202 protein-coding genes, 5 tRNA genes, 1 other RNA gene and 3 pseudogenes are annotated in these 188656 nt (G+C 64.8%); 112 read left to right on the top strand and 99 right to left on the bottom strand.

What is annotated here, in order from left to right; genetic code table 11:
• The 10 genes from EPL01_RS18560 to EPL01_RS18515 all read left to right on the top strand — a co-directional run.
• Window positions 1–119 (top strand): integrase core domain-containing protein (locus EPL01_RS18560; protein ID WP_135824065.1); only part of this gene is annotated, 119 nt, incomplete at its 5' end.
• 101 nt (window positions 120–220) lie between these two features.
• Complete coding sequence (locus EPL01_RS18555) at window positions 221–721, top strand: DUF7549 family protein (RefSeq protein WP_135826766.1); 501 nt, start codon at window positions 221–223, stop codon at window positions 719–721.
• A gap of 1 nt (window position 722) precedes the next feature.
• Window positions 723–917, top strand: coding sequence for a hypothetical protein (locus tag EPL01_RS18550; protein ID WP_135826765.1), 195 nt, complete (start codon window positions 723–725; stop codon window positions 915–917).
• A gap of 394 nt (window positions 918–1311) precedes the next feature.
• Window positions 1312–1785 carry a DUF5793 family protein gene (locus EPL01_RS18545; RefSeq protein ID WP_135826764.1) on the top strand — a complete coding sequence of 158 codons (474 nt, stop codon included), beginning with the start codon at window positions 1312–1314 and terminating at the stop codon, window positions 1783–1785.
• Window positions 1786–2134: 349 nt separating this feature from the next.
• Complete coding sequence (locus tag EPL01_RS18540; protein WP_135826763.1) at window positions 2135–3496, top strand: phosphohexomutase domain-containing protein; 1362 nt, start codon at window positions 2135–2137, stop codon at window positions 3494–3496.
• 129 nt (window positions 3497–3625) lie between these two features.
• Entirely contained in the window at window positions 3626–4777 is a 1152-nt protein-coding gene (locus tag EPL01_RS18535; RefSeq protein ID WP_210424190.1) for a BMP family lipoprotein, read from the top strand.
• Between the two features lie 94 nt (window positions 4778–4871).
• Window positions 4872–5945, top strand: coding sequence for a BMP family lipoprotein (locus tag EPL01_RS18530; RefSeq protein ID WP_135826762.1), 1074 nt, complete (start codon window positions 4872–4874; stop codon window positions 5943–5945).
• 188 nt (window positions 5946–6133) lie between these two features.
• Entirely contained in the window at window positions 6134–7690 is a 1557-nt protein-coding gene (locus EPL01_RS18525; protein ID WP_135826761.1) for an ABC transporter ATP-binding protein, read from the top strand.
• Entirely contained in the window at window positions 7687–8985 is a 1299-nt protein-coding gene (locus tag EPL01_RS18520; RefSeq protein ID WP_135826760.1) for an ABC transporter permease, read from the top strand. The genes EPL01_RS18525 and EPL01_RS18520 overlap by 4 nt, the downstream gene beginning before the upstream one ends.
• The gene (locus EPL01_RS18515) at window positions 8982–10016 is read left to right on the top strand and encodes an ABC transporter permease (RefSeq protein ID WP_135826759.1); all 1035 of its coding nucleotides are present in this window, start codon (window positions 8982–8984) and stop codon (window positions 10014–10016) included. Before EPL01_RS18520 ends, EPL01_RS18515 begins: the two co-directional genes overlap by 4 nt.
• A 575-nt stretch (window positions 10017–10591) precedes the next feature.
• On the opposite strand, the gene EPL01_RS18510 is transcribed toward EPL01_RS18515, so the two are convergent.
• Window positions 10592–11380, bottom strand: a complete 789-nt coding sequence (locus tag EPL01_RS18510; protein ID WP_135826758.1) for a hypothetical protein — start codon at window positions 11378–11380, stop codon at window positions 10592–10594.
• A gap of 85 nt (window positions 11381–11465) precedes the next feature.
• Between EPL01_RS18510 and cdd the strand changes: the two genes are divergently transcribed.
• The 3 genes from cdd (at window position 11466) to EPL01_RS21850 (ending at window position 13513) form a co-directional block, all read left to right on the top strand.
• Entirely contained in the window at window positions 11466–11870 is a 405-nt protein-coding gene (gene cdd / locus EPL01_RS18505) for a cytidine deaminase (RefSeq protein WP_135826757.1), read from the top strand.
• Window positions 11871–12358: 488 nt separating this feature from the next.
• On the top strand, window positions 12359–13180 hold the full coding sequence (locus EPL01_RS18500) for a nucleoside phosphorylase (RefSeq protein ID WP_135826756.1): 822 nt from the start codon (window positions 12359–12361) through the stop codon (window positions 13178–13180).
• A gap of 192 nt (window positions 13181–13372) precedes the next feature.
• Window positions 13373–13513, top strand: a complete 141-nt coding sequence (locus tag EPL01_RS21850) for a hypothetical protein (RefSeq protein ID WP_168215953.1) — start codon at window positions 13373–13375, stop codon at window positions 13511–13513.
• Window positions 13514–13555: 42 nt separating this feature from the next.
• Here EPL01_RS21850 and EPL01_RS18495 read toward each other — a convergent pair whose 3' ends face one another.
• The 3 genes from EPL01_RS18495 to ribH form a co-directional block, all read right to left on the bottom strand.
• Entirely contained in the window at window positions 13556–14452 is an 897-nt protein-coding gene (locus tag EPL01_RS18495; protein WP_135826755.1) for a universal stress protein, read from the bottom strand.
• 97 nt (window positions 14453–14549) lie between these two features.
• The gene (locus tag EPL01_RS18490; protein ID WP_135826754.1) at window positions 14550–15692 is read right to left on the bottom strand and encodes a pyridoxal phosphate-dependent aminotransferase; all 1143 of its coding nucleotides are present in this window, start codon (window positions 15690–15692) and stop codon (window positions 14550–14552) included.
• A gap of 1 nt (window position 15693) precedes the next feature.
• Complete coding sequence (ribH, locus tag EPL01_RS18485; protein ID WP_135826753.1) at window positions 15694–16095, bottom strand: 6,7-dimethyl-8-ribityllumazine synthase; 402 nt, start codon at window positions 16093–16095, stop codon at window positions 15694–15696.
• An 80-nt stretch (window positions 16096–16175) separates the two neighbouring features.
• On the opposite strand from ribH, the gene EPL01_RS18480 reads away from it, so the two are divergent.
• The 17 genes from EPL01_RS18480 (at window position 16176) to meaB (ending at window position 32904) form a co-directional block, all read left to right on the top strand.
• Window positions 16176–17933 carry a flippase activity-associated protein Agl23 gene (locus EPL01_RS18480; protein ID WP_135826752.1) on the top strand — a complete coding sequence of 586 codons (1758 nt, stop codon included), beginning with the start codon at window positions 16176–16178 and terminating at the stop codon, window positions 17931–17933.
• Between the two features lie 69 nt (window positions 17934–18002).
• On the top strand, window positions 18003–19223 hold the full coding sequence (locus EPL01_RS18475) for a 5-(carboxyamino)imidazole ribonucleotide synthase (protein ID WP_135826751.1): 1221 nt from the start codon (window positions 18003–18005) through the stop codon (window positions 19221–19223).
• The gene (gene purE / locus EPL01_RS18470; protein WP_135826750.1) at window positions 19220–19861 is read left to right on the top strand and encodes a 5-(carboxyamino)imidazole ribonucleotide mutase; all 642 of its coding nucleotides are present in this window, start codon (window positions 19220–19222) and stop codon (window positions 19859–19861) included. Before EPL01_RS18475 ends, purE begins: the two co-directional genes overlap by 4 nt.
• Before the next feature lie 672 nt (window positions 19862–20533).
• Window positions 20534–20944 (top strand): NADH-quinone oxidoreductase subunit A, encoded by a 411-nt coding sequence (locus EPL01_RS18465; RefSeq protein ID WP_135826749.1) that lies wholly within the window; start codon window positions 20534–20536, stop codon window positions 20942–20944.
• Between the two features lie 91 nt (window positions 20945–21035).
• Window positions 21036–22130 (top strand): complex I subunit 1/NuoH family protein, encoded by a 1095-nt coding sequence (locus tag EPL01_RS18460; RefSeq protein ID WP_135826748.1) that lies wholly within the window; start codon window positions 21036–21038, stop codon window positions 22128–22130.
• Entirely contained in the window at window positions 22130–22591 is a 462-nt protein-coding gene (locus EPL01_RS18455; protein ID WP_135826747.1) for a NuoI/complex I 23 kDa subunit family protein, read from the top strand. The genes EPL01_RS18460 and EPL01_RS18455 overlap by 1 nt, the downstream gene beginning before the upstream one ends.
• A 52-nt stretch (window positions 22592–22643) precedes the next feature.
• A complete protein-coding gene (locus EPL01_RS18450; RefSeq protein ID WP_135826780.1) occupies window positions 22644–22913 on the top strand; it encodes an NADH-quinone oxidoreductase subunit J in 270 nt (89 codons plus the stop codon).
• The gene (locus EPL01_RS18445; protein ID WP_246045751.1) at window positions 22910–23293 is read left to right on the top strand and encodes an NADH-quinone oxidoreductase subunit J family protein; all 384 of its coding nucleotides are present in this window, start codon (window positions 22910–22912) and stop codon (window positions 23291–23293) included. Before EPL01_RS18450 ends, EPL01_RS18445 begins: the two co-directional genes overlap by 4 nt.
• Window positions 23294–23596: an NADH-quinone oxidoreductase subunit NuoK gene (gene nuoK, locus EPL01_RS18440; protein WP_135826746.1), complete on the top strand. Its 303-nt coding sequence runs from the start codon at window positions 23294–23296 to the stop codon at window positions 23594–23596.
• Between the two features lie 4 nt (window positions 23597–23600).
• Window positions 23601–25670 carry an NADH-quinone oxidoreductase subunit L gene (gene nuoL / locus EPL01_RS18435; protein WP_135826745.1) on the top strand — a complete coding sequence of 690 codons (2070 nt, stop codon included), beginning with the start codon at window positions 23601–23603 and terminating at the stop codon, window positions 25668–25670.
• Entirely contained in the window at window positions 25671–27200 is a 1530-nt protein-coding gene (locus EPL01_RS18430; RefSeq protein WP_135826744.1) for a complex I subunit 4 family protein, read from the top strand.
• Window positions 27201–28694 (top strand): NADH-quinone oxidoreductase subunit N, encoded by a 1494-nt coding sequence (locus EPL01_RS18425; RefSeq protein ID WP_135826743.1) that lies wholly within the window; start codon window positions 27201–27203, stop codon window positions 28692–28694.
• 353 nt (window positions 28695–29047) lie between these two features.
• Complete coding sequence (locus EPL01_RS18420; RefSeq protein ID WP_135826742.1) at window positions 29048–29656, top strand: DUF420 domain-containing protein; 609 nt, start codon at window positions 29048–29050, stop codon at window positions 29654–29656.
• Window positions 29656–30525 carry a fructosamine kinase family protein gene (locus EPL01_RS18415; protein WP_135826741.1) on the top strand — a complete coding sequence of 290 codons (870 nt, stop codon included), beginning with the start codon at window positions 29656–29658 and terminating at the stop codon, window positions 30523–30525. Before EPL01_RS18420 ends, EPL01_RS18415 begins: the two co-directional genes overlap by 1 nt.
• Window positions 30526–30591: 66 nt before the next feature.
• Entirely contained in the window at window positions 30592–31137 is a 546-nt protein-coding gene (locus EPL01_RS18410) for a hypothetical protein (RefSeq protein ID WP_135826740.1), read from the top strand.
• 265 nt (window positions 31138–31402) lie between these two features.
• On the top strand, window positions 31403–31819 hold the full coding sequence (locus tag EPL01_RS18405) for a cobalamin B12-binding domain-containing protein (protein ID WP_135826739.1): 417 nt from the start codon (window positions 31403–31405) through the stop codon (window positions 31817–31819).
• Complete coding sequence (gene meaB, locus EPL01_RS18400; protein ID WP_135826738.1) at window positions 31816–32904, top strand: methylmalonyl Co-A mutase-associated GTPase MeaB; 1089 nt, start codon at window positions 31816–31818, stop codon at window positions 32902–32904. The genes EPL01_RS18405 and meaB overlap by 4 nt, the downstream gene beginning before the upstream one ends.
• An 80-nt stretch (window positions 32905–32984) precedes the next feature.
• Here meaB and EPL01_RS18395 read toward each other — a convergent pair whose 3' ends face one another.
• The 17 genes from EPL01_RS18395 to EPL01_RS18310 all read right to left on the bottom strand — a co-directional run bounded on the left by EPL01_RS18395 (window position 32985) and on the right by EPL01_RS18310 (window position 41754).
• Window positions 32985–33179 carry a hypothetical protein gene (locus EPL01_RS18395; RefSeq protein WP_135826737.1) on the bottom strand — a complete coding sequence of 65 codons (195 nt, stop codon included), beginning with the start codon at window positions 33177–33179 and terminating at the stop codon, window positions 32985–32987.
• 106 nt (window positions 33180–33285) lie between these two features.
• On the bottom strand, window positions 33286–34077 hold the full coding sequence (gene rpsB, locus EPL01_RS18390; protein ID WP_135826736.1) for a 30S ribosomal protein S2: 792 nt from the start codon (window positions 34075–34077) through the stop codon (window positions 33286–33288).
• The gene (gene eno, locus EPL01_RS18385) at window positions 34074–35285 is read right to left on the bottom strand and encodes a phosphopyruvate hydratase (protein ID WP_135826735.1); all 1212 of its coding nucleotides are present in this window, start codon (window positions 35283–35285) and stop codon (window positions 34074–34076) included. The genes rpsB and eno overlap by 4 nt, the downstream gene beginning before the upstream one ends.
• Entirely contained in the window at window positions 35282–35461 is a 180-nt protein-coding gene (locus EPL01_RS18380) for a DNA-directed RNA polymerase subunit K (RefSeq protein WP_135826734.1), read from the bottom strand. Before EPL01_RS18380 ends, eno begins: the two co-directional genes overlap by 4 nt.
• Window positions 35461–35661, bottom strand: a complete 201-nt coding sequence (locus tag EPL01_RS18375) for a DNA-directed RNA polymerase subunit N (RefSeq protein WP_135826733.1) — start codon at window positions 35659–35661, stop codon at window positions 35461–35463. The genes EPL01_RS18380 and EPL01_RS18375 overlap by 1 nt, the downstream gene beginning before the upstream one ends.
• A 47-nt stretch (window positions 35662–35708) precedes the next feature.
• Window positions 35709–36107, bottom strand: a complete 399-nt coding sequence (locus EPL01_RS18370) for a 30S ribosomal protein S9 (RefSeq protein ID WP_135826732.1) — start codon at window positions 36105–36107, stop codon at window positions 35709–35711.
• On the bottom strand, window positions 36101–36538 hold the full coding sequence (locus EPL01_RS18365; RefSeq protein ID WP_135826731.1) for a 50S ribosomal protein L13: 438 nt from the start codon (window positions 36536–36538) through the stop codon (window positions 36101–36103). The genes EPL01_RS18370 and EPL01_RS18365 overlap by 7 nt, the downstream gene beginning before the upstream one ends.
• Window positions 36535–36888, bottom strand: a complete 354-nt coding sequence (locus EPL01_RS18360; RefSeq protein ID WP_135826730.1) for a 50S ribosomal protein L18e — start codon at window positions 36886–36888, stop codon at window positions 36535–36537. The genes EPL01_RS18365 and EPL01_RS18360 overlap by 4 nt, the downstream gene beginning before the upstream one ends.
• 33 nt (window positions 36889–36921) lie before the next feature.
• Window positions 36922–37006: transfer RNA gene (locus EPL01_RS18355), tRNA-Leu, on the bottom strand.
• 171 nt (window positions 37007–37177) lie between these two features.
• Window positions 37178–37924: a DNA-directed RNA polymerase subunit D gene (locus EPL01_RS18350; protein ID WP_135826729.1), complete on the bottom strand. Its 747-nt coding sequence runs from the start codon at window positions 37922–37924 to the stop codon at window positions 37178–37180.
• 3 nt (window positions 37925–37927) lie between these two features.
• A complete protein-coding gene (locus tag EPL01_RS18345) occupies window positions 37928–38320 on the bottom strand; it encodes a 30S ribosomal protein S11 (protein WP_135826728.1) in 393 nt (130 codons plus the stop codon).
• A complete protein-coding gene (locus EPL01_RS18340) occupies window positions 38317–38841 on the bottom strand; it encodes a 30S ribosomal protein S4 (protein ID WP_135826727.1) in 525 nt (174 codons plus the stop codon). Before EPL01_RS18340 ends, EPL01_RS18345 begins: the two co-directional genes overlap by 4 nt.
• Window positions 38841–39353 (bottom strand): 30S ribosomal protein S13, encoded by a 513-nt coding sequence (locus EPL01_RS18335; protein WP_135826726.1) that lies wholly within the window; start codon window positions 39351–39353, stop codon window positions 38841–38843. The genes EPL01_RS18340 and EPL01_RS18335 overlap by 1 nt, the downstream gene beginning before the upstream one ends.
• 17 nt (window positions 39354–39370) lie before the next feature.
• Window positions 39371–39455, bottom strand: a tRNA-Ser gene (locus EPL01_RS18330).
• Between the two features lie 198 nt (window positions 39456–39653).
• Window positions 39654–39977, bottom strand: a complete 324-nt coding sequence (locus EPL01_RS18325) for a hypothetical protein (RefSeq protein ID WP_135826725.1) — start codon at window positions 39975–39977, stop codon at window positions 39654–39656.
• Window positions 39978–40432: 455 nt separating this feature from the next.
• Window positions 40433–41422, bottom strand: coding sequence for a GTP 3',8-cyclase MoaA (gene moaA, locus EPL01_RS18315; protein WP_135826723.1), 990 nt, complete (start codon window positions 41420–41422; stop codon window positions 40433–40435).
• Between the two features lie 71 nt (window positions 41423–41493).
• The gene (locus EPL01_RS18310) at window positions 41494–41754 is read right to left on the bottom strand and encodes a TRAM domain-containing RNA chaperone (RefSeq protein ID WP_135826722.1); all 261 of its coding nucleotides are present in this window, start codon (window positions 41752–41754) and stop codon (window positions 41494–41496) included.
• 128 nt (window positions 41755–41882) lie between these two features.
• Between EPL01_RS18310 and EPL01_RS18305 the strand changes: the two genes are divergently transcribed.
• The gene (locus EPL01_RS18305) at window positions 41883–42917 is read left to right on the top strand and encodes an Mrp/NBP35 family ATP-binding protein (RefSeq protein ID WP_135826721.1); all 1035 of its coding nucleotides are present in this window, start codon (window positions 41883–41885) and stop codon (window positions 42915–42917) included.
• Window positions 42918–42920: 3 nt separating this feature from the next.
• Window positions 42921–43133, top strand: coding sequence for a DUF7976 family protein (locus tag EPL01_RS18300; RefSeq protein WP_135826720.1), 213 nt, complete (start codon window positions 42921–42923; stop codon window positions 43131–43133).
• Window positions 43134–43139: 6 nt separating this feature from the next.
• Here the strand turns inward: EPL01_RS18300 and EPL01_RS18295 are convergent, their stop codons facing one another.
• The 3 genes and pseudogenes from EPL01_RS18295 to EPL01_RS22655 all read right to left on the bottom strand — a co-directional run.
• A complete protein-coding gene (locus tag EPL01_RS18295; protein ID WP_246045749.1) occupies window positions 43140–43724 on the bottom strand; it encodes a hypothetical protein in 585 nt (194 codons plus the stop codon).
• A 357-nt stretch (window positions 43725–44081) separates the two neighbouring features.
• Window positions 44082–46937, bottom strand: a complete 2856-nt coding sequence (locus EPL01_RS18290; RefSeq protein WP_135826719.1) for a hypothetical protein — start codon at window positions 46935–46937, stop codon at window positions 44082–44084.
• A gap of 123 nt (window positions 46938–47060) precedes the next feature.
• Window positions 47061–47432: pseudogene (locus EPL01_RS22655) on the bottom strand (PKD domain-containing protein); the annotation flags it as partial.
• A 238-nt stretch (window positions 47433–47670) separates the two neighbouring features.
• Between EPL01_RS22655 and EPL01_RS18285 the strand changes: the two are divergent.
• Window positions 47671–49572 (top strand): 2-oxoacid:acceptor oxidoreductase subunit alpha, encoded by a 1902-nt coding sequence (locus tag EPL01_RS18285; RefSeq protein WP_135826718.1) that lies wholly within the window; start codon window positions 47671–47673, stop codon window positions 49570–49572.
• Window positions 49573–49574: 2 nt separating this feature from the next.
• On the top strand, window positions 49575–50510 hold the full coding sequence (locus tag EPL01_RS18280) for a thiamine pyrophosphate-dependent enzyme (RefSeq protein WP_135826717.1): 936 nt from the start codon (window positions 49575–49577) through the stop codon (window positions 50508–50510).
• 79 nt (window positions 50511–50589) lie between these two features.
• Here the strand turns inward: EPL01_RS18280 and EPL01_RS21845 are convergent, their stop codons facing one another.
• Window positions 50590–50733, bottom strand: coding sequence for a hypothetical protein (locus tag EPL01_RS21845; RefSeq protein WP_168215952.1), 144 nt, complete (start codon window positions 50731–50733; stop codon window positions 50590–50592).
• A 232-nt stretch (window positions 50734–50965) separates the two neighbouring features.
• Here EPL01_RS21845 and lrpA1 point away from each other — a divergent pair, with 232 nt between their 5' ends.
• Window positions 50966–51394, top strand: coding sequence for an HTH-type transcriptional regulator LrpA1 (lrpA1, locus tag EPL01_RS18275; RefSeq protein WP_135826716.1), 429 nt, complete (start codon window positions 50966–50968; stop codon window positions 51392–51394).
• 427 nt (window positions 51395–51821) lie between these two features.
• Here the strand turns inward: lrpA1 and EPL01_RS18270 are convergent, their stop codons facing one another.
• On the bottom strand, window positions 51822–53027 hold the full coding sequence (locus EPL01_RS18270; protein WP_135826715.1) for a pyridoxal phosphate-dependent aminotransferase: 1206 nt from the start codon (window positions 53025–53027) through the stop codon (window positions 51822–51824).
• A gap of 138 nt (window positions 53028–53165) precedes the next feature.
• Here EPL01_RS18270 and EPL01_RS18265 point away from each other — a divergent pair, with 138 nt between their 5' ends.
• Entirely contained in the window at window positions 53166–53651 is a 486-nt protein-coding gene (locus tag EPL01_RS18265; RefSeq protein WP_135826777.1) for an SRPBCC family protein, read from the top strand.
• 13 nt (window positions 53652–53664) lie between these two features.
• Here EPL01_RS18265 and EPL01_RS18260 read toward each other — a convergent pair whose 3' ends face one another.
• The 4 genes from EPL01_RS18260 to EPL01_RS18245 form a co-directional block, all read right to left on the bottom strand.
• Window positions 53665–54906 (bottom strand): tripartite tricarboxylate transporter permease, encoded by a 1242-nt coding sequence (locus tag EPL01_RS18260; RefSeq protein ID WP_135826714.1) that lies wholly within the window; start codon window positions 54904–54906, stop codon window positions 53665–53667.
• Window positions 54907–55614: 708 nt separating this feature from the next.
• The gene (rpl12p, locus tag EPL01_RS18255; protein WP_135826713.1) at window positions 55615–55959 is read right to left on the bottom strand and encodes a 50S ribosomal protein P1; all 345 of its coding nucleotides are present in this window, start codon (window positions 55957–55959) and stop codon (window positions 55615–55617) included.
• A gap of 24 nt (window positions 55960–55983) precedes the next feature.
• Complete coding sequence (locus EPL01_RS18250) at window positions 55984–57027, bottom strand: 50S ribosomal protein L10 (RefSeq protein ID WP_135826712.1); 1044 nt, start codon at window positions 57025–57027, stop codon at window positions 55984–55986.
• Window positions 57028–57666: a 50S ribosomal protein L1 gene (locus tag EPL01_RS18245; RefSeq protein ID WP_135826711.1), complete on the bottom strand. Its 639-nt coding sequence runs from the start codon at window positions 57664–57666 to the stop codon at window positions 57028–57030.
• 375 nt (window positions 57667–58041) lie between these two features.
• Here EPL01_RS18245 and EPL01_RS18240 point away from each other — a divergent pair, with 375 nt between their 5' ends.
• A complete protein-coding gene (locus EPL01_RS18240; protein ID WP_246045748.1) occupies window positions 58042–58611 on the top strand; it encodes a plastocyanin/azurin family copper-binding protein in 570 nt (189 codons plus the stop codon).
• A 67-nt stretch (window positions 58612–58678) separates the two neighbouring features.
• Here the strand turns inward: EPL01_RS18240 and EPL01_RS18235 are convergent, their stop codons facing one another.
• Together EPL01_RS18235 and EPL01_RS18230 are read right to left on the bottom strand one after the other, a co-directional pair.
• Window positions 58679–59209, bottom strand: a complete 531-nt coding sequence (locus EPL01_RS18235) for an SRPBCC family protein (protein ID WP_135826710.1) — start codon at window positions 59207–59209, stop codon at window positions 58679–58681.
• Window positions 59210–59284: 75 nt separating this feature from the next.
• Complete coding sequence (locus EPL01_RS18230) at window positions 59285–60325, bottom strand: M42 family metallopeptidase (RefSeq protein ID WP_135826709.1); 1041 nt, start codon at window positions 60323–60325, stop codon at window positions 59285–59287.
• 422 nt (window positions 60326–60747) lie between these two features.
• Between EPL01_RS18230 and EPL01_RS18225 the strand changes: the two genes are divergently transcribed.
• Entirely contained in the window at window positions 60748–61794 is a 1047-nt protein-coding gene (locus EPL01_RS18225) for a glycosyltransferase family 2 protein (protein ID WP_135826708.1), read from the top strand.
• Between the two features lie 430 nt (window positions 61795–62224).
• Here the strand turns inward: EPL01_RS18225 and EPL01_RS18220 are convergent, their stop codons facing one another.
• Entirely contained in the window at window positions 62225–63319 is a 1095-nt protein-coding gene (locus EPL01_RS18220) for a DUF354 domain-containing protein (RefSeq protein WP_135826707.1), read from the bottom strand.
• Window positions 63320–63552: 233 nt separating this feature from the next.
• Entirely contained in the window at window positions 63553–65037 is a 1485-nt protein-coding gene (locus EPL01_RS18215) for a hypothetical protein (protein WP_135826706.1), read from the bottom strand.
• 319 nt (window positions 65038–65356) lie between these two features.
• Here EPL01_RS18215 and EPL01_RS18210 point away from each other — a divergent pair, with 319 nt between their 5' ends.
• Window positions 65357–65620: an MTH865 family protein gene (locus tag EPL01_RS18210; RefSeq protein WP_135826705.1), complete on the top strand. Its 264-nt coding sequence runs from the start codon at window positions 65357–65359 to the stop codon at window positions 65618–65620.
• Here EPL01_RS18210 and EPL01_RS18205 read toward each other — a convergent pair whose 3' ends face one another.
• Window positions 65621–65842 (bottom strand): hypothetical protein, encoded by a 222-nt coding sequence (locus EPL01_RS18205; protein WP_135826704.1) that lies wholly within the window; start codon window positions 65840–65842, stop codon window positions 65621–65623. It abuts the gene before it with no gap.
• A 158-nt stretch (window positions 65843–66000) separates the two neighbouring features.
• Between EPL01_RS18205 and EPL01_RS18200 the strand changes: the two genes are divergently transcribed.
• The 8 genes from EPL01_RS18200 (at window position 66001) to EPL01_RS18165 (ending at window position 71804) form a co-directional block, all read left to right on the top strand.
• A complete protein-coding gene (locus tag EPL01_RS18200) occupies window positions 66001–67389 on the top strand; it encodes a hypothetical protein (RefSeq protein WP_246045747.1) in 1389 nt (462 codons plus the stop codon).
• Between the two features lies 1 nt (window position 67390).
• Window positions 67391–67720: a C2H2-type zinc finger protein gene (locus EPL01_RS18195; RefSeq protein ID WP_135826703.1), complete on the top strand. Its 330-nt coding sequence runs from the start codon at window positions 67391–67393 to the stop codon at window positions 67718–67720.
• A 309-nt stretch (window positions 67721–68029) separates the two neighbouring features.
• Window positions 68030–68389 (top strand): DUF7541 family protein, encoded by a 360-nt coding sequence (locus EPL01_RS18190; protein ID WP_135826702.1) that lies wholly within the window; start codon window positions 68030–68032, stop codon window positions 68387–68389.
• Between the two features lie 138 nt (window positions 68390–68527).
• On the top strand, window positions 68528–68755 hold the full coding sequence (locus tag EPL01_RS18185) for a DUF6684 family protein (RefSeq protein ID WP_135826701.1): 228 nt from the start codon (window positions 68528–68530) through the stop codon (window positions 68753–68755).
• A gap of 170 nt (window positions 68756–68925) precedes the next feature.
• Window positions 68926–70686, top strand: a complete 1761-nt coding sequence (ctaD, locus tag EPL01_RS18180) for a cytochrome c oxidase subunit I (protein WP_246045746.1) — start codon at window positions 68926–68928, stop codon at window positions 70684–70686.
• 47 nt (window positions 70687–70733) lie between these two features.
• Window positions 70734–70952 (top strand): hypothetical protein, encoded by a 219-nt coding sequence (locus EPL01_RS18175; RefSeq protein ID WP_135826700.1) that lies wholly within the window; start codon window positions 70734–70736, stop codon window positions 70950–70952.
• Between the two features lie 35 nt (window positions 70953–70987).
• Window positions 70988–71260: a DUF7520 family protein gene (locus EPL01_RS18170; protein ID WP_135826699.1), complete on the top strand. Its 273-nt coding sequence runs from the start codon at window positions 70988–70990 to the stop codon at window positions 71258–71260.
• A 142-nt stretch (window positions 71261–71402) separates the two neighbouring features.
• On the top strand, window positions 71403–71804 hold the full coding sequence (locus tag EPL01_RS18165) for a universal stress protein (protein ID WP_135826698.1): 402 nt from the start codon (window positions 71403–71405) through the stop codon (window positions 71802–71804).
• Between the two features lie 472 nt (window positions 71805–72276).
• On the opposite strand, the gene EPL01_RS18160 is transcribed toward EPL01_RS18165, so the two are convergent.
• From EPL01_RS18160 to EPL01_RS18125, 8 genes are all read right to left on the bottom strand, one after another.
• Window positions 72277–73020 carry a thioredoxin domain-containing protein gene (locus tag EPL01_RS18160; protein ID WP_135826697.1) on the bottom strand — a complete coding sequence of 248 codons (744 nt, stop codon included), beginning with the start codon at window positions 73018–73020 and terminating at the stop codon, window positions 72277–72279.
• Window positions 72986–73738: an ABC transporter ATP-binding protein gene (locus EPL01_RS18155; RefSeq protein ID WP_135826696.1), complete on the bottom strand. Its 753-nt coding sequence runs from the start codon at window positions 73736–73738 to the stop codon at window positions 72986–72988. The genes EPL01_RS18160 and EPL01_RS18155 overlap by 35 nt, the downstream gene beginning before the upstream one ends.
• A gap of 13 nt (window positions 73739–73751) precedes the next feature.
• Window positions 73752–74510: an ABC transporter ATP-binding protein gene (locus EPL01_RS18150; protein WP_135826695.1), complete on the bottom strand. Its 759-nt coding sequence runs from the start codon at window positions 74508–74510 to the stop codon at window positions 73752–73754.
• A 34-nt stretch (window positions 74511–74544) separates the two neighbouring features.
• Entirely contained in the window at window positions 74545–75729 is a 1185-nt protein-coding gene (locus EPL01_RS18145) for a branched-chain amino acid ABC transporter permease (RefSeq protein ID WP_135826694.1), read from the bottom strand.
• Window positions 75726–76661 carry a branched-chain amino acid ABC transporter permease gene (locus EPL01_RS18140; protein ID WP_135826693.1) on the bottom strand — a complete coding sequence of 312 codons (936 nt, stop codon included), beginning with the start codon at window positions 76659–76661 and terminating at the stop codon, window positions 75726–75728. The genes EPL01_RS18145 and EPL01_RS18140 overlap by 4 nt, the downstream gene beginning before the upstream one ends.
• Before the next feature lie 136 nt (window positions 76662–76797).
• Window positions 76798–78072, bottom strand: coding sequence for a substrate-binding protein (locus EPL01_RS18135; protein WP_394346258.1), 1275 nt, complete (start codon window positions 78070–78072; stop codon window positions 76798–76800).
• A 304-nt stretch (window positions 78073–78376) separates the two neighbouring features.
• Complete coding sequence (locus EPL01_RS18130; protein WP_135826691.1) at window positions 78377–79084, bottom strand: haloacid dehalogenase type II; 708 nt, start codon at window positions 79082–79084, stop codon at window positions 78377–78379.
• A gap of 492 nt (window positions 79085–79576) precedes the next feature.
• Window positions 79577–81196: a long-chain-fatty-acid--CoA ligase gene (locus EPL01_RS18125; protein WP_135826690.1), complete on the bottom strand. Its 1620-nt coding sequence runs from the start codon at window positions 81194–81196 to the stop codon at window positions 79577–79579.
• A gap of 145 nt (window positions 81197–81341) precedes the next feature.
• Here EPL01_RS18125 and EPL01_RS18120 point away from each other — a divergent pair, with 145 nt between their 5' ends.
• Window positions 81342–81641 (top strand): hypothetical protein, encoded by a 300-nt coding sequence (locus EPL01_RS18120; protein ID WP_135826689.1) that lies wholly within the window; start codon window positions 81342–81344, stop codon window positions 81639–81641.
• A gap of 326 nt (window positions 81642–81967) precedes the next feature.
• On the opposite strand, the gene acs is transcribed toward EPL01_RS18120, so the two are convergent.
• The 8 genes from acs to EPL01_RS18080 all read right to left on the bottom strand — a co-directional run bounded on the left by acs (window position 81968) and on the right by EPL01_RS18080 (window position 92312).
• The gene (acs, locus tag EPL01_RS18115; RefSeq protein ID WP_135826688.1) at window positions 81968–83959 is read right to left on the bottom strand and encodes an acetate--CoA ligase; all 1992 of its coding nucleotides are present in this window, start codon (window positions 83957–83959) and stop codon (window positions 81968–81970) included.
• Window positions 83960–84109: 150 nt separating this feature from the next.
• Complete coding sequence (locus EPL01_RS18110) at window positions 84110–84328, bottom strand: DUF8015 family protein (protein WP_135826687.1); 219 nt, start codon at window positions 84326–84328, stop codon at window positions 84110–84112.
• A 73-nt stretch (window positions 84329–84401) separates the two neighbouring features.
• Complete coding sequence (locus EPL01_RS18105) at window positions 84402–85004, bottom strand: N-acetylmuramoyl-L-alanine amidase (RefSeq protein WP_135826686.1); 603 nt, start codon at window positions 85002–85004, stop codon at window positions 84402–84404.
• Between the two features lie 111 nt (window positions 85005–85115).
• Entirely contained in the window at window positions 85116–86816 is a 1701-nt protein-coding gene (locus EPL01_RS18100) for an acyl-CoA mutase large subunit family protein (protein WP_135826685.1), read from the bottom strand.
• A 320-nt stretch (window positions 86817–87136) separates the two neighbouring features.
• Entirely contained in the window at window positions 87137–88018 is an 882-nt protein-coding gene (locus EPL01_RS18095) for a CBS domain-containing protein (protein ID WP_135826684.1), read from the bottom strand.
• 505 nt (window positions 88019–88523) lie between these two features.
• The gene (locus EPL01_RS18090; RefSeq protein ID WP_135826683.1) at window positions 88524–90014 is read right to left on the bottom strand and encodes a DHH family phosphoesterase; all 1491 of its coding nucleotides are present in this window, start codon (window positions 90012–90014) and stop codon (window positions 88524–88526) included.
• A gap of 481 nt (window positions 90015–90495) precedes the next feature.
• Window positions 90496–91296, bottom strand: a complete 801-nt coding sequence (locus EPL01_RS18085) for an ABC transporter permease (protein WP_135826682.1) — start codon at window positions 91294–91296, stop codon at window positions 90496–90498.
• Window positions 91293–92312, bottom strand: coding sequence for an ABC transporter ATP-binding protein (locus EPL01_RS18080; protein WP_135826681.1), 1020 nt, complete (start codon window positions 92310–92312; stop codon window positions 91293–91295). Before EPL01_RS18080 ends, EPL01_RS18085 begins: the two co-directional genes overlap by 4 nt.
• Before the next feature lie 84 nt (window positions 92313–92396).
• Between EPL01_RS18080 and EPL01_RS18075 the strand changes: the two genes are divergently transcribed.
• Window positions 92397–92651, top strand: coding sequence for a WNWW family protein (locus EPL01_RS18075; RefSeq protein ID WP_135826680.1), 255 nt, complete (start codon window positions 92397–92399; stop codon window positions 92649–92651).
• A 3-nt stretch (window positions 92652–92654) separates the two neighbouring features.
• On the opposite strand, the gene EPL01_RS18070 is transcribed toward EPL01_RS18075, so the two are convergent.
• The 3 genes from EPL01_RS18070 to EPL01_RS18060 all read right to left on the bottom strand — a co-directional run bounded on the left by EPL01_RS18070 (window position 92655) and on the right by EPL01_RS18060 (window position 95562).
• The gene (locus EPL01_RS18070) at window positions 92655–93332 is read right to left on the bottom strand and encodes an SHOCT domain-containing protein (protein ID WP_135826679.1); all 678 of its coding nucleotides are present in this window, start codon (window positions 93330–93332) and stop codon (window positions 92655–92657) included.
• Between the two features lie 79 nt (window positions 93333–93411).
• Window positions 93412–94083, bottom strand: coding sequence for a DUF7546 family protein (locus tag EPL01_RS18065; RefSeq protein ID WP_135826678.1), 672 nt, complete (start codon window positions 94081–94083; stop codon window positions 93412–93414).
• Window positions 94084–94119: 36 nt separating this feature from the next.
• Window positions 94120–95562 carry a heme o synthase gene (locus EPL01_RS18060; protein WP_135826677.1) on the bottom strand — a complete coding sequence of 481 codons (1443 nt, stop codon included), beginning with the start codon at window positions 95560–95562 and terminating at the stop codon, window positions 94120–94122.
• A gap of 76 nt (window positions 95563–95638) precedes the next feature.
• Between EPL01_RS18060 and coxB the strand changes: the two genes are divergently transcribed.
• Together coxB and EPL01_RS22520 are read left to right on the top strand one after the other, a co-directional pair.
• Complete coding sequence (gene coxB / locus EPL01_RS18055) at window positions 95639–96343, top strand: cytochrome c oxidase subunit II (RefSeq protein WP_135826676.1); 705 nt, start codon at window positions 95639–95641, stop codon at window positions 96341–96343.
• A gap of 495 nt (window positions 96344–96838) precedes the next feature.
• Complete coding sequence (locus EPL01_RS22520; RefSeq protein ID WP_281275387.1) at window positions 96839–96964, top strand: hypothetical protein; 126 nt, start codon at window positions 96839–96841, stop codon at window positions 96962–96964.
• Window positions 96965–97181: 217 nt separating this feature from the next.
• On the opposite strand, the gene EPL01_RS18050 is transcribed toward EPL01_RS22520, so the two are convergent.
• Window positions 97182–98033, bottom strand: a complete 852-nt coding sequence (locus EPL01_RS18050; RefSeq protein WP_135826675.1) for a cytochrome c oxidase subunit 3 — start codon at window positions 98031–98033, stop codon at window positions 97182–97184.
• Between the two features lie 171 nt (window positions 98034–98204).
• Window positions 98205–99275 (bottom strand): pyruvate dehydrogenase (acetyl-transferring) E1 component subunit alpha, encoded by a 1071-nt coding sequence (gene pdhA, locus EPL01_RS18045; RefSeq protein WP_168215951.1) that lies wholly within the window; start codon window positions 99273–99275, stop codon window positions 98205–98207.
• 208 nt (window positions 99276–99483) lie between these two features.
• Between pdhA and EPL01_RS18040 the strand changes: the two genes are divergently transcribed.
• The 3 genes from EPL01_RS18040 (at window position 99484) to EPL01_RS18030 (ending at window position 102639) form a co-directional block, all read left to right on the top strand.
• The gene (locus tag EPL01_RS18040; RefSeq protein WP_135826674.1) at window positions 99484–100839 is read left to right on the top strand and encodes a M28 family peptidase; all 1356 of its coding nucleotides are present in this window, start codon (window positions 99484–99486) and stop codon (window positions 100837–100839) included.
• Window positions 100840–101371: 532 nt separating this feature from the next.
• Window positions 101372–102109 carry an NAD(+)/NADH kinase gene (locus EPL01_RS18035; protein WP_135826673.1) on the top strand — a complete coding sequence of 246 codons (738 nt, stop codon included), beginning with the start codon at window positions 101372–101374 and terminating at the stop codon, window positions 102107–102109.
• An 89-nt stretch (window positions 102110–102198) separates the two neighbouring features.
• Entirely contained in the window at window positions 102199–102639 is a 441-nt protein-coding gene (locus tag EPL01_RS18030) for a DUF7313 family protein (protein WP_135826672.1), read from the top strand.
• Between the two features lie 599 nt (window positions 102640–103238).
• On the opposite strand, the gene EPL01_RS18025 is transcribed toward EPL01_RS18030, so the two are convergent.
• The 8 genes from EPL01_RS18025 to EPL01_RS17990 all read right to left on the bottom strand — a co-directional run bounded on the left by EPL01_RS18025 (window position 103239) and on the right by EPL01_RS17990 (window position 108276).
• Window positions 103239–103493 carry a DUF7314 family protein gene (locus EPL01_RS18025; RefSeq protein ID WP_135826671.1) on the bottom strand — a complete coding sequence of 85 codons (255 nt, stop codon included), beginning with the start codon at window positions 103491–103493 and terminating at the stop codon, window positions 103239–103241.
• Window positions 103486–103806, bottom strand: a complete 321-nt coding sequence (locus tag EPL01_RS18020; protein ID WP_135826670.1) for a DUF7315 family membrane protein — start codon at window positions 103804–103806, stop codon at window positions 103486–103488. Before EPL01_RS18020 ends, EPL01_RS18025 begins: the two co-directional genes overlap by 8 nt.
• Window positions 103807–103827: 21 nt before the next feature.
• Window positions 103828–104583 (bottom strand): cytochrome b family protein, encoded by a 756-nt coding sequence (locus EPL01_RS18015; protein ID WP_135826669.1) that lies wholly within the window; start codon window positions 104581–104583, stop codon window positions 103828–103830.
• A 3-nt stretch (window positions 104584–104586) separates the two neighbouring features.
• Window positions 104587–105381, bottom strand: coding sequence for a cytochrome b (locus EPL01_RS18010; protein ID WP_135826668.1), 795 nt, complete (start codon window positions 105379–105381; stop codon window positions 104587–104589).
• A 1-nt stretch (window position 105382) separates the two neighbouring features.
• A complete protein-coding gene (locus EPL01_RS18005; RefSeq protein ID WP_135826667.1) occupies window positions 105383–106234 on the bottom strand; it encodes a ubiquinol-cytochrome c reductase iron-sulfur subunit in 852 nt (283 codons plus the stop codon).
• A gap of 3 nt (window positions 106235–106237) precedes the next feature.
• On the bottom strand, window positions 106238–106624 hold the full coding sequence (locus EPL01_RS18000) for a DUF7318 family protein (RefSeq protein ID WP_135826666.1): 387 nt from the start codon (window positions 106622–106624) through the stop codon (window positions 106238–106240).
• A 2-nt stretch (window positions 106625–106626) separates the two neighbouring features.
• Entirely contained in the window at window positions 106627–107289 is a 663-nt protein-coding gene (locus tag EPL01_RS17995) for a plastocyanin/azurin family copper-binding protein (protein WP_135826665.1), read from the bottom strand.
• Window positions 107290–107373: 84 nt separating this feature from the next.
• On the bottom strand, window positions 107374–108276 hold the full coding sequence (locus tag EPL01_RS17990) for a DUF7319 domain-containing protein (RefSeq protein ID WP_246045744.1): 903 nt from the start codon (window positions 108274–108276) through the stop codon (window positions 107374–107376).
• A 146-nt stretch (window positions 108277–108422) separates the two neighbouring features.
• Between EPL01_RS17990 and EPL01_RS17985 the strand changes: the two genes are divergently transcribed.
• Complete coding sequence (locus EPL01_RS17985; RefSeq protein WP_135826664.1) at window positions 108423–108911, top strand: DUF7321 family protein; 489 nt, start codon at window positions 108423–108425, stop codon at window positions 108909–108911.
• A 27-nt stretch (window positions 108912–108938) separates the two neighbouring features.
• On the opposite strand, the gene nth is transcribed toward EPL01_RS17985, so the two are convergent.
• Window positions 108939–109625: an endonuclease III gene (nth, locus tag EPL01_RS17980; protein WP_135826663.1), complete on the bottom strand. Its 687-nt coding sequence runs from the start codon at window positions 109623–109625 to the stop codon at window positions 108939–108941.
• A gap of 184 nt (window positions 109626–109809) precedes the next feature.
• On the opposite strand from nth, the gene EPL01_RS17975 reads away from it, so the two are divergent.
• From EPL01_RS17975 to EPL01_RS17965, 3 genes are all read left to right on the top strand, one after another.
• Window positions 109810–110091 (top strand): hypothetical protein, encoded by a 282-nt coding sequence (locus tag EPL01_RS17975; RefSeq protein WP_135826662.1) that lies wholly within the window; start codon window positions 109810–109812, stop codon window positions 110089–110091.
• A 240-nt stretch (window positions 110092–110331) separates the two neighbouring features.
• Window positions 110332–111315 (top strand): phosphomevalonate decarboxylase MvaD, encoded by a 984-nt coding sequence (gene mvaD, locus EPL01_RS17970; RefSeq protein ID WP_135826661.1) that lies wholly within the window; start codon window positions 110332–110334, stop codon window positions 111313–111315.
• 62 nt (window positions 111316–111377) lie between these two features.
• Window positions 111378–112553 carry an NAD(P)/FAD-dependent oxidoreductase gene (locus tag EPL01_RS17965; RefSeq protein WP_135826660.1) on the top strand — a complete coding sequence of 392 codons (1176 nt, stop codon included), beginning with the start codon at window positions 111378–111380 and terminating at the stop codon, window positions 112551–112553.
• Window positions 112554–112581: 28 nt separating this feature from the next.
• On the opposite strand, the gene EPL01_RS17960 is transcribed toward EPL01_RS17965, so the two are convergent.
• The gene (locus tag EPL01_RS17960) at window positions 112582–112956 is read right to left on the bottom strand and encodes a hypothetical protein (RefSeq protein ID WP_135826659.1); all 375 of its coding nucleotides are present in this window, start codon (window positions 112954–112956) and stop codon (window positions 112582–112584) included.
• Between the two features lie 424 nt (window positions 112957–113380).
• Window positions 113381–113815 (bottom strand): SHOCT domain-containing protein, encoded by a 435-nt coding sequence (locus EPL01_RS17955; protein ID WP_135826658.1) that lies wholly within the window; start codon window positions 113813–113815, stop codon window positions 113381–113383.
• A 114-nt stretch (window positions 113816–113929) separates the two neighbouring features.
• On the opposite strand from EPL01_RS17955, the gene EPL01_RS17950 reads away from it, so the two are divergent.
• The 3 genes from EPL01_RS17950 to EPL01_RS22250 are packed head-to-tail and all read left to right on the top strand — an operon-like array spanning window position 113930 to window position 114541.
• The gene (locus EPL01_RS17950) at window positions 113930–114151 is read left to right on the top strand and encodes a hypothetical protein (RefSeq protein WP_135826657.1); all 222 of its coding nucleotides are present in this window, start codon (window positions 113930–113932) and stop codon (window positions 114149–114151) included.
• A 37-nt stretch (window positions 114152–114188) separates the two neighbouring features.
• Window positions 114189–114347, top strand: a complete 159-nt coding sequence (locus EPL01_RS22255) for a DUF8159 domain-containing protein (protein ID WP_246045743.1) — start codon at window positions 114189–114191, stop codon at window positions 114345–114347.
• Window positions 114341–114541 carry a DUF8159 domain-containing protein gene (locus tag EPL01_RS22250; RefSeq protein ID WP_246045742.1) on the top strand — a complete coding sequence of 67 codons (201 nt, stop codon included), beginning with the start codon at window positions 114341–114343 and terminating at the stop codon, window positions 114539–114541. Before EPL01_RS22255 ends, EPL01_RS22250 begins: the two co-directional genes overlap by 7 nt.
• Window positions 114542–114605: 64 nt before the next feature.
• Here EPL01_RS22250 and EPL01_RS17940 read toward each other — a convergent pair whose 3' ends face one another.
• The gene (locus EPL01_RS17940; RefSeq protein WP_210424189.1) at window positions 114606–115700 is read right to left on the bottom strand and encodes a pyridoxal-phosphate-dependent aminotransferase family protein; all 1095 of its coding nucleotides are present in this window, start codon (window positions 115698–115700) and stop codon (window positions 114606–114608) included.
• 637 nt (window positions 115701–116337) lie between these two features.
• On the opposite strand from EPL01_RS17940, the gene EPL01_RS17935 reads away from it, so the two are divergent.
• Complete coding sequence (locus tag EPL01_RS17935) at window positions 116338–118857, top strand: methyl-accepting chemotaxis protein (protein WP_210424188.1); 2520 nt, start codon at window positions 116338–116340, stop codon at window positions 118855–118857.
• A 249-nt stretch (window positions 118858–119106) separates the two neighbouring features.
• Here EPL01_RS17935 and EPL01_RS17930 read toward each other — a convergent pair.
• The 3 genes from EPL01_RS17930 to EPL01_RS17920 form a co-directional block, all read right to left on the bottom strand.
• Window positions 119107–119181 (bottom strand) — tRNA-Arg (locus EPL01_RS17930).
• A gap of 72 nt (window positions 119182–119253) precedes the next feature.
• Window positions 119254–119451 carry a hypothetical protein gene (locus tag EPL01_RS17925; protein WP_135826655.1) on the bottom strand — a complete coding sequence of 66 codons (198 nt, stop codon included), beginning with the start codon at window positions 119449–119451 and terminating at the stop codon, window positions 119254–119256.
• 79 nt (window positions 119452–119530) lie between these two features.
• Window positions 119531–120829 (bottom strand): geranylgeranylglyceryl/heptaprenylglyceryl phosphate synthase, encoded by a 1299-nt coding sequence (locus EPL01_RS17920; RefSeq protein WP_135826654.1) that lies wholly within the window; start codon window positions 120827–120829, stop codon window positions 119531–119533.
• 126 nt (window positions 120830–120955) lie between these two features.
• Between EPL01_RS17920 and EPL01_RS17915 the strand changes: the two genes are divergently transcribed.
• The 7 genes from EPL01_RS17915 (at window position 120956) to EPL01_RS17885 (ending at window position 126526) form a co-directional block, all read left to right on the top strand.
• Window positions 120956–122074, top strand: coding sequence for a hypothetical protein (locus tag EPL01_RS17915; RefSeq protein WP_135826653.1), 1119 nt, complete (start codon window positions 120956–120958; stop codon window positions 122072–122074).
• Window positions 122075–122218: 144 nt separating this feature from the next.
• On the top strand, window positions 122219–122872 hold the full coding sequence (locus EPL01_RS17910; RefSeq protein WP_135826652.1) for an RAD55 family ATPase: 654 nt from the start codon (window positions 122219–122221) through the stop codon (window positions 122870–122872).
• A 59-nt stretch (window positions 122873–122931) separates the two neighbouring features.
• Window positions 122932–123342 carry a CoA-binding protein gene (locus EPL01_RS17905; protein WP_135826651.1) on the top strand — a complete coding sequence of 137 codons (411 nt, stop codon included), beginning with the start codon at window positions 122932–122934 and terminating at the stop codon, window positions 123340–123342.
• 122 nt (window positions 123343–123464) lie between these two features.
• Entirely contained in the window at window positions 123465–124358 is an 894-nt protein-coding gene (locus EPL01_RS17900; protein ID WP_135826771.1) for a twin-arginine translocation signal domain-containing protein, read from the top strand.
• 44 nt (window positions 124359–124402) lie between these two features.
• Window positions 124403–125074: an HAD family hydrolase gene (locus tag EPL01_RS17895; protein ID WP_135826650.1), complete on the top strand. Its 672-nt coding sequence runs from the start codon at window positions 124403–124405 to the stop codon at window positions 125072–125074.
• Between the two features lie 58 nt (window positions 125075–125132).
• Window positions 125133–126098, top strand: a complete 966-nt coding sequence (locus EPL01_RS17890) for a hypothetical protein (RefSeq protein WP_135826649.1) — start codon at window positions 125133–125135, stop codon at window positions 126096–126098.
• 188 nt (window positions 126099–126286) lie between these two features.
• The gene (locus EPL01_RS17885; RefSeq protein ID WP_135826648.1) at window positions 126287–126526 is read left to right on the top strand and encodes a hypothetical protein; all 240 of its coding nucleotides are present in this window, start codon (window positions 126287–126289) and stop codon (window positions 126524–126526) included.
• 6 nt (window positions 126527–126532) lie between these two features.
• Here EPL01_RS17885 and EPL01_RS17880 read toward each other — a convergent pair whose 3' ends face one another.
• Window positions 126533–127513: a PLP-dependent cysteine synthase family protein gene (locus EPL01_RS17880; RefSeq protein ID WP_135826647.1), complete on the bottom strand. Its 981-nt coding sequence runs from the start codon at window positions 127511–127513 to the stop codon at window positions 126533–126535.
• A gap of 79 nt (window positions 127514–127592) precedes the next feature.
• Window positions 127593–127859, bottom strand: a complete 267-nt coding sequence (locus tag EPL01_RS17875; protein ID WP_135826646.1) for a DUF5798 family protein — start codon at window positions 127857–127859, stop codon at window positions 127593–127595.
• Between the two features lie 81 nt (window positions 127860–127940).
• Here EPL01_RS17875 and EPL01_RS17870 point away from each other — a divergent pair, with 81 nt between their 5' ends.
• From EPL01_RS17870 to ffs, 3 genes are all read left to right on the top strand, one after another.
• Window positions 127941–128360 (top strand): DUF7548 family protein, encoded by a 420-nt coding sequence (locus EPL01_RS17870; RefSeq protein WP_135826645.1) that lies wholly within the window; start codon window positions 127941–127943, stop codon window positions 128358–128360.
• A gap of 107 nt (window positions 128361–128467) precedes the next feature.
• Window positions 128468–128938 carry a DUF5658 family protein gene (locus EPL01_RS22245; protein WP_246045741.1) on the top strand — a complete coding sequence of 157 codons (471 nt, stop codon included), beginning with the start codon at window positions 128468–128470 and terminating at the stop codon, window positions 128936–128938.
• A 38-nt stretch (window positions 128939–128976) separates the two neighbouring features.
• Window positions 128977–129289, top strand: an RNA gene (gene ffs / locus EPL01_RS17860) — signal recognition particle sRNA.
• Between the two features lie 207 nt (window positions 129290–129496).
• On the opposite strand, the gene EPL01_RS21840 is transcribed toward ffs, so the two are convergent.
• From EPL01_RS21840 to EPL01_RS17840, 5 genes are all read right to left on the bottom strand, one after another.
• Window positions 129497–129643, bottom strand: coding sequence for a hypothetical protein (locus EPL01_RS21840; protein ID WP_168215950.1), 147 nt, complete (start codon window positions 129641–129643; stop codon window positions 129497–129499).
• A gap of 31 nt (window positions 129644–129674) precedes the next feature.
• On the bottom strand, window positions 129675–130331 hold the full coding sequence (locus tag EPL01_RS17855) for a hypothetical protein (protein WP_135826644.1): 657 nt from the start codon (window positions 130329–130331) through the stop codon (window positions 129675–129677).
• Window positions 130332–130394: 63 nt separating this feature from the next.
• Entirely contained in the window at window positions 130395–131282 is an 888-nt protein-coding gene (locus tag EPL01_RS17850) for a mechanosensitive ion channel family protein (protein WP_394346257.1), read from the bottom strand.
• Window positions 131279–131524 carry a YhbY family RNA-binding protein gene (locus EPL01_RS17845; protein WP_135826642.1) on the bottom strand — a complete coding sequence of 82 codons (246 nt, stop codon included), beginning with the start codon at window positions 131522–131524 and terminating at the stop codon, window positions 131279–131281. Before EPL01_RS17845 ends, EPL01_RS17850 begins: the two co-directional genes overlap by 4 nt.
• 78 nt (window positions 131525–131602) lie before the next feature.
• Window positions 131603–131881 (bottom strand): ribonuclease P protein component 4, encoded by a 279-nt coding sequence (locus tag EPL01_RS17840; protein ID WP_135826641.1) that lies wholly within the window; start codon window positions 131879–131881, stop codon window positions 131603–131605.
• Window positions 131882–132150: 269 nt separating this feature from the next.
• Between EPL01_RS17840 and EPL01_RS17835 the strand changes: the two genes are divergently transcribed.
• Entirely contained in the window at window positions 132151–133158 is a 1008-nt protein-coding gene (locus EPL01_RS17835; protein ID WP_135826640.1) for a glycosyltransferase family 4 protein, read from the top strand.
• A 326-nt stretch (window positions 133159–133484) separates the two neighbouring features.
• Window positions 133485–134588, top strand: a complete 1104-nt coding sequence (locus EPL01_RS17830; RefSeq protein ID WP_135826639.1) for a glycosyltransferase family 4 protein — start codon at window positions 133485–133487, stop codon at window positions 134586–134588.
• Window positions 134589–134658: 70 nt separating this feature from the next.
• Here the strand turns inward: EPL01_RS17830 and EPL01_RS17825 are convergent, their stop codons facing one another.
• A complete protein-coding gene (locus EPL01_RS17825; RefSeq protein ID WP_135826638.1) occupies window positions 134659–135489 on the bottom strand; it encodes an HD domain-containing protein in 831 nt (276 codons plus the stop codon).
• Window positions 135490–135613: 124 nt separating this feature from the next.
• Window positions 135614–136093: a redoxin domain-containing protein gene (locus EPL01_RS17820; RefSeq protein ID WP_135826637.1), complete on the bottom strand. Its 480-nt coding sequence runs from the start codon at window positions 136091–136093 to the stop codon at window positions 135614–135616.
• 178 nt (window positions 136094–136271) lie between these two features.
• Between EPL01_RS17820 and EPL01_RS17815 the strand changes: the two genes are divergently transcribed.
• The 3 genes from EPL01_RS17815 (at window position 136272) to EPL01_RS17805 (ending at window position 137462) form a co-directional block, all read left to right on the top strand.
• Window positions 136272–136541, top strand: coding sequence for a Sec-independent protein translocase subunit TatA/TatB (locus EPL01_RS17815; protein WP_135826636.1), 270 nt, complete (start codon window positions 136272–136274; stop codon window positions 136539–136541).
• Window positions 136542–136556: 15 nt separating this feature from the next.
• A tRNA-Arg gene (locus EPL01_RS17810) sits at window positions 136557–136630 on the top strand.
• Window positions 136631–137171: 541 nt separating this feature from the next.
• Window positions 137172–137462 carry a hypothetical protein gene (locus EPL01_RS17805; RefSeq protein WP_246045740.1) on the top strand — a complete coding sequence of 97 codons (291 nt, stop codon included), beginning with the start codon at window positions 137172–137174 and terminating at the stop codon, window positions 137460–137462.
• A gap of 164 nt (window positions 137463–137626) precedes the next feature.
• Here EPL01_RS17805 and hpt read toward each other — a convergent pair whose 3' ends face one another.
• The gene (hpt, locus tag EPL01_RS17800) at window positions 137627–138193 is read right to left on the bottom strand and encodes a hypoxanthine/guanine phosphoribosyltransferase (RefSeq protein ID WP_135826635.1); all 567 of its coding nucleotides are present in this window, start codon (window positions 138191–138193) and stop codon (window positions 137627–137629) included.
• A 341-nt stretch (window positions 138194–138534) separates the two neighbouring features.
• Here hpt and mbhE point away from each other — a divergent pair, with 341 nt between their 5' ends.
• Genes mbhE through mnhG form a run of 7 tightly spaced genes read left to right on the top strand, consistent with a single transcriptional unit; the run spans window position 138535 to window position 144614 of the window.
• The gene (gene mbhE / locus EPL01_RS17795) at window positions 138535–140937 is read left to right on the top strand and encodes a hydrogen gas-evolving membrane-bound hydrogenase subunit E (RefSeq protein ID WP_135826634.1); all 2403 of its coding nucleotides are present in this window, start codon (window positions 138535–138537) and stop codon (window positions 140935–140937) included.
• On the top strand, window positions 140934–141398 hold the full coding sequence (locus tag EPL01_RS17790; RefSeq protein WP_135826633.1) for an MnhB domain-containing protein: 465 nt from the start codon (window positions 140934–140936) through the stop codon (window positions 141396–141398). The genes mbhE and EPL01_RS17790 overlap by 4 nt, the downstream gene beginning before the upstream one ends.
• A complete protein-coding gene (locus tag EPL01_RS17785) occupies window positions 141395–141739 on the top strand; it encodes a sodium:proton antiporter (protein WP_135826632.1) in 345 nt (114 codons plus the stop codon). Before EPL01_RS17790 ends, EPL01_RS17785 begins: the two co-directional genes overlap by 4 nt.
• Complete coding sequence (locus tag EPL01_RS17780) at window positions 141736–143370, top strand: complex I subunit 5 family protein (RefSeq protein WP_135826631.1); 1635 nt, start codon at window positions 141736–141738, stop codon at window positions 143368–143370. Before EPL01_RS17785 ends, EPL01_RS17780 begins: the two co-directional genes overlap by 4 nt.
• Window positions 143367–144002 carry a Na+/H+ antiporter subunit E gene (locus tag EPL01_RS17775; RefSeq protein WP_135826630.1) on the top strand — a complete coding sequence of 212 codons (636 nt, stop codon included), beginning with the start codon at window positions 143367–143369 and terminating at the stop codon, window positions 144000–144002. Before EPL01_RS17780 ends, EPL01_RS17775 begins: the two co-directional genes overlap by 4 nt.
• The gene (locus tag EPL01_RS17770; protein ID WP_135826629.1) at window positions 143992–144279 is read left to right on the top strand and encodes an MrpF/PhaF family protein; all 288 of its coding nucleotides are present in this window, start codon (window positions 143992–143994) and stop codon (window positions 144277–144279) included. The genes EPL01_RS17775 and EPL01_RS17770 overlap by 11 nt, the downstream gene beginning before the upstream one ends.
• A 2-nt stretch (window positions 144280–144281) precedes the next feature.
• A complete protein-coding gene (mnhG, locus tag EPL01_RS17765) occupies window positions 144282–144614 on the top strand; it encodes a monovalent cation/H(+) antiporter subunit G (protein ID WP_135826628.1) in 333 nt (110 codons plus the stop codon).
• 86 nt (window positions 144615–144700) lie between these two features.
• Here the strand turns inward: mnhG and coaBC are convergent, their stop codons facing one another.
• On the bottom strand, window positions 144701–145855 hold the full coding sequence (gene coaBC, locus EPL01_RS17760; RefSeq protein ID WP_135826627.1) for a bifunctional phosphopantothenoylcysteine decarboxylase/phosphopantothenate--cysteine ligase CoaBC: 1155 nt from the start codon (window positions 145853–145855) through the stop codon (window positions 144701–144703).
• A gap of 202 nt (window positions 145856–146057) precedes the next feature.
• Between coaBC and EPL01_RS17755 the strand changes: the two genes are divergently transcribed.
• On the top strand, window positions 146058–146435 hold the full coding sequence (locus EPL01_RS17755; RefSeq protein WP_135826626.1) for a DUF7344 domain-containing protein: 378 nt from the start codon (window positions 146058–146060) through the stop codon (window positions 146433–146435).
• A 134-nt stretch (window positions 146436–146569) separates the two neighbouring features.
• On the opposite strand, the gene EPL01_RS17750 is transcribed toward EPL01_RS17755, so the two are convergent.
• Both EPL01_RS17750 and EPL01_RS17745 read right to left on the bottom strand, forming a co-directional pair.
• Window positions 146570–147052: a 50S ribosomal protein L11 gene (locus tag EPL01_RS17750; RefSeq protein ID WP_135826625.1), complete on the bottom strand. Its 483-nt coding sequence runs from the start codon at window positions 147050–147052 to the stop codon at window positions 146570–146572.
• 48 nt (window positions 147053–147100) lie between these two features.
• Window positions 147101–147316, bottom strand: a complete 216-nt coding sequence (locus EPL01_RS17745) for a VNG_1110C family protein (RefSeq protein WP_135826624.1) — start codon at window positions 147314–147316, stop codon at window positions 147101–147103.
• 116 nt (window positions 147317–147432) lie between these two features.
• On the opposite strand from EPL01_RS17745, the gene EPL01_RS17740 reads away from it, so the two are divergent.
• The 8 genes and pseudogenes from EPL01_RS17740 to artA all read left to right on the top strand — a co-directional run bounded on the left by EPL01_RS17740 (window position 147433) and on the right by artA (window position 156140).
• On the top strand, window positions 147433–148542 hold the full coding sequence (locus EPL01_RS17740; protein ID WP_135826623.1) for an OBG GTPase family GTP-binding protein: 1110 nt from the start codon (window positions 147433–147435) through the stop codon (window positions 148540–148542).
• Window positions 148539–148994 (top strand): TIGR04206 family protein, encoded by a 456-nt coding sequence (locus EPL01_RS17735; RefSeq protein WP_246045739.1) that lies wholly within the window; start codon window positions 148539–148541, stop codon window positions 148992–148994. Before EPL01_RS17740 ends, EPL01_RS17735 begins: the two co-directional genes overlap by 4 nt.
• Window positions 148995–149297: 303 nt before the next feature.
• Window positions 149298–150059, top strand: coding sequence for a VOC family protein (locus EPL01_RS17730; RefSeq protein ID WP_135826622.1), 762 nt, complete (start codon window positions 149298–149300; stop codon window positions 150057–150059).
• A gap of 331 nt (window positions 150060–150390) precedes the next feature.
• Window positions 150391–150489: pseudogene (locus tag EPL01_RS22650) on the top strand (surface glycoprotein); the annotation flags it as partial.
• 84 nt (window positions 150490–150573) lie between these two features.
• Window positions 150574–152451 (top strand): DUF7827 domain-containing protein, encoded by a 1878-nt coding sequence (locus tag EPL01_RS17725; RefSeq protein ID WP_210424193.1) that lies wholly within the window; start codon window positions 150574–150576, stop codon window positions 152449–152451.
• Between the two features lie 444 nt (window positions 152452–152895).
• Window positions 152896–152961, top strand: a pseudogene (locus tag EPL01_RS22645) (hypothetical protein); the annotation flags it as partial.
• A gap of 249 nt (window positions 152962–153210) precedes the next feature.
• The gene (locus EPL01_RS17720) at window positions 153211–155031 is read left to right on the top strand and encodes a DUF7827 domain-containing protein (protein WP_246045738.1); all 1821 of its coding nucleotides are present in this window, start codon (window positions 153211–153213) and stop codon (window positions 155029–155031) included.
• A 185-nt stretch (window positions 155032–155216) separates the two neighbouring features.
• Window positions 155217–156140: an archaeosortase A gene (artA, locus tag EPL01_RS17715; protein WP_135826619.1), complete on the top strand. Its 924-nt coding sequence runs from the start codon at window positions 155217–155219 to the stop codon at window positions 156138–156140.
• 24 nt (window positions 156141–156164) lie between these two features.
• On the opposite strand, the gene dph5 is transcribed toward artA, so the two are convergent.
• Window positions 156165–156938, bottom strand: a complete 774-nt coding sequence (gene dph5, locus EPL01_RS17710; protein WP_135826618.1) for a diphthine synthase — start codon at window positions 156936–156938, stop codon at window positions 156165–156167.
• A gap of 178 nt (window positions 156939–157116) precedes the next feature.
• On the opposite strand from dph5, the gene EPL01_RS17705 reads away from it, so the two are divergent.
• Together EPL01_RS17705 and EPL01_RS17700 are read left to right on the top strand one after the other, a co-directional pair.
• Window positions 157117–158145 (top strand): class I SAM-dependent methyltransferase, encoded by a 1029-nt coding sequence (locus EPL01_RS17705; protein ID WP_135826617.1) that lies wholly within the window; start codon window positions 157117–157119, stop codon window positions 158143–158145.
• 125 nt (window positions 158146–158270) lie between these two features.
• Window positions 158271–158345, top strand: a tRNA-Thr gene (locus EPL01_RS17700).
• A 189-nt stretch (window positions 158346–158534) separates the two neighbouring features.
• On the opposite strand, the gene EPL01_RS17695 is transcribed toward EPL01_RS17700, so the two are convergent.
• Window positions 158535–159626: a saccharopine dehydrogenase family protein gene (locus EPL01_RS17695; protein ID WP_135826616.1), complete on the bottom strand. Its 1092-nt coding sequence runs from the start codon at window positions 159624–159626 to the stop codon at window positions 158535–158537.
• Window positions 159627–160164: 538 nt separating this feature from the next.
• Window positions 160165–160821 (bottom strand): hypothetical protein, encoded by a 657-nt coding sequence (locus EPL01_RS17690; protein WP_135826615.1) that lies wholly within the window; start codon window positions 160819–160821, stop codon window positions 160165–160167.
• Between the two features lie 231 nt (window positions 160822–161052).
• Between EPL01_RS17690 and EPL01_RS17685 the strand changes: the two genes are divergently transcribed.
• The gene (locus tag EPL01_RS17685; RefSeq protein ID WP_135826614.1) at window positions 161053–162006 is read left to right on the top strand and encodes a phytoene/squalene synthase family protein; all 954 of its coding nucleotides are present in this window, start codon (window positions 161053–161055) and stop codon (window positions 162004–162006) included.
• A gap of 43 nt (window positions 162007–162049) precedes the next feature.
• Here EPL01_RS17685 and cruF read toward each other — a convergent pair whose 3' ends face one another.
• The 3 genes from cruF to EPL01_RS17670 are packed head-to-tail and all read right to left on the bottom strand — an operon-like array spanning window position 162050 to window position 165291.
• A complete protein-coding gene (gene cruF / locus EPL01_RS17680; RefSeq protein ID WP_135826767.1) occupies window positions 162050–162871 on the bottom strand; it encodes a bisanhydrobacterioruberin hydratase in 822 nt (273 codons plus the stop codon).
• Between the two features lies 1 nt (window position 162872).
• Complete coding sequence (locus EPL01_RS17675; RefSeq protein WP_135826613.1) at window positions 162873–163754, bottom strand: prenyltransferase; 882 nt, start codon at window positions 163752–163754, stop codon at window positions 162873–162875.
• A 4-nt stretch (window positions 163755–163758) separates the two neighbouring features.
• Window positions 163759–165291 (bottom strand): phytoene desaturase family protein, encoded by a 1533-nt coding sequence (locus EPL01_RS17670; RefSeq protein WP_135826612.1) that lies wholly within the window; start codon window positions 165289–165291, stop codon window positions 163759–163761.
• Window positions 165292–165435: 144 nt separating this feature from the next.
• Here EPL01_RS17670 and EPL01_RS17665 point away from each other — a divergent pair, with 144 nt between their 5' ends.
• Window positions 165436–165744: a hypothetical protein gene (locus EPL01_RS17665; protein WP_135826611.1), complete on the top strand. Its 309-nt coding sequence runs from the start codon at window positions 165436–165438 to the stop codon at window positions 165742–165744.
• Window positions 165745–165751: 7 nt separating this feature from the next.
• Here EPL01_RS17665 and EPL01_RS17660 read toward each other — a convergent pair whose 3' ends face one another.
• Both EPL01_RS17660 and btuC read right to left on the bottom strand, forming a co-directional pair.
• Entirely contained in the window at window positions 165752–167023 is a 1272-nt protein-coding gene (locus EPL01_RS17660) for a heme ABC transporter ATP-binding protein (RefSeq protein ID WP_135826610.1), read from the bottom strand.
• 547 nt (window positions 167024–167570) lie between these two features.
• Window positions 167571–168671, bottom strand: coding sequence for a vitamin B12 ABC transporter permease BtuC (gene btuC, locus EPL01_RS17655; RefSeq protein WP_135826609.1), 1101 nt, complete (start codon window positions 168669–168671; stop codon window positions 167571–167573).
• A 61-nt stretch (window positions 168672–168732) separates the two neighbouring features.
• On the opposite strand from btuC, the gene EPL01_RS17650 reads away from it, so the two are divergent.
• From EPL01_RS17650 to EPL01_RS17640, 3 genes are all read left to right on the top strand, one after another.
• A complete protein-coding gene (locus EPL01_RS17650; protein WP_135826608.1) occupies window positions 168733–169869 on the top strand; it encodes a PGF-CTERM-anchored ABC transporter substrate-binding protein in 1137 nt (378 codons plus the stop codon).
• A gap of 78 nt (window positions 169870–169947) precedes the next feature.
• A complete protein-coding gene (srp19, locus tag EPL01_RS17645; RefSeq protein ID WP_135826607.1) occupies window positions 169948–170229 on the top strand; it encodes a signal recognition particle subunit SRP19 in 282 nt (93 codons plus the stop codon).
• A gap of 12 nt (window positions 170230–170241) precedes the next feature.
• Window positions 170242–170469 (top strand): H/ACA ribonucleoprotein complex subunit GAR1, encoded by a 228-nt coding sequence (locus tag EPL01_RS17640; RefSeq protein WP_135826606.1) that lies wholly within the window; start codon window positions 170242–170244, stop codon window positions 170467–170469.
• A 14-nt stretch (window positions 170470–170483) separates the two neighbouring features.
• On the opposite strand, the gene EPL01_RS17635 is transcribed toward EPL01_RS17640, so the two are convergent.
• Entirely contained in the window at window positions 170484–170801 is a 318-nt protein-coding gene (locus EPL01_RS17635) for a hypothetical protein (RefSeq protein WP_135826605.1), read from the bottom strand.
• 107 nt (window positions 170802–170908) lie between these two features.
• Here EPL01_RS17635 and EPL01_RS17630 point away from each other — a divergent pair, with 107 nt between their 5' ends.
• Complete coding sequence (locus EPL01_RS17630; protein WP_135826604.1) at window positions 170909–171928, top strand: presenilin family intramembrane aspartyl protease PSH; 1020 nt, start codon at window positions 170909–170911, stop codon at window positions 171926–171928.
• A gap of 558 nt (window positions 171929–172486) precedes the next feature.
• Here the strand turns inward: EPL01_RS17630 and EPL01_RS17625 are convergent.
• Window positions 172487–173485, bottom strand: coding sequence for an ornithine cyclodeaminase family protein (locus EPL01_RS17625; RefSeq protein WP_135826603.1), 999 nt, complete (start codon window positions 173483–173485; stop codon window positions 172487–172489).
• A 520-nt stretch (window positions 173486–174005) separates the two neighbouring features.
• Here EPL01_RS17625 and EPL01_RS17620 point away from each other — a divergent pair.
• Together EPL01_RS17620 and EPL01_RS17615 are read left to right on the top strand one after the other, a co-directional pair.
• Complete coding sequence (locus EPL01_RS17620; RefSeq protein WP_135826602.1) at window positions 174006–174212, top strand: hypothetical protein; 207 nt, start codon at window positions 174006–174008, stop codon at window positions 174210–174212.
• Window positions 174212–174802 carry a class I SAM-dependent methyltransferase gene (locus EPL01_RS17615; RefSeq protein ID WP_135826601.1) on the top strand — a complete coding sequence of 197 codons (591 nt, stop codon included), beginning with the start codon at window positions 174212–174214 and terminating at the stop codon, window positions 174800–174802. The genes EPL01_RS17620 and EPL01_RS17615 overlap by 1 nt, the downstream gene beginning before the upstream one ends.
• A gap of 9 nt (window positions 174803–174811) precedes the next feature.
• Here the strand turns inward: EPL01_RS17615 and EPL01_RS17610 are convergent, their stop codons facing one another.
• The gene (locus tag EPL01_RS17610) at window positions 174812–176239 is read right to left on the bottom strand and encodes a heme-copper oxidase family protein (RefSeq protein WP_210424186.1); all 1428 of its coding nucleotides are present in this window, start codon (window positions 176237–176239) and stop codon (window positions 174812–174814) included.
• A 118-nt stretch (window positions 176240–176357) separates the two neighbouring features.
• Between EPL01_RS17610 and EPL01_RS17605 the strand changes: the two genes are divergently transcribed.
• A complete protein-coding gene (locus tag EPL01_RS17605) occupies window positions 176358–177002 on the top strand; it encodes a helix-turn-helix domain-containing protein (protein ID WP_135826600.1) in 645 nt (214 codons plus the stop codon).
• A gap of 26 nt (window positions 177003–177028) precedes the next feature.
• The gene (locus tag EPL01_RS17600; protein WP_135826599.1) at window positions 177029–177445 is read left to right on the top strand and encodes a DUF3054 domain-containing protein; all 417 of its coding nucleotides are present in this window, start codon (window positions 177029–177031) and stop codon (window positions 177443–177445) included.
• Between the two features lie 20 nt (window positions 177446–177465).
• Here the strand turns inward: EPL01_RS17600 and EPL01_RS17595 are convergent, their stop codons facing one another.
• Window positions 177466–178107 carry an SdpI family protein gene (locus EPL01_RS17595; protein ID WP_135826598.1) on the bottom strand — a complete coding sequence of 214 codons (642 nt, stop codon included), beginning with the start codon at window positions 178105–178107 and terminating at the stop codon, window positions 177466–177468.
• Between the two features lie 101 nt (window positions 178108–178208).
• On the opposite strand from EPL01_RS17595, the gene EPL01_RS17590 reads away from it, so the two are divergent.
• The 3 genes from EPL01_RS17590 (at window position 178209) to EPL01_RS17580 (ending at window position 181028) form a co-directional block, all read left to right on the top strand.
• Window positions 178209–179510 carry an OFA family MFS transporter gene (locus EPL01_RS17590; RefSeq protein ID WP_135826597.1) on the top strand — a complete coding sequence of 434 codons (1302 nt, stop codon included), beginning with the start codon at window positions 178209–178211 and terminating at the stop codon, window positions 179508–179510.
• 418 nt (window positions 179511–179928) lie between these two features.
• A complete protein-coding gene (locus EPL01_RS17585; RefSeq protein WP_135826596.1) occupies window positions 179929–180156 on the top strand; it encodes a DUF8015 family protein in 228 nt (75 codons plus the stop codon).
• A 209-nt stretch (window positions 180157–180365) separates the two neighbouring features.
• Window positions 180366–181028, top strand: a complete 663-nt coding sequence (locus tag EPL01_RS17580; RefSeq protein ID WP_135826595.1) for a GNAT family N-acetyltransferase — start codon at window positions 180366–180368, stop codon at window positions 181026–181028.
• A gap of 101 nt (window positions 181029–181129) precedes the next feature.
• On the opposite strand, the gene EPL01_RS17575 is transcribed toward EPL01_RS17580, so the two are convergent.
• Window positions 181130–181330: a cold-shock protein gene (locus tag EPL01_RS17575; RefSeq protein ID WP_135826594.1), complete on the bottom strand. Its 201-nt coding sequence runs from the start codon at window positions 181328–181330 to the stop codon at window positions 181130–181132.
• A 522-nt stretch (window positions 181331–181852) separates the two neighbouring features.
• Here EPL01_RS17575 and EPL01_RS17570 point away from each other — a divergent pair.
• The 4 genes from EPL01_RS17570 (at window position 181853) to EPL01_RS17555 (ending at window position 187420) form a co-directional block, all read left to right on the top strand.
• A complete protein-coding gene (locus EPL01_RS17570; RefSeq protein ID WP_135826593.1) occupies window positions 181853–183388 on the top strand; it encodes an FAD-dependent oxidoreductase in 1536 nt (511 codons plus the stop codon).
• Between the two features lie 484 nt (window positions 183389–183872).
• Window positions 183873–184856 carry a flap endonuclease-1 gene (gene fen, locus EPL01_RS17565; protein ID WP_135826592.1) on the top strand — a complete coding sequence of 328 codons (984 nt, stop codon included), beginning with the start codon at window positions 183873–183875 and terminating at the stop codon, window positions 184854–184856.
• 134 nt (window positions 184857–184990) lie between these two features.
• Window positions 184991–186379: a hemolysin family protein gene (locus tag EPL01_RS17560; protein ID WP_135826591.1), complete on the top strand. Its 1389-nt coding sequence runs from the start codon at window positions 184991–184993 to the stop codon at window positions 186377–186379.
• A 171-nt stretch (window positions 186380–186550) separates the two neighbouring features.
• On the top strand, window positions 186551–187420 hold the full coding sequence (locus EPL01_RS17555) for a universal stress protein (RefSeq protein ID WP_135826590.1): 870 nt from the start codon (window positions 186551–186553) through the stop codon (window positions 187418–187420).
• Window positions 187421–187472: 52 nt separating this feature from the next.
• Here the strand turns inward: EPL01_RS17555 and EPL01_RS17550 are convergent, their stop codons facing one another.
• Window positions 187473–188450: a DUF6199 family natural product biosynthesis protein gene (locus EPL01_RS17550; protein ID WP_135826589.1), complete on the bottom strand. Its 978-nt coding sequence runs from the start codon at window positions 188448–188450 to the stop codon at window positions 187473–187475.
• An 87-nt stretch (window positions 188451–188537) separates the two neighbouring features.
• Window positions 188538–188656: integrase core domain-containing protein (locus EPL01_RS17545; protein ID WP_135824065.1), on the bottom strand; the 119-nt coding region annotated here is incomplete at its 5' end.

The following is a 188656-nucleotide window of genomic DNA, read 5'->3' as shown; positions in this document are numbered from 1 at the left end:
GGGTGGGCAGTCAGCAAAGCGCCCGCGAGTGGCTTGTACAGTTTACACACTATTATAACGCACAACGACCGCATCAAGCACTCGATGGACGCACCCCGATTCAGGAGGTGCGTAACTAGACAGTGCCTGTTAAGAAAATATATTTCTGCTCCAAACAAATACAAAACAGTCTCTAAGCCGTCCCGGTAGCTTTTACTCCCCGGCTTTCGCTCACTCGCGCATGGTCTGGGTTCGCTCGGAGTACGCCGGAGAGTTGGCCGTCGTCCTCGCGTGGCTCTCGGCGTTGCTCCCGTGGAACATCACCTACTCGACGCTCTCGGGCGTCGGTAGCGTCCTGTTCGTTCGCTTCCCGTTCTTTCAGGTCCGGTACGTCTTCGGCATCTCCATCTCGGAGGCCGCGGCGGTGATGACGCCGCTCGGTGCGCTCTCCTATCAGGAGGGCCAGTCGATTGCGGTCGCCTACCAAGCGTGGGCGGTCGGCGCGGCGGTCGTCGGCGCGGCGGTGGCGCTGAGTCTCGCGCTCTACCTCGCCGAGGAGCGCGTCGAGGCCGCCTTCGACGCGGTGCGGGCGATGGGCGCGCTCCTCTCGCTGGCGGGGGTCGTGCTCACGGTGGCGACGTGGCTCCTCTGGACGCGCGGGTTCCCCGGTCTGCCGATTCCGGTCGGCGTGGTGCTGCTGTACCTGTTCGGCGGGGCGCTTCTGGTTGCGCGACGGGAGTGACGTGATTCGTCTTCGGCGACTGTTCTTCGAGAAAGAGGAGTTGGACGATGCTTCCTTCGAGAAAGAGGAGTTGGACGATGCTTCCTTCGAGAAAGAGGAGTTGGACGATGCTTCCTTCGAGAAAGAGGAGTTGGACGATGCTTCCTTCGAGAAGGAAGATTTGGACGATACTGATTCGAAGGGACAGAGAAGCTAGCTTCAGGCTTGAGTCGAGGCGTTTACCGCACCGCACAGCACCGCAACAGCTACCGCGAGCCTCACACCTCCCCAGCCTCTTCCCTCACTCCCTCACCGCGTTCGGTCGTTCAGTCATCCACCGGCAGAGACAAGCTCTGCCGAGCCTGCGGTCGCTACGCTCTCGCAGACCTCGCACGCCGGTGGCGCGACACGGGGTCGCGCCAGCGCGCGCCGGAGAAACTACTATAACTCACCGCTCGCCCGCTTCGTTTCGGCGAGACTACTGTTCATGCCCCTATTTATCGGCTGTGCGACCGGTTCCCGGACGAGTAAGTTCGACTTTCTTCGACGGTGTCGCTTCGTGGGAGTGGCGTTACGTTCATGACGCGCCGGGTCGTAGTGGTGCGTACGGAATGAGGCGCGACTACTTCACGCTGGAGGTTCGAAACGTCGATTGGGTCGAGGACGGCGACGAGGCCAAGAAGCCGACGGTAATTATCGACTTCGAGGGCCCCTCCTCGACGCTCCGCGAGCGCCTCACGGGGACAGACGACGACTTGCTCGACGCCGAGGAGACCGACGTGGCGTTCAGACTCCAAGGTCCCGTGGACGACGACGACACCACGGGCGTCGTCAGCGTCACTAACCGCATCACGGGTGACTTCGTGCTGGAACTGAACCAGGACGCCGACGACGTGCTGAAGTTCATCACCGCCGCCCGCGAGTACGGCAAGGCCTCGGGCGACATGGACGGCCGGTACCACGTCGAAATCAGCATCAACGGCGACGACCTCGTCGAGTACGACAAGAGCACGTTCTTGGTCTACAACGACGAGGGCAACCTGCTCCGCCAGCACAGTCTCATCCCGAGCGGCGTCGAGCTCTGACCCCCGCCGCTCGTCGGCGACAACTCCCTCCACCCGACAACTCCGAACTGGTCGGCCGGTCCGGACACCGCGAAACTACTCAGAAGCTACCGAACAGCAGCAGGTACGCGAGAACGATTGCCGCCATCAGCACGATGCTCCAGAGAACGATGTCGAAGAGTCCTTGCGGGTCAGTGTAGTCCATACTTACCGAGTACCACGCCCGAGGGTTTATTTTTCACGGGGGATGGACTCCCACGCCTACCGACCGGGGCGTCGCTCACCGGAGTTACTCACACCGAGTCGCCTGCGCCGAACTACCTGCGCCGAATCGCGGAAAGCTAAGTGTCCGCGGGCGTCACGTCACGGTATGGACCTCTTTGGGACCGCGGGTATCCGCGGAAGCGCGGTCGAGAAGGTGACGCCGGAACTCGCGCTGGCGGTGGGTCGCGCCGCCGGACGCGATGGGCAGGAGTTCGTCGTCGCGCGCGACGGCCGGGAGACCGGACCGGCGCTGGCGGCCGCGATGGAGGCCGGACTGGAGAGCGCCGGGGCCGACGTGCGCCGGGCGGGCCAACTCCCGACCCCTGCCCTCGCGTTCGCCTCGCAGGGGCGACGCGGCGCGATGCTGACCGCGAGTCACAACCCGCCGACCGACAACGGTATCAAACTGTTCGTGGACGGCGAGGAGTACGACCGCGAGGCCGAGCAGACCGTCAACCGCCGAGTCGAGGCCGACGAACCCGCAGTCGCGTGGGACCAGTGGGGCGACAGCGAAGCCGTGAGCGTCCTCGACGCCTACCGCGAGGCGGTCATCGACTACGCCCGGGGACAGGGCGCGCCCCTCGACGGACTCCGCGTCGTGGTCGATTGCGGCAACGGGATGGCCGCGGTCGCCACTCCGCAAGTCCTCCGGGCGCTCGGCGGGGAGGTCGTCACGCTCAACGCCAACGTTGACGGGCACTTCCCCGGACGCGAGAGCAAGCCGACCCCCGAAACCCTCTCGGACCTGCGGAACTTTCTGGAAGCCGACGACGAGGCGGACCTCGGAATCGGCCACGACGGCGACGCCGACCGAATCGTCGTCGTAGACGGCGACGGCGAGGTCGTCCACGAGGACACCGTGGTCGCCATCCTCTCGGCCCATTACACCCGACAGAGCGAGGCCGACGACCCCGTGGTCGTGACGACGCCCAACGCCTCCGGGCGAATCGACGAACAGGTCGAGGAGGCCGGGGGTCGAGTCGAGCGCGTCCGACTCGGCGCGCTCCACGAGGGCATCGCCGCGGCCCGCGAGAACGGAGGCGACGACACCGAGGTCGCCTTCGCGGCCGAACCGTGGAAGCACGTCCACACCCAGTTCGGCGGGTGGATAGACGGCGTGACCAGCGCGGCCGTAATCGCTCGTCTCGTCGCCGACGCCGGTGGTCTCGCGCACCTCCGCGAACCCGTGACCGAGCGCCCCTACCGGAAGGTCAGCGTCTCGTGTCCCGACGACGCCAAGGTCCCGGTGATGGAGCGACTGGAATCGGCGATTCCCGACCGGTTCCCCGAGGCCGAAGTCGCCACCGAGTACGGCGTCCGAGCGACCTTCCCCGACTCGTCGTGGGTGCTGGTCCGACCGAGCGGGACCGAACCCTACGTCCGAATCTACGCCGAGAGCGACGACGTGGACGCGCTGGTCGCCGACGCCTCGGAAGTCGTGGAGGCCGAGGTCACCGAGCAGGCCTGAGTCCGACAGGCTCGCCTGCGCTACCGACACTCAAATTTCAGACTACGGCAAACTTTTACCGTATTTTCCATGGTTTTTGGTTTTGAAGCGACGGTTTTATCAATACTTGCCGAAACTCCATAGAGTAAGATGGCAAAAATAGACGAAGGAAAACGGCGGATGCTCAAAATCGGCGGGGCCGGACTCGTCGGAACTGGACTCGCGGGCTGTCTCGGCGGCGGTGGCGGCGGTGGCGGCGAGACGACCACCGAATCCGGCGGCGACTCGACGGAGTCCGGCGACGGGACGACCGAGGAGACTACCACGGAGTCCGAACCGACGAACGTCGGGATGGTGTACGCCACGGGCGGCCTCGGCGACAACTCGTTCAACGACATGGCCCACAAGGGCATCAAGCAGGCCGCCTCGGAGTTCGACGTGGAGTTCAAGAACGCCGAACCCAGCAGTCCCGGCGACGTGGCGACCCTCCAGCGCAAGTTCGCCCGGTCGAACAACCCCGACTACGACCTCATCAGTTGCATCGGCTTCGTCCAGACCAGCGCGCTCAAGGAGAACGCCAAGCGCTTCTCCGACCAGAAGTTCATGGTCGTGGACTCGGTGGTCGAGCGGGAGAACGTGGCGAGTTACACGTTCAAGGAGCATCAGGGCTCGTTCCAAGTCGGCCACCTCGCCGGTCTGTTGACCTCGAAGAAGGACTTCAGCGCCGGGGCGGGCCAGACCAACGGCGACCTGAAGGTCGGCTTCGTCGGTGGTAAGGAGGTCCCGCTCATCAAGAAGTTCGAGGCCGGATTCAAGGCGGGCGTCAAGCACGCTAACTCCGACGTGACGGTCTCGTCGGCGTACGCTGGCGCGTGGAGCGACCCCGGCAAGGGACAGTCCATCGCCAACTCGATGTACAACAAGGGCGCGGACATCGTCTACCACGCCGCGGGCGGCACCGGCAACGGCGTCTTCAAGGCGGCCCAGAAGCAGGGTCGGTTCGCCATCGGCGTCGACTCCGACCAGTCCAAGAGCCTGACCAAGTACAGCGACGTAATTCTGGCCAGCATGGTCAAGTCCGTGGACGAGGCGGTCTACCGCTCGGTCGAGCGTACTCGCAACGGAAACTTCAAGGGCGGGTCGGTCCAGAGCCTCGGTCTGGAGAAGGACGGCGTCGCGGCGGTCTACGGCAAGGACCTCGGGTCGGAAATTCCCGACTCCGTCAAGTCGAGCCTCGACTCCTCGCGCGAGAAGATTATCGCGGGCGACATCGAAGTGCCGACCAAACCCGAGAACGTCTGAGGCGCGGTTTCCGACCAGTTTTCCTCGTTTTCGAGGCCCCGTTCCGGCAAGAAAGCGTCGCTTTCATCACGTTTGCTATGCAATCTCGTGGGGTATGTGGGGGAGAACCAATCGACGACAGTTCTTGGGAGCATTGGGCGGGACGGCCGCGTTCGGGACGACCGGGTTCTTGCAGGACGACACCACTAACGTCGGGATGGTGTACGCCACGGGCGGACTGGGCGACAACTCGTTCAACGACATGGCTCACGCCGGGGTCCAGCGCGCTCAGAAGGAGTTCAACGTGCAGTTTCAGAACGCCGAACCGAGCAGTCCGAGCGACGTGGCCTCGCTCCAGCGCCGGTTCGCCCGGTCGCAGAACCCGGACTACGACCTCATCTGTTGCATCGGATTCGTGCAGGCCGACGGCCTCAAGCGCAACGCCCAGCGGTTCGGCGACCAGAAGTTCATGGTCGTGGACACGGTGGTCGAGCAGGACAACGTCGCCAGTTACGTCTTCAAGGAGCATCAGGGCTCTTTCCAAGTCGGCCACCTCGCGGGCCTGCTGACGACGATGGACTTCAGCGCCGGGACGGGCCAGACCAACGACGCGACGACGGTCGGGTTCGTCGGCGGGCAGGAGGTCCCGCTCATCAAGAAGTTCGAGGCCGGATACAAGGCGGGCGTCAAGCACGCCAACGCGGACGTCAACGTCCTCTCGGCCTACGCCGGGTCGTTCAGCGACCCCGCGCAGGGTCAGTCCATCGCCAACTCGATGTACAACGACGGCGCGGACGTCATCTACCACGCCGCGGGCGGCACCGGCAACGGGGTGTTCAGGGCGGCCCAGAACAGCGGTCGGTACGCCATCGGTGTCGACGCCGACCAGAGCCAGAGCCTGCCGGAGTACGGCAACGTGATTCTGGCCAGCATGGTCAAACACGTAGACGAGGCGGTGTTCCGGTCCATCCGGCGCGTGACGAACGACAACTTCGAGGGCGGAGCGGTCAACAGCCTCGGACTGGAGCAGAACGGCGTCGAAGCGGTCTACGGGCAGGGGCTGAAATCCGACATTCCCCAGCAGGTCAAATCGGCGCTCGAACAGTCCGAGCAGCAAATCGTGAGCGGGGAAATCGAAGTGCCGACCAAACCGGCAAACGTCGGCCAATCGCCCACGACGACGCAGTAGGCAACTGAGCAATCCATACAATTATTTACTGATTGAAGACGCGTCCAAAGCAATCAGAGACGATTCTCCGAGAGCACGAGGCGAAACCAAAAACAGCGAGTTACGACACCGACGACACGTCTTCCGGCTGAAACGTGTCTCAGGATTCCGCGTTACTTAAGCAGGCAGGTCATGAACACCGACAAAAGATGAGCACAGCCGTCCACCTAGAGGGAATCACGAAGCGATTCCCCGGCGTCGTCGCCAACGACGAGGTCGACCTCGAAGTCGAGGAGGGGAGCGTCCACGCCCTCCTCGGCGAGAACGGTGCTGGCAAGACCACGCTGATGAACGTGCTCTACGGTCTCTACCAGCCGGAGGGCGGAACGGTCCACCTCCACGGGGAGCCTCGGGAGTTCGACACGCCGCGGGACGCCATCGACGCGGGCATCGGGATGATTCACCAGCACTTCATGCTGGTCGACACGCTGACCACGGCCGAGAACATCGTCCTCGGCCACGAACCCCGCAAGTGGTTCGGGCTGGCGATGGACCGCGAGCAGGCCGAGCGCGACGTCCGAGACCTGAGCGAACGCTACGGCTTCGACGTCGACCCCACCGCCCGCGTCGAGGACGTGAGCGTCGGGGTCCAACAGCGCGTCGAGATTCTGAAAGCGCTCTACGGGGGAGCCGACGTGCTGATTCTGGACGAACCGACCGCCGTCCTCACACCGCAGGAGGTCGAGGACCTCTTCGAGGTGTTCGAGGAACTCGCCGCCGAGGACAAGACGATTATCTTCATCACCCACAAGTTGGGCGAGGCGATGGAGGCCGCCGACGACATCACGGTCCTGCGCGACGGCAAGAACGTCGGCACCGTGGACGCCGACGGCACGAGTCGGGAGGAGCTAGCCGAACTGATGGTCGGCCGCGAGGTCCTGCTAGAGGCCGACAAAGACCCGGTCGAAATGGGCGACGTGGGCCTCGAAGTCTCGAATCTCAGAGTCACCGACAACCGGGGCGTCGAGCAGGTCAGCGGCGTGAACATCTCGGCCCGCGAGGGCGAGGTGTTCGGCATCGCGGGCGTGGACGGCAACGGACAGTCGGAACTCGTGGAGGCCATCACCGGACTCACCACGCCCGACGAGGGAAGCGTCGCGTTCGAGGGCCGAGACGTGACCGACCTCTCGCGGCGCGAGCGCATCGACGCCGGACTGGCCTACGTGCCCGAGGACCGCCAAGAGCGCGGCCTCGTGATGGAGTTCGACCTCGTGGAGAACGGCCTCCTCGGGAGCCAGCACACCTCCGAGTTCGCCGACGGCGGCCGCATCGACTGGGGCCACACCCGGAATCACGCCGAGGACATCATCGAGGAGTACGACGTGCGCCCGCCGAACGCCGACGCCGAGGCCGAGTCGCTGTCGGGCGGCAACCAGCAGAAGTTCGTCGTCGGTCGGGAGTTCGCCCGCGACCCCGAAGTCGTGGTCGCTTCCCACCCGACCCGCGGGGTGGACGTGGGGAGCATCGAGTTCATCCACGAGCGCATCCTCGACCTGCGGCGTGCGGGCAAGACTATTTTGCTGGTCTCCTCGAAACTCGACGAGGTCCAACAGCTCTCGGACCGGCTCGGCGTCATGCACGAGGGCGAAATCGTGGACGTGGTGGACCCCGAGCGCGTGACCGAGGAGGAACTCGGCCTGCTGATGGCCGGGGAGATTCCGGAGGACGCGCCCAGCATCGCCGACGCTCCGGGAGGTGAACGATGAGCGACGGTGGTCCCGGCCCGGACCGCGACGGCGAACAGGCCGACCCGAACCCCGACGACTCGTGGCAGGTTCGGGCAGACCGGGCGCTCTCCCGCCTCGTGGACGCCTCGGCGGCCGAGCGCGTCCTCATCAGCCTCGCGGCGCTGGCGCTCTCGGTGGTCGTCGGCGCGCTCGTCATCCTCGTCTCGGGGTGGGTGGCGACCTGCGACTCGCCGTTCTTCTCGGCGTCGGGCGTCGGGTCGTTCTGCTACGACCCGGTTTCGGTGTACTACGTCCTGTTCAAGGGCGCGGTCTGGCCCGCCTACAACGTCGCCATCACGCTCAAGGAGACCACGCTGTTGCTGTTCACCGGCCTGTCGGTCGCGGTGGCCTTCCGCGCCGGGATGTTCAACATCGGGACGCAGGGCCAACTCGTGCTGGGTGCGCTCGGGACCGCACTCGCGGTCCTCTGGGTCGCGCCGGTCGTCCCCGCGGGCATCGTCGGCGGTCTGATTCTCATCGCGGTCGGCCTGCTGGTCGGCGCGCTGGTCGGCGGCCTCTGGGGCGCGATTCCGGGCGCGCTCAAGGCCTACGCCGACGCCAACGAGGTCATCACGACCATCATGCTCAACTTCGTGGCGTCGGGCATCGCGTTCACGCTCGTCTCGGAGGTGTTCAAAGACCCCGAGAGCCAGACCGTCCAGACTCGTGCTATCCCCGAGTTTGCGAAGCTTCAGCCCGTGTTCTTCGACACGACGGTCTTCTCGATGCTCGCGCTTGCCGGGGCACTCGCGCTCGGCGGGGCCATTTACTGGATGCTCAACGGGACCTCCTTCGGCTACGACCTGCGGACCAGCGGCGTCCAACCGGAGGCCGCCGAGTACGGCGGCGTCGATTCCGAGAGGATGGTGGTCTCCAGCATGGCGCTGTCCGGCGCGCTCGGCGGCCTCGGCGGCGCGGTCTACGTGCTGATGGTCGCCTCGCGCTGGCGGACCGGCATCCCGGCGCTGGGCTTCGACGGCATCACCGTCTCGATTCTGGCGGGCAACAATCCGCTCGGCGTGGTTCCGGCGGCGTTGCTGTTCGGCGCGCTCAAGACCGGGAGCCTCGCCATCGAGTTCCAACTCGCGGTCCCCAAGCAGTTGGTCGGGGTCCTGCGCGGCCTCATCATCCTGTTCATCGCCATGCCGGAGTTCTTCCGGATGGTCGGCGCGCGCTTCCGGTTCGGCGACGACGAACCGGCGGTCGCCACCGACGGCGCGGGCGAGACGACAACTGGAAGTGACGCCGACGACCGAGGAGGTGACGACGAATGAGCTACGCCGAACCCTCGCGCAAGCGCCGCTGGCTCGCCGGACTCGCCGCGCTGGTGGTCGCGGCGCTGGCGGCGGTCGAGTTGTTCTTCCCCGCCAGTCCGGTCGGCGAAATCGTCGCCATCATCGACGCCAACTACGTCCGGTCGGTCCTGCGGCTCACGGTCCCCATCGCGTTCGCCGCGCTCGGGGGCATCTTCGCCGAGAAGAGCGGCGTCATCAACATCGGCCTCGAAGGCCTGCTCATCATCTCGGCGTTCACCTCCATCGCGGTAGCTGGAGTGATAAGTGGGGGTACGCCGAGCCAGTTCCAGCTCTGGATCGGCTTCTGGGTCGCGGTGCTGGCGAGCGTGCTGTTCGCCCTGCTGTTCGCGGTCATCTGCATCGAGTTCAAGGCCGACCAGATTATCGCGGGACTGGCGGTGTGGCTCATCGCGCTCGGCCTCGCGCCGTTCGCCAGCAAGGTCATCTGGGGCCAGGTCAACAGCCCGCCGGTCGCCACGCTGAACAACTTCGACCTCCTCGTGGTCGAGGCGAACCCGCCGGTCGTGATGATGCTGATTTCGGTCCCCGCGGCGTGGTACGCGCTCAACCGGACCTCGTTCGGCCGGTGGATAGAGGCCAGCGGCGAGAACCCGAAGGCGCTCGATACGGTGGGCGTGGACGTTCGGAAGGTCCGGTACGCGGGCGTCCTGCTGTCCGGATTCTTCTCGGGCCTCGGCGGTGCCGGGCTTGCCTTGGGCCGCGTCGGCCAGTTCATCGGCGGCGGCGCGACGATGGTCAACGGCCGTGGCTGGATCGGCATCACGGCCTACCTCTTCGGCAACTACAACCCGCTCGGGGCCTTCGGCGCGTCCTTCCTGTTCGCCAGCCTCGACGCGCTCCAGATTCGCCTCCAGCAGTTGGGCTACAACATCCCGAGCGAACTCATCGGCATCATCCCCTACGTGACGGTGGTCGTCGTGCTGGCGTTCGTCGGCCACACCCGGATTCCCGCCGCGGCGGGCGACCACTACGAGTCCGGCGAGGAGTAGGGACTCGCTCCGTCTTTCGGTCTTTTGCGTGGCGTTCGGTTTTCCTCGGCAGAGTTGCGACTCTTTCTGCCGGCGTAGGCTAGTTCGGCTGTCCCACTCGGTCCGTGCTGACTCGACCAACCGACTCGGCGCGCGCTGGTGCGACTCTCGTGTCGCACCAACACCGCGCGAGGGACGCGGCCACCTTGCGTGGCCGCGAGGCTGGGGAGGCGTGAGGTCACGGTAGCGGTGCTGTGCGGGGCGGTCGCGGTGGCGGTCCTCCTCGGAGTCAGCAGTCGCTAGCCCCGTGTCCCGGTCCAGTCTGTCCCGCGTCGGTGCCCGGAACCGACAGCCCGGAACGAGCCGACAGCGGTGCAACTCGACGCGTATGGCTCAGCCCTCTCGGGGTAGTCGGACTGGCGGTTCCGCAGTACGCGCGTACTGTCCTCGCCGGGAACCGCTCGAAACGTCCGGCCGGGATTCGTCCCGGCCTCGTATTTGAACCCTTGCGGTAGCGGCCGACGACGATAGAGAAACAAATACAATCGGGAAATGATTATTTCTATTTCCTAAGGACTACTACACGTATATCTCGGTCACTCGCGCGGGAGGTACCGCTTCAACGTGGTCTCCACCTCGTCCAGTCGTTCCACGTCCTCGCGGTCGAACTTGAACGACGAACGGAACCGGCCCGGTCGCTCCAGTACCAGCGCGTCGTCGGTCACGTCGTAGTCCGCGAACGTGTCCCAGTCGTGAACCTGCATCTGAACCTTGACTCCGGCGTCGGTGACGGCGACCTCGCGCTCGTCACCGTTGCCGGCGAAAATCGGAGCTAAACTGCCCATCACGCCTGCGACGTAGGTCACGAAAGTACCCGAATTCAGGTCCCCACCCGCGAACAGCATCACGAGCGCGCCGAAGACGCCGCCGAAGACGACGAACCCTACTGCGAGGAGTTTCATCCGCCGGGCGCGAGGGCCGGGTCGGGCCTCGAACTTGACGTGGACTGTCGCCTCCTCGAACGCGCGTCGATTGCGGTAAACGTCTCCCGCGACGACGGCGACGAGGCCGGGCAGAAGTCCGAGGAGGCCGACGGCCGCGGGCGTGGCGACGAACTCGATTGGCGAGAGGCCGGGTGGTCGAAAGACGAGCGCGGGGAGGTAGACGAGCGGGAGACCGACCAGCGCGAGGTTGCGCCAGACGCCCGTGAGACTCGTAGCAAGGTCGGCTTTTCGGGCCGCCAGATACGCCGCAACAGTAGTCACGGCGAATCCGGCGGCGAGGACTGTCCACAGTGGGCCGACGAAGACCCACGTCGCGGCCGGTACAACCAGACACCCGGTGTACGCTCCGAACGCGGCGGCGAAGGCGCGCTCGTGGTCCATACGACAAGCTACCAGAAAAACGACAATAAATGCTAGTGGTCGCAGACGGGGGATATATGCCCCGCCCGCTCCAAACCCCGCCACCATGGACGAACTCGTCGAAGCCGCACGCGAAGTGCAGGACGAGGCGCACGTGCCCTACTCGGACTACCCGGTCGGCGCGGCGCTCCAGACCGCCGACGGAAGCGTCTACGTCGGGTGTAACATCGAGAACGCCAACTACAGCAACAGCCTCCACGCCGAGGAGGTCGCCATCGCCGAGGCAATCAAGGAGGGCCACCGCGAGTTCGCGGCGCTGGCGGTCAGTTCCGGCGCTCGGGACGGCGTGACCCCCTGCGGGATGTGCCGCCAGACGCTCTCGGAGTTCTGCGACGACGACCTGCCGATTCTCTGCGACGAGGGCGAGTCGGCAGACGGGAGCGCCGACGTGGCCGAGTACACCCTCGGCGAACTCCTGCCGAACACGATTACCGAGGAGATGCTGGAGTAAGGGCGTCGAGGGTGTCGAGACCTGCGAACGTGGACGGTAGGGGCGTCACGGGGTTGGCTTCCGAAGCCCACGCTCGGTCGCTTTGCACCGTTACCGACGCAACGGCAATGAGGGTCGTGAACACCTCTTGAAGCCCCCGCCCGCTCGCGGTCGCTCCTCGACATATCCGCTCCTCTCGGCACCGCCCGTCGCGGATAAGAGTCGAGGAGCGACTACAATGAACGCGACCGGGCGGTCCCTTCATCCCTCCCTGTCGGTTTCCCGGTCGGGCGTTCGCCGATGGAAAGCCTCGCCGAGCGAGTGCCTCACGCCTCCCCAACCTCCTCACTCCCGCGCAGAGCGCGGTCGTTCGTCCCTCGCGCGAATGAGGGCGCGACACGGGGTCGCGCCAGCGCGCGCCGGGAAAGAAAACAGCACGGGTTCGCAACGCGACCACCGCCTCCGAGTATCCTCGGAATTTATACGCACACGCAGAGTCAGCAAACGCGATGACCGGCGATAGCGAAGACCCCAACGACGAGGTGCAGTATCACATCGAGGTCGGCGAGGACGACGTGGCCGACGCCGTGCTCTTGCCGGGCAACCCCGAGCGAGTCGAGAAGATTACTCAGTTCTGGGACGACGCCGAGGAGAAGGCCCACCACCGCGAGTACCGGACCGTCACGGGCGACTACGAGGGCACGCCCATCAGCGTCACCTCGACCGGTATCGGTAGCCCCTCCGCGGCAATCGCGGTCGAGGAGTTGGCCCGCGTCGGCGTGGACACGTTCATCCGAGTCGGCTCCTGTGGTGCGATTCAGGAGGGCATGGAGGTCGGCGACTTGGTCATCACGACCGGCGGGGTCCGCCAAGAGGGCACCAGCGACGAGTACGTCCGCGAGGACTACCCCGCGGTCGCAGACTACGAGGTCGTCTCCGCGCTCGTCGCCGCCGCCGAGCGCCTCGACTACGACTACCACACCGGCATCACGATGAGCGCCGACAGCTTCTACGCCGGGCAGGGCCGACCGGGCTTCGACGGCTTCGAGGCCGCCGGGAGCGACGAACTCGTGGACGCCCTGAAGGACGCGAACGTCAAGAACATCGAGATGGAGGCCAGCGCCATCATGACTCTCGCCAACGTCTACGACCTCCGGGCGGGCGCGGTCTGCTCGGTGTTCGCCAACCGCGAGACCGGCGAGTTCATGACCGAGGGCGAGAACCGCGCCGCCGAGACCGCCAGCCTCGCGGTGAAGCTACTGGCGCAGATGGACCAGAAAAAGCAGGAAGCGGGCGTCGAGCGGTGGCATCCGGGCCTGAGTCTGGACTGAATACTCGACTTCCTTCTCAGCGGCGAGATTTTAAATACCAATACGGGACCAACTCGGGTTGGACGTTTCGCGCAGTTGCGGGCAGGGAGTTGGCAAGTCAGTCAACAGCGTCGATGACTCCGTAACTGCCAGTCCGACTACCCCGAGAGGGCTGAGCCAGATTCAAGCGTTCCGACGCCGAGCCGCCGACGAATGACCGATTCCCACACCATCGGCACCTACCAGTCGGTCGCCGAGGAGTACCGCGAGCGCCACGGCGACCGCTCGGGAGTCGAGGAGCTAGTCGAACAGTTCCTCGACCGGCTCAGAGCAGTCACCGGTCCACGAGCCTGATAAAAAGAGGACGCCGACCACCGCACGACGCCAACAGCGGCGCTACTCCTCGGCGTTCTCCGACGAGCGCACCGACAAAACCGGCACGTCGGCAGTCCGGACGACCTTCGCGGTGGTGCTCCCGAGGAAGTATCGCTGGAACCCGGTCCGACCGTGAGTCCCCATCGCAATCAGGTCCACGTCGTTCTCGTCGGCGTAGTCGAGGAGGCTCCGGGCCGGAATCCCGTCTCGAACCTCGGTCGTCGCGTCGAGACCGGCCTCGCGGGCGCGCTCGGCGACCGATTCGGTCGCCTTCTCTCCCTGCTCTTCGAACTGCTCCAGCAGTCGGGTCTGGGGCGGCATGTCGTTGGAACTCGTCAAGGCCCGGACGTCGACCACGCTGACCGCGTGGACGGTCGCGTCGTACTGCTCGGCGATGGCGAGACCGTGGTCGATTGCGGCGGCAGCGCACTCGCTCCCGTCGGTCGGAATCAGGACGTCGTCGTAGCCGTCGCCGAGGACGCTCCGGTCGGTCGCCCGCACCGTGAACACCGGCGCGTCGGCGAGTCGGACGACGCGCTCGGTGACGCTCCCGGTGACGTAGCGGTTCAGGCCGGTCCGACCGTGGGTCCCCATGAAGACGAGGTCCGCGTCGTTCTCGTCGGCGTAGTCGAGGATGCCCTCGGAGGGCTTGCCCCGGACGACCGCCGTGCGAACGTCGTCGTCGGGTTCGGCGAGGTCCTCGACCTCCGCAATCGTCTCGCGGGCCTCGTCTTCGAGTCGCTCGATGAACTCTTTGTCGACGCCGCCCGCGCTGAAGAGGCCGCCAGCGTCCTGTACGTCCACGACGTTGACGAGGTGGACTGTCGCGTCGAACAGGCGGGCCACGCTCAGGGCGTGTTCGGCGGCGCGCTCGGCGTGTTCGCTTCCGTCGGTGGGGACGAGGAGCGTATCGTACATGGTAATCGTACCAGTAGATACGTCGGGACGTTCCTTAAAATAGCTGGCAGTTCTCAAAAGGCGGGAACAGTCGCTTGCGGAGCGATAGCTGTCTCGATTACAGCAGGTCTGCGTCCACGAGGCGGTCCACGGCCTCGCCGATGCGCTCCTTGCTGTTGGCGTAGGAGATGCGGGCGTAGCCCGGCGCGCCGAACGCGCTCCCCGGAACGGTGGCGACGTGGGCCTCTTCCAGCGCCTCCTCGCACCACGTCTGGTCGTCGTCAGCGACGGGCATCATCAGGTAGAACGCGCCGTCGGGTTCCGGAGCCTCGACGCCCTCCTCGCCCAAGCGGTCAAGCAAGAACTCCCGGCGCTCGGCGAAGGCCTCGACCATCTCTTCGACCGCCTCGTCGGTGTTCCGGAGGGCCTCGACGCCCGCGTGCTGGACGAAGTTGGTCGCGCAGGAGACCGAGTGAGAGTGGAGTTTCCCGGCCTGCGAAATCAGCTCCTCCGGCCCCGCGAAGTAGCCGAGCCGCCATCCGGTCATCGAGTAGGCCTTCGAGAAGCCGTTTATCGTGACGGTCCGGTCGGCCATCCCCTCGAAGGTTCCCAGACTGGTCGGCTCCTCGCCGTAGGTGATTTGCTGGTAAATCTCGTCGCTGATGACGGTCACGTCGTGTTCGACCGCGAGGTCGCGCACGCCCTCCAGCGCGGCGTCGGAGTAGACCGCTCCCGTGGGGTTGCTCGGCGAGTTGACCACGAGGAGTTCCGTCTCGTCGGAAATCGCTTCGCCGAGTTCCTCAAGCGCGGGTTCGAGTTGGAAGTCGTGGGGCGCGAGGTCCACGCGGTTCAAATCTCCTCCTGCGAGCTTGACCATCGCCTCGTAGGAAACCCACGCCGGGTCGAGCAGGACGACTTCGTCGCCGTCGTCAACGAGGGTCTGGATGGCCTCGTAGAGCGCCTGCTTCGCGCCGGGGGTGACGATGACGTTCTCGGCCTCGTGGTCCAGACCGTCGCCCTGCAGTTTCTCGGCGATGGCCGCCTTGAGTTCGGCAATTCCGTTCGAGGAGGTGTAGCCGGTGTGTCCGGCGTCCATCGCTTCCTGTCCGGCCTCGACGATGTTTTCGGGCGTCGGGAAGTCGGGTTCGCCGACGCTCAGGTCCACGACGTCAGCGCCCTCGGCTTCGAGTTCGCTGGCGAGGTTGCTGATTGCGAGGGTCGCGCTCGGTTCGACACGCTGAATTCTGTCTGAGAAGTCCATGTTAGAGTTCCTCCGCGAGTTCGACTGCGGCGTCTACTGCTTCCTTGCCTTTGTCCACGCGCTCACGAGCTTCCGCGCCGGACATCCCCGGCCCGGAGACCCCGAAGGTGACGGGTTTGTCCCGGTCGAGACTCACGTCGATGAGGCCTTGTGCGGCCGCGTCGGCGATGACTTGGTCGTGGTCGGTGTCGCCGGTCACGACAGTTCCGACGACTGCCACCGCGTCGATGTCGTCGCGGCGGGCCAGTCGGTCGGCCGCCAGCGGCGAGTCGTACGCGCCGGGGACGCGGAGGGTTTCGACCACCTCGGCACCGCGGTCCGCGGCGGCCTCGTGGGCGTGTTCTTCCATCTGCTCGGTGATCTCGCGGTTGAACCGCGAGACGACGAGACCGAGGGAAACCATGTGCGCACCGAAGTCTGGGCGCGTAAAAGAACTACCGTTCTCCGGAAAACTTGTATCCCTCCGGATGGATTCCGGAAACGATGACTGCAGACGAGCAGTCCGCGACGACTCGGCGGTGGACCCCCGAGTCCGCGAGCGCGTTCGGTCGAGCGGTCGGCACGAGGACGGCGGCCGCGGTCCTCGCGGTGACGCTGCTGTCGCTGTCGCTCCGACTGTTCGCGCTCGGGTCGCGGACCTTCCACTGGGACGAAGCACGGGTCGGCTACTGGATTCTGCGCTACGCCGAGAACGGCATCTGGGAGTACCACGCCGTCATCCACGGCCCGTTCCTCTACCACGTCAACAAGTACCTCTTCCAGTGGTTCGGCGCGAGCGACTTCCTCGCGCGCCTGCCGGTCGCAATCGTCTCGGGCCTCCTCCCGCTGACCGCGTGGCTGCTGCGCGAGCGACTCCGCCGGGTCGAGATGATAGCGGTCGGCCTCTTCTTCGCGGCCAACCCCGTCATCCTCTACTACTCGCGGTTCATGCGCAACGACGTCCTGCTGGCGGCGTTCATGGTGTACGCGCTGGCGTTCTACGTTCGACTGTTCGACACGAAGAAGCCCCGCTACCTCTACCTCGGGACATTAATGGTCGCGCTGGCGTTCACGACCAAGGAGAACGTGCTGGTCTACGTCGTGACGTGGGTCGGCGCGGCGGTCCTTCTGTTCGACCACCGCCTCCAGTTGGTCGCCGGAGCCGACGACCGGAAGGCCTTCCTGCGCGAGGAGGCCGGGAAGACGTGGCGCGCGCTTCGAGCAGGGCGGTGGGGCCTCCACCTCGTCCTCGGACTCGTGTTCTTCTTCGCGGTCGTCATCTTCTTCTACGCGCCGCGGTCGCAGGGCATCTCCGAACCCGGCCTCTGGAAGGCCTTCTCGAACCCCGGCATGTTCCCCGCGGTCGTCGAGGAGGCGACCGTGGGGTCGTGGGAGTCGTTCGTCAGCAAGTGGGGCGAGGGCAACCAGAAGTCGTACCTCTCGACGTTCAAGTCGCTCGGCGCGGTGCTATGGGCTGGCGCGGCCGCGTTGCTGGCGCTCTCGGTCGTCGGGTTCGTCACCGACCGGTACGTCGGCGAGCGTCCCCGCGACGTGGTCTCGTTCACCTTCTACTGGGGCTTCGTCAGCGTTCTGGGCTACCCCGTCATCGTGGAGAACGCCTTCCCGTGGGAGGTCGTCCACGCGGTCGTGCCGCTGGCGATTCCCGCCGGGGTCGGCCTCGCAATTCTGGTCCGGTGGGGTGCCGAGGCCATAACCGACGGCGACGCCGTGAGCGCGACGTTGGCGGCCTTGCTCGTGTTGCTCGTCGCCGGGCAGGTCGCCGCGACGGGGGTCAGCACGACCTACCAGCACCCGGCCGACCAGCATCTCGACGCGGACGAGACCGAGCGCAACAAACTGGTCCAGTACGGCCAGCCCGCGTCCGGAATGGGGGACACTCTCGAACGGATTCGCTACGCCTCGAACAACAACGAGGGCATCGACGTGCTGTACTACGGAACCGATTTCTACGTCGGCGACGAGTCGAAAAACGACAGGTGGGCCGCCGGAGGAGGATGGTACGACCGCCTGCCGCTCCCGTGGTACACCGAGAAGTACGGCGCGGAAGTCGATAGCACCTCGAAACTCGACGTGGTCGGGTCGAACCCGCCGCCGGTCGTCATCGCCCGCGCCGACGACCGAGACGCGGTGGCGGGGCGACTCGACGGCTACCGGGCCTTCGAGGAGGAGATGACCCTCTGGGGGAGCGAGACCGTCTTCTTCGTAGACGAGGAGTACCTCCGAGGCCAGTCCAGTAAGTAACCACGTTCTTGTATATCGTTCGCCCGAGTTGGCAAATCTTATGCAGACCTATCCACAACCTCCGGGTAGATGAGCGACACAGAGACGCTTGGCGTCGTCGGCGGCGGACAGCTCGGCCGGATGCTGGCGGAGGCGGCCGCTCCGCTCGGCGTCGAGGTGGTGGTCCTCGACCCGACGCCCGAGTGCCCGGCCTCGCCGGTCGCCCGCGACCAAATCGTCGGCGACTTCGACGACGAGGAGGGCGTTCGGGAGTTGGCCTCGCGCGCGGACTACTTGACGTACGAAATCGAGTTGGCCGACCCGGACCTGCTGGAAGCGGTCGAGTCGGAGTTCGACGTGCCGGTCCACCCCGACCCCGAGACGCTCCGGACGATTCAGGACAAGTTGGTCCAGAAGGAGGCCCTGCGAGAGGCCGGGATTCCGGTGCCCGAGTTCCGGCAGGTGGACGACCGCGAGGACTTGGACGCCGCGCTCGAAGAGTTCGGCTACCCCGTCATGCTGAAGGCCCGCGAAGGCGGGTACGACGGGCGGGGCAACGTCCCGATTGCCGACGAGGGCGACGCGGGCGAGGCGCTGGCCGAAATCGAGGAGACCACGGAGGGCGACGGCGCGCGGGCGATGGTCGAGGAGTTCGTGGACTTCGAGCGCGAGGTCTCGGTCATCGGCGTCAAGGGCACCGCCGAGGGAACCTCGGCGAGCAATCGGACCTCGTCCGACGACGACGGCGAGACCGCCACCTTCCCGCTCGGGGAGAACGTCCACCGCGAGGAGATTCTGCGCGAGACGGTCGTCCCGGCCCGGACCGACGAGGCGGTCGCCGAGCGCGCCCGCGAGGTTGCCGAGGGCGTGCTGGACCTGCTGTCGGGCCGGGGCGTCTACGGCATCGAGATGTTCGAGACTCCCGACGGGGAGATTCTCGTCAACGAAATCGCTCCTCGGCCCCACAACTCGGGTCACTACACCATCGAGGGCGCGCTGAGTTCCCAGTTCGAACAGCACGTCCGGGGCGTCACCGGGCGACCGCTCGGCGCGACCGACCTCCGGAGTCCGATTGCGATGGCGAACATTCTGGGCGACGTAGACGAGCGCCAACCCGCCGACCTCTCGGGCGACGAGGCGATTTTGGCCCACCCCGGCGCGAGCTATCACTGGTACGGCAAACACGAGGTCTACTCGCTGCGGAAGATGGGCCATCTGACCGTCGTCGGAGACTGCGAGAGCGACGCGGAATCAGTTGAACAGCTACTTTCGGACGCCCGCGACCTGCGAGACGAGGTGACTTTCCAATGAGCGAGAGCGAACTCCAGCGACTCATCGACGACCTGCGAGCGGAGGCAGAGCGCGACAGAAATCCCGAGGAGACCCCCGAAATCGGCATCGTCATGGGGAGCGACTCGGACCTCGACGTGATGGCGGGGTCCGAGGAGGGCCGACCCGGAGCCTACGACGCGCTGACCGAACTCGGCTTCGAGGAAATCACCGATTACGACGACCCGCCGGAGGCCAGATTCACCTTCGAGACCTACGTCGTGTCGGCCCACCGGACGCCCGAACTGATGTACGCCTACGCCGAGACCGCGGAGGAGCGCGGTCTGGACGTGATTATCGCGGGCGCTGGCGGCAAATCCGCCGACCTGCCGAACATGACGGCCTCGCTGGCCTACCCCCTGCCGGTCGTCGGCGTGCCGGTCCAAGAGAAGTCCCTGCCCTCGGTCGTCGGGATGCCCCAGGGCGCGCCCCTCGTCGCGGTGGACGCGGGCAAGTCGTTCAACGCCGCGCTCTCGGCGGTCCAGATGCTCTCGCGCCAGCACGACGAACTGCGCGACCGACTGGTCGAGTACCACGACGACTTGCAGGAAGACGTTGCCCACGTGTCCCGTCGCCTCCACGAACTGGGGACGCCGGGCTTCCGCGGCGACGAGGAGTGAGCGGCGAGGAGCGAGTCGCTCCTCGTTCTATTTGCAGAAACAAATAGTTGCCTGAGGAAATTGTTTAGAATATTCTTAGCAATATTTTGTCGTCCTTAAGACTTCTATAGTTGTTTAAACGGTTCTGGAGCGCGTGCGAGCGCGGCGTCTCGTTCGCGGTACGGTTCTGCCCCGGTGCGAGCGAAAGCGAGCGGTCCCGCGTTCGCCCGGAACTCCTCGACGCTGTGTCGTTCCTCCTCGAAACCGCCCGTTGAGGGCCGACACGTCGAATATAGAGATTCATCAGCCAGTAGAGAAACTAGACTCCGTGCCCGGTCACGGGAGCTACCATCTTAAATCAACGGTCTTTCGGCTGAAATCCGGGCAATTTTTGACGGCGGCGAAACCCCGGTCTGGGACTCCGCTCGGCGGCTCCGAAACCGATAGCGCCGACCGATTCGGGGGGCTGTTCGGCCGGTTTGCTTTGCTTAACGTCAGTTTCACCGACTGATGACCGCTCGGTAGCGTCTGTGAACCCCCCGACGTTTCGGATTGGAGTCGAAATATTTCGTTTCCCGACAGAAACTCTCAAGTGTGTCAAAGGCGCTTGAGGCGGCCAGATTCGTTGGAATCGCAAGAATCAACGCTTATGAGGGTGCGCTCATAATCTCCGCGTGGTAGGAGAATATCCGCATGAATCCATGGATAGCTATTGGCGCGCTGGCGCTGGTGGGGCTGTTGATACCGCTCGGGATGATGGCGGTGTCCACCCTGCTCCGGCCCACCGTGCCCGAAAAAGGAAAAACCACAACCTACGAGAGTGGTGAAGTGCCGACGGGCAGCACGCGAATCCGTTTCAACATCCAGTACTACATGGTCGCGCTGCTGTTCGTCGTCTTCGACATCGAGACCGTTCTCATCTTCCCCTGGACGGTCATCTACCGTCGAGCGGTCTCGATGGAAGGCGTCGGCCTGACGGGAGCCCTGCTCCCGATGCTGATCTTCATCGGCGTTCTCGTGGTTGGTCTCGGATGGGCGTGGCGCAACGGTGCGGTTCGCTGGATTCGTCACCCCGACCGTTCCCAACGGAGCGTGGAACAATGAGCGGCGTACTCCGAGACACGGTTGCCTGTAGCACAGAGCCGCAAAAAGAGACTCTCGACACGCTAACGACCGTCGAGGAGGTGGGTCGCTGATGTTCGTCCCCCTCCAAGGTCAGGCAGAGCCGCTGCTCCCCGAGACCATCGGGAAGTGGCTGTTCGGCTCGAACATGGCCATCTGGCAGGAGGCCATCGCGGCCTTCATCGCCGCGTTCATCGTCGGCAACATCATGCTGGCGATGACCGGCATCGCCGGACCGTGGGCCAAGCGGAAGATAACCGCCGCGTTCACCGACCGCATCGCGGTCAACCGCGTCGGTCCCGCTGGCCTGCTCATCATCGTGGCCGACGCGGTCCGCCTCCTCTCGAAGGAACTCATCGTTCCCGAGGAGGCCGACCGACCGGCGTTCGACATCGCGCCGATCGTCGTGGCGTCGTCGGCGCTGCTGGGCTTCGCGGTCATCCCGATGGGACACATCTTCGGCATCAACCTGCAGCTCGCCGACCCCGAGACGGGGATGGCCTACGTGTTCGCGGTCGCCTCCATCGCCACGCTCGGCATTGCGATGGCGGGCTACGCGTCGAGTAACAAGTACTCGCTGATGGGCGGTCTGCGCGCGATTGCGCAGAACATCGCCTACGAGATTCCGCTCATCATCACGGCGGCGTCGGTCGTGCTGTTCACCGACACGCTCCAGATGAGCCAGATCGTCGCGGCCCAGCAGGAGCCGCTTTTCACCGTCGCGGGCATCACGATTCCGTCGTGGTTCGCGTTCGTGAACCCCTTCGCGTTCATCCTGTTCATGGTGGCGAACCTCGCTGAAGTCGGTCGGAACCCCTTCGACATCCCGGAAGCCCCGACCGAAATCGTCGCCGGTTACCAGACAGAGTACTCGTCGGTGTACTTCGTGCTGTTCTACCTCGGCGAGTTCCTCCACATCTTCCTCGGTGGGGCCATCGTCGCCACGCTGTTCCTCGGCGGCCCGACCGGTCCGTTCCTTCCGGAGTCGCTCAACTTCGTCTGGTTCGTCATCAAGATTTGGGCGGTCTTCCTGTTCACGCAGTGGGCGCGTTCGGCGGTGCCTCGCGTCCGCATCGACCAACTCATCGAGATCGGCTGGAAGGGCATGCTCGTGCTGAGCTTCGCTAACCTCGTCCTCACGGCCGTCATCGTTGGGGTGATGCTCTAATGATTGGTGTACTGAAATCGATGGCAACGACGATGAAGCACGCATTGGACGGGACCACGTTCACGGTCGAGTACCCTGACGTGGCTCCCGAAGTAAGCCCGCGGTTCCGCGGGGTCCACAAGTTCAGCCAGGAGCGCTGCATCTGGTGTCGCCAGTGCGAGAACGTCTGTCCGAACGACACGATTCAGATCGTTCAGGACGACCAGCGCAACGGCGAACAGTACAACCTCCACATCGGACAGTGCATCTACTGCCGACTGTGCGAGGAGGTCTGCCCGGTGGACGCCATCCTGCTGACGGAGAACTTCGAGTTCACGGGCGACACCAAAGGTGACCTCATCTACAACAAAGAGCAGTTGAAGAACGTGCCGTGGTACAAGGACATCGACCCCCTCGAGTCCCGGGAACCCGACCGCGGCGCGTGGATCGGCGAGGGCGAAGGTGAGGTGGACTACCAGTAAGTCCGTCTCGAAACGTTAAAAGGACGATTACCAGAACTTCAAGGTGACTGAAATGGTATACGAACTACTCACGTTCGGGCTGTTCGCTCTCGTAACGATAGCGAGCAGTCTGGGCGTCGTCCTGGCACAGGACGTCTGGCACTCCGCGCTACTGCTGGGTGTCGCGTTGCTCTCCGTCGCGGTTCACTACGTGATGTTACAGGCGGAGTTCCTCGCGGCCATGCAGATACTCGTCTACGTGGGCGGAGTGCTCATCCTCATCACGTTCGCCGTGATGCTGACGCGCCAGGCCAAGACCGAAGAGGAGGTATCGAACGTATGAACGGAGAAGACGGAAAGATGTGGCCCGGTGTCGCCGCGCTCGGACTGTTCGCGGTGATGGCGTGGGTCTTCGTCGGCGCCGAGTTCGGCGAGGCCGCGTCCGGATTCGCTGGCGACGCTGGCGTCACCGCGAGCATCGGCTACGCGATGTTCAACATCGGTGCAGAGAACGCGATAGCGAGCGAAGGGTTCCTGATTCCCTTCGAAATCATCGACCTCGTGCTGGTCGCCGCACTCGTCGGCGCGGTCATGCTGGCCCGCCGCGAGGAGAGCGGCACGATTACGTCGGCCCTGCGAGCGCACCAAGAGGCCGGTGCCGAGGCGTCCGAGTCGGCCGAGGTCGCCGCAGATGGTGGCAAACAGCAGGGAGGTGACCAGTAGATGGTCCCAATCGAGTACTACCTCCTGCTGTCGGCCGCAATCTTCAGCATCGGCGTGTTCGGCATCCTGACCCGCCGGAACGCCCTGCTGTTCCTGATGAGCGTGGAGCTACTGCTGAACGCGGCGAACATCAACCTCGTCGCGTTCTCGCGGTTCCACGGCAACCTGACGGGCCAGACGTTCAGCCTGTTCACGCTGGCGCTGGCGGCCGCCGAGGTCGCGGTCGGTATCGGCATCATCCTCGTCCTGTATCGCAACTTCAAGGACGTGGACGTAACCGAAGCAGCAACGATGAGGTGGTAAAACGATGGCACCACTCCCCTTCGAACTGACTCCGGCCATCGCGGCCCTACCGTTCGTATCGTTCCTGATCGCGTTGTTCGTCGGCGCGTTCGCCCCGCGACTGCTCCCCAAGGGCGGCGCGGTGCCCGGCATCCTTGCGACAGGCGGCTCGCTGCTGCTGTCGCTGTGGGTGATGCTCACGGTGTCGGGCGGCGAGACCTACCACGAGTACGTCACGTGGGTCGCGGGCGCTGGCGAAGCGACCTTCGACCTGCATCTGGGCGTCCTCGTCGACCCGCTGTCGGCGATGATGCTCGTCATCGTCTCGCTGGTGGCCTTCCTCGTCCACATCTTCAGCCTCGGCTACATGAACGACGAGGGCGAGACGGGCCTGCCCCGGTACTACGCCGGACTCGGCCTGTTCACCGCGAGCATGCTATCCTTTGTCTTCGCGGACAACCTGCTGATGGCGTTCATGTTCTTCGAGCTGGTGGGCCTGTGTTCGTGGCTCCTCATCGGCTTCTGGTTCCGCGACGACGCCCCGCCGAGCGCCGCGAAGAAGGCGTTCCTCGTCACCCGCTTCGGTGACTACTTCTTCCTCGTCGGCCTCGTCGGCGTCTTCGCCACCTTCGGCACGTCGATGTTCGTCGGCGGCGAAGGTGAGGGCGCGATTCAGTCGTTCCCCCACATCGCCGAGCAGGTCCTCGCAGGCGAGGGCGCGGCCGAGGTGACGACCTACCTCGGTCTCGACCCGCAGGCGTGGTTCGCGGTCCTCGGACTCCTCATCCTCGGCGGCGTCGTCGGCAAGTCCGCGCAGTTCCCGCTGCACACGTGGCTGCCCGACGCCATGGAGGGTCCGACGCCCGTCTCCGCGCTGATTCACGCGGCGACGATGGTCGCGGCAGGTGTCTACCTCGTCGCGCGCATCTACGGGTTCTACGCCCTGCTTCCGCAGGTACTCGCGCTCATCGCGTTCGTCGGCGGCTTCACGGCGCTGTTCGCCGCCACGATGGGCGTCGTCAAGCGCGAAATCAAGCAGGTGCTGGCGTACTCGACCATCTCCCAGTACGGCTACATGATGCTCGGACTGGGCGCTGGCGGCTACGTCGCGGCGACTTTCCACCTGATGACCCACGCCTTCTTCAAGGCGCTGCTGTTCCTCGGTGCGGGGTCGGTCATCATTGCGATGCACCACAACGAGGACATGTGGGACATGGGCGGTCTCAAAGATCGGATGCCCGTGACCTACTACACCTTCCTCTCCGGGTCGCTCGCGCTGGCGGGCATCGTCCCGTTCGCGGGCTTCTGGTCGAAGGACGAAATCCTCTACGAGGCGCTCGTCCACGGCCTCAACACGCCGCTGCTGCTGGCGGCCTACGTGATGGGTCTGCTGGCGGTGTTCTTCACCGGGTTCTACACCTTCCGGATGGTCGCGCTGACCTTCCACGGTGAGCCTCGGTCCGACACCGCGCGCAACCCCCACGACGTTCGCTGGAACGTCAAGGGACCGCTCGCGGTCCTCGGCATCCTCGCGGCGGTCGCTGGCGTCGTCAACATGCTCCCGGTCCAGAAGGTACTCGGTGTGAAGAACATCGACTTCCTCCACCAGTGGCTCGACAGCGGCCCCGAAGCGCTCTCGGCCCACCACTACGGCGAGTTGCTCCACGACTTCGCCCACTACTCGGCGGGCACCATCGGCTCGGGGGTCACGACCGTCCTGCTCGGCGCGGGCCTCTCGCTCGCGCTGGCGCTGGCCGGTGCAGGACTCGCGTGGAAGCTCTACGCGGTTCCGGACCCCGAGGAGCACACCGACAAGCTCGGTGGCGCGAAGACGGTGCTGTTCAACAACTACTATCAGGACGAGTACCAGGTCTGGCTCGCGGAGGGACTCACCCTGCCGCTGGCTCGCGCCGCGGACAAGTTCGACCAGGGCGTCATCGACGGCGTGGTCAACGGCGTCTCCAGCGTGAGCCTGTTCGGCGGGAGTCGCATCCGGCGCGTCCAGACCGGCGTGGTGTCGAACTACGCCTTCCTGCTGACGGCGAGCTTCGTCGTCCTATTGGTCGTCATCGGACTCGTGGGAGGTTGGTTCTGAATGTGGATTGAAGCACTCATCGCTGTGACGTTGGCGTCCGCGGCCGCGGTCTTCCTCGCCCCGAACAAGGTGGCCGGGAAGCTCGCGTTCGCGCTCAGCCTGCTCCCGCTCGTCGGGAGCCTCTGGATGTACAGCACGTACGAGGCCAGCGGCAACGCTCTCTTGGCGGGGAGCGAACTGGCCTTCGAGACGAACTTCGACTGGGTCGTCGCCGGACCGTACAGCCTGAGTTGGCACGTCGGTCTCGACGGCATCAGCATGCCCCTCATCGCGCTGACCACGGTACTCACGTCGCTGGCCCTGCTGGCGTCGTGGACTCCCATCGACGAGCGTCAGAGCCAGTTCTACGGCCTGATGCTCTTCCTCGAGGCGAGCCTGCTGGGCGTCTTCTCGGCGCTCGACTTCTTCCTGTGGTTCGTCTTCTGGGAGATGGTGTTGGTCCCGATGTACGTCCTCATCGGCGTCTGGGGCGGTCCGCGCCGCAAGTACGCCGCAATCAAGATGTTCGTCTACACGAACATCGCCAGCCTCGTGATGTTCATCGGGTTCATCGCGCTGGTGTTCGGACTCGGCGACTCGGTGACCAGCCTCGACATGCCTGCCATCGCCCAAGCGCTCCGCGCGGGCGAACTCGGTAGTCTGGGGCCGGTCGGCGCGGGCACGCTGAAGGTGGCCGCGTTCGTCGCCATGTTCGCCGGGTTCGCGGTGAAGGTCCCGGTCGTCCCGTTCCACACGTGGCTGCCGGACGCTCACGTCGAGGCCCCGACGCCGGTCTCCATCATGCTGGCCGGGGTCCTGCTGAAGATGGGTACCTACGCCCTGCTCCGGTTCAACTTCACGATGCTGCCGGAGGTCGCACAGAACAACGCGCCCATCATCGCGCTGTTCGCGGTGGTCAGCGTCATCTACGGCGCGATGCTGGCGCTTGCCCAGTCCGACCTCAAGCGCATCGTGGCGTACTCCTCGGTCTCCTCGATGGGGTACGTCATCCTCGGACTCGTGGCGTACACGCTCTACGGCATGGGCGGCGCGACCTTCCAGATGGTCGCTCACGGCCTCATCTCGGGCCTGATGTTCATGTCGGTCGGCGTCATCTACAACACGACCCACACCCGGATGGTCTCGGACATGTCCGGGCTGGCGAGCAAGATGCCCATCACCGTGGCGGTGTTCGTCGCGGGCGCGTTCGGGTACATGGGCCTGCCGCTGATGGCTGGCTTCGCCGCGGAGCTGTTCATCTTCCTCGGCTCGTTCGGCGCGTTCGCTGGCTCGGTCTGGTTCACGGCCGCCGCGATGTTCGGCATCGTCGTGGTCGCGGGCTACCTGCTGTTCGCCATGCAGCGCACGCTGTTCGGCGACTTCGAGGTCGAGACCGACTACGAGGTCGGTCCCGCGGCCTTCCACGACGTGGCCCCGCTCGTGGTCCTCATCCTGCTGGTCATCCTGCTGGGCGTGGACCCGAGCATCTTCTACGACATGATTCAGAACGCTGTGGATCCGCTGGTTCCGGCGACTGGAGGTGGTGTATAGATGGCGTTCCAACTTCCGACCTGGATGGCGCTCGGTCCGACCCTCGTACTCGGGCTGACCGCCCTCCTGCTGTTGGTCTTCGACAGCATCGAACCCGACACGACTAACCGCGGTCTGCTGGCCGGTACGGCGGCCCTCGGGTCGCTGGCGGCCGTCGGCCTCTCGGCGTGGTACCTCGTGGCTGGCACGGGCGAGGAGCCGATTTCGCTCTACCAGAACACGGTCGTCGTGGACACGATGACCCTGTTCTTCGGCCTCGTGTTCGCCAGCGTCACCGCGCTGGTCGTGGTTGCGAGTTACGACTACATGCGCGACCACTCCTATCAGGCGGAGTACTACGCGCTCGTCATGCTGGCGGCGACGGGCATGACGCTGATGGCGGCCGCGAACAGCCTCGCGGTCGTGTTCGTCAGCCTCGAACTCTCCAGTCTGCCGTCGTTCGCGCTGGTCGCCATCTTGAAGAAGAACCGCGGGAGCGTCGAGGCGGGACTCAAGTACTTCCTCATCGGCGCGCTCTCGTCGGCCATCTTCGTCTACGGCGTCAGCCTCGTCTACGGCGTCACCGGCTCGCTGCTCCTGCCGGAGGTCGCCAGCGGGGTCGCCGACACGAACCTGACGGGCGTGCTCGGCATCGGCGTCATGATGATTCTGGGCGGGTTCGCCTACAAGACCGCCTCCGTGCCCTTCCACTTCTGGGCACCCGAGGCCTACGAAGGCGCGCCCGCGCCGGTTGCGGCCTTCCTCTCGTCGGCCTCGAAGGCCGCCGGGTTCGCCGTGGCCTTCCGCGTGCTGACGGTCGCCTTCCCGGTCGAGGAGCTCGTCACGGGCGCGGCCGGAAGCGTCGACTGGGTCCTCGCGGCCCAGATTCTCGCGGTCGTCACGATGACGCTCGGTAACTTCGCGGCGGCCACCCAGGACGAGGTCAAGCGGATGCTCGCGTACTCCTCGATCGGACACGCGGGCTACGTCCTCATCGCGCTCGCCTCGCTGTCGGGCGGTAGCGACCAGTTCGTGCTGGCGGGCGGGATGGCCCACCTGCTGGTCTACGGGTTCATGAACACGGGCGCGTTCCTGTTCATCGCCCTCGCGGAGTACTGGTCGGTCGGTCGGACCTTCGAGGACTACAACGGACTGGCCACGAAGGCACCGTTCGCCAGCGTGGCGATGACCGTCTTCCTGTTCAGCCTCGCCGGGCTGCCGCCGTTCGGCGGCTTCATGAGCAAGTACTTCCTGTTCGCGGGCGCGGTCCGCGCAGGGTTCTGGTGGCTCGCCGCAATCGGTGCCATCAACAGCGCGCTGTCGCTGTACTACTACTCGCGGGTCGTCAAGGCGATCTGGATCGAGGACCCCTCGGGCGACTTCGACATCGAGTCCAAGCCCGTCGGCCTCTACACCGCAATCGTCGCGGCCGCGGTCGTGACGGTCCTGCTCCTGCCCGGCTTCGGTTCGGTCTGGCAGTTCGCCACCGACGCCGCCGCGGCGCTCGTGGCCTGAATCGCTCGATAACCGACCTTGGCTTTCGCGGTTTCGTTTTTTCGGACGCGCCAATTCCAACAGCCAGCGACGCGTCGCCAGCCACGCGCGTCGCTCGGTGAAACAGACAACGCCCTGGCGGACTGAAAGGGCGAGCGCAGTTCGCGGCCGAAGGCCATGGTCGTCTCAGCCGACCCCTATCCGAAGGTGAGTCGAGCGTAGCGAGACGAACCGAGGATATGTCGCTGAGCGACCGCGAACCGCGCGAGGGCTTTCGAGATTCGACTCTCTCTATTCGACCCCGCACCTCAATCCCATCTAAACACGACCGATAGACAGCAACACACTTGAATCGATAGTCCCAACGCCCGCACATGGCTACCTCGACTGCGAAGCGGCGGGTCAAGGACAACCCCCGGGCCGCGACGGCGGTCCTCTCGGTGTTGGGATACGTGCTCGTCCTCGGGACGTTCGCGGGCGTACTGCCGATTTATCCGGAACTCGAACGCGCGACCGTGGACCTGCTGAGCCACGCCATCGCGGTCGTCAACACCGTCGCGCTGACCGCAATCCTCCTCGGCTGGCGGTGGATTCGCCGCGGCGAGGTCGAGAAGCACCGCACCGCGATGCTGACCGCGTTCGCGCTCATCATGCTCTTTCTCGTACTCTACCTGACGAAACTCGGCGGCGGGGGCGAGAAGCACATCGACGCGAGCGGGTTGGCCTACTACGCCTACCTCGTCATGCTGGCGATTCACATCGTCCTCTCGGCGGTGTCGGTCCCGGTCGTGGTCCACGCCGTCGTGCTGGGCCTGACCCACACGCCGAGCGAACTGCGGGACACCGCTCACGCGAAGGTCGGCCGTATCGCGGTCGCGGCGTGGGGGCTGAGCCTCGCGCTCGGCATCGTGACCTACGTCCTGCTCAATCACGTCTACGGCGTCGAGGAGTACGTGGCGGCGGCCGTCCTGTTTGTTCCGTGATGGACGAATCGCAACTTTCGACCGCAGCCGAGGACGCCCTCGGCGTCTCGGTCGCGTCGGAATCGGAACTCGACGGCGGCGAAGTCGGGCGCGTCCACCGCGTCGAACTCGCCGACGGTCGAACAGTCGTGGCGAAGACCGGCGACACGCCACTCGACGTGGAGGCGTTCATGCTTTCGGTCCTCGACGACCGAGGTCTCCCCGTCCCCGAGGTGTTCCACGCCGACAGCGACCTGCTGGTGATGGAGTACGTCGAGGGCGACGGCGAGTTCGGCCCGCGAGCTGAGCGCGACGTTGCCCGCCTCCTCGCCGCGCTCCACGAGGAGTCTCCGCGAGAATCAGACGGTAGAGACGGGACGTACGGCTTCCCGCGGGACACCCTCTCGGGACCGTACCGCCAGCCGAACCCGTGGACCGACTCGTGGGTCGCGTTCTACCGCGACCAGAGACTCCGGTTCGTGGCCGAGAAGGCTCGTTCGGAGGGGCTTCTCCCCGCTGGGCTGTTCGACCGCCTCGACGCGCTCGCGGCCGACCTCGACTCGTGGCTCCCCGACGACCCGGCGTCCTCGCTAGTCCACGGCGACGTGTGGGCCGAGAACGTCGTCGCGCGCGACGGCGAGGTCCGGGCGCTCCTCGACCCGGCGTGCTACTTCGGCCACGCCGAGGTCGAACTCGCCTACGCCGCGTTCGTCGGGTTCGGCGACGGCTTCTTCGAGACCTACGACGACGAGCGCGGCATCGACGCCGGGTTCTTCGACGGCCGGTGCGCGGTGTACCAGTTGTACCCCCTGCTCGAACATCTCCGGTACTTCGAGGACGACCACTACGCTCGGGAAATCGGGGAGCGGCTGGTCGAACTCGGGTACTGAGTGGAAGCGATTTTTCGCCGGTCGTGAACCACCCCAAATAAGACGGTCGGCGGTGTCACTCGAACTGTGAGAAGCGAGTGGGGATTTCGGACAGACACCGGCCGAGCGACCGTCGCCGACGGCCGACTCCGCGTCTCGGGGTCGCTCCGGGGCGTACTCGGAAAGCGGTGGCGCGAGGGCTGGGCTCGGAAGGGGTCGGGTCGCCGACTGCTGTTTCTCGTCTCGCTTCTCGGGACGGCGTCGGTGCTTCCGCGCGCGCTCCGGAGCCTTCCGGACGTGCTGGCGGGCCGCGCGGACGTGTCGTCGCTGTTGCTCGTCGCGGGGGCCGGGTTCGTCGTCGCGGCCGTCGCGTACCGAGCCGCCCGAACCCGGAGCGTGCCACTTCGGGCGATTGCCGAGGTCCGGCGCGTGGACCGCGACCGCCTGCGCGTCGAGTACGGGGACGGCGAGCGCGACAAACTCGACGTCGAGACGCCGACTGCGGCCGACGCCGACGAGGCGGTCGAAATCTTCCGGTTGCGGGGCGTGCCGGTCGAGGACCTCACGGATGCGGACGGGCCGGAGTCCTCGGAGTTCCGGCGGCGGCTTCGGGCGAAGGAGAGAGACAAATAGATGTTTGGTAAAGAATTAGATTTATTTCCTAAAGAAATATAAATATGCTTTTGGGCAGTCTCAGCCCTGTACTACGAACGCGCGCCTCCTCGTCCGACGTACTCCGTGACAGTCGGACCCCCTCGACCGACGAACTTCCGTCTGTCAAATTCCCCGCCCGCGAATCCGCCAACTCCGCCGCCAACAACCACGGTTTCAGAAATCAAAACGAACTTTCGGCCGGGTTTCCGTAACTGTCAAAGCCAGACGGGATGAAATGACGGGTATGAGCGCAGACTCCGAACAGCAGTCGATTCGCTGTCTGGTTGCGAAAGTCGGACTCGACGGCCACGACCGCGGCGCGCACGTCATCGCCCGCGCCTTCCGCGACGCCGGGTTCGAGGTCATCTACTCGGGCCTCCACAACGCCCCCGACGAAATCGTGCAGGCCGCGGTCCAAGAGGACGTGAACGTGCTGGGCATCTCCATCCTCTCGGGCGCGCACAACACGCTGGTCCCCAAGGTCATCGACGGTCTCAAAGAGTACGACGCCTTCGAGGACACCCTCGTCCTCGTCGGCGGCGTCGTGCCCGACGACGACAAGGAGGAGCTGAAGGAGATGGGCGTCGCCGAGGTGTTCGGTCCCGGCACGCCGATGGAGGAGACCATCGAGTTCGTCCGCGAGAACGCCCCGAAGCGATGAACGCCGAAGCCGACCACGCCGAACTGGTCGAGGAGCTGCTGGCGGGCAAGCACCGCGCGCTGGCCCGGACCATCACCAAAATCGAGAACCGCGCGCCGGGCTACCGGAATCTCGTCTCGGAACTCCACAAGCACACCGGCGACGCCGAGGTCGTCGGCATCACGGGAAGCCCCGGCGCTGGCAAGTCCACGCTGGTGGACAAGATGGCGAACTTCTACCGCGAGCGCGGCGAGACCGTCGGCGTCATCGCGGTCGACCCCTCCTCGCCGTTCACGGGCGGCGCGGTGCTGGGCGACCGCATCCGGATGGCGAGCAACGTCGGCGACATGGAGGTGTTCTTCCGGTCGATGAGCGCCCGCGGGAGCCTCGGCGGCCTCTCGACGGCCACCACCGACGCCGTGAAGGCCCTCGACGCGTTCGGCAAGGACAAGATCATCATCGAGACCGTCGGCGCGGGGCAGAACGAAATCGACATCGTGAAATCCGCCGACACGGTCGCCGTGCTGGTCCCGCCGGGGAGCGGCGACGACGTCCAGATGCTCAAGGCCGGGATTCTGGAAATCGGCGACGTGTTCGTCGTCAACAAGGCAGACCTGAAGGGCGCGGACCGCACGGTGCAGGAACTCCGCGAGATGGTCCACATGCAGCAGGACAACACCGCGAACCTCGCCACCGGCCACCACGGCGCTGACGCGCTCGCGGACGGCGACGAGGACGCCGAAGAGAGCGAGAAGTCTGGCGAGGACGAGGAGCCCGAAAGCTGGGACCCCGCCATCGTCGAGACCGTCGCCAAGGACGGCGAGGGCGTCGAGGAGCTAATCGACACCCTCGAAGACCACTACGAGTACCTCCAGTCCTCGGGTCTGCTCGAAGACAAGGCCCGGATGCGCTACGCCGAGGAGATTCGCAACCTGCTCCGGGACGACGTGGGCACCCTGCTGGAAGGCGAAATCGAGCGCCGGGGCGGCATGGACGAACTGGTCTCCGGTATCATCGACCGCGAGACGGACCCCTACTCGGTCGCCGACGAGGTCATGGACCCCATCGAGGACTGCGTGGACGAACTGGGCGACCGAGACGAGTAGTCACCAGACCGCTTCGCTTTCACGTTCTTCGCCGTCGCTCTCGCCGACCGAACGTCTGGAAAAAGAGCGCGAAATCCCGACTACCGAAGCCAGCGCACGAGTCGCACGAGTAGAGAGACCGCCGTACCGATACCGGGGACCTTCGAGGAGAGCGCGGCCGCCCCGAGGAGCAACACCCCGCTCTTCTTTCGCCCGCGGACGAACGCCATCGCGGCGTCCGCGAGCGTCGAGACGATGCTGAGCTTGTTCATGGACCGCGAATTTAGGTTTGCCATCGCTACGTGGACAGCGTGTCCGAAGCGGGAAATAGAACGTGGCCACTAGTGGGACTACCGAAACACGAACCGAAAACTGTCCACAAAACGAAACTCGAAAAACCGTCTAAATCTCGCTCTCGAAGTCGTCGAGCGAGTAGGTCGGCTCGGCACCGCGGCGGTCGAGCGTCTCGTTGGCCAGCAGCCAGTAGACGACCGACAGGGCCTTGCGACCCTTGTTGTTCGTCGGGACGACGAGGTCCACGTTGCTGGTGTTGTTGTTGGAGTCGCACATGGCGATGACCGGGATGCCCACCGTGATGGCCTCTTTGACGGCTTGGGCGTCACCGATGGGGTCGGTCACGACCACGACGTCCGGCTCGATGTACCCCTCGTACTTGGGGTTGGTGAGGGTGCCGGGGATGAACCGGCCCGTCCGGGCGCGCGCGCCGACGGCGTCCGCGAACTTCTCCGCGGGGAAGCGACCGTACTGACGCGAGGAGGTGACCAGAATCTGTTCGGGACTGTAGTTGGCGAGGAAGTCCGCCGCAGTCCGGATGCGCTGGTCGGTCTTCGAGACGTCGAGGACGTACAGCCCGTCGGTCCGGACGCGGTGGATGAACCGCTCCATGTCCTTGGTCTTCTGCTGGGTACCGATGTGGACGCCAGCGCCGAGGTAGTCCTCGACGGGGATGAGGAGGTCTGCCTCCTCCTGGTTCTCCATGACGTCCTCGTCGAGGTTCGGTCCCTCGTCTTCGAGGTCTTCGGTTGCTTGTTCGTCGTCAGCCTCGCTTGCCACGTCCTCGTCGGGCTGTTCCGACGGTTCCGCGCCGCCAGCGCCCTCGGGTTCGGGGTCGATTTCGGATTCCGCGGCGTCGAGGCCTTCCTCGTCTACCTGTTCGGGGTCGTTCTCGCTCATAGTCGGGATGCGTTTTGCTCGATGCGAATGAGTTCGTTCAGTTTGGCAGTTCGCTCGCCGCCGACCGCGCCCGTCTTGATGTACGGCGCGGCGGTCGCCACGGCGAGGTGTGCGATGGTCGTGTCCTCGGTCTCTCCGCTCCGGTGGGAGATGACCGGCTGGTAGCCGTTCTCGACCGCGAGTTCCACGGCGTCAACGGCGTCGCTGAGGGTGCCGATTTGGTTGGGCTTGACCAGGATGCTGTTGCCAGCGCCCTGCTCGATGCCCGTCTCCAGTCGCTCGACGTTGGTGACGAACAGGTCGTCACCGCAAATCAGCGTCCGGTCGCCGACTTTCTCGGTCAGGTCGGCGAAGCCCTCGTAGTCGTTCTCGTCCAGCGGGTCCTCCACGTAGGCGAGGTCGTACTCGTCGACGAGGTCCGCGATGTACTCGATTTGCTCGTCGGTCGAGCGCGTCGTGTCGCGGTAGACGTACTCGTCGTTCTCCTCGTCGTACATCTCAGCGCCAGCGACGTCGAGGCCGAACTTGATGTCGAAGCCGAAATCGTCGGCGACGGCGTCGGTGGCCTCGTCGACGATTTCGAACGCCTCGTCGTCGTCGATGGAGGGTGCCCACGCGCCCTCGTCGCCCTTGCCCGCGGCGATATCGCGCTCTGCCAGCAGGTCGTGGACCTTCTGGTGGACTTCGGCGTTGGCGAACACCGCGTCTTGGACGCTCGGCGCGCCGACCGGCGCGGCGAGGAACTCCTGAATCGCGGTCGCGTCCGCGGCGTGTTCGCCGCCGCCGACCACGTTGCCCAGCGGCGTCGGGAACTCCTCGCCGCGGAAGGCACCGCCGAGGTGCTGGTAGAGCGGCGCGCCCAGCACGTCCGCCGCGGCCTTCGCGGCGGCCATGCTGATTGCGACCGCGCTGTTCGCACCGATTTCCGAGAAGTCGTCGGTGCCGTCTGCCGCTCGGAGCGTTCTGTCCACGTCGCGCTGGTCGCCGACGTAGACTTTGCCTTCGAGTCGGGGCACCGCGTACTCGCGGGCCGAGGCGATGGCCTCGTTGGGGTCGAGTTCGATAGCCTCGTACTCGCCCGTCGAAGCACCGCTCGGGGCCGCCGCTCGGCCGAAGCCCCCGCTCTCGGTGACGACGTCGGCCTCGACGGTTCGATTCCCGCGGGAGTCGAGTACCTGCCGGAGTCGAACGTCGGTGACCAGCGTCATTTCTCACCTCGGCGGACGGTGAACGGCAACACGCCCGCGTCGTACTCGTCTGCCGCGATGAGAATCGGCTCCGTCTGGTCGGTGTCGGTCAGCACGGGCGCACCGTAGGACACCTGCAGGGCGCGCGCCCCGATGATTCGAGCCTTCTCGTAGCGGGAGTAGCGTTGTTGAGCCATTACTGGTAGGGAGCGACGATGTCGACGAGGTCCTTGTGCGAGACGAGCATTCGGCGACAGCACTGTCGTTCGACGCCGAGTTCGTCGAGGACCTTCTCGGGGTCCTCGTCGCCCTCTTTCGTCTCAGACCGTGCTTTGAACTCTTCCCAGTACTCCCCGACGACCATACCGCACGTGAAACAGCGGACTGGTACCATCATGGGTTATCGTGCCTCCATCGTGGACCGCGGGTTTCCTGCCATGGTTGTTAGCGGTAGGATTTCTGGTAGCGGGCGCGAGCGCCGGGTCCGCCCCACTTCTTGGGCTCGGAACGCCGCGAGTCGTTGACCAGCAGCGACCGGTCGAACTCGATGAACGCGTCCCGAAGCTCGGCGTCGTTAGTGTACTGCACCAGGCCGCGCGCGATGGCGGTCCGGACGGCGTCTGCCTGACCGCTGATGCCGCCACCCTGCACGTCGACTTCAACGTCAACGTCGTCTCGGGCGGCCTCGTCGGCGATGCGGAAGGGTTCCAGCATCTTCAGGCGAGCCGTCTCCGGTTCGACCAGCTCGACGGGCTGGGAGTTGATTCGCACTCGCCCCTCGCCTTCCGTGACGGTGGCGCGGGCGATGGCCGTCTTCTTCTTTCCACTCGTGTTGGTTACCATGTGACGTTAGCACCCAGATTCTCACTGACGTCGCCCAGTTGGACGAAGCGAATGTTCGATAGTCGGTCCAGCGACGTTCCCTCGAGGACTTCGCCGTCCTCGTCGAGGGGGTTGCCGACGTAGACTCGGACGTTCTCGAACGCCTCGCGGCCCTTGTCTTCCTTGTAGGGGACCATCCCGCGGATGGCCCGCTTGAAGATCATGTCGGGGCGCTTGGGGTAGTACGGACCGCTGTCCGAACCCAGCTCGGCGCGCTTCTCGTAGGTGGACATGACGTCCTCCTCGCTCCCGGTGATGACCGCGTCCTCGGCGTTGATAACCGCGACACGCTCGCCGTCGAGTGCGCGCTGTGCGACTTGGCTCGCCACGCGACCGAGAATGCAGTCGCGGGCGTCGACTACGACGTCTGCGTCGAATTCTGCGAGACTCATCGAATCACCCGGACGTTCGAGCCTTCGGGGTTCTGTTCGATTGCCTGTTCGAGGTCGAGAACCTCACCGTCGGCTTGCTCGATTTTGGTCTCCGCGGTGGACGAAAAGTCCACAGCGGCGACGGTAACTTCTTTTTGCAGGACTCCACTCCCGAGAACCTTGCCGGGCACGATGACGGTCTCGTCCTCCTCGGCGTATCGCTCGATGCGACCGAGGTTGACTTCCGCGTGCGTGCTCCGGGGCTTCTCGAGGCGGTCCGCGACAGTACTCCACACGTCGGCGTCCGAATCGCGGGACGTCGACTTCAGGTCAGCGATGAGACTGGTGAGCCTCGGATTCGTCTTGCTCATAATACTTCCTCCTGATGGGAATAAGAACTGAAGTGCAGGGAGCAGGATTTGAACCTGCGGACTCCTACGAGACAGCGCCCTGAACGCTGCGCCGTTGGCCTGACTTGGCTATCCCTGCACGTCTGAGAACACACGTGCAGCCCGTCGCGGGCAACCGTGTGTTGTGGGTGGCCCTTCAAACCACTTTCGGTCTGACTTCCAATCGCGTGCCCAATCGCCGCGGAGTCCTGCGACTTTTGGGACCACGCAAGCGCCGTGACCGGAGTGCGGTTCGAAGAGCCCAGCATTGTTATAGTTGTACAGCCTGTTCGAGTTCGTCCGCGCGGTCGCTAATCGAAGCGGCCGCGGCGGTGACGATTTCGTCTACGGTCAGCGACCCGTCGGTATCGACGTCGAACACGAACGCGTTCGGCACGTCGTGGACCTCGATTTCCTTGCCGGGATACCGGTTGGTCAGGTCGTGGTCGAACTCCTCGGTCGGGACGAGTTCGCCGTCCTCTTCGATGACGCCGCGGAGGATGTTGGTTTCCTCCTCGCCGTACTCGTCGCTGTCGCCGAGGACTTCCACGCGCTGGAGGTGCCGGTAGCCGACGGCCACGCCGCCCTGATGTTTGGCGTGGTCTTTCCCCGTCGAGAGGACGGCGTCGGCTTCGAGTTCGAGCCGCTGGTCGTCCTTCAAGTCGATGATGGGAATGTTGTCGTCGGCCGGTTGGACCATCCCGTCGGAACTCACGAGGTCGCCCGAGTACGCGGTACTCGGTCCCGACACGTCGAGGCTGAGGGTGACGGTGTCGCCCTCCTCGAACTCGCCGAGCGGCGTCGTCAGCGGGACCAACCCGAGCCGAAGCCCGAGCTGCTCGTCGAACATGACCGACGAGTTCTCGACCATCCGGACCGTGTCGATAGACAGCGTCGGCACGTCCGCGATGATGGCTCGCCGAATCCCGTTGGCGAACGCCGGGGTGACACCTCGAACGAGGAACCGCGCGTGGCGGTCGCCACGTTCGATGAACTCGACCTCGTAGTCTTCTGTCATGGGTTAGAATCCACTCTTGCCCTTGGGGGCGCGGGTACCGTCGTGCGGGATGGGGGTCACGTCTTCGATGCGACCGATTTCGAGACCGGCGCGAGCGAGCGCGCGAATCGTCGCCTGTGCGCCCGGACCGGGGTTCTGCTGCAGGTTGCCACCGGGGCCGCGCACGTTGACGTGAACGCCCTCGATGCCCGCCGCCTTGACTTCCTCGGCGACCGTCTCGGCCATCTGCATCGCGGCGTAGGGCGAGGACTCGTCGCGGTTCTGCTTGACGACCGTCCCGCCGCTGGACTTGGCGATGGTCTCCGCACCGGTCAGGTCAGTGACCGTGATGATGGTGTTGTTGAACGATGCGTGAACGTGGGCTACGCCCCATTTCTCGTCGTCGTTTGCGCTCATTCGTTACCCTCCGCTCGTTCGGGGTGCAGTTCGTCCGCAAGCGGGCTGTTCTCGTCGAACTCGACGGTGCCCTCCTCGGCCGTCTCGACCTTGTAGGAGGGGGCCTGAACGCGCTGGCCGTCGACCGTGACGTGTCCGTGGACGACGAACTGACGCGCCTGGTTGGGCGTGTTGCCCAGACCCTTCCGGTAGGCGACCGTCTGGAGACGGCGCTCGAGGACGTCGGTCACGTCCAGCAGCAGCACGTCGTCCAGCTCGTCGCCCTCGTCGAGGATGCCGACGCGCTGGAGGCGGCTGACGAACTCCTCTCCTTCGACGGCCTCGGTGTCACCCTGCGCACGCTGCGCGAGGATGTTCCGGGCCTCGCGGCGGTAGCCACGAAGCTCGGACTGGGCCTTCCAGAGTTCCTGCTTGTTCTGGAGTCCGTAGCGGTCCAGCAAACTGCGCTCCTCGGAAATCCGCTCGCCCTGATAGGGATGGTTCGGCGTCTCGTAGGCTTTGGTGTTCTCTCCGAGCGCCATTATTCTTCACCACCCTCTTCGGCCTCGGCGGCCTGTTCTTCCTTGATCTCCTCGACGTTGACGCCGATGGTGCCCTCGGTACGCCCCGTCGAACGGGTGCGCTGACCGCGGACCTTCTGGCCACGCTTGTGGCGGACGCCCTTGTACGAGTCGATCATCTTCATCCGGTTGATGTCCTGACGACGGGTCATGTTCAGGTCGTTGCCCGTCTCGTGGGTGGTCTCCCCGGAGAAGAAGTCGTTGCGGTGGTTAGCGAGCCATTCTGGGACCTCGTCGGCGAAGTTCTCGACGGCCTCGACGACGGTGTCGATTTCGTCGTCTTCGAGACGTCCGAACGTCGCCGTGCGGTCTACGCCGGTCTTGTCGGCGATGATGCGCGCCGCTCGGCGACCGATCCCGTTCAGTTCGGTCAGGGACCGTTCGACGGACTTCGTCCCATCGAGGTCGGTCTGACCGATGCGGACGAAGTATCGGAGGTCCTCGTCTTCCTCCTGTGGTTCTTCTGTACTCATGGTTGAATACTGGAAAGCGTCGAGGGAGGGATTCGAACCCTCGAGGCTTGACGCCACAGAGTTAGCAACCCTGCGCCGTGGGCCAGACTAGGCTACCTCGACACGCTTGCATTCACTACCGCCCTCTCGGACTCGGGACGCCGCGCCCCTACAGGTGTGCATTTCAGGGTATGGGCGATTGGTATATAAACGCAACGAATCAGATTCGCCATAATTCGGGACTTTCTCCCACGGTTTTCGGTGCTGTGTCCCACGATTTCGCCCCCGAACGTACCGAGTCCGCGCGCTCGCTCTCGATTCTCAGGTCCCCCAATTCCACGCCTCCTCGCCGCCGCCGATTTCGACGTTCTCGACCGCGCCGACTTCCTCCCACCCGGCGTCCTCCTCGCTCGCGTCGGTGTGGCGAACCGCTAGTTTGCTCCACTCGCCGTCGTACTCCGCCGAGAGTTCGTATCGCTCTGTCGCGCCGTCTTCGGGTCGGACTTCGAGTCGGAGCGACTCCTCGGGCACGTAGTCGATGGGACTCGCTGGCCCCTCGAAGGTGGTCCCGTCCGAGAGCGTGACGCTCACCCGGTCGTTCAACTCCATGTCGCCGAGGCGCTCGACGAGTTCGGTCTGGCTCATGGAACGGGGTTCATCGGAGCGCGGGTTAAGCGTGCGGGCCAGTTTCGAGACCATTTATTTTGTAGTCTGGCGCGTGCCGGGCGCGCTCTCCCGTGAGCGCGCCCATCCGCGCGAGGGACGAACGACCGCGCAAAGCGCGGGAGTGAGGAGGTTGGGGAGGCGTGAGGTCCGCGATAGCAGTGCGGTTGCGATGCGGTTGCGATGCGGTTGCGATGCGGTTGCGATGCGGTTGCGATGCGGTTGCGATGCGGTTGCGATGCGGTTGCGATGCGGTCGCGGTGCGGTCGCGGTGACTCCTCGGCCCAAGCCCGACGCTAGCTTCGTCGGACTGCACACCGACTTAGGCTTGTAGAAAATACCCAATCAATTGTTAAACATCCATCTATATTTCTAAAGGACATCTATAATTATCCCGTAGTGCCTGCAACCCGCGACAATCACACCACTCGAAAAACTCAGACCTCGACGTTGTTGACGTACTCGTCGTTGATTTCCCACTCGCCGTCGTCACCCTTCACCATGTACTCGCCGTAGTAGGGTACTCGGTTTTCTACCGTCTCGCGGAAGGTCTCCCGAATCTCGTCTTTCGTCATCTCGCCCATCGACCGGAGGTCGTCGTTGCGGTTCAGACACCCCTTCAGGTATCCTTCGTGCGTGACGCGCACGCGGTGGCAGTTCGCGCAGAACTGGGCGTTCTCGACGGGGTCCACGATTTCGACCATGCCGCTCGACTCCTCGTCGGCGGTGCCGCCGACCCAGTAGCGGTTCCGGTTGTGCATGTCGCGGGTCTCCACCTCGTCCGCGATGTCGGCCAGCCAGTCGTGGACGCGCTGGATGTCGATGTTCCACTCGGGCTTGCCCGTGAGTTCGGGCATGTACTGGATGAGTTGGAGTTGCAGGCCGTCGTTCTCGGCGACGTGTTCGACCATCTCCTCGACGTAGCCCGCCGTATGCTCGAACACGACCATGTTCAACTTCACGGGGTCGAGTCCGGCGTCGAGGCCCGCCTCGACGCCTTCCATCACCGCGTCGTAGGCCCCGCTCTGGGTGACCTCGGCGAACGCCTCGGGGTCGAGCGCGTCCTGCGAGACGTTCACTCGCTCCAGTCCGGCGTCCACGAGGTCCTCGGCTCGACCGGGAAGGAAGGTGCCATTGGTAGTCAGCGACACCTCCATCTCGTCGGGCGTTCGCCGGATAATCTCCTCCAAGTCCTGACGGAGCATCGGCTCTCCGCCGGTGAACTTGACCTTGCCCACGCCGAACTCGCGGGCGACTTCCAGAAACCGGACGACTTCGTCGGCGGTCATCTCGTCGTCTCGTGGGTCCATCGGTCCCCGCGTGTCGCCCAACCCCTCGTTGTGGCAGTAGACGCAGTCGAAGTTACACCTGTCTGTGAGCGAGACTCGCACGCCCGAGACCTCGCGCCCGAAGTCGTCCTCCAGCATTACTCCTGAACTTTCAGCGTGCGTGTCCTTAAAATCGCTGTCGAGGCCCCCGCCAGCGTAACGGAATTCGGTTACGTTTCGTCTGCGTCTCGCTGGTCGTCGGACTGTTCCCCGTCCGCTGCTCCCTCGTCGTCCTCCACGACCGACGCGGTGGCGTGGTTCTCGCCGACCTCCTCGATTCGGATGTCCACGCGCTCGCCGAGGTCCGCGTCGGGCACGAAGACGACGAACGACCCGATGCGGGCCACGCCGTCGCCTTCGCTCCCGAGGTCCTCGATTTCGACGGAGTAGCGTTCGCCGACTTCGACCGGGGCGGTGTCGCGGCCTGACATACACCCCCACACGACCTGCCGGTGGTTAAGTAATCGGGAGGTAACCGAGCGCAACTCGGCGGTCGAGCGCGGTCTACGCGACTCCAGAGTTGACAAGGCTTATCGACTCGTCGGCCCCTACCTGCGGTATGGACGAATCAGCGGTACGCGAACTCCTTCGGGACGTACAGGACCCGGACCTCGGCGACGACATCGTCTCGTCGAACCTCGTCAACGACATCTCGGTCGAGGGCGACACCGCCAGCATCTCGCTCGCGCTCGGCGCGCCCTACTCGCCCCACGAGAGCCAAATCGCCGACCGCGTCCGAGAAGTCCTCTCGGAACACGACATGGAGGCCGACCTCTCGGCCCGCGTCGAGGAGTCGGTCTCGACCAGCGAGCAGGTCCTCCCGAACGTCAAGAACATCATCGCGGTCGCCTCCGGCAAGGGCGGCGTCGGCAAGTCCACCGTCGCGGTCAACCTCGCGGCCGGACTCTCCCAGATGGGCGCTCGCGTCGGCCTCTTCGATGCAGACGTGTACGGCCCGAACGTCCCCCGGATGGTCGACGCCGACGAAGTGCCCACGGCCACCGAGGACGAGACCATGATTCCGCCCGAACAGTTCGGCGTGAAACTCATGAGCATGGCCTTCCTCGTCGGCGAGGACGACCCGGTCATCTGGCGCGGCCCGATGGTCCACAAGGTCCTGACCCAACTCTGGGAGGACGTCGAGTGGGGCCACCTCGACTACATGGTCGTGGACCTCCCGCCGGGGACCGGTGACGCCCAGCTCACCCTCCTCCAGAGCGTCCCCGTCACGGGGGCTGTCATCGTCACGACGCCTCAGGAGGTGGCCATCGACGACGCCCGCAAGGGCCTGCGGATGTTCGGCAAGCACGACACGCCGGTTCTGGGCATCGCCGAGAACATGTCCACGTTCAAGTGCCCGGACTGCGGGGGCGAACACGACATCTTCGGCCGCGGCGGCGGCGCGAAGTTCGCCGAGGAGAACGACATGCCCTTCCTCGGGTCGGTCCCCATCGACCCCTCGGTCCGAACCGGCGGCGACGAGGGCAAACCCATCGTGCTGGACGAAGACAGCGACACGGGCGACGCCTTCCGCGTCCTGACCGAGAACGTCGCCAATAACGTCGGAATTATTAAACGACGCCAGCAACGCTGAACCATGTCCCACGACCAAGGCTCCTACGGCCCCGACATGCAGCGCGCGGAAACCCTCCGAGAAATCGCAGAGGACGTCCGCGGCGAGTCCTCCGAGAGCAAACTCGTCGCGGCGATTCTCTACCGCATCAGCGACCTCTACGACCCCGACGAGGAGACCTCGCCCCGCGATATCTACGTCAACATGCGTGAAATCATCCGGACGAAAGAGACGTAACCGACCTCACCGGAGCTTCCGAACGACCAGCCAGCCGACGACGAGCGCGAGGCCGACGTAGATTACGGGCACTCCTCCGATTTCGTATCCGGCGCTCGCTTTCTCCGCGATACCGCGCTCGTAACTGGCGTTGTGATACTCGTAGTTGTCGTCCATCCACGTCGGCCGCACAGGCTCGTAAGACGTGTTCCAGACCCGCGTCTCCTCGCCCGCTTTCCCGGCGAACTCGACTTGGTCCAGCGCACCCTCCTCGGTGGTCATATTCCCCGCGTAGAAGCGCGCCTCGCCAGCTATCTCCGTCCCGCGCTCGTCGAGAAGTTCGACGGTGATGGTACGCGAGTCACCGGGGCGAACCGACGCGGGATAGTAGCTCCCCTCGGTCCCGACAGTGTGGACCATCAGTTTCGTACTGTAGAGTTGCTTCGAGGGATTGACGATGGTCACCTTGGCGACCGCCGACGGTTCGCCGTTGATGGTCCCGTCCGCCACCGTCACGTCTTCGATATAGGGTTTCGGTATTTTCCCGGACTCGGCGGAGTCGATTTTCCGCGTGAAATTGAACTGCGTGTGCCCGCCGAAGGTCGAGAACACGACCGTGTGGTCGTCCTGGTTGACGTTTATCGCTGGCGTAATATTGATTTCTTTTGTGCGATGTTCGCCTCCGGAGAGGTTGAAGTTCGCTGCATAGATGCGTTGTCTGTCGACGGTGAGTACGTATCTTTCTAGATCTATTTTTCTATTAGTCGGATTTCTGTAATCGACGACAACCGTCGAATTGTCGATGTTAAGTGAAATCTGGTATTCGACACCACTAGATGACTTGACTACCGCCTGTGACTCAGTATCTTCCGAGACTCCGGCCCAAACTATGCCACTCTGTACGGAGGCGAGCAAACAGAACAACACCAATGTACGGACGATGGTCGATGAATTGCGTATATTCATGAATTAAGCGCCCCCGTTCGTTTCCGAGCAAGAGGCCTTTATTTCACACCACTTCGTACTGTCTTTCTCCGAAGTTATATCATCTACTATTGTATCTTTGGTTTTAGCGCTCGGATAAGTGTTCTCAGTCGTTCGATACTCAGTCTCCTTCGTGATGTTCCCCGTCTCGGAGTTGTAGAACTCCCGGACGAACTGGCCCGTAATCGTCGCCTTCGTTTCGGCGATGTGACTTTGGTTCGCGTATGCGTCGGTCCAGAACGTCGAGGTCCCGTCTTTCCGAACGAGAGTCCACGCTGTAATCGTCTCCTCGGAAATTCGCCAGTCACTACGGCCGCTCGCTTGCCTCCTAGCGACGGCGTAATCCATAGTTGACGCCTGTGATTCCCAGCTGTACTCGGCCTTCTGTACTTGCTTGTCGCGTGCGGCCTTGTAGTAGGTGACTTGCTCGGTGAACTTTGATTTGTATCGCACTTCGAACTGCGTTTCGTACTCGGCGTCTTCGACTTTGACCTGTCGTGTATCCCCAGTAAAATCGTGGTCGTAGGCGTAGCTAGAGGTAGCCCAGTAGGTCGAGGTCCGCGTGACTGTGTACGTCTTCGTAATTGTCTCCGTATGACAACCGAATTTCAGACTACAGCGCCGGACCGTTTTGGTCCACGTCTTCTCGACTTCGTACTCGTATTCGTACTCTTTTTCGGTCTCGTATTCGGCGTCTTCGACTTTGACCTCGCGCGTCGCTCCCGTCTGCTCGCCGTTCCAGAGACTCGAATCGTGCCACTTGCGGGGTGACCTCGTAGTTGCGGAGTCGAACCACGAGGAGAACGTTCGAGTTCGCGTCTCCTCTTTTCGAACAGTTCCGTCTACGTACCACTGCTGCATCGAGTCGAGAAACTGACTCCGGATTCGTCTATCCGAGAAGCGTTTGGTCTCCTTCTCGTACTTCGCTTCCTGGGTTTTTACGTACTCTTCGAGGACGTATTTAGCGTCGTTTTCCGTTGTTTTGACGGAGTATCCGTCTTCGACATACTCGTCTCGACGTTCTTCCGAGTTGACTGTAGCCTTGCGGATTTTGGGCTTCTCTACCCGGTACGTGAGATTTTCCACGCTCACGTTGGACCAGTATTGGTTATTTTCTAGCAATACTCCAACTTCCGGAAGCGTTGTCTGAACCTCTTTTCTGGTGTTGTTGAGGTTGTAAACCGTTACCGTCGAGTCATGCGGCGAAATTTCGGTAGCGGGAACTTCGATTACACCGACGTACTTGTAGGCGTCTTCAGTCGGCTCCGAATGAGAACTGTCGGGTGCGTCAACGGTTTCCCATCTGGTCACGGTTGCTTCCGGATTGGCGACTGCCAAGCCGAGCGAGAAATCGTCGTAGTACGTCTGTTTCGAGAAGTGGTACGGTTGTGTTTCTACCCTAATTCGCACCGTGTCGTTGGCGTAGTACGGACCGTCAGTCGTGATATTCTCGCCTGCGATGTCCGGAACGAAGTAGTCCAAGAAATTGAAGTTCCGCTTGGTTCGGAGGTCGTATTCGTCCTCGACAATACTAGCGGCCCGGTCGTAAGCCCAGAACTTTGCCGTGGTGTTATCCGGTTTCGTCGGTTCCGCCCCGTACTTCCAGATGTATTTCAGGTCGGTCCCGTCGGGGTCGAACGATCCACTCGCGTTCACGTGGATACCGTGTTCTTTCGTGATATAGTCCTTCGTTCCGTCGTTGAGGACGTCTAATCGGAGCTCAGGTTTGCTTTTTGTGACTTGAAACTTGGTATATTGCTTATTCTGCCAAAGCTTGTTCTTCTGCGAGATTGTCCAATTGACGTTTATATAATATTCACCAGGGACATTTCCTGCCCAGAAACTCTCTATAGCGATTTTATTACCTGACACATTCTTTCTAAACTTCTCGTCTTGGACTTCCCTCAAGGAATTATCTGCTCTCTGGATTTCTATGTCTATATCTTCCGCATCAACTCCATTCAAATCAATCTCCAACACGTGATGCGCCGCGTACCGCTCTGGGTCGATTCGCTCGTGGTACGAGTCAACCGGACTATTCACGAACTCGGAGCGAACGATTTCCGGTTTCTTTACCGGCACGATGTCCCGGGACACGTTCGTCGTCTGTCCGCGTTCGTCTGTAGCGACGACCGTCACCGAGTGACGCTCGCCGGGCGTGAAGTCGTCGGAGGAGAAGTGGACCATCTGCTTGTAGTCCGTGTCGAGGCGGATACTCGACCCTGCAGTGGCGATTGTCTCTCCGTCGACTTCGACGCGGAGCGTGTCGAGGTTCTCGTACTCGTCGAGACCGCTCGCGGTTCCGGAAATCGAACCGTAACGGTCGAGAGACACGAACGAGACGTTCGGGCGGGGGTCGGCCGCGACCGCCGTCGTTCCGTCCGCGAAGGTTGCGACGTTCTCAGATCCGTCTGTGTAGGTGACGACGGCGTAGATTTTGTGATCGCCGGGTTCCCAGACCGTACTCAGCGAGGTTCCCCTGCCGATTCGTCCCGCGGCGTCGTACCAACTGACCGATGCGACCGCGCTTGACGAGGAGTCGAGTCGGACCGAGTAGGCTCCTCGGAGCGGTTCCGTCCCGGTCACGACCGCATCGCCGGAGACTGTCGGCGAAGCTCCGTCCGCGATACTTTTGTCTTCCGGCGGTTGGGTCGGCGGGTCCGTCTGCCCGCGTACCGTAACGGCGAGCGAGGACGTGGCCGATTGTCCGTCCACGTCGGAGACCGTCGCGGTAATCGACCGCGCGCCAGCGGTCGGGAAGTGCTTCGAGACGGTGTCGGTCGGTTGGTCCGCCGAGAGCGAGTGATTCGCTATTTCGACGCCGTCGATGGACCAGACCACGTACTCGAGCGCCGCGGCCCCGGCGTCGAGGTCCGCGGTGTACGTTTCTGTCGCGCCAGTCGTGGATTCTCCCGGCCCCGAGATCGAGATGGAGGGGTCCGCGCCGGGCGAAACATCGACGTAGAGGGTGTCGGAACTGCTCGCACCCTCCTCGTCCGTGATAGTTAGGGTGACGCGATAGCGTCCGGTTTCGGTCGGCGTGAATCGGGTTCGATTGCAGGTGGCGCAGTCGGGAGTGATAGTGTCGTTGCTCGGCGTCTGAATCGACCAGTCGTAGGCTTCGATGCGTCCGTCGGGGTCGCGCGAGCCGGTGCCGTCGAGGAGTACCGTCGCACCCTTCCGTACCTCTTGGTCGAGTCCGGCGTCGGCGAGCGGGGCCTCGTTTTCGGGGGCGGTGGCTTCCGAGGGAGCAGCGATGTTTGCAGAGAGCGTTCCGGCGACAGGGGTCGTCACGACGAGGAGGACGGCGAGAACGACCGAAGTCGGCTTCGACATGCCGACGGTTAACTCCTTTTCGCTTATAAACTTATGTATCTAAAGAGTAAAAATAACTTTCCTGATAGTAGTTTGACGGATTCGATTTTCTAACCGAGTCGGCAGGTCCAGTAATGGGTCGGAAACTTACCATTACCGCCAAATCCTCATGAACATTCCTTGCTAATCTATAGCAAAGGCTTTACTGATTCCCCGATTTATCTCTAATCACTGGGCCTAACGGCCGTGAGCTACAAATATGACTGATGACGAACTCATCTGGCGAATCGCGGGCGGTTCCGGTGACGGAATCGACTCGACGAGCCAGAACTTCGCCAAGGCGCTGATGCGCTCGGGCCTGAACGTCTTCACGCACCGACACTACCCGTCGCGCATCCGCGGCGGCCACACGTACGTAGAGATTCGTGCGAAAGACGAGCCCGTAAAGTCCCGAGGAGACAACTACAACTTCCTCCTCGCGCTGGGTGACAGTTTCGCTCGGAACCCCCAAGAGGAGGCCTACTACGGCAACGAGGAGGTCAAGCCCCTGTCGGAGAACCTGGACGAGTTGCGCGAAGGCGGCGTCATCGTCTACGACTCCGGCCTGCTCGACGCCAGCGAAATCGAGAACTTCGACGAGCGCGTCGAGGAGAACAACTGGCACGTCTACGACCTCGACCTCCGAGGTCTCGCCAAGGAACACGGCCGTGAGGTCATGCGCAACACGGCGGGTGTGGGCGCGACCGCGGCGTTGCTCGACATGGACCTCCAGTACATCGAGGACCTGATGGAGGACGCCATGAGCGGCGACGTGCTGGAGGCCAACCTCCAGATTCTCGAAGAGGCCTACGAGTCGGTCAACGAGAACTACGAACACACCCACGACCTGCGCGCTCCGACCGGGAGTGCCGACGAGGAGCAGGTCCTCGTCTCCGGCTCCCACGGCATCGCCTACGGTGCCTTGGACGAGGGCTGTCGGTTCATCTCGGGCTATCCGATGACCCCGTGGACCGACGTGTACACCATCATGACCCAGCACCTGCCCGAGATGGGCGGCATCTCCGAGCAGGTCGAAGACGAAATCGCCGCGGCGTCGCTCGCCATCGGTGCGAGCCACGCCGGAGCGAAGGCGATGTCCGGGTCGTCCGGTGGCGGGTTCGCGCTGATGTCCGAACCGCTCGGTCTCGCCGAGATTACCGAGACGCCCATCGTCCTCGTGGAAGCGATGCGCGCCGGTCCCTCGACCGGGATGCCGACCAAGCCCGAGCAGGGCGACCTCGAACACGTCCTGTACACCTCGCAGGGCGACTCGAACCGCGTAGTGTTCGCGCCGGGCGACCCCGCGGAGTGTTACGAGCAGACTCGCAAGGCCTTCGAAATCGCCTACGAGTACCAGATTCCGGCCATCGTCCTCTACGACCAGAAGCTCTCGGGCGGCCACCAGACCGTCCCCGAGGAGGTCTTCGACGAGGAGCCCAACCCCGACATCGGGAGCGTCGTGACCGAGGCCGAACTCGAAGAAGCGGTCCAAGAGGCCGGTCGCTTCAAGCGATACATGTACGACGACGAGGAGAGCGGCTTCGGCGGCGTCAGTCGCCGGTCCATCCCCGGCCAGAAGGGCGGGAACTTCCTCGCATCGGGTAACGAACACAACGAAGTCGGCCACATCAGCGAGGACGCCGACAACCGCACCATCCAGATGAACCGCCGGATGGCCAAGCTCGACGCGATCCGCGAGGAGCTGACTGAAACGTCCGACCACCAGCCGGTCTACGGGCCGGAGGACGCCGAGTACGGCATCCTCAGCTTCGGTTCGACCAAGGGCGTCATCGAGGAGGCAGTCGACCGCCTCAACGAGGAGGGCCACTCGGTCAAGGCCATGAACGTCAGCGACATCATGCCCTTCCCGAAGGACGAGGTCACGGAGTTCTTGGAGAGCGTGGACGAGTCGCTGGTCGTCGAGATGAACGCCTCGGCGCAGTTCCGCCGTCACATTCAGGGCCAGCTGGGTCGCTTCGGCGAGAAGCTGTACAGCCTGCTCAAGTACGACGGCAACCCCTTCGAACCGGAGGAGGTCGTCTCCGGCTTCGAGAGCCGCCTCGGCGAGGAAGCCGACTTGAGCCAGTACAACGTCCGCATCGAATCCGCAACGGGTGATTAACCATGAGTGCATTCAACGCAATCGGCGAAGAGCGAGACATCGACAGAGACGAGTTCACTCCGGAAATCGAGCCACAGGCGACGTGGTGTCCGGGCTGTGGGGACTTCGGCGTCCTGAAGGCGCTGAAGCAGGCCATGCCCGAGGTCGGCCGCAACCCCGAGGAGACGCTCCTCGTGACGGGTATCGGCTGTTCCGGCAAGCTGTCGAGTTACTTCCGGAGCTACGGGTTCCACTCCATCCACGGCCGGTCGCTGCCGGTCGCTCGCGCGGCCAAGATGGCCAACCCCGACCTCGAAGTCATCGCGGCGGGCGGTGACGGCGACGGCTACGGCATCGGCGGGAACCACTTCATGCACACCGCCCGCGAGAACCACGACATGACCTACATCGTCTTCGACAACGAGATTTTCGGGCTGACGAAGGGCCAGACCTCCCCGACCAGTCCGAAGGGCCACAAGTCGAAGACTCAGCCCCACGGCAGCGCCAAGCAGCCGATTCGGCCGCTCTCGCTCGCGCTGACCTCCGGGGCGTCCTACGTCGCTCGGACCGCGGCGGTCAACCCGAATCAGGCCAAGGAAATCCTGACGGAGGCGATGGAACACGACGGATTCGCCCACGTGGACTTCCTGACCCAGTGCCCGACGTGGAACAAGGACGCCAAGCAGTACGTCCCGTACATCGACGTGCAGGACAGCGACGACTACGACTTCGACATCACCGACCGCGGCGAAGCGTCGGAGATGATGCAGGAAGCCGAGAACAAACTCTACGAGGGAGAGGTCCTCACGGGTCGCTTCTACAAGGACAGCGACCGACCGTCCTACCAGCAGGAGAAGCAGGCCACGGGCGACATGCCCGAGGAGCCGCTGGCCGAGCGGTACTTCGACGACGACTACGAGTGGGAGCGTAGCTACGACCTGCTCGACCGCCACAAGTAACGTCGAAGTCGATTGCTTCGCTTTTTCCGCTTTTTCGACTCCCCAGAGCGTCGGCGCTATCGGTCGGAAAGCGCAGGTGCTACTTGTCTTGGAATGCGGGCGCTTCTCTGCTTCCTTCTTCGCCACTCTCTCCACCGCCGCCGGGCATGCCGCATCCGGCGAGACCGGCGGCGACTCCGGCGAGCGAGACCTGTACGAACCGTCTCCGCGAGCGTCGTGCCATGTCGCCGGGTACTGGCCGGTCGTCCGAAAAAGTGAGCGTCCCTCCCGAGCGTTCGCGGCCGTTTCCGAGCGTTCGGTGATTGTTCCCGAGCGTTCGGCGAGCGTAGCGTCCCGTTGTCCGTTTTTCGGGTGGAGTAGCTTCGACGGAACTACCACGAGGAGACTTTTTCTCGGTCTACGAACTGTTTTCACCTTCGCAAGGTATTTTTTCCCGTATCCGAAATACACTGGTAATGAGTACCCAATCCACCGAAGATCGAATTCTCTCGGTCCTCGAGGAGGACGCCCAAGCGTCCTACGCCGAAATCGCCGACCGGGCGAACGTCTCGAAGCCCACGGTTCGCAAATACATCGAGAAACTCGAAGACGAGGGGGTCATCGTGGGGTATTCGGCCGAAATCGACCCGAAGAAGCTGTCGAGCAAGTCCATCGCGCTCGTCGGGATGGACGTCGCCAGCGAGAAGTACGTCGAGGCCACCCGCGATTTGAAGGCGCTGGACGAGGTCGAGACGCTCTACTCCTCGTCGGGCGACCACATGCTGATGGCCGAGGTCCGCGCGGCGGACGGCGACGCCGTCGGCGACGTGATTAGCGAGAAGATTCTGGAAATCGACGGCGTGACGGCGGCCCATCCGTCGTTTTTGCAGGAACGGCTGAAGTAACTCGGGCCGGTTGTGGAGTGTCGGCGGTTCGGCGTGGGGTCGTTACTGGGGTTTCGATTGTGGTCTGATGATTCGGTTTTGTTAGTTGCTGTTTCGGAGTCGTAGTTACGAAGGAGTCCGATTATCTCGTCCCGCTACGAGATACGGAGGAAAGGGAAGGGAAGCTAGCTTCAGGCTTGAGCCGAGGAGTCTCCCGCACAGCACCGCCCCGCCCCGCACCGCGACCGCGGGCCTCGAACCTCCCCAACCTCCTGCGGTCCTCAGCCTCCGCTTCGCTCCGGCTTCCGGTCCTCGTCCCTCGCACGCCGATGGCGCGCTCACGAGAGAGCGCGCCAGCGTGCGCCGATAAGAATGATAGATAATTCTCTAGCAATTCTAGTTCTATATTTCCCGAACAAAAAGTTGTCTTTAACCCGCAGAAATCAGGTCAGTCCGCAGCCGGAATCTCGACGCGCTCCAGCGCCCGCTGGATGCGCTCGGAGGCCTCGGCCAGTCGCTCGGCGCTGTTGGCGTAGGACACCCGCAGGCACTCCTCGGCGTTGGTCCCGAAGTCCGGTCCGGGGGTCATCGCCACGCCCGCCTCTTCGAGGAAGAAGTCCGCGGCGTCGAACGCCTTGCGGGACGAGGTCCCGCCGCCCCTCGAACGCTGTTCGAGGACATCTCCCGGTAGGCCGCTCACGTCGATGAGGAGATAGTACGCCCCGCCCGGCGTGTAGCCCATACTCAGGCCCCAGTCTTCGACTTCGCTCACGAGGTAGTCCCGGCGCTCGCGGTAGGTCTCGCGCACGTCGCCGAGGAAATCGTCGCCGACCTCGTTGAGGGCCGCCACGCCGCCCGATTGGACGAAGTTGGGCGCGCAGATGAGCGTGTTCTGGGCGATGCGGTTGACGTGGCCGACGTACTCCTCGGGCGCGACCATCCAGCCGAGTCGCCATCCCGTCATCGAAAATCGCTTCGAGAAGCCGTCTACGACGAAGGCGTCGTCGGTGTACTCCAAGATGGTGTGGTCCTCGCCCTCGTAGGTCAGGCCGTGGTAGACCTCGTCGGAGATGACCGTGGCGTCGGCGGCGTCCGCGAGTTCGACCAGCTCCGAGAGCGTCGACCCCGAAAGCACCGCGCCGGTCGGGTTCGCGGGCGAGTTGAGCAGGAGGGCCTCGGTCTCCGAATCCACCGTGCGAGCGAACTCGCTGGCCCGCGGTCGGAACCCCTCCTCGGCCGCCAGCGGGACCGTCGAGATGCTCCCGCCGACCTGTCTGACGAAGTTCGGGTAGCAGGCGTAGTAGGGGTCGGTCAGCACCACCTCGTCGCCGGGGTCCACCAGCGTCGAGAACGCCAGCAAGAGCGCGGGCGACGACCCCGAGGTCACGACGATGCGCTCGGTCGGCACGTCCACGCCGTAGCGCCGGTCGTAGTAGTCCGAAATCGCCTGCCGGAGTTCGGGCTTGCCCTTCGAGGAGGTGTATCCCGTCTCGCCCGCGCGGAGCGCTGCGACTGCTGCCTCGGTGACTGCCTGCGGCGTCTCGAAGTCGGGTTCGCCCACTTCGAGGTGTACAACGTCGTCCATGCGGTTGGCCCGTTCGAGAACGTCCATCGCGGCGAACGGGGTCGTCCGGGTCGCGCGCTCCGAAACCATGTACAACTGTGAACGTCGCTGGGAGTATAAAGTCTCGATGTGACAGTCAGTATTTGCCGGAGCGGTCGCGCCCCGACCACGACCCTGACCCCCGACGACGCCACGGAAGTTTTGTCGGTGCTGGCACAAGTATCGACCATGCCCACCTACCAGCGAGAGGTCCGCGTCGAGTCCCCCTTGGAAGCGGTCTGGGACTTCCACTCCCGAATCCGCGGACTGGAGGCGCTGACCCCCGACTGGATGCACCTCCGCGTCGAGGAGGTCCGCGGACCGGACGGAATCAAGCGCGGCGACGACGCGGTGCTGGACGCCGGGACCACGGTCCGGATGTCGATGCGACCGCTCGACGTCGGCCCGCGCCAGCGGTGGACCACGCGCATCACCCGCCGCGAGGAGGGCGACGGCACGGCGGTCTTCGAGGACGTGATGGAGGACGGTCCCTTCCCGACGTGGAATCACGCCCACTCGTTCTACGCCATCGACGGCGAGACGACCCTCGTTCGGGACCGCGTGGAGTACGAGCTTCCGGTGGTCCGGGGCCTCCTCGGGCCGCTGGGGTGGATAGGCTTCGAGCCGATGTTCCGGGACCGCCACCGCCGGACGAAGCGAATTCTGGAAGTTTGAGCGTAGTTCACGGCTAAAGGCCTAAAATCAGCGGTCCGAGCAAGACGCCCATCAGATGCACTCTTCGGGCACCGAACTGGGCCGGGACGAGTCCCACGAGCGCGGCGACTGCGAAGACCACCACGCCAAGTTCTCCCGCGAACAGGTAGCTGAGTCCGGCCAGCAGACAGAGGACAGCGACCGAGAGCCGGAACTGGTCTATCGACCCGACCGCGCGGAGGTAGCGGTCGCCGACCGAAAGGACCAGCAGAAACCCCGCCAGTCCCGCAACTGCGGCGCTGGCGAGCAACAGGGGCAGGTTCACCGGGGCGTCGGCCTCCTGCAAAGCGACCATCACGCCGGTCCGGGGCGTGCCGAGCGCCGAGAGCGCGAAGAGGGCGAAGATGGTGTTGGCGGTGTTGACGCCGCTGGTCGCCACGACGAATCCGCGGGCCTCCGTCGAACCGGGGACGAGAGCGAGGGCGACCACCGCGGCGACGGCCGACGAGACCCCCGGCAGGTAGCCCACCACCGCTCCGGCGACGCTTCCGGCGAGTGCGGTGACGGCGACGGTCCGCCGAGTGGTCGCTATCACGGGGTCGTCCTGCTCGGGCACGCCCGACCCCGAGAGGGCCTCGACGAGGACCGGCGCGCCGAACAGCCCGGCGAACAGGGGCGTGAGCATCCCGCCCGCCGCGAGGGGTGCCGCCGGAGAGAGGTCGAGGGTCGCGTGGCCGAGCGCCGCGCTCCCGGCGAAGGCCGCCGCGCCCCCGACGACGGCGCGGGCCGAGCCTTCGGTCAGCAGGAGGAAAGCGACCACGCCGCCGAGAACGATGGGCAGGTGGTCGCGCACGACTGGGTAGGCCACTGTCATCCCGCGCGTGACGGGGACGGCGAGGGGGACCGCGAGCGCGACGGCCAACCCGCTTCCGAGCGCGGAGAGGCGGACGGCCTCCCGCCCGCGTCCAGCGATGACGAGCCGGTGGCCCGGCAGCGCAGTCGCAGCCATCGCGGCGTCGGGCACCCCGAGCGCGAGGGCGGGCACGGCGTCGAGGAAGGAGTGGACGACGCCCGCCGCGAGCATCGCCGCGCCGACGAGCCGCGGCGGGCCCGGGACCGCGGGCGCGGCCGACGCAAGCAGAAGCGCGAGGTTGTTGACGTGCAGGCCGGGCGTGAGACCGCTGAGGGTGCCCAAGCCGATTCCGCCGAGGACGAACGCCAGCGCCGCGGCTGAGACTCCGAGGTCCATCCCGAGTCTGACGCCGAGGGGTTCCATCGGGGCACTTTGGTCGCGTTCTTGGATTTAAAGGTTCGTACCGCTCTACTCGAACTCCAATTCGGCGCGCGCTGGCGCGAGTTCATCTCGCACCCATCCGTGCGAGGGACGAGGACCGCAGGCCGAAGGCCGAGGACCGCAGGAGGTTGGGGAGGCGTGAGGCACGCGCTCGGTTTCGCTTTCCACCGACAGACGCTCGACCGAGAAACCGCCACGGGTGGATGAAGGGGCCGCCCGGTCGCGTGCAGTTTAGTCGTCTGAGCGACCCCTATCGGCGCAGGCGGTGTCTCACCGAACGAAGTGAGGTCGTTCGAAAGGCGAAGCCTTTCGTGATCACGAAAATCTCCGATTTTCGGACGATGATGGCTCGGAAGACGCGGTTTGTCTTCCGGTGCGGAGAGCGCCGATATGTCGCTCAGCGACCGTGACCGGGCGGGGGCTTCAAGAAGACAATACCACCACGATTCTGCTGTTCGCACTCACAATTACACGAAGACAGAGCGACCGGGCAGGGACTTCAAAAATACCTCACCTCGATTCTGTTGTTCACGCTCGCAGCCATATCATGATAGAGCAACACAGAGACGACTTTAACAAATAATTCATCACCGTAAAGCGATACAAAACCACTTCTAACAAACAATCACACACCTGTAGCTATCCGACCAGCATCAAAAGAAAAGTACCAGTTTCGGGCGGTAGAGCGACTTAGCCGAAGAGTTCGCCGAGACCCTCGCCGCTGGCGTCCTCGTCTTCGTCGTCGTCGCCTTCGTCTGCGGCTTCCTCTTCTTCCTCGCCACCTTCTTCCTCGGCGGCCTCTTCCTCGGCACCGCCCTCTGCGGCAGCGCCGCCTGCGGCGGCTCCGCCAGCGGGCACGGCCGCGGCCTGCTCGACGGCCTCGTCGATGTCGACGTCCTCCAGCGCGGCGACGAGCGCCTTGACGCGGGATTCCTCGACGTCGACGCCAGCGGCGTCGAGCACGTTGGTGAGGTTGTCTTCGTTGATCTCTTCGCCCGATTCGTTCAGGATGAGTGCAGCGTAAACGTATTCCATGGTTAGTAGTTTGGGAGTGGTTGGTTATCCGAACATCGCGCCGAGAGCGTCTCCGCCGTCGTCGCCGTCGTCGTCTTCCTCGTCGTCGGCGTCGTCGGCCTCGCTCTCGTCGGCTTCGGATTCGGTTTCTTCGTCGGTCGATTCCTCTTGGGCGGCACCTGCGGCGGGAGCCTCTACGTCACGAAGCTCCTCGGGCAGGGCCTCCTCGTCGTCGATTTGAGCAGCGAGCGCACGAACCTGCCCGTCGGCCTTGCTCACGAGGTCCGGCACGACGTCCGGACTCTCGACTTCGGCCTGGAGACCGAGGCTCTTGGCCTCGCCCTCGGCCTTCTGGATGAGCGTCGGCGTGGTCTGGGCGGTCGGGTAGACCGCGTTGACCGAGAGGTTCCGGGCGCGAGCCGCGGCGGCCTCGATGTCCGCGCGGTAGTCCTCGACGTCGATGGCGAGCTCGTCGGCCTCGAACAGGACGCCGTCGGAGTAGACGCCGCGCAGGTCCAGACCCACTTCCTTCGGCTCGATGCCGAGTTCCGCGAGGACGTTGGCCGCGTCTTCCGAGACTTCCTCGCCCTCCTCGGCGATGACGCTGTCCTCGGTGACGTGGATGGACCCCTCCATGATGCGGGCCGCCGCACCGATGGACTGGAGTTCGCCCACGAACGGACCGGGGTCGACGCCCGTGTCACCCTCGGGGATGACGATGTCGTTGGGCGCGACCTCGCCCGCGCCGATGGGCGCGGGACTCTTCGAGGCTTCGAGCTGTTTGTACAGCCCGAAGGGGTTGTCGTTCGTGCCGATGAGTCCGACTTCGCCTGAGACGTACTGGACGAGGTCTTCGACGCCCTCGTCCACCTGCTCGAGGGCGCGGACCAGCAGCGTGTTCCGGCTGATGCGGAGTTCGGCGCTCCCGTGAAGGTTGCGACGCATCGTCTGCAGCTGGCGCGACGGGATGCCCGTCACGTTGACGATGCCGACGCTGCTGTAGCCTTCGATGAGGTCGGCGATTTCGTCGACCTCCTCCTGTTTCCACTGCGGAATCGTCTCGGTCTTACGCTCGGATTCTGCCGACATTTAGGCCACCTCCACGGCCGGTCCCATCGTCGTCTTGACGTAGACGTTGTCGATGTTCAGCGGGCCCTTCTCGAGGTCGGCTTCGAGTCGGCGGAGAATCACGTCGATGTTGTCGGCGATCTCCTCCGCGTCCATGTCCTCTGCGCCGACGCGGGTGTGGAAGGTGCGTCGGTCGCCGCTCCGAAGCTGGACCGTGTTCTTCATCCGCTGGACGGTCTCGACGACGTCGTCGTCGGGCTGGAGCGGTTCGGGCATCTTACCACGCGGGCCGAGGATGGTACCGAGGTACCGACCGATGTCTTGCATCATGGACGCTTCCGCGATGAAGAAGTCGGTCTCGTCCGCGAGGTCTTTGGCCTCGTCGTCGTCGTCGCCGAGGTCTTCGAGGGCATCGCCATCGAAAACTTCGTCGGCAACGTCTTCGGCGCGAAGGGCGGTTTCGCCCTCCGCGAACACGACGATCTTCGTCTCCTGTCCGGTCCCGGACGGGAGAACGACACTTTCGTCTACGCGGTTCGACGGTTCGTTCAAATCTAGGTCGCGCAGGTTGACTGCGAGGTCCACCGTTTCGCGGAAATTCCGCTCGGGTGCATCCTCGAGTGCGCGAGAGACTGCTTGCTCTATCTCCTGATCTGCCATTGTTCACCTCCGTAGTACGCAGGACGCTCCTACGGGTCAGTGAAACAGGTTACTGCCTGCCGACGCCGTCGCGCGTCGCCAAAACGGCGGGCCGCGAGGACGTGGCACCAGACAGTACAGGCCTGTCTCGTTCCAGAAAGAAGGTCATCCGCAACTTAAACCCGTCGAAGCAACGCGACGCCGCGCCCCCGCCGTCCGCCGGTCGTGAGAGGCTCTCTCACGTGAATCGTGCCCGTGGCGGTTCGGCGAGCGACGTCGCACCGGGATGTATTAAACAGATACTTCGCGTGCGTACGCGAAAGTCGCCGCGCCGACCGCGCTCTGCGGAGACGGCGTATCGAAAGTATTCAGTACCCACCGGCGCTAGCCCTCGGTATGAGCATGGAAGGAAGCGAGTCGGTCACGCGGCGCGGATTCCTTCGGACCGCCACGGGTGCGGCCGCGACTGCGGGCGCGGCGGGGACCGCGGCGGCCAAGAGTCAGGAAGAAGGCGGCGGTGGCGGCGGAACCAAGGAAGTCGTCGTCGGTCCCGGCGGGAGCCTCGTCTTCGAGCCCGCCGAACTCGAAATCAAGCCCGGCACGACGGTCAAGTTCGTCTGGGAGTCGGACAACCACAACGTCGTCCCCGAGAGCCAACCCGACGGTGCGGGATGGGAGGGGACGAAGGGTGCCCCGAGCAAGACCTACGACACGGGTCACGAGTACAGTTACACCTTCGAGACCGAAGGCACCTACGAGTACTTCTGCCAACCCCACAAGACGGCGGGCATGGTCGGGACCATCACCGTCTCGCCGAACGCCGGTGGCGGCGGCGGCAGTAGCGCGCCCGCGATTCCGAGCAGCGCCAAGACCCTCGGTATCGCCACGACGGCCGCGATGGTATTCACGCTCGGTCTGGCCTACTTCTTCATGAAGTACGGCGGCGACTACGGTCGGGTCGAGTAGCGCTCAGCGTCGATTTTTTGCGTTTTCCGCACGTAGCGACTGCTCTCTCCTCTCTTCGCACCGCTGACTACACCGTGTCGGGCGACTCGTGGAGCGTCAACTCTACGTCCCGGCGCTGGCCTTCGAGGTCCTCGACGATGCGGGCGACCACGCGCTCGGCCTCTTTCAGCACGAGCGGTTTTACCTTGTCGATGACCCAGTCGAGCGAGACCAGTCGCGGCAAATCGAGCATGTCGGAACTCGCCGAGTCGGCGTCGAACTCGATGACGAGGTGGACCCGCGAGGCCGTCTCGCGGTCGGGAGGAGCCTCGTCGGGGACCTCCTCGACCAGCCACTCGCCGTGGGCGTGCAGGTCTTTGGTGATTCGCCACCCGATGCGCTCGTGGGGTTCGAAGTCGGTGACCTCCGACCGGACGACGTAGTTGAGTTTCCACCAACTGAGGTGGATGTCGTACTCCGTTCCGGGACCGCCCTCGCCGTGGCGCTCGACTCGGGTCAGATGCTTGGAGTAGTCGGCGTAACCCGGAAAATCCACGAGGAAGTCGTAGGCCTCCGCTGGCGGCACGTAGACGACGGTGCTGAGTTCGACGCTGTCCACGCCCGCGGATTCGGACGAACGCGGCGTAAAACTTCCGGCGGAGGGGTTTTCGGCGGTGGTGTAGCGAGTGTCGGGCTACAGGCTGTAGTCGTGGTCGCCGGTCTCGGTTTCGAGGAAGGCGGTCAGGAGGTCGATAGTCGCCGAGACGTCCTCGCCGTGGACCGTCTCGGTGACGGTGTGGAGATACCGGGTCGGCACCGAAATCGCGCCCACGGGTTTCGCGCCGTGGGTGTTCTGGAAGCCCGAGGTGTCGGTCGCGCCCGAGGGCAGGACCTCCATCTGGTGGGGCACGTCGCGCTCCTCGGCGACCGAGCGCATCCGGCGGTGGACCTTCGGCGTCGTGACGACGCTGGAGTCTTTGAGCTTTATCGCCGCGCCCTCGCCGAGTTCGGTCACGTAGTCGCCCTCGTCTTCGACGGACGGGAGGTCGTTGGCGACGGTCACGTCGAGCGCGACCGCGAGGTCCGGGTCCAAATCGACGCCGAGCGCGGGCGCGCCCCGGACGCCGAGTTCCTCCTGAACCGTCGCGCAGAAGTGGATGGTCACGTCGGGGTCCGAAACCCGCTTTGCGGCTTCGAGCATGGCGAACAGGCAGACCCTGTCGTCCAGCGCCTTGCCCGTAATCTGGTCGCCCATCTCGACGGTGGTCTGGTCCATGCTCACGAGGTCGCCGACCGCGACGCGCTCTTCGACCTCCTCGGCGGGCAGGCCGAGGTCGATGTAGACGTCCTCGACCGAGAACTCCTCGTCGTCGTCCTTGATATGGGTCGGGACGGAGCCGATGACCCCCGTGAGGTCTTCCTCCTCGGTGTGGACCGATACGCGCTGGGCGCGAAGGACGTCGGGGTCCCACCCGCCGAGGGTGTCGATTTCGAGGAAGCCCTCGTCGGTGATGTGGCGGACCATAAATCCAATCTCGTCCATGTGCGCCGCGACCACCACTTCGTAGTCGCTCGACCCCGCTACCGTCCCGACGACGTTGCCCATCGCGTCGGTGTGAACCGAATCGGCGACGCCCTCGAACTCCCGGCGGACGATGTCGCGCACTCGGTCTTCGTAGCCCGGCACCCCGCTGGTCTCTGTCAGCTCGGCCAACAAGTCGAAATCGAAGTCCATGCCAGAACGTGGCGTGTGCGCTGGCTTAAGTTCAGCTATCCGTCGTTCAGAGACAGTTTCGACCCTATAAAGAATCCAAAATATTTCTTAAACAAATATTAAGATTATCTTACGCCGGTTTCAACCGTCGCGTGCCCTCGTTACAGGCCGAACGAGAGCGCGCCCTCGGACAGTTCCCACCGTCTCACCCGCTGTTTGATAGTTCGGTTGGGCGCGTGTACTCGCTCGGCGGCCAATTCCCGACGGCGGAGGAGAGGCCTGTCGAGCGGACAGCGACGCCTTGTTCGAAGAAGGGTAGACCCTGCGCGAGCGGGCGTCTCGACGGCGATTCGGCAGTCGGCGTATAACAAAGCCCGACGCGCCGAAAACAGCGGACAGACCGACGTGTCCGGACGCTCCCGCCACGTCGATGGCTCCAAACAATGTACAACGGAAACACTGTCGGCGTCGTCGTACCGGCGTACAACGAACAGGGATTCGTCGGCGAGGTCATCGACACCGTGCCCGACTTCGTGGACCGCGTCTACGTCGTGGACGACTGCTCGACCGACGACACGTGGCAGGAGATACGCGACCACGCCGAGCGAGTCAACAGTACCGGGTCTGCAACAGAGGACGATGCCGAGGTCGACGGCGACGACGAGGAGTCCCGACCGGACGACCCCCAACCGACACTCGCGGACGGCGGTCTCGCCACCTCGAACCGAGTCGTGCCGATGCGCCACGCGACGAATCAGGGCGTCGGTGGGGCCATCAAGACCGGCTATCGCCGCGCCCGCGAGGAGGACGTGGACGTGACCGCAGTCATGGCTGGCGACGGCCAGATGGACCCGGACCTCTTGGTCCGGCTTATCGACCCGATCGTGAACGAGGGGGCCGACTACGCCAAGGGCAACCGCCTGCTCTCGCCGGAGTTCCGCGCGGATATGCCGCGGTTCCGGCTGGTCGGCAACTGGATGCTATCGGTCCTCACCAAAATTTCGAGCGGCTATTGGAACACGGGCGACCCTCAGAACGGCTATACCGCGATTTCGGGCCGCGCGCTCGACGAACTCGACATCGACAGCCTCTACGACGACTACGGCTTCGCCAACGAATTGCTGGTTCGGCTCAACTGCCACGACATGCGGGTCGCCGACGTGGCCACCCCGGCGATGTACGGCGACGAGGAGAGTACCATCGAGTATCACACCTTCATTCCGAAGGTGTCGTGGCTCCTGCTCTCGAACTTCGCCTCTCGACTCAGGACGAACCTCGCGGAACGCGGTTCGCGGGCGACCGTCGCGGCGTATCTCCTCGGCGCGGTCGGACTGGTTTCGTCGCTGGTCGCGGGGTTGGTCGCGGGTCTCGGGGCCTTCGGGGCGATGCTGGTCGGGAGCCTCCTCTTGCTCGGCGCGGCGATGTCCCTCGACCGGGCGAGCGGCGAGGAGTTGGAGATGCAGGTTACGGAGGGGGTCGAAGGGGCGTAGAGTGAAAATCTGGGTTTTCGGGAGTTTCGGTATTTGGTACACGATTTTGATTTTCTAAGAAATTTAGTTCGGTCTCTTCAGTGCGAATACGACTGTAGCCCACAGAATCCTCGTTGTAATGTTTTATTGAAGCCCCCGCCCGGTCGCGGTCGCTGTGCAGGATATTCGCGGCTCTCCGCACCGGAAGACAAACCGCGTCTTCCGAGCCATCGCCTCGCTTCGCTCGGCGAGACACCGCCCGCCGCGAATAGAGCCTACACAGCGACTAAACTGCACGCGACCGGGCGGCCCCTTCATCCCACCCAGCGGTTTCTCAGTCGAGCGTCTGCTGGCAGTTAGTCAGTTGAGCGTTCGCTGGCGGTTGGTCAGCCAGCTTTCGCTAGTCACAAGCCGCCGAAAACACCGTCGGAGGAAACAGAGATTTTGCGTCTCAGACCGTCGCGCCGCCGACCATTCGCTCGTGGGTGCGTTTGGTCGGGAGCGACTTGAGCATCGTCGAATCGGTCGCAACCCGCACCACGAGGTCGGTCAGGTTCACCTTGTCGGCCATGAACGCCTCGCGCTTTCGCGCCCACTCGTCGGCGACGCCCTCCTCGCCGAGGAGGCCGAGCGCGGTCTCTAACACCGGTTCGAACTCCCGAATGTTGTAGATGAGACCGTGCTGTTCGAGTTCCGCGAAGTTGCCCATGTCGTCCTCGCCGACGAAGGAGTTCGACCGAATCGCCGGAGTGCCGAGCAGGGCCGCCTCGGTCACCATGGTCTGGGTGTCCGCGACCAGCAGGGAGGCCTCCGCGAGGGCGTCGTGGAGGAGGGCGGGGTGCAGGTCGAAGGGTTGGGCCGGGAGGTCCGAGAAGTCCATCTCGCCGCCCTCGTCCGAGACGAAGACGGCGGCCTCCTCGGAGAGTTCCTCGACGAGTTGCTCGCGCTTCTCGGGGGTGAATCCGCCCTGTCCAACGTCGTGGTGCGACCCGAAAGCGTTGAGGCGGACGATGGCGTACTCTTCCTCCTCGCCGACGCCCAACTGGTCTCGAATGTCCGATTGAGGTTCGTACTCCTCGGGGTGGAGATAGGCGCACTCTTTGAATCCCTCGAAGACGTGGTGCTTCTCGCCGAGGTCCTTGTCGAAGGTGTGGGGCGTCAGGTAGGCGTCGGCGAAGGGCCGCGAGATGGCGTGGTCGAGGTGGGTGTTCTCCGAGTCGGTGATGAGGACGACCGGCGTGTCCGTCACCGCCCCGGCGTGGGCGGCGTAGGCACCGACCCCGAAAATCTTGTCCGGGTCGTACTCGCGGGTCTTCCGGACGATGGTGTAGTAGTGACTCGGGAGTTGGCGGGCCAGCGAGTACTTGCTGGTCGCCAACTCGCCGTAGACAACGTGAGGCAGGTCGTAGTAGTCCAGCAGGTCGAGGGTACACCCGTAGTCCCGAGCCAGCAACAGGGCGTCGTGGCCGCGGGACTCCAGTTCCTCGACCGCGTTCCGATAGAGGTGGACGTGGGCCGGTGTGTTGGTGAAGAACAGGTACTTCATGTCTCGGCTACACGTCGCGTCGGCGCGAGTATTGTTCTACGCCGCGTTCGCCCGGTTCAGCCCTCGGCAACCGACTCCTCGCCGGAGAGTACGTGGCGTCTGACCACGGGGTAAACGCTCCCTGCCGGACGAAACTCACGGGCGAAACAGTCGGGCGGGCTGTCGGTGCTGTCGCTACCGTTTCGAGAAAACCGCGACGTTCCGAAGAAGAGGCCGAGAGCGCAAAAAGCCGATTAGGAGTCTTCCTCGACGCGAACCCTCGCGGGACCGTCGAGGCGGAAGCCGGTGATTTCGCCCGAGTACCGGTAGCCGTCCTTACCGCCGACGACGTTGCCCGAAATCTGCCCGTCCGTAATCTCGTCGTTGGCCTGTATCGACCCGAGCGCGGCGCTCTTGCGGGCCTTTCCGCTGAACTCCACGACGTACTGGCTGGACACTCGCGGCGTGTCGGTCCCGTCGATGACGATTTTGTTCGGCAGGACGAGGTCGTCCACGCTGACCTGCTCGCCGCCGTAGGTGAGCGTCCACTTGCTCTCGTCCAAGTTCATCGAGACGAAGTCGCCGTTCACGAGGTACGAATCGCCGTACCCGTTGCCCGAGACGCCCGTGACCGTCATCGTGCCGTCGCCGTTGTCGGTCACGCTGTCGTTGCTTTCGGACTCCACGTCGCCCGCGGACGTCCGCTTCTGGACGCTCCCCTCGACCGTGAACTCGTAGGAGATGCTCGACGTGTTCGAGCCTGCGACGAGTTCGAGGACCGTGCCCTCGGCGTCTGCGGTCCCGGATTCCTCGGTCGTCTGGTCGCTACCGGACGCGCTGGAGGTGCCGGAGGCGGCCTCCTCGGCGGTCATGGGGACGCCTTCGGGGACGCGGTCGGCGTTCGCATTCGACCCCCAGCGAGTGTTGGTCGAGGAAATTGTGGGGTCGCCTGCGCGGTTGTCCTGCTCAACGGCGGGACCCTCGATGTCGGAGTCCTTGACTTCGACCGGACCCCACCACGCCCAGACGCCGCGGGAGTTCTTCGCGCCGGGGCTGGAACAGCCGACGTCGCAGGCCCGCGTCGAACCGGTGCGGACCACGCAGTTCTCGACGTGGCAGGTCCGGCCGTCGCGGGAGCCGACCCGGATGTTCGAGATGTTGTTGCTGTTGAAGAAGCTGTCGTAGACGTTGACGACGCCGCCGTGCGCTCCGGCGTAGTCGTAGCCGGGGTCCGTGCCGTACAGTCCGTTGTCGATGAAATGCTGGATGTTGACGTTTCGGAAGTTGAGCGTGCCGTAATGGTCGGGACCGTTGACCCAGATGCCGCCCTTGCCGGTGCCCTCGGTCTGCCCGTCGCCCATGTAGAGGTTCTCGACCAGCGCGGTGCCGCCCTCCGAGACCGCGGGCGTGAACAGGTAGTGCCCGCCGGGGTGATTACCCTTGAAGGCGACGTTCCGGACCGTCCAGCCGTCGCCGTTCGCGTAAATCTTGGCCGACGCGCCGTCGGCGGTCATGTCGATGAGGAGGTTTTCGAGCGTCTCGCCGCTCCCGACGCTGAAGGTTCGGGTCTCGCCCGCAGGGACCGTAACTGTCCGGTAGTCCGCCGCGTTCGCCGTCTGACTCGCCACCGAGCCGACGCCGAGTGCGGCGGCGACCCCCGCTCCGGCGACTCCCAAGAAGGACCGCCGGTCTACTGCTCGTCGTTCGTCGTGTTCGCGTGCCGTCTTGTCGCGTGCCATTGCAGTTTCAAGGCGAGGTTACTATATTACAAGCTTTGCGGTTTCGCTTCAATGGGTGCTTTACGATTTATGTTCTGGACAACTCCGCTCGTTGCTGGCGGTTAGAGGGACTTTCGGTTCCGCTTCCGAAACTGACGAGTCGGGGTCCGTAGACCGCGTGACGGGGCTTTCAACCGGAGGTTAACCCCGGATCGAGTGTGGTAATCCACTCATACTGGGCGCGGTGAGGCGGTTGTCGGGGACCGACGAGTAAGAAACCGTCAACGAGTTCTGTGTTGTTCCGGAACGCTTTTGGCCGCAACGCGATACAACATCTGACATGGCAGACGAAGAAACCGAGGCCGAACTCCGCGAGCAGTTCACCGAAGCGTTCGAAGGCGCAGACTACCCCGTGAGCAACCCGATGGACCTCGTCCCCGCGCTCCCCGACGGACCGGGCACGCGCTTCGAGGCGGGCGACGTGAGCTTCACCGCGATGGAGCTTTCGACCAAACTCTCGGGCGTGCAGGACTTCCCGTACGACGACGTCGAGACCCTCGTGGACGACCTCCTCGAAGGGCTGAAAGAGAAGGATATGCTGTAACTACTCTTCGTCTTCTTCTTCCTCTTCGTCGGGAAGCGCGACCAGCAGTACTTCCCAGACGTCGTACTGTTCGTTGAAGTGACTGTCGAGTACCCGGTCGTTCTCGCCGATGGGAATCGGCTGTTGGGGATGGGACACTTCGAGCCACGTCACCGTCGGTTCGGTGATGTCAATCTCGGCGATGTCGTCGGGTCGCTGTCCGGATTCGGTCGGCGCTCCCATGCTACTCCCCTGTTCCGGGCTTCGCTCGCCCGGACCTGTCGGTGTTCCTTGACGTTCCACGGTAATCTCCCCGACACCCCGTACCACACGATTGTATAAAACCTTGCTGGCGACGTGACTCCGGAAGCGACAAGTCCCGACCGTACTAACCTCCGACGATGAGACGCCCGACTGTCCGGACGCTCTTGCCTACGACCACGGGCTTGCTGCTCGCGGCCTCGAGCATCTTGCTCCTCTCGGGACAGGCGCTCGCTCACGGCGGCGGCCTCCGCGCGGCCGCGGGGTCACTCTCCGTTCCGACGTGGCTTTTCCTGCTGACCGGCGGGGGCGTCGTCGGGGCCTCCTTCCTGCTGGCGAGTTTCGTCACCGACCGAGCCTTCATTCGGGCGGTCCATCGCTGGCGGCGCGTCGCCAGCGCGCCCCTCGACGGGGTGACGACGCTAACTCGCCTCCTCTCGGTGATTGCCTTGGCTGGCGTCGTGGCTATCGGCTTCCTCGGCCCCGAGGAGATGTTCCGAAACGCCGCGATTCTGACGGTCTGGGTCGGCTGGTGGGCCGGATACGTCGCCACGGTCTACCTCGTCGGCAACAGCTGGCCCGCGCTGAACCCGTGGCGCGCGCTCGCCGAGTGGCTCCCCTCGCTCGACCGGAAGTACCCCGAGGAGTTCGGCGCGTGGCCGAGCGTGGTCGGCCTCCTCGTGCTGGTGTGGCTCGAAGTCGTGAGTCCGCTGGCCGACGACCCGCGACTGCTGGCGTGGGTCGTGGTCGGCTACTCTGCGGTGACGCTGGCGGGCGCGCTGGTCTTCGGTCCCGAGTCGTGGTTCGGGCGGGCCGACCCCGTCGCGCGACTCTTCCGGTACTACGGCGCGGTCGCGCCGATTCAGCGCGGCGAGGACGGACTGGCAGTCCGACCGCCGGGCGCGGCGCTGACCGACGCGGGCCTCGCCGACGGCCGCGACGAGGTCGCCTTCGTGGTGGCGATTCTCTGGGTGACGACCTACGACGGCTTCGTCGGGACGCCGTTCTGGGCGGACGCGGCGAACTGGCTGGTCGGCGTCGGCCTGCCCGCGGTCCTCCTCTACCCGCTGGCGATGCTCGCGGGCTACGGCCTCTTTCTGGGGGCCTACTGGCTCGCGTCCGGATACTCCCGCAAGACCGCCGAGACGTACCTCACCCCGGAGGCCATCGCAAAGCGATTCGCGCCGTCGCTGCTGCCCATCGCGGCGGGCTACCACCTCGCGCACTTTCTGGGCCTGTTCGTCTCGCTGTCGCCCGCGCTGGTCGCCGCGCTGTCGAACCCGTTGAGTCCGCCCATCAATCCCTCGGTCGTCGTCCTGCCGGGGTGGTTCGGGATGCTCGCGGTCGCGTTCGTCCTGCTGGGCCACCTGCTCGCGGTCTGGGTCGCCCACGCCAGCGCCTACGACGTGTTCCCGGGTCGCTTGCAGGCGGTCCGGAGCCAGTACCCCTTCGTGGTCGTGATGGTGCTGTACACCATGACGAGCCTCTGGATAGTGTCCGCACCGAGTGCGACGCCTCCATTCGTCTGACATGAGCGAAATCACCCCCGCCTACGATACGGACGTGCCGCCGGACGAATCGCCCGTCGAGTGCCCCTACTGTGAGCGCCCGCTGGAGTCCGCGGAGTTGCTGGTCCTCCACGAGGGCATCGAACACTGGGAGCGCCTCGACGACGACCGCCGCGAGGAGTTCCGCGAGACGTATCAGGACGAGAGCGACGACCTCCGGACCTTCCGCCTCAAGATGCTCGGCCTGCTCGTGGTGGTCTACTTCGCCTTCCTGTTCGTCTACTCGATTTACACGAACGACCCCCTCAGCGCCGCCACGCTCGTCGGATTCGGCGCGGACGCGCTCGGCTAACCAGCCTACAGAATGCGCTCGGCTAACTAGACCCCCGGACGCGCCGCGAGCGCGTTCATGCGCGAGCAAGCGGGGAGGCACGGGGCGCGGTTGCGGTGCGGAACTGTCGCGGCGCGGTTGCGGTGCGGAACTGTCGCGGCGCGGTTGCGGTGCGGAACTGTCGCGGCGCGGTTGCGGTAGCGGTAGCAAACTACCGCGCACGTCCCCGACCAACGAATCTTCTCCCTCGAAAATTTCCCACTCGTTCCGGAAGTATCGCGCCGGTTTCGGAGCGGTGGCCTTTAGTCGGACGCTTCCCGAAAGAGTAGTATGGACGAACAACCCGGACTGAGTGACGAATATCGCAAGGCGAGTCCGTGGCCGCTGTTCGTCGCGTTCGGACTCGCCATCTTCGAGATCGGCATCGTGTGGCCACTGTTCCCCGTCGCGGTCGGCGGACTCCTCCTGTTCGCCGGAAGCGTCGTCGGCATCCTGCGCGAATCGGGCTACATCGCCGACCCGTGGAAGGGACTGGTCACGGCGTCGGTCCTCTGTCTCGCCATCGGCGCGCTCATCTCGTACACCACGGGCGGGTCGGTCCAACTCCGCGGCCTCGCTATCCTCGCGGGCGGGATTATTCTCCTCGCAAGCGGCGTCTTCGGCTCGTTCTGGCAGCCAGACACCGTTTGAGTCGGATATAGATTGCTTTAAACATTGCTTTTATTTCTCTGACGTGGGTGGAGTTGTCCTCCGTCGGGGAATGCCCTCGTGAGCGCCGGTCGGAGGAAATCGGCAACCTATATGAGGTCCCCGTGGGAAGCGCCCCACATGGCAACCCCCATCTTCGAACGGGAGACGTGGCTCGACATCTCGGTCAACATCATCCCCCTGTTCATCATCGGGTTCTTCGTCGCGCTGTTCGCGGTCGCATCGCCATGGGCAATCGAAGGGCTAGTCTCCGCAGTCGGATTCGCCCTGCTGGTCGTCCCCTTCGTCCTGTTGGCGTACCTGACCTACGTCGCGGCCAGCCTCATCGAGGACGCCGAGTCGGAGTAACGACGACCGTCGGTCGCTGACCCTATCGAGGAACTGTCACGTAACCGCGCTAATCGATGAGCTTTCTCTGAGGGATAGCGGAAATATTTTCCTCCCTTTCAGCCGAAATACGACGACTCCGCCGAGTCATATCCTAACCTTTCTTTACCTTGTAGTACTGACCACGGGATATGGTAGAAGCCGGGCAAATAGCAATCACCGTCGTCATGGGGATCCTCCTCGTCGGGGTCGCGGCTTTCCTCTCCCGACTCGAGGACTGGCGTTCCTACACGCCCCTCGGCAGCGGCGGACACGTCGGCGAACAGACAGGGCAGGTTCATCACGAGAAACCTGCCGGAATCGTGCGCTGGTTGACCACCGTGGACCACAAGGACATCGGGTACCTGTACGGGTTCTACGGCCTCTTCGCGTTCGCGTGGGGCGGCATCGCGGTCCTCCTGATGCGGACCGAACTCGCGGTTCCCGAGGAGTTCATCATCGGGGCGAACTTCTACAACTCCCTGCTGACGACCCACGGGATTACGATGCTGTTCCTGTTCGGGACGCCCATCATCGCGGCGTTCGGGAACTACTTCATCCCGCTGCTCATCGGCGCGGACGACATGGCCTTCCCGCGAATCAACGCCATCGCGTTCTGGCTGCTTCCGCCCGCGGCGCTCCTCATCTGGGCGGGCTTCCCGCTGGCGACGCTGACCAGCGGTGACATCCAGCCCGCGCAGACCTCGTGGACGATGTACACGCCGCTGTCGGTCGACCAGACCAACCCCGGCGTGGACCTGATGCTGCTGGGACTGCACCTCTCGGGTGTCTCGGCGACGATGGGCGCAATCAACTTTATTGCGACCATCTTCGCCGAGCGCGGCGACGATGTCGGCTGGGAGAAACTCGACATCTTCTCGTGGACGATGCTGACCCAGTCGGGTCTCATCCTGTTCTCGTTCCCGCTGCTGGGGAGCGCGCTCGTGATGCTCCTGCTGGACCGGAACTTCGCCACGACGTTCTTCGCCTCGGAAGGCGGCGGACCCATCCTCTGGCAGCACCTGTTCTGGTTCTTCGGTCACCCCGAAGTGTACATCCTCGTGCTGCCCCCGATGGGACTCGTCAGCCTCATCCTGCCCCGCTTCTCGGGCCGGAAGCTGTTCGGGTTCAAGTTCGTCGTCTACTCGACGCTGGCAATCGGTGTCCTTTCCTTCGGCGTGTGGGCACACCACATGTTCAGCACGGGCATCGACCCCCGCATCCGAGCGAGCTTCATGGCGGTCTCCTTGGCAATCGCGGTCCCGAGCGCGGTGAAGGTCTTTAACTGGATTACCACGATGTGGAACGGTCGGCTCCGACTCGTCGCGCCGATGCTGTTCTGCATCGGGTTCGTCCAGAACTTCATCCTCGGCGGCGTCACGGGCGTCTTCCTCGCGTCCATCCCCGTGGACCTCGTGCTTCACGACACCTACTACGTCGTCGGGCACTTCCACTTCATCGTCATGGGAGCCATAGCAATGGCTGGCTTCGCGGGCATCTACTACTGGTTCCCGATGTTCACCGGTCGGATGTACCAGAAGACGCTGGCGAAGTGGCACTTCTGGCTCAGCATGATCGGGAGCAACGTGACGTTCATCGCCATGCTCCTGCTGGGCTACGGCGGGATGCCCCGACGCTACGCCACCTACCTCCCGCAGTTCACCGACCTCCACCTCATTGCGACGGTCGGTGCGTTCATCATGGGCTTCGGTCAGCTCATCTTCGTCTACAACCTCGTCGTCTCGTGGCTCGAAGGCCCCAAGGTCGAGAGCGCCGACCCGTGGGACCTCGAAGAAGACGGCATGAAGACCAAGGAGTGGGAGTGGTTCGAGCGCAAGCGCGAGACCGCTATCGCCACCGACGGCGGCGAGGAGATTCGCACCGACGGCGGCGAAGTCGAAGACGACGAATAGACGTACAACCGCTTTTCCGTTTTTTCACGCCGAGTAGCCGAAGCTACGTGTCGAACGACGTAGCACAGCACACAGAATCAGAGCGAATCGACTCGGCGGTCCGCGGGTCGGTCGAGGAGTCGAGCTACTCGGTCGAAGTCAGACGACGCCTCGGCTACGTCAGCGCGAGGATGATGCCCATCGCAAACATCAGGACCGCAATCCCGCCGAGGAGATACGCCAGCATGTCTTTCTCGCTCATACCCGGGATTGGGTCCTCCGGATGAAAAGGCTAATCCTTCCGCCGCTCTCACCACCGGACGTGAGCGAGACGTTCGGCGGTCGGTCGTTCGTCGTCGGGTTCTACGCCCTCATCGTGGCTCTCACGGGCGTCGTGGGAGCCGTGCTTGGCGCGGTCGGGCCGCGGGACCTCACCGCGGTCAAACTCCTCGGACTGGTCGAGCTTCCGCCGACGCCGCTCGGCCTCGCGGTCTACGGCGTCGTGACGGTCGGACTGGCGCTCGGCGTCCCGCTGGCGCTGGTCGTCCTCGTCTCGGAGATGGCCGACGCCGAGCGACCCGACGAGAACCCCTGAATAGTGCTTCGAGATTTGTCTTCGAGGAGCGGACGCTCGGTGAAACATCCCCTCCCTGGTGGACTCTCTTCTCACCTCGTATCTGAACACCACGGTCCAGACAGACCGAACATCTAAGGCCGCGTTCGTCGTGAGTCCGAGCATGTACCACGTCGTCATCGCAGTCGACGAGGAGTCCGACCGCGCGCAGAGACAGGCCAGAGCGGTCGCCGACCTCCCGCAGTCGGCCGACGAAGTGCGCGCGACACTCCTCCACGTCTTCACCGAGAACCCCGACGGCGCGTCGGCGACCCAAATCAGGTCGGTGCGCCGCGCCGAGGAGTTCCTCGACAACGAGGGCGTCGAGACAGAAATCGCCGAGCGGAGCGGCGACCCCGCCGTCGCGGTCTTGGAGTTCGCGCAGGAGACGGACGCCGACTGCATCTGCGTCGGCGGCCGGAACCGCTCGCCCGCGGGGAAGGCCATCTTCGGGAGCGTCTCCCAGTCGGTGATTCTGCAAGCCGACAGGCCGGTGTTGGTTACTGGGGCGATGGAGGAACAGTAACTCCGTTTTTGGGTCTTCGTTCGCTCGTTTTGCATCGCTACGGACTCGACAACAACTGGAGACGTGACCGCTTCTCGAAGTTCTCTTCCGTTTCGTATCACCACAGCTACGACAATAATCGAGGTGATGAACACTTCTTGAAGCCCCCGCCCGGTCGCGGTCACGCGAGCGAAGCGAAGGTGGCCTCGGAGGACGCGGTTTGTCCTCCGGCGGTCGCTGAGTGACATATCCGACGGACGTGGTTGCGACGGATAGAGGGTCACTCAGCGACCAAGCAAGCGCGACCGGGCGGCCCCTTCATCCGCCCCTGTCAGTTGTAGAACCGAGCGCGCCCCAGTGGTCTGTTCCACCGAGCGCCGCGGATGCGCCTGCCGGACGCATCCGCTCGAAGCAAGCTTTGGCATTATTTAGAGACAAAAAAACATTGCTTTAGAAAACGTAATTAATTGTCTATCCGCTCGTCGAGGCCGAATCAGTCCTCGTAGAACGCCCGTACCTCGTCGGCCGCCGCCTCGGGGTCCGATTCGCAGACCGTCCGGCGGTCGTCGCCGTCCGCGAGGACGAACCCCGGCGCGGACTCGACGCCGTGGGTCCGGCAGAACTCGACGGCCGCCTCGCCGTCCGCGCCCGCGAGCGACACGTCGTCGGGCACCGCGTCGAGGAGCGGGTCGAGGTCCTCCTTGGCCGCCTCGCAGGGGTCGCAAAACCGCTTCCAGACCGAGACCAGCGCGCGCTCCTCGCCAGCCAGCAGCGAGTGGGGGTCGTCGGTCACGTCCGCGAAGTCGGCCGGGACCGGCGAGTCGGGCACGACCTCCCAGACCATCCCGGCCATCGCGGACAGCTCCTCGGCCGAGCGGGAGTCCGCGCCGTCGAGATGGGACTCGACCGCGAGGTAGACCACGAACTCGTCCCTGGAGACGCCGCGCTCGGCCACGAGGTCGGCCGCAGCCTCGCGGCCCGGCAGGCCGAACGTCGCCGCGACGGCCTCGTGGAACTCGTGGTCGTCCACGCCGACGTACGAATCGTGGTAGATGGCGTGGGTGTCGTCGAACTCGTCGGTGGTTCGGACCCCGCTCTCGTCGCCGACCGCGAGGACGCCCTCCTCGACCAGCGCGTCGAAGCGCGCCGCTGCTTCGTCGGCCGCAACTGCTGTCGCCTGTGCTGATTGCTCGCTCGGTTCCTCAGACGCCGAGGTATCGGTCTCTCGTTTCGTCATCTGCTCGTAGCTTCTCCGCAGTCCCTTCGAAGACGATGCTCCCTTGGTCGATGACGTAACACCGGTCGGCGATGTCCATCGCCGCGATGGCGTTCTGCTCGACCAGCAGAATCGTGGTGCCCGAGTCGCTGATGCGCCGAATGGCGTCCTCCACGTCGGCGATAATCTGGGGCGCGAGCCCCTCGTAGGGTTCGTCCAGCAGGAGGAGGTCGGTGTTCTGCTTCAGCGCGCGAGCGATGGCGAGCATCTGCTGTTCGCCCCCCGAGAGCGTCCCGGCCTTCTGGGACTTGCGCTCGCGGAGTCGCTCGAACTCGTCGTAGACCTCCTCGGTCGTCATCCCGACGTGTTCGACCTGCACCTGCCCGAGCGACCGCCCGACCGTGTTCGACCGGTTCTCCGAGACCTCCGCGAGGTGGAGGTTCTCGGCCACCGTGAGGTTCGGGAAGACCCGCCGCTCCTCTGGCACCAGCGAGAGGCCCCGCGCCGAGATGTCCTCGGGCGACATCGCGGTGATGTCTTCCTCCTTGAAGACGATGCGCCCGTCGCGGACCTCCGGCGGACGCGCGCCGGAAATCGACCGGAGCGTCGTGGTCTTGCCCGCGCCGTTGCGCCCCAGTAGCGAGCAGACCTCGCCCTCCTCGACGCCGAGGGTCACGTCCCGCAGGATGTGGCTCTCGCCGTAGAAAGCGTCTACGCCCTGTAACTCCAGTAGGCTCATCTCTCGCCCTCCGTCATGCATCCATACCTCCGAGATACGCCTCTTGGACCTCGGGATTCCCCTGAACCTCCTCTGGCGGCCCCTCGGCGATGACTGCTCCGCGGTTCAGCACCACGATTCGGTCCGAGACGTTGAACACCACCTCCATGTCGTGTTCGACCAGCAGGATGGTCAGGTCCAACTGCTCTTTGACCTCCTCGATGAGTTCGACCGTGTCGGCGGTCTCCTCGGGCGACATCCCCGCGGTCGGTTCGTCCATCAGCAACAGACTCGGTTCGCTCGCCAGCGCGATGCCCAACTCAAGCCTGCGCTTGTCGCCGTAGGGCAGGTCCTCGGCGGTCACGTCGCGCTGGCCGAGCAGTCCCACCGCGTCCAAGGTCCGCCGGGCCAGCCTATCGACCTCGCCGTAGTTGTTCCGATGGCGCAGGAAGTTGAACCGGAACGAGCCGTGTTCGGCCGCCAACGCCGCGATTTGGGCGTTCTCCTCGACCGTCAGCTCGGGGAAGATGGATGCGGTCTGGAAGGACCGACTCACTCCCTTCTGGACCACCTCGTGAGGTTCGTGTTTGAGAATCGAGTCGCCGTCGAACTCGATGTCGCCCTCGGTGGCGTCCAACATCCTCGTGACGAGGTTGATGAGCGTGGACTTGCCCGCGCCGTTCGGCCCGATGACCGAGATAGACTCGCCCTCCTCGATTTCGAGGTTCACGTCGTCTACCGCCACGAGGCCGCCGAACGACTTGGTCAGGTTGTGGGTTTCGAGGAGGGCCATCACCGACCACCTCCTCGTCGGTCGATGGAAACCATCACCGACCACCCCCCAATTTCCGAACTGCACTTCCGAAGTCCATCAGCAGCCCCCAGATGCCCCGCGGGAACAGGACCACGACCGCGACGAACACCAGTCCCAGAATCAGGTGCCAGTAGGCCCCGAAGCCGTCCATCAGGACCACCGGCTCTTGGACCAGCGTGACGTACTCGTTCGGCCCGGTGAACGGGAGGGTCAACTGCTGGACCCCGCTGACGATGTTCTCGACGTAGAGGTAAATGGCCGCGCCGAGGATGGGACCGAACAGCGACCCGACCCCGCCCAGCACGGCCATGATGACGACCTCGCCGCTGGTGGTCCAGTAGAACGACGACAGCGGGACGTAGGCGCTGTAGATGGTGAACAGGCTCCCCGCGACCCCCGCGAAGGTGCCCGAGATGATGAACGCCATCAACTTGTAGCGCCAGACGTTCAGACCGACGAACTCCGCGCGCTGGTCGTTCTCCCGAATCGCCCGGAACACCATCCCGTAGGGCGAGTGGAGGATGCGGTTGGCCGCGGCCACACAGAGGACCGCGACACCGCCGACCAGCACGTACTTCCACGTCCCGACAAGCCAGTCGAGTCCCGGCACGGGGTACCGTAACTGAAACACGCCGAACAGCTTCCCGAGTTCGACCCCGGTAAAGCCGTTCTCGCCGCCGGTAATCCACGCCAGCGGCGATAGCGCCATGTAGAACGCCATCTGGCCGAACGCCAGCGTCAGGATGGCGAAGTAGATGCCCCCGCGCCGAAGAGATATGAACCCCAGAATCCACGCCGACAGCGCCGCGAACGACGTGCCCGCGAGGATGATGAGTATCGGACTCGAGGAGACCTGCGCGCTGAACACCCCCGCGGCGTAGGCCGCGCCGCCCCAGAAGGCGGCGTGGCCGAACGACAGCAGGCCGGTGTAGCCAAGCAGGAGGTTGAACCCCATGGCGAAGATGCCCCAGATGAGGATGAGCGTGGCCAAATCCTGATACCCCTGCAGGACGCCGCTGACGACCGGCGCACGAGCGAACAGCCACGGGAAGATTGCGACCGCGAGCGTGGTCGCCGCCACGACGAACAGCTCGCTCTCGCGGATTCGCTCCCACGAGGGGAGTTCGCGCTGAGTTCGCTCGACGACGCTTCCGGTCTCGTCGGTCGCGTCCGGGGTCTCGGTGGGTTCGTCGCTCACGGTGCCACCTCCTCGGCCCCGAGAAGCCCCTGCGGCCTCGCCAGCAGGACGATTGCGGCCAGCACGTAGATGCCGACCTGCGACCACTGGGGCGCGATGGCGACCATCACCGCCAGCGTCTCGCCGATGAGAATCCCGCCGAGGACCGCGCCCGAGATGGACCCGACTCCTCCGATGACCACGACGAGGAAGGAGGGGACCAGGACCTCGGTCCCGATGTTGGGGTTGACCGCGTAGAGCGGCCCGCCGACGACCCCCGCCACGCCCGCCAGCGCCGCGCCGACCCCGAACACCATCAGGTAGGGCCGCGAGAGCTTGATGCCCAGCAGTTCGACCATCTCGGCGTCTCTGGTCCCGGCCCGGACGACCAGTCCGAAGTCGGTGTACTCGATGAGGCCGTAGACCAGCACGACGACCGTTGCCGTGATTCCGATGATGTAGAGCCGCCACTCGGGGAAGGTGCCCACGATGGGGAGACCCACCTGCCCGCTGGCCCATCCCGGTCGGGCGAAGTTGTAGCTCTGGCCGCCGAACAGGATTTTGAACACCTCTTGGACCACGATTGCCAGTCCGAATGTGAGCAGAATCTGGTCGGTGTCGGGCCTGTCGTAGAACGGTCTGGCGACGAATCGCTCCATCGCCAGTCCGACCACGAACACCAGAATCGGGACGATGAGGAGCGCGGGCAGGAAGCCCCACCCCAGACCGAGCGTGGTGTAGCCCCAATCGGCGAGTTTGCCGCCGGTCGGGGTAATCTTGAGCGTGATGAGCAGTCCGGCGTAGGTACCGATTAAGTAGAGCGCGCCGTGCGCGAAGTTGACGAACTTCAGCGTCCCGAGGATGATGGACAGCCCGATTGCCACCAACACGTAGATTGCGCCCTGCTGGAGACCGTTCAGCAGTACCGTCACCGTCTCCGCGAGGAGGCTCACGCTCCCACCTCCGAAGTCAGTTCAGTCGAGTTCCGATGCGTTTTCCCCACCATGTCTGTGTGGTATCCTCTCGCAAGCATAAAGGTTGGTTCCTTCGTTTGAACACGAACGCCACCCCGAAAACGGGGTTCCCCGGCTACTCGTAGGGGCCGAGTTCGCACTCCCCGGCCGGTCCCTCGTCGCACGAGTAGCCGAGCTGGTCGGCTCCCGTGAGATTCACGATTTCGAAGAACTGACCCTGCTGTTGCTCGCTTTCGGACAGTCCCTTGACGACCGGGACCGCGCGCTGGGCCTGATGGTCGCACTTTCGCATCAGTTCCTGGCCCATCCCGATGTTGTTGTACTCTCTCCCCTCCAACTGCTTGATGACCTCCGGCGGGTAGAAGGTGCCAGCGCGCTGGACCGCCGCGGCGTACTGGAGCGTCTGGGCGTAGGCCAGTTGCGCCGGACCCGACGGGATTCGGTCGTAGCGGTCGTTGAACGCCTGCGTGAACTGGTTCGACGGCGGGTTGTCGATTTGGGAGTCCCACGCCACCGTACCGAACACGTCCTCGATGGCTCCGCCCGCGGCTTGGGCCATCGGCCGGTTGTACAGCGGGACGACGATTTCCATGTCCTCGTCCAGCCCCATCTCCTTGGCCTGACTCAGCGAGTTCGCCCCGTCGAGGCCGTAGTGGTCGAGGAACAGCACGTCGGTCTGGTCTCGCGGCACCTGTGAGAGGTACGACGAGAAGTCCTTGGTGCCCAGCGGCGTGGCGACGCTGTTCATCTCGTTCCACCCCGCCTCGCCGAAGAACTGGCTCATCGACGATTGAACCGTCTGACCCCACGTGTAGTCGGCGTACAACTGATAGAAGTTGTTGTCTCCTCCGTACTCGTTGGTGACCGGCGGGACGAGTGCCTGGGCGCTCATGTAGGCGTTGAACATCTCCCGGAAGGAGTAGCGCACGCAGGACTTGCCCGTGGTGTCGTTCGAGTGGGTCAGACAGCACATGTAGTTGACCTTCTCGCGCTGACACAGCTCCTGAATCGCTATTGCGACCGCGCTGGAAGACCCGCCCGACAGCATGATGGCTTGGTCGCGCTGAATCATCCGGCGGGCGGTCTGGCGCGCGGTGTCGGCGTCGGTCGCGGTGTCCCCCGACACGAACTCGATCTGCTGGTCCAGCACGCCGTTGCCCGACAGGTCCGACCAGTTGTCCACCCAACCCCCACCGTTGTTGAGGTGTTCGACCGCCATCCGATACGCTCGTAACTCGTCCTGTCCCTCAGAGGAGTACGGTCCCGACTGGGGAACCGTGAACCCGAACGTCGGGTTGCCCTGAATCGGGAAGTTCCCGATGGGCGGATACTCCTGTGCGCTCGCACTCCCCGCGACCCCCAATCCCGCCAATCCGGTGGCTCCGGCCATCTTCACCACGTCTCGGCGCGACACGTCAGTTTTTTCTCTCCGTGCCATGCTATCACGGGACGAGAACCTCATTAATAATTATACGGGAATATTCCGACCGCCGAGGCGTAAAATATCGGGAGAATCGGAGGGTAGCGAAAAATTGAGGCCGAATCCTCGCAAGATTTGCCGCGCGATTCGTCGTGTAACTCATCCAATAACTTTTGTCGCTTCCGAGGCTGACTTTTGTCGGTCCGCGCTCTCGTCGGGCCATTCGCGTCGAAGTCGCAGGAAATCGGGGCGACCCTACCGCGAGGGGTCGACCTTACAGCACCTCGGCCAGCACCGAGAGCGACTCCACGGTCAGGTCGGCCTCACCCCCGACCTCCTCGGCGGGTTCGCGCGACCGATTCACCCACGCGGTCGCCATCCCGGCGCTGGCCGCGCCCGCCACGTCCCACGGGTTCGAGGAGACCAGTCGGCACTCGCCCAACTCGCGGTCGAGTCGGTCCGCGGCGTTCCGGTAGACCGCCGGGTCGGGCTTGAACGTCCGGACCTCGTGGGCGCTCACGATGTCGTCGAGGAGGTCCGCGAGACCGGCGTTCTCCGCGAGGGTGGCGAGCATCTCGGGGTTGCCGTTCGAGAGGACGACCACGGTGTGCGAGTCGCCGAGGTCGGCCAGCGCGTCGGCGGCGTCCGGGTAGGGGTCGAGGTCCTCGTAGGCCGCGATGATCTCCTCGCGTGCCCGCTCGGAGGGTTCGAGGTCGTAGAAGTTCAGCGCGTAGTCGAGGGCCCGCTCGGTGACCTCCCAGAAGGGTCGGTACTCCTCCATCAGCGCGACCTGCTGGGCGTAGCGCAGTTGGGTCCGCCGCCAGACCGCGTCCACGTCTGCGACGAAGCCGTCTGCCACGTCGAGGTGTTCGCCGAGTGCTGTGGTGACGGTGCTGGTGTCGCAGAGCGTGCCGTACATGTCGAAACAGAGCGCTTCGGAGTTGTCGGATTTGGAGTCGTCGGGGTCTCCGGAGTCGGGCATGGTCTCTGAGTGACTACGCCGCGGGCCTTGAGGATTCGGCTCGGTGCGTATTTTGGCTGGTTCTAATCGTGAGCGCGAACAGCAGAACCGCGGCGGTGTTGTCTTCTTGAAGCCCCCGCCCGGTCGCGGTCGCTGTGGTGGATATTCGCGGCTCTCCGCACCGGAAGACAAACCGCGTCTTCCGAGCCATCGCCTCGCTTCGCTCGGCGAGACACCGCCTGCCGCGAATAGAGCCACCACAGCGACTGAAGTGAACGCGACCGGACGGCCCCTTCATCCCACCCGGTAGTCTGTTCAGTTGAGCGCCTGCCGGCGGTTAGTCGGCCGTGTGCCTGCCGGTTGTCTGGTCTGCCGCGCGCACCCGTGGGGGTTGGTCGGCGGGGCGCGACCGCGAGCGGTCGCGCCCGGCCGAACAATGAAATACGTGCTTTTGAAAATAGATATAGTTATTAAAGAAATAGAAAGTAGGCTAAGATATATGTAGAGGAGACTCTACCCCTGCCCGACCATCCGGTCCTCGTCGTCCCACTCGCGCTCGCGGAGTTCGTACTTCTGAATCTTCCCGGTCGCGGTCGAGGGCAGTTCCGCCACGAACTCGACGCGCTTGACCGCCTTGTAGGAGGCCATGTGTTCCTTCGTGAACTCCCGAATCTCCTGTTCGGTCACGCCGGGTTCGTCGGGGTCGCCCGACGCCGGGACGACGAACGCCTTGGGGGTCTCGCCCCAGCGCTCGCTCGGCGCAGGGATGACCGCCACGTCGGAAACGTCGTCGTGTTCGAAGAGGGTGTCCTCGATTTCGATGCTGGAGATGTTCTCCCCGCCGGAGATGATGATGTCCTTCTTGCGGTCCTGAATCGAAACCATGCCGTGGTCGTCCACGACCGCGAGGTCGCCCGTGTGGAACCAGCCCTCGCGCTTCTCGTTGAAGGCCTCCTCGGTGGCTTCGGGCTTCTCCCAGTAGCCCTCCATGACCTGATTGCCCCGGACCACGATTTCGCCGATGGTCGCGTCGTCGCGGGGCACGTCGTTGCCGTCGTCGTCCACGACCGCGACCTCGGTGCCGAGGACGCCCATTCCTTGGCGCTTCTTGAGCGCGAATCGGCCGTCGTCGTCTTCGTCCAGCAGTCGGCGGGCGTCCGACATCGTGATGAGCGGGCCGGTCTCGGTCAGGCCGTAGAGGTGCTTGAGGTACCACCCGAACTCGTCTTCGACCGCGCGAATCGTCGCCTCCGGCGGGGCGCTTCCCGCGGTGGTGACCCGGACCGGGTTGTCGCCCTGCATCGCTGGCTCGCCGCTCTCCTCGTAGTAGTCCACGAGCATGTTCAGGACCGTCGGCGCGCCGCAGAGGAAGGACACGTCCTCGGCCTGAATCGTCTCGACGATTTCGGCGGCGTCCACGCCTCGCGTGCAGACGTGCTTGGCCCCCATCCCGGTGACGGCGTAGATGTGACCCCACCCGTTGACGTGGAACATCGGGAGCGTCCAGAGATACACGTCGTCGTCGTAGATTTCCTGATGGACCGCGAGGATGTGGGCGTGGAGGGTCTCGGTCCGGTGGGTCCGCATCACGCCCTTCGGGTCGCCGGTCGTGCCGGAGGTGTAGTTGATGGTGATGACCTCGTCCTCGTCCATCTCCGGGCGCTCGTAGCCGTCGGGACTTGCCGACTCGATGATCTCCTCGAAGTCCTCCCAGTCGCCCTCGGTCGCGTCGGCGTCGTTCGAGACGAACGTCTCGGTCGGCACCGAGTCGCGGACCGCCTCGATTTTCTCGGCGTACTCGTAGTCGGCGATAATCGCGTCCACCCCGGCGTCGTTCAGGATGTACTCGTAGTCCTCGGGCGTGAGCCGATAGTTCAGCGGCGTGTGAATCGCGCCGAGTTGCATAATCCCGTAGGCCGACTCCAACTGATAGTGGGTGTTGGGGTCGAGTACGGCCACTCTATCGCCCTTCTCGATGCCGCGGTCGGCCAGCGCCGCCGAGAGTCGGTCGGCGCGCTCGCCGAACTCGTCGTAGGTGTATCGCTCGCCCGTGGTCGCCACGATGGCCTCTTGGTCGCCGTAGTTGTCCCGCGCCCGGTCTAAGAAGTCGGTCACGAGTAGCGGTTTGTACATGCTTAGACTGTTCATGACTTTCATGATATACGTTCTGGTGGGTGCAAGCTTTGGGGCCCAAAAATTTACCAGATAGCGAGTTATTCTCAGAAAATTCGTCGCTTCGCCCACCAGTTATTCCCGCGAAAACGTCGTAGCCGCCTGCGTGAGCATCAAGCAATCGATGCGAGACATCGACCGCGCGGTCGAGGACTCGCTCGGGAGCCACGAGCAGTACGAAGCCAAGAAAGACGGCCGGTCCCAGCGCCGCACCTACGAGAAGTCCATCGAGGAGGTCGGCGAAATCGCGGGCAAGACCGAGGCCGAGCGACTGGCGGCGTGGATAGAGACCACGATTCGAGACGAAAAGAAACTCCCCTCGAGTCGCCGCGTCCGCAAGAAGGGCGCGGAAATCTGCCGGGACGTGGGCGAGTCTATCTCCTCGAACGACTGGCTCGGGGCTTGAGGCGGGGATTTGGCTCGGTGCGTTTGCAGTCGCTGGAGAACTAGACCGGAATGTCGAGAAAGGGTTCCGAGAGTGGTTTAGAAAGCCCCCGCCCGGTCGCGGTCGCTGGCCGACATATCGGCGCTCTCCGCTCCGGAAGACGGTTCTGCTCGGCCTTCGGCCTGCGCGGACTGCGACTTCCGAGCCGTCACCTCACTTCGTTCGGTGAGACACCGCCCGCGCCGATAGGGGTCGGCCAGACGACCACGTAAACGCGACCGGGCGGCCCCTTTCAGTCCACCCAAACGGTCAGTTGTCTCACCGAGCGCGTCTGGTGGTCGCCACACTCAGTCCCCGCCGACCTTCTGCTGGATGTCTTCGACAACGTCGGGGTTCCGGAGCGTCGAGGTGTCGCCCAGTTCCTCGTCGTTGGCGATGTCTTCCAGCAGTCGGCGCATGATTTTGCCCGAGCGCGTCTTGGGGAGTTCGGGCGTGAAGACGACCGCCTCGGGTCGAGCGATGGGACCGATGGCGTCCTCGACGCCCTCCTCGATTCGGCCGCGCATCTCCTCGTCGCCCTCGTAGCCGTCTTCAGTGATGACGTAGGCGTAGACCGCTTCGCCCTTCACGTCGTGGTGGCCGCCGACGACCGCGGCCTCCGCGACCCCCTCGACACCGACGATGGCTGATTCGATTTCCATCGTGCCGAGGCGGTGGCCCGAGACGTTCAGCACGTCGTCCACGCGCCCGAGGACCGTGATGTAGCCGTCTTCGTCTATCTTCGCGCCGTCTTCCGGGAAGTAGACCCAGTCGTCGGGGTCGTCGCTATCGGTGTCGGAGTACTCCGCCCAGTACTCGTTGACGTAGCGTTCGTCGTTCTTGTAGAGGGTTCGGAGCATCCCCGGCCACGGCTTCTGGACTGTCAGGTACCCTGCCTGCCCGGCCTCGACCTCCTCGCCGTTGGCGTCCACGACCTGCGCGTCCACCCCCGGCAGAGGAGGCCCGGCGGAACCGGGTTTCATCGTCTTGACCCCCGGAAGCGTCGTGACCATCATCCCGCCGGTTTCGGTCTGCCACCACGTATCCACGATGGGACAGGACTCGTCGCCGATGTTGGTGTAGTACCACTTCCACGCTCGGGGGTTGATGGGTTCGCCGACGGTGCCCAGCAGGCGCAGACTCGACAGGTCGTGCTGGTCGGGGTAGTCGTCGCCCCACTTCATGAACGCCCGGATGGCGGTCGGCGCGGTGTAGAGTTGCGTCGCCTCGTACTCCTCGATAATCTCCCAGAGGCGGTCTCGCTCGGGGTGGTCGGGCGTCCCCTCGTACATCATCGTCGTCGTCCCGAGTGCGAGGGGACCGTAGACGATGTAGGAGTGGCCGGTAATCCAGCCGATGTCCGCCGAGCAGAAGTACGTGTCCTCGGGCTTGATGTCGAGGACTGCTTGGGAGGTCCACGCGGTCCACGCCAGATAGCCCCCGGTCGTGTGCTTGACTCCTTTGGGCTGACCGGTCGTGCCCGAGGTGTACATCAGGAACAGCATGTCCTCGGCGTCTCTGGAGACCGGTTCGACTTCCGCGCCCTCTTGGTCCTCCACGAGGTCCTGATAGTAGTGTTCGTTCGATTCGAGGTCGTGGCCGTGGCCGTGTTCGCCCAGCCTGTCCACGACAACCACGTCCGAGACCTCGTGGCCCACGTCGCCGAGGCCCTCGCGGGTCTTCTCGTAGTGGTCGAGGGGGTCGCCCCGCCGGAAGTAGCCGTTCGCCGTGACGAGGTACTCCGAGTCGGCGCTCTCCATCCGAGTGGCGAGCGCTTCCGCGGAGAACCCGGCGAAGACGACCGAGTGGGGCGCGCCGATGCGGGCGCAGGCCAGCATGGCGACGGGCAACTCCGGAATCATCGGCATGTACATCGTCACCACGTCGTCCTCGCCGACGCCCATCTCCCGCAGGGCGGCGGCGAACTCGTTGACCTCGCGGTGGAGTTGTTCGTAGGTGTAGGTGCGGTTCTGTTCGTCGGTCGGCTCGCCGACCCACTCGATTGCGGCCTCGTCGCCCCGCTCGTCCAGATGGCGGTCGAGACAGTTGGCGGAGGCGTTCAGCTCACCGCCGGTGAACCACTCGTAGAACGGCGGGTTCGAGTCGTCGAGTACGGTATCGTACTCCTCGTCCCAGTCCAAGAGTTCGGCCGCGCGCCCCCAGCACTCGGGCCAGTTCTCCTCGAACTCGTCGTAGATGGAGTCGTCGGAGACGTTCGCCTGCGCCACGAACTCCTCGGGCGGCTCGAACTCGTCCTGCTCCTCGAGCCGTGCTTCGAGTTCGGCGGTATCTTCGGGCATAGGTTCGTTGTACTACTCACTCAGGAGAGCAATAAAGGTTGGCGCGAGTTAGCATACCTGAAAGCAGGGAAAGCGCCCCGTTCCAGACCGCAGGCTCCGATATTCGCCGGTTACGTGCTACCTACTTGACCCCTCGAAGCGGGAAAAGAGTCAGTTCAGCGCGTCGACTTCGTCGGTCAGGTCCTCGGGGCCGTCCACCGGGCCGTTGACGAACAGGCCGTGGGCGATGAGGAGTGCGGCGGCCACGCCCGCGACCGTCACGGCGGTCGGGAGCGCGAGCGGCGTGAAGACGCCGACGCCCGCGCCGAGACCCATCGTGGCGAAGATGGCGACCAGCACGAGGTCGTAGTACTGGACGGTGTAGTCCATGCGAGAACTATCGGCGCGCGCCGGGAAGTAAATTGGGACGGCGCTGACTCGGCGTCAGCGTCGTGGTTTTCGCTCAGTACGAGTTGACGAGGTCGATGAAGTAGTCCCAGTCCCAGTAGTCGCCGGGGTCGGTGTGGCTACTGCCGGGGACCTGTTCGTGGCCGATGATGCCGCCGGTCGTGTTGTCCCACGCGTCGTCGGGCACCCACGTGGCGCGTTGCTTCGGAATGTCGTACTCCTCGCAGAGGTAGGCGACGAGGTCGGCGGACTTCTGGTACTGAGCGTCCGGGTAGGGTTCGCTGACGTAGCCGCCGTGTTCGATGCCGACGGAAGTCTCGTTGTAGCTCCAGTTACCAGCGTGCCAGCCGATGTTGATCTCCGAGAGGCTCTGGTAGAGGTAGCCGTCCTCGGCGGTGGTGAAGTGGGCGCTCACGTCGGCGTCGGGGTCCTGGAACCAGTTGACTGCACTACTGGCCGACCCTTGGACCGTGTGGATGATGATCCAGTTAATCTCGCTCGCACCGCGGTTCGCACTCGTGTAGTTGCTGGAGTCGGCTGGCACCCAGTCGACCGCGGGCATGTCCGCCGCGGCGGAGCCCGACAGGGCCGCCGTCCCTGCGAGTCCTGCTGTACTTGCTGCACCGAGCTTCTTGAGGAAGTTTCGTCTCGAACTCATCTGCAATAAATTCAAACGAGCCAATCAGTAATATATCTTTTCTAGTCTAAATATAGTGAAAAATATAGTCGGGACGCGGTAGCGAACTTCGAGGCGGGTCGCTCGACCGACCTACGCCAGACTGACCGTCTCCTGATAGCTCCCGTACTCGGCTTCGAAGACCTTCATAATCTCGCCCATCGTGGCGTAGGCCTTCACCGCGTCGATGATGGCGGGCATCACGTTCTCGTCGTTGTCGATGGCATCCTGCAGGTCCTCCAGCGCGGCCTCGACCGCATCGTCGTCGCGCTCTTCTTTGACCTCCGAGAGGCGCTGGAGCTGGCGGTCCTGAACCTCCTCGTCAACTTCGAGGATGTCGGGCTTGGTGTCCTCCTCGATTTCGTACTTGTTGACGCCGACGACGGTCTCCGTGCCCTCCTCGACGCGCTCCTGGTACTCGTAGGAGGCGTCCTGAATCTCGCGGTGGAAGTAGCCCCGCTCGATGCCTTCCAGCACGCCGTCGCGGACCGAGCCGTCGCCCATCTCCTTGATTTCCTCGATGTAGGCCATCGCCTCTTCCTCGACTTCGTCGGTCATGCTCTCGACCGCGAACGACCCGCCGAGAGGGTCGATGATGTCGGCCGCGCCCGACTCCTCGGCGATAATCTGCTGGGTCCGGAGCGCGACCCGGACGGCCTCCTCGGAGGGGAGCGCCAGCGCCTCGTCGAAGCTGTTGGTGTGGAGGCTCTGGGTGCCGCCCAGCACTCCGGCGAGCGCCTGAATCGTCACCCGGACGATGTTGTTCATCGGCTGCTGGGCGGTCAGGCTCTGGCCCGCGGTCTGGGTGTGGAACTTGAGTTTCTTGCTGGCTTCCTCCTCGGCACCGTACCACTCGTCCATCACGTTGGCGTAGATGCGGCGGGCCGCGCGGAACTTGGCGACCTCCTCGAAGATGGAGTTGTGGGAGTTGAAGAAAAAGGATAGCTGGGGGGCGAAGTCGTCCACGTCCATCCCGCGGTCCAGACAGTCCTCGACGTAGGCGAAGCCGTCGGCGAGCGTGAACGCGAGTTCCTGTACCGCCGTGGAACCGGCCTCGCGGATGTGATAGCCCGAAATCGAGATGGGCTTGATGTTCGGGGTCTCCTCGGCCGCGAACTCGACGGTGTCGGTCACGATGTCGAGGCTGGGTTCGGGCGGGATGACCCACTCCTTCTGGGCGATGAACTCCTTGAGCATGTCGTTCTGGAGGGTACCCCGAATCTCGTCGCGGGGGACGCCCTGCTGGTCTGCCAGCGCGATGTACATCGCGTAGATGACCGGCGCGGAGGGATTGATGGTGAACGACGTGGAGACCTCGTCGAGGTCGATGCCGTCGAACAGGATTTCCATGTCCTTGAGGGTGTCAACCGCGACGCCCTCCTTGCCGACCTCGCCGTCAGAGAGGGGGTCGTCCGAATCCTTGCCCATCAGCGAGGGCATGTCGAACGCCGTCGAGAGGCCGGTCTGGCCGTTCTCGATGAGGTAGTGGAACCGCTCGTTGGTCTCCTCGGCGGTGCCGAACCCGGCGAACTGGCGCATGGTCCACGTCCGACCGCGGTACATCGTCGGGTAGGGACCGCGGGTGTAGGGCTCCTCGCCGGGGAAGCCGATGTCCTCGTCGTAGTCGATGTCTTCCACGTCGTCGGGCGTGTACAGCCGGTCTACTTCGAGATTCGAGACCGTGGCGAAGCGGTCCTTGCGCTCGCCGTAGGCGTCGAGGACCGGGTCGAGCGTCTCTTGTTCCCACTCCTCCTTCGCGTCGCGTATCTCCGCGAGGTCGTCCTCGTCGTACATGGTTGTAATACTTGCCGGACTGTCCATTAAGATTCCGCAACCCGCTTCGGACGGTATCTGGATGGCAAGTCTGAAATGTCGTGAGGAGCGAATCGGATAGGTTTCTTCGTCTTCTGAAGCCCTCGCCCGGTCGCGGTCACGTGAACAGAGTGAACGTGACCTCGGGAGACGCGGTTTGTCTCCCGGCGGTCGCTCAGCGACATATCGCGGGCCTCTCCACACCGCCCGGCCCGTGATTGTGGTCCGGTCAGCCGAGTTCGATTCCGATGGTTCAGTCGGCCAGCTATCGAGCGGCAGATGATAAAAATAGCGCCCGCTTCCTACTGCAACCGCTTGGTCGTCTCCACGAGGGGATGGCGAGCGTAGTCCACGACCTTCACGTCGTCCAAGGTCTCTAAGCCCTCCTTCTCGGCGGTCTTCTGCATGCCGAGTTCCACGTCCTCGTCCACGAGGATGACGTAGGCGTCCATCTCCTCGACGTCGATGCGGTCTGCGGCCATCACGCGGTGGTGGCCGTCGGCCAGTAGCAGGTCGCTCTCGTCGCTACTCGCGGGTCCTTCGTCCCCGCTCGTTTTTCGGGACTCCTCCGGAGTCCCGCTATTCGGCGCACAGTCGATGACCACGAGGGGTTCGGCCAGTCCGCGTTCGAGTTCGTAGGTCCGACCCTCCAGTTCGTCGGCGTAGACCTTCCCCTGCGTGGGCGTGAGGTCCGCGAGCGAGACCTCCCTGCGGGTCTGCTCGACCTCGGTGTCGTGGATGGATTCGAGGGTCCGCATGAGCTTGCCGACCTTCTCGGGAGTCGCGCGCTCGATTTGCGAGCGAATCACGTCCGTGTTCGAGATGATGCCCACGAGGTTGCCCGCGTCGTCCACGACCGGGAGCTTCTGGATGCCCGACCGCAGGATGACCCGCGCGGCGTCGTTGACGTTCATGTCGGGGTGGGCCACGATGAGATCTTGGCTCATCACCTTGAAAATCGGTTCGCCGTCCTCGGCAAGCAGGAGGTCGCGCGCGCTGACGAACCCCTCGACCCGGCGGCCGTCACAGACTGGGTAACCGTTGTGTTCGTCGCTCTCGGCGATGCGTCGGGCCACCTCCTCGACGGTCGCGTCGGGCGAAACTGTCGCCACGTCGCGGGTCATGTAGTCTTTGACCTTGGCCTTGCCGTCGGCAGTTCCGCCGTCCGCTGCCGCCACGTCCATGGTTGAATGGACGGGGTCGGCGGACAAAAGGCTTCCCGCTTCAGGTTTCGGATACGAGTCGTGTTTCGAGGAGCGCGACTAGCTACCGTTTCGCTCGGTGAGACATCCAACGTCCCGGTGGACTGAAAGGGCGACCGCGAACCGCGCGAGGGCTTTCGAAACCATCGTTGCTGTTTCCATAGCTTCTCTGCAAGTCACCGTTCGAGGACTCGGAGCTAGCTACTCCCGAAGCCTAGGCATCACCGCCACCGCCACGCACCGCGACCGCGCCACACCCTCCCCAACCGACTGCGCTTCTCGGCTTCGCCTGCGATGCTCGTCCACCGGCGGACAAACCACGTCCGCCGAGCCTTCGGCTTCGCCGAAGACCTCGCGCGGATGACGGGTCGCACGAGAGCGACCCGTCAGCGCGCGCCAACCGCGAGACAATCACGAAAGTTGCTAAAGAATATAAATTAAATTTCTAAGCATATCTTTACTTGTCTGAAGAACAACAAAACAATGCTCAATCTTCGCCTTCCAGTACCGTCGCGTCGAAACTCGCTTCGCCGCCGTGGGAGTACTCGCCGTCGGTCCGCGGGATCGATTGGACCGTCTCGAAGAAGCGGTCGGTCACCACGTCGCTGACGATGCTGGCGAGCGAGGCCTCCTCTTCGTCCTCGACCTCGCCCAGCAGGCCGAGCGGAATCTGCGCGCCAGCCATGTCGGCGTGGCCGCCCGCGCTCCCGATTTGGCCGAAGGCGGCGCGCATCGTCTCGCCGAGGTCGATGTCGGTGCCCCGCGCCCGCGCGGAGACGAAGACGGTGCCGTCCATGAACCCGTAGACCAGCGTGGTCGTCACGTCCTGCATGTTGAGGAGTTGGTCGGCGGCTTGGGCCAGCGCGTCGCGGTCCGACAGCGACCCCACGCAGGTCGCCAGCACCGTCCCCTCGACGCGCCGGTTGCGAATCGCCCGCGCTATCGTCTCGAAGGTGTCGGCGCTGACCGAGGGGCTCTCGACGCGGTCGAGCGTGGCGGTGTCGGCGTGGGGAAGCAGGTAGGAGGCGGCCTCGAAGTCGGCGGTCGAGACCTCCCGCGAGAAGTCCTTGGTATCCACCCGGATGCCGTAGAGCAGGCCGGTCGCCACCTCCTCGGAGATGTCGATGCCGAGGCGCTGGACGTGTTCGGCCAGCAGAGTCGAGGTCGCGCCAACGTCGCTCCGGAGGTCCACGAATCCGGCCTCGACGGGTTCCTTCGGCGGGTGGTGGTCCACCACGATGTCGACCTCGGTGTCCTCGGGGAGTTGGTCGTTGACGCCCGGTCGGGAGTGGTCCACCAGCGCGAAGCCAGCGAACTCCTCGCGGTCCAACTCGTCGGCGGACTCGAAGTTCCGCAGGTCCAGCTCCAGCAGATTGACGAACGCCCGGTTCTCCTGATGGGAGATGTCGCCGAAGTAGCAGGCTTCGGCCTCGATGCCGACCTCCTCGGCGATGCGACACAGCGTGACGGCGCTCGCAATCGCGTCGGGGTCGGGGTTGTCGTGCATGAACACCGCGAGTTTGCCGTCCACGCGCCGGAGCGCCCGCCGGAGGTTGGCGGTCCGAATCGCGTTCTCGCCGAGCGAGACCGCAAGCACCTGCTGGACGATTGCCGCGGTCGGGTCGATGACTCGGTCGGCCAACTCCGTGATTCGGTCGCGCTGGCTCTCGTCGCATCCCTTCCCGAGATACGCGACGACGTACGCCTCGGGGAACAGCTCGTCAGCGAGTTCGGCCGCCCGACGGTTCGCCTCGGGGTCCCGGTCGGCCACGACGACGACCTCCGCGCCCTCGACGCCCGCCGAGACGGTCTCGGCGTCGGTCGGGTCGCCGATAGTCGCCGAGACGCCCTCCTCGCGGAGCGCGTCGATGCGACTCTCGGCGTCGTCGATTACAAGCAGGCTTCCCTGCCCGTCGGCAATCGCTTCCACGAGGGTCTGGCCGACGGTTCCACACCCGAGTACCAGCCGGGAAACCATCGTATCCCCCGGGTTTCCGTTGCGCGGCCTAAAGTCTACCGTCTAGGAGTTGTGATGGGGTTCGGTGGCGGTTTTTGTGCGTGAATTGGCTCCCGAACTGCGGGCGGTACTCAGATACGAACCACCTGCTTCGCTCGGTGAGACAGCCGATTCCTGGTGGATTGAAAGGGCGACCGCGAACCGCGCGAGGGCTTTCGAGACCGACACTCCGGTTTCATCTGCTAATCTGAACACGACTAGATTGGAGAGGCTAAAGAACCGAGGAAATCGAGTGGAAGCTAGCTACTGCCGAAGCCGAGGAGTCTACCACACTGCCCCGCACCGCAACCGCGGGCCACACCCTCCCCAACCGACTGCGCTTCTCGGCCATAGGCCTGCGATGCTCGTCCCTCGCGCGGATGACGGGTCGCACGAGAGCGACCCGCCAGCGCGCGCCGAAGTGGAGTATCAATTCGAGACGCCCGAAAAACGAACTCCTGCCTCAATCTGTCCGGGGAATCGCGTAGGCTCCGGCGGCGAAGAAGACGAGCGTCAGCGCGACCAGCACGCCGAGTTGGAACTCCCACGTCTGGCCGAAGGCGGTAGCCAGCGTCTCGACCTCGTTTCCGGGCGGCTGGTAGGTCAGCCCGCGCACTCCTCGCGCGAAGTAGGTCAGCGGCGAGAGGTTCATCGCGGGCCGGAACCACGCCGGGAGCATGTCCGAGGAGATGAACGTGTCCGAGAGGAACAGAAGCGGGAGCGCGATGGTGTTGCTCGCGGCGATGACGCCGTCTTGGGAGTCGGCCAGTCCGCCCAGCACCGCGCCCAGTCCGCAGAACAGCGCGACAGCGAAGGCGACGAAGACGGCCACGAGGGCCAGATTCCCGACTCCGAGCGCGAGCGTGGCGGTGCCAGTCACTAACGCCATCAGGCCCAGAATCAGCAGCCCCGCGAGGCCGATGATGGCGACGTTGACCAGCGTGTGCGCGAGCAACCACTCGGACCGCGACAGCGGCGTGGTCGCCAGCTTCTCGAAGCGGTTGCCCTCGCGGTGGCGCGCGACCTCCGAGCCCACCCGCGAGAGGGGCGTGAACAGCACGACCACGGCGAGATACCCCGGCAGGTAGTAGCCCGGCGGTTGGGCGAACAGGCCGCCCCCGCCCGGATTCGTCTGGACCAGCACCGCGAAGATGAGGATGAGGATGACCGGGAAGAAGAACGTGAAGAACACCGCGGTCCGCCGCCGGGCGAACGACCGCCACGCCGCGCTGGCCTCCGCGCGGACCCGACCCGTGGCGCTCATCGCTCACCTCCCGCGACGGCGGTGTCGCCCGCGCTCGCTCCGTCGGTCTCCTCGCCCTCCACGTCGCTCTCGCCGCCGACTGCCCCGGCCCCTCCGCCCGCACCGCCGACCACGGACCGACCGGTCAGTCGGAGGAAGGCGTCTTCGAGGTCGGGTTGCTTCCACGTCAGCGCCTCGTAGGCGACCCCGGCGTCGTTGAGCGCCCGGACCACCTCGCCGATGTCCTCGGGTTCGACGCCCCCAATCGTGACTCGCCCGTCGCCGGTCTCGACTTCGAATCCGGTTCCCGCGAGCGCGTCGGTCGCCTCGGCGGGAGTGGCTTCGTCCGAGTCGGTCTCGACCACGACGCGGGTCCGACCGCCGTACTCGGCCACGAGGTCCGAGGGGGTTCCGACCGCTGCGAGTTCGCCGTCGGCCAGCAGGCCCACCCGGTCGGCGAGGCGTTCTGCCTCCTCCATGTAGTGGGTCGTCAGGAAGACGGTGGTTCCGCGCTCGGCCAGCTCCTCGATGAGCGACCAGAGCGCCCGCCGCCCGCCGGGGTCGATGCCGGTCGTGGGTTCGTCCAGAAACAGCACGTCCGGGTCGTTGACCAGCGTGGTCCCGACGCAGGTCCGGCGCTGCTGGCCGCCCGAGAGGTTCTCGTACCACGTCGAGTCGTCGCCGTCGAGGCCGACCTCCGAGAGGACCTCCTCGGGGTCGCGGGCCTCGTCGTAGAGTCCGGCGTAGTACTCCACCAGTTCTCGCGCGGTCAGTCGCTCCGGCGGGTCGAACGACTGGGGGAGGAGGCCGAGACGCTGTCGGTCGGCCTCGTCCGGGGCGGTCCCGAACACCGACGCCGACCCCGAGTCCGGTTCTGTCGTGCCCGTCAGCGCCCGGACGAGCGTGGTCTTGCCCGCGCCGTTGGGACCGATGAGCGCGAAGACCTCGCCCTCGCCCACCGACAGCGAGACGCCAGAGAGCGCAGTCGCGTCCCCGTAGGACTTCCGGATGTCCTCGGCGACGAGTACGTCTGCCATGTCCGACCGTTACGGTGGTCCGCCCCTAAGCGGTTCGATTCCGACGCCAGCAGGTATTTGTGTAAGCGACCGGATACGTCGGGTATGAGCGACGCCGACCACTTCAGGGCGAATCTGGAGACGAAAGTCACGGCGGAGTTCGGGTCCGAGCGCGACGCCGAGCGCGTGGCCGACGCCGCGGTCCGACTCCGCGAGGCCGAGGAGGTCGAGTGGAACTCCTCGTTCGTCGCCGAGAAGATGACCGACGCGCCCAAGGGACACAGCGTGCCCGAGAAGTGGAACTGGTTGCTCGGCTACTTCGGCTACGGCGAGGAGTTCGCGGAGTACCGAATCGAGTGAGACTCACTCGTCGAGCAGTCGTTCCTTCCGGTGTTGAAACTCCTCCTCGTCGATGAGGCCCCGCGATTTGGCGTCGCCGAGGCGTTCGAGGCGTTCCCGAAGAGTCTCGGGGTCTCCGGACGGCCACTCGTCGCTCGCATCGGCGGATTCGGCTGTATCGTGGCTTGTATCGGTGGGTTCGGCTGTATCGTGGCTCGCATCGGTGGACTCGGCTGTATGCTGGTTCTTCACGTACTCGGCGGCGCGGACGACGGCCGCGGCATCGACGCTCGCTGGAATCCAGAGATAGTACGCCGCGTCCGAGACGGCGATGTCGATGCGGTGGCGACGCCGCCCCTCACGGTGGCGGACGCCAGACACGTCGCTGTAGGGGACGCTCAGCGATTCGTCTCGGTCGCCGACCCCCAACTGGACGAAGATTCGCCGGTCGGTAAAGCAGTAGATGCCGCCTCGGTCGGGTTCGACCGTGTCCTCTGGGTCGCCGATACCGACGCCGGCCTCGTGGCACTCGAAGCAGAACTTGGGGTGTTCACCCGACGCGAGGTGAGTCACGACCGACGATTCGAGGTCGGCGACTGCGTCGGCTCTGCCGGCCAAGCGGGCGGTCGTCACCGACTCGTGGCCGGCGCGGGATGCGAACATCGATGCGAGACGCCGGACGTAATCGTCGGGGTTCCGCATACCTGTCAGACGTTCGTCTATCGCGGAACGTGTTATAATTTCTTTAAATTATCATTGGATATAACTGGATGACAGTCGGTCACAGTCGCCCGCCGAAACTGGGCCGCCAGCGCAGCAACGCCACCGTGACGACGAACGCGAGCGTCCCGATAGTGTAGGACCACTCGCTGGCCGCGGCCGCGACTGCGGTGCCGCTTCCGGCGAGTCCGGCCGCGAGGGTGGCGACGACCGGCCACGTGCAACTTACGCACGAGACGAATCCGACGAGGCCCGACACCGCCGACCCCGCGGTGTCCAGCACGGTGTCGTAGACCAGATACGCCAGCGCGAGGTAGCCCACGACCTTGTAGGGCATCAGCGAGAGTTTGAGGTCCGAACTGGTGTACAGCAGGGCCGGACCCCACCCCGGCGGGAGCCACGCGACTCGCCACCCGAGGGCGTGCATGCCGCCCGGTTTGACGATACCGCCGACGGACGCCAGCAGCAGGAAGTAGCCGACCGCGATGGCCGCGCCCAGATAGCGCGTCCGCGCCGACCGGGCCTCGGGCTTGGTCCGGGCGAACACCCAGATGGAGCCGTTTATCCAGACGAACGGGAAGACGAGGTAGCGCCACTCCGTGATGGTCGCGTCCGAGAGCAGGAGGTACGTGAACGTCAGGATGAGTTCGGTGTTGACCAACAAGCCAGCCCACAGCAATGTGTCTCGATTCGGTCGCAGGCGGTCCGCGTCGAAGCCGAGTGTTCCTGTCATGGTCGAGATGAAGTGTGGAAATCGTCCGTGCGTCGGTCAGAAGACGAGTGCGTCGGCGACGACCGCGACGAGGAGCGCGCCCAGATAGGCGTTCGAGGCGTGGAAAGACCGGAAGGCGGCCTCCTCGGTGCGCTCGCGGTGGAGTCGGACGACGGCCCAGAGGAAGACGCCGCCGAAGGCCACGCTCGTCACGGCGTAGAGCCATCCGAGCGTCGTGACCGCCGAGAGGAGGCCAGCCGCCAGCAGGGTCGCGCCGAGGTACAGCAGGATGTGCTTGCGGGTGACGGCCTCTCCTCGGACCACGGGCATCATCGGGAACCCGCCGCGGGCGTAGTCGTCCTTGTACGCCAGCGCGAGGTTGTAGAAGTGCGCGGGCGTCCAGAGGAAGATGACTCCCGACAGCACGATTGCGGGCAGGCCGATGTCGCCCGTGACCGCGGCCCCGCCGATGAGCGCCGGGAGCGCCCCGGCGAACCCGCCGATGACCGTGTTCTGGACCGTGTTGGGCTTGAGCAGGAGGGTGTAGACGACGCTGTAGAAGAGGATGGCGAACATCCCCAGCACCGCCGCCAGCAGGTTCACCGAGAGGAAGGCGACCAGCGAGAGCGCCGCGAGCGCGAACCCGAAGAGGACCGCGTTGCGGACCGGAATCTGGTCGGTCGCCGCGGGTCGGTCGGCGGTCCGGTTCATCTTCCGGTCCACGTCGCGTTCGAGGACGTGGTTGAACGTGCCCGACGCGCCGATAGAGAGGACGCCGCCCGTGAGCGTGGCCAGCACCGTCTCGACCCGGAGGGCCGGACCGGCCGCCAGCGCCATCGCGGCCGAGGCGACCAGACAGAGCAGCCACATCAGCCGCGGCTTCATCAGTCGGAAGTACGCGAAGCCGGTTCGCTTCGCCCGGTCGAGGAGGCCGTCGGGCTGGGGTCGGCCCGGCGCGGCCGCCGGTTCCTCGGCGTCGGGGACCTCGTCGGGGTCCTCGACGCCGGTCGGTTCGTCGTACGTCTCGGGTTCGAGCGTCCACGCCAGCGCGAGAACCACGCCGCCGAAAATAGCCATGCCGACGACGAGGTGGACCGCCGACAGCAGGGCCGGGGTGGCGGCGGTCGCGGCGAACGCCCCCAGTCCGACCTGTACCGGATAGAGCAGTACTGCGGCGGTGAGCGCGGCTCTGACTTTCCGAGGAGTCTCGGTCCGCCAGCCGAGGACAGTCGTCGCGGTCAGTGCGAGCGCGACACCGAGGGCGGCGACGCGGTGGCCCCACGCGACGGCCAGTTTCGGCTGGTCGAGGGGGACGAGCCAGTTGCCGTTGCAGGCTGGCCACGTCGGGCACGCCGCGGCGGCATCTGTCAGCGCGGTGGTCGCACCGACGACCACCAGCAGGTAGACGCCCATCGCGGTCGCCGCGAGCAGAGAACCGAACCGACGAGAGGTGTGTTTAGTCACGCGAACTCTCCTTATGGCACTTTGGGAACTCGCCATATTTAGTAGAATCGAATCCGGAGGCTCTGGAAAGTCAGCAGGTATTTATGGGGTCTGGCCTAAGGATGCAAACAGCATGAGTTCCAAGCGGACAGCCTTCGCAACGGTACTCGGGGTCGCGGCACTCGCCCTGTTCGCGGACCCGGCGCTCGCCTACGAGTCCACCACCGAGGAGCTAATTCGGTCGCTGAACACTCAGCTCCTCTACATGGCGATCCCCATCACGGTACTGGTCGAGGGCATCCTCGTCTACACCGTCTGGAAGTACCGCAAGAACGACGACCCCAAGCCGACCAAGGAGAACCGTCGCCTCGAAATTTCGTGGACCATCGCCACCGCGCTGGTCCTGTTGGTCGTCGGATACGCCTCCTACGGCGTGATGGCCGACAGCTACGTCTCGCAGGCCCAGAACGACATCGAACCCAACCAGGACGCGGTCGAGGTCGAGGTCGTCGGCCAGAAGTACCTCTGGAACTACAACTACCAAGGTGAGGACGTCTCGGCGACCGGCACGCTCGTCCTCCCGAAGGGACAGAACGTGTATCTAAACATCACGTCGACTGACTGGCTTCACGCCTTCCACGTGCCCGAACTCGGCCTGAAGCAGGACGCCATCCCCGGTCAGCACAACGTCATCAAGACGAAGCTCACCGAGACCGGCACCTATCAGCTCTACTGCGCGGAGTACTGTGGCGTCGGCCACTCCAAGATGCTCGGCAAGGTCGAGGTCGTCTCCCAGCAGGAGTACCAGGACTGGCTCGACGAGCAGCAGAGTAACTGAGCGACCCAGCGGTCTTCTCGCGGTTTCCCCTTCCCTCCCAGTCCCGACTCTTTCTCTCGACGCTGGTCCGCCATCGTCCGCTAGCACTCCTCGCTGATTTCGTCTCGCGCTCGTCACGTCTCGTCTCCGAGGGGTTTCCATCGCTCTCGTGCGTATATATTTTTCTCTGCGCACGCGCGAGACGAGAGCCGCTCGTCCGCTATCGGGGTTCGCTTCGATTCCGCTGTTCTGTCCGCCCGGCGCTCGTCGCTACGATGCTCGTCTCCTCGGCCACTCGTCGCCCGTCGCTCTTCTCCCCGTCGCTCAACCCTCGACACTCGTGGCCTCCTCGCCCCCGAGGAGGCCACGAGTCCGTAGTCGAGGTCCGGGAGGACTCGACGGACTCCGGCGCTGTCGTCGCTCGCTGAAGTCGAGGCAGCGAGGGGAGTCTCGTAGTCCCGTCGGAGCGTCCCACGTGGCTCAGTCGCTGAGCGCTCGGCGGGGTCGCCCAGAGAGGTGGCCCAGAAGAAGATTGCGAGAGGGACGACGAGGAAGGCGACGCGAGGAGGAACCGGCCGCGAGGAGACGACCGACCACGAGGAAGCCGACGACAGCGAGAGTCAGGCAGGACGGAAACAGTGAGCCTTCGAGTTGGACCAGTGCGCCGCGCGTAGCGGGCCAGCGCGCCGCGAGTAGTCGAAGTCCGTCGCGCGCGGGCGTCGTTGCGCGAGAGTAGCGTCGTCGGTGGTGGACCGGACACCAGCCTCGGCGTCGCTTTCGGTCGAGTCACGCGGCGAAAATCCGCCGCCGTGAGACTGATGGAATCGAACCGCGAAAAGGGGAACCGCGAACTGCGTCTTCAGACCGTGATTTCCGCGCCGGCGTACAGCACGACGACGAGGAAAATCCAGACCGCGTCCACGAAGTGCCAGTACATCGAGACCGTCGTGACCGAGACGTGGCGGTCGGCGGTGTACTGTCCGTAGAGCGCCCGGATGAACACGATGCCGATGAGGACCGCGCCCATCGAGACGTGGAGGCCGTGGAGGCCCGTCAGGGCGTAGAACGCGCTGCCGAAGATGCCCGAGGTGAGCGTGAAGCCTTCGTGCTGGATGAACGCGTAGTACTCGTAGACCTGCCCGCCGACGAAGATGACGCCGAGCAGGAGCGTCGCGCCGAGGCCGATGAGGAAGTTCTGCCGATTACCCTTCCGGAGTTCGACGTGGCCCCAGTGGAGCGTGATGCTGGACAGCACCAGCAGGGCGGTGTTGATGAGGACGAGCGACCCCAGCAAGTGTGGGAGTCCCTCCGTGGACCACGTGCCCACGCGGATGAAGAAGTAGTACACGAACCCGGCCCCGAACGTGGCGATTTCAGAACCGAGGAACAGTACCATACCCCATCGAAGTGCGCCGCCGCCGTGTCCCTCGCTGGACCAGAACGCCTTGACGAAGGCGTGGTAGACCCAGCCGTACAGGCCGACGAGGAACAGCGTGACGGACCCGACGAACGTGAGCGGTCCGTACAACGGGTCTACGATTGGTTGCTGTCCCTTCCCGAGGAGGAACAGGGCGGCCCCGATGTAGATGCCCGCACCACCGAGTGCGGTGACGAAGGGCCACCAGCTCGCCTCTCCGAATCCGTGAGGCCAGTCCTCGACGGCCGGTAGGTGATGGCCGTGCTCTTCTGCTGAATCGTCCGCTACTGTCATGGGAGTGGTTTGAGGGCCGAATAGTAAAAAGCCACCTGAACGCGCTCGCGGAACGACTACAAAATTGCCGGAGTATAGCCGGGTTACTACTGTCTAATCGTAGACAATTACGCGATAAATGTCAGGTTAGAAACTTCGAGTCGGGTTCCGAAGCGTCGTTCGTCCGGACAGTTACCGTTCGACCTCGGGGTCGTCCACGACCTGCTGGCGCTGTCGTCGGAGCGAGTCGGGCGTCTTGGCGTAGACGTGTTCGAAGATGTCGTCCACGCTGAGTCCGGTGCGCTCCTCGGCGTTGACGACCGCCTCGGCCACGCGCTGCTCGGCCCACTCGCGGAGTTCCTCCTCGTCGTCGTCACTCCAGTCGTGAGTGTCCTCCAGATACTCGCGGGTGCGCTCGAGGGGGTCTTTCTTGCGCCACTCCTCGACTTCGTCGTCGTCGCGGTACTTCGAGGGGTCGTCGGTGGTCGTGTGGGCACCCTGCCGGTAGGTGACGGCCTCGATGAGGCGCGGCCCCTCGCCGTCCTTCGCGGCGTCGAGGGCGTCCTTGACCGCGCTGTAGACCGCCAGCACGTCGTTGCCGTCCACGCGGACACCTTCGAATCCGTAGGCTTGGGCCTTCTGTGCGATGGTGGCGCTGGCGGTCTGGCGCTCGCGCGGGACCGAGATGGCCCACTGGTTGTTCTGGCAGAAGAAGACCGTGGGCGCGTCGAAGACGCCCGCGAAGTTCATGCCCTCGTGGAAGTCGCCCTCGCTGGTCGCGCCGTCGCCGAAACTGACCAGCGTGGCGGCGTCGTCGCCCTTGTAGTCGGCCGCCATCCCCGTTCCGACGGCGTGGGGGACTTGGGTGGCGATGGGAATCGTCGGCGGGAAGGTCCGGAGTTCGTCGGGATTTTCGCGGTCCACGTAGTTGCCCTCGCCGAGGAGGTAGACTAGCACTTCTTCGAGGTCGAGGCCCCGAGTGAGATACATCGCGTGGTCGCGGTAGGTCGGGAAGCAGTAGTCCGACTCCGAGAGGGCGTAGGTCGCGCCGACCTGCGCGGCCTCCTGTCCTTGGAGGGGTGCGTAGGTCCCGATGCGGCCCTGCCGGTGGAGTTTGACCGCCTTCTCGTCGAACGTCCGCGCGAGTACCTGCAGTCGATAGAGGTCTGTTACTTCCGACTCCGAGAGTTCCGGGTCGGTTCGTTCGTTCACGGTCCCGTCCGGGTCCACCACGCGCGTCAGGTTGGGTGCCTGTATTGCCATGTCGTCGATCACCGACTGTCTACCATAATATGGGTATCCACCGATATAAACCATTGCTCGGGGAACAGATTAGCAAAAATAAGACACTTTCTTTAAAAGGCAAGTTTCGAATCGTCCACGAGACGCCAGCGCAACCGGGTGTGGAATGAAAAATCGTCGGAGTTTTCGATTCGAAAAACTTAGGCGCTATCGCCGTTCATGCGAGGGTATGACACACTGGATCGGCCAGACGTTCACCAGCGACGCCGGATGGAATCACTTGGAAGACCTCGTCGATATCGGCAATCGGATGGCCGGGAGCGAGGGCGAACGCGAGGCCGCGGAACTCACCCGCGACGCGCTCGAATCGGTCGGCGCGCGGGACGCCCGACTCGAGGAGTTCGACATTCAGGGCTGGACCCGCGGCGACAGCGAGGTTCGGGCGGGCGACACCGCCCAAGAGTCCATCGCGCTCCCGCGAAGCCCCGACGGGACCGCGACGGGCGAACTCGTGGACCTCGGCTACGGCCTGCCCGAGGACTTCGAGCAAACCGACATCGAGGGCAAAGTCGTGATGGCCGCCTCGAACGTGCCCGACTACTACGACCGGTTCATCCACCGGCGCGAGAAGTACTACTACGCGGTCGAGGGCGGCGCGTCCGGCTTCGTCTTCCGGAACCACGTCGAGGGGTGTCTCCCGCCGACCGGGAGCGTCGGCACCGCCGAGGACCCCATCGGCGACATTCCCGCGGTCGGCGTGAGCAAGGAAGTCGGGTCCCGCCTCTCGCGGCGCTGGGAGGGCCAAGAGGTCGAAGTCGAGGTGAACGCCGAGACCCACGACGCGACCAGCCAGAACGTCCACGCCGAACTCGGGCCGGACACCGACGAGGAGGTCCTCGTCACCAGCCACATCGACGCCCACGACATCGCCGAGGGCGCGATGGACAACGGCGCTGGCACCGCGATGGTCGTGGAGATGGCCAACGCCCTCGCCGAGCGCGAGGACGAACTCGACACGAAGGTCCACTTCATCGCTTACGGTGCCGAGGAGGTCGGCCTCGTCGGGTCCGGACACGACGCCGAAGCGCGTCGCGCTTCGGCTAGTCGGACGGAGTCCGGCGACGCCGAGCAGGCCGACTTCGACGCCATCAAGGGCATCGTCAACAACGACGGCGTGGTCCGCGGACGCACCCTTTCGTTCTTCACCCACGGCTTCGACGCGCTCGAATCCGCCGCCGAGGAGGTCGCCGACGACTTCGGCCACCCCGTCAAGACCATCCCCGAGCAAGGCCCCCACAGCGACCACTGGCCCTACGTCAAGTGGGGCGTGCCGGGCTTCCACGTCATGAGCGAGACGGGCGACGAGGGCCGCGGGTGGGGCCACACCTACGCCGACACCCTCGACAAACTCGAAGTGCGAGACCTCCGCGAGCAGGCCATCGTGCTGACCGAACTGACTGTCCTCCTCGCGGGCGACGAGTTCGAGGCCGAGCGCAAGGACCCCGAGGAGATCGCCGCCGCGCTCGAAGACGACGACCTTGCCGAGGGCATGAAGATTATCGGCGACTGGCCCTACGGCGAGTAGGGGAATCTTCTTGATTGTTTAGATACTGTATATCGTTCCTAAACATCATTTTTTGTTTCTCTCGCTCGGGGGAAATCCCACCGAGCGCGAGCGAACGGCCGCCGGGATGCGCTCGGTGAAACGAACCACCGGCGAACGCTCGGTGAAACGAACCACCGGCGAACGCTCGGCCGACCAACCGGCAGGAATGCGCTCGGCCAATCAAACCACGTTTGGGTGGACGAAGGGGCCGCCCGGTCGCGTACACTTCAGTCGCCTGAGCAGGCCACTATTCGCCGCGGGCGGTGCGGAGAGCGGCGAATATCCTGCTCAGCGACCGCGAGCGGGCGGGGGCTTCAAGAAGACAACACCACGTGATCCTGCCGTCGTCACTTCCAATTACACCGAGACGAAGCGACCGGACAGGAACTTCAGAGGACGCTGTTCCCCCTCGAAGAGCAGAAAACCGGAGCCCGACTCCGTACCCTTTTCACGGATGACCCCCCAAGTCACACCAAATGCGTAGCGCGAACGAAGCGGAGGTCGGCGGCGCGTGACGCTCGGCATCGTCGGCGACGGCGCGCTCGCCGACCGGATACGCGAGACCGCCGAGGATGCGGGCGAGGCCGTGACCCACGGACCCGAGAGCGACGCGCTCGCGGACAGCGAGGCCGTCGTGGCGGTCGGCGAGTCGGCCCTCCTCGGGGTCGTCCGCGAGGAGGTCTGCGCGCCGGTTCTGCCCGTCGCGGCCGGGCCGGGCTACGGCGGCGTCCCCGAGGAGAGTGCGATTCCGGCAGTCGAGCGCGTGCTGGCGGGCGAGTTCGACACGACCGCGCGAGCGGTTCTGGACGTGTCGGTCGGCGGCGAGCGCGTCGGTCCCGCGCTCGCGGACGTGATGCTCGTGACGACCGAACCGGCCCGCATCTCGGAGTACGCCGTCCACTCGCGCGGCGAGTGCGTCTCGTGCTTCCGGGCCGACGGCGTGGCCGTCTCGACCCCGAGCGGGAGCCACGGCTACGGTCGGAGCGCGGGCGGACCGCTGCTCGAACCCGGCACGGGCGTCGTGGGCGTCGTCCCGGTCGCGCCCTTCGCGGTGAACGTCGATAACTGGGTCCTCTCGACCGACGAGCCGGTCACGCTCACCGTCGAGCGCGACGAGGGCGAGGTCTCGCTCCTGCTGGACGACCGGACCGAGCGCCCGGTCGCGCCGCACACGCCGGTCGAGGTGTCGGCGAGCGAGCCGCTCGAACTCGTCCGCGTCGCCGAGAGCCGACCGTTCTTCGAGCGGTAGGCGACTCGGCCGCGAGAACCGGCCTTGCACCCCCGCCACGAGAGGCCCAATGGAAAGGATATAATACGTCGCCTTACGGATTATCCAGTATGGAACCGCTGTCACTACTCGGACCGATTGACGCGATTTTCGCGGGCATCATCGAGTACGTGGTGTTCGCCTTGGTGCTGGTCAACATGGGCACGCGCTGGTGGGCCTACCGGGACTACCGCAAGCAGGCCCGGAGCGACGACCACGACGAGGAACTCAGCCGCAACTGGCTCCACGAGGTCTCGAACGTCGTCCTCGTGCTGGGGTCGTTCTACCTGCTGACGCTCCACCACCACGCGGGCATGGTGCTCTCGACGCTCGTCCTCGGCCTGTTCCTCACGGACTTCTTCGAGTTCGAGGCCAAGGAAGTCGAACTCCGCAAGGACGAGAAGCTTTCGAGCCCCAAGGGCGCGATGACCGCCTCGTTCGTGGTGTTCCTCTACGCGGGTTACCTCAGCCTGTTCTTCCTCGTCGAGCCGATTTGGAGCGCCATCGTCTAATCGCGGTCCGTCTCTTTTTATCGGGTTTCGCTCTCGAAGCCACTCTTTCTTTTCGCAGCCACCCTTCTTCTCTTAGTCTCGCGTGCGCGAGGAGCAGACTTCCGTACCGAAGTCGGCCTTCGCGCACCGGGGTCCTGTCCCGTCAGACGAGGCCCCGGAACGTCGCCTCGTCCATCTCGACACGCATCTCGCGCATCCGGAGGTTCAAATACGAGGACGCGCCCAACTCCCCTCGGACGCTTCGCGCGGTCACACCCGACGATTCCCGAACTCGCGTCTGCGCAGGGAACGAAGTGAGCCGAGCAGACTCCTCTCCCCGAATCGTCCGGAGCCGAGGCCGGAGACCGCCAGTCCGACTACCCCGAGAGGGCTGAGCCATGACAATCGTCCGCGCTGTCAGTGCCACTCCAGTCGCCCGCGCTGTCACCGACATCTGGCGAGCGCCCAGAGCCATCTTAGCGCGTGCCCCGAGACGCGAGTTGAGGCGCGAGTCGAGGCGAGTCACGAGACGAAAGAGAGCGAGTCACGAGCCAGAACGGAGGGACAGAGAGCCACCGCTATCCAGTTGGTCGAAACAAAGAGAGGAGAGACTGCTGGCGTTACGACGACGCTTCGCGGAGCTGTTCGAGCGCGGGGATGACCACCCAGAAGGCCAGCACGCCGAGGATGATGAACCACGCCAGCACCTCGCGGAGCATGATGGCCGCCTGTCCGTAGGCGTCCAGCCCTTCCGGAATCGCGCCCCAGAGCTGGGCGTCTTCGAAGCCGGGCGTGGTGTACCAGCCCGACAGCACCATCCAGATGAGACCGCCGCCGGCGGCGATAGCCAGTCCCTTGATGAATTCGTCAGCCATTGTTTGATGGTTCGTCGGAGCCGTCTTTAGGTTTTCCCATTCCTTCGGCGCGGAACCGGGTCGCAAAGGCGTAGACCAGGGCTCCCGCGGCTATCATCGCCACGCCGAGGATGGCCAGCGGCAGGTTCATCTCCCCGAAGTCGAGTCGCGCCCGCTGGGTCGCGGTGTCGAGGACGATGAACCCGCCGACGACGAACGCGACCGCGAACATCGTCGAGAACACCGTCACGACCTTGTAGAGATGCAGCGGTACCTCGACTTCGCGTGCGCGAGTCTCCTCGTCGGCGTCGGTATCGTCGGTACTCGAATCCATGTGAGAAAAATCGCAGCGGCGTTACTTCGGCGGTCGGAGCCGGTAGTACCGCCGGTTGAGGTCGTACATGTACCCTTCCTGCATCGACTTGAGAATCGCGTAGGTGAGCGTCCCGCCGATGATGGGCAGGAGGAACGTCAAGTCGAACAGCAGGTGCGGGTCGATGGGCAGCAGGTTCTTGATGGACAGCGCGCTGATGGTCCACGCGAACGTGAACCCGGCCATCCCGACCGCGGCCCAGAAGGGCTGTTCGACGGGACGGCGCGCGCTCCCCTTGTTCAGGAACGGCACGATGGCGATGATGCCGACCACGACGATGTTAGCGACGACACCGTAGGTACGGTCGGCCATCAGCGTGTCGCCGCCCAGAATCGCCAGCTCGGGGTTGAGCGGGCCGAGCTTCAGCAGGCCGAACGACCAGTAGAGATACCAGTCGGGCAGGATGACCGCCGGGGTCGAGTTCGGATTGGCGGGCGGCCCGAGGTGGGGCGGGAGCGTCGCCGCCAGGAAGATGGTCATCCCGACGAAGAAGGCCGTCAGCGAGAGGTTTCGAATCATCTCGTGGGGCCACACCGGGAAGGCCAGCACGTCACGCTCGACGTAACTGGACTCCTGGCGGAGGTCCTGGTCCTCTCGCCGGGCGCGCTCGAAGTACTCGTAGGTCAGCCGGGAGAGACCCTGCGTGCGCTCCTTGCGCTCGCTCCACGTCGGGGTCTCGTCGTCCGGCGGGACGATTCCTGTTCCGCTTCCGTCGGTCTGTGGTTCTTCGTCTGACATTGTTTAGTGGGGTTCCGCGATGCCCTGAATCCACACGATACCGATGTGGACCGCGATGAGCGTGGTCACGACGAACGGGAGCAGGAACACGTGGATGATGTACATCCGCTGGAGCGTCGCCTGTCCCAGACTGAATCCGCCGAACAGTAGCTGTGCGACCCACTCACCGGCCAGGGGAATCGAGAGGCTCATCTCGACGCCGATCTGTCCGGCCCAGAACGCGAGCTGGTCCCACGGGAGCAGGTAGCCCGTGTATCCGAACACCATCGTGAGGCTGATGAGGATGATGCCGATTATCCAGTTGAGTTCGCGCGGTTCCTTGTACGCCCCGGTGAAGTACACTCGGAGCATGTGGAGGAACACGGCGGCCACCATGACCTGCGCAGACCATCGGTGGATGGACCGGAGCATGAACCCGAAGTTCAGTTCCGTCATGATGAACGCCAACTGGTTGTACGCCGTCGTCGGGTCACCGGTCGTCGCTGGCGCGTAGTAGAACCCGAGTAGGGCACCACTCAGCGCCGCGACGACGTACGCGATGGTCGAGAAGCTACCGAGCGCGTACAGCGGGTACCAGTACCAGAACTTGTTGTCCAAGTTGTACTGCTCGGTGTGGCTCTTGGGCATCTGCATGTTGACCCTGTAGTAGAGGGTCTCCAGAATTTCGAGGTAGTCGACGATGCGGAACCGCTTGTCCATCCAGATGAGGACCGTCAGGAACGTCGTCTCGACCGGCGTGAGATTCTTCTCCCGCATCCACTCGCCGTGGTCGTATTCGTCTTTGCGTTCCAGACTCATCTTAGTCGTCCTCCGGTCGCGGGAGTGCGACGAACGATTTCTCGACGATGTTGAAGGGGTCGTACACCGACTGGTGGCACTGGCAGTAGATCATGTTCTGTGCGCTGGCCACCTTCGACCCTTTCAGGCCCTTGAACGTCGGCACGCAACAAAAGTGCGTGCATTTGTTCAAGTTGGCAATGAACCCTTCCTGGGTGCTGGCCTCGAGCCACTCGTTGCTCTTGGCCATCTGCTCGACGCGCTCGCTTCGGATGACCTGAATCGGAATCGTGCTCGAAGCGGGGATGTCCTGGGAGCGCCACGTACCCTGCGCGGGCTTACCGAGGCCGCTCTTCCCGATGCCGTTGCCCCACGTCTTGTAGTCGTCGAAGTCGTCGACGTGGATTTTCTGGCCCTCCTCGACGCTCTCGTTCTGCCACTCGAACTTCGAGTTGCCGCTGTAGCGGAAGTAGTTGTCTTGGTCGGCGTCGGGCTTGAGACCGGGACTGGTCTGGACGCCGCAGTACTGGAACCACTCGCTGGAGTAGGTCTTGCCGCCGAGTTGCATCTCGGCGACCTTGACCTCGCGGCCCTGTTGGGTCTCGGTCTTGACTTCGGGCCAGACGCCCTTGAGGTACCCCTCCGAGTCGATTTCGATGGGAACCTGGGGCATCCCCCGCGGGGCCGGTCCCGCGGTGTTCTCCATCGCCATGAACTTGGTGATACCACCGCCAGCGCCGGTCGGCGCGGTGGCGGAGTTGATACCTGCCGCGGTGGCGGTACCGACGCCTGCGAGCGAAGCGCTGCCGACGACGCCCTTTACGAAGCGGCGGCGACCTGTACTCTCCGGGTATTTGTCGTCTTCTTCTGGCATGTTTTATCGTTTGTAGTACGGGTAGACTGCGTGTTTGAACTGCTCCCACGCGTTACCGAGCGACTCGGTACCGTGTTGCTGTTCTTCGCGGATGTAGAGGTCCTCCCACTTGCGACGACGCTTCTTGACGATCATCACGTCGGGGAGGAACTCCTTGCGGTACAACAGGAGGACGAACGCGAGGTCGACGAAGATTATCGCAAGGATGAATCCGAGGTACATGTTGCCGACCGCGCTGTACCCCCAACCGCTTATCAGTCCGTAGGTGAACAGGCCGACGAAGACGACCTCGACCACCGTCAACAGGACGATGGCGATGGCCGCGGCCGTACTCTCGCGGGCCGGTTCGTAGCGGTGAATGTCGCCGTAAGTTGAACCTGTGGATGACATGGTTATCTGTTACTCCCGCTCGCGTGTGGTGATTCACCGTACTTCAGGGTGAAGAACGTGTAAATGAGCGACACGACGATCATCAGGAGGGTCGCCAGTCCGACGTAGTGCGCTTGGAAGGGCACACCCATGTGTTCCGGGTCTGCTTCCTTGGCACCGCCGCCACCGCCAGTGGAGGCACCGCCCTCTTGGACCGTGATGGTGCCGACCATCCCGGCGGTCTTGTGGGGCTGGCAGAAGTACTCGTAGGTCCCCGTCGTCTCGAACGTGTGGCTGTACTCGTAGCCAGTGTTGTAGGTCTTGCTCGGGGCACCCTCCGTCCCCTGCCAGTCCGCGCCGTCGGGTTGGCTCTCGGGTACGACGTTGTGGTTGTCTGACTCCCAGACGAACTTCACCGTCGTCCCGGGTGCGATGGTCAACTCGGCGGGCTCGAACACAAGGCTCCCGCCGGGACCGACTATTACCTCTTTGGTCGGACCGCCGCCTCCGCCGGACTGACCTCCAGTCGCGGTTCCGTTGGCGGCAGTCGTGGTCTCGTTTCCAGAGGCAGTCGTGGTGTTGCCGGACGACGTGGTCGTCGTCTCCTGCGCCCCGGCGGCCGTCGCCCCCGCGGCGGTTCCACCAGCAACACCGCTGGCTGCCATCAGAAAGTCCCGCCTCTTCATACACATGAATCTCAGGACACGACTTGCTTAAACCCACCGATGCGACCGTATCGGGGTTTCGGCCGTAGACGCCCGGACTCCCGGCTAGTTGCCCCCTTCAGAGGCCGAGGAGACCTCGGTTTCGGCCGCCGCGTCGTCGGGGAGCGAATCGCCCGTCTCCTCGCCCTCTCCGGGGAGAAACTCCGGTCGCTCGTCGTCTTCCAGACCGACCGCGCGCAGGCGGTTGCGGTACTCCTCGGCCCGGAACCGGTCGGAGAGGCGAGCGTTCGCCACCAGCAGGAAGACGAACACGCCGAAGAAGAAGAAGCCGAACGAGGCCACCGCCGCCACGATGGGGAGTCCCATGGCTATCCACGCGACGAACAGGCCGACCCCCGCGAGGACGTGGACCGCAGCGATAATCTGCATCAGTTGGTTGCCGAGTTGGCCCGAGCCTTCGGGGACCTCGGCGGGGTCGGGAAGCACGTCGCCCTCCGGTGGCTCCGGCACTTCGTAGCTCTCCATCGACGCCAGCGCGACCGAGGGTTTCACGTCGCGGAGGACGGTCCCGCTCCCCTCGACGGTTCCGTCGGGATAGACCACGGCGTACCCCTCGTCGGAGTACGCGAGCAGTTGGGGTTCGCTCTCCTGTTCGATGCGCTCGACCACGGCGAACACGTCCCGGTCGGCGACGCGACTCTTGAGGTCGGCCTCCACGCGGTCCAACAGGTCCTCGCCGGTAATCCACGAGTCGTGGTCGAACGCGGCCTCCCACTCCTCGTAGCTCATCTCGGCCATGTCCTGCGGGCCGAAGTTCTCGAAGTCGTACTTCTCTTCGATCTCCTCGGGAGTGAGCCGGGGACCCTCGTCGTCTGGGGTCTGAGTGCGTTCGCCGTCCCGCGACTCCGGGGCGTCCGCAGAGGCTTCGCCCGGGGCGTCCGCGGAGGCTTCGCCCGTGGAGTCCTCCGGGGCGGTCCCGCCCGCCGGGTCGTCCGAGGCGTCGGTCATTGTCGAAACCTCACACCTGAAGGAGTATAAGCGCCGCGACGTTGCTTCGAGGTCCGCGGCGACTGCATCTATGCGTCTATTTTCTTCGCTCGCGTGCGAGGAGCGTTTCCGCACGCCTTAACCGCCCTCGCTCCTAACCGCCGCGCATGGCGAGTGAGACGCTTGTTGCCGCCGCGATGGCTCTCGTCGTTACCGCCAGCTTCCCGTTTTACCTCTACGGCGCGTGGTACATCCTCGACCACGAGGTGGTGACGTGGGACGTGCTGATACACCACCTCAAGTACATCACGGTGGGCCTCCTGCTAACGACGGTTCCGGTGCTTGGTTGGATGCTCCCGCGCTTTTTCGACCAACTCGGGGGGTTCGCGGCCCTCCACGCCTTCCTCGGATTGCAGGCCTACGCGATGCTCCTCGTCGCGCTGACCGGCATCGTCCGCATCTTTCAGGTCAAGCGCCAGCACGACCTCTACGAGGAGAGCGCGGCCGACCGGGACGTGGACATCAACGAACTCCACGAGAACATGGGCGCGTGGCGCGGTCGGCTCCGAATCGGGGTCGCGGGCTACGTCCTGTTCTGGCTGCTGGCGTGGCTGGTCGGGATGGTCCGGTTCGTCATGGACTACGTGCTGTACTGAGAAGCGTCTCTGCCGGTCGATTTCTTCCTAGTCCCACTTCTCGCCGCTGGCGAGGTCCACGTCGCTGTCGAGTTTCGAAGACGGACACAAGTCTTCCAGCACGCAGTCCGAGCAGTCGGGGTTCCGCGCGGTGCAGGTGGCCCGACCGTGACTGATGAGCAGGTGGGTGTACTGTTGCCACTCGTCCTCGGGGACGATGCCCATCAGGTCCTCCTCGATGGCCTCCGGGCGCTTCTCCTCGGTCAGGCCGAGGCGGCGCGAGATGCGCTGGACGTGAGTGTCCACGACGATGCCCTCGACCACGTCGTGACCGTGCTGGAGGACGACGTTGGCGGTCTTGCGCCCGACGCCCTTCAGTTCGGTCAACTCGTCCATCGTGTCGGGGACCTCGCCGTCGTACTCCGCCAGCATGGTCTGGGCCGACGACTTGATGTAGTCGGCCTTGCTGTTGTGGTAGGTAATCGAGCCGATGTCCTCGGACAACTCGTCCTCGTCGGCCTCGGCGTAGTCCTCGACGGTCTCGTACTTCTCGAAGAGGTGTTCGGTCTCCTTGTTCACGCGCTCGTCGGTACACTGCGCCGAGAGCATGACCGCGATGAGGAGTTCGAGTCGGTTCGAGAAGTTGAGCGAGATGGTCGAGTCGGGATACTCGTCGTGGAGTCGGTCGATGACCTCCTCGGCTTGCTCCTCGCGGGTGTCGAGTGGCTCTCCCATGTCGATTTCGTCGCGCGCACGAGGCTTGAATCGTTCGTTACCGGATAGGCGCGGTGGTTCGACGCGCGGACTCGACATTGGTATCGATGAGTCGGCCGTATCCGTGTCGAGGCGAACGCAACGCTGCGCCGCCAGACGAATCAGGTGTAGTTACTCATTTTACGTGAAACGGTGTAACGCGGACATGGCCGACGATTATCGAACCTTCATGCGTTCATACGTACTTTTGCTTTTAGGAGTGATAGCGGTTCAAAACGTCGGATGGGAAACGATAGACAGCCTCGTGCGGGCTTTTGCTTTTCATCCGCTCGGCCCACTCGTAATGACAACTGACCCGCTGAGAGCCGGTGCGACGACGTTCTTCCTCGTCGCGGGGATGATAGCAATACTGATTGGTTCGGTCGGTTGTGCGAAATCCGTCTACGACGCCGTAGAATCGAGGTTCGGGACCGGAAGTGGAGAGTAACTTGTTACTGGCCAGAACGTCACTCCTCCGTTTCTGTGTTCTACGCTTCGGGCCGAAGAGTCCACCTCTTCGACGTGTCGTGTCGGTCCGAGTCGACTCTTCACCAGAGAACACTACTAAACAATTCTTTACCAAATAAGTGGTTGTTCTAGAGAAACAAAAACAAGTCCGAGACGCGACACGCACGACCACTATCGGAGTACCGAGAGTTTTAACCACCAGAACCGCCCCCGTCAAAGCATGAAGGCGACCGCGAAAGCCCACCCGATTCAGGGACTCGTCAAGTACCACGGGATGCGCGACGAAGACCTGCGTCTCCCCTACCACGACTCCATCAGCCTCTGCACCGCGCCGAGCCACACCAAGACCACCGTCGAGTTCGACCCCGACCTCGATTCGGACACCTTCGTCGTCGGCGGCGAAGAACTCGAAGCCCACGAGGCCGACCGCGTGGCGAGCGTCGTCGCCGAGGTCCGCGAGCGCGCCGACGCCGACCACGCCGAGTATCCCGTCCGACTGGAGAGCGAGAACTCCTTCCCCTCGAACGTGGGCCTCGGGTCGTCCTCCTCGGGGTTCGCCGCCGCCGCGATGGCGCTGGCCGAGGCCGCGGACCTCGACCTCTCCCGGCCGGAGATTTCGACCATCGCGCGACGGGGCTCCTCGTCGGCCGCCCGCGCCGTGACCGGCGGGTTCTCCGACCTCCACACCGGTCTCAACGACGAGGACTGTCGCTCCGAGCGCCTCGACTCGCCGCTCGAAGACGACGTGCGAATCGTCGCGGGACTGGTTCCCGCCTACAAGGAGACCGAACACGCCCACCGCGAGGCCGCCGACAGCCACATGTTCGAGGCGCGACTCGCCCACATCCACGACCAACTCGCCGAGATGCGCGACGCGCTCCGCGAGGGCGACTTCGAGCGCGTCTTCGAGACGGCCGAACACGACTCGCTGTCGCTGGCGGCGACCACGATGACCGGCCCGTCCGGGTGGGTCTACTGGAAGCCCGAGACCATCGCCATCTTCAACGCCGTCAGGCAACTCCGCGAGGAGGAGGACGTACCGGTCTACTTCTCGACCGACACCGGCGCGAGCGTCTACGTCAACACGACCGAGGAGCACGTCGATAGAGTCCAAGAAGTCGTCGCCGACTGCGGCGTCGAGACGATGGTCTGGGAGGTCGGCGGCCCCGCCCGGATTCTGGACGAGAGCGAAGCGCTGTTCTGACCGCTCGCGTTTCTGCCGTCTCCCCTCACTTCTAAGCCCTCTCGCCCCCAACGACCGATTGAATGCGAATCGCTATTCTCGGCGCGGGCTACGCCGGACTGACCCTCGCGCGAAAGCTGGAAGGCACCGTCCCCGACGACGTGGAGATTCTGGTGGTCGAGCAGACCGGAAGCCACCTCGTCCAGCACGAACTCCACCGCGTCGTCCGACGCCCCTCGCTGGCCGACGAAATCGTGGTGGACCTCGAAGACGTGCTGGACCGCGCGACGGTCCGCCGAGCCGAGGTCGCCGACGTGGACCCCGAGGAGAGCGTCGTCTCGCTGGCCTCCGGCGAGGAAATCGGCTACGACTACGCCGCGGTCTGTCTCGGGGCCGAGACCGCCTTCTACGACCTGCCGGGCGTCGAGGACCGCGCCACGCCGCTGAAGACGATTGCCCACGCCGAACGCATCCGGGCGGACTTCCTCGACGCGGTCGAATCCGCAAGTTCCGACTCGCCCGCCAACGTCGTGGTCGGCGGCGCGGGCCTCTCCGGCGTCCAAGTCGCGGGCGAGCTCGCCGCCTTCGCCCGAGAGGAGGACGCCGAGAGCGACGTTGCTATCACCCTCCTCGAACAGTTCGACAGCGTCGCGCCATCCTTCCCCGAGAACTTCCAAGCGGCGGTCCGCGACCAACTCGAAGTCCGGGGCGTCGAGGTCCGGACCGGCACCGCGGTCTCCTCGGCCGACGACGAGGCCATCGAACTCGAAACCGGCGGAGAACTCGCCTACGACCAGTTCGTCTGGACCGGGGGCATCCGCGGTCCCGCGGCGCTCGGCGGCGAGCGCCCCGCGGTGAAAAACACCCTGCGCCTCGGCGACGGCACCTTCGTCGTCGGAGACGCGGCCCGCGTGGTGGACGCCGACGGCGAACCCGTCCCGGCGAGCGCGCAGGCCGCGGTCAGAGAGGCCCGCGTCGTCGCCCGGAACATCGCCAGCCTCGTGGAGTACGACCGCGAGGGCGACGATATCTTCGAGCCGCGGCTCGAACCCTTCGCGTTCGACTCGCCGGGGTGGCTGGTCTCGGTCGGCGACGGCGCGGTGGCCCAAATCGGCCCGAAGGTGCTGACGGGACGGGCCGCCAAGGCGCTCAAGACCACCGTCGGGGCGGGATACCTCTCGTCGGTGGGCGCGATTCGGAACGCCGCAGACCTCGTGACCGAGGAGTTAGGCTACGGAAAAGAGTCGAAAACCGAGTAGAGGACGAACTGATTAGACGCCGAAACGATTAGAGGCCGGGGACGCCGAGGGCGTCCGGCGCGATGAGGCCGACCGTGCCGAGCGCGACCAGCACGACCCAGACGGTGAGGTACGCGACCAGCGCGATGCCGATGGCCTTGCCCCAGCCACCGGGGTAGCGCGCGTTGATGACGTACACCCACGCCAGCAGGCCGAGGACCGACCCGATGAGGCCCCCGACGAGGGGGATGAGGCTGAATATCCCGGCGACCAGCCACCAGACGAGCGCGCCGACGAGCGCAGTCAGAATCGCGTACTCGTAGTCGTCACGGTCGGCGATGACGCGCGCGCCGACGTAAATCCCGAACGCTCCGATGAGGAGGCTCACGACGAAACCGATGACGAAGTTCAGGAACCCTACCATGTGTCCGTATCTGAATCGACTGGCCTTTTATAGTTATTGCAAGCGAGAATACCACGCCGTTAGGGCGTGGCCGAATCGGCGTCATCGTCTCGCGTTCGTCCGTGTCGGAAGATTCACAGTTCAGCGCGATGTACCGTGGGCTGTGCGCGGAAAACTGGCAGTTGACTCGGTGTTTGCCACGGCGAGTAGCCGAAAGTAAAAGGTAAGCCGACCGCGCCGACCGACACAAAACCAGATACCTCGAAGCCCCACACGGGGGACGAGTATCGGCTTCGTGGCAGAGCCAGCGCCGTCGGTCGCAAACCTGAGACTCCCAACCTTCCGAATTGACGGGAATCGCACCTTGTGCGGTTCGGGAGGCCCGCGACTTTAGCCGCGGGAGGATGTCACATGTGCCGCATGTCACCCGACCGGAGAAGGCGAGTCATCTGTCGGTCGCAGTTTCCATCTCCTGCTCGACGTGTTTTCGCGCACTCTCGGGCGTCTCGGTCTCCAGCAGGGTCTCGACTTTGCGCTCGAACTCGGCGTCGGAGAGGTCGCCGCGAGCGTACCGACTCCGGAGCGCGTCGAGGGCGTCCTGCTTCGACTCGGTGTCTGCGACCCGGTCGCCCGTAGTCGGACACGGTCGCTGGTCGGTGCGGTTCCGCGGTCGGCGGTCGCGCTCGGCGGTCTCGTCGACTCCGAGGAGGTCGGTCAGCACCTTCACGATGGGAACGACGGCGGCGAACCCGACCGCGAACACGACCCAGAACCAGTCGTAGCCCAGAAAGAACCCGGCGAGGCCGACGCCGAGGACGACGAGCGAGGTCAGTTTCACGAGCGCGTTCTCGTCGTCGTGGTACTCGGTGAGGTCGTCCATGCGGTCGGCTACCACCGTCGATGGTAAAAAGCTTGCAATTTTTCAGACACGAACGAATTCTGTTGTTTTCCCCGCGTCAATGCCTTTAAGTTTCTGGCCGAACCTCGGGAGCGCATGGCACGCGAGACTGCGATACTAGACAAGGCGCTGGCCGGAGCGGTCGGACTGGCCGCCGGTGCGGTAATCGGCGCGCACGCGCTCCGTCGCTACCGGCGAAGCGAAGCGACGACGGTCATCTGCGCGGAGTGCGGCGAGGAGTTACCTGTGGACGACGTTCTGGACCCGACCGTGACCTGCGCCTGCGTCGCGCCGCGGGACTCTCAGGGCTTCTGGTAGCAGGGGTCTTTACCCGCCGCGAACCGTACTCCTCGGCATGGACGACGAGGAGGTCCGCGAGCGACTGGAACAGCGACTGATGAGCCACGGCGTCTACGTGACGAATCTGACCACCGAGGAGGGGACCCTGCGCGTCGAGTACGAGACGGCCACGCCCGGCGCGGCGTCCCCCACCGCGAGGTCGGTCGGGTGCTGAACCGCCTGCTGGCGCTGTCCGAGGACGGGTGGGACCCGACCGACGTGCGCGCGGCGGTGGCGAGCATCGAGGACGAACCCCGCGGGACGTGGCGGGCCGACCGCGAGTGGTTGGTCGGCCACGCGCGCGGCGAGCTTTCGGACGTTGACCTGTCTCAGCGCGTCATCGAGACCATCGAGGAGGCCCGAGCGTGACCGATTCACGCTCAGGTCTCCTCGGTCCGTAGTGAGGTCCGCTCGGTGTCGGCCCGGACCGATGCTATCGGTTCATCACGTCTGCGAGCGCGTCCATCGTCTCCTCGACGCGCTCGCGGTCGGCGTTGTAGCCCATGTGACCGACCCGGAGAATATCGTCGGCCCGCTCGCCGAGTCCGGTGGCCGTGACGATGCCGTGATTCGCTTCGAGTCGCTTCCGGAGGTCTTTCGCTCGCCCTTCGACCCGGAAGGCGGTCACGGTCGGCGAGCAGAGCGATTCGTCGGCGGGGAAGGGTTCGAGGCCGAGGTCACGACCGCGCTGTCGGCAGTAGTCGGCGACCTCCTCGTGGCGGTCGTAGACGCTTTCGAGGCCCTCGTCCAGCAGTCGGTCGAGCGAGGCGTCGAGCGCGTAGAGGTTCGACACCGCGTGGGTGTAGGGCAGGTGCGGCGGTTCCTCCTCGGGAATCTCGACGTCGCGCCACGGTTCGAGGCTGGTGTAGAAGGTGGTCTGGTCGGTCGCCTCGACTTTCTCCCACGCCCGGTCGCTGACCGAGAGGGTGGTCAGGCCCGGCGGAGAACTGAAACACTTCTGGGACGCCCCGAGACACACGTCGATGTGCTCGGTCGGGACCGGCGCGCCGCCGAGCGAGGAGACGGCGTCCACGATGGTCAGGATACCCTCGTCCTGCAAGAGTTCCAGAATCTCGCCGAAGTCGTTGAGCAGTCCGGTCGGCGTCTCGCAGTGGACCATCGTGGCGACCGCGAAGTCGTGATTCTCCACGACCGACTTGACCGCCTCGGGGTCGAACCCCTCGTCGTGGGGCGCGTCGTGGACGACCGCCTCGCCGCCGTGCATCGCCGCGAAGTCCGAAAAGCCCGCGCCGAAGAGACCGTTCGCCAGACAGAGGACCTCCTCGCCCTCCTCGACCAGCGAGGCCACGCTGGCTTCGAGGCCGAGCATCCCCTCGCCGCTCAGAATCAGGGGGTCGTCGTCGGTGCCGTGGACGGCGGCGAGTTTGTCGAGTACGTCGCGGTAGAACGGCGAGAACTCGGCCTGCACGTCGGGATTGAGGGGTGCTCGGCTCATCGCTTCGCGCACGCCCGGCGGGACGGCGGTGGGGCCGGGCGTCATCAGCAGTTCGTCGCTGTCTTCGACCATGCCGGGGGTTGGTCGCGGAGCGCCCTAAATGCCCGTCTTCCGGCCGTCTCGAAACTCCATCGCGTTCGGACCGACGACGCCGACGAGGCGAACTTCCACGTTCGGGAGGCGATTCAGTTGCTCCAACTCGCGGAGACGCGGACGTCGGCGGACGGGAGCGACGCGACGGAAACAATCGAATAATCGAACTGATAATTTACCGAATCGGTTGCTCCTCGGTCGAGGAGAGACGCCGACCATTCACGGTAGCTATCGGGCCGGTGTCGCTGTGCGGATGGTCGGCAGGCCGTCGCTCGGCGGATTATCCGCAGGCCGCCGTTCGTGTGGAGAGTCGCCCGAGAGCGCCCGGGCAGAAACAGAAATATTCTCTAGAAATAGGCATTCATATATTAAAGCATTATTTTACTTGCTTTCTCGATTCCCTCCGTTTCCGCTCGCCTCGCCGGGTGGCGTTCTGCAGACCGTCGCTTACCACCTACCCGAAATCTTAGATAACAAAATCGGCAATTAGATTTATGCCAGAACTATCGAAAAGACGAACACATAAATGAGAGATAACAGTAGCGGCGGGGGTTCGGCTGAAAAGGAGTCGGACAGCTGTGGGGACCGTTCGGTGTGGTGTCGTCTCGTCTCGACCGTGACACCTTCGGTGATCCGTCGCCGGTACGCGGCAAAGTTCACGATCGCCATCGCGCTCGTGGTCCTCGTCGTCGCGGCGGCGGGAGCGGTCACCTACGCCGACGCCCGCGAGATGGCCCGCGACGACTCCGAGGCCCAAGTCGAATCCACCGTCGAGTTGCAGGCCGACTCGCTGAGTCGCTGGATAGACGGCATCCGGACTCAGACCCGGACCGTCTCGGCCCGCGAGTCGCTCGCGGAGGGCAACCAGTCGGCGATGCGCGAGCGACTCGTCGCCGCGCGCAATCGCTCCTCGAACGGCGTGACCGCGCTGTATCTGGTGGACGCCGAGGAGCAGACGGTCGTCGCCAGCACCAAGCGGACCGTCGAAGGCTGGTCGCTCGACCGGGTCGAGATGCCGTGGGCCGACCCCGCCGTGGCCGACTCCTTCGAGGGAACCGACGACGCGTGGACCTCGAAGGCCTACGTCTCGAAGACCACGACCTACACCGACGAGGACTCGCCGTGGTACACCGAGGACGACAAGTACATGGCCGTCGCCAGCCCCGTCGCCGGGAGCGAGGACGTCTACCTCGTCGTCGCGGGCGGCATCGACGACCGGGTGGCGAATCTCCACCAGCCCGCGACCAACCAGACGACGTGGATTGTGAATACTGGGGGCGAGACCGTCCTCGAATCCGACGCGACCAACGTCTCGTCGGCGGGACTGGTCGGCAGTCGCGTCCCCGACCAGCAGGTCACGCTCCGCGAGCGCGGCGACTTCGTGCTGGCGTTCGCGCCCATCGAGGGCACCCGGTGGGTCGCCGTGACCGCCATCCGGAAGTCCGAGGCCTACGCCCTCGGGAGCGCGGTCGGCCGGAACATCGGCTACCTCGTCGGCGCGAGCTTGCTGGCGCTCGTCGGCGTCGGGATGGTCCTCGGGAGACGAACCGTCAGACCGCTGGCGGACCTCCGCGAGCGGAGCGAGCGGATGGGCCGGGGCGAACTCGACGTGGACCTCCAGACGCCCCGCGACGACGAGTTCGGCAGGCTCTACGAGGCGTTCGCCGACATGCGCGACGAACTCCGCGACCAGATTCGGACCACCGAGCAACTCAACAGCCATCTGGAGCAGAAGGCCGACGACTACAGCGACGTGATGGAAGCGTGCGCCGACGGCGACCTCACCGGCCGGATGGACCCCGAGAGCGACAACGAGGCGATGTCGGACATCGCCGAGGCGTTCAACGAGATGATGGCCGACATCGAGGAGACGCTGGCCGACCTGAAGGCGTTCGCCGACGAGGTCTACTCGGCCAGCGAAGTCGTGACCGCCTCCTCCGAGGAGGTCTATTCGGCCAGCGAGCAGGTGACCGAATCCGTGCAGGAAATCTCGGACGGTGCCGAGGTCCAGAACGAGCGCCTCCAAGCGGTCGCCGACGAGATGAGCGGCCTCTCGGCCACGACCGAGGAGATCGCGGCCTCCTCGAACGAGGTCGCCGACCTCGCGGCGGAGACCGCCGAGACCGGCCGCGAGGGCCGGGAAGCCGCACAGCAAGCCATCGAAGGCCTCGACAAAATCGAGGAGACCTCCGACGAGGCGGTCGCCGAAATCGAGCGCCTCGAAGACGAGGTGACCGAGGTGGACGAACTCATCGAGTTCATCGGCGAAATCGCCACCCAGACCAACATGCTCGCGCTCAACGCCAGCATCGAGGTCTCTCGCTCCAGTACCGACGGGGGCAACCCCGAGGGCTTCGCGGCGGTGGCGAACAAGATCAAGGAACTCGCCGAGGAGGCCAAGGTGGCCTCCGAGGACATCGAGCAGCGCCTCGAACGCATCAAGGACCAGACCGAGCGGACCGGCGACGAGGTCCAGTCGGCCAGCGACCAGATTTCGCGCCACACCGACTCCATCGCCGAGGCCGTGGACGCGCTGGAGGAAATCGCCGACTACGCGCAGGAGACCAACACCGGGGTTCAGAACATCAGCGAAGCGACCGAGGAGCAGGCCGACTCGACCGAGGAGGTCGTCACGATGTTCGACGAGGTGGCCCGCATCAGCGACGCGACGACCGCAGAGGCCGAGAACGTCGCGGCCGCCGCCGAGGAGCAGACCACCGCCCTAACCGAAGTCTCGCGCTCGGCCAGCGACCTGACCGCGCAGGCCGACCGCCTCTCGGAGGCGCTGGCTCGCTTCGAGACCGAGGCCGAAGCCAGCGGCCGATTCGCCGACAGCGAGTCGGCGGGCGAGCGACTGGACGAGCAACTCTCGCTCCCCGTGGACGCCGACGATTCCGACGACCCCGACGACCTGTTGGGCGACGCGACCGACGACCCGTGGCGGGTCGAGGACGACGAGGCGAGTGAGGGCGAGACTGTCGGGAAGGGTGACGGTGAGGAAGATGTGGCAACAGAGGAGGAAACGAGCGAGGAAGTGTCCGACTCCGACGCTACCGACGAGAACGGTTCCGGAGACGAGGGCAGTTCCGAAGATGCCGACGACGGAGTAGGTCGAGCCTCCCCGGATTCGGCGTAAGTAGCGTCTCGGAGAGTCGTTTTTCTTTTTGGGGGAGTAATCTGCCTGTTCGGCTCAGTTTCGACTTCTCACTTCGTTCGTCGTCAGAAAGATGGGCGCTACAGGATTCTGAACCAGAGCCAGAGGTTCCTGCTCGCTTCGCTGTGCGGGCTTCCTCTGGCAGGATTCAAATCCTTCGCAAACCGCGTTCGCGGTTCGCGCTGTGGCGAGCGCACGAGGCGCTCGCCGACTTACTCACCGCAAAACGAGTGGGCGCTACAGGATTTGAACCCGTGGCAGCTTGGTCCGAAGCCAAGTACTCTGTCCAGACTGAGCTAAGCGCCCTCGCTTACTTCTACTGGCCGGGTAGTTTTAAACGCCTTGGTTTCGACCGGCCGTGTGATGGCGTAACGAAATTCACTCGGAGACGACCCCGTCCCAGTCGATGCGGTCGATGCGACAGCAGTCGCAGTCGGGACAGGTCTGCCGGTCGAGCGAGAACGTCGCTCCGCAGTCCTCGCACTCGTAGGTCCCCTCCGAATCAGTGTCGGAGTCGGGGGCGGACTCGGAATCGGTGGCCCAAACCACGCGGGCGATTTTGGTAGCTAGACTCATGCGTAGCGTTCCGCCAGCGGTGTACCACCGTTTTGGCGAACCGACTTAAACCATTTTTCATTCTTTTGGCCGTATGAACTTACCGAGAGGTCAGCGAGAGCGCAAGATGCGTCGTCGCCAGTCCCGACGAACCCGAGGAGGCCGAGGAGCCAGCCGCTTCGTCGCCCTCCTCGAGGAGCGCCCGGACCGACCGGCGGACCAGCGCGCGGTCGGCCTCGTCGAGCGACGCCACCACGTCCGAGCCGAGCGCGTCTCGGAGATTGATGGCGGACTCGTCCGACTGGGCGCGAATCCGGAGCCACGTCCGGACCGTGGCGGTCAGGTATCGCTCGGCGAGTCGCTCGGGATTCGAGACGCCGGGAATCGTGGCGAGGTAGCCCGCGGCCTGCGAGTCGGCGACGGCGACGTTCTCGCGGACCCACGCCCGGACCGGCGAGTCGGACACGGGAGCGTCCGAGTCGAGTGCCGCCGAGTCGAGCACGTCCGCGCCGAGGTCGTCCGCGGCGCGCTCGCAGACTCCGACTTCCTCGTCGGCGACTCGGTGGAAAGCGTCGCCGACGACGATAGCGTCCGCGCCAGCGTCGAGAATGCTCTCGGCGCGCTCGCGGGAGTCGATGCCCCCGCCGTACCAGAGGCGCGACCACGACAGGCCCTCGGCGATTTCCGCGAGGATTTCGGCGGCCTCCTCGTCGCCGAAGGTGCCCGAGTACTCGAGGTAGACGAGCTCGCTTTCGAGGTGGCGCTCGGCCGCCATGGCATGCTGTTTGGCCTCGCGGGGCGAGAGCAGGTCCGACTCGGCGACGTTGGCCTCGCGGGCCGCCGCGCTGTCGGGGTTCTGGATGATGTAGGCCTCGAAGACGGCCTCGGCGAGGAGCCACGAGGTTGCGAAGTCCGCGAGCGCGTCGGAAACCCGGCCCGGGAGCCACGGGAGTTCGTCGGCCAGCAGGTCGGGGACCAACTCGTCGCGGATGTACTCGGTGCCAGCGCCGAGTTGCCCCACGAGGGACTCCGAGTCGCCGTTCAGCACCTCGGGAATCGCCAGCAGTTCGGCCTGCTCGCGGGTCCGTGGCGTGACGTGGCGGGGACCGCTGGGTTCGTGGAACACCGGCACCGAGGCGGGCGCGAGCAGGTCGAAGGTCTCCTCGGTGTTCCGGGCGGTCACGTCGGCCGACCCGCCGACCGACACCGCGCTGGTGTGCCGGAGGTAGAGGGGGTAAAGCAGGGGGAGCTTCTTGGCCTCCTCGGGGTCGACCTTCGTGACGTGGGTCCAGTCGGCCGGGACCGGATTGGTGTCGACCGGCAGGACGGTCCGACCGGCGAGTCCGATTCCGCGGGCGACGCGACCGAGCGACCTCCCGACGCCGTCGAGACTCGTCATACAGCCGAAAGAGCCGCCGACAGGTAGATAAATAGCTCGCTTCCGCGGACGAACGCCGGGTTTCCGGAAACCTCCGGATGACTTCCAAACCCTGAAATACCGGGGAAGGCTCCTCTCCGACCAGACATGGGTAGCGTTCGGTCTCGAATCCCGGCGACCGCGCGGGCGCTGTTCGGCCACCTCGCCGAGACGAAGGACCCGCGAGTCGCCACGATGGTGTTGCTCCGCAGCGAGGTCGAGTCGGAAATCGAGTCGATGACCGAGCGCCTGTTTCTGAGCGTCGAGCGCGACCTCCAGCGCGCCAGAGTGGCGGGCGAACTCGACCCCGTTCCCGGCACGGCAGACGAACAGGCCAAGTTCGACTACGACACGCGCCTCGTCCTGCCCGCGATGCTGACCCTCGCCCGTATTCACGTCATGGCGGGCGACGTGCCCGTCTCTCGGGTCGGGAGCGACGTGGACCACGAGTTCATCGCTCGCGGGCGAGAGACGACCCGGAACGTCGTCCGGGCGCTGTTGGACGGCGACATGCGCGACGCCATCAACGACGACGAGTACGAGGACTTCGACACGAACCTCCGACCGCGAGAGCGCGTGGCGGAGTTGGCACAGGAGAGCTTGCAGGAGGGCGTCGAATCGTGGTTCGACAGCGAGGACACCCCGGAAGCAGTTCGGGAGTCGTATCAGCACGCGGTCGAACTCTCCGAGCGCCACCAAGACGAGGACGAGGCGTTTCGGGACCTGCTGGACAGGCTCCGGGGGTCGAGGGAAGGGTCAGACGAGTGGGAGACGGTCGCCGACGAGGTCCGCGAGCAGTACAAGTTCGCGCCAATCGAGGAGGGCGAGTTGTTCGGCGACGAGTCGGACCTGCCGTACTTCGCCACTCAGTACGCCCGGGTCGGCATCCTCTACGAGGACATGCTCAACATGTACGAGGCCGACCTCGGCGTGGACTTGGGCGAGGGATTCAAGCGCGCCATCGTGCTGATGGTCGTCGGCGCGCAGATCGGGTTGGACGACACCGACGACTACCCCGAGGACAGGGGAACCCAACTCACGCCCGTCACCGCCGAGTTGAACCTCGCCGACGACAGGAAAGTCGGCGTCGAGCGCATCCGGCGCATCGTGGAGACGTACCTCGACCGAGCCGACGACTACGCCGACGAGGGCGACCACCTGACTCGCATCGCGGTCGAGTACATCCGCCAGCAGTCGCTCGACCGAATCGACCGCCTGCGGGCGTGAGCCGGGCGGGCGACTCCAGACGCGGAAATTCAGCGAATAATCAAAAAGAATATAAGCGAAACAGGAGATTTTACTGCCAGACGACGCCGGGGACGGGACTAGCCGTGGAACCGTGCCTGTCGAAATTTCACGCGAGGAACCGCCATGTACGGACTGGGTGAGGTCTGTCCGGGGGTCGAGGTCGAACCGGGAACGAACCTCCTGGTGGCCGGGCCGCCGATGACGGGCAAGCGAACACTCGCTCTCAAGATTCTCGCGCACGGAAGCCGTCGCGGGGACGGCACCATCGTCGTCACGACGAAAGACGGCGGTGAGGACGTGCGCGAGGACCTTCGTGAGTTGCTCGGCCGCGACGAGGGCGGACCGCTCGGTATCGTGGACTGCGTCTCCAAGCAACAAGGCATGAACCCCTCCCAGAGCGACGACATCGCCTACGCCTCCTCGCCCAAGGACATGACCGGCATCGGGATTCAGCTCTCGGAGTTTCTGGAGGCCTTCTACAAGGACCGCGGCGTCCAGCGCAACCGCATCCTGCTCCACTCGCTCTCGACGCTGCTGATGTACTCGAACCTCCAGACGGTGTTCCGGTTCCTCCACGTCTTCACGGGGCGAGTCCAGAGCGCCGACGCGCTGGGCATCTTCGTCATCGACTCGACGGCCCACGACCAGCAGACGATGAGTACCCTCAAACAGCTGTTCGACGGCCAAATCGAGATTCGGGAGGGCGACGGCCAACCGGAACTGCGCCTGAAGGGCGTCGGGGGCGGTACCGACTGGCGACCGATGCCCGAGTTCTGACTGCCGGACTGCCCGCCGCTACCTCAATCCTTTTGGACCATGCAACCGTCTGTCGGGCCATGCCCGTAGAGAGCGACGCCGAGTTGCGCGAAATCCTCGGGATGACCCGCGTGGCGGTGGTCGGGTGTTCGACCACGCCCGGCAAGGACGCTCACGAGATTCCCAAATACATGCTCGACCACGGCTACGAGGTGATTCCGGTCAATCCGACCGCCGACGAGATTTTCGGTCGAAAGGCCTACGACTCGCTCTCGGACGTCGAGGAGGACGTCGAAATCGTGAACGTGTTCCGGCCCAGCGACGAGGTGGCGGGTATCGTCGAGGAGGCGCTCGGGAGGGAGGACGCGGCGGTCATCTGGACCCAACTCGGCATCGCCGACGCCGAGGCGGCCGAGCGCGCCGAGAACGCAGGTCGGCGCGTGGTGCAGGACAAGTGCATCAAGGTCGAGCATCAGAAGCTGGTTGCCTGACATATCGGCGCGGTGGCTCCTCCGGTTTAGGGTACACGGCCAGACTGAAACCGCTGGCCACGGACCTTTTCAGACGCAAGGCCCTTGTTTTCGATAGCCTCCTTCGGTGGGGGAGAGTAATTATGACAGAGGAAAACCAGCACTCGCTGAGCGGTGAGTCGCGTCGTTCGTTCATGAAAAAGAGCGCCGTCGCGTCCGGTGGGTTGGCCCTCGGCGTCGGGGGCACCGGAACCGTCGCGGCCCAAGACGGTGACGCGGCCGAAGGCGGGAAGGCATTGATGTTCAACGACGCCTTCCGGCCCGGCGCGCAGTTCCGGGTCGTCTCGCCCGTCATCGAACAGCAACCCGACGTAAGCGGCGTCAATCAGGGCGACATCTGGAGCGACTACAACACACGGGCCATTCAGTTCCTGAACACGAACCAGCAGGTACTGCTGTTCCCGGCCCACGACGCCGAGGTAAAGCAGGGACAGGTGTACGAACTCGAACGCAACTTCTCGCTGTTCGCCGACGACACCAACGACCAAGGTATCATCTCGGTGTCCTTCGAACCGGTCGGCGAGGACGAGGTGTTCGACGACGAATTCGACGTCCTCGACGACGGCGGCGGCAAGGCACTCGTCAAGCGGGACGTGTTCCACCCGAACGCGCTGTTCCGGGTCACCTCCGGCGTCGTGAAGTGGCAACCCAAGGACAACGTGCAGGGGACCGACCTCTTCAGCGACTACAACACCCGGTTCGCCGAGTATCTGAACACGAACAACCAGTTCACGTTCTACCCGGCGCAGGCCGCGGAACTAGAGCGGGGCGCGGTGTACGTCATGAGCGACGAGTTCGACATCACCGACCCCGAGGGTAACCTGATGACCGTGGACTTCGACCGGGTGGACGAAGCCACGCTGAACGACGGCCTCCTCGACGGCAACGGCGGTGGCGGCGGCAACCAGTCGGGCGGAAACGGCGGGAACCAATCCGGCGGAAACGGCGGGGACCAGTCCGGCAACAATAGTAGCTAATTCCTGCGGAGTACTTTTTCCCGTCGAGCGCGTACTCCCGGGTAATGACCGCTGCGGACCACTCTACCGTCTTTCTGGACTTAGACGACACCATCTGCGAGCATCCCCGCTCGACGGAGGACCGACTCGCCGACGCCTTCGAGACCGCCGGGGTCGAACCCTTCTTCGAGGTCTCGGACTTCCGGCGCTGGCTGGCGAAGGTGACCGCCGACTCGACGGTCGAACTCCGCGAGGAGTGTTTCGCCGGTATCGCCGACGAGCAGGACCGGGACCCCGCCGACGCGCTGGCGGTGGCCCGCGCCTACGAGGACCCGGACCCGACCGCGGTCGAGTTCCTGCCCGGCGCGGAGTCGGCGCTGGAGGAGCTTGGCGCGCGCCACGACCTCGCGCTGGTGACCAACGGCGACCGCGAGACCCAGTCGGCCAAGTTGGCGGCGCTCGACATCGCCGACCACTTCGCGGCGGCGACGTTCACCGAACCCGGCGGCCCCGTCAAGCCCGACCCCGACCACTTCCACCGGACGCTCTCGGCGATGGGCGTGGCGGCGGACGAGGCGGTCCACGTCGGGAACTCGCTCCGGGCCGACGTGGCTGGCGCGAAGGCCGCCGGGGTTTCGGCGGTCTGGCTGGCGCGGAGCGACGAGAACGTGGACGTGACGCCCGACCACACCATCGACTCGATGTGGGACCTGCACGAACCGCCGTGGATGGGTTGATCCCCTGAGTAGTCTCGATAGGTATTATAGTCTTGAAGGTGACGGAAGCGGTAGAGGGATGTCTGACGAGATTACGCTAGCCCCACTCCGGATTTCTCCGGCACCCTACGTTCCGGGCCACTCGGGGGAAATCCGTAGCGAGCACTCCTACAGTCGTCTCAGTCTCCCCGACCGACTCGAACTCCACGCCGAACTAGTCGAGAAACACGGCATCGAGCAGGTCCAACGACTGCTGGACCTGCTGGAATGCTGGAAGGAGACGAGCAAACCGCGGAAGGAGACTCAAGACTACGAACGGTTAGTGAGAGAAACGCTCGCCCATCCGGTCGAAATCCGAACTCTCGACGGGCAACAGGACCGGAGTGATTCGCCGTCCACTCCGATGAAGGCCCTGTACGGAAAGTACCACGAGTTGAGCCGGGAGTTCTTCGGCGAGCAGGACAAGACGACGGTCCGCGTCCACCGTGCCGTCCGAAAGAAGGCAGTCGCCGAACTTTTCGCGCAGGCACTTGACGACCCTGACCGCAAAGAGTTCTTCTTCAGGACGACGGTAGTCTCGAATCACAGCACGGTCAAACAAATCGGCGCGGAGTACTCCGACGGCGTGGTCCTCCGCTGGGAGGCCACACTCGATGAAGTCGCGGCCGCAGTCGATTTCCTGCGACCGGGTAACGTTCCGAGCGAGGCGGAAGTCCACCTCCTCGGCGGGACGAGAAAACTCGACGCATCAGCGGTGCGCCACGCGGGAACGGAGAGTCGATTCGAGGTCCCCCTCACGAGAATGACCGACAGAATGGGGTCGCCATCGCAGATGGAACTTGTGGACCACCGCGAGGTTGCCAACTTGCTCAAACACATGGTCGAACACGGAACCCGCGTGGCGACGGAGGCCGGTTCCCGACGGTTGCAGACGTGGTGGGACACCGCCGAGGAGGCAGGTGCGTTCGATGCGGCCGACGAGGACCGCGTTCGGAAGATGGTCTCGTACGTGAGTTCGACAAATCCCGATGCGTACTGGGCATAGCGATATGGAAACAGACGTGTTTCCAAAAACAATTTTTTCCTATTTTTAAGCAATATAAATATTTCTTTACTTCGGTGCTGGCAACGCCAGACACGGATTCGGCATCGGCCTCCCGACGATGGACCGAAGGACCGTCGCCACACGGCCGGGAGAAGTATTTTTAAAGACAGGTTACGAAAGAACACACGATGACCGACTCCGACCTCGGGGACCGTGACCGCTCTCAGACGGACCGAGAGTGGCCCGGCTGTCTACTGCCGCCGTCGGAGGTTCCGGACGACGCTCCAATCGTGGATCTCACCGACGAGGCCAATGCCCGGTGGCTCGACGACCGCGGACCGTCCTCAACGCCGTTCACCGAACTATCGGACGACGAACTCGAAGCGTTCGACCAGACGCTCGAAGACCGCCTCAGAGAAATCGAGTAACTTCGACTACCCTTCCCACTCCTCGAAGGAGCCGTAGATGCCCTTCGAGAGGTATCGCTCGCTGGAGTCGGCGAACACCGTCACCACCGAGTCGTGGGGCGCGTCGAGTTCGCCGTCGCGGATGCGCTCGGCGACGTGGCGGGCCGCCGCGCTGGCCGCGCCCGCGCTGGAGGCGACCAGTTGGCTCTCCTCGCGGGCGAGGCGCTTGAGTTCGTCGTGGGCGCGCCGGTCCGGGACCTGTAGCACCTCGTCCACGAGGTCCGGTTCGAAGAGTTCGTTGGTCGCGGGGTCGTGGGTGCCGATACCCTCGATTTTGTAGTCGGCCTCCTCGGGGTCCTCGCCCTTGGTCTCCGAGTAGAGCGACCCCTCGGGTTCGACCGCCGCGACGTGGATGTCGGGGTTCTGCTCCAGCGCGTACTCGGCGATGCCCATCAGCGTGCCCGCGGTGCCGCACCCCGCGACGACCGCGCCGACCTCGCCGTCAAGCGCCTCGAAGATTTCCGGGGCGGTGGTCTCGTAGTGCGCTTCGACGTTCAGGGGATTGGCGAACTGCTGGGGGACGACTGCGCCGTCCATCTCCTCGGCGAGTTCGTGGGCGCGGTCGATGGCCCCGCCCATTCCGTCCTCGGTGGGGGTGTTGATGACCTCCGCGCCGAGCGCGTCCATGAGTTGCTGTTTCTCGACGCTGAAGCGCTCGGGGACGACGAACACCGCGTCCACGTCGAGTTGCCCCGCGGCGATGGCGAACCCGATGCCGGTGTTCCCGGCGGTCGGTTCGATGACCGTCCCGCCGGGTTCCAACTCGCCGCGTTCGAGCATCTGCTCTATCATGTACTTGCCGATGCGGTCCTTGACGCTCGCGCCCGGGTTGAACGACTCGACCTTGGCGTACACCGGCACCTCGTCGGGCGACGCCTGCACGCGGACGAGCGGCGTCTCCCCGACGGTGCCGAGCACGGAATCCAGCGGCTTCCGGTGGTCCGTCATCGGGTAGGCAAAAGTTGGGAGGGCGGTTAACCTTTTTTGTGTGGAGTCCCACGGGTGGGAAATCGCCGCGACGGGGCGTCTACGAGTCGTCCTCGCCAGCGCCGTCCGCGACGGCCTGCTCCGCTTCGATGTCGTCGGGGTCGATGCCCTGCTCCTCGGCGATGGCTTCGAGGAGGGCGCGCTGTCGGGCGTTCTCCCGTTCCAGTCGCTCGACGCGCTCGCTGGTCGAGTCCAACTTCTCTCGCATCTCGGCGACCTGTTCGCGGAGTTCGTTGAGTTTGCTGTACAGCTTCTCGGCGGTGTCGGCCAGTTTCTGGACCTTCTTGGCCGTGCTTCCGAATCCCATACCCAATCGTTCTCTCGCCCGATACGTGACTTTTCCGACTCGACCGCTGGCCTTTTTCTGTCCCGGCGAAAACCATCGCGTATGTCGCAGGAACAGTTGCCCGAGACGCCCGCGCCGACGGTCGGCATCGTCGCCGCGCTCGCGGTTCTCGCCGCCGTCGTCGCACCGTACTTCCTCATCGCGGCCACAGAGGCCGGGGTCTACTACAGCGCGCCGACGCTCGTCCCGGTCCACCTCGTCGTCGGCCTGTTCGCCTCGGTCGCGGTCATCGTCTTCGCCGCGGGACGCAACGGTCGGACCGACCCGCCGACCGCGGCGGGCGCGGCGGTCGTCCTCGGCGGATTCGTCGCCGTCCTCGTCCTCTGGTGGGCCATCGCGGTCGGCGGACTGGTCGGCAGCCTCACCGAAGTCGCGGCCTTCGGCTACCACCGCTGGATTCTGCTGGCCGCCGCGCTGGCGCTCGCCGGGAGCGCCGGGTGGTTCGCGCGCGAAGTACTGTAGTTTAGTCGTCACCGCCCGCCGCCGACGCCCGACTCACCACCGTAACCACCGCCTACTCCCCTTTCAGCAGTTCCATAACAAAGGTCCGGAGCGTCCCAATACGGTTCGTGTCCGAACGCGACGCACCGGGACGCGAGGAGGCCCGAACCGACGGGGGACTCGGCGACCTCGCCGAGTCCGAGCAAGCCCGGGAGAAGTGGATGCTCCGAGACGACGAGTTCCTCTTGGAGGAGGACCGCGAGTACGTCCTCCGGGACGAAGGCCGGTCGTGGACCGACTACGTCTCGCCGGTCCTGTTCGGCGCTGTCGTCGCGGTCATGCTCGGCGACGTCGTCACGACCGGCGTCGGCATGGCGATGGGACTCGACGAGGCCAACCCCATCGCGGCGGTCGTCATCCGGGAGGCGGGACTCGGCGGACTCGTCCTCGTGAAAGCGATGGCCGCGGTGTTTCTAGTCGGGTTGTCGGGGCTGACCGGCAACTCCCGCCAGACCTTCCGCGCCGGAGGCGCGGTCTACCTCTTCGTCGGCCTCGCGGTCGTCGCCGCGAACGTGTGGGCTATCCTCGCCGTCGCGTGATTTGCGAAAGGCCCTTAAGTCACCGGCCACTTACTACGAAATGGACTAGGTCGGGGAGTTAGGCCCTCCTCGTCACCCGCACTATGGTCTTTAGCGGGGGCCGAATTCCGGAGGCGTCCGGTCAGACCGTACCGGGCCCCGGAAGCCGACTTCGAAGCCTCGTCCTGCGGGGACAGCGGTCCTCGGCGGGCACTCGCAGGAGTGCCGCTGTCGGGGTTTACCGGTGGCAATCCGTCAGGCGCGGAAGCGAGCAGCGGACCACTGGACACCTGTCGCTCGTAGGGCCGCGGGGTGGAGGACGCGACCGGGATTCCCCGGTACGGAACGCCGGGCAAATCCGGCTGTCCACCATTCATACCCAACAACCTTTTCCTGCACTCAGTCGCCCGGAAGCCACGGGCTTCCGGACTCTTTCGCTTGCAAAAGGTTGATCAAAACCACGGCGTCACCCCCTCGTCCGGGCGTCTACGACGCCCGGACTCGAGGGACTCCTTGGTCCGCTCGCTTCGCTCGCGGTACGATTTCTGAGACTCGACAGCACCGCAGAAAGGGCCGTCGTTAGTCGTCTCCTATCCGTCTTACGCCTTCGACCAGCGAGCGGAGACTGGGGCTTTTGACGATTTCCTGCCCGTCGAGGAGACCCATCTCCTCCACGAGTGCGGGCTTTTCGACCCTTTTAGCGCTTTCGTCTTTTTCGTCGTTCATACCTACATATCGTTCTTTCAGCGATATAAATCTACGTCCGACCTCGTAATCGTCCGAAGCGGTTTCGACCGACGAGGTGAGACGATGCGACGAGTAACCCACCGACCACGACACCGAAAAGAACGGCCGAGAGCGACGAGAGGAGCCAACTCGTCTGGCCGAAGTAGAGACCGTACACGACTCCTCCGACGTAGTATCCCATCGACAGGAAGAGAAACACGTGGCTGACGAAGAGCATGAGCGCGTTTCGTCGGTTCGCAAGCGTATTCTGTTTCATCCACGTCGTGTAGTTGTAGAGCAACGCCGCCAGCCACTCGTCTTCTGCGGGAGTTTGCCGTAGAACCTTTCGAACGTCGGCCGCGCCCGCTCCGACTCGAAAAGAAGTATTCGAGTAGGTTCGAACCGCGGCAACCATCGACGTAATCGAGGTGACGACACCAGCGGCGAGAAAGCCGTTCGCCATCCGTTCGATGTCCGGTGTCGTCGTACTGCTCGCCAGTATCGACGCCAACGTCAACACGAGGCCGAGCAGGAGGACGTTGAGACGAAGGACCTGAATCCCCTTGTCGTGGATTTCACCAATCGCCTCGGTCTGTTGGTCGAGAACTGCTCGCGCTTCGTCCCTCGTGACGCGAAGCGACGCCACGTCGTACACCGACTCTCCGCCATCCGATTGCTCGTCGCCCATCGTGGCCCGGATTCGTCACGTCTTCGTACAAAAAGGCTCGCCGGAAAAGAGGCTCGCGGGAAATCAGTCGTCTGCGGCCTCGACCATCCCCTCGACGTTGGTGAGTTCCAGCCCGCCGCCGATGGTCCGGTTGGGGTAGGGGATGTCGATGTCCTCGGCGTCGAATCGCTCCTTCACGCTGGTCACGTAGTCGCCCTTGATTTTGACGTAGTCGCTCCGGCTCGGGTTCGCAATCCAGATTCTGGACTGGAGACCGACCGAGGAGTCCCCGAGTTCGGTGAGCCGCACCGAGGGCGCGGGGTCGTCCAGAATCTCCGGGTGGTCCTCGGCCTCCTCGACGATGATTTCGGTGGCGCGGTCGATGTCGTCGTCGTAGCCGATGCCGAACAGGAACTTGAGGCGCAGTCGGTCGTAGGCGACCGGGTTCTTGATGACGCCGTCGGTGAGTTGGGAGTTGGGCACCGTCAGCAGTTCGTTGTCGAAGGTCCGGACGCGGGTCACGCGCAGGCCGATGTCCTCCACGACGCCCGAGTAGCTTCCGCCGTCCCACTCTATCCAGTCGCCGATTTTGAACGGCTGGTCGGTGTAGATGAACACGCCCGAGACGAAGTTCTTGATGACGTCTTGGGTCGCCAGCCCGATGGCGAGTGTGGCCGCGGCCGCGATGGTCGCCAGCGAGGTCAGGAAGTTGCCGTAGTCGGCGAACCCGAACGCGACCGAGACGGCGACGAAGACGACGCCGAACCGGACGAGTTTGAGCAGGGGCGTCTTGGCGTGGCGGTCCACGTCCCGTCGGTCCAAGAACCGACTGACCAGCGGAATCACGGTCAGTCTGCCGACGAGGTAGATGACGACGAGCGAGACGACGAAGTACAGCGCCTGCGTGACCGCTAAGGCGTAGCCGGAGTTGTCGAGTAACCGCTCTAGAATCGGGAGCGGTTCGACCATCAGTGGAGGACCGCGGTGTTACCTCGGGTCTCGACGAGGTCCGCGTTCACGCGGTCGGCCAGCTCCTCGGCGAGTTCGTCGGTCGTGGTGCCGCCGCGGGCCGCCCGGAGGAACTTGACCTTCACGAGTTCGCGGTCGGCCAACTGGTCGGCGAGTTCGTCGGTGACGGAGTCGATACCGGACTTACCGACCCAGACGGTCACGTCGAGGTCGTGAGCCTGCTTTCGGAGGCGTTCGTCAGTCATGGTTCCTCCTCCGGGTGGAACGACCTTAAAAGGCGGGAACCGAGGCGGCGCTCGAGCGTGAAGCGGAGCGTCGGTGACTCAGGAGTCGTAGGGGTATCGAGACTGCTCGCCGCAGTCGCAGGTAATCACCACGTGGCCGTCTTGAGTCCGGACGCGGGCGTTCTTGCCGGGTCGGAGATAGCTATCGCAGGCGTCGCAGGTGAATCGCTTGAGTTGCTTGGGGAGCGCGACGCGATTGCGCTCGGCGAGTCGGCGCGCGAGTCGAACGTAGTCCCGAGCGCGCTCGTCGTGACACTCCGCGGCGGCGTCGCGGGCGAGCGAGGCGAGACGCTCGATGCGCTCTTCGGCTATTGTCATGAAGTATGGGAATGGGGGGTGGGGGTTTCCGGGGCGAGACAGGACAAGGATAGAAAGTGCCTGTGTTGCCCCATCGGGGTAATTATCTAAGTGGATAATATAGTTTTTGGTTTCTATCGGGCGAATTCGACCATCGTCCGACCGTTTTCCACAGGATTCCGGTCGAGGTTCCACCCGGTTCCGGTAGGGTTTTGTCGCGGGCGCGTTTTCGCTCGGGTAGTGAGCACGCGCGACGACGCCGAATACGCGGTTTTCGGACGATTCCAACGATGAAGGTGAGCCACTACTTCGAGTGGGAGGAGTACATCACGGGCGGGCACGCCCAGTCGGTGGACAACCAGCGCAAGATTATGGACCGGCGGGGCATCGACTACACCCCAGAGCCGACCCTCGACGCCGACCTGCTCCACCTCAACAACATGGGGCCGAAGTCGCTCTACTGGGCCAAGAAGGCCCAGCGCGCCGACGTGCCCGTCCTCGTCCACACCCACCAGACCGCCGAGGACTTCCGCGAGAGCTTCGCGCTCTCGAATCTCCTCGCCAAGCCGATGAAGCCCTACCTCGAATACGCCTACTCGCTGGCGGACCACCTCGTCTGTCCCTCCGAACACAACCGGCGAGTCGTAGCGGAGTACGCCGACGCGCCCAAAACCGTCATCAGCAACGGGTTCGACCCCGAGAAGGTCGAGGGCTACGACGACGAGGAGTTGCGCGAGGAGTATCTGGACCGCTACGACCTCGACCCGCCCGTCGTCTTCAACGTCGGCCACGTCATCAAGCGCAAAGGGTTGGAGTCGTTCGTCGAGACGGCCCGCGCGATGCCCGACCTCGACTTCGTCTGGTTCGGCTACCTCAACCCGGCGGGCGGCGAGTTGGACCGCTTTTTGAAGAGCCGGGACACCAAGCGACTGGTCGAGAGCGCGCCCGACAACTGCCAGTTCACGGGCTACGTCGAGGACATCGAGGGCGCATTCGCGGCCGGGGACGTGTTCTTCTGGCCGAGCAAAAACGAGAACGAGGGCATCGCCCTGCTGGAAGCGATGTCCTGCGGCAAACCGCTCGTGATTCGGGACATCCCGACCTACGACTGGCTGGACGACGAGACCCACTGCCTGAAAGCCAGCGGCGCGGTCTCGGACTTCACGTCGCAACTCGACCGCCTGCGCGACCCGGCCCTGCGCGAGGAGCTGGGCGCGAACGCCGCCGCGAAGAGCCGGGAGTTCGAACTGGACGCGGTGGGCGAAGACCTCGTAGAGTTATATCAGAGAACCGTTTAGTTGTCTTTTATAATACTTCTTGTTTCTTTGACGTAGGATATTGATTCTTGGGGGAACCGCGACGGCCGGTCGCCGAGCGTCGAACTCTCGGGTTCAACGCTCGGCGACCGGCGATTGAATCGGTCCGCCGACCGCCAATCGAATCGGCCGGGCAACTCAACCGAATCGGAAATTTCGCCCGACGGAACAGTCGTCGCCGACGCCCGACTCGCTCCTCGGCGTTCGCTCTCGCACCGCACAGCACGCCTGCCGACGGATTTACCTCCGGCAGTCGCGTCGAACGAACTTCACAAGGCCTTAAGTATCGGTTCCCAAAGGGGCAAATAATGGAACAGGTCGCCGCGTTCACCGACACCTACCTGCCGACCGTCAACGGCGTGACCTACACCATCGCGTCGTGGCGCGAGCGATGGGAGCGTGCGGGCGGTCGGATGGACGTGGTCTACCCCAACGCCGACGGCCACCGGCCGAGCGACGGCGAACACCCCGTCGGAAGCCTCCCCTTCCCGTTCTACGACGGGTTCCGTCTCGGCACACCGACGATTCCGAAGGCGGTCAGAGACGCCGAGGTCGTCCACGCCCACACGCCCTTCAGCATCGGTCTCGGCGGCCTGCGACTCGCGCGCGACCAGAACGTCCCGCTGGTGGCCTCCTACCACACGCCGACCAGCGAGTACGCCGAGTACGTCTCGCCGACCGACTCCGTCGCCTCGCTGGTCGGCCGGATTTCCGAGGCCTACGAGCGCTGGTTCTTCGGTCGCGCGGACGCCGTCCTCGCGCCCTCGACGGCGACCCGCGACCACCTCAAAAACGAGGTCGGCGTGGACACGACCGTCGAAGTCGTCCCCAACGGCATCGACACCGAGCGGTTCCAACCCGTCGAGACCGACGACTTTCTGGACCGCCACGGTCTCCGGGGCGAGCGCCCGCTAATCGGCTACACCGGGCGACACGGCTACGAGAAGCGCCTCTCGGAACTGGTCGCGGCGGCCGCCGACATGGACGTGACCGTCGTCTTCGGCGGCGACGGCCCGGCCCGCGAGGAGTTGGAGGCCCAAGCCGAGAACATCGGCGCTGACGCGCGCTTCTTGGGCTTCCTCGACCGCGAGGAGATGCCCGCGTTCTACTCTGCGCTCGACGTCTTCGCCTTCCCGAGTCCGGTCGAGACCCAAGGGCTGGTCGCGCTGGAGGCCAACGCCTGCGGAACGCCGGTGGTCGGCGCGGACGCCGGTGCGCTGGCCAATACCATCGACGACGGCGAGACCGGCTACCACTACGAGAGCGGGAACATCGACGACTTCAAGGCCGCGATTCGCCGGACGCTGGCCGAGCGCGAACAGTTGCGCGAGACGTGTCTGGCCCGCCGGGACGCGGTCAGCGTCGACCACGCGGTCGAGAAGTTACGGGACATCTACGACAGCATCCGCTGAAACCGATAGAATCAGACGGCGGTCCGGAAACCGAGTCCGCGAACCGGGGCGCGAGCTTCGAGGTAACCTTCTAGAGTTCGACGCGCTCGACCAGATTGTTGTCGCCCTCGCGGATGTTGACCGCGACGATTCGGATGTCGTTTTCCAGTCCCGAGTCCCGAAGTTTCGCCTTCAGCAGGTTGTCCACCTGATAGACGCCCGCGGCGTTGAGCATCTCGATTTCCACGAGGACGGGCACGGTGTCGCCGGACATCAGCGAGACGCGCTGGATGGCCTGACTGGAGACGGTGTCGATGCCCCGACCGCCCTTCTCGTAGGGCATCCGCGAGCGACCCTTCTCCATGTCGAGGGCGTCGGCGACCCGGACGACCCCCGCCTCGGTCGTGAGGGGGTCTTCTTCGGTGTGGTGGCAGAGAATCGCGTGGAGGACCTCGCCCTTGACCCGGATGACCTCCTCGGTGTCGTAGAAGTCGAACTGGGGGAGGATGCGGTCGAGGATGTCCGACGCGAGCGGAATCGACCAGTAGGCGTGTTCGTCGCGGTGGACGACGTGACCGATGTCGTGGATGGTCGCGGCGAGCGCGATGATGACGCTCTCGTCGGCCTCGTCCAGTCCCTGCTCGGAGGCCCCGTTGAAGTCGATGTTGCCCTTCTTGAGCAGGTCGTAGAGCGCGAGCGCCCGATTTCGGACGATGCTGATGTGCTTGCTCCCGTGATCGTTGTACCCCTTCCGGACTACCGGATTGACGTTCTGGGCGTCGAGATAGGTCTGAATCTCGGTGTCGTTGTCGATGAACTCCAGCACCTCGTTGAGGCGCTCGTCGGGGAAGGCGTGTTCGGCCTCGGGGTCGTATTCCCGACCCTCGTCGTCGGACTGCTCGGTTTCCTCGCTCTCTCTCATACCGGATACGTCGTGCCCGAGAAGAAAAAGTCCTCGGCCAGTCTGGCGCGTTTTTCCACTCCTGTCGCTCGTCAACGACAAGTCCGGGCCAATCCGCGAAAAAATACCGGCGACAGTCGAGTTCTTACTCGGCGGCTTCGGCCGCGGCGTCCGCAACCTCGTCGTAGTCGGGTTCGACGCCGGGGTCGTCGCTGACCCACTTGTAGGAGACCTCACCGTCGGCGTCCACGACGAAGACCGCGCGCTTGGCGACGCCGTAGTAGCCCATGTCGGCGAAGTCCATCTCGACGTCGTAGTCGTCGATGAGTTCCTTGTTCGAGTCGCTGATGAGACCGAAGTCCAGGTCCTCCTGGTCGCGGAACTCGTTGAGCGAGAACGGGGCGTCCACGCTGACGCCGTAGACGGTCGCGCCGACCTCCTCGAACTGACCGAGGTCCGACTGGAAGGTACACATCTCGGTCGTGCAGACCCCGGTGAACGCGCCGGGGAAGAACGCGAGGACGACGGGACCGTCGTCCAGATTCTCCGAGAGGGTGAACTCCTCTACGTCGCCGTTTGCGAGCGGTGCCGTGAAATCAGGTGCGGCGTCTCCGACTTCGACCATATGCGTCCAGACGTAGACGACTCGGGGAAAAGACAGTTCCGAATGTGGCCGAGGAACACCCGCCAGCGTCGCCCGTCGGCGGCGAAGGACTCGACTTCTCCGGCGAAACGTGCGAATCGCCGAACGTGTCGGGGGAGCAAAAAGCCTATAATCCAGAATCAGCTATCCTGAGGTAGAGATGGAAGCAATGATCCCACTGTTCGGACCCGTGCCGGGCGGGATGGAGATGATGGTCATCCTCCTCATCGCCGTCCTGCTGTTCGGCGCGAACAAAATCCCGAAGCTCGCCCGCTCGACCGGCGAGGCCATGGGCGAGTTCAAGAAAGGGCGTCAGGAAGTCGAGGAAGAACTCCGCGAGATGCAGGACGGCGGTTCCGAGTCCGTCAGCGCGGAGTCCACCGACACGGTCACCGAGACCGACACGGAAACCGAGACAAACAACAGCTAAATCGCTTTTTTCGCGGGGCGTGTGGCCTAGTGGATTAGGGCAGGAGGTTCCTAACCTCCTGACCGCGGGTTCGAATCCCGTCACGCCCGCTTTCCGACGAGCGAAGCGAGTCGTGAAAGCGGCACAGGGATTCGAACCCTGCAAGTCGCACGCCTGGACCGGCGCGAAGCGCCGCACGCCCGGACCGTCTTGCTCTGGTTCGAATCCAGTCACGCCCGTGAACCTTTTGCTGCGCTCGCGCCCCGAGAGGCGCTCGCTGGCAAAACGTTCATGAAAAACACTGCGTCACCGCCTCAGAAGCGCCAGAGGCGCTTCTTCGACGATTCCTTGGTCCGCTCGCTTCGCTCGCGGTGGAATCGCTAGTTCGACCGCCACGCAACCGCGACAGCAACAACACCGAAACTGCCCAGCACCGCGACAGCACTGCAACCGCGACAGCTACCGCGACCGCCCCGCAATAGCACCGCCACCGCTCGAAAACAGTCGCCCCGCCCTCGACAACATCTCGCAACGCTAGATATCGAACCCGAGGAGAGCGCGCGTCGAATACTGATACGGGCCAGCGTTACACCCCCGTCTCCCCTACGAGGAGGTGATGATTGCAAGCTCGCTCCTCGCAGAGGTGCAACGATGATGTGGCAAGACCTCGTCTTCCTCGTCGGAAGCGTCTTCTCGATAGTGTTTCTCGTGCCGACGCTGAAGGACCGCACCGCCAACGTCCCGCTCGGGACCAGCCTCCCCTCCGCGCTCATCGGTATCGTCTACGGCGCGAGTTTCTACAGCATGGGCATGGCGTTCTCGGCATCGGGGTCGCTCGTGACGGGACTGCTCTGGGGAGGGATTGCGGCGCTTCGGTCGCCCTCGCTCTCGACGCTTTCGCCCGAAATCGGGTCGATTATGGCGCTGTTCTCCTCGGACTGACGGCTCTCGGCTGCTGATTCTGCGTGCGCGAAAAAGCTCCACAGTATCGAGTCGTCCGGCTTCTCCGTCGCCGTGTTCGTCCGTAATGACGACTTCGCCATCCAACCTTTTCCTGCGCGAGCGGTCTCCGCCCGCTCGCTTGCAAAACGTTGATGAAAAGAGGACTACCCGTCGCCGTGTTCGTCCGTAATGACGACTTCGCCGTCCACCACGTCCACGTTGATGAGCGTCTTCACGTCGTAGTCGGTGTCGTCGAGTTCGTTGGCACCCTCCTTCTTGATGACCGCGACTACGTCGGCCACGTCAGCGCCGATGTGTTCGAGCGCCTCGGTGATGGCCTTCATCGTGCCGCCCGTGCTGAGAACGTCGTCCAGAAGCAGAACGCGGTCGCCCTCGTTGACGTTGTTGACGTACATCTCGTTCTCGGAGTAGCCGGTCTGCTGGGAGAGCGAGACTTCGCCGTCGAGGCCGTACTCGCGCTTGCGGATGACGACGAGGGGGATGTCGGTCATCAGGGAGACGGCGGTCGAGATGTGGATGCCCATCGCCGCGGGGGTGACGATTTTGTCTACGTCCTCCAGCTCGGCTTTTCGGATGATCTGGATGACGATTTCGCGGAGGAGGCCGGGTTCGAGGACCGGAATCCCGTCGCTGATGGGGTGGACGAAGTAGTGATAGCCGTCTTTCTCGATAATCGGCGCGTCGAGCAGGGACTGCTTGAGCTTATCCATGTTGGGGGTACTCGACGCGCCAATAAAAGGTGACGGAATCAATCCGGGCATGCGAGGCCCTACAGGGCGAATCGCCCGACGGCGGGGACCGACGAGGTCCGCGCGTCGGTCGGTTGCTCGTAGTAAACATAATCTCGCTCGCGCGTAAGAGAAATATATCTATGCCTCAAGCAATTGAATATTGGTTCTAAAGACTTGTTTGTATTTGTCTCCTCGGTCGGAGTAGCGTCGAGGCCGGTCCGAGGGACTCCTCTGCGCCACCGCCGAGGGACCCCCTGCACGACCGGCGAACGTCCCCGAATTTGAGAACTGTTAAGTCCGGTCCGAGGTGAGTCTCGCACGTGCAACCGACAACGGACCCGGCAGCGTCGGCAGTCCTCGCCGTCGTGTTCCTGCCGTTCGTGGCCGCAGGGTTGGTTCCACTCGTCTACCGGTTGGTGGGCGAGCGGACCGCCTACTACGCGGCCGCGATTGCGCTGGCCTGCTTCGGTCTGGTGGCCAGCCAGTACGGCACGCACGGCGCGGTCTCGTTCCCGTGGATTCGCTCGCTCGGGGTATCGCTGAGTTTCTACGTCGATGGCCTCTCGCTGCTCGTTGGCTTCCTCGCCAGCGGCGTCGGGGTCCTCATCCTCACGTACTCCGGCGGCTACATGCACGGTGAACCGTCCCAGCCGAAGTACTACGCCTCGCTTCTGGCGTTCATGGGGTCGATGCTCGGCGTCGCGTTCGCCGCCGACCTCATCGCGCTGTTCGTCTTCTGGGAACTGACCAGCCTGTCGTCGTTCATGCTCATCGGCCACTACCAGCGACAGGAGAGTTCCCAGTACGCCGCCCGCAAGTCGATGCTCATCACGGTCGCGGGCGGCCTGTTCATGCTGATCGGGTTCCTCCTGCTCCACTCCGTCCTGTTGGACGTAACCTCGGGGTCGAACGCGTTCAGCATCGTCTACATGCTGGAGAACCCCGAACTCGTCCAAGAGGAGCTTCGCTCGGCGGGCCTGTTCCTGCCCGTCCTCGGCCTCATCGGGGTCGGCGCGGCCGCCAAGTCCGCGCAGGTCCCGCTCCACATCTGGCTCCCGAACGCGATGGAGGCCCCGACGCCCGTCTCGGCCTTCCTCCACTCGGCGACGATGGTCAAGGCTGGCGTCTACCTGCTGGGGCGGTTCCGCCCGGTGCTGGTCAGCCACGAGTGGGAACTCCTGTTCGCTATCCTCGGCCTGACGACGATGACGGTCGCCGCGGTGCTGGCGGTCGGCGCGACCGACATCAAGGAACTGCTGGCGTACTCGACGGCCAGCCACCTCGGACTCATCGTGGCCGGGTTCGGCTTCGCCTCGGAACTCGGCGGCGAGACCGGGGCCTTCCACATCATCAACCACGCGACGTTCAAGGCCGCGCTGTTCCTCGTCGCTGGCATCGTCGCTCACGAGGCCGGGACTCGGAAAATCGAGAATCTGGGCGGCCTCAAGGAGGACCTGCCCATCACCGCGGCCATCACGGCGGTCGCGGCGCTCGGCATGGCCGGAGTCCCGCCGTTCAACGGTTTCTACTCCAAGGAACTGCTGTTCGAGGCCGCGTGGGAGGCCGCGGTCCACGCTGGCGGCGGACTGGCGTACCTCTACCCCGCCGTCGCCGTCTTCGGGAGCGTCTTCACCTTCCTCTACTCGATTCGGTTCCTGATGCTGTTCTTCGGCGAGAAGCCCACGGGCCTCCACAAGGTCCACTCCCCGCCGAAGGCGATGCTCGCGCCGCCGCTCCTGCTGGGCGTCATCGCGGGCCTCGTCAGCCTCGGCGGAATCCTCGGCACCTTCGGCATCCACTTCGCGCCCTTCGACCACTTCGTCGGCGAGGTCTGGGCCAGCACGCTCCCGCCGGGGTCCGACCTCCACGGCGGCTTCAGCTACTACTTCCCCGACCACATCACGCCCGCCGTGACGATGAGCGCGGTGACGCTCGTCCTCGGCGCGGCGTCCTATCCCTTCTACGGTCGGCTTCACGAGGGCGTCAACCGCGTGACCGACGTGAACGTCCTGCGGGCCAACTGGTACTACAACTCGGCAGTGTTCGGACTGAACGGGGTCAGCGACACCACCGCCGAGCGAGTCCAGAACGGCCTGCTCCGGACCTACGCGACGTGGGCGCTGGCCTCGGTCGCCGGACTCACGCTCGCTGGCTACGCCGCCACGAGCGTCACGCTCCCCGCCTTCGAGCTCTCGAAGGTCGCCGTGACCGTGCCCATCCTGCTGGTCCTGCTGGTCGCCATCGTCGGCGCAGTCGCGGTGTCCATCGCGCCCTCGCACATCTCGGGGGTCCTCACGCTCTCGATTCTGGGCTTCATGGTCGCGGTGTTCTACGTCCTCGCGGACGCGCCGGACCTCGCGCTGACCCAGCTGGTGGTCGAGACCCTGCTGTTGGTCATCTTCCTGCTGGTGCTGGACAAGCTTCCGGCGTTCTACGGCAACACCGACCGGGCGAAGATGGCCCGCGACGGCGTCCTCTCGGCGGCAGTCGGCGCGACCGTGTTCGTGACCGTGCTGGTCTCGACCGCGGCGACTCCGACCGACGGCATCGCCAGCTTCTTCGTCGAGCAGGCGGTCCCGGTGGGCGGCGGTGGCAACATCGTCAACGTCATCCTCGTGGACTTCCGAGCGTTCGACACGCTCGGCGAGATCTCGGTCGTGGCGATGGCCGCCCTCTCGGTGCTGACGCTCGTCGCCATGCGCGAACGAGGTGAGACCCAATGAGTACAGTCATCGCACGAACCGTCACGCGGACAGTCGTACCGATTATCCTCGTAACCGCAATCGCCCTGCTGTTGCAGGGGCACAACCTGCCCGGCGGCGGATTCATCGGCGGCGTGCTGACGGTGACGGCGTTCGCCCTGATTTACGTCATCTACGGGCTGGACTACTTAGAGGAGGAACTGCTCCACCAGATACGCGCACCCTTGCTGGACTCGATTCGCCACGGCATCGTGGAGAACTACCAAGTCGCGTTCGGCGTGGGGCTGGCAGTCGCCGTCGTCGCCGGACTCGTCCCGCTCGTGTTCGGGGAGAACTTCCTCTATCAGTCCCACTGGTACATCAAGCCCCTGCCGATTTACGGCAAGCTCCACGTGGCGAGCGCCCTCGCGTTCGACCTCGGGGTCTACTTCGTCGTGGTCGGCGCGCTCCTGACGATTCTCGCGGTGGTGGGAACGGAATGACTCAGTTCGTCCTCGCTGGCGTGCTGGGCGTGCTGTTCGCACTCGGGACCTTCCTCGTCCTGCGCCGCGACATCGTCCGCGTGGTCTGGGGCGTCACCATCATCAGCCAGTCGGCCAACGTCTATCTGGTGACGATGGGGGGCCTGTCGGGCGGCGTCCCGATTCTGTCCCACGGCGGTCACGGCGGCGGTCACGCCGTCAGCGACCCGCTGGTGCAGGCGCTCGTGCTGACCGCCATCGTCATCGGATTCGGGACGACCGCGTTCGCGCTGGTCCTGACGTATCGGGTGTATCAAGAACACGGAACCATCGACCTCCTCGAATTGGGTGAGAAAGCGTGAGTCAGCAGTTCGTCGTCGCACCCCTGCTCGTCGCCCTGGTTACTGCCATCGCCACCCTGCTGACCCGGCGGTTCGGCCGGGCGCAGGTGACCCTGAGCCTGCTGGGCAGTCTCGGTTACCTCGGGGCTGTCGCGTTGCTGGTCTCGAAGGTTGACCCCCTCGGCGCGAGCAACGTCTTCAGCTACCAGCTCTCGGGTTGGCAGGCACCGTTCGGCATCACGATAGTCGCCGACTCGCTGTCGGCGTTCATGCTCGCGTTCTCGGCGGTCATCGCTACCGCCGCGCTCGTCTTCTCGGCGAGTTACGTGGACAGTTTCGGCCAGCGAGTCTCCTACCACCCTCTGTTCCACTTCATGATGGTCGGCGTGACGGGGTCGTTCCTCACGGGCGACATCTTCAACCTGTTCGTCTGGTTCGAGGTCATGCTGATGTCGAGTTACGTCCTCGTGGTGTTCTACAGCGGTCCGGAACACACCCAGGCGGCGCTCCAGTACGTCGTGTTGAATCTGGTCGGGAGCGCGGTCATGCTACTGGCCATCGGTGGTCTCTACTCGACCACCGGGACGCTCAACATGGCAGACCTCGCCCGGCGAGTCGCCGACCCCGCGGCCTTCGGCGACTTCGCCATCGCCCCCGTCCTCGGCCTGTCGGCCCTGCTGTTCGCGGTGTTCGCGCTCAAGGCGGGTCTCGCGCCCTTCCAGTTCTGGGTGCCCTCGGCCTACCGCGCCGCGCCCGCCCCGGTCTCGGCGATGCTCGCGGGCGTCGTCAAGAAGGTCGGCATCTACGCCATCGTCCGAGTCTACTTCACGGTGTTCGGCGCGGCCGCCATCTCCGAACTCTCGCTTCCGGGCCTGTCGGTTCCCGACGACGGGAGCGCCCTGCTCGCGTTCTACGGACCCGTCATGTTCGTGATGGCCGCCGCGAGCATCGTCGTCGGCGGTCTCGGCGCGGTCAGTCGAGACGACATCGACGGCCTGCTGGCGTACTCCTCGATCGGACAGGTCGGGTTCATCGTCCTGCCGCTGGCCATCGCCGCCACCGCGCCGACCGAGGAGATTCGCGTTCTCGGGGTGGCCGCCGCGCTGGTCTACGCGCTGAACCACGGCTTCGCCAAGGGACTGCTGTTCCTCGCCAGCGGCGCGGTCTACGACGCCGTGGGGACCGAGCGGTTCCCCGACCTCGGCGGCCTGACCGAGAGCGCGCCGTGGCTCTCGGCCGGGTTCTTCGTCGGCGCACTCGCGCTCATCGGCATCCCGCCGCTGTCGGGCTTCTTCGGCAAGATGCTCGTCTTCGACGCGGCGGGGAGCGCGAGCGCGGCGGGCGTCGCGGGGTCGAACGCCGCGCTCGGCATCGCGCTGGTCGGCGCAATCCTGACCATCGCGTACTTCTCTCGCGCGTGGAACCGCGGCTTCTGGGGTGAACCGCCCCTGCTGGTCCGGAACGCCGACGCGAAGGTCTCGCTGGTCGCGGTCGTCGTGGCGCTCGCGCTGGCCATCGCACTCCTCGGCGTCGGCTTCGACGTCGTGATGCAGGCCGCGAACGCTGGCGCTGAAGCCGCGCTCGACAGGCAGGGCTACATCGACGCCGTCCTCGGGGCCGCTGAGGGCGGGAGCGGAGGTGGTCACGCATGAACACTCGAAAGTGGCCAATCGTCGGCGTCCTGCTGGCGCTCCTCTGGCTGTTCGTCCGCGGGGTCGCGCTCGACCCGATGGCAATCCTCGGCGAATTCGTCATCGGCCTCGGTATCGGCCTGTCGATTGCGTTTATCTTCCGGCGGTTCTACACCGAGCGGACCGCGCTGGCGCGCAACGTCCGGGCGATTCCCTACGCCACGCTCTACGTCGGCGTGTTCCTCAAGGAACTGCTGACGGCGAACATCGACGTGGCCTACCGAGTCCTCGCGCCCAGCATGCCCATCGAACCCGACGTGGTTGTCGTCCCGCTTCGGGTCCAGACCGACGCCGCCGTCACGACGATTGCCAACTCCATCACGCTGACGCCGGGAACACTCACCATGGATTACGACGAAGAAGCGAACGTACTGTACGTACACGGAATCACCGGTCGGAACCGCGAGGCGGTGGTCGAACCCATCCGGACGTGGGAGGACTACGCGCTGGTCATCTTCGACGAGGAGCGAAAGCCCGGCGACCCCGTGCCCCCGGTGCCCGAAGCGCCGAGGGCCGAGGGGCGAGCGGACGGCGGGCCGAACGCTGGCGACGCCGACCGCCCCGAGGAGGGAGGTGAGACCGATGGCGAGTGACCCAACCTTGCTCGCGCCGGTCGTGAACGCTGGCCTGATTCTGGCCAGCGCGCTCACCCTGCTGGCGGGCTACCGGGTCATCAAGGGACCGACGGTGCCCGACCGGGTGGTCGCGCTCGACACCATCGCAACCAACGTCGTCGCCATCGCGGCGCTGTTCGCGCTGTCCACCGGCGAAGGGCTGTTCGTCACGGTGAGCCTCGTCCTCGCCATCATCGGGTTCATCAGCACTATCGCAGTCAGTCAGTTCGTAACCGAAGGTGACATCATCGAATAACCATGAACGAAATCCAACAACTCGTCGTCGCGGCGCTCGTCGTCGTCGGGAGTTTCTTCCTGCTGGTCGGGACGGTCGGCCTGCTTCGGTTCCCCGACGTGTACAACCGGATGCACGCGAGCAGTAAGGCGGCCACGCTCGGAGCCTCTTCGATACTCCTCGCGGGGTTCGTCTACTACGGCCCGCAGGGCGCGGGCCTGACTTCGCTGGTCGGCATCGTCTTCCTGTTCCTGACCGCGCCGACCGGCGCGCACCTCATCTCGCGGTCGGCCCAGAAGATGGGCGTGCCCTTCTTCGGGAAGGCGGCCGAGTGGCCCCGCGAGGAGTCGGACTGACAATTCCAGAACAAAGTTAAACGGTTATTTTCCTCTCCGAAGAGAACGTCTTTATTGTTCTCAGAGCGAATCGGACTCCCAGAGAGCTACAACTCGGCGGCCAACTCCTCGGCTACCTTCCGACCCAACTCGTCTTTCGTCCCTTCGTACTCCCGAGTGCTGTTCTCGCGGACGAACAGGGTCCGGGTCTCGTCGTCGCCCATCACGCTGGCGTCGTTGGCGACTACGAACGAGAGGTCCGCCCGCCGGAGCGTCTCGCGGGCCGCCGAAATCATCTCCTCGTCGTCGCCCGAGGTCTCGGCCTTGAAGCCGACGACGGGGATGTCGCTCTCCTCGCGCACGCTGTCGATGAGTTTCGGCGTCGGCGTCAAGTCGAGGCTGAGGTCCCGTCCCGAGCGAATCTTTTCGTCGGCGGCCTCGACGGTGTAGTCCGAGATGGCCGCCGCCGAGACGACGGCCTCGGCGGCTCCCGCGGCGGCGCGGTCTACAACCTCCTCGGTCATCTCCGCGGCGGTCTCGACTTCGACGGTCTCGGCGTAGGGGACCTCCTCGCCGTCGTGGACCAAGGTCACGTCCGCGCCGAGGACGTAGCAGGCCCGAGCGACCGCCCGGCCGGTCTTGCCCGAGGAGCGATTCGTCAGGACGCGCACCGGGTCGATGGGTTCGCTGGTCGCACCGCTGGTGACGACGACGTTCGCGCCCTCGAACAGGTCTGGCGAGGCGGCGCGGGCGACTTCGGTGGCGATGGCCTCCTCGGTGGCGATTTTGGCCTTGCCCTCCTCGATTCGGGGCGCGACGAACTCGACGCCCCACGACTCCACCCTGTCGATGGCGTCCAGCACGCCGGGGTGGTCGTACATCGGTTCGTGCATGGCGGGGGCGACGACCGTCGGCACGCCAGCCCCGAGCGCGGTTGTCGCGCAGGTGGTCACCGGCGAGTCGTCGATTGCGCTCGCAACCTTGCCGACCGTGTTGGCGGTCGCCGGGGCGACGAGGAACACGTCGGCCCAGCCGTCCCGGCCGCAGAGTTCCACGTGTTCGACCCGCCCGGTGATTTCCGTGACGACGGGGTTGTCGGTTGCGAACTCGACCGCCCAGGGGTGGATGATTCCCTGCGAGCTATCGGTCATGACCGCGCGGACCGACGCGCCGCGACGGCGGAGTTCGTGTGCCAACTCGACTACCTTCACCGCCGCGATGCTACCTGTCACACCCAGCGCGACGTTGACTCCCGCGAGCATTACCCGACGTTCGGTTCCTGAGAGGGTAAAGAGGTACGGGTTGCGGTCGGACTCGGTCGCCGACCCGTATTCCCGGAACCGCCCGGAGGATGATTTAAACTGTTAAGCTTACATCGAACGATCGAACGGTTGCAACGTTCCGGTCGAAACGCCCGGGAACGAATCACCCGTTAATGTACCGCCGGTACAAGGTGGATTACGTATGACAGAGCCATTCGGAAACGAGACGGTCGAGGACGTAAGCGAGGCTTTCGATCTCCTCCGGAACGCCCGACGGCGGGGCGTCCTCTACACGCTCGAACGCAACGAGCGAATGAGCGTCGGTACGCTGGCGAGTCGAATCGCCGCGTGGCAGTCCGAGGAGAGCGAACGCGCGCCCGACGCCGGAAACGTCGAGACGTCGCTCGTCCACTCGCACCTGCCGAAACTCGACGCCTCCGACGTGGTCGAGTACGACCGCGACGAGCAAGCCGTCGAACTCGCCGACGCCGCCAGCGACCTCGACCCGCTTCTGGAATGCACCCGGGAGCGCGAGGCCGGATTCGCCGCCGTGAGCGGTCTCCAGACCTCGAACGTGTAGACGCGACCCGCGCCCTCGCTCCGCTCGGAACCGGCGATACGCTCCGACGACTCGTTTCTTCGACGCGCTCGCTCGACAGCGCCAGCGCTATCGACTGTGGAGTCTATTCGGCGAATCGAAAGTGAAGAGAAAGATTACGCTTCTGCGAGGAGCGTGTCGTCGTACTCGCCAGCGTCCACCTTCTCCTTGAACTCGCGGGCGTCGTCGCCCTCGATGGTGACGCCGAGCGAGGCGCAGGTGCCGACGATTTCTTTCGCGGCGTTCTTCGTGTCGTAGGCGAGCAGGTCCGGGGACTTCTGCTCGGCGATGGTCTTGACCTGTTCGATGGAGAGGTCCGCGACGAAGTCCTCTTGGGGTTCGCCGCTTCCGGTCTCGAAACCGGCCTCGTCCTTGATGAGCGCCGCCGTCGGCGGGACACCAACCTCTATCTCGAAGCTACCGTCGTCCTCGACCGTGATGGTCACGGGGACTTCGGTGCCGTCGAACGCTTCGGTCTGGTCGTTGATCTCGTTGACGACCTCCTGTACGTTAACCGGGGTCGGTCCGAGTTCCGGACCGAGCGGCGGACCGGGGTCCGCCTGCCCGCCAGCGACGAGTACTTCTATCGTCTCAGCCATACCTAAACGAACCCGCGCGGCGGTTTTAAGGCTTGCTAAGTCAGTCGTTCACCCCAGGCGAACGCCGCGACTGCTCAGAAACTCGCTGGCGTCCCGAATTTCGACGGGACTCCCGATGACGCGGACGAACTCGCCGTCGGCGTCGTCGCCGACTTCGAAGAAGGTCAGCGTGAATCGCCCGTTCAACTCGTCCCGAAACTCCTCGAACAGGTCCAACGGCAGGACGAGTTGCGTTGTCTCGCGGAGGGCGACCGGTTCGGACATCGTCGTACGTGAGTTGTTCTCTACCACTGATATTAACGTGTCGAAGTCGGGGCGCGCCTGAGAGCGACTCCACAGAAAGAAAGGGTTTTTCGGCCCGCACGGCCGATTAGCAGATAATGGGACTGGAGGAAGAAATCGAGGACCTCCGCGAGGAGATAGCCGAGACTCCGTACAACAAGTCCACGGAGGAGCACATCGGACGGCTCAAGGCCAAGCTCGCGGAGAAGAAGGAGAAACTCGAAAACCAGTCCTCCGCCGGCGGCGGCGAGGGCTACCACGTCGAGAAACACGGCGACGCGACCGTCGCGTTCGTCGGCTTCCCGAGCGTCGGGAAGTCCACGCTCCTGAACTCGCTGACCGCCGCCGAGAGCGAGACGGGGTCCTACGAGTTCACCACGCTCGACGTGAACCCCGGCATGCTCCAGTACAACGGCGCGAACATCCAACTGCTCGACGTGCCGGGCCTCATCGAGGGCGCGGCGCAGGGCAGGGGCGGCGGCCAAGAGGTCCTGTCGGTCGTCCGCGCGGCGGATTTGGTCGTCTTCGTCCTCTCGGTCTTCGAAATCGACCAGTACGAGCGTCTCAAGAAGGAACTCTACGAAAACAAGATTCGCCTCGACCAGTCGCGCCCGAGCGTCAAAATCGCCAAGAAGGGCAAGGGCGGGATTCGCGTGACGTCGAGCGTCGATTTGGACCTCTCGGAGGACGTGGTCAAGGAGGTCATCCGCGAACACGGCTACGTCAACGCCGACGTGACCATCCGCGAGCAGGTGGACATCGACCGCCTCGTGGACGGCGTGATGGACAACCGCGAGTACATCCCCTCCATCGTCTCGGTCAACAAGGTGGACCTCATCGAACCCGACTACATCGAGACGGTCAACGCCGAACTCCGCGAGTACGGCATCGACCCCGACGAGGCCGTCTTCATCTCCGCCGAGGAGGAGAAGGGCCTCGACTCGCTCAAGGAGACGATTTGGGAGGAACTGGGCCTGATGCGAATCTACATGGACAAGCCCGGTCGCGGCGTGGACAAAGACGAGCCGCTGGTCCTCGAAAAGGGTTCGACCGTCGGTGACGCCGCCCGAAGACTCGGCGGCGACCTCGAAGACCGCTTCCGGTTCGCCCGCGTCTCGGGACCGAGCGCAAAGCACGACGAGCAACAGGTCGGCAAGGAACACGAACTCGCCGACGAGGACGTGCTTCGCCTCGTCGTCCGGAAGTGAAGCAAGCGGTGGAGGGACGCGAGTCGAGCGACCGGGAAGTGAACAGACGACTGCTCGCGCTGGCGGCGATGTTTCTCGTCCCTTGGACCGTCCTAACGACGGGGGATTTGGTGTTCGCGTGGGGACTGCTGAGTCTCGACCCGCTCCACGTCACGACGCTTCCGGACTACCTGTTCGTCTACACCCGCGGGCTTCCCCGGCGACTCCTCGCGTGGCCCGTCGCGGTCCTGCTCTATCTGTTGGCAGTCGGGAGCGCGCTCCTCGGCCTCGTCGGTCGAGAGGACGGCCGCGTCACGGGCGGATTGCTGGTCTTCTCGGGCGTGAGCGGCCTCCAGTTCGCGCTCGGGATGACCCGGAGCGGTCTCCTCGCGGTCCCGGTCGGCGTCGTGCTACTCTGGACCGCGGCGTGGTGGTTCTACTGGCCGGACCTCCGGCGCGCGGTGTGGCGATAGCGGCGGAGAACGTCGTTCCAACGACGAGTGAGGAGATATATACGTGTTCTAAAGAAATAACTAGTTGGCTTTAAGAAACCTATAGTTGCGTTTCCGGGGCCGTCTGGCGGAGGCTCAGTTATTTATTCTTCGCGTGCTCACGCGCGACCCGCATCCGGTCGCGCGTGAGCGAACGAGTCTTTTCCCGGCCTCAATTTTCCCTGGCCTCGATTCGCCCGGCCTTGTTTTTTCCCGCCTCGATTCGCCCGGTCTCGTTTCCGCGAGCGGTAGCCTTTTCGGCCCGGAACGCCCACTTTCGAACGCATGAACGCCACGCTCGACCACGTGATGATGCGCGTAGAGGACTTAGAGGAGACGCTCGACTGGTACCAGAACCACCTCGACTACGAGGAGAAGGGTCGCTGGGAAGCCGACACCTTCACGAACGTCTACCTCGGTCCAGAGGGCGTCCACGAGGAGGGCGCGGTCCTCGAACTCACCTACAACCACGACGACCGGACCTACGAGATGGGCGACGCGTGGGGCCACATCGCCGTGCGCGTGGACGACGTCTACGACGCCTACGAGCAACTGATGGACGAGGGCGTCGAGGACTATCGGGACCCCGACTCCTGCGGCGGGTCCTACGCCTTCGTCACGGACCCCGACGGTCACGAAGTCGAAATCGTCGAGCGCGATTACGGCGCGCGCTGGAGCCTCGACCACACCATGATTCGCGTCGAGGACGCCGACGAGGCGCTCGGCTGGTACACCCGAAAGTTGGAGTACGAACACACCGGGCGCTGGGAGTCCGACACCTTCGCCAACTACTTCATGAAGCCCGAGGGCGCGGCCGACGAGGCGATGGCCGTGGAACTCACGTACAACTACGACGGCCGGACCTACGAGTTGGGCGACGCGTGGGGCCACCTCGCGGTCCGCGCCGAGGACCTGCACGACGACTGGGCGGCGCTGATGGAACGCGACGCCGAGGACTACCGTGACCCAGAATCGTGTGATAATCGGTACGCGTTCACGAAGGATATGGACGGGCACGAAATCGAGGTCATCGAGCGCGAGGAGTGAGTCCGCCTTCGTCTCTCGTCGCTCCGTCCGAGCGGCGTCTCGGCGTGGGATACCTCCACCGTGAGTACGGAAGAAACGCGACGTTCCCGACGAATTTTTATAAGACGTTCCGCTATTCAGCTCCTCTTCATCGACGGTAATCGGCGATTACAGGCGTGAAAACGGCTAACTAGCGAAGCTGGCTCGCCACAAAGCACTTATAATCTAGTGCTAATATTTGAATCGTACCCCTACCCACGGTGGTGGGAGTGAGTACGAGTGTCCTAAGGCGGGGAAACCTAGGTCACGAGGAAAGGTACGACCATCGACCGAATTACCAATTTCACGAACCATGACAAGTACAACTAACGACAAAATCCGTAGTGCGTTCCTCAGTTCCCTACTCGTCCTGTCAGTATGCGCAGGTTCCGTTGCCTTCGTAGGTGCGGCGACCGCAGCCAACAACGCGCAAGCCGCAGGCGCAGATGCAGGAGCCGATTCCGGTTCGACCTTCTGGGCGGGACAGGAACTCTGGGTGAACGCGGAAGAAGACCAAGGTGGCGAGACGTGGCAGATTCGTTCTGTAACAGATAACAACAACGTCGGCGATCTCACGACCGAGTTCACCCTCAACGATACGGGTGAGGCGGTCATCTCCACCAGCGGCCTGAGTGGGGACTACGTCATCGTCGATAGTCAGGGCAACTCGGTCACGCTCGAGAATGGAGACGTGACGGCCCAAGACGCCGGCAATGTCGGGAGCGATGCGTGGGAGGTCGCCACGCAGACGTTCAACGCGTCGGTGAACCGGACGAACGTCACGACCGCGCAGGATGTCGGTCTCAACTTCGACTCGAACCGCGGTAGCTACAACGTCTCCATCACGTCCGACGACCTCAGCCAGAGCGAGCTTGTGGAGGTCTTCGGTGGAGATGCCGTGACCGAGAACACTTCGGAAGGCGTAATCGTCCCCGGACAGGCCGATTCGACGCTCCCGCTTAACTTTACCGAGGCGGGAAGCTACACGCTCGACATGGAAGTCGTCGACACCGACGCCTCTGGGTCGGTCAGCGTCAACGTCGACCAACAGGGCGCGGCCTCCTACTCGCTCGCGAACCCCTTCCCGAGCGAGGAGCGCGGTGACGTCGGCACCTTCACCGTCGAACTCGACAACACCGATACCGCTACCGTCAAGTTCGGTAGCGCCGACGTCAACTACGCGGTGTGGGCCGACGTGACCGACGCCGACGATGACGGTGAGGTCACGCTTGCGCTTCACACGTATGAGACCGACACAGGTACCGCATCGAGCGTCATTACGCTCGCAGAAGGCTCGAACGACGAAATCAGCAACGAGTCGTTCACCGCCGGATCGAATCTGAACACGCCAATCGAGGCCGGCGACTACGACCTCACGATCTACGATAGCGCTGGCGAAGAGGCTGAGTTCGGGACCTTCGTGCTGAACGAGCGCTCGACCGATAGCGCTCGGACGTGGGTCGCGCCAACCGCTAACCTCGCCGACGCCGGTGAGGTCTACGACGCCGTCGCCGAAAGCGATACTGTCGCAGAAGGTGACGCCGCAGTCGTGCAGGTTCAGGCCTCCGGTCTCTACGACTACTTCGAACTCGGCACGGAGGGGCTGTCGATGGAAGTCGTACAGATGAACCCCGGTGCGAATCAGGAGCCGAACGAGATTTCGGCCGAAAACTACGCGGTCATTCCGGACCCGGAGAACAACACGTTCTTCGTGGCCATCGACACGTCCGCGGCACAACCCGGTCAGCAGTACCGAGCGACCTTCACCGTCAGCAACGAAACCGGTGACGGAAACAAGCTCCTTCCCGAAGGAGAGTCACAGTCGGTGAACACGACGTTCTCCGTGGTCGAGAGCGAGGTCACGTTCGACACTACCCGCGAGGACGTGTACGTCGTCCCGAACGGCGAGGTCAACGTGAGCGGCACGTCGACGTTCGCGCCCGGCACGACCTTCCAAGTCACTGCCCGCTCGACCGCCGCGAACCTCCTCCAGAGCCAGCAGGTGACGGTCGATGCTGACGGTACGTGGAACGCCAGCTTCGACTTCAGCGAAGTCGAGAACGGCACCGAGTTCACGTTCACTAACGGTCGAACAGACGACAGCGTGAGTGCGCTCGTCGACGCTGACTTCCAAGGCGCTGGCGAAACGACGACGACGACCACTACGACGACGACCACCACGACGACGACCACCATGACGACTACGACCACCGAAGAGACCACCACCACCACGACGGAGACGACGACAACTGAGGAGACTACTACCACGACCGAAGCGACCGACGGAGGCATCCCCGGCTTCGGTCTCGGTGTCGCACTCGTCGCACTCGTCGCCGCCGCGCTGCTGGCGATTCGTCGCAGTCGGAGCCAGTAACTCGGCTTCGACGCCGCACTCGTTCGGCCCGGCAGTCGCGCTTCGAAATACCTGGTTTTCTTTTTAAGCGGCAGTACCAGTAGGCTTACCGAGGTTTCGGCGAGGTCCTCTCTCCGAGAAACCGACCGATACCGGTCGAAACTGGCGTATACGATAGAATCGGCTCCGAGACGTATCACCGTACTCGTGAGAAAACAGGTTCTACGGTATACGCCACCATCGGCCTCTCTACTGCTTCGTAACGCGGCAATAACTCGTCGTGACAACCAGTAACGAGAGGATTCTCAGACCACAAAGCACTTATAACCACGGCGTAACCTTTCGTCTGTACCCCTACCCATGGTGGCAGTAGCGAGTACAGGTGGCCCACATCCGGTGCGGTTCCGGGTTCCCCCGAGGGCCACGGGAAAGGTGCTGTCGCCGACTGAATAACCAATCCAAACCATGACAACGACAAACGACAAAATTCGCAGCGTAACCCTCGCTGCCATGCTCGTCCTGTCGGTGTTCGCCGGTACCGCCGCCTTCGCAGGCTCGGCGGCCGCCGTCGCGAACAGTGCAGACGCAGCTGGCGCGGATACTGCTGCCGACTCCGGTGCGACATACTGGGCCGGCCAATCCGTGTGGGTTAACGCTGGGAACGATGCTGACGACGAAACTTGGCAGATTCGAGAAGTAAATGATGACGGAGAGATTGGCGGTCTTACGACGGAATTCACCCTCAACGGATCTGGTCAGGCAGTCATCTCGACCAGCGACTTGAGCGGTGAATACGTCATCGTTGACAACAACGGTGACGCCATCGAGTTCGAGAATGGTGCTTCTCAGGGCACCCCCGACAGTAACCCTGTCTCCACTTCCAAGTGGGAAGTCGCTACGCAGGACTTCAGTGCGTCGGTGAACGAGACGAACGTCACGACCGCTGACGACGTCGCGCTCAGCCTCGACTCCAACCGGGGCGGCTACGACGTTGCGGTCTCGTCCGACGACATCGACGCCGAAGATCTCGTCGATGTCTTCGCCGACGGGGTCGCCACGCTCAACGACGACGAGGACGCGGTCATCATCGACGGCGGCGCTGACAAGACCGTCGAACCGCTCAACTTCGCCGAAGCCGGTAACTACACGCTCGACCTGAGCGTGACCGACACCGACGCTGAGGCCTCCGTCGACGTCAACGTCGACGAGGAGGGCGACGCGGTCTACTCGCTCGCGAACTCCTACCCGAGCGACGAGCGCGGTGACGTCGGCGAGTTCACCGTCGAACTCGAAAACACCCAGAGTGCTTGGGTCCAGTTCGGCACCGAAGAAGTCAACTACGCCGTTTACGGTAAGGTGACCGACGAGGACGGCGACGGCGAAGTCACCGTCGAAGTCCACACCTACGAGACCGGTACCCAAGACGCTGACGCCGTCCTCACGGACACTGGCGGTGACGACACAGTCACAGAACAGGGCTTCCGCCAGAACGACGACGATGAAGTCCTGAACACCGACAGCGTCATCGAGGCCGGTGACTACGACATCACCGTCTACGACGACAATCCGACTGGCGACAATGCCGAGGAAGAGGCGTTCGGGACGTTCGTGCTGAACGAGCGCTCGACCGACGCGGCCCAGAGCTGGGTCGCCCCTGCCGGAGCCTCCCTCGACGACTCCAGTGACGTCTACGACGCCGTCTCCGAGGGCGACACCATCGCCGTCGACGACTACGCAATCGTCCAAGTTCAGGCCTCCGGTCTGTACGATTACCTCGACACCGGCGACCACTTCGACAGCCAGAACGGTCTGTCGGTGAGCTTCGACCACACCAACCCTGGTGCCAACCAGGACGGTGTCGCGGTCGACCAGGAAAGCTACGACGTGGTGACGGACGCCCAGAACAACACGTTCTTCATCGTCCTTGACACGTCCGACCAGGACGCCTTCGCGGACGGCCAGGAGTACGAGGCCACCTTCACCATCGAAGGGCCCGAGAGCGAGGACGACGACAACTACAACAAGCTCGTCGCCGAGGACGAGAGCGAGTCCGTCAACACGACGTTCTCGCTCGCCGAGAGCTCGGTTAGCTTCGACACCAACCGTGACGACGTGTACGCTGTCCCGAACGGCGAGGTCAACGTGACCGGCACGTCCTCGCTCGCGCCCGGTAGCGAGTTCACGGTGTCGGCCCGTTCGACCGCCGCGAACCTGCTTCAGAGCCAGACCGTGACGGTCGACTCTGACGGTGCGTGGACCGCTGACTTCGACTTCAGCGAGGTCGAGAACGGCACCGAGTTCGAGTTCACCAACAAGGAGACCGAGGACAGCGTCGACGCCGTCGTGGACTCCAGCCTCGAGGCCGACAGCCCGTCGGACAACGGGACGACGACGACCACGACGACTACGACGACCACCACGACTACGACGGAAACCACGACGACCGAGGAGCCGACCGAGACGACGACCACCACGACCGAGGAGCCCACGGAGACCACCACCACGACCGCGAGTGACGGTGGCATCCCCGGCTTCGGCGTGAGTGTCGCGCTCGTCGCCCTCGTCGCTGCCGCGCTGCTGGCTCTCCGCCGCAGCAACTAGATAGCTAACTAACCACCGGCTTTCGCCGGTCTTTCGCGGTTTCATTTTTTCGGCGTGCCAACTCCCGTAGCGACAGCGTCGTCGCACGTGGGAAACGCCGCGTTTCGACCCGACTAGGCAGACGTTACTCGATTTGAGACGAGCCGTCAACTCTTTATCCGGGGCGCGCTTTCGTCCTTCTAACCGTGACTACCGCGTTGACAGACGGACTCGCGTGGCTCGTCGTCGGACTGTTCGCCGCGGCCGCCGCCCTCGACTGGTACGACGACGACCACGGCCGGGGGCGCGCTCGCTACCTCGCCGCGTTCGCGTGGGTCGTCTTCGGCGTGTTCTGGCTCGCGCTGTTCCCCCACTTCGCGTTCGAGCAGAAGAGCTTCGTGGAGGGTGCGTTGAGTCTGGCCGCGCTTCCGGCCTGCCTGTACGCCGCGTACCTGCTGGTGCAGGGCCGCGAGACCCTCTTTCTGCTCTCGCGGGCCATCGCGTTCATGGGCCTCATCTACCTGCCGTTCACGATGATTCCCGCTGGCAAGGAGTGGCTCATCGAGACGGTGGCGTGGCAGGGCGAGTTCGTCATGGAGACGCTGGGCTACGAGTTCGAGGTGGTCGAGCGCGACGGTGGAATTCGCGGGACGTACTTCTTCCACACGAATGAGGGCAAGTTCAAGGTCAACGTCCTGCTGGCGTGTACCGGCCTCGGGAGCATGGCCATCTTCGGCGGCCTCATCGCCGCGGTCCGCGCGCCGCTCGGCCGCAAGCTCCGGGGCGTCGCCATCGCCATCCCGATTATCTGGGCGCTGAACCTCGTCCGCGTGGTCTTCATCACGCTGGCGTTCAGCCACCAGTGGTTGCAGTTCTTCGTGGACCCGACGATGAGCCTGCTGGGCTATCAGGACCCCCACATGGTGTCGTACTTCATCTCCGACCGCGTGCTGGCTCAGGTCCTCTCGGTGGTCGCGCTGGTCGGTATCGCGTGGGCGGTGGCCCGCGAGGTCCCCGAACTGCTGACGGTCGGCGAGGACGTCCTCTACATCGCAACCGGCGACGAGTACGACCTCCACGAGGCGGTCGGCACCGACCGACCCGTTGCGACCGACGGAAAAGGCGAGTAATCGAGCGCGGCTCAGTGTTTAGAATTATTCGACGTCGAGGAGTTCCTCCGGCGCACCCGCCAGCGCGCCGAGCGCGTCGGCCTCGATGTGGTGGAGGTCGCCCGGCACGACCAGCAGGTGGAGCGGGTCGCCGAAATCGCGGTCGGCCAGCGCCGAGATGCGGTCGGCGGCCACGAGCGGGTCGGGACTCCCGGCGCGGGCGACCACGACGCCCAGCAGGTCGCCGTACTCCTCGGCCAGCAGGTCGGCGGCGTAGTCGGCGGACATGTACTCGTCGTTGCGCACCTTGATGTCGAGGTAGACCAGCGTGTGCAGGCCGCGCTCGCGGTTCTCGTCGATGGCGTCGGTGACGCTGGCGGGGACGCCGTCGGCACCGTGGGCGTACTCGAAGGGGAGCGTCGTGGCCTTGCCGAAGCGGTAGTTCTGGAGGCCGGTCAGGCCGCTGGCCGCCGACTCGGCGGTGGGCGCGTGGACGACGCGCGTGTCGATGCCGCGCTCCTCGGCCCGGAGCCGGAGGTCGACGTGAGTGGTCGAAATCATCGTATCGCCCGCGGTGAGAAAGACCGCGTCGCCAGATTCGGCGGCCCGGAGAATTTCCTCGGGGTCCTGCTCGACGCCCGCCCGGTCGCGGACCTCGATGTCGGTGTCGTGGTAGGCTTCCAAGTCCTCGACGCTCGCGCCGAGGAGTTTGCTGGTGTAGAACTCGGCGAAGGCGCGGTCCGCCTCTCGGAGGACTTCTTTGCCCTCGACGGTAATCGAACGCTCGTCGTAGAGACCGAGGCCGACGAATGTGAGCATACCTCCGGTAGGGACGCCAGCGGGTTATAGCGTTTCGAGTCGGACGCGCTCGCTGGCCCGACGACGAGTGCGTCGGGGCTGGACCCACCGGCGAACCACGACGACCGACGACCACCCACGGACACCCACGACGACCGCGAAGCGTCACGCTTACCGCCACACCCCGAAAAGCGAGAGTATGGAAGTCCCGTGCGTGCGAGTCGAGCGCGAGCGAGGCGAGGAGACTCGCCAGCGGTTGGCCGACGAGAACCTCCTCGCGGCCGAGTTCGAAATCGAAGTCGCGGAGGGGAGCCTCTACCTCCCGGTGACCGACGCCGACCGAGTGCCCGAGGATTTGACCGTAGTCTCGCGCGCCGTCGGCGAGCGCGACACGCCGGACACGCCCACCGACCTGCTGGGCTACGAACCGACTTACGAGCGCCTCGGCGACATCGCCATCTTAGACGAGGACGACCCGGAGCGCGCCCGGGAAATCGCCGACGCCGTGATGGCCTCGGACATCCCCGTGAAGACGGTCGTGAATCGGGCCTCGAAGGTCAAGGGCGAACTCCGGGTCCGCGACTGGGAGGTGCTTGCGGGAGACGGAACCGAGACGGTCCACCGCGAGTACGGCTGCGAGTTCCTCCTCGACGTGTCCGAGGTCTACTTCTCTCCTCGGCTCGCCACCGAGCGCCACCGGGTCGCCGAGCAGGTTGGCGAGGGGCCACGGCCCTCGAAAGATGCGAGCGGGGATACCCCGCGAGCGACCGACGAGCGCGCCTTCGACATGTTCGCGGGCGTCGGGCCGTTCGTCGTCCCCTTCGCCAAGCGCGGCGCGGAGGTCGTCGGCGTGGACCTGAACGAGAAGGCCGTCGAGTACCTCCGGGAGAACGCCCGGCGCAACGACGTGGAAGACAGGGTAACTGCGATTCACGGCGACGTGAGAGAGGTCGCGCCCGAGTATTCGGACTGGGCCGACCGCGTGGTGATGAACCTGCCCCACAGCGCCGACGAGTTCCTCGACTCGGCGGTCGAACTCGCTGGCGACGACTGCGTGATTCATTACTACGACATCCAGCACGAGGACGACCCCTTCGGGCCGGGCGAGGCCGCGATTCGAGAGGCCGCGGAACCCGAGTACGAAGTCGAAGTCGAGACGCGCCACGTGGTCCGGTCGTACGCTCCTCACGAGTTGAACGTCTGTCTCGACGTGCGACTATCTCGCTAACGGCGGGCGATTCCGGAAGCCTTATTTTGCCTGTGGGGAGTAGTAAAGAGTGAAGAGGAAGTACGCGCGCCGGTGTCTCGCCGAGCAACGCGAGGCGAGGCTCGGGACACGAACGAAGTGAGTGTGCCGGTGTAGCTCAGACTGGCTAGAGCGATTCCTTCGTAAGGAATAGGCCGAGGGTTCAAATCCCTCCACCGGCTCTTTCTGCCGAACGTAGTGAGGCTGAAGAGCCTTCTGTAGAGGATTTGAACTACGGAAAAGGCAGTCTCGCCGAAGGCGAGGAAGCGTTTTCAGGTGGTTCATAATCCCTCCACCGGCTTACTTTTCCACGAATTATACGGTGAGTGTCGAGTATTCCTCGACAGCGAATCGGCTATCGGTGAAAGCTGTTACTCCTCAAGCACACTCGCACCTACCTCCGAAACCTCCTGCACGTCCTCGCGCTCCACCCCGTCGAACTCCAGCACGTAGTCCGGCCCGAACGCCGAGGAGGGCGTCTGGAAGCCAGAATTGACCTCGCCCTCGACCACCCGGCGCGCGGACTCGACCGCAGTCTGGGCGGTGAGGTCGTAGGTGTCGGGCGTCCGCATCCGGGCGGCGAAGCGGTTGCCCGCGTCGTCCTCGACTTCGCCCCAGATGCGGGCCAGACTCTGGGCGCGCTCCTCGGCGGTCGGTCCCGAGACCACGGCGTCGATGGCGGCCTTCATCGCGGACTGGACCGGTTCGGTCCCGAGGAGCGGCACCAACGGGCGGGTCTTCTCCATCACGTTCGGGACGTAGTCGGGCACGGTGGCGTAGGTCTCGACGTTCGGAATCCCGGTGGTGAAGTAGGCCGTCGAGATGTCGCCCCAGGGAATCGTCACGGCGGGCTTGGGGCCGCGCCCGAAGTCGAGGTGGCGGGTCTTCCACGCCGCGGGGACGGTCCGAAGCTCGCCGTTCTCTCGGACCGCGCCGGAGCGCGAGAGGCCCTCCACGATGGACTTGGCGGTGCCCGGCGAGAAGGTGCCCAGTCCGTCGATGGCGAGCGTGAGCCTCGTCGCCGAGTCCAGCTGGGTCTGGAGGTAGGCCGCCAGACAGTCGGTCGGCACCACGTCGAAGCCCACCGCCGGGAGGAGGGTCACGTCGGCCTCCTCGGCGTCCCGGTCGCGCTCGGCGATGGCCTCCAGCACGTCGATTTCCCCGGTGATGTCCAGATAGTCGGTGCCGGTGCGCAGGCACGCCGAGTACATCGGCCGGGCCGTCTCGGAGAACGGCCCCGCGCAGTTCAGCACCGCCGAGAACTCCTCGACGTGGTCCTCGACTATTTCAGGGTGTTCGAGGCTGAACACCCGGTGGTCGAGGCCGAGGTCGGTCGCCTGCCGCTCTACCTTCTCGGCGGTGCGCCCCGCGAGGACGGGCGAGAGACCTCGCTCGACTGCCGTCTCCGCGACGAGCGCGCCGGTGTAGCCGTAGGCTCCGTAGATGAGCAGTTCGTCGGTCACGATGTCGGATTAGACGGTGACGGGTAAAACTCGCGGGGCCGATTCTAGGTGAGGGAGTTCTTGCTATGACGACGATTGCGAACGAGAGTGCGAACAGCAGAACTACTGTGATGATGTCTTCTGAAGCCCCCGGTCGCTCGCGGTCGCTCCGCGGGATACTCGCGCCTCTCCGCACCGTCGGAGACGAGCTCCGACGAGCCTTTGGTCGCTTCGCTCCCGCAGACACCGCCCGGCGCGAGTAGTGCCCGCGGAGACGACTAAAGTGAACGCGAGCGACCGGCCCCTTCATCCTCCCGTGGTGATTGTTTCACCGAGCGCGTTCCCGGCGGTTGGTTGGCCGGGCGTTCGCCGGTGGATGGCTGGACGAGCGTTTGCTGGCTGTTTGGTCGGCCGGGCGTTCGGCGGCCCGGCGGCCGCTGGCCGCCGGGCCGCACTCGCGGATTTCTGGACAAAGGATCATATATAATTGGTTAGGAAATATTATAATTGCCCAGAGAAACAAATACAAGGCTTTGATCGGGCTCCGCCGAGTCCTGAGTCACTCCTCGTCGTCGCTCTCGGTGCCGCCGTCGGGTTCGGCCTGCGCGTTCTCGTCGCTGACCGCGTCGATGGGCGACTCCTCGGAGACGTCTCCTGCCTCCGTCGCGTCCTCGGACCCTGCTTCGCTCTCTTCATCGGCGTCCGCGTCTTCGAGGTCACCCGACTCCACCACGTCGCGCTGGTCCACGTCGCCCTCGGCGTGCGACTCGACTTCCGGCGCGGTGTCGGACTCCTCGATGTCGGCGTCGGTCGTATCCACGACCTCCTCGCCCGTGGCGTGGTCGGCGTCCGTGCCTTCGGTTTCGACATCCTCGATGTCCGGCGAGGAGTCGGCCACGTCGGCGAGGTCGGAGGTAGAGGGTCCTCCTCGGGTCGCTCCGGCGGTCGAACCGCGTCCCGTCCGGCGCTGGGCGAGCGCGACGCCGACCCAGAACAGGCCTCCGAGCGCCTGCAAGACGCCGCGCTTGCGGTTGCCCTTCAAGAAGGTCCGCCCGGCCCGGACCAGCGAGACGACCCCCGACGCGGCCGCGAGGGTGCCCGACTCGGCGTGCTTGGCGAGCGCCGGTCCGAGCGGCTTCGCCAGCGACCCGACTCGACCCGCGATTCCGTTTCCACCCTCGTCTAACGTCTCGGTGACGGCGTCGGAAGAACTCATACGTCCGAATCGAGGGCACCGACGTAGAAAGGCGTGATGGCAGTCCGGAAGCGCTCGCGGCGAACTCCGGACCTCGTAACCCAGATTACGCTCAGTAAGGACATCCTACCGCGCGGACTGTCTGCCCGCCGGGAGTTCACCGACGCCAACAATTAACACGGACGACTCCCTAGGTGAAATGCTGGGGCCGCTGCTGTTCGACCGGACTCTGCACAACACAGGAGAGATCGAATGGTCACCGACCGACAACTCCGACGAAGTAAGACGATTCAGCAGCGAACCGGCAGAACCTTCCACTTCGCTACGCGGTTGCTCCCCCGGCGGATACGCAATCCCACGTACGTCCTCTACGCGTTCTTCCGCGTCGCCGACGAGGTCGTAGACGGTGCCGACGACTTACCGCCCGACGAGCAACGGGCGCGACTCGAACAACTCCGGGCGGAGGCGCTCGGCGAAGTGGAGACGGACGACGAGGTGCTCGCGGCGTTTCAGGAGGTCAGCGACGAGCGCGGGATTCCCGACGAGGAGATAGAAATCTTCATCGACGCGATGATTTCGGACATCGAGAAGTCCCGCTGGGAGACCTACGCCGAACTCGAGGAGTACATGCGCGGGTCGGCCTCCGCGGTCGGCGTGATGATGCAGTCGGTGATGGGCGTCGAGAAACCCGAGCGCGCCAAACCTCACGCGGTCGCACTCGGCGAGGCCTTCCAGTTGACGAACTTCCTCCGCGACGTGCGCGAGGACATTCTGGACCACGACCGCATCTACCTCCCCGGAACCACCCGCGAGCGCCACGGCGTCACGGAGGCCGACATTCGGCGTTGCAACCCGACAGACGGCTTCCGCGCGGCGATGGCCGACGAACTCCGGCGGGCCGAGCGCAAGTACCGCGAGGGCGTGGCGGGCATCGAGTACCTGCCCGAGGACTGCCAGTTCGCGGTGCTGTACGCCGCGGTCCTCTACGCCGAACACCACCGCCTCATCCGAGCGCGAGATTACGACGTGTTCTCCTCGGAGCCGGAGGTCGGAGCCTTCCGCGCCGCGTGGCTCTGGGCGAAGACCCGGTGGTACTGGCAGAAGTCCCGCGACCCGGTGACGGTGTTCCGGGCCGTGAGCGCCGTCCCCGAGGCCGAGAAAGTCCACGCCAGCCATCGCCCGGAAGGGGCACCGCAGGCCGATTGAACCCGGCTCCTCGGTGGTCTCTTCCCGGCGATTTTGGAGTTTTTCAACCCTGTTCGGGGCGTTCCCGGCCGATTCCGACGAAGTCGAAGCGGTCGGTTCGAACCAACCCGGCCGAGAGTCCCGCGGCCAGCGCCACCGCAATCCAGTTCCCGAAGTAGACGTTCATCGCGCCCCAGAGGAGGACGAAGCTCACGAAGTCGTCGAGCGCGAACTCGCAGTTCCGGAGTCGGTCGCCGAGCGCCGCGCGGTCGAATCCCCACTCAACGAGCGAGACCGCAATCAGGCCGCTCAGAATCCAGCCCTGAAAGTTCGAGAAGGGGACGCCGTAGTAGAACCCGCCGCCGTAGTCCCAGAAGCCGAGTCCGACCGCCGCGGGGTCCAGCACGAAGTCCACGACCAGCACGACCGCGAGCGCCGCGAGGGTCCGAGCTATCCGGCCTGCCTTCGGGAGCAGAAGTAGGACGAGGAGGTAGCTGTTGACCACCAACGGGAGGAAGAAGACGGGCAGGCCGACCGGAACTCCGCCGACCATCGGTCCCAACTCGATTTGGTAGCTGAACTCGCCGTAGGGGACGCCGTAGTGGACTCCGATGTACTCGATGACGTAGCTGTAGGCCGTGACCAGAAGCAGGCCGACTCCGGCCCGGCGGTCCACCAGCGGCGCGAGACCCGCCACGAGCGGCAGGCGCATCACGAGCGTGCCGAACAGGACCAGCAGAGGATTCATCGCCAGCCACGGCGGGAGCCACCCCTCGTGACTGGCGACGAACATCCCGGCCCCGACCAGCGGAAAGACGACCGCGATGGTAAACCGGTTCTCGCGGACGAGGTCCGAGAGTCGGCGCTCGACCTGGGTTCTACTCAGGTTACCCACGCACGACCCCCCAGAGACCGCCGAGCGTCAGCACCATCCCGACCAGCGTGTTGATGGCCGGGAACCACCAGTAGGCCCGCGAGACCGAAACGTCGGTCTCGGCGACCCCGAGTGCGAAGAGAGGATAGAGCAAGAGGAGCGCCCCGGCCCGAATATCCAGCAGGCCGAAGGCTCCCGCCGCGAGCAACCAGCAGACCCCGCAGTAGGCCAAGGTCCGGCGCTCGCCCAGCACGGTCGCGGTGGTCCGAATCCCGGCCCGGCGGTCGGGTTCGATGTCGGGAATCGCCGAGAAGGTGTGCATCGCCATCGCCCAGAGCCACCCCGAGACGACCGCGAGCGCGGGAGGTTGGCGACCCGCCAGCGCGACGTAGGCCGCCGCGCCCGGCAGGACGTAGAGACCGTTCGAGACCGAATCGAGAGGCGGCACGGTCTTCAGTCGGAACGGGGGCGCGCTGTAGGCGTACCCCAAGAGCAGGAAGGCGACGACCCAGACAGCCACGCCCACGGTCGCACCCATCGGCGGATTCGACCCGAGTGCGAGCGCCCCGACGGCGAAGGCACCCGCCAGCGCGAAACCGGCGAGGCCGCAGAGCGCGACGAGGAGGGTGACGGCGGTCCCGCCCCGGAACCGGGCCTCGGGTGCCTCCTCGCCCGTCTTCTTCGGGTTCTCCTCGTCGATATCCGCGTCGAACACGTCGTTGATGCCGTAGAGGTAGACGTTCGCGGGCAGGAGGAAGTACGCGAACAGCGCGACCCCGGCCGGGGCGAACAGGTCGCTCGGGGCGGACGCGCCGTAGGCGACCCCCACGAGGACCGGTCCGGCCAGATAGAGCCAGAACCGGGGCCGAGAGAGTTTGAGGAGGTACCTCAGCATGGCGCTACTCGCCGTAGTCCTCCAGCAGGGCGTCGGCGGTGTGCTGGCCGCTGATGAGACACATCGGGACGCCGATTCCGGGCGTGGTGAACGACCCCGTGAAGTACAGTCCCGGGACCTCCGAGGAGCGATGGCCGGGCCGGAGCGGGCCGGTCTGGCGCAGGGTGTGAGCGAGGCCGAGCGCGGTGCCCTGAATCGAGTTGTATCGCTCCGCGAAGTCCGAGACGCAGAAGGACTCCTCGAGGACAATTCGGTCTCGGAGGTCTACCCCGGTGTTCTCGGCGATGTCGTCCAGCACGAAGTCGCGGTAGCGCCGTCTGGTCTCGGGGCCGTCGTCGAGGCCGGGCGCGATGGGGACCAGCGCGAACAGGTTGCTGTGGCCCTCGGGCGCGACCGTGTCGTCGGTCTCGCTGGGCACGCAGAGGTAGTACGCCGGGTCCTCGGGCCACGCTGGCTCCTCGAAAATCTCGTCGAAGTGGTCGTTCCACTCGGTCGGCAGGACGAGGGTGTGGTGTTCGAGGCCGTCCACGTCGCCCTCGACGCCGAGGTACAGCAGGAAGGCCGAGGGCGCGTAGGTCCGAGACTCCCAGTAGTCGGCGTCGTACTGGCGACTCTGTGGCGGGAGGAGTTCCTGTTCGGTGTGGGCGTAGTCTGCGTCGCTGACCACGAGGTCGGCTCTGAGAAACCCGTCTTCCGTCTCCACTCGGAAGTTCCCCGCCGACCCCAGAATCGACTCGACCTCGCTGCCGGTCCGGTACTCGACGCCCAGTTCTTCGCCCATCTCGGCGATGGCGTCCACGACGACGCCCATCCCGCCGGGAGTGGTTCCGTCGGCGTCCCCGCCGTCGGTCGCGGTCCCGTCCTTGGCTCTCGGGTAGTGGACGCCGAGGTTGAAATCGACGTGGCTCATCAGGTTGTAGAGCGCCGGGGTGTTCTTCGGGGACCCGCCGAGGAACACCAGCGTGTACTGCATGATTTGGCGGAGTTTGGGGTGGTCGAAGTAGTCGGCGACGTGGTCCTGCATCGACCCGAGGAAGGTCAGGCCGCGGGCGTGGCGGACCACGTCCCAGTCCACGTAGTCGCGGAACCGGGGCCGGTCGGTGTAGACGAAGTGTTCCATCCCGATTTGGTAGGTCTCTTCGGCCTCCTCGAGGTAGGCGTCGAGGGCCGGCCCGGCCCCGCGCTCGTACTCCTCGAAGGTGGCCTTGGTCTCCTCGCGGTCGGCCGTGACGGTGACGCGGTCGCCGTCCTTGAAGAAAATCTTGTAGTGGGGGTGGAGGTGTTCGAGTTCGTAGTACTCGCTCGGACTCCGGCCGAAGTGGCCGAAGAAGCGCTCGAACACGTCGGGCATCAGATACCACGACGGCCCCATGTCGAACCGGAACCCGTCGCGTTCGAGGACGCTGGCCCGGCCGCCCAGCTGCTCGTTTTTCTCCACGACAGTCACGTCGGCGCCCGCGTCGGCGAGGTAACAGGCGGTCGAGAGCCCGCCGAAACCGCTTCCGACGACCGCGACCGACCGGTCCGAGAGTTGCATGTCGGATTCTGAGGGCGCGAGTCACATAAATTGGCGGACCGGTTTCACCCCCGAGGAGGACCGGATTCACTCGCCGTCGTGTAACGATTGAGACGTATCTCCGATAGGCTTATATCCGAACCCTGATGCTGTTGAAAACAGGAAATGAATCCGGCGAAGTTCGCCCTCCTGCTGGGCGTCGGTCTGCTCTCGTTTCTGTTCGTGGTGTCGCTGTACGTCGTCTGGACTCGAATCGTGGGTCTGGACCCCACGCTCGCCCAGCGATGTGCGAGCTTCTCGCGGCCCGCGCGGATGGCGATTGCGCTCCTCTCGGGCGGCGTCCTCGGGACGGCGAGCATGGCCGCGCCCTCGGTGGACGTGGGTATCGCCGGGATGGTGCTACTGGCGGCCAGCACGTTCGCGGCGCTGATGCTGTTCGAGTTGCTCCAGCAGCGCCAGCGAGTCGCGTCGTAAGCGCCGGTCAGGTAGCGTCGCACCGCGCCGACGCCCGCTTTTCTCCGACCGCGCGCTCGACCGCCGAGAGGAGTTCGTCCGGCCCGACGACCTGCCCGCGCTCGCAGAGTTCCCGGTAGAGCGCCGCGGCGTCGCTCCCGGCGAAGTTGCGCTCGGCGAAGGGGCGCTCCTCGACCACGACCACCGAGTCGGCCTCCCGGGCGGCCCGGAGGTTGGCGACGTTGCCCGCGCCGACTTCCACGTCCGCGAGAATCGTGGCGTCGGCCTCGCGGATTCTCTCCTCGGCCTCGCGGCGGGCCGCCTCGCCGACCGGCGCGAACGGCTCTTCTGTCACGGCGTCGAGGCCGAGCGACCGAGCGGTTTCGAGGTCCGAGTCGCCCTCGTTGAGGACGCCGACCGACACGTCGTAGCCCGCCGCCGAGAGGAGATAGAGCAGTCGGGAGACGGTTCCACCGCCGCCGACGACGTGGACTCGGCCCGCCGCGTCGTCGGGGCGCTCTGGCAGGGCCGTGACGTACGTCGAACCCGTGACGGGGTGGCTGGAGACCACGGCGCGCGTGTCGAAGGCCGCTTCGAGGTGGTCCTCGGCCAGCACGTCCGCGGGGTCGCCGCTGGCGCGAATCTCGCCGCCCGCCAGCAGGCGGAGTTCGTCGCAGTAGTGGGCCGCCAGATTCAGGTCGTGGATGGCCGCCACGACGGTCTTGCCCTCGTCGGCGAGTTCGCGGACGAGTTCGAGCGTCCGGACCTGATGGTTGATGTCGAGGCTGGCGGTGGGTTCGTCCAGCAGGAGCGCGGGGGTGTCTTGGGCCAGCGCGCGAGCCAGCAGGACGCGCTGGCGCTCGCCACCCGAGACGGCGGTAATGGAACGCTCGGCGAGGTGTTGGACCTCGGTGCGCGCCATCGCCTCCTCGACGATTTGCTGGTCTGAGTCGCCGTCGGTAGAGGGTTTCGGCCCGGAGAACCGCGACCGATAGGGGTGGCGACCCATCGCCACGACCTCCTCGACCGGGAAGTCGAACGAGAGGCTGGTGTCCTGCGGGACGACCGCGATGCGACGACTGGCCTCCTTCGAGGAGAGGTCGGCGACGGGGTCGCTATCGACGTAGACACTTCCAGAATCAGGTTTTAGAACACCATTGATTGCTCTAAGCAATGTAGTTTTGCCTGCGCCGTTGGGACCGACGAGACCGACGAACTGGCCGTCTTCGATTTCCGTGGTTACGCCGTCGAGGATTTCGGTCCCGCCGAGTTCGACTTCTAGGTCTTGGATTCGTATCATCGGTTCTTGGGACCTCCTCTGGCGGATTTTGTGTTGAAGGAATCAGTCGAAGAGATGCTGAGAGCGGAGTCGGTAGAGCCCGTTTCGAGGCCAGAACTGAGGACGTGAACGCCTCTGAAATCCCCGCCCGCTCGCTTCGATGGGTTCGGTTTGGAGTTGGGATGAGAACTTTCGAGGTTTCTTCCTCTGAAGCCCCCGCCCGCTCGCGGTCGCTGGCCGACATATCCGGACCTCTCCGCACCGCCCGGTCCGGATAGGGGTCGGCCAGACGACCACGGGCCTCCGCCCCGCGAGCGGGCGGCCCCTTCATCCACCCGCTGTGGTTCGGTCGGTCGAGCGCGTCCTCGGTGGTTGGTTTGGCCGAGCGCGAGTGGTGGACCATCGGCCGAGCGCGTGGGCCACGTCCTCCCCAACCGATTGCGGTCCTCGGTCGTCGCTTCGCTCCTCCCTGTGGTCCTCATCCCTCGCGCGACGATGGCGCGGCGACGAGACGCCGCTCCAGCGCGCGCCGGGAGGAGGTCGAAACGTCGTCGTCCGAAAAATCGGTTCACAGCGCATGCACCTCCCGAGTCCGGAGGAGATAGAGGAAAAACGGCGCGCCGAGGAAGGCGGTCACGATGCCGACCGGTAGCTCCGCGGTACCAGAGCGCGCCACCGTGTCGGTGGCGACGAGGAAGGTCGCACCCGCCAGCGCCGAGGTGGGCAGGAGAATCCGGTGGTCCGGCCCGACCAGCAGGCGCATGACGTGGGGCACGACGAGGCCGACGAAGCCGATGACGCCCGAGACCGCCACCGCCGCGCCGGTCATCACGCTGGCGACCGCCAGCAGGAGTCGCTTGGTGCGCTCGACCTCGACGCCGAGCGCGTGGGCGTCCTCCTCGCCGAGCAAGAGGACGTTCAGGTCCCGCGCGTAGGCCAGCAGCACCGCGAAGCCGAGGATTGCGACCGGGAGGACGAAGGTCACGTCCTCCCACGAGGCCAGATGCAGGTGGCCCATCAGCCAGTAGACCGCCCGGCGCAGGCTCTCGCCGCTCTGGAGGAGCAGAAAGGAGACCACCGCGCCGAGGAAGGTCTGGACCGCGACCCCCGCGAGCAGGAGGGTGGCGACCGGAGTCCGGCCCTCCTCGGTGGCGAGCAGGTAGACGCCGAAGGCGGCCAGCACCGCGCCGACGAACGCCGCGGTCGGGAGCGCGAGCGGGACTGCGAAGGGGATTGCGATGGTCGCCACCGCGCCCACCGCCGCGCCCGACGAGACGCCGATGATGGAGGGGTCGGCCATCGGATTCCGGAAGAACCCCTGCATCACGACCCCCGCCGTCGAGAGGGCGAAGCCCACGACCGCCCCGAGCGCGATGCGGGGCAGGCGCAGGGTCACGACGATGGTCCGGGCCGTCTCGGGCACCGCGAAGTGGAACACCGGCGCGAACTCGACGGTCGGCCCCGGAACCGTGACCGCCAGCCCCGCGATTCGGAGCGTCCGCTCGGCGAGTCCGACGCCCGCCGGGACCGCGAGCGCGTTCAATAGCACTTTCCCGACCACGAGATACTCCAGCGACACCGGGCCAATCGCGGCGCTGACGACCACCACGGCCGCCAGCGCGGCGAGGAGTCCGATTGACCAGCCCACGACGCGCGCCGAATCAGCCATCGTGTGAAAGCCTGATTGCTTTAGGTAAATACTTATTGCATACGGCCGGAGATGCGGACGCATGAGACAGAAGGTTACGAGCGTTTTTGCGGTCCTGCTGTTGCTCGCGGCCGGTGTCGCGCCGGTCGGAGCAGTCACCGGCGGCACGGCAGACGCCGCACAGTCGAGTTGTTCGTTCCCCGTCACCAGCACCGACGCGACGGGAACCGAGGTCACGGTCGAGCAGAAGCCCGAGCGAGTCGTCACGCTGTCGCCGAGCGCGGCCCAGACGATGTGGGAAATCGGCGGTAAGTCGCAGGTCGTCGGCGTCTCTCAGTACGCCGCCTACCTCGACGGCACCGACTCGCTGACCAACGTCTCGGGGAGCGGCCAGCAGTTCGTCAACGTCGAGAAAGTGGTCTCGACCGAGCCGGACTTGGTCCTCGCGCCCAACGTCATCCCGAACGAGACGGTCCAGAAGCTCCGAGAGGCCGGACTGACCGTCTACAAGTTCGACTTCGCCACCTCCGTCGAAGACATCTACGCGAAGACCGAACTGATGGGTCAGCTCACGGGCAACTGCGAGGGCGCGACCGAGACGGTCTCGTGGATGAAAGACCGCGTCGGCACGGTCCGAGAAGCGGTCGAGAACTCCGAGCGCTCGACGGTCTTCATCTCGCAGGGCGCCGGTTGGACCGCCGGAGGGGGCACGTTCATCGACAACGTGGTCGAACTCGCTGGCGGGACCAACGTCGCCGCCGAGGCCAACATCTCGGGCTACGGGAAGATTAGCGAGGAGGTCATCGTCGAGCAGAACCCCGAGTGGATCGTCCAACTCGGCGCGTTCGGCGCGTACCCCGAGACCGAGGCCTACAACGGCACCGACGCGGTGAAGCAGGGCAACGTCATCACGGTCAGCAACGAGAACATCAGCCAGCCCGCACCGCGCGTCGTCTACGCCATCACGAAGATGGCGAAGGCCTTCCACCCCGACGCCTACGCCGAGGCGAACGCGACCACGACCGAGGCGACCGAGACGACGGTCGAACCGACCACGACTGAATCGCCCGAGACGACCACCGACGAGGGCGCGATGCAGGAACAGGAGGAGACTACTACTGCGACCGCCGACGGGTCCTCCGGAAGCACCCCCGGCTTCGGCGTCACCGCGGCAGTCGCGGCGCTCGCCGGTGCGGCCCTCCTCGCGCGTCGTCGCTGATCGCTTCGCCAGCCCGTTTCCGGCTATTCTCCGACCCGATTCCTAAGTTGTTTAGGGGCCGGAAGAAGACGTTGACGTATGGTCGAGAAAGTGCTGTGGCCCGCGTACTTCGACGCGGAGAAGACCCGCAACGAGGGACGCCGGGTCGCCGAGGAGATGGCCGTCGAAGAGCCGACGGTGGACGAAATCGCACAGGCCGTCCAGCAGGTCGGCTACGACGCGATAATCGAGCGCGACAAGGCTTACTCCCGCGAGAACTGGCAGGAGAACGGCCGCGTGTTGGTCCAGAACGCCGACGACTCGACGAAGAACGACTTGATTCAGGCTGTCGCGGCCTACGTCGCGGCGCTCCGCAAGTGAGGTGAGAGCCTGATGCAACGAGTCGGCGAAGTCGTCCGGACCGCACAGGGCCTCGCCGTCGTGCGGTGTGCCGACGACGACCACCCGGACGTGGGCACCGAGGCCGTGGACGAGCAACTCAACAGCGTCGGCCGAGTCGTGGACGTGTTCGGCCCCGTCTCCCGGCCCTACGTCGCGGTCACGCCAGACGAGGGCGTCACGCTGGCGACGCTCCTCGGGCAGAAGTTGTACGCGCGGTAGAATCCGAGGTTTCCCTATTCGGGCCGACGCCAGTCGTCCGCGTCCGAAAGTAGCGGGCGTTTCTCCTCGAAGTCCTCCTTGGCCGCGCCGAAGAAGCGCTCGCGGCCGACCGGCGTCCGGACGCCGAGGACCACGGTGTTGTCGGTCACGTCGTGGACTTCGAGCGTCCGCCCGGACGTGACGTGTTCCCATTCGGTGAGGAGCGGCGCGTCCGCGACGACCCGCGACCCGAGTTCCCAACTTAGCCGAGAGAGCGCAGGCAGGCCGAACGGAACCGCGTCGGGGAGGCGGGCGGACTCTGGCGACGCCCCTCGCGTCCCGTGCGTTGACATACCGTCACACGGGCGGGCCACCGACAAAAACCTGCCGTTTGCCTTCGGTTCCCGACACGCGAGGGGAGACCACAACCCCAAAGGCGGAGGGGTGCGAGGCACCCGACATGGAGAACCGAACGCGTGCGTTCGCGGCCGTCGGGTTGACGGTCCTCATGTTTCTGCTCGTCCAACTCGGCGCGCTGGCGCTGGTCGAGCCGTTCCAGCAGGCGGGCTACCAGCAGGTCGAGAACCCCTCGGACCCGACCAACAGTCTGGTCTACGTCGGGGCGGTGCTGGTCCTGACCGGCGTGATGCTGCTCATCATCAAACTCGACGTCCAGTGGCTGCTCCGCGGGGCGATTATCTTCACCAGCGGACTGCTGTCGTGGTACGTCTTCTCGGTCGTGATTCCGGGGTGGCTGGTCGTCTCGTTCGGGGGCGCTCCCCTCAACGTCGTCGCGCTGGCCGCGGCCGGGTTGGTCTCGCTGGCGCTGGCGGTCCACCCCGAGTGGTACGTCATCGACGCCGCGGGCGTCCTGATGGGGGCTGGCGCGGCCGGACTGTTCGGCATTAGTTTCGGCCTGCTCCCGGCCATCCTCCTGCTCTCGGTGCTTGCCATCTACGACGCCATCAGCGTCTACGGCACCGAACACATGCTGACGCTGGCCTCGGGCGTGATGGACCTGAAGATTCCCGTCATCCTCGTGATTCCGCTGTCTCTCTCCTACTCCTTCCTCGACGACGAGGGGATGGCCGCCGAGGACGAAGAATCGCCGGAGGAAGGAACTGCAAGCGCGGCTGACGGCGGCGAACCCTCCGAGACCGACGCCGAGGCCGAGCGCCCGGGAATGGGAGAGCGAGACGTGTTCTTCATCGGACTGGGCGACGCGGTGATGCCCACGGTGATGGTCGCCAGCGCGGCCTTTTTCGCGCCCGCCGAGCCGCTGATTTCGGGCCTCGCGCTCAACCTGCCCGCCCTGACCTCGATGGTCGGCACGATTGCGGGCCTCCTCGTGCTTCTGTGGATGGTCATGAAGGGCCGGGCGCACGCCGGACTCCCCCTGCTGAACGGCGGGGCAATCGGCGGGTATCTGGTCGGAGCTTTGGCGAGTGGGATGACGTTGGTGCAGGCGTTGGGGTTCTAAGAACTCATCGTCACACTATTATTTCATATAGTTGTTTTCTAAATTAAAAGTCCGATGGTGAGCCCGAGACGCTGATTAGAGTACTAACCTTCCGGTTAGACCAACTAACAAGGCACTAAGGCAGATGTGCCTAGATTTCAACCGAACTGAGAGGCTAACTCGCTCTACTTTTATTTTCACTATACTATAGCCAGGTGATTCGTTTTTTCTTGTCATTGGGTTCGGAAGGACCCTTGGCGTGGATGTGTCCCGGCTATAGGTGTTTCAGGTAGGGCTCACCTACCGAGATGTTGTATCAGAAATTTAAAAATCTTACGTCATTTGTGCCATGCCATCACAAGTGATTTGCGAGCCTCTGGCAACCCATAACCAGAGCAACATACTCAAGTGTGAGTAAATATTTTGTAGAGGTATGCGATGGCAACACCCTCGTAATCTGACGGACGTAGAGCGCAAGAAAAACGAAACCAAGGCCGGGACCAACTCGTCGTTCATCGCGGCGATGATGCTGGCGGCCTGAACAGGCGTGACTCGCCTTCGCTGTCTCACTTCTCCGAATTATCGACCCGTGAGCGCCTCGCTCGCCGGAGCGAACGAGATTTCCGAGCCGAGACCCTCGTCTTTGGCCTTCTCGTAGAGCATGTGGGCCGACGCGACCGTCTCGATGCCGGTGCCGCCGCTGTCGAAGACCGTGATTTCCTCGTCGGACTCCCTGCCCGGCGCTTCGCCCGCGACTACTTCGCCGAGTTCCGCGTGGACGTGGTCCTCCGAGATGGCTCCTTCGTCGAGCGCCGCGATGAACGACCCGGCGTCCTGCTCGACGCGGTCGCGGAGGTCCGGCACGTACTTGGCGCGCTCGATGGTTCTGGCGTCGAGTTCGCGCTTGTTGGGGTGGTACTGGCCCATCGCGGTGACGTGGGTCCCCGCCGCTAGCAAGTCGCCGTCGAAGACGGGGTCGCCCGCGGTGGTGGCGGTGACGACGATGTCGGCCTCCTCGACGGCGGCCGCGCTGGAGGCGACGGCGGCGACCGAGGGGTCGATTTGCTCGTTCATCTCGGCCGCGAACTCCTCGCGGGACTCCTTGGTCGGCGAGTAGACCCAGACGCTTTCGAGGTCCCGAACGGTGTCGATGGCGCGGAGCTGGCCGCGGGCTTGCGAGCCCGCGCCGATGACCGCCAGCGTCTCGGCGTCCTCGCGGGCCAGCGCGTCGGTGCCGACCGCGCCAGCCGCGCCGGTCTTGAAGGGATTCATGCTCGCGCCGTCCAGCAGCGCGAGCGGTTCGCCCGACTCGGCGTCGAACAGCGGCGTCATGAACCACGCGTCCTCCTCGCCGAACCCGGCGGCGTACATGTACCCGCCCATCGCGCCGGTCTCGGGGAGGATGGCCGAGTAGTCGGTCAGCATCCCCGGCGGGTCGGCGTTGGTCAACTTCGCTCGCGGTCGGGCCGGTGCGCCCTCGCCTCGCTGGCGGTAGCCCTCGCGCACTGCCTCGACGTATTCGGCGGGCGACGCGAGTCCGGCGACCTCCTCGCTAGTCAGAAAGACTGCCTCGGTCATGGCCGGGACAACACAGTCCAGCCTCAAAGTCGTTGAGGCACCGGCTAGGATGAAGTCGTGTCGCGTTCAGATATACCACTAGAGTCGTGGTCTCGAAAGCCTCGCGTTCTGAACCGCAGGAATTGATAGGACAGCAGTATCCTCGAAAGCCCTCGCGCGGTTCGCGGTCGCTCCGGCAGATATTCGCGGACCTCTCCGCACCGCCCGGTCCGCGAATAGGGCCGCCGGAGACGACCACGGGCCTGACGGCCCGCGAACCCCGCTCGCCCTTTCAGTCCGCCAGGAATCGGTTGATTGGCCGAGCGAAGCCGTGGGTGGCGGCGCTTCTCTGCGCAGAACTCTTGGGGTCGCGGGAGATTTTGAACGTCCGGAGACGCGGCCGTGGCCGCGTCGTCAGACATCTTTGTCTATATTTAAACAATAATTATATTTACTAAGGATGTTTATACATTTCTCGATACCCCTTCACGCCGACTCGACCGGCGACACACTCTTGTGATTTCTCGGTGTACGCCGGGACATGGTCACCCGACTAGCACTTCTCGCAATCGGCGTGCTGGAGGTCCTCTTCCCGCGCCGAATGGTCGATTTCTGGATGCGGCGCGCCGCGAAGGGCGGCGAGGAGGTGGCGCTCAAAGAGTGGGTCTACACCGTCGCCCGCGTGGAAGGAATCGTCATCGTCCTCTGGGTGTTGGCCCGGCGCGGCCGCGGTCGTAGCGAGGAGTAATGTCCGGAAGTCACTCCATCGGCGACACGGCGACGTTCGACCGCTTCGCGCGGTTCTACGATTGGGTCGTGCCGACCGCCGACGAGGACGAGTTGCGCGCGGCGCTCGAGTTCGCCGACCGGGACATCGAGCGCGTCCTCGACGTGGGCGGAGGCACCGGGCGCGGCGCGGCGGCCTTCGACGCCAGCGAGCGCATCGTCGTCGACGCCGCCGAGGGGATGACCCGCCAAGCCTGCCGGAAGGGGTTCGAGGCCGTTCGGGCAGACGCCGCGAGCCTGCCGTTCGCCGACGAGAGCGTCGATGCCGTCACAATTGTGGACGCGCTCCACCACGTCGGCGACCCGGAGGAGACCATCGCCGAGGCGGCCCGCGCGCTCCGACCCGGCGGCGTCCTCGTGATTTGGGAAATCGACCCGACCGCGCCGGTCGGCCGACTCGTCGAGGCTGGCGAACACCTCTACGGCTTCGACTCGACGTTCTTCGCGCCCGAGGACCTCGGGCGCAAAGTCGCCGAGGCGGGCCTCGACGCCAAGTTCCGGTCGCGGGGCTTCGAGTACACCGTCGTCGGTCGCGCACCCGGAAACGACTGATTTTCCGAGTCAGTCCGACAGGCTCTCCGCGCCCTCGCCGACCTGCTCCGCGTCACGGCCGCGAGCGGGACCGCGGTCCGGGCCGCGGTCTGCCCCGCGATTCAGTTCCTCCTCGCCGAGCAACGCCCGCCAGAGGCCGGGCAGGAACCCGAGCCACGCGAGGCCGACGAGCGCGTACCCGCCGAGCGTCAGCAACTCCTCGACCGCGCCGAACGCCGGGAAGGCGGTCGTCCAGAGCGCGAGCATCCCCGCGTTGACGGCGAGGACGCCGAGCCACGGCGGTCGGTGGGCGGCCTCGCCGATAGATTTCCGAACGTCGCCGGGCGTCTCGCGCAGGGCCACCACGACGCTCGGCAGGAGGGCCATCGCCAACTGGAGCATCCACCCGAAGACCAGTCCCTCGATGGCCGCGGCTTCGATGCCCGCCGCAGGGACCGTCTCGGGGAACAGCAACACCAGCGGTGCCCACGGGACGGGGAAGACCAGCCAGACGTACGCGCCGAGGACGTGGGCGAACCGCGAGTCCGTCCACTCTCCACCGGCCCGCCACGTCCCGACGAGGTTCGCCAGCAGGGCGAGCGTCCCGACGACGTAGACGGCGAGTCCGGCCATCGTCAGGGGGTTTATCGCCAGCCACGGCCCGGCCACGAGGCCCACCGCGCCGAGGGTCACGCCCCAGAACGTCACGGGCACCAGTCGCGGGTAGCGCAGTTCCGCGTCGGCCAGCGCCGGAATCACGGCCAGCAACGTCCCGGCGGCCACGAGCGCGAGGAAGCCCCAGACGTTCGCGTGGACGTGGGCCTCCAGACTCCCGAAGTAGCCGCCCGGGCCGTGGTAGTTCAGGAGCATCCCGAACGCCGCGAGGAGGCCGACGCCGAGGAACCACGGCGCAATCGCGTAGTACCGGAGCAGTCCCCCGCCCGCGGCGTCGCTCTCGGAGCCGTCAGCTCCTCGACCGCCCAGATTCGTCCGGTAGACCGACGCCACGAGGAGCGCCAGCGCGAACAGCACGCCGGTCGCGCCGACCGCGGCCGTCGTCAGCGCGCCGGTCGCCATCCCGAGGAGGACGAGGGGATAGCTCGCGTTCAGCGCCAGCCACTGGAGCCACCGGCCTCGCGCGGGCGGCGTCTCATCCTTCCCCGCTGACTCTCCGTTCACTCTCGACTCACCCTTCCGCACCGACGCCGCGAGGCTCGGGAGCGCGCCGAACAGGGCTTGGGTCATCGCGCCGATGGTGACGAAGTGGATGGTCAGCCACCGGAGTCGAGGGAGCGCGTCTATCAGCCCCGTCCCGCCAGCGAGCTTTCCGCCCACCGCCAGCAGGCCCACCGTCAGGTAGAGGCCCGCCATCAGGAAGAACGGGTTCGTCCGCGCGCCCATCTCGGGAGTCCGAGCAGTCGCGGTCGTTTCGGTCGTCTCGGTCGTGTTAGTCGTCACGTTGCTGACTTCGCGCGGGCCGAGGGTAGCCCTTCGCCCGAACCTGCGAGTCTCCTTCGAACATGTTAGTATCTATTTTTAACCGATTGTGGACCTTCCCTCGAAACGAGAACGCGACATGCCACAGGCCAGACTCGCAATCACGCTCCCCGAGGGGACGTGGATTCACTCGCTCTCGACCGAGTACCCCGAGACCACCTTTCGAGTCGTCGCCACGCTCGGCGGGAACGGGACCGGGGTCGCGCTGGTCGAGTTAGTCTCGGACGACCCGGTGCCGGTCGTCTCGGCCATCGAGCGCCGCGAGGACGTGACCGACCTCGCGCTCCTCTGGAAGCGCGACGACGAGGCGCTCCTCCAAGTCGAGACCCGAGACCCCTTGCCGCTCCTCCCGGTCTGGAAGGCGGGCGTCCCGCTTCGCACCCCCTTCGAGATACGCGACGGCCGGACGACGTGGGAGACGACGACCACCGACGACCGACTCGCGGCCTTCGGCGAGGCGCTGGCGGAGTTCGGCGTCGAGTTCGAAGTCGAGTACGTCCGCGGAGTCGAGTCCGGCCCGGCCGACGACTTGCTGACCGACCGCCAACTGGAGGTCCTCCGGGCCGCGGCACAACAGGGCTACTACGAGACGCCCCGGACCGCGACCCTCACCGAAGTCGCCGAGTCCCTCGACGTCTCGAAGGCCACCGCCAGCGACATACTTCAGCGCGCCGAGGGCGCAGTCGTCGACTGGTTCCTCGCCGAGGTCGCACCGCGGGAGTGATAACGCACCGGCCCCAACTCGCGGGTATGAGCAACGCCGAAGAACTCCTCGGGTCGCGGGTGTCCCGCTCGCCGAGTACCGCGCTCCTCGCGGTGGGAGACCTGCTGGTCCTGATCAGTTTCCTCGTGCTGGGCGAACTCCAGCACAACGTGAACCCCGTCGAATCGCCACTGGTCGTCGCCGATACCATCGCTCCGTTCCTCCTCGGCTGGGTCGTCGCGTCGCTCGCGGTGGGCGTCTACGCCACTGACGCGACCCGGACGGTCAAGACGGCCATCCTCCGGGCGGCGAGCGCGTGGGTCCTCGCGGCCGCCGTCGGACTGGCGCTCCGCGCGACCGCGCTGTTCCACGGCAACTCGCCGCTTTCGTTCGCGCTCGTCGTGACGAGCGTCGGCATCGTCTTCTTCTCGACGTGGCGCGGCCTCGTGGCCGCGCTGCGATAAGCCGGAAGTAAAATCGGATTCTACGCCGCGACCCGGCGGTACTCCACGTAGGAGTAGACCGTGGCGTAGAGCGCGACCGCGGCGACCGGGGCGGCCAGAAGCGCCTCGGCGTAGGCCGGAACCAGCGCGGCCAGCGCGGCCACGACGCCAGCGAGTTTGAACAGCGGGGCGACTCGCTCGTGAGTCCGGTCCCAGACCTCGTCGCTGGAGATGGTCCACGGGGTCCGAATGCCGACGAACCAGTTGCGCTCGGCGTGAGCCGAGAGGACGCCGACGTAGTAGTAGAGCGCGCCGACGGCGGGCGCGAGCGCTTGGACCATCTCGAACTCGTAGCCCGCGTTGGCCGCGACGACGAGGAGGTGGAGGTAGACCAGAAACGCGAGCAGGAGGACGACGAAGGTGTCGTACTGCTCGCGGAACTGGGCGACGTTCTCGCCGAGGGGGTCGATTCGGGGGAGCGCCGCGAACAGGACGAGCATGAACGCCGACAGACCGGGGAACAGCGCGAGCGCGGCGAGTTTGGGCGTCTGGCCGTCGATTTCGCCAGCGGCGTTCCAGTGGGTCGCCATCTCGGCGGGCATCTCGGGATACGCCAGCAGGCTCAGGACCGCCGAGAGCGCCACGAGGCCGATACCCGCGAGATAGTGTCGTCGGAGGTTCATGACGCGAACTTGTCTCCTTCTGTATATAAATCTGGGGCCGAGACGCCCGACGAACTGCCGAAAGCGCAACCCTCATTGGAGGTCCCAGATAGTTTCGGGTAATGACAGCGTCGTCGCAGTCCGACATCGACTACGCCGCTCGGGCGCGGGACGTGCTGGGCTTCTCGCGGTGGTGGCAGGTCGCCGCCGCGGCGGTGATGATGGGCCTCATCAGCCCCTACCAGTACGTCTGGTCGTCCATCGAGTCGCCAATCGCGCGGTCGCTCGAACTCGACCCGACCGCGCTCGGGTTCGTGTTCACCCTGTTCGTCATCTTTCAGGCCGGGTCGCAGTTCCCGGTCGGGTGGTACCGGGACCGCCACGGACCGAGGAGACTGACCCTGCTGGCGGGCGTGCTGGCCGGTGGCGGCTACGTCGGGTTGGCGTACGCCGACCAGGTGTGGCAACTCTACCTGCTCTACTCGCTGGGAGCCATCGGGGTCGGCATCGTCTACACCGTGGCGGTCAACACCGCGCTGAAGTGGTTTCCCGACCGCCGGGGGCTGACCACCGGGGTCGGCACGATGGCCTTCGCCGGAGGGAGCGCGCTGTTCGTGCCCTACGTCCGGGCGAACGCGACCGTCGCGGGCTACCCCGACGTGCTTCGCAACATGGGGATTCTCATCGGTGCCGGGATTCTCGTCGGCGCGGTCGTGCTTCGAGACCCGCCGACCGGGTGGGCCGGAGCGACCGGCGCGAGCGCCGACGCCGAAGAGAACCCCGCCGAGGCCCCCGAAGAGGAGACTGACGGCGGCACGACTCCGGCTCACGCGAGGGGCAAGCAGTACACGTGGCGCGAGATGATTCGGACGTGGCAGTTCTGGCTGATGTACGTCATGTTCGTCTTCGCCAGCGGTGCCGGGTTGATGCTGACCGCGAAGGTGGTCTCGTTCGCCCAGAACGTCGAGTTGAACGCCGTGACCGCGACCGCTGGCGCGACCCTGCTCCCCCTCGCGGGCGGCGTCGGGCGTCTCGTGGTCGGGGACATCTCCGACCGAGTGGACCGCGAGCGCGCGATGGCGATTTCGTTCACGCTCTGCGGACTGGGCCTGTTCGCGGTGGTCTGGTTCGGCGTGACCCAGACCTCGCTCGGATTCCTCGCGGCGGTCGTGATTGCGACGTTCTTCTGGAGTCCCCAGTACACCCTGTTCCCGAGCGTCGTGGGCGACTACTACGGTCAGAAGCACTCCTCGGCCAACTACGCACTGCTGTACTCGGGCAAGATGTGGGGCGGCATCTTCGGCGGCGGCGTCGCGGGCTGGCTTGTGACCCAGACCAGTTGGCCCACCGCGTTCGCGGTCGGCGGCGTGCTGGCGCTCGTGTCTGGACTCGGCGCGTTACTGCTTCGGGAACCCGAGGACTGACGGCCGCACCGATTTTCTCGGTTTCTCTGCCCTTCTCGACGCTCGATTCGGCTGCTCCACCCTTCTCGGCGCTCGATTCGATTTCTTCGCCGCGTCGTTTCTGCCGGTCCGACTCGTCACGGTCGGGTGGCGACCTTCCAGCGCCGCGGACCGTCGACCCACCGGCTGACGTTACCGAGTGACGAGTCCGAGTCCGGTTCTCCTCGCGCCGACCAGGAATTACTGACAGAAATTTCCCCCCGGTCCTCTCAGCACCGCTCTCTGGTTACTTTTGGCGGGGCTCAGAGAGAAAACAGATTCGTAGTGTATCCATAAGTTATGACTATCCAATCCAGCGCCTACGATTCACCAACTAAAAACTCCTGTCTCAACTACGGGAAAGAGTTATATACCCATACCGCATATTTTGTAATAGATTATGACTGGGTACTACGACCTCATCCTTGGGCTGATTCCGCTTTCGTTGATTGGCGTAACCGGTGTGTTGAGCCTCGTCGGCTTTTCGGTAACCTCCGCCGTGCCGCTGGCCGCGAGCATTCCCGTGGCACTCATCGGACACGCACTCTTCGTCAACAGCCCCGTCGACGATACCCAGTCCACGACGGAGGCTGTCGACTCCTCGAACTCCTTCGAGCCTGCTGACTGAACGGTTCTCCGCGGCTCTCGCGGCTCTCGCGGCCTTTTCGTCGGACTTTTCGTCAGACTTTGGTACCTGCTTCGGAGTCGAATCTCTGCCTAGACAATTGTACGGTTGTCTTTAGCATATAGATATAATTCCCTAGTAAATGCAGAGTTATTTCTCTCCCGACTAGCGACGAGCGAAGCACAGTTACGACCGCACGCCCAAATCCGGTCATGGAGTACGCGGTGGCTGGGTGGCCCGAGGGGGACCCGAGGCTCCGACTCGACTACCGGGAGTTCAGTTACGCCGGGAAGTTCGTGATGTCGAACACGGGCAAGGCCGTGGCCCGCGACTCGGACGCCGGAGGCGACGGACAGCGCGGAGGCGGCGGACAGAGCGAAGGCAGCAGACAGAGCCGAGGCGGCGGACGTAACGACCAGTCCGAAGAAAGCGAAACTACCGCCCCCGACCGCGACTGGCTCGAAGACGACCGAATCGTCGCCGCCGTCGCGTTCAACGAGGACCGGACCGACCCCGAGACGGCGTGGCTTCGCTACGTCACCGTCCGCCGAGACCGCCGCGGGGCGGGGCTGGGCGCGCGCCTCTCGCGGTTCGCCGCCGCCCGACTCCGCGAGCGGGGCTACGAGACGGTCAAAATCGCGGTCAACAACCCCTTCGCGTACCACGCCCTCTACAAGGCCGGGTTCGGCTACACGGGCGAGGAGACCGGCCTCGCTGAGTTAGTACTCGCCCGGCCCGGCGACCGGTCCCCGGACCGCTATCAGTCGGGACTCGACGCCTACCGAGCGCGCGACGGTCTCGCGTCCGAGGAGCAGTCGTTCCTGTCGGCGAAGGCCGGTTCGGACCCGCCCGACGTGGTTCCGGTGCCCGAATAGCGCCGGTCCCCGAGTAGTGTCGGCCTCCGAGTAGTGTCGGCCTCCGAGTACTGTCGGCCTCCGAGTAGTGCCGGTGTCCGGTAGTCGAGTCCGAGCGAACGTCAGCCTCGCGTGATGTTGGTCGCGCGCGGCCCCTTCTCGGACTCCTCGACTTCGAACTCGACCTCTTGGCCCTCTTCTAAGTCCGGCCCCTCCACGTCCTCCATGTGGAAGAACACGTCGTCGTCCTCGCCGCCCTCCTCGGGTTCGATGAAGCCGTAGCCCTTCTGGTCGTGGAAGAACACGACTGTGCCTTTGACCATACTCCGAATCTCCATCGTGGTGTTCGTTCTCGTGTGCCAAATATTCGAGGGTCTCTATAAAAGGTATCTGGATGGGATGTGGCCGGATACATTTCGGGAACAGCGATTGTTTCGGTAGTTCTCGTATCCGAAACCGCAAGAGCAGACGGGACAGTAGAGTCCTCGAAAGCCCTCGCGCGGTTCGCGGTCACGCGAACGAAGTGAGTGTGATCTCGGAAGACGCGGGTTGTCTTCCGGCGGTCGCTCAGCGGGATATTTCGCGCCTCTCAGCACCGCCCGCGCGCCGATAGGGGTCGCTGAGGCGACTAAGATAAACGCGAACCCCGCTCGCCCTTTCATTCCGCCAGGGATTCGGTTGACTTGCCGAGCGTTCGCTGTCGGTTGGTCCGCCGAGCGTTCGCTGTCTGCTGATTCACCGAGCGCACGCCGCGGGCTGGTTCAGCCGCCGCCATCTACCGACCCCGCGGCCACCGAGGTTAAGCGCGGTGCGGCCGGACAACCTGTAGTTGGGGTTTCTGGGGTATGAGTGACAGAGATTTACCGGGACGGGACGCATCGCTGTGGCTGGAGACGACCGAGCGGACCGACTACGCGCCGCTCGACGGCGACCGGGCGGTCGATACCGCGGTCGTCGGCGGGGGCATCGCGGGCGTGACCGCCGCGCTTCACGCCGCGGAGGAGGGCCAGTCGGTCGCGCTCCTCGAATCCGACCGCATCGTCGAGGGCGTCACGGGCAAGACGACCGCGAAGGTCACCGCCCAGCACGGCCTGATTTACGACGACCTCCTCGACAAGCACGGCCGGGACGCCGCCCGCCAGTACGCCAAAGCCAACGCGGCCGCAATCGAGGAGATAGCCGACAGAGTCGAGGCCCACGACATCGACTGCAACTTCGAGCGCCTCCCGGCGTACACCTACGCCGCGGACGAGGACCAGCGCGGCGCGATAAGCCGCGAGGCCACCGTGGCGGAGGGACTCGACCTCCCCGCCGAGTTCGTCGCGGACCCGCCCTTCCCCGACGAGACCCCCGGCGCGGTCAAGTTCGGCGAGCAGGCGCAGTTCCACCCTCGGAAGTACCTCCTCGCGCTCGCCGACCAGATTCCGGAAGCGAGCGGCGAGGCCGACATCTTCGAGCAGACGAAAGTGACCGCGGTGGACGACCGCGACGGCGGCGACCACTGCCGCGTCGAGACCGAGCGCGGGGTCGTCACCGCCGAATCGGTCCTGCTGACCACCCACTTCCCCATCGAGGACCCCGGCTTGTACTTCGCGCGCCAGTGCCCCAAGCGCTCCTACGTGCTGGCGGTCGAACTCGCCGAGGAGTCGCCGGAGGGGATGTTCTACCGCGACAAGTCGCCGTACTTCTCGGCCCGGCCCCACCCGAGCGCCGAGGGGCCGATGCTGCTCGTCGGCGGGCAGAACCACAAGACCGGGCAGGGCGGTTCGACCGCCGAGCGGTACCGCAAACTGGAACAGCAGGCCCGCGAACACTTCGACGTCGAGTCGGTCGAGTACCGGTGGTCCACGCAGGACTACGTCTCGGTGGACCAGATTCCCTACGTGGGCGAACTCGGCCCGACGACAGAGGGCGTCTACCTCGCCACGGGATTCGGCGGGTGGGGCATGACCAACGGGACCGCCGCGGGCCGGATGCTCGCCAAATTCGCGCAGGGCGAGGACCCCCGGTGGGCCGACGCCTTCGACCCGAACCGCATCGACCCCGAGGCCGCGGGCAAGGAACTCGTCTCGGAGAATCTCAACGTCGGCAAGGAGTTCACGAAGGACTGGGCCGGGACCCTGTTCGGCGGCAAGGACGCTGACGTCGCGCCGGGGGAAGGCAAAGTCGTGCGCCGGGACGGCAAGCCCCTCGCCGCGGCCCGCGACGACGAGGGCGACCTGCACGTCCAGTCCGCGGTCTGCCCGCATCTGGACTGCATCGTCCGCTGGAACGACGGCGAGCAGTCGTGGGATTGTCCCTGCCACGGCTCGCGGTTCTCGCTCGACGGCGAGGTCTTGGAGGGGCCTGCCGTCGAGGACCTGCCGAAACGCGGGGAGTGAGGACTCGACAACCCCGCCGACCACAGAGTTTCGAGGATATAAATAGGTGATAGGCGCGTGCTGGCGCGCTCTCCCGTGAGCGCGCCCATGCGCGCGAGGGACGAGCATCGCAGGCCGGAGCGTAGCGGAGGCCGAGAAGCGCAGGAGGCTGGGGAGGTGTGAGGCACGCGCTCGGGGGCGCTTTCCACGAGCGAACGCTCGGCGACACGAACCATCATGGGTGGATGAAGGGGCCGCCCGGTCGCGTTTACTGCGGTCGTCTCAGCGACCCCTATCGGCGCGGGCGGTGCGGAGAGCGCCGATATGTCGCTGAGACGACCGCGACCGGGCGGGGGCTTCAGAAGACAACACACCTCTAATTCTGACCTTGATTCGAGTTCCAAGGATAATTCGTAGCCACGCCAATTCCACGCTTCTCGGTGACAGTCACGTCGAGACGAAGTAGTAGTAGCTTTCAAACCCACACGCCCCCTACCACCGACCAATGGGAAACACCGATATGCGCCAACTCGCGGTCCTCGAAGAAGTTCCATTCGAGGACCTCGACGGCGAGACCGTCGCCGTGGACGCGCACAACTGGCTCTACAAGTACCTCACCACCACGGTCAAGTGGACCAAGGACGCCGCCTACACCACCGAGGAGGGCACCGAGGTCGCCAACCTCATCGGCATCGTCCAGGGCCTGCCGAAGTTCTTCGAGAACGACCTGACGCCCGTGTTCGTCTTCGACGGGGCGGTCACCGACCACAAGGAGGCGGAAATCGAACAGCGCCGCGAGGAGCGAGCGAAGCGCGAGGAGAAACTGGAAGAGGCCCGCGAGGAGGGTGACGCCGTCGAAATCGCGCGACTGGAGGCCCACACTCAGCGATTGACGGACACGATTCAGGAGACCACCCGCGAGTTGTTCGACCGCCTCGACGTGCCCTACATCGAGGCCCCCGCCGAGGGCGAGGCACAGGCCGCCCACATGAACCGGACCGGCGCGGTCGATTACTGCGGGACCGAGGACTACGACGCGCTTCTCCTCGGGGCACCGCTGACCCTCCGCCAGTTGACCAGCAAGGGCAATCCCGAGTTGATGGACTTCGAGGCCACCCTCGAAGAACACGACGTGACGTGGGAGCAGTTGGTGGACATCGGCATCCTCTGCGGGACGGACTTCAACGAAGGCGTCCCCGGCGTCGGTCCGAAGACCGCACTCAAGGGCGTCAAGGAACACGGCGACATCTGGGGCGTGCTGGAGGAGCGCGGCGCGAGCATCGACAAGGACGTGGACGTGATTCGGGAGTTGTTCCTGAACCCCACCGTCAGCGACGACTGCGAGTTCGACGCCGAGATGGACCCCGACCTCGACGCTGCGCGGGAGTACGTCGTCGGCGAGTGGAAGGTCCACGCCGAGGAGGTCGAGCGCGGATTCGAGCGCATCGAGGAGTCGGTGGCCCAGACCGGCCTCGACAACTGGACCTGAGCGTTCCGTTTCGACCCGGTTGGCTTCGCCGAACCTCTACGACTTCGACCGTTGTCGAAACCCTTGGACTTCTGCGGCGATTCCAAAATCGGTTACACAAGGCTTACTTTTCTACTCTAGAAATATCGGGACTGATGATGTCATCTGTGCTCACAGCAGCATCTAGGGCCAGTATCACCCTGTATACGGTGCCGGTCGTCGGGATCGAACTGGGCCGGACGGAAGTTACCGTGATCGGCATCGGAATGATTCTGATGCTACTCATGGGGTCAGGGTTCTTTTCATCGTCGGAGATTGCGTTGTTTTCCTTGCCGGACCACCAAATCGACGCGATGGTCGACCAGGGGCTACGTGGAGCGCAGGCAGTCAAGTCCCTCAAAGAGGATCCCCACCGCTTGCTCGTGACTATTCTCGTGGGGAACAACATGGTCAACATCACGATGTCCTCGATTTCGACGACCCTCGTCGGCTTCTACTTCGACCCTGGCACGGCCGTGCTCGTCTCGTCACTCGGTATTACGTCGATGGTTCTGATATTCGGGGAGAGCGCACCCAAGTCCTACGCTGTCGAGCACACTGAATTGCACGCACGGCGCGTCGCCCGAGGGCTGAATATCGTCGAGAAAGTGCTGTGGCCGCTCATCACCCTGTTCTATTACTTGACAACACTCGTAAACAAAGTCACAGGCGGCGACGCGTCCATCGAGTCGTCGTACGTCTCTCGCGACGAGATTCGGAACATGATCAAGACCGGCGAACGCGAGGGCGTCCTCGAAGAGGAGGAACGCCAGATACTCCAGCGCACTCTGCGGTTCACCGACGCCACCGCCAAGGAGGTGATGACCCCTCGCCTCGACATGGCGGCCATCTCCAAAGACGCGACCGTCGAGGAGGGCATCCAAGAGTGTATGCAGGCGGGGCACGCCCGCCTGCCGGTTTACGCGGGCTCGCTGGACAACGTGATCGGCGTCTTCGACATCCGTGAACTGGAGGATTCCGACTACGGCACCTTCGCCGACCTCGAGGTCGAGGACGTGGTCAAGCCGACGCTCCACGTTCCGGAGTCCAAGAACGTGGACGACCTCCTCTCGGAGATGCGCGAGAACCGGATGCAGATGGTCATCGTCATCGACGAGTTCGGCGCTACCGAGGGCCTCATCACGATGGAGGACGTGCTCGAAGAAATCGTCGGAGAGATACTGGTGGGTGACGAGGAACACCCGATCGAGTTCGTGGACGACACGGAGGTGCTGGTCCGCGGCGACGTCAACGTCGACGAGGTCAACGAGGCGCTGGACATCGACCTCCCCGAGGGCGAGGAGTTCGAGACCATCGCCGGGTTCCTCTTCAACCGCGCGGGTCGCCTCGTCGAGCAGGGCGAGGAGTTCGACTACGAGAACGTGATGATGCGGGCCGAACAGGTAGAAAACACCCGTATTCAGAAGGTCCGGGTGACCGTCGGCCGCGACACCGCCGAGTCGGTCGAAGGGAAGTCGCCGGCCGGCGAAGGCGAAATCGACTGATCGGGAGCGTCTCAGCGGCCGAGACTTCGGTCAGGTGACTCGACATCTCCGGAAATCCCGTGCTGAAAGTTTTCCGGACGACGCTGTCTGAAGTTCCCGCGGGAGCCGCTACCTCGAGAGGGAGGTGAAAACCATTAGGAGGTCGGCAAACGTAGCCTGTCGTATCGAGTCATGTACGAGAACATTCTCCTCCCGTACGACGGTAGCGAGGGCGCGGCCGAGGTACTCCATCACGCCAGCGAGATTGCCCACTGGGCCGACGCGACCATCCACGTGCTCTACGTCGCCGATACGACGCGCGACAGCGTCACCGTCGTCGAGGGGAAGACTGTCGATGCGCTCGCACAACAGGGCGAGGACATCGTCGACGAGGCCGCAAAGACGCTGGACACGCTCGGAGTCTCGTACGAAACCGACGTCGTTCAGGGCAATCCGGCCCCGACGATCGTCGACTACGCCGAGCGGTACGACCAGGATCTGGTCGTGATGCCGACCCACGGCCGCGAAGGGGTCTCACGATACCTCATCGGAAGCGTCTCCGAGAAGGTCGTCCGGCTCTCGTCGGTTCCCGTACTCTCGGTCCGCATGCAACCCGACGAGACGCTCGTGTTCCCCTACGAGAACATCCTCATCCCGACCGACGGAAGTACTGCCGCGACGCACGCCGCCAGTCATCTCGTCGAGTTCGCGGCGGCGCTCGATGCGACGGTCCACGTCTTGTCCGTCGTGGACGACACGACACTCGGAGTGGACGTCCGGTCCACCACCTCCGGAAAAGAGACTGAAGGGGCCGCGACCGACGCTGTCGAGACCGTCGTCTCGGAGGCCGAGTCACGTGGGGTTACGAACGCTGTCAGCCACGTCGAACACGGAACGCCCGTCGAGGAGATTCTCGACTACATCGAAGCGAACGACATCCACGTCGTCGGGATGGGCACGACCGGAAAGCGTGGCACGGACCGTATCCTGCTCGGTAGTGCGGCCGAGAAGACCGTGCGCTCGGCACCGGTCCCCGTCCTGACTGTCGCACAACCGGAGTGAGTTCTGTCGGGAGGAGCGGTTTTCGTGGGTTGTTCCGGCAGCGCCGACCGATTCAAATCACGAGGCCAGCACCGCCGAGTGTCACCACGCCCGCCGCGGTGAACCCGACGCCCGCGAGTCTAGTGAGGTGGACGCGCCACGGCGCGGGTTCGACGTCCTCGCCGCCGCGCGTGCCGATGAGGTCGGTCTGGATGTCGAGCATGGCGAGCGCGTAGGGCGCGAAGAGTTGGACGAGTCCCATCGCAACCAGCACCAGCGCCGCGGGCGCGGCCTCGGACGTGCCGAAACTGAGGTCCACGCGGCCGAGCGCAACCGCGCCGAGCGCGAGCGTCGGGATAGCGACCACCGTGGCGGCGTGGCCGCGTTCGACGCCGCGAGCGGCCCGGACCGCCTCGGTGAAGACGTAGGCCTGCCAGACGAGCGTGACCAGCACCAGCACCGAGAACCACCCGACTGCGGGGTCGGCCAGCAGCGCGAGCAGGCCCTCACGGAGCGGTTCGCGGGCCTGCGGAATCGGCCAGTCGGCCAGCGCGGTGTCGAACGCGAACGGGAGCGCGGCGTACCGGAGTGCCGCGGGCAGAAAGCCCCACGCGGTGTAGGCCATCGTCGTAGCGAACCCGTTACCCTCGCGTCCGTGGGCGAAGACGTGGAAGAACCCGGCCGTGACGGGCCACGACAGCAGGACGCCGAGGAGACCGACCCACGCCTGCCCGGAGACGACCCGGTCGGCGAACGGCCCGAGCGCGAAGGAGATTTGCTTGGGTAGCTCACAGCTCTCGTCGTAGAAGACGCTGTCGTTGCCGTGGGACTGGCGTTGCTCGCACACCCAGTCGGGCGGGCGGTTCGGGTTGTCGATTCGAATCGTCCCGCCGACGTGTTCGGCGGCGAACCCCGCCGAGAGGACGACGCCGCCAGCGCAGACCAGCGCCACCGCGACGACGGCGGCGAGCGCGACGCCGAACGACGGCGACCACTCGTCGAAGACCTCGGCCGGGCGGACCAGTACGCGCAGAAAGTCGAGGGAGGGCATCGTACCGGGGTGCTAACGCGCCCGGTATATGGTTTCTGGGTTCGCTCTGCGGGCAGACAAATAAAATTATTTTTTAAACGGCACTGTCTAGTTACGCACCTCCTGAATCGGGGTGCGTCCATCGAGTGCTTGATGCGGTCGTTGTGCGTTATAATAATGGGTGAACTGTACAAGCCACTCGCGGGCGCTTTGCTGACTGCCCACCC

Origin of the sequence: Halorussus ruber (genome assembly GCF_004765785.1) — an archaeon.
Classification (GTDB): Archaea; Halobacteriota; Halobacteria; order Halobacteriales; family Haladaptataceae; genus Halorussus; species Halorussus ruber.
This window is presented reverse-complemented; position numbering and strand designations above follow the sequence as displayed.

Bases quoted from the DNA above. Each gene is read 5' to 3' on its own strand.
- EPL01_RS18130 (WP_135826691.1), bottom strand. From the start codon at position 79,084: ATGCCCGACTCCGGAGACCCCGACGACTCCAAATCCGACAACTCCGAA.
- coxB (WP_135826676.1), top strand. From the start codon at position 95,639: ATGAGTTCCAAGCGGACAGCCTTCGCAACGGTACTCGGGGTCGCGGCA.
- EPL01_RS17580 (WP_135826595.1), top strand. From the start codon at position 180,366: ATGGAGTACGCGGTGGCTGGGTGGCCCGAGGGGGACCCGAGGCTCCGA.
- EPL01_RS17965 (WP_135826660.1), top strand. From the start codon at position 111,378: ATGCGAATCGCTATTCTCGGCGCGGGCTACGCCGGACTGACCCTCGCG.
- EPL01_RS18345 (WP_135826728.1), bottom strand. From the start codon at position 38,320: ATGAGCGCAAACGACGACGAGAAATGGGGCGTAGCCCACGTTCACGCA.
- EPL01_RS17835 (WP_135826640.1), top strand. From the start codon at position 132,151: ATGAAGGTGAGCCACTACTTCGAGTGGGAGGAGTACATCACGGGCGGG.
- EPL01_RS18465 (WP_135826749.1), top strand. From the start codon at position 20,534: ATGAATCCATGGATAGCTATTGGCGCGCTGGCGCTGGTGGGGCTGTTG.
- EPL01_RS17755 (WP_135826626.1), top strand. From the start codon at position 146,058: ATGACAGAGCCATTCGGAAACGAGACGGTCGAGGACGTAAGCGAGGCT.
- nuoL (WP_135826745.1), top strand. From the start codon at position 23,601: ATGGCACCACTCCCCTTCGAACTGACTCCGGCCATCGCGGCCCTACCG.
- EPL01_RS18325 (WP_135826725.1), bottom strand. From the start codon at position 39,977: ATGAGCCAGACCGAACTCGTCGAGCGCCTCGGCGACATGGAGTTGAAC.
- hpt (WP_135826635.1), bottom strand. From the start codon at position 138,193: ATGGATAAGCTCAAGCAGTCCCTGCTCGACGCGCCGATTATCGAGAAA.
- EPL01_RS18520 (WP_135826760.1), top strand. From the start codon at position 7,687: ATGAGCGACGGTGGTCCCGGCCCGGACCGCGACGGCGAACAGGCCGAC.
- EPL01_RS18350 (WP_135826729.1), bottom strand. From the start codon at position 37,924: ATGACAGAAGACTACGAGGTCGAGTTCATCGAACGTGGCGACCGCCAC.
- EPL01_RS18210 (WP_135826705.1), top strand. From the start codon at position 65,357: ATGGCAGACGAAGAAACCGAGGCCGAACTCCGCGAGCAGTTCACCGAA.
- EPL01_RS18250 (WP_135826712.1), bottom strand. From the start codon at position 57,027: ATGTCGGCAGAATCCGAGCGTAAGACCGAGACGATTCCGCAGTGGAAA.
- EPL01_RS18305 (WP_135826721.1), top strand. From the start codon at position 41,883: ATGGACGAATCAGCGGTACGCGAACTCCTTCGGGACGTACAGGACCCG.
- mvaD (WP_135826661.1), top strand. From the start codon at position 110,332: ATGAAGGCGACCGCGAAAGCCCACCCGATTCAGGGACTCGTCAAGTAC.
- coaBC (WP_135826627.1), bottom strand. From the start codon at position 145,855: ATGCTCGCGGGAGTCAACGTCGCGCTGGGTGTGACAGGTAGCATCGCG.
- EPL01_RS17975 (WP_135826662.1), top strand. From the start codon at position 109,810: ATGGCCGACGATTATCGAACCTTCATGCGTTCATACGTACTTTTGCTT.
- EPL01_RS17885 (WP_135826648.1), top strand. From the start codon at position 126,287: ATGACCGACTCCGACCTCGGGGACCGTGACCGCTCTCAGACGGACCGA.
- EPL01_RS18025 (WP_135826671.1), bottom strand. From the start codon at position 103,493: ATGGCTGACGAATTCATCAAGGGACTGGCTATCGCCGCCGGCGGCGGT.
- EPL01_RS18010 (WP_135826668.1), bottom strand. From the start codon at position 105,381: ATGAGTCTGGAACGCAAAGACGAATACGACCACGGCGAGTGGATGCGG.
- EPL01_RS17685 (WP_135826614.1), top strand. From the start codon at position 161,053: ATGGTCACCGACCGACAACTCCGACGAAGTAAGACGATTCAGCAGCGA.
- EPL01_RS17690 (WP_135826615.1), bottom strand. From the start codon at position 160,821: ATGAGTTCTTCCGACGCCGTCACCGAGACGTTAGACGAGGGTGGAAAC.
- EPL01_RS18555 (WP_135826766.1), top strand. From the start codon at position 221: ATGGTCTGGGTTCGCTCGGAGTACGCCGGAGAGTTGGCCGTCGTCCTC.
- EPL01_RS17855 (WP_135826644.1), bottom strand. From the start codon at position 130,331: ATGGGCGACGAGCAATCGGATGGCGGAGAGTCGGTGTACGACGTGGCG.
- btuC (WP_135826609.1), bottom strand. From the start codon at position 168,671: ATGGCTGATTCGGCGCGCGTCGTGGGCTGGTCAATCGGACTCCTCGCC.
- EPL01_RS18000 (WP_135826666.1), bottom strand. From the start codon at position 106,624: ATGTCATCCACAGGTTCAACTTACGGCGACATTCACCGCTACGAACCG.
- EPL01_RS18395 (WP_135826737.1), bottom strand. From the start codon at position 33,179: ATGGCAAACCTAAATTCGCGGTCCATGAACAAGCTCAGCATCGTCTCG.
- srp19 (WP_135826607.1), top strand. From the start codon at position 169,948: ATGGTCGAGAAAGTGCTGTGGCCCGCGTACTTCGACGCGGAGAAGACC.
- EPL01_RS18195 (WP_135826703.1), top strand. From the start codon at position 67,391: ATGAGCGAAATCACCCCCGCCTACGATACGGACGTGCCGCCGGACGAA.
- EPL01_RS17900 (WP_135826771.1), top strand. From the start codon at position 123,465: ATGACAGAGGAAAACCAGCACTCGCTGAGCGGTGAGTCGCGTCGTTCG.
- EPL01_RS18300 (WP_135826720.1), top strand. From the start codon at position 42,921: ATGTCCCACGACCAAGGCTCCTACGGCCCCGACATGCAGCGCGCGGAA.
- EPL01_RS18050 (WP_135826675.1), bottom strand. From the start codon at position 98,033: ATGACAGTAGCGGACGATTCAGCAGAAGAGCACGGCCATCACCTACCG.
- EPL01_RS17910 (WP_135826652.1), top strand. From the start codon at position 122,219: ATGTACGGACTGGGTGAGGTCTGTCCGGGGGTCGAGGTCGAACCGGGA.
- EPL01_RS17605 (WP_135826600.1), top strand. From the start codon at position 176,358: ATGCCACAGGCCAGACTCGCAATCACGCTCCCCGAGGGGACGTGGATT.
- EPL01_RS17740 (WP_135826623.1), top strand. From the start codon at position 147,433: ATGGGACTGGAGGAAGAAATCGAGGACCTCCGCGAGGAGATAGCCGAG.
- EPL01_RS17560 (WP_135826591.1), top strand. From the start codon at position 184,991: ATGATGTCATCTGTGCTCACAGCAGCATCTAGGGCCAGTATCACCCTG.
- EPL01_RS17635 (WP_135826605.1), bottom strand. From the start codon at position 170,801: ATGTCAACGCACGGGACGCGAGGGGCGTCGCCAGAGTCCGCCCGCCTC.
- EPL01_RS17925 (WP_135826655.1), bottom strand. From the start codon at position 119,451: ATGAGTCTAGCTACCAAAATCGCCCGCGTGGTTTGGGCCACCGATTCC.
- EPL01_RS18370 (WP_135826732.1), bottom strand. From the start codon at position 36,107: ATGGTAACCAACACGAGTGGAAAGAAGAAGACGGCCATCGCCCGCGCC.
- rpsB (WP_135826736.1), bottom strand. From the start codon at position 34,077: ATGAGCGAGAACGACCCCGAACAGGTAGACGAGGAAGGCCTCGACGCC.
- EPL01_RS18530 (WP_135826762.1), top strand. From the start codon at position 4,872: ATGTGGGGGAGAACCAATCGACGACAGTTCTTGGGAGCATTGGGCGGG.
- EPL01_RS18190 (WP_135826702.1), top strand. From the start codon at position 68,030: ATGGACGAACAACCCGGACTGAGTGACGAATATCGCAAGGCGAGTCCG.
- EPL01_RS17990 (WP_246045744.1), bottom strand. From the start codon at position 108,276: ATGACCGACGCCTCGGACGACCCGGCGGGCGGGACCGCCCCGGAGGAC.
- EPL01_RS17905 (WP_135826651.1), top strand. From the start codon at position 122,932: ATGCCCGTAGAGAGCGACGCCGAGTTGCGCGAAATCCTCGGGATGACC.
- EPL01_RS17915 (WP_135826653.1), top strand. From the start codon at position 120,956: ATGGGTAGCGTTCGGTCTCGAATCCCGGCGACCGCGCGGGCGCTGTTC.
- EPL01_RS17830 (WP_135826639.1), top strand. From the start codon at position 133,485: ATGGAACAGGTCGCCGCGTTCACCGACACCTACCTGCCGACCGTCAAC.
- EPL01_RS18005 (WP_135826667.1), bottom strand. From the start codon at position 106,234: ATGCCAGAAGAAGACGACAAATACCCGGAGAGTACAGGTCGCCGCCGC.
- EPL01_RS18535 (WP_210424190.1), top strand. From the start codon at position 3,626: ATGGCAAAAATAGACGAAGGAAAACGGCGGATGCTCAAAATCGGCGGG.
- mnhG (WP_135826628.1), top strand. From the start codon at position 144,282: ATGAACGAAATCCAACAACTCGTCGTCGCGGCGCTCGTCGTCGTCGGG.
- acs (WP_135826688.1), bottom strand. From the start codon at position 83,959: ATGCCCGAAGATACCGCCGAACTCGAAGCACGGCTCGAGGAGCAGGAC.
- EPL01_RS18285 (WP_135826718.1), top strand. From the start codon at position 47,671: ATGACTGATGACGAACTCATCTGGCGAATCGCGGGCGGTTCCGGTGAC.
- dph5 (WP_135826618.1), bottom strand. From the start codon at position 156,938: ATGCTCACATTCGTCGGCCTCGGTCTCTACGACGAGCGTTCGATTACC.
- EPL01_RS17920 (WP_135826654.1), bottom strand. From the start codon at position 120,829: ATGACGAGTCTCGACGGCGTCGGGAGGTCGCTCGGTCGCGTCGCCCGC.
- EPL01_RS17640 (WP_135826606.1), top strand. From the start codon at position 170,242: ATGCAACGAGTCGGCGAAGTCGTCCGGACCGCACAGGGCCTCGCCGTC.
- EPL01_RS18200 (WP_246045747.1), top strand. From the start codon at position 66,001: ATGAGACGCCCGACTGTCCGGACGCTCTTGCCTACGACCACGGGCTTG.
- EPL01_RS18310 (WP_135826722.1), bottom strand. From the start codon at position 41,754: ATGTCAGGCCGCGACACCGCCCCGGTCGAAGTCGGCGAACGCTACTCC.
- EPL01_RS18015 (WP_135826669.1), bottom strand. From the start codon at position 104,583: ATGTCAGACGAAGAACCACAGACCGACGGAAGCGGAACAGGAATCGTC.
- EPL01_RS18265 (WP_135826777.1), top strand. From the start codon at position 53,166: ATGCCCACCTACCAGCGAGAGGTCCGCGTCGAGTCCCCCTTGGAAGCG.
- EPL01_RS18540 (WP_135826763.1), top strand. From the start codon at position 2,135: ATGGACCTCTTTGGGACCGCGGGTATCCGCGGAAGCGCGGTCGAGAAG.
- EPL01_RS18450 (WP_135826780.1), top strand. From the start codon at position 22,644: ATGGTATACGAACTACTCACGTTCGGGCTGTTCGCTCTCGTAACGATA.
- EPL01_RS18245 (WP_135826711.1), bottom strand. From the start codon at position 57,666: ATGGCAGATCAGGAGATAGAGCAAGCAGTCTCTCGCGCACTCGAGGAT.
- EPL01_RS17625 (WP_135826603.1), bottom strand. From the start codon at position 173,485: ATGACCGAGGCAGTCTTTCTGACTAGCGAGGAGGTCGCCGGACTCGCG.
- EPL01_RS17770 (WP_135826629.1), top strand. From the start codon at position 143,992: ATGGCGAGTGACCCAACCTTGCTCGCGCCGGTCGTGAACGCTGGCCTG.
- cdd (WP_135826757.1), top strand. From the start codon at position 11,466: ATGGACGAACTCGTCGAAGCCGCACGCGAAGTGCAGGACGAGGCGCAC.
- EPL01_RS18475 (WP_135826751.1), top strand. From the start codon at position 18,003: ATGAGCGACACAGAGACGCTTGGCGTCGTCGGCGGCGGACAGCTCGGC.
- EPL01_RS18365 (WP_135826731.1), bottom strand. From the start codon at position 36,538: ATGAGTCTCGCAGAATTCGACGCAGACGTCGTAGTCGACGCCCGCGAC.
- EPL01_RS17815 (WP_135826636.1), top strand. From the start codon at position 136,272: ATGGAAGCAATGATCCCACTGTTCGGACCCGTGCCGGGCGGGATGGAG.
- moaA (WP_135826723.1), bottom strand. From the start codon at position 41,422: ATGCTGGAGGACGACTTCGGGCGCGAGGTCTCGGGCGTGCGAGTCTCG.
- EPL01_RS18135 (WP_394346258.1), bottom strand. From the start codon at position 78,072: ATGGCCGGAGCCACCGGATTGGCGGGATTGGGGGTCGCGGGGAGTGCG.
- EPL01_RS18360 (WP_135826730.1), bottom strand. From the start codon at position 36,888: ATGAGCAAGACGAATCCGAGGCTCACCAGTCTCATCGCTGACCTGAAG.
- EPL01_RS18030 (WP_135826672.1), top strand. From the start codon at position 102,199: ATGGAACCGCTGTCACTACTCGGACCGATTGACGCGATTTTCGCGGGC.
- EPL01_RS22255 (WP_246045743.1), top strand. From the start codon at position 114,189: ATGGACGACGAGGAGGTCCGCGAGCGACTGGAACAGCGACTGATGAGC.
- EPL01_RS18085 (WP_135826682.1), bottom strand. From the start codon at position 91,296: ATGAGCGCCACGGGTCGGGTCCGCGCGGAGGCCAGCGCGGCGTGGCGG.
- EPL01_RS18420 (WP_135826742.1), top strand. From the start codon at position 29,048: ATGGCTACCTCGACTGCGAAGCGGCGGGTCAAGGACAACCCCCGGGCC.
- EPL01_RS17665 (WP_135826611.1), top strand. From the start codon at position 165,436: ATGAATCCGGCGAAGTTCGCCCTCCTGCTGGGCGTCGGTCTGCTCTCG.
- EPL01_RS18080 (WP_135826681.1), bottom strand. From the start codon at position 92,312: ATGGCAGACGTACTCGTCGCCGAGGACATCCGGAAGTCCTACGGGGAC.
- EPL01_RS17730 (WP_135826622.1), top strand. From the start codon at position 149,298: ATGAACGCCACGCTCGACCACGTGATGATGCGCGTAGAGGACTTAGAG.
- EPL01_RS17890 (WP_135826649.1), top strand. From the start codon at position 125,133: ATGTCTGACGAGATTACGCTAGCCCCACTCCGGATTTCTCCGGCACCC.
- EPL01_RS18125 (WP_135826690.1), bottom strand. From the start codon at position 81,196: ATGTACAAACCGCTACTCGTGACCGACTTCTTAGACCGGGCGCGGGAC.
- EPL01_RS17615 (WP_135826601.1), top strand. From the start codon at position 174,212: ATGTCCGGAAGTCACTCCATCGGCGACACGGCGACGTTCGACCGCTTC.
- meaB (WP_135826738.1), top strand. From the start codon at position 31,816: ATGAACGCCGAAGCCGACCACGCCGAACTGGTCGAGGAGCTGCTGGCG.
- EPL01_RS17840 (WP_135826641.1), bottom strand. From the start codon at position 131,881: ATGACAATAGCCGAAGAGCGCATCGAGCGTCTCGCCTCGCTCGCCCGC.
- nth (WP_135826663.1), bottom strand. From the start codon at position 109,625: ATGGGAGAGCCACTCGACACCCGCGAGGAGCAAGCCGAGGAGGTCATC.
- lrpA1 (WP_135826716.1), top strand. From the start codon at position 50,966: ATGAGTACCCAATCCACCGAAGATCGAATTCTCTCGGTCCTCGAGGAG.
- ribH (WP_135826753.1), bottom strand. From the start codon at position 16,095: ATGGTTTCCCTCGGTCTCGTCGTCTCGCGGTTCAACCGCGAGATCACC.
- EPL01_RS17750 (WP_135826625.1), bottom strand. From the start codon at position 147,052: ATGGCTGAGACGATAGAAGTACTCGTCGCTGGCGGGCAGGCGGACCCC.
- EPL01_RS17820 (WP_135826637.1), bottom strand. From the start codon at position 136,093: ATGGTCGAAGTCGGAGACGCCGCACCTGATTTCACGGCACCGCTCGCA.
- EPL01_RS18335 (WP_135826726.1), bottom strand. From the start codon at position 39,353: ATGAGTACAGAAGAACCACAGGAGGAAGACGAGGACCTCCGATACTTC.
- EPL01_RS18220 (WP_135826707.1), bottom strand. From the start codon at position 63,319: ATGAAGTACCTGTTCTTCACCAACACACCGGCCCACGTCCACCTCTAT.
- EPL01_RS18260 (WP_135826714.1), bottom strand. From the start codon at position 54,906: ATGGAACCCCTCGGCGTCAGACTCGGGATGGACCTCGGAGTCTCAGCC.
- EPL01_RS18155 (WP_135826696.1), bottom strand. From the start codon at position 73,738: ATGAGCCTACTGGAGTTACAGGGCGTAGACGCTTTCTACGGCGAGAGC.
- EPL01_RS17705 (WP_135826617.1), top strand. From the start codon at position 157,117: ATGGAAGTCCCGTGCGTGCGAGTCGAGCGCGAGCGAGGCGAGGAGACT.
- EPL01_RS17620 (WP_135826602.1), top strand. From the start codon at position 174,006: ATGGTCACCCGACTAGCACTTCTCGCAATCGGCGTGCTGGAGGTCCTC.
- EPL01_RS18100 (WP_135826685.1), bottom strand. From the start codon at position 86,816: ATGTACGACGAGGACGACCTCGCGGAGATACGCGACGCGAAGGAGGAG.
- EPL01_RS17995 (WP_135826665.1), bottom strand. From the start codon at position 107,289: ATGAAGAGGCGGGACTTTCTGATGGCAGCCAGCGGTGTTGCTGGTGGA.
- EPL01_RS18510 (WP_135826758.1), bottom strand. From the start codon at position 11,380: ATGGACCACGAGCGCGCCTTCGCCGCCGCGTTCGGAGCGTACACCGGG.
- EPL01_RS18105 (WP_135826686.1), bottom strand. From the start codon at position 85,004: ATGAGTTCGAGACGAAACTTCCTCAAGAAGCTCGGTGCAGCAAGTACA.
- EPL01_RS18480 (WP_135826752.1), top strand. From the start codon at position 16,176: ATGACTGCAGACGAGCAGTCCGCGACGACTCGGCGGTGGACCCCCGAG.
- EPL01_RS18165 (WP_135826698.1), top strand. From the start codon at position 71,403: ATGTACCACGTCGTCATCGCAGTCGACGAGGAGTCCGACCGCGCGCAG.
- purE (WP_135826750.1), top strand. From the start codon at position 19,220: ATGAGCGAGAGCGAACTCCAGCGACTCATCGACGACCTGCGAGCGGAG.
- EPL01_RS17670 (WP_135826612.1), bottom strand. From the start codon at position 165,291: ATGCAACTCTCGGACCGGTCGGTCGCGGTCGTCGGAAGCGGTTTCGGC.
- EPL01_RS21845 (WP_168215952.1), bottom strand. From the start codon at position 50,733: ATGGCACGACGCTCGCGGAGACGGTTCGTACAGGTCTCGCTCGCCGGA.
- EPL01_RS17575 (WP_135826594.1), bottom strand. From the start codon at position 181,330: ATGGTCAAAGGCACAGTCGTGTTCTTCCACGACCAGAAGGGCTACGGC.
- EPL01_RS17960 (WP_135826659.1), bottom strand. From the start codon at position 112,956: ATGGTAGGGTTCCTGAACTTCGTCATCGGTTTCGTCGTGAGCCTCCTC.
- EPL01_RS18445 (WP_246045751.1), top strand. From the start codon at position 22,910: ATGAACGGAGAAGACGGAAAGATGTGGCCCGGTGTCGCCGCGCTCGGA.
- EPL01_RS21840 (WP_168215950.1), bottom strand. From the start codon at position 129,643: ATGAACGACGAAAAAGACGAAAGCGCTAAAAGGGTCGAAAAGCCCGCA.
- EPL01_RS18490 (WP_135826754.1), bottom strand. From the start codon at position 15,692: ATGGACTTCTCAGACAGAATTCAGCGTGTCGAACCGAGCGCGACCCTC.
- fen (WP_135826592.1), top strand. From the start codon at position 183,873: ATGGGAAACACCGATATGCGCCAACTCGCGGTCCTCGAAGAAGTTCCA.
- EPL01_RS17745 (WP_135826624.1), bottom strand. From the start codon at position 147,316: ATGTCCGAACCGGTCGCCCTCCGCGAGACAACGCAACTCGTCCTGCCG.
- EPL01_RS17870 (WP_135826645.1), top strand. From the start codon at position 127,941: ATGTCGCAGGAACAGTTGCCCGAGACGCCCGCGCCGACGGTCGGCATC.
- EPL01_RS17845 (WP_135826642.1), bottom strand. From the start codon at position 131,524: ATGACTGACGAACGCCTCCGAAAGCAGGCTCACGACCTCGACGTGACC.
- EPL01_RS17600 (WP_135826599.1), top strand. From the start codon at position 177,029: ATGAGCAACGCCGAAGAACTCCTCGGGTCGCGGGTGTCCCGCTCGCCG.
- pdhA (WP_168215951.1), bottom strand. From the start codon at position 99,275: ATGGCAATACAGGCACCCAACCTGACGCGCGTGGTGGACCCGGACGGG.
- EPL01_RS18205 (WP_135826704.1), bottom strand. From the start codon at position 65,842: ATGGGAGCGCCGACCGAATCCGGACAGCGACCCGACGACATCGCCGAG.
- EPL01_RS18160 (WP_135826697.1), bottom strand. From the start codon at position 73,020: ATGACGAAACGAGAGACCGATACCTCGGCGTCTGAGGAACCGAGCGAG.
- EPL01_RS18095 (WP_135826684.1), bottom strand. From the start codon at position 88,018: ATGGACGTGGCGGCAGCGGACGGCGGAACTGCCGACGGCAAGGCCAAG.
- EPL01_RS17790 (WP_135826633.1), top strand. From the start codon at position 140,934: ATGAGTACAGTCATCGCACGAACCGTCACGCGGACAGTCGTACCGATT.
- EPL01_RS18240 (WP_246045748.1), top strand. From the start codon at position 58,042: ATGAGCATGGAAGGAAGCGAGTCGGTCACGCGGCGCGGATTCCTTCGG.
- EPL01_RS17875 (WP_135826646.1), bottom strand. From the start codon at position 127,859: ATGGGATTCGGAAGCACGGCCAAGAAGGTCCAGAAACTGGCCGACACC.
- EPL01_RS18040 (WP_135826674.1), top strand. From the start codon at position 99,484: ATGACACACTGGATCGGCCAGACGTTCACCAGCGACGCCGGATGGAAT.
- ctaD (WP_246045746.1), top strand. From the start codon at position 68,926: ATGGTAGAAGCCGGGCAAATAGCAATCACCGTCGTCATGGGGATCCTC.
- EPL01_RS18060 (WP_135826677.1), bottom strand. From the start codon at position 95,562: ATGGCGAGTTCCCAAAGTGCCATAAGGAGAGTTCGCGTGACTAAACAC.
- EPL01_RS17950 (WP_135826657.1), top strand. From the start codon at position 113,930: ATGGCACGCGAGACTGCGATACTAGACAAGGCGCTGGCCGGAGCGGTC.
- EPL01_RS18110 (WP_135826687.1), bottom strand. From the start codon at position 84,328: ATGGACTACACCGTCCAGTACTACGACCTCGTGCTGGTCGCCATCTTC.
- EPL01_RS17955 (WP_135826658.1), bottom strand. From the start codon at position 113,815: ATGGACGACCTCACCGAGTACCACGACGACGAGAACGCGCTCGTGAAA.
- EPL01_RS18415 (WP_135826741.1), top strand. From the start codon at position 29,656: ATGGACGAATCGCAACTTTCGACCGCAGCCGAGGACGCCCTCGGCGTC.
- EPL01_RS18185 (WP_135826701.1), top strand. From the start codon at position 68,528: ATGGCAACCCCCATCTTCGAACGGGAGACGTGGCTCGACATCTCGGTC.
- EPL01_RS17650 (WP_135826608.1), top strand. From the start codon at position 168,733: ATGAGACAGAAGGTTACGAGCGTTTTTGCGGTCCTGCTGTTGCTCGCG.
- EPL01_RS17675 (WP_135826613.1), bottom strand. From the start codon at position 163,754: ATGCTGAGGTACCTCCTCAAACTCTCTCGGCCCCGGTTCTGGCTCTAT.
- rpl12p (WP_135826713.1), bottom strand. From the start codon at position 55,959: ATGGAATACGTTTACGCTGCACTCATCCTGAACGAATCGGGCGAAGAG.
- EPL01_RS17805 (WP_246045740.1), top strand. From the start codon at position 137,172: ATGATGTGGCAAGACCTCGTCTTCCTCGTCGGAAGCGTCTTCTCGATA.
- EPL01_RS17595 (WP_135826598.1), bottom strand. From the start codon at position 178,107: ATGAACCTCCGACGACACTATCTCGCGGGTATCGGCCTCGTGGCGCTC.
- EPL01_RS17880 (WP_135826647.1), bottom strand. From the start codon at position 127,513: ATGACGGACCACCGGAAGCCGCTGGATTCCGTGCTCGGCACCGTCGGG.
- EPL01_RS18075 (WP_135826680.1), top strand. From the start codon at position 92,397: ATGAGCGACGCCGACCACTTCAGGGCGAATCTGGAGACGAAAGTCACG.
- EPL01_RS18460 (WP_135826748.1), top strand. From the start codon at position 21,036: ATGTTCGTCCCCCTCCAAGGTCAGGCAGAGCCGCTGCTCCCCGAGACC.
- EPL01_RS18515 (WP_135826759.1), top strand. From the start codon at position 8,982: ATGAGCTACGCCGAACCCTCGCGCAAGCGCCGCTGGCTCGCCGGACTC.
- EPL01_RS17590 (WP_135826597.1), top strand. From the start codon at position 178,209: ATGACAGCGTCGTCGCAGTCCGACATCGACTACGCCGCTCGGGCGCGG.
- EPL01_RS17550 (WP_135826589.1), bottom strand. From the start codon at position 188,450: ATGCCCTCCCTCGACTTTCTGCGCGTACTGGTCCGCCCGGCCGAGGTC.
- EPL01_RS18430 (WP_135826744.1), top strand. From the start codon at position 25,671: ATGTGGATTGAAGCACTCATCGCTGTGACGTTGGCGTCCGCGGCCGCG.
- EPL01_RS18270 (WP_135826715.1), bottom strand. From the start codon at position 53,027: ATGGTTTCGGAGCGCGCGACCCGGACGACCCCGTTCGCCGCGATGGAC.
- EPL01_RS18500 (WP_135826756.1), top strand. From the start codon at position 12,359: ATGACCGGCGATAGCGAAGACCCCAACGACGAGGTGCAGTATCACATC.
- EPL01_RS18065 (WP_135826678.1), bottom strand. From the start codon at position 94,083: ATGACAGGAACACTCGGCTTCGACGCGGACCGCCTGCGACCGAATCGA.
- EPL01_RS18425 (WP_135826743.1), top strand. From the start codon at position 27,201: ATGGCGTTCCAACTTCCGACCTGGATGGCGCTCGGTCCGACCCTCGTA.
- eno (WP_135826735.1), bottom strand. From the start codon at position 35,285: ATGACGCTGGTCACCGACGTTCGACTCCGGCAGGTACTCGACTCCCGC.
- EPL01_RS17570 (WP_135826593.1), top strand. From the start codon at position 181,853: ATGAGTGACAGAGATTTACCGGGACGGGACGCATCGCTGTGGCTGGAG.
- EPL01_RS18020 (WP_135826670.1), bottom strand. From the start codon at position 103,806: ATGGATTCGAGTACCGACGATACCGACGCCGACGAGGAGACTCGCGCA.
- EPL01_RS18070 (WP_135826679.1), bottom strand. From the start codon at position 93,332: ATGCGGAACCCCGACGATTACGTCCGGCGTCTCGCATCGATGTTCGCA.
- EPL01_RS17775 (WP_135826630.1), top strand. From the start codon at position 143,367: ATGAACACTCGAAAGTGGCCAATCGTCGGCGTCCTGCTGGCGCTCCTC.
- EPL01_RS17585 (WP_135826596.1), top strand. From the start codon at position 179,929: ATGACTGGGTACTACGACCTCATCCTTGGGCTGATTCCGCTTTCGTTG.
- EPL01_RS18225 (WP_135826708.1), top strand. From the start codon at position 60,748: ATGTACAACGGAAACACTGTCGGCGTCGTCGTACCGGCGTACAACGAA.
- EPL01_RS17785 (WP_135826632.1), top strand. From the start codon at position 141,395: ATGACTCAGTTCGTCCTCGCTGGCGTGCTGGGCGTGCTGTTCGCACTC.
- EPL01_RS18375 (WP_135826733.1), bottom strand. From the start codon at position 35,661: ATGATGGTACCAGTCCGCTGTTTCACGTGCGGTATGGTCGTCGGGGAG.
- EPL01_RS18215 (WP_135826706.1), bottom strand. From the start codon at position 65,037: ATGGCACGCGACAAGACGGCACGCGAACACGACGAACGACGAGCAGTA.
- EPL01_RS18090 (WP_135826683.1), bottom strand. From the start codon at position 90,014: ATGGTTTCCCGGCTGGTACTCGGGTGTGGAACCGTCGGCCAGACCCTC.
- EPL01_RS18455 (WP_135826747.1), top strand. From the start codon at position 22,130: ATGATTGGTGTACTGAAATCGATGGCAACGACGATGAAGCACGCATTG.
- nuoK (WP_135826746.1), top strand. From the start codon at position 23,294: ATGGTCCCAATCGAGTACTACCTCCTGCTGTCGGCCGCAATCTTCAGC.
- EPL01_RS18280 (WP_135826717.1), top strand. From the start codon at position 49,575: ATGAGTGCATTCAACGCAATCGGCGAAGAGCGAGACATCGACAGAGAC.
- EPL01_RS17555 (WP_135826590.1), top strand. From the start codon at position 186,551: ATGTACGAGAACATTCTCCTCCCGTACGACGGTAGCGAGGGCGCGGCC.
- EPL01_RS18380 (WP_135826734.1), bottom strand. From the start codon at position 35,461: ATGGCTCAACAACGCTACTCCCGCTACGAGAAGGCTCGAATCATCGGG.
- EPL01_RS17895 (WP_135826650.1), top strand. From the start codon at position 124,403: ATGACCGCTGCGGACCACTCTACCGTCTTTCTGGACTTAGACGACACC.
- EPL01_RS17825 (WP_135826638.1), bottom strand. From the start codon at position 135,489: ATGAGAGAGAGCGAGGAAACCGAGCAGTCCGACGACGAGGGTCGGGAA.
- EPL01_RS17630 (WP_135826604.1), top strand. From the start codon at position 170,909: ATGGAGAACCGAACGCGTGCGTTCGCGGCCGTCGGGTTGACGGTCCTC.
- EPL01_RS18525 (WP_135826761.1), top strand. From the start codon at position 6,134: ATGAGCACAGCCGTCCACCTAGAGGGAATCACGAAGCGATTCCCCGGC.
- EPL01_RS18340 (WP_135826727.1), bottom strand. From the start codon at position 38,841: ATGGCGCTCGGAGAGAACACCAAAGCCTACGAGACGCCGAACCATCCC.
- EPL01_RS21850 (WP_168215953.1), top strand. From the start codon at position 13,373: ATGACCGATTCCCACACCATCGGCACCTACCAGTCGGTCGCCGAGGAG.
- EPL01_RS18230 (WP_135826709.1), bottom strand. From the start codon at position 60,325: ATGGACTTCGATTTCGACTTGTTGGCCGAGCTGACAGAGACCAGCGGG.
- EPL01_RS18545 (WP_135826764.1), top strand. From the start codon at position 1,312: ATGAGGCGCGACTACTTCACGCTGGAGGTTCGAAACGTCGATTGGGTC.
- EPL01_RS18150 (WP_135826695.1), bottom strand. From the start codon at position 74,510: ATGGCCCTCCTCGAAACCCACAACCTGACCAAGTCGTTCGGCGGCCTC.
- EPL01_RS17660 (WP_135826610.1), bottom strand. From the start codon at position 167,023: ATGATACGAATCCAAGACCTAGAAGTCGAACTCGGCGGGACCGAAATC.
- EPL01_RS17985 (WP_135826664.1), top strand. From the start codon at position 108,423: ATGGCGAGTGAGACGCTTGTTGCCGCCGCGATGGCTCTCGTCGTTACC.
- EPL01_RS18405 (WP_135826739.1), top strand. From the start codon at position 31,403: ATGAGCGCAGACTCCGAACAGCAGTCGATTCGCTGTCTGGTTGCGAAA.
- EPL01_RS17940 (WP_210424189.1), bottom strand. From the start codon at position 115,700: ATGGTCGAAGACAGCGACGAACTGCTGATGACGCCCGGCCCCACCGCC.
- EPL01_RS18495 (WP_135826755.1), bottom strand. From the start codon at position 14,452: ATGTACGATACGCTCCTCGTCCCCACCGACGGAAGCGAACACGCCGAG.